This is a genomic window from Nocardioides sp., assembly GCA_037045645.1.
In the GTDB taxonomy this organism is placed as follows: domain Bacteria; phylum Actinomycetota; class Actinomycetes; order Propionibacteriales; family Nocardioidaceae; genus Nocardioides.
On record JBAOIH010000001.1, the window covers coordinates 1706484 to 1937169 of the forward strand.

The window sequence follows — 230686 nt, forward strand, 5'->3', positions numbered from 1 at the left end:
CCGGGTGCTCGGGACTCACCTCGGTCGCGCGCTGGATGTAGGAGGACAGCGCGTCGTCGTCGTACACGATCTCCATGCCGCGTCCGCCGAGAACGTACGACGGCCGCACCAGCACCGGATAGCCGATTTCAGCCGCGATCACGCGCGCCTCTTCGTACGACGACGCCATCCCGTGCTTGGGAGCGTTCAAACCGGCCTCGGCCAGGACTCGCCCGAACGCACCGCGTTCCTCGGCCAGGTCGATCGCGTGCGGCGAGGTGCCGACGATCGGGACGCCTGCATCCTCAAGTCCGCGCGCCAGACCCAGCGGCGTCTGGCCGCCGAGCTGGCAGATCACACCCGCGATCGGCCCGGCGAGCTTCTCCGCATGCACGACCTCCAGCACATCTTCCAACGTCAGTGGTTCGAAGTAGAGCCGGTCGGAGGTGTCGTAGTCGGTGGAGACGGTCTCGGGGTTGCAGTTGACCATGATCGTGTCGTAGCCCTGACCACCGTTGGCCGACGAGCCTTTGGCCGCCGAGAGCGCCAGCGAGGCGTGTACGCACGAATAGTCGAACTCGATGCCCTGCCCGATCCGGTTCGGACCGGAACCGAGGATGATCACGGCCTCGCGCTCGCGCGCAGTGACCTCGGTCTCCTCGTCGTAGGAGGAGTAGTGATAGGGCGTACGAGCGGCAAACTCGGCCGCGCAAGTATCGACCGTCTTGAAGACCGGCCGGATGCCCAGTGCGTGGCGCACCCCGCGTACGACCGCCTCGGGCAGATCACGCATCTTGCCGATCTGGGCGTCGGAGAAGCCGTGTCGCTTGGCGTGACGCAACAACGCAGGAGTGAGTTCCGCGGCGTTGATCAGGTCCTGCGCCACCTCGTTGATCAGACAGAGCTGGTCGACGAACCACGGATCGATGCCGGTCGCCTCGTGGATCTCCTCAGGTGTCGCCTCGGCTCGAATCGCGTCCATCACGACCCGCAAGCGGCCGTCGAACGGAGTCTTGATCTCGTCGAGCAGCGCCGCCTTGTCGAGGTCGATGTGACGGTGCGACCAGTCGAAGGGGGCGTGCTTGCTCTCCAGCGACCGCAACGCCTTCTGCAACGCCTCGGTGAAGTTGCGACCGATCGCCATCGCCTCGCCAACGCTCTTCATGTGCGTAGTCAGGGTCGGGTCGGCGCCGGGGAACTTCTCGAAGGCGAATCGCGGCACCTTCACCACGACATAGTCGAGCGTGGGCTCGAAAGACGCCGGAGTCTCTGCGGTGATGTCGTTGGGGATCTCGTCCAGGGTGTAGCCGATCGCCACCTTGGCCGCGATCTTGGCGATCGGGAAACCGGTCGCCTTGGAGGCCAGCGCGGACGAACGCGAGACCCGCGGGTTCATCTCGATCACGACGACCCGGCCGTCATCGGGGTTGACCGCGAACTGGATGTTGCACCCACCGGTGTCGACACCCACGGCGCGGATGATGCCCAGCGACAGGTCACGCAGGTGCTGGAACTCACGGTTGGTCAGCGTCATCGCGGGTGCGACGGTGATCGAGTCGCCGGTGTGGACGCCCATCGGGTCGAGATTTTCGATCGAACAGATGATGACGACGTTGTCGGCCTTGTCGCGCATCACCTCGAGTTCGTACTCCTTCCACCCGAGGATCGACTCCTCCAGGAGCACCTCGGTAGTCGGCGACGCGGCGAGTCCCGCTCCGGCGATGATGCGCAGATCGGCTTCGTCGTACGCCAACCCGGAACCCGAGCCACCCATCGTGAAGGAGGGGCGTACGACCACGGGGTAACCGAGCTCTTCTGCGGCGGCGAGCGTGCGCTCGAACGCGACCTTCTCCAGCGCCGCCTTGGGCGTGCCTTCAGGCTCGCCCGCGCCGTTGCAGATGATCGACTTGGCGACCTCGCCCCCGAGGTCCTCGACGATGCGCTTGAAGGACTCTCGGTTCTCGCCGCGGTCGATCGCTTCGATGGACGCGCCGATCAACTCGACGCCGTACTTGTCCAGGACGCCGTTCTTCGCCAGCGCCATCGCCGCGTTGAGCGCGGTCTGGCCGCCCAATGTGGCGAGCAGCGCGTCCGGGCGCTCCTTGGCGATCACCTTCTCCACGAACTCTGGCGTGATCGGCTCGATGTAGGTCGCGTCGGCGAACTCGGGATCGGTCATGATCGTCGCCGGGTTGGAGTTGACCAGGATGACGCGCAGGCCCTCTTCACGCAGCACTCGGCAGGCCTGGGTGCCGCTGTAGTCGAACTCGCAGGCCTGGCCGATCACGATCGGGCCGGAGCCGATCACGAGGACGCTTTGGATGTCGGTGCGCTTGGGCATCAGGCCTCCTCTCCGTCGTGGTTTCGAGACGCCGCCTGCGGCGGCTCCTCAACCACCGGTGGGTCGTCGTGGTTTCGAGACGCCGCCTGCGGCGGCTCCTCAACCACCGGTGGGTCGTCGTGGTTTCGAGACGCCGCACCCTCGGTGGTTGAGGAGCGAGCGCCAGCGAGCGTCTCGAAACCACCCATCAACTCGGTGGTTGAGGAGCGAGCGCCAGCGAGCGTCTCGAAACCACCCATCAACTCGGCGAAGCGGTCGAACAGGTACGCCGCGTCGTGCGGGCCCGCGGCGGCTTCGGGGTGGTACTGCACGCTGAACGCGCGCAACACCCCGTCGTCGGAGCGCAGTTCGAGGCCCTCCACCACGTCGTCGTTGAGGCAGACGTGGCTGACGGTGGCGGTGCCGTACGCCGTCTCGGTGGGCTGGTCGAGCGGCGCGTCGACGGCGAACCCGTGGTTGTGCGCAGTCACCTCGACCTTGCCCGTTGTGCGGTCCAGCACCGGCTGGTTGATGCCGCGGTGGCCGTACTTGAGTTTGTAGGTGCCAAAACCCAGCGCCCGGCCGAACAACTGATTGCCGAAGCAGATCCCGAAGTAGGGCACGCCTGCCTCCAGGGCGCCTTGGATCACCGACACGTCCGCGGTGGCGGGGTCGCCCGGCCCGTTGGAGCAGAAGAGTCCGTCGGGTGACAACGCGAGGACATCGTCGAGGGTGGCGCTCGCGGGCAGCACGTGCGTCTCGATCCCCCGCTCGGCGAGCATCCGCGGAGTGTTGGCCTTGATGCCGAGATCGAGCGCGACGACGGTGAAGCGCTTGTCACCGATGGCCGAGACGACGTACGCCGACTCGGTCGACACCTCCGCCGACAGGTCGGCGCCGTTCATCTCGGCCGACGATCGCACTCTCGCCAGCAGGGCTTCGGGATCGGTCTCGATCGTGGAGATCCCGACCCGCATGGCACCGCGTTCGCGCAGGTGCCGAGTCAGCGCTCGAGTGTCGATCCCGCTGATGCCGACGACACCCTGCGTACGCAACTCGTCGTCGAGAGAACGCCGCGAGCGCCAGTTGGAGGCCAGCCGCGCGGGGTCGCGTACGACGTAGCCGCTGACCCAGATCTTGGAAGATTCGTCGTCCTCGTCGTTCCAGCCGGTATTGCCGACGTGCGGCGCGGTCATCACGACGACCTGGCGGTGATAGGACGGATCGGTGAGCGTCTCCTGATAGCCGGTCATGCCGGTGGAGAACACGGCTTCGCCGAAGGTCTCACCCGCGGCGCCGTAGGCGTCACCACGGAAGGTGCGGCCGTCTTCGAGGACGAGCAGTGCGGGCGCGTGCGAGGACACTCGCGAGCCTCCTTCTCCGCCTCACAGGACGGTGGTTAAAGGATGTTCGAGCACCTGGGACATTAGCAGCGCGATGGACGGGCGGCGCGGGCGGCATCGTGAAATGGACGAGTCTGTCGCGTCGAGTCGCGTGGCGAAAGACTGCCCGGACACTGCGTCAGCCCGCGACCTCCCAGCGCGCGACCATCACGTCGTACGGCGTCGGGTCCGCCACCTCCGGTGGCGTCTGGTTGCGCATCACCATCTCGATTTCAGACTCGTGCGCCCGCAGGCTGATCGACCAGTGCCAGCCGGGCGCGTACTCGTAGGAGACCTCGAACGATCTCGCGTCCCCCGAGCCAGTCAGCAACGTCGCCTCCGGTTGATGCCACCCATCGGTCCAAGCCACCCGGAGAGCGCCGTCCTCCGCAGGCTTGCCTACCAAGATCGCGCCGGTCTGACCACCGTCATCGGCATGGGTCCAGCCATAACGCAAGACCAGACCCTCGGCTCCGGTCTCCTCGACCGTGGCGAACGAATCGGCCGCGGCGAGATCGTCGGTGGGATAGAGCCGGAAGGCGCACGTGCCCTGAAGTCGCTGCTCGCTCATAGGTGCATGGTGCCTGTTCTCGGGGCATGGTGGGGCCAGTCGTACGCTCACCCGCCTGCGACCCGACGACCGAAAGGATCCCCATGTCTCGCCGCTTCGCGCTCACTGTGGCCACCACTGGTTGCCTCGCACTGCCTCTGGTTCCCAGCGCCACGGCCGCCACCGCCGAGCCGCACTCGGCGCGCAACGCGGTGACGTTCTCGATCTCCATTCCAGCCTGGCAGCGCGTGAGCGGCTGCGTCGAGCATCCGTTCACCTACTCGGTCAGCGGCTTGGACACCTACCCCTTCTGGGATGTTCGGATCGCGGTGCAAAACACCGAAGGTGGTGGGGATGGGCAGGCCTTCTTCTACTCGCGACCTTCGTTGCCTCGCCCCCCGACCGGGACCAGCACCGTGTACCTGTGCTCAGGCGACGAGCCGGGCACCTACGCGGTCACCGGAACCATGACCTACCGCACGGAGGCCACCGGCAGCACGGACCTCGTGGCGAACCTGCCCGCCACCACCTTCGAGGTGCACAATGCGGCCACGACCACGCAGTTGAAGCTGAAGAAGGCGCGCCGGGGGAAGATCAAGTTGAGGGCCGCTTCGGCGATCGTGAGCAGCGGCGGGGAGAACAAGCCGTACGCGTCGGCGACGATCCGGGTGCAGTACCGCTACCACAAGATGTGGGTGAAGTTGCCGAAGGGCAACGGCAGCACGAACTATCGAGGCGAGTTCGCCAAGACCGTCAAACTGCCCAAGGGCGCCAAGAGGTTCCGCGCCGTCGTCAACTCGGGTGACTTCGTCGACGGGTCCACAAGCAAGGTCGTACGACTGCGCTGACGCTCAGCGCTGCTGGTCGCGCAGCACCCGCTGCGCGGCCATCTTGCCCGGAAGGTGACGTTCTTGATGGACGTCTGCGGCACCACCGGTCACTGGATTAGACCCCGGTGTCCCGGTAGCAACCCGACATGACAACTCGCGCCGCGACCCTGGTTGCCGCACTCGCCCTTCCGCGCTCGCTGTCCTGCATCAACGCCCCGGCTCACGCTGGACGACCACCGAACTGAAGGTTGACGGGGCCAACGCGACCGTGATCGACAGGATGTCGAAGCCCTCACCGTGAGTGGTGACAACAGTCAAGTGGTCGCCGCCAACCTGGGAACGGTGAAGATCACCAGCAGCAACGACACGCTGACTCGGTGGCAATACGAACGCGACGTTCACCGAGGGCGTGGGGCCGCTCACGGTCAAGAGTTCGAACAGCACGATCAAGGCGGCCAGTGCCGGCAGGGTCCTGCTGGACACCTCCAACGTCCAGCTCACCATCGTCGGCACGGCCCGCAAGACGGTGCTGAAGGGGTCCAACCACACCTTCATGGCACGCAGCGCCCCGCGCCTCATCATGGACGGCTCCAATCACCCGGCCAAGGTGAAGAAGGCGATCATGACCACCAGCAACGCCACGCTCTTCGCGACGCGCCTGCGGCTGCTGTTGAGATGCAGCGAACCTTTCAAGATGGGTCCAGTGTTCTTTCAACACTGGATGACTTGACATTCGCTTTGACGGTCAGTGCGGCTCACTTCTTCGTGCTCGTTGCCGTGCAGTGGCTGGGAGTAGTCGTGAGACGGCTGGATTCGCGCTTGAACGCTGACCTGGTCGTGACATCACTCTTCTAGCCGAATTGAGGATGAAGACGTCTCCTGATCGCCATCGCGCCAGAGCAGAACGGCGCATGGCATACTTGTGGCATGAGCCGCATACGTCTGAGCACCACAGTGGACGGAGATCTCCTGGAGAACGCCCGGAGGGTGTCGGGCAAACCGGACGCTGCGCTTGTGGACGAAGCGCTGACGGCGCTGTTGGCGAGCCACCGGGCGGCGGAGGTCGACGCCGCCTACGCCGCGTACGACGAACACCCACTCGACGAACCAGACGAGTGGGGCGACTTGGCATCATTCCGCAGCGCGGTCGCCGCTTCATGACAAACCAGCCCGCCCGCGGCGAGGTGTGGTGGTGCGAGCTGGCCGAGATCGGCCGTCGGCCAGTCGTCGTACTTTCTCGGGACGCTGCTATCCCACGCCTACGACGAGCGTTGATCGCTCCCTGCACGACCACCGTCCGTGGGATCCCGAGCGAGGTTTGTCTTGAGCCGGGCGATGACCCCGTTCCGCTGCGCTCAGCAGTCAATCTCGATTCGGTCGAGAGCGTGTCGACAGCGTTGCTCGTTGAACGACTCGGCCGGCTCGCCGATGCCCGCATGCGTGAGATCTGCTCCGCCCTGGCTGTCGCCGTCGACTGCACCTGAGACCAGACCGCCAGCAACGTCCAACGCGCGCTTCTGCCGCTGACCAAGTGTCGGTTCGCCCGTGGTCATAACCTCTGCGCATGAACAACGCACGGAACCTAATCGCACTTCGGGTGATGACGCCAGCCGACGTCCTCGAGGTCCTCGCCGTGCAGCAGCCGGGCGCCGCCCTCGGATTAGCGAAGGTCTTCCCCAGGACGAATTTCCCTTTCCACGAGAGGCCGTGGGACAGAGATGGCTTCAAGAGATCGACTCGCACGACATTGAGTGCCTCGTGATCGAACAGAGTTCGGCTGTGGTCGGGTTCGCCGCCATACGCGCAGAGGAGTTCATGCACTTCGGCATCGCGCGCGAACTCTGGGGCACGGGAGCCGCGCAGGCTGCCCATGACGCCATCCTTGACCAGATGCGGGCCAAGCACGTGCGAGGTGCTTGGTTACGAGTCTTCGCCGCGAACGAACGCGGTCGAAGGTTCTATGAGCGTCTGGGTTGGGCGCCCACTGGCGAGCGAAGCAACAGCACCTTTCCTCCTTACCCAGAGCTCCTGCGCTACGAGATAGACCTCGCGGGTGGAGAGCGGCCCAATCTAGCGACGCACTGATCTACTGCCGGAGGTCAGGCGACCTTGTCGCCATACCGCTGGCGAGCGGCTTCGCCGGTGGTTCCTACAAGCGAGCCGATCGCTGACCAGGGCATGCCGGACTTGCGAGCGGCACGCACGGCGTCGAGCAGGTGGCGCTCTGCCTCGGACCTCTCGGCGACAGCGGCTCGGAGCAGAGTGACGGCGTTGGCGTCGAGCTCGTCGTCGGGGTTTGGCTCGTAGTCCTCGAAACGCGCCGCGAGCTCATCGGCGTGCTGCAGGATCTCTTCAACTGTGCGCGGCATGGTCATCACCTCAGAAACTTCTCGCGGGCCCGCATGGCGTGAACGATGACGTGGGCCTGGTCGCCATCGACGTATCCGACTTCAAGAACGATCGCTGCCTGGTTCGGACCGACGATCCACGCCATGCCAGCACGCAAGCAGTTCTGGGACCTGCTGCCCTGACATGAACATCCGCTTCCGCCGCGAGCGGGTTACTTCCCGTAGCGGTAGCGGCAGGCGGCGATACGCACCTCGTCGCCCGTCGCCTTGTAGACCAATCGGTGCTCGTCGGTGATTCGCCGGGACCAGTAGCCGGCGAAGTCGTGCTTGAGAGGTTCAGGTTTGCCGATCCCCTCATTGCCGTTGCGCACAATGTCCTGGATGAGCGAGTTGATGCGCTTGCGCGTCTTGGGGTCCTGGGTTTGCCACCACAGGTAGTCCTCCCAGGCATTGGGGTCCCACACCAACCGCATCATCATTCAGCGTCGACGAGGTCGTGGACGTCCCCAGCCCCGCTCTCCAGGCGTTCCATCGCGTCGAGGAGTCGTCGTGCGTTCGCAGGTGAACGCATGAGGTAGGCGGTCTCTCTTAGGGACTCGAAGTCGGCCAACGAGACGATGACGACAGGGTCGTGACCAGCGCGTGTGATCACGACTTCCTCGCGGTCGTTGACCACCGAGTCCAGGACCTCGGCGTAACGAGCCCTGGAATCGGTGTAACTCATGGTCTTCATATCGAACCTTCGCTGACGTACAGAAAAGCGTACAGGTGGGAATGGGTTCGAACAACTCCCGCTCACGCCAGAGCGCGCCGAGTCAGCCTCCGAATCCGAAGAAGACGAGCAGTCGACGCTCGAACTCGACTAGAGCCGAGGACTCCAAGCTGCCGAGAACTGCGTGTGCGTTGGTCCGCCGCACGGTGGTGACCTTATCCACCATGAGGTAGGAGACCTGGCCCAAGCCGTTCGACTCGTTTGCAGCGACCGGGACCCGAAGGAGCGGCGCGTCGACGACGGTGGTGGTGAATGGACAGACGGTGAGTGCATCGGTGGCGTTGAACCGGTCGTCCTGAATCACGAGGGCCGGTCTGGGTTTGTTGGCGTAGACGCCACCCGCCACGGTGACGATGTCACCGCGCCTCACTCGGCCCAGTCCTCGGAGATTGCCTCTACGAAGTCCATGTCATCCGAGGTGCGTGAGGCGTCTGCCACCAATGCGGCCTGACGGTGGGCTTCGGCGGCAAACTCCGGCGAGCGCACGTCGGGCACCCAGATCTGCACGGGGCGCAGGCCCTGCGCACGCATCCGCGCCCGGTAGGCATTCACTCGCTCTCGAACAACTATGCGGAAACGTTACATGTAACACCGTCTTGGGCTCAAGCGGACATCCGGATCCGCTCTGGGCGACTTTGCACGTCGGCGCCAGTTGACGCGTTCTCGTCAAATTCCACCGCTTGGCACCGTGCACTCATCCCTGCGTGTCGACAGCTGCGCTGACGCTCAGCGCTGCTGGTCGCGCAGCACCCGCTGCGCGGCCATCTTGCCGGGCGAGCCGATCACACAGCCGCCCGGATGCGTGCCCGAACCGCACTGGTAGTAGCCGTCGATCGGGGTGGCGTACTGCGACCAACCCGGCGCTGGCCGGAAGAAGAACATCTGCGAGGCGAGGAACTCCCCGGCGAAGATGTTGCCCTCGGTCAGCCCGGTCTTGGCTTCGATGATGTCGGGGGTCACGACCTCACGCTGCAGCACCAGGTCGCCGAAGCCCGGGAAGTGCTCCTCCAGCACGGCTTGCGCCTTGTCGGCGAAGTTCTCCCGCTCGGCGTCCCAGGTGCTGCCCTTGAGTTCGTACGGCGAGTACTGCACGAAGCACGAGAGCACGTGCTTGCCCGGGGGTGCCATGTCGGGGTCGACGACGGACTGCAACGCGCCGTCGATGAAGGGACGCTCGGAGTACCAGCCGTACTTCGCGGCGTCGTACGCCTTCTCGATGTAGTCGATGGTGGGCCCGATGTTGAGGAAGCCCCCGAAGTGGTCGACCGAGTCCTTGAGGGCGGGGAAGGTCGGGAGACCGTCGAGCGCGAAGTTCACCTTCGACGACACGCCGCGATAGCGCGTACGCCTGACGTTGTCGACCAGGTCGCCCGGCAACTCGGCCGGATCCACGAGGTCGAGGAACGTGTGCTTGGCGTCGAGCGCCGAGACCACGATCGGGGCTCGGAACTCCGTGCCGTCTGCCAGGACGACGCCCACCGCACGACCCTTCTCGGTGAGCACCGACGACACCGGTGATTCGAGACGGATCTCGGCACCGAACGCTTCTGCGGCCCGGCCCAGCACCTGGGTGAAGCCGCCGTTGCCGCCCTTGTGGAAGGCCCACGAGCCGAGGTGGCCGTCATGCTCGCCCATCTTGTGGAAGAGCAGCACCAAACCGGAGCCTCCGGACATCGGCGCGGTGGAGTGGCCGATGATCGCCGACGACGCGTGGTAGCCCGCGATCGCCGGGTGCTCGAAATAGTCCTCCAGCCAGTCGCGGGCGCTGCCGGTGAGCAGGCGTACGGTGTCGTGGATGACCTTGCGGTCGGTCTCCCCCAGTCGCTTCATCATCCAGGCGACATCGGCCTGGTCCTGCGGGTCGGTGCCGAAGATGTTGGGCGGCGGGTTGTCGAAGAACGGCTGAATAGCCTGGCAGACCTTGTCGAGGTCGTGGTGATAGCGGGTGTACGCATCCGCATCGTGCGGCGAGTGCCGCCGGATCATCTGCACGTTCTGCGCATGGTCGTCACCGAACAGCAGGTAGTCGCCATCGCCGGTCGGGTGGAAACTCGACGGCATCATTAGCGGCAGAAAGCCGTGTTTGGTCAACTCGAGTTCGTGGATGATCTCGGGCCGCAGCAGGCTCAGGGCGTACGAGAACGTCGTGAAGGAGAAGCCCGGGCGCAACTCCTCGGTGATCGCAGCACCGCCGACGAGGTGGCGCTGCTCCAGCACCAGGACCTTGAGTCCCGCCTTCGCCAGATAACCCGCGTTCACCAGGCCGTTGTGGCCGCCGCCGATGACGATCGCGTCATAGCCGCTCGCGGTGTCCTGCTTCTTGCTCATGACGGGGTGCTCGTCTTCCGCTCGGGGTTGAACAGCGGCAGCTTCGTGGTCTCGGCTGCCACCAGGTGGGTCGTGTGGTCGAGGCTGGTCTCCATCAGGAGCTTGGTGCCGGGCGCGGCGTGCTCGGGGCGTACGCGTGCCATCCCGACGTGGCGTTGCAGCACCGGCGAGTAGAAGAAACTCGTGGTGTAGCCGATCTGTTGCTCATCGGCATCACGCAACCACTGCTCCCAGCCGACGGGCGTGGCGTCCTTCTCGGGCAACTGACCGGACTCCCGATAGAGCCGGTTCCAGTCCTCCCAGTCCACGACCACGCCGACGGTGGCCCAGCGCGACGTGGCGTCGACGAGTTCCCTGCGGATCGCTTCCGAGCCCACAAATCGGCGCGACCCGTCGCGTACGCCCTTGAGCATCCAGCCCTGGCCGAGTTCCTTAGGCGTCACCCGCTGGCTGTCGTTCCAGGCGGTACGGCTGTCGTGCCACTCGACGTCGACCAAAGGCAGGCCGGCCTCGATGCGCAGCATGTTGAGTGCCTCCTCGCCGAAGGGCCGCAGCCCGTGACCTTGACCCGCGGCGAGAATCGCGTCGAGGACTGCGATGGCGTCGTCCTTGTGCACCGTGACCTCATAGCCCAGATCGCCGGTGTAGCCCGTGCGAGACACGGTCACCTTGGCCTTGCCGATCTTGGCTTCGGCCAGCCCGAAGTAGCCCAGTTTCGTGACCTGCGGCATCAGCGACTCCAGCACCGTGCGCGAGCGTGGCCCCTGGACGGCGAGCATGGCGTACTCGTCGGTGACGTCCTCGATCTCGACTCGACGACCGTTGCGGTGGCCCTCTAACCAGGCGTACGCCGGGCGCGCGCTGGTGAGCAGGTATTCGTCGCCCTTGCGGAACACCACGCCGTCCTCCATCACGTAGCCACGCTCGTCACACCACAACGTGTAGGCGGCATGCCCGGCCTGGAGCGTCGCGAGATCTCGTACGACAACTGCCGCCAGGAAGGCCGCGGCATCCGGGCCGGTGAGGCGGTATTTGAACAGCGGCGAGGTGTCGAAGATGCCCACGCTGTTGCGCACCGCGAAGTATTCGTGCTTGGGCGCATGGGTGTAGCGCAAGGGCGACAGCGTGCCTTGCCAATGAGTGAACAAGTGCTGGTCGTTGAACTCCACGAGACGCTCGTGGAAGGGGGTCGTACGGATCAACTGTGGTCCTCGCGAAGTCTGGTCAGGAGGGTCCGGCAAGTGGCATGCTACTGACTCACGAGTCAGTAAGAATAGTGCTGGCGAACATGGATCCTTGGGGAGGCGTACGCAGTGCAGTCACCCCAACCCCAACTCGCGGTCGACTGCCTCTTCCATCCACTGGCGCAGTTGCTTGCGCGTCATCGAACGTTGCACTGTGACCGCAACGGACATCCCATCCAGGAGCGCACCGAGTCGAGCCGCACTGGAGGCCGGATCGGGACACCGCAGGTCGCCAGCAGCCACTCCCGCCTCGATCGCAGCCTGCAACTCGGCACGGTATTCACCCGCGAGCCGCCGCAACTCGGCAGCCACATGCGGCTCACGCTGGGCCAGGGCCCAGCCATCCACCCACAGTCTCCAGCCCGCGGCACTGCCGGTCGGGCCGGACGTACGCAGCACGGCGCGTACCCGAGCGGCCGCGTCGTGTGCCTTGGCGGCCGCTTTGCGCATCCGCACCAGGTCGAGTTCGACCGCATGACTGAACGCCTGCGCGACGAGTTCGTCTCGGGTGTTGAAGTGATAGAAGACCAGTCCGGTGCTGACGCCGAGCGCCTGAGCGACGTCCGAGACGCGTACAGACGCCAGTCCCACGCGTTCGATCTCGGCCAACGTCACGTTCAGGATCTCGTCGAGCCGGACCTCGACGCGACGGCGGGTGCGCCCCCCCAAACTGCCCCCCGCACCCGTCGTCGCCCCGTTCATGTTTTGCACCCTAGTCTGGAGAAGCAATGACCGACCTCGCCGTTCCCACCACCGCTTCGGCCATCGAGCAGTTGCGCTCCCAGGTGCCGGACTCGATCGGAGAAACCGGGGAGTCGGCGCCGGTGAAGATGTTGCCCGCGATGGCGTACACCTCGCCGGAGATCCTCGACTGGGAACGCCGCCACCTCTTCGCAGGCACCTGGACCTGCCTTGGACGTGTCGTGGACTTGTTGCCCTCCGTAGGCCCGAACGGCAAGCCGGTCACGCAGCGCGCAGCCGTCGTGGGCGACATCTCTGTGCTGCTCGTGCGCGGCGGGGAGGGCGTACGCATGTTCGCCAACCTGTGCCGCCACCGAGGTCACGAGTTGTTGCAGGGCGAGGAGACCTCCGAGCGAGCGTCGATCCTGTGCCCGTATCACGCGTGGACCTACAACCTCGACGGTTCGCTGCGCCAGGCGCCCGGTTTCCGGGACGTCGCCAGTTTCGAACCGGCCGAGCATGGACTCGTCGAGTTGCCGGTGAACGTGTGGCACGGCTGGATCTTCGGACACGCGCTGCATCCGGTCGACTCGCCAGAAGTGCCGTCGTTCGAGACTCACATCGGTGACCTAGAGCAGATCATCGCGCCGTACGACCCGGCATCGCTTGTGCTCGCGGATCGGCACTCGTACGAAGTCGCAGCGAACTGGAAGGTGATCGCGGAGAACTACCACGAGTGCTATCACTGCCCGCTGATCCACCCGGAACTGTGCGCGGTGAGTCCCCCGGACTCCGGCGACAACTACCACCACCTCTCGGGTGCGTGGATCGGCGGCGCGATGGTGCTGCGCGACGGTGCCGAGTCGATGACATTGACCGGCGAACTGGCCGCGACTCCCCTTCCCGATGTCGACCCGGAGCGGGTCGAGTACGTCCACGTGCTGCCCAACCTGCTGATCTCGCCGCACCCCGACTACATCATGACCCACCGCCTGGTGCCGCTGTCGCCGGACAACACCTGGATCGAGTGCTCGTGGTACGCCCTGCCCAACGCCGACGGGTCCACCCCGGACGCCGCGCGTGCCGTGGAATTCTGGGACCTGACCAACAAGCAGGATTTCGGCGCGTGTGAGTCGGTGCAGCGCGGACTGGCCTCGCCGCACTTCGTCCCCGGCCCGTTCGCCCCGAACGAGGATGCAGTCTCGGACCTGGTCGCGATGCTCGGCCAGGCGTACGTCACCGGCCGCCTGGTCTGACCTGTCGCGTCTGCTCCGCGCAAACCCGCCCACCTGTCGCATCTGCTCGGCGCGAACCCGCCCACCTGTCGCATCTGCTCCGCGCCTGTGGAGAACGAGAGCAGACGCGACAGGTCGAGGTCCTCCTGCGGTGCAGACGCGACAGGTCGAGGCCCTCCGGCCGAGCAGACGCGACAGGTCAGAGGACGGCGTTGAGGAACGAGCGGGTCTCGTCGTACTTCGGGTTGTTCACCAACTCCGACGGCGGGCCCTCCTCCAAGATCTTGCCCTGGTGGAAGAACGCCATCCGGTCGGCAACTTCACGCGCGAAGCCCATCTCGTGGGTGACCACCATCATCGTCATGTGCAGGTCGGTCGAGAGCGACTTCATCACGTTGAGCACTTCACCGGTGAGCTCCCGGGTCGAGCGCCGAGGTCGGCTCGTCGAAGAGCATCACCTCGGGCTTCATCGCCAACGCTCGCGCGATTGCGACGCGCTGCTGTTGACCGCCCGAGAGCCGGATGGGGTGCTGGTGGGTTTTGTCGGCTAGCCCAACCCGCTCCAACAACTCCATCGCGTGGCGCCTGCGTTCGTCCTCGGTGCCCAACTTGGCGCACCGGGGCGCGGCCATCACGTTGTCGAGGACGTTCATGTTGGGAAAGAGGTTGAACTGCTGGAAGACCATCCCGACGTGCAGCCGCAGCTTGCGGATCTGCTCCTGTTTGCGGCTGGTGCGATAGCCCCCGCCCAACTTGATGCCGGCGACTTCGATGGTGCCCTCAGTCGGGTCTTCGATGAAGTTCACGCAGCGCAATACCGTGGACTTCCCCGAGCCGGAGCGGCCGAAGATCACGACCACCTCGCCGCGGCGTACCTCCATGTCGACGCCCTTGACAACCTCGAGGTTGCCGAAGGACTTGTGCAGGTTTTCGATGCGTACGACGACATCACTCATCAGTGTTCGCCTCCCTTCGGGACCCCAGCGGTCTTGCCTTGCGCCTTGTCCACGTGCGCTCGGTCATATCCGCGTCCGATCCGCGCCTCCAAGCGAGACTGGAAGAACGTGAAGATGATCGTCATCGCCCAGTAGATGATCGCCGCAGCAAGAAGCGCCTCCAAGTACTTGAAGTCCGCCTTGCCGACCAGTTGCGCTCGCCGGAAGACTTCGGCCTGGGCCAACGTGACACCCAAGAAGGACACGAGCGCGGTGTCCTTCATCATCGCGATGAACTCGTTGCCAGTGGGCGGAATAATGACCCGGAACGCCTGCGGCAGCACGACCTTGCGCATCTTCTGGCCGTACGTCATCCCGAGCGCGTCGGCCGCCTCTCCCTGACCACCGGCGACCGACTGGATGCCCGCGCGGAAGATCTCGGTCATGTACGCCCCGTAGTTCAGCCCGAGCGCCAAGATTCCGGCCGGAGCGATGTCCAGGATCAACGCATCGGCGAACCGGTCCGTGAGCCAGGGGTACTCCGCCACAAGGTTCTTCCCCACGCGCGGTAGCGCGAGGTAGATCAAGAACATCTGCACGATCAGCGGCGTGCCGCGGAAGAACGAGACATAGAGACCCGCGAGTCCTTGAGCGATCGGATTGCGCGACAGCCGCGCCAACGCGCCAAGCAGCGCAAAGATGACGGCCAGAATGATGCCGAAGACAGCGATCTGGATCGTGTATCGAGCACCGCCGAGAATGTAGGGGAATTTCTCCCTCATCCACGCCAGGTCGAAGCCTGCCTTGGACCCGACGAACGCCAAGATCAGGAAGACAACGACCCAGGTCGCTCCCGTCTTGACCCGGAACGGCACCTTGGCCGACGCGAGTTGGAATTTCTCCCACAGGTCACCCACGTCGGCCTCCGGCTAGGTGTCGCACAAGTGCCGTCAGATCAGTTCTGCACGGACAGGTCGAGCCCGTCGTACCACTTCTTCGACAGCTCGGTGAGAGTGCCGTCAGAGTGCATTTCGCCGACGATCTCGTCCACTGCCTCGTACAGGCTCTTGTCCGACGGCGTCGCGCTCTTGTCGAAGCCGGCCGAAAGCGGCTCGTAGAAGACGGGGTCTCCGACGATCTTCACCGGGTTGCCAGCGTCGATGTAGCCCTGTGCGGTGGTCATCGAGGTGATCACCGCGTCGAGGCGGCCGTTGGCGAGGTCGTCGAGCGCCGTCGTGTCGGTGTCGTAACCCGCGATCTCGGGGTCGTCGACCACGAAGTCGAACTCGAAGCCCTTGATGTCGAGCTTCTTCTGCAAGAACATGTCGTACGTGCAGGCGCTGCACACGCCGACCTTCTTGCCGTCCAGGTCCGTGGTCACGTCGCTCACGTCGCTGTCGGCGCCCACCACCACGACCGCCGGCGTGTAGTAGTACGGCTGGGTGAAGTCGAGCACCTTCTGCCGGTCGTTGGTCGGGGTCATCGAGCCGACGGTCATGTCCCAGCGGCCGTTCCAGCCACCTGCGGTGATGACATCCCAACTCGGGGCCTCCCACGCGACGTCGACGCCGAGGCGATCGGCAATCTCGGTAGCCACGTCGATGTCGAAGCCCTCGTATTCACCGGTCTGGTCGTTGAGCGAAGACTGCGGCGGGTACGCCGGGTCGGTCGAGACGGTGATCTTGCCCTTGTCGCAGATCTCCGCAAGCAGGTCGGTGGCGTCGGCGCAGTAGCCCTCGCTTGCAGACTGGGTCGAGTCAGACGAGGACTTCGTGCTGTCCTTGCCTTCCTCAGAGCCATCGCCACCACAGGCGGTCAGCCCCAGCGTCGCAATAAGAATGACGGTAGAAAGCACACGGATTCGCACGGAAGCCCCTTCGAAGAGTGTTTGGTGCGAAATATGACACAGGTCACGCCTGCATGTGGCGGATTGGGCGCCGAGTTAACGCAATCGTGACTCGGTCGGCTCGCCGGATTGCGGTGGCGGCACCGACCCGGGCAGCAAGACCGTGTGTACGAGGTGCGCCAACGTCGCTGCCATCGTCACCGCCCACGCAGCAAAGGCCAGCCAGATCCACGCGCTGCCGATGGCCCCGACGATCGGCAAGTGATCGGCCTCGCCGAGATAGATGCCCGCCACGGCGTACATCCCAAGAGGGAAGATGATCGACCAGAGAGTGGCTTCGTACGTGAGCGGAATCCCGTGCGTACGGTGCCGCCACCACCCGGCCGCAACCAATGCCGGGATCAGCCAGGTCGCGAACGCCCAGAACATCACCGACGCGCCGGCGATCAACCCACGCGTCGCGGTCACCATCGGCGCGTCAGCCATCTCGACGATCCGAGCCCCAGCCAGCACTGTGATCGCCGCTGCTCCCATCGCCACCCAGTAGGGCGGTGTCAGATCTCGGGGCCCGAAGTCGTAGAGCATCATCCGCGCCGCGACGAACACTCCGGCCGCGGCATAGAGGAACACCCCGACCGACCACGAGAAGACGGCGACGATCGCCAGCACGCGTCTTGCGGGCTCGTACACCAACTCCAAGGTCGCGGCCGAGATGGCCACCGACTGGCTGGCGACCACCCAGATGAACCACGTGCCGTTGGCCGCCGCGATGATCGGACGACGGTGGGGTCCGAGCACTGCCGTCCACGGGATGACGTACCCCAGCACCAGCCACAGACACCCGGCGGCGGCGAGCAGGATCGCGGTGAGTGTCGGATAACCCTCCATAGCAAGGCGTACGCCGACGACGTTCATGCCCGCGATGGTGGTGAAGAATCCGAAGGCTCGACGCGGATCCAAGAAGTCGGCAACCACGGCATCTCGGTGCGCCACCAAGCGCCACATCGTCAGGATGAGCAGGAGGCCCAGCGCCACGGCCGCCACCACGACGAGGATCTGGGACAACCAGCGCACCCCGACCAATTGCAGACCCACCGAGATGATCCCGGTCGCCATCACCAGCGCGAAGTTGCCGGGCGTCAGCCCGCGTACGCCCACATCGATCCTGCCGCCGAGGCTGGTCATCTCGACAGAGTAGAACCGATGAGGCGGCGCGGGATCAGTTCTGGTTTTGCCGATGCCTTTTCATAAGAGGTGCATGGCGGTTTGGCCGTGCCGTTAGGTGAGTTTGCCGTCCAGCACCGTGGGCCGTCCGCGCAGGAAGGTCGCCACCACTTGGCCGGGGAGTTCGAGGCCGGCGTACGGCGTGTTGCGCGACAACGATGCCGACGCGGACGCGTCGACCACCCGGCGTACGGACGGGTCGTAGAGCACCACGTTGGCGGGCGCGCCGACCTCGATCGGTTGTCCGTGGTCACTCACCCGCCCGATGCGCGCGGGAGCGTACGACAACCGCTCGGCGACCCCTGCCCAGTCCAGCAACCCGGTGTCGACCATCGTCTCTTGGACCACCGACAGCGCCGTCTCCAGACCGATCATCCCGAACGCCGCCGCCGCCCACTCGCAGTCCTTGTCCTCGTGCGGGTGCGGTGCGTGATCGGTGGCGACGATGTCGATGGTGCCATCGGCGAGCCCGGCTCGTACGGCCTCGACATCGGCGGCCGTGCGCAGAGGCGGGTTGACCTTGTAGATCGGGTCGTACGTCGCCGCGAGCTCATCGGTCAGCAGCAGGTGGTGCGGGCAGGCTTCGGCCGTGACGTTCCAGCCCTTCTCTTTGGCCTGGCGCACGATCTCGACGCTGCCCGCGGTCGACAGGTGGCATACGTGCAGCCGCGAGCCGACATGCGCGGCGAGCAGGCAGTCGCGCGCGATGATTGCCTCTTCTGCGACGGCCGGCCAGCCGGTCAGGCCGAGGCGTCCGGAGAGTTCGCCCTCGTTCATCTGAGCGCCCTCGGTGAGGCGCGGCTCCTGCGCGTGCTGGGCGATGACTCCGTCGAACGCCTTGACGTATTCCAGGGCGCGACGCATCAGCACGGCATCGCTGACGCACTTGCCGTCGTCGGAGAACACGCGTACGCGCGCCGCGCTGTCGGCCATCGCCCCAAGTTCGGCGAGTTGCTCGCCGCCGAGTCCGACGGTGACCGCACCGATCGGATAGACGTCGGCGTACCCGGCCTCGCGGCCAAGGCGCCAGACCTGCTCCACCACTCCAGCGGTGTCGGCGACCGGGTCGGTGTTGGCCATCGCGTGGACGGCCGTGAAGCCGCCCATCGCGGCAGCCTGGGTGCCGGTGAAAACCGTCTCGGCGTCCTCGCGGCCAGGCTCGCGTAGGTGGGTGTGCAGGTCGACCAGGCCCGGCAACGCGATCAGGCCGCTGGCGTCCATGGTCTCAACGTCAACTGCTGCGGTTTCCCCGATCGACTCGACGACGCCATCGCGCAGCAACAGATTGGTCGGATCCCCCCCGAGGATTGACACGTTCTTGATCAGATAGGCGGTCATCGCAGGTCTCCTTCGGGTGTGGTTTCGAGACGCCTCGCTTCGCTCGGCTCCTCAACCACCGGGGTGGGGGCTTCGCTCGGCTCCTCCACCACCGGGGTGGGGGCTTCGCTCGGCTCCTCCACCACCGCAGAGGCGCTCGGGTTGGCAGCCGGGTCTGATCCCGAGCCGGCGAGCAGCAGGTAGAGCACGGCCATGCGTACGGCCACTCCGTTGGTGACCTGCTCCACGATCACCGAGCGCTGCGAATCGGCCACATCGGCGGTGATCTCCATGCCACGCACCATCGGGCCGGGGTGCATCACGATCGTGTGGTCCTGCAACATTGCCATGCGGCGACCGTCGAGGCCGTAGCGACGCGAATACTCCCGAGCCGTCGGGAAGAAGCCGCCGTGCATCCGCTCGCGCTGGACGCGCAGCATCATCACCGCATCACTCTTGGGCAGCACCGCGTCCAGGTCGTACGAAGTCTCGACGCCCCAGGCCTCGACGCCGACCGGCAACAACGTGGGCGGGGCTACCAAGGTGACGTCGGCGCCCAAAGTGCGCAGCAACAGCGCGTTGGACCGCGCGACCCGCGAGTGCAGGACGTCCCCGACGATCGCCACGCGGCGCCCTTCCAGCCCGCCAGGCCGAGACTCCCCTAGGTGACGCCACATCGTGAAAGCGTCGAGAAGCGCCTGGGTTGGGTGCTCGTGAGTGCCGTCTCCGGCGTTGACGACGCTGCTGCGAATCCAGCCGCTGCCCGCCAGGCGGTGCGGCGCGCCGGACGCGCTGTGCCGGATGACGACGGCGTCGCAGCCCATCGCCTCCAGCGTCAGGGCCGTGTCCTTGAGCGACTCCCCCTTCGACAACGACGAACCCTTGGCGGCGAAATTGATGACGTCGGCACTGAGCCGCTTGGCCGCGGCCTCGAACGAGATCCGGGTGCGGGTGGAGTCTTCGAAGAAGAGATTGACGACCGTACGACCGCGCAACGCGGGCAGCTTCTTGATCGGCCGGTCGGCCAACGACCTCAACTCGGCCGCGGTCTGAAGGATGAGCTCGGCCTCGTCGCGACTCAGGTCGCCAGCGGAGAGCAGGTGCCTCATCGCGCACCTCCCAGTCCCTCGATGGTGACCGCGTCTTCGGCGTCGACGCCGTCGAGGCGTACGGACACTCGCTCGACCAAGGAGGTCGGCAGATTCTTGCCCACGAAGTCGGCGCGAATCGGCAGTTCGCGGTGGCCGCGGTCGACCAGGACCGCCAACTGCACCTTGGCCGGGCGTCCCACGTCGTTGAGCGCGTCGAGTGCCGCGCGGATCGTACGACCGGAGAACAGCACGTCGTCGACGAGGACGACCGTCTTGTCATCGATGCCGCCCGGCGGAATATCGGTGGGCAGCAAAGCGCGAGCCGGCTTCAGCCGCAGGTCGTCGCGATAGAGCGTGATGTCGAGCGAACCGACCGGCACCTCGACGCCTTCGACATGCGCCAACTTGGCAGCGATCCGCTGCGCCAACGGCACCCCGCGGCTGGGGATGCCCAACAGGACGAGATCGCCGGCGCCGCGGTTGCGCTCGAGGATCTCGTGCGCGATCCGGGTGAGCGCCCGGGTGATGTCGTCGGCGGAGAGTACGACGCGAGCGCCGCCCTCAAGGGACTGCTCGGGCTCGGGACGGGAGGCAGAAGTCACTGCCTGACCTCCTTCTCCGCCTCACGGGACGGCTCGTTAAAGGATGTCGGTTTGGATATCGCGACTCTATCGCGGTCGCCAGTCAGGTCGACAGGTGCCTGGCTCGCGCGAAGCAGAAGCAGCCATAGCAGGCCAGGCCCACTCCGATCGCGCCGACCAGGATCGGCCCGAACGGCTGCCCGAGCAGTCGACCGAGCGCCTGGTCCAGCCCGCCGGACTTGCCCGCCTCGTGGGTCAGGCCGGCCCAGACAAACAACGCACCGACCGCGAGCAACGCCGCGCCCTTCGCGCAGTAGCCGATCTTGCCGAGCAGCAGGTAGGCGTTCCCGGCCTGCCCCGAGCGGCCCTCGCCCGCCAACTTCTCGGCGTGTTTGTCGCTCAGCCCGGTATAGATCTGGAACGCGCCGTACGCGATCACGCCCAACCCGGCCAACGCGACCAACCACTGTCCCGCAGGCCAGTCCATCACGGTCGCGGTCATCGATTTCTTGCTCGATCCACCACCGCCCGAACCCGTCGCGACTTTCGCTGCCGAGAAGCCGAGCACGCCGTAGATCGCGGCCTTGGCGACGCTGGCGGCCCGCTTGCCGAGTTCTTTCGCCCCCTCCTCGTCCTCGTCGCCGATCACCGCTTCTGCGATCCGCCAGACGACGAGCACGGTCATGCCCACCACGATGATCCACAGCAGGGCGGTGCCGAACGGCTGCTGCGCGAGCTCCTTCAATGCCCCGGTCGAGGAGACGTTCTCCCCTCGATCTCCCAATGCCAGGCGCAAGCCGAGCACACCGAGCATCAGATGAACGAGCCCGTACGCCACGAAGCCGACGCGAATGCCGCGAGTGACCCACGGGTTGCGCGTGGCGCCACGAGCAGCGGTCCGGGCTTGATCTCCAGCGTTCACGCGCTGACCGTAGGCCTCAGTCGTGGAGGGCGCTATCACCTGTTGGGGTGGTGACCGACGGGTTGGTCGCGATCGCGTCGAGGAGACCGTTGACGAAGGCGGGTGACTCGTCGGTCGAGAGTTCCTTGACCAGAACTACAGCCTCGGACACCGCCACGGCGGCGGGAACGTCGTCGGCGAAGAGGATCTCGTACGTCCCGATCCGCAGCACATTGCGATCGATCGCGGGCATGCGTTCGAGGGTCCAGCCGCGAGAGCGCTCGCGCAGCAACGCATCGATCTCACCGGCGTGCGTGGCGACGCCGCGTACGAGAACCGCCGTGTAGGGGTTGTGCGGCGCGTCGCCGTCCGCGATCGCGCGCTCCAACGCCAGGACCGGACTCTCGCCACGCATCTCGGCGGCGTAGAGGATGTCGAGGGCCCTCTTGCGGGCCTTGTGACGCGCTGCCATCAGGTCAGTTCTTGACGCGACCGAGGTAGGAGGAGTCGCGGGTGTCGACCTTGACGCGCTCGCCCTGGTTGATGAAGAGCGGCACCTGGATCTCGTGGCCGGTCTCCACGGTGGCGGGCTTCGTACGCCCGGTGGCCGAGTCACCCGCGAGGCCGGGCTCGGTGAAGGTGATGGTCATCTCGACACTGGCGGGAAGTTCGATGAAGAGCACGCGGCCGTCGTTGGCGGCCACGATCGCCTCGTTGTTCTCCAGCAGGAAGTTCTTCGCGTCGCCGACGATCGCCTCGGAGATCTCGACCTGCTCCCAGGTGCCGGTGTCCATGAAGACGTAGTTGGACCCGTCGTGATAGCTGTACTGCATCGTGCGGCGATCGACGTTGGCCGTCTCGACCTTGGTGCCCGCGTTGAAGGTCTTGTCGACGATCTTGCCGGACTCGACGTTCTTGAGTTTGGTGCGTACGAACGCCGGACCCTTGCCGGGCTTGACGTGCTGGAACTCCTGCACGGCCCACAGACCGTTGTCGATGCGGAGAACCATGCCGTTCTTCAGGTCGTTCGTGGTTGCCATGCGCGTGGAGTCTGCTTTCGTCGAGGCGTCGTGGGGCCGAGGATCAAGTCTAGGGGTGCGGGTCGACGTGGCCCGAATCAGCGCGATCGGGCACAAAAGCACGCGTCAGGCGCGCCGACCGGGCGCAAAGGCACGCCAGAAGCGCGCTGATCGGGCACAAAAGCACGTGCTTTTGTGCCCGATCAGCGGATTTCACGCGTGCTTTTGTGCCCGGTCAGGGATTCGAGCGCGAGCCGGTAGCCGTCGATCCCCCGTCCGGCGATCGTGCGGACCGCGTGCGGCTCGACGTACGACGTGTGCCGGAACTCCTCGGGCCGCTGCTTGGGGTCGGAGATGTGCACCTCGATCAGCGGCGCTTCGAGCTGCGCGCAGGCGTCGTACAGCGCGAGCGAATAGTGCGTCCAGGCGCCCGCGTTGAGGATGACGGGCGTACGTTCGTCCGCTGCGGTGTTGAGCCAGTCGAGGAGTTCGCCCTCGTGGTTGGTCTGCCGCACCTCGACGTCGAGACCCAGGTCGCGGCCCCACTCCACGCACTTCTCGGTGAGTTCGGCGTGGGTGGTGGTGCCGTAGATCTCGGGCTGTCGTCGCCCCAGTCGGCCCAGATTGGGTCCGTTGAGCACCAGCACCCTCACGACGCACCGACCATCAGGTCGTAGGCCGCCCGCAGGTCATCCTCCGAAGGACCGGCCAGGACGCGAGGTTTCGCCAGGTCGTCGAGCACCACGAAACGCAGCGTCGAGCCGCGCGACTTCTTGTCCACGGCCATCGCCGCGCGCAGGTCCTCGTACGACGCCCCGGCGAAGCCGGTCGGCAGTCCGACGCGACCGAACGTGGTGCGATGGCGGTCGGCGACATCCTGCGGCAGAGCGCCGGCGCGGGCAGCCAGGTCTGCGACGAAACAGCACCCGATCGCCACCGCCTCGCCGTGCGGAGTCGCATAGTCGGTGGCGCGTTCGATCGCGTGCGCCATCGTGTGGCCGTAGTTGAGGACCTCGCGACCGGGGTGGCCGTCCGGGCCGCCGGTCTCCTTGAGGTCGGCGGTGACCACGTCGATCTTGACCTGGATCGCGCGTTCGATGATCTCCCGGGTGACCGGCGATGCCGGCGTCAGGTCGGCTGGGTCCGTCGTCTCGATCAGCCGCAGGATCTCGGGGTCCGCGATGAAGCCGCACTTGATCACCTCGCCGAGTCCGGCGATGAAGTCGGCGCGCGGCAACGTGTCGAGCATGCGCAGGTCACACAGCACACCGGCCGGCTCGTGGAAGGAGCCCACCAGGTTCTTGCCCGCGGCGGTGTTGATGCCGGTCTTGCCGCCCACGGCGGCGTCGACCATCGCCAGCAAGGAGGTCGGGACATGCACGACGCGTACGCCGCGCAGCCAGGTCGCGGCCACGAAGCCACCGACGTCGGTGGTCGCACCACCCCCCACGGTGACGACAGCGTCGGAGCGCGTGAAGCCGCGCTCCCCCAGCGCCTCCCAACAGTCGGCCGCCACGGCAGCGGACTTGCTCTGCTCGCCGTCCGGCAGCCCCAGCGCGAGCACGTCGTAGTGCGGCACCAACGCCTCGAGCACCGGTTGGGCGACCTCGTGCAGGCTGCCGGCGAAGAGCAGCGCAACGCGCTGCACCGACTCCCCCAAGATGGTCGGCAGGTGCTCGGCAAGGTCGAGGCCGACGACGACCTCGTACGGGGAGGCGCCCTGCACCGGCAGGATCGATTCGTCAGCCATGGGGTTCCTCCCTCTCGACCGCCGCCGCGATCTCGGCGGCCACATCTTCTGCTGCCCGTCCGTCGGTCTCGATGACGTGGGTAGCGATCGACTCATAGATCGGGGTGCGCTCGTCGAGCAACTTCTTCAGCGTCGCCCGGACGTTGCCCAGCAGCAGTGGCCGAGCCGCACCCATGCCGACTCGCTTGGTGGCCTCCGCGAGACCGACACGAAGGAAGACCACTCGATGTCCCGCCAGCGCGGTCCGCGTCTGTTCGGCCAACACCGCGCCTCCTCCCAGCGACAACACGCCCTCGTGCTCGGCCAGCGCTTGCGCGACCGCAGCCACTTCGAGCGTACGGAAATGCTGTTCTCCGTCGTCGACGAAGATGTCGGAGATCGACTTCGCCGCAGCCGCCTCGATGTCGTGGTCGGTGTCTCGTACGCCCACTCCCCAGCGTGCAGCGAGCAGCTCACCGACGGTCGTCTTGCCCGCGCCCATCGGGCCGACGAGGACGACGAGCGGAGATTTGTGCTGACTCACGGGTGACTTTCTGCTGACTCGGCCGGGGATTTGTGCTGACTCGGCGGGGATTTGTGCTGACTCAGCGGTGGCGGAGGTTGGCGAGATACGACTCGGCGTTGCGCTTGGTCTCCTCGACCGAGTCACCGCCGAACTTCTCCAGCACCGCGTCGGCCACGACCAGCGCCACCATCGCCTCGGCGACGATCCCGGCCGCGGGGACGGCGCAGACGTCCGAGCGCTGGTGGTGCGCGACGGCGGCTTCACCGGTGGCGACATCGACCGTACGCAGGGCGCGGGGCACGGTGGCGATCGGCTTCATCGCGGCGCGTACGCGCATCACCTCACCGGTCGTCATCCCGCCCTCGATCCCGCCCGAGCGACCCGACACCCGACGAATGCCCTCGTCGGTCGGCACGATCTCGTCGTGGGCGAGGGACCCGGGCGTCGCGGCGAGTTCGAAGCCGTCACCGACCTCGACGCCCTTGATCGCCTGGATGCCCATCAGGGCGCCGGCAAGTCTGGAGTCCAGGCGGCGGTCCCAGTGCACGTGAGACCCCAAGCCCGGCGGCAGGCCATGCACCACGACCTCCACGACACCGCCCAGGGTGTCGCCGTCCTTGTGGGCCTGGTCGATGCGGGCGACCATCGCCGCCGACGCCTCGGGGTCGAGGCACCGGACCGGATCCTCATCGAGGCGGGTCACGTCGTCAGGCATCGGGAGCACCCCCGCAGGCGCCTTCACCTCGGCCAGCGACACGACGTGGGAGACGATCCGAGCGCCGAGTGCCTGCTCCAGGAAGTTCGCCGCGACCTGACCCAACGCGACGCGGGCGGCGGTCTCGCGGGCCGAAGCGCGTTCGAGGATCGGCCGGGCTTCGTCGAAGTCGTACTTCTGCATCCCGGCGAGATCCGCGTGACCGGGGCGCGGCCGGGTGAGCGGCGCGTTGCGCGCCGACGACGCCAGCACCTCGGCGTCGACCGGGTCGGCGCTCATGACCTGCTCCCACTTGGGCCACTCGGTGTTGCCGACCTGGATCGCGACCGGACCACCCTGGGTCTTGCCATGGCGTACGCCGCCGGTGATCGTGACCTCGTCGGCCTCGAACTTCATCCGGGCACCACGGCCGTAGCCGAGGCGTCGACGAGCCAGCGCCGCGTCGAGGTCGGCGGTGGTGAGGCGTACGTGAGCGGGCAGGCCCTCCAGGATCGCCACCAAGGACGGTCCGTGGGATTCACCCGCGGTCAACCAGCGAAGCATGGGCGCCAGTGTTTCACGCGCGCCCGGGGCACCGGACCACCTCACCCCCAGACGAGACCCGCGAGCGGTTCGCCCCAGACAACACCGAGCAGCGCTCCGACGAGCATGAACGGCCCGAACGGATAGCCGGATCGGTCGACCCTACGAGTCAAGGTAAGCAGCAGGCCGAGCACACCACCCACAAAGAATCCGGCGTAGACGCCCACCACGAGGGCTGCCCACCCGACCGACCCGAGAGCCAGGCCGAGTACGCCGCTGAGTCGTACGTCGCCATACCCCAGGCCACGTGGATGGATCAGCCACAAGAGCAGATAGAAGCCACCGGCGATCAGCCAGCCCAGACCCGCGCGTACGACCGACTCGGCATCGCGTTCGAGAAGCCAGATCACCGCCAGGGCGGCAACGACGAAGGCGTACGACGGGGCGATCAGCCGCGTGGGCAGCAATCGCGTCTCCCAGTCGATCAGCCCCAACGCCACGCCGACCGGGACGAGCGGCCACCACAGGAGGAGCATGGAGTCCCCCGGCAGTGACCAACCGACCACGGCACCGGCCAGAGTCGCCCAGAGCACAGCCCAGACCTGCAAGCGCGGGCGACGCGCAAGGTCCACGTACGCGATCTTGTCCGCGGCGGGGTCGCTCGGTTCAGGCAGTCGTCGGATCAGCCACGGCACGGCAAGTCCGGCCAGCCCACACACCACCGAGCCGGTGAGCGCCCACGCCAGAGGGGCACTCACCCGAGCGCAGCCTCGCCGGAGGCGCGCATGGCATCGAGCGGCGCAGCAAGACCGGTGAACATCGTGAACTGCAAGGCAGCCTGGTTCACCAACAAGTCCAGTCCACCGACGAGCACCTGGCCACGCTGCCGAGCCGCTCGCGCAAGCGGAGTCGGCCACGGGTGATAAATCACGTCGAAGATCGCAGGCACTGCACCGGTGCGCTCCACCAGGGCATCATCTTGGGCCGTCGCCGGGATCGTGCTCACCACGACATCGCCCACGACAGGGTCGAGCAGGGACTCCACGACGACGAGAGCCCCCGCTTCGCGCAACGCCGCCACGCTCTCCGCGGCCCGCTCGGGCGAGCGGACCTGGATCGCCAACTCCACCGCACCGAGGTCGAGCAGGGCCAAGCCCACCGACGTCGCCGTCGCGCCTCCCCCCAAGATGACCGCACGCTCGACTGCCTCGACGCCCGCACCGGCCATCGCCGCGACCGCGCCGGGGACGTCGGTGTTGTCCCCGTGCACGCCATCGCCGTCGAGGATCAGCGTGTTCACCGCACCTGCTCGGCGTGCTGTCTCGGAGACCGAGGAGGACAGCTCCAACGCCTCGCGTTTGAGCGGCATCGTCACAGAGAGTCCGCGCCACGTGGCATCCAGCCCAGCCAGGACCTCGCGCAGCCCGCCGGCGGGCACCCGGTGGGCGTCGTACTCCCATGCCAACCCCACGGCCTGATATCCCGCACGATGCAGCACCGGAGACAACGAGTGCGCAATGGGGTCACCCAGCACCCCACACCGGCGTACGTCCGACGTCGTCATCGCTCAGCAGGCGTCGGAGGTCGTGCAGTATTGCTGGTATTCGGCCTTGCCTGCGAGGAAGCCGTTGTAGTCCTCGTAGAACTTGGTCTCGCCAGTCTTGAGGTTGACGGTGACGTAGTAGTACCAGTTGCCCTCGGCCGGGTGGGTCGCCGCCTGGATGGCGTCATCACCGGGAGCCTCGATGGGGGTCGGCGGGAGACCCGGGGTCTTGTACGTGTTGTATGGCGACGTCGCGACGCTCTCGATCTCGTCGAGGGTCAAGGTGATGGTGCCCTTGCGATCGAGTGCGTAGTTCACTGCGGCGTCGATCTGGAGCAGGCCGTTGGTGCCGCCCTTGTCGCCGGGACCATCCAGTCGGTTGTAGATCACCCGGGCGACCTTCGCCATGTCGTCGCCGCGACCCTCGGCCTCGACCAGCGAGGCGATGGTCATGATCTCCGCGGGTGTCTTGCCGAGAGCTGCCGCACGTGCCTCGAGTTGGTTCTCCTCGGCGGCCTGGCGCCAGCGGTCGACCATCTTCTTCAGCATCACCCTGGGGGTGTCCTTGGGGCCGAAGTCGTAGGTGGAGGGGAAGAGGTAACCCTCGGGATTGCCCTCGGCGTAGTCGGGCAGGCCGAGGGGAGCCGGGTTCGCCAGCACCTTTTCGAACGCCGAGGCATCGAAGTCGGTCTTGTCCGCGAGAATTTCGACCACGTCCTTGACGCGCAAGCCTTCCGGGATGGTTACGGAGTTCTTCACGATGTTGCCCGGATCGACCAACACCTCGATCGCATCGGCCGACGGCATCTCTTTCTGCAACTGGTAGTAGCCGACCTGGATACCACTCGACTTGGGCTCGGCCTGCGCGGCCGAGATGAAGGAGTCGACCGACTTCACCACGCCTTTGGACTTCAAGTCGCGGCCCATCTGCGCGATCGTGTCGCCCTGCTCGACCGCGAACAGCACCTTGCCGTGACCGGGGCCCGGGTAGTCCCCGGGGGACGCGAGCTTGGACTTGGCGAAGTCGACGGCCTTGAGGAAGCCGAAGGTGCCACCACCGATCAGCACCGCGATCGCCCCCAGGACGGCAAGACAGCCTTTGAGGCCACCAAGGCGCCGCTTGCGTCGGCGACCACCCTCGGGCGGGTAGTCGTCTGCGTAGTCGGCGTCAGTCTCACGAGCCTCGCTCATGCCTCAGTGCTCTCTTCCTGGTCTGGGTCCCCGACGGCCACGGCCTCCCCGGGAGGTCGACCGGTGGCACGCTCGGTGTCGAGGGCGGTCTGCAAGATGAGTACGGCTGCCGCCTGGTCGATCACCTCACGCTGTCGGTGGGCTTTGCGACCCTGCTCGCGCAGCATCGCCGATGCCGACACAGTAGTCAGTCGCTCATCGGCGAGGCGGACAGGAACGGGCGCGACTCGCCGGGCGAGGCGCGCGGCGAAGTCTCGTACCTTCTCCGCCGCAGGACCTTCGTGACCACTCAACGAGCGCGGCAGACCGACGACTACTTCGACCGCTTCCACCTCCTGCACCAGCGCCGTGATGCGCTGGAGGTCGCCACGACCGCGGCGTACGGTCTCGACAGGCGTGGCCAGGAATCCGGTCGGATCACTGCGGGCAACGCCGATCCGCGCATCGCCCGGGTCTATCCCGAGCCGGGTGCCGAAGCGCACGTCAGGCCCCGACCACGCGGCCGATCTCGGTGCGCGCGAGTTCGAGCGCCTCGTCGACCCGGCTGACGTCCGAGCCGCCACCCTGGGCCATGTCGTCCTTGCCGCCGCCCTTGCCGTTGAGCACGGGCGCGATGGCGCGCAGCAGTTCGCCGGCCTTGACGCCGCGTTCGCGAGCCAGATCGTTGGTCGCGGTCACGATCGCCGCCTTGCCGTCGGCCACGCCGACGATCACCACGACGCCGGGTTCGCCCTGCGGCAGCTTGCCGCGTACGTCCATCGCCAACTGACGTGCCTCGGCGCCACCCGCGCCGTCCGCACGGTGGGCGACGACCTTGATCGGACCTAGTTGGGCTGCGTCCTGGGCAAGCTCGCCGGAGGCAGCCAGCAGTTGCTGGGTGCGGACCTTCTCGATCTCCTTCTCCGCGACGCGCAACTTCTCCACGATCGAGGCGACCCGCTCGGGCAACTCCTCCGGGCGCGCCTTGAGCGCATCGGCGAGCTGGTTGACGATCACGTGCTCGCGGGCCAGGAATCGGTAGGCATCGCCCCCGACGAGCGCCTCGACCCGGCGTACGCCCGATCCGATGGACGACTCGCCCAGCAGCTTGATCACGCCGAGCTGGCCCGAGCGCTCGGTGTGGGTACCACCGCACAGTTCGCGGGCCCAGTCACCGACGGAGATCACCCGCACGGTGTCGCCGTACTTCTCCCCGAAGAGCGCCATCGCCCCGGACTTCACCGCGTCGGCCTGGGACATGTATTCGGCGTGCACCGTGAGGTCGTCGAGCACCACGTCGTTGACGCGCGCCTCGACGTCGGCCATCACGCTGCTTGGCACCGCACCGGAAGCGGAGAAGTCGAAACGGAACCGTCCCGGCGCGTTCTCCGAACCTGCCTGCGTGGCCGTCTCCCCCAGCGCCTCTCGAAAGGCCTTGTGCACCATGTGGGTCGCGGTGTGCGCCCGCGAGATCGAACGGCGACGCGCCAGGTCGACGATGCTCTGCGCCGGGGTGCCGACACTGACCTCGCCGTCGAGTACGACTGCCTTGTGCACGATCAGTCCGGTGATGGGTGACTGCACGTCGCGCACTTCCACGCGAGCCCCGTTGCCGAGTTCGATCACGCCGGTGTCGGCCAACTGGCCGCCGCCCTCGGCGTAGAAGGGCGTGCGATCCAAGACGAGTTCGATCTCGTCACCCGCGTGCGCGGTGCCGGCCACGGCACCATTGGTGACGATGCCGCGGACCGCCCCCTCGGTGACGGTCTCGACGTAGCCGGTGAAGTCGACGGCAGAGCCGAGTGAGTCGGCGATCTCGCGATAGGCGGCCGTGTTGGCGTGGGCGCCCTTCTTGGCACGCGAATCGGCCTTGGCTCGGTCGCGCTGCTCCTGCATGAGGCGGCGGAAGCCGTCCTCGTCGACCTGGAGGCCCTGCTCGTGGGCCATCTCCAGGGTCAGATCGATCGGGAACCCATAAGTGTCGTGCAGCGCGAAGGCCTCGCTGCCGCCCAGGGTGGCGCCCCCGCCGGCCTTCACCTTTGCCGCGGCCTGGTCGAAGATCACGGTGCCGGACTTGAGAGTCGTACGGAAGGCTTCTTCCTCGGCATAGGCGACCGTGGAGATGCGTTCCCAGTCACCGATGAGATTGCTGTAGGTCTCCCCCATCTTGTCGCGACTGATCGGCATCAACTCTGGCAGCGCGCGGTCTTCGTAGCCGAGCAGACGTACGGACCGGATCGCGCGACGCATCAGCCGGCGCAAGACATAGCCGCCGCCTTCGTTGCCGGGAGTGACACCGTCACCGATCAGCATCATCGACGAGCGGATGTGGTCGGCAATGACACGGAAGCGCACGTCGTCTTGGGGATTGGCCCCGTAGGTCTTGCCGGTCAGTTCCTCGGCCTTGGCAATGACCGGGAACATCACGTTGATCTCGTACATGTTGGCCTTGCCCTGCATCAGCAAGGCGATGCGTTCCAGGCCCATGCCGGTGTCGATGTTCTGCTTCGGCAGCGGGCCCACGACGTCGAAGTCCTCCTTGGACCGGACTGCCGACAGTTCCTCCTGCATGAAGACCAGGTTCCAGATCTCCAGCAGCCGGTCCTCCAGCGGGAACGGCATGTCGGGACCGAGGTCGGCCGGGTTGAACTCCGGGCCGAAGTCCGGGCCGCGGTCATAGAGGATCTCCGAGCAGGGACCGCCGGGCCCCGGCACGCCCATCGACCAGTAGTTCTCCTTCCGGCCCAGCCGCAGGATCCGCTCGTCGGGCAGGCCAGTGGTCTTCTTCCAGAACCTCAGCGCGTCGTCGTCGCCCACCAGGATGGACGGATAGAGCCTGGACTCCTCCAGGCCGAAGCCGCCCTCGGCGACCGGCTTGGTGACCAGGTCCCACGCGAGTTCGACGGCGCCTTCCTTGAAGTAGTCGCCGAACGAGAAGTTGCCGCACATCTCGAAGAACGTGCCGTGTCGCGTGGTCTTGCCGACGTCCTCGATGTCAGGGGTGCGGATGCACTTCTGCACGCTGGTCGCGCGGTCGTATGGAGGCGTCTCCTGGCCCAGGAAGTAGGGCTTGAACGGCACCATGCCGGCATTGACGAACAGCAGTGTCGGGTCATCGAGCAGCAGCGATGCCGAGGGCACGACGGTGTGCTTGCCGACACTCGTGTTGTCGGCGAAGTGGGCCTGGAATCGGCGCCGGATCTCCGCGGTGTCCATGCGTGTACTGCTCCCTGCTTGGTGACTGGTGTTGTCGTTGTTGCGCGTCGGGAAACCCTAGCGCGGCCGCCTTTCGTACGATCTCGTGGCAACCCTCAGCGGGCAAGCAGGTTTCGCGGCGGCTCTCAGTCATCTTGCGCCCACGCCGCGCAGGGAAGTGCCAGGTAGACACCAAGGCCTGTCGCTCCAGATGCCTGAACCAGTGCCTTGCGAAGCTGGCTGACGCGCTCCTGCCGATTGGACGCCCGGCTCTCGGTCCACTTGGACCGGACCTCCACCACGATTCCAAGTCCTCCAGAATCCAGGGGGCCCCGCTCGCGCACTCGGATATCCACGTCACCCGGCTGCAGGTGACCGTCGTACGGCTCCTCTGGACAGTCGACGGCGACTGACACAGCGTGCGGCAAGGCCTGAAGCAGGAGACGGAGGGACTCACCGTCGACATCACGCGCGCAGGTGACTTCCACGATGGGCATGCAGACAATCTAGAAGACCCGCGGCATGCCAATGGCCCCGCGCCGGGCCGTGCGCGGGGTGGGGGCGGGGTCAACTTCGTGCTCGTGCGGGCGGAGACTCTTCGCCCCCATCCAGTCGAGTGGTGCCCCCGAAGTCGCGCAAATATCGGTGCCCGTGCGGGCTCGTCCACACCAGTTTCCCGGGTGAGGGCATCTCGACTCGCCAAGGTGACTGCGTCTTCAATCGATGATGTCGACGACAGATCGCGGTGAGATTCGAAGGTCTCGTGGGCCCGGACTGAGGCACACCGAGGGCGTCCGCTTCGTGGTCATAAGGCACCACATGGTCGATGTCGCAAGCCCGCGCTGGCCGTGAACACCAGGGAAAGGTGCAGGTGCCGTCACGCAAGATGACTTGCTCGCGCATGAGTGCCGGAACGGCATAGCCGAGCGCCACGTTGTCGCGCGCAAGGTCGATGACTGGCGCGACAGTCACTCGGGTGCGGGTGTGGCCGACCCATTCCTTGACCTGGTCCAACAAGATCAGGCGCTGACCCTGCTCCAGGCGGCCGATCGGGTCGAAATCCAGACCACCATCCCCGAGCACCGCCGCCGATAGGTGCACGTGCAGCACGACCTGTCGCGATGCACCGGCGCGTACACGGTCCAGTTCGGCGACAGCCTGGCCTTGATCGCCACCATTGAGGTCAAGCGCCTGCTGCGTGCGAGCCAGGTCACCGAGCGCCATGGAACGGCGCACGTCGAGCGACCCTTCGAAGCCGAGCGCTTTCAGCGCCTCGGCCCCGGCCGACAGGGCGTCATCGAGGTCGAGCGCCTCAGCCAAGTCGAGTTCGGCTTCGAAGCGCAAGGTGCCGGCGAAGTGGAGCGCGTCGCGGTGCAGCGTCGCGTGCCGGGGATCGACATGCTCCCAACCATCGACCGGGTCAGAGGCAGGATCGGGCGCTGCCAACTCGAACCGTTTGATCGCCTCCGCGACGAGACGCTCGACCTGTGCCGGCCCGACCTTCCCCACAACCGCGGCCACCTGCGCATCCACCCAAGCAGCGGCCTCCGGTGGCAGGCTCGGGCATGCGTGGATGGTCTCCTCGGCGACCAGCCGCGCCCGCCAACTGGCCACCCGGCCGGCGTGCACGAGTGCCCAGAGTCTTGGCAGCCGATGGCGCAGTTCCAATGCGTGGCCGATCAGCTTCTTGGCCGAAGTTGTCGAGATGCCCATCTCGGTGCCGAACTCCGCAACCGCGTGCTCGGCCACGAGCGGGCAGCCGTCACCGGCAAGCGACTCACCACCGTCGAGCCCAGGGGCCGCAAACGTGGCCGCGTAGGCCGGATGCTCCGGCGGGTGTGCGTCAGCCCAGGCGACTGCACAGCGCAACTTCAGCGCGCTCGCTTCGTCCTCGACCCGCAGCGCCTCGCGCGCGGTCGCGAGGATGCGGGCGGGTGATTGATCGCCCACGTCGCTCCCCATCTCGGGGAGTGCGATCGCGGTGTTGGACATGGGTCCACTGAACACGCGACCACCGACATTTAGGAGGCTCAAACGCCCTTGTCCACAAGGGAGATCGGGACTGTGATCCAACCGTTATCGGCATGAATGGCGGCCAGGATTTCACGTGCCCTTGAGCTTCCGATGGCCCGGTGAGCCAGGCAACTACTTGCCGCGCACGATCTTGCGGATCCGCTCCCAGCGTTCCTTGATCGCGGCTTCGGCGCCCAGGGAGGTGGGTTCGTAATAGCGCGCGTCGATGACGACGTCCGGGGCGTACTGCTGCTTGGCGATGCCGAACGGCTCGTCGTGCGAATAGACGTACGACGCCCCGTGCCCGATCTTCTTCGCGCCGCCATAGTGCGCGTCGCGCAGGTGCGGCGGCACCTGGCCGATCTTGCCGGCGCGTACGTCGGCCGAAGCCGCGTCGATCGCCTTGATCACGGCATTGGACTTCGGCGCGACCGCCAGCGCGATGGTGGCTTGAGCCAGATTGAGGCGGGCCTCCGGCATCCCGATCAACTGCACCGCCTGAGCAGCTGCGACCGCGGTGGTCAGGGCGGTGGGGTCGGCCAGCCCGATGTCCTCGGACGCCAAGATCACCAGACGGCGGGCGATGAACCGTGGATCCTCCCCGGCCTCCATCATCCGCGCCAGATAGTGCAGGGCCGCGTCGGCATCCGAGCCCCTGATCGACTTGATGAAGGCGCTCGTCACGTCATAGTGCTGATCGCCCTGGCGGTCATAGCGCACGGCCGCCTGATCAACCGCTGTCTCGGCGGTCGCGAGGTCGATCACCGACGACGACTTCGAGGCAGCCGCCGAGGACGCCGCCTCCAGATAGGTCAGCGAGCGGCGAGCATCGCCACCGGCGAGTCGTACGAGGTGCTCGCGCGCGTCGTCGTCCAAGGTGAAGCGGTCCGCAAGGCCGCGTGCATCGGTCAAGGCCGAGGCAATGACCCCGCGAATGTGGTCGTCGGTCAGCGACTCCAGCCGCAACAGCAGACTGCGCGATAGCAGCGGCGAGATCACCGAGAAGAACGGATTCTCCGTGGTGGCCGCGATCAGTGTCACCCAGCGGTTCTCGACACCGGGCAACAACGCGTCCTGCTGGGCCTTGGTGAACCGGTGCACCTCGTCGACGAAGAGCACGGTTTCGCGCCCCGTGCGGATCAGGTCATTGCGTGCTGTATCGATCGCGGCTCGCACTTCCTTGACCCCCGCCGCGACGGCAGAGACCTCGACGAAGCGACGGTCGGTCTGCTGGCTGACGATGCCCGCGATCGTGGTCTTGCCGGTGCCGGGAGGTCCCCACAACAGCAGCGACATCGACTGGTCGCCCTCGATCAGTTGCCTTAGCGGCGCTCCCGGGGCACGCAACTGCTCTTGGCCGACCAACTCGTCGAGCGTGCGCGGTCGCATGCGTACGGCCAGCGGCGCCGACGCGCTGGTGTTGGCGGCCAAGGAGCCACCACCCGTGACCGGGCGTTCCCCAGGGAGAGAGAACAGACCCTGCGAAGAGTCAGACGAGTCAGGCAGAGACGATCGCCTGCTTCTTCACGTCGAACCATTCGTTGGCATAGCCAGGCTGCTCCAACTGCGGGTGCGCGGATCCCGAAGGTGCACCACCCGAGTCGACACCCAGCACGCTGGTGGTCACCGGAGACGCCGGGTGTTGACCCAGCTCGCCGGCAAAGTGACAGGCCACCTTGTGGCGGGGCCCGATCTGCAACAGCGGCGGCTCGACCTTGGCGCAGATGTCCTGAGCCAGATGACAACGCGTACGGAAACGGCACCCCGAAGGCGGGTTGATCGGGGACGGGACGTCACCCTCCAAACGGATCCGCTCACGGCGACCGCCCACCGCAGCCTGCTTCACGTCCGGCACCGCCGAGAGCAATGCCTGGGTGTACGGGTGGTGGGCGCGGTTGTAGATCGTGTCGCGGTCGCCGATCTCGACGATCTTGCCCAGATACATCACCGCGATCTCGGGGCAGAAGTGGCGTACGACCGCCAAGTCGTGGGCGATGAACAAGAACGCGATGTTGAACTCGCGCTGCAAGTCCTGAAGCAGGTTGATCACCTGGGCCTGGATCGACACGTCCAGCGCGGACACCGGCTCATCAGCCACGAGGAGACGCGGGTTGAGGGTCAGCGCGCGAGCGATTCCGATGCGCTGGCGCTGACCGCCGGAGAACTCGTTGGGATAACGGTTGTAGTGCTCGGGGTTGAGGCCGACGACCTCCAACAACTCCTGCACGCGCTTGAGCACCTGGTTCTTCGGGACGATCTTGTGCACCTCAAGCGGGGCCCCGACGATCGAGCCCACGGTGTGGCGTGGGTTGAGCGAGGTGTAGGGGTCCTGGAAGATCATCTGGACGTGGCGGCGCAACGGCTTGAGTTCGCGGTTGGACATCTTGGCGATGTCTTGGCCGTCGAAGATCATCGAGCCCGCGGTAGGGGTGTAAAGACGGGTGATCAGCCGGCCGGTCGTCGACTTGCCGCACCCTGACTCCCCCACCAGACCCAGTGAGCCACCCTCGGGCACCTCGAATGAGATCCCGTCGACAGCCTGCACGTGCCCGATCGTGCGCCGGATCAGCCCTTGCGACTTCACCGGGAAGTACATCTTCAGGTTGTCGACCGTCAGCACCGGCTTGGCATCAGGGTCAAGGGCTGTGGGCGCATTTCCCGATCCTGCGAGTTCCTCGAAGGACTCCGGGCCTACGCCTGCCTCGTGCTGTTGCGTGACGTCGTCGGGAAGTTCGCGAGACGTCTCCTCGGTCGCCTCCTGCTCACGAGTGGAGATGGGAGCTTCAAAGATCTCGTCCGGCTGATCGGTGCGTTCGGTCATCGGCTCTGCTCCTCGACGAGGTCAGGGGCGATCTCGGGAAGCACGTCTCGCCGATAGATCGCGTCGGGATTGGGCAGGTGACACCGCTTCAGATGACCGGCGCCGGTCGTCGGCAGCAGGTCAGGCAGCGTCGTGGCGCACAGATTGCCGGCCACCTCGTCCTTGTAGACGCACCGCGGGTGGAAGGCGCAACCGGACGGAGGGCTCAGCAGGCTCGGCGGGTTGCCAGGGATGGGGATCAGGCGGGCATTGGGGTCCGAGGACACGTCGGCGACGCTGCCCAGGAGTCCCCAGGTGTACGGCATCTCGGGTTGCGTCAACAGCGTCTTGGTCGCGCCCTTCTCCACGCAACGCCCGGCGTACATCACCAGCACGTCGTCGGCCATCTCGGCGATCACACCGAGATCGTGGGTGATGATCACCACGGCCGAGTTGAACTCACGCTGGAGGTCTTGGAGCAGGTCGAGGATCTGCGCCTGGACCGTCACGTCGAGGGCGGTCGTCGGCTCGTCGGCGATCAGCAGCGACGGGTCGTTGATCAGGCCCATCGCGATCATCGCCCGCTGACGCATACCGCCGGAGAACTGGTGCGGGAAGTCGTCCACGCGTCGGTCCGGCTGCGGGATGCCCACGCGGTCGAGCATGTCGATGGCCTTGCGTCGGGCATCACGCTTGGAGGCCTTGGGGTGGTGCACGAGGTACGCCTCCGCCAACTGCGCACCCACCTTGTAGAAGGGGTGCAGTGCCGCCAGCGCATCTTGGAAGATCATCGCCATCGCGTTGCCGCGCAACTTGCGCATGCCGGACTCACCGAGGCCGACGATCTCCTGGCCTCCCACCCGGATCGAGCCGGTGATCCGGCTGGATTTCGGCGTCGTGCAGGCCCAGCACCGCCATGCTGGACACCGACTTGCCGGAGCCGGACTCGCCCACGATGCCCAGCGTCTTGCCGAGTTCGAGGGAATAGCTCAACCCCGTGACCGCGGACACCAGACCGTCCTCGGTGGGGAACCTGACGGTGAGATCCTCGACGACGAGGAAAGGTTCGCCGTCTGGGGACGAGTGGCGAGCCACAGGAGTCTCGGTCACGACAGCCTCACTCGCGGGTCGAGGATCGAATAGATCACGTCGACGATCAGGTTGGACAAGATCAGCACGGCTGCGCTGAAGAGGGCAGTGGCCGACACTACCGGCAGGTCCTTGCTGGTGACGGCTTGCAGACTCCAATAGCCGATGCCGTTGATGCCGAAGATCTTCTCGGTGAAGATCGTGCCCGCCAACAAGGTGCCGAACTCGATGCCGAAGATGGTCACGACCGGCACCAGCGCGGAGCGTAAGGCGTGTTTGTAGACGACCGTACGGGTGGGTAGTCCCTTGGCCTTGGCGGTGCGGATGTAATCCTCGCTCAGGGTCTCGACCATCGAACCGCGCGCATAACGGGTATAGGTCGTACAGCCGAAGATGCCCAGACAGATCCAGGCGAGCAGCAGGCCGGAGAACCACGGCCAGGGATTGCTCAACTTGAAGTCGTTGTAGCCCGGGTTGCCGATCAGCGGCGCCTCCCATTTCAAGGTGAGGAAGAGCCAGGTCAACAGGGCGAACAAGTAATAGGGAACAGAGCTGACGACCAGGAAGCTCGACACCAGCAGTTTGTCCCCGAGGGTGCCTCGTCTTCGCGCTGCTGCGATGCCGATGGGAATGCCGAGGGCCAGGTAGAGGAACGATCCGCCGATGGCGACGGAGAAGGTGGCCGGCAGGCGCTCCTTCATCTCCGAGAAGACCGGCTGGGCCGTGCGGTAGCTGTAACCCAGACAGGGGGCCGCACAGGGCTTGACATTGCCGGGACCGAACTCGATCTCACGCCCGACGAACACGCCCTTCATGTACTTGCCGTATTCGTCGACCCAGGAGTTGTTGAAGCCCATCGCCTCTTCGAAACGTTGCAGCCGCTCGGGCGTACAGCGGTTGCTGGTCTCGCGGTCGCAGATCGGCTGGGCCGGTGACGCGGGTCCGTACCAGAAGAGCAAGAAGATGCTCAGCGAAACGAGGAACAGCACGACGGTGCCGGCCAGAAGTCGCTTCACGATGTAGGCGAACAACTGCTTACCTCCACTCGGGGTCCCGCAACATTAGAGGGGTACGGGTTGGGTCAAGGCTGGCCAGTGGGGGCCTTCGGATTCCGAAGACCCCCACCGACTCAGATGTTGCTAGACACTCTGTCGAGTGTGATGAGCACGAGGCTCATCACTTCATGACGTAGAGGTCCTTGTAGTTGGGCGCACCGAGCGCACCGTCACCGGTCGGGTTGCCGATCTTCTCACCGAAGGTGAACAGGTCGTTGCGGAACGCGGTCGGGATGATCGGCAGGTACTCGGTGCCGACCTTCTCGTCCAGGTCACCCCAGGCAGCAGCCTGGTCCTCGAGCGGCATGGTGTAGATCGCGTCCATAGCGTCGTCGATCTCCGCCTCCGAGAATTGGGCGGTGTTGTAGACGGCGCCGGTCTTGATCAGCGGCGGGAGCATGGTGGAGCCCGACGGCCAGTCCGAGCACCAGTTCACGCCACGCAGGTTGAGCTTCTTGTTGATCTTGTTGTCGGGGTCGAGCCAGTAGGAGTACGGCGACTCGGTCTCCGGGATCGGGTAGCCCTTCACCGAGAAGCCACCCTCCTCCAGGCCCTTCTTGATCTGCTCGAAGGACGCCTTGGCCAGGCTCTCCTCGGAGTAGAGCATCTCGATCTGGTAGTCACCGGGCTCGTAGCCGGCTTCCTTGAGGAGTTCCTTGGACTTCTCGGCGTCGTACTTGAACTGCTCGCCGTCCGCGTAGTACTCCTTCTTGCCCGCCATGCCCGGGGGCATCATCGAGTTGGCCGGAACACGGGTGACGCCCGGAAGCTCACCGCTGGCCAGCCAGACCGACTCGTACGGGTAGGCCCAGGCCAGCGCCTTGCGGACCTCGAGCTCCTTGATCTTGGTGTAGTCCGGCGACCAGAAGCTGGTGCACTGTGCCGACTGCTGCACCAGGCGGTCGCCGAGCTCGGCGTCGGCCTTGGTGTAGTTGTCGGAACCGAGGCTGGCCGACAGCGCGGTCTGCGACTCGGTGTTGCCGCTCAGCATGATCTCGTCGACCTGAGCCTGGTCGGCGTTGAACTTGAAGACCCACGAGTCGGCGTACTGGTGGCGAGCCGGGTCGGAGTCGGGGCTCCACTGGTCGTTCTTGACCAGGACGAGCTCCTCCTCGGGACGGAAGGACTCAACCTTGTAGGGGCCGGTCGCCCACGGCTTCTTGCCGTAGTCGGGCGGCTGGGACGCGTCACCGAGCGGCGCCGGGCCCATCGCCATGAAGGCGCCCCAGTAGTCCATGTCCGGGAACGGGGTGGACATCTTGATGGTCACGGTGCGGGCGTCGTTGTCGAACGAGATGCCGTTCCACTTCTTGCCCTTGTCGGTGTAGGGGCCGGCGTACTTGTTCGCGCCCTTGAAGAAGTGCGTCGAGTACTCCGTACCGGGGCCGGACGGGAACTGCTTGGAGTCCAGCGAGCGGGTAATGCCGAAGGCGACCTCTTCCGCGGTGACCGGGTCACCGGTCTCCCAGGTGGCATCGTCACGGATGGTGAAGGTCCACTCGGTGAAGTCGTCGTTGGGCGTGCCCAGGTCCTCGGCGAGGTCGGGAACCAGGATCATCTCGCCCGACTCGTTGTCACGCGCGTACTGCGTCAGCGACCGGTTGACCAGAGCCTGCTGGATCGAGTTGCCCGTGACGGACCAGCCGCCGGTGGGGTCGAGGTCCGTGGGGCCGGGGTCGCTGGGCAGGTACACCGTGATGGTGCCGCCAGTGGCCGCTCCGTCGACCTCGGGCGCCGGGCCTTGACGCTCGGCGTCCTTGGCGATGGTTTCCTCAGTGCCCTTGAAGGTGCGGTCATTCGTGGGCGTGTCGCCGTCGTCCGAGCCCGAACCGCCACACGCGGCCAGGGAGAACAACGCAACGCCGGTGGCAATCGCAAAAAGCGGCTTGCTCCGTCTCATGCTGTCCAGCCTTTCTGTTTCTTTGATTCGTACCGGCTCCGGACTGGGGCACGGTGACGTGTTGTGGAGACCCGTCAGCGCCGGGTCTTGGGGTCGAGGGCGTCGCGGATCGCGTCACCCAGCAGGTTGAGGGAGAGGACCAGCAGCACGATGCCGATCATCGGTTCGTACAGATACAGCGGATAATTGTCGAAGTAGCGCGTCGCCTTGTCGATCGTCTGGCCCCAGGACGCCCCCGAGGTGACACCGATGCCCAGGTAAGCCAGTCCGGCCTCAGCCGCCACGAAGCCAGGCAGCAACAGTGACGACGCGATGATCAGCGGCGCGGCCAGATTAGGCAGCAATTCCTTGATCATGATGCGGCTGGTCGGCATGCCCAGCACCCGGGCGGCCTGGACGAACTCGCGTTCGCGCAAGGAAAGCACCTCACCGCGGATGATGCGCGCGATGCCCATCCAGCCGAAGATCGCCAACACCCCGATCAGCACGAACCGCTGGATCGTGAAGTAGTGCTCACTGGTGGAGAACCGCTGGTTGATGATCGGCGCCAAGGTGAGCGCGGCCAAGAGGAACGGCACCGTCAAGAAGAAGTCGGTGATGAACGAGATCACCTTGTCGACCTTGCCGCCCAAGAAGCCGGCCGTCAGGCCCATGAACAGGCCGAAGAGCACCGCGAAGAGCGTCGCGCTGCCGGCGATCACCAAGGACGTACGGCAGCCGTAGACCCAGTGGGCCAGGTTGTCGTCACCGGTCTTCGGCGCGACACCGAACGGGTGCTCAGGATCGAAACCATGGTTGGGCGGGCCCTTCTTGGGCAGCTGGCTCAACGGGTCCAGCACGTCGATCGCGAACTGCGTCTCCAGGGACACCCCGAAGACCTTGGCGATCACACCGGCGAAGATCGCGACCAGGATGAAGAACAGTGCGATGCATGCACACACGACGGCGATCTTGTCCTTGCGCAACCGGCCAAGGGCGATCTGCATCGGCGACTTGCCGCTGATCTCCTTGGCTTTGGTGCTGTTGGGATCGTCGAGCTTCGCCTCGTCGCTCAAGGCACCGAGTGTCTCGGGCCCTGCCGTGGGTGTCGCCATGCGCACCTCTTCGTGGTTATCGAGGGGCCGGATCGGTATTTCGGGGATCGCCCAAAGATCCGGTGCGCCAAGGATCGGCGCCGCCGCGACTCTAGATGACCCAGGTACGTGTGATGGTCACCTCGCGGTAACGATCTGGTCTCAGTCGGTTCGGGCGGGCTCCGGCGTGCGCGGCGCGTCCACACCGGCCTCCTTGCGCTGCTCCGCGGTGATCGGCGCGGGCGCCGCGGTGAGCGGGTCGAAACCGCCCCCCGACTTCGGGAACGCGATGACGTCACGGATCGATTCGGACCGCGACAGCAGGGCCACGATGCGGTCCCACCCGAAGGCCAGGCCACCGTGGGGCGGCGCGCCGAACTTGAAGGCTTCGAGCAGAAAGCCGAACTTCTCCTGCGCTTCCTCCTCGGTCAGTCCCATCACCGCGAAGACCCGCTTCTGCACGTCGTCTCGGTGGATACGGATGGAGCCACCACCGATCTCGTTGCCGTTGCAGACGATGTCGTACGCGTACGCCAGTGCGTGGCCTGGGTCGGCGTCGAAGGTCGCCAGATCCTGGGGGCTCGTGAACGCGTGGTGTACGGCCGTCCACGCGCCGGCACCCACGGCCACGTCGCCGCTCGCCACCGCGTCGGATGCTGGCTCGAACAGCGGCGCGTCCACGATCCACACGAAACTCCACGCGTCGTCGTCGATCAGGCCGGTGCGCCGACCGATCTCCAGCCGCGCCGCACCGAGCAGTGCCCGACTGGACTTGGCGGGACCCGCGGCGAAGAAGATGCAGTCACCGGCCTGGGCGCCGGTGTGCTCGGCCAGACCGGCGATCTCGGCCTCGCTGAGGTTCTTGGCGACCGGCCCTGCGAGAGTGCCGTCCTCGGCGAGGGTGACGTACGCCAGGCCCTTCGCACCACGCTGCTTGGCCCACTCCTGCCAGGCGTCGAACTGCCGCCGAGGCTGACTGCCACCACCGGGCATCACGACCGCGCCCACGTAGTCGGCCTGGAAGACCCGGAACGTGGTGTCCTGGAAGTAGTCGGTGCAGTCGACCAACTCCTGGCCCATCCGCAGGTCGGGCTTGTCGGAGCCGAAGCGGGCCATCGCATCGGCATAGGTCATCCGCGGGATCGGCGTGGTGATCTCATGGCCGATCAGGCGCCAGAGCGCGACCAGGACATCCTCGGCGACGGCGATGACATCGTCCTGCTCGACGAAGCTCATCTCCAGGTCGAGTTGGGTGAACTCCGGCTGCCGATCGGCGCGGAAGTCCTCGTCGCGATAGCAGCGTGCGATCTGGAAGTAGCGCTCCATCCCGGCGACCATCAGCAACTGCTTGAACAACTGCGGGCTCTGCGGCAGGGCGTACCAACTGCCAGGCTGCAGCCGGGCCGGGACCAGGAAGTCGCGCGCGCCTTCGGGAGTGCTGCGAGTCAGCGTCGGGGTCTCGATCTCGACGAAGCCTTGGGCGTCGAGCACGTCGCGGGCGGCCTTGTTGACCTTGCTGCGCAGCCGCAACGCGGTGTTCGGGGCGGGGCGCCGTAGGTCGAGATAACGGTGGCGCAGCCGCGCCTCCTCGCCGACCTCGACATGCTCGTCGATGGGGAACGGCAGCGGAGCGCTCGCCGAGAGCACCTCGACGTCTGCGGCGACGACCTCGATCTCCCCGGTCGCGAGGTTGGCGTTCTCGTTGCCGTCCTTGCGGCGGACGACCTCACCGGTGATCTTCAAGCAGAATTCGTTGCGCAGGCTGCTGGCGACCTGCTCGTCGCGTACGACGACCTGGACGACGCCACTGGCCTCGCGCAGGTCGAGGAAGGCGACACCACCGTGGTCGCGGCGGCGGGCAACCCACCCGGCGAGGACGACCGTCTCGCCGATGTTGGCGGCACTCAGCGTGCCGGCGTCGTGGGTGCGGATCATGAGTTCTCCTTGGTAATGACGATCGGATGCAGGTCGACGGCGGGCGGGGTCCACTCCCCCGGGTCGGCGTCGGCCTGATCCCCGGAGCGGATGTCCTTGACCTGATGGGCCTGGTCCCCCGAGCCGGGGAACCAAACGTACGGAATGCCGCGACGCTCCGCGAAACGAATTTGCTTGCCGAACTTCTGCGGTGCGGCCGCGACCTCGGTCGCGATGCCACGCTTGCGAAGCGCCGACGCGACCGCCTCCGACTCGGCACGGCTCTCCTCATCGGTGACCGCGACAAGGACCGCGCTGGGCACCGGGCGGCTCCCGGCGAGGACGCCGTCGGCGATCAGCGGGATCAGCGTGCGCGACACGCCGAAGGAGACGCCCACGCCCGGATAAGTCGTACGCCCGTCACTGGCCAGAGCGTCGTAACGACCACCACCCCCGACCGACTTCAGGCGCTCGTACCCGGTCATGAAGATCTCCACGACGGTGCCGGTGTAGTAGTCCAACCCGCGGGCGATGCGCAGATTGGCTTCCACTGTCACCTTGGTGTGACCACCTGCGGCACACCCCTCGACGACCGCGGCAAGTTCGCCCAGGCCTTCGTCGAGCAACTCGTCGTCGACGCCGAGAGCGCGCACCCGCTCAACGAGGCTGGTGTCCGCGACCCTGATGCTCGCGAGCTCGAGTGCCTTCTCGGCCTGCTCGGGCGTGGCCCCCGCGTTGTCAACCAGGAGCCTGGCGACCTCCTCGGCAGGCAGCTTGTCGAGTTTGTCGATGGTGCGGATGGCGGCCGTGACGTCGGCGATGCCAAGGCCCCGGTAGAAGCCCTGGATCAGCTTGCGGTTGTTGAACTGGAAGGAGACCGGCGGGATCGGGAGCGCGTCGAGTGCCTCCACCATGACCCGCATGACCTCGATGTCGTGGTGGAACGCCAAGACGTCGCGCCCGACGATGTCGACGTCTGCCTGGGTGAACTGTCGATAGCGGCCTTCCTGCGGACGCTCGCCGCGCCACGCAGGCTGGATCTGGAAACGACGGAACGGGAACTCCAGGTGACCGGCGTGCTCCAGGGTGTAGCGCGCGAACGGCACGGTCAGGTCGAAGTGCAGCCCCAGCCCACTGTCGTCACCGCTGTCCTCGGCCTGGAGCCGACGCAGGACGTAGATCTCCTTGTCGATCTCCCCACCTTTGGCGAGCCGGTCCAGTGGCTCCACGACGCGGGTCTCGATGTTGGCGAAACCGTGCAACTCGAAGGAGCGCGACAGACTCGCGATCACCTCGCGTTCCACGACGCGTTGTGAAGGGAGAAACTCGGGGAACCCGCTGAGCGGGCCGATCTTCTGGGCCATTGCTGGTCAGAGTCCTTGCAGATATGGGTTGACGGCGCGTTCGCGCCCGATGGAGGTCTGTTCACCATGCCCGGGCAGCACCACGATGTCGTCCGGCAGGGGCAACACCTTGTCGCGCAGGCTGTCGAGCATCTGGGCATGGTCCCCGCCAGGCAGGTCCGTACGCCCGATGGAACCGGCAAACAGGACGTCACCAGACCACAGCACCTGGCTGACGTCCTGCTCGGCGTACGGCGTCCGGAACATGATCGAGCCCTGGGTATGTCCGGGCGCATGGTCGACGGTGAAGTCGAGGCCTGCCACGGTGAAGGTGTCGGCGTCGTGGAGGACGCGTACGTCGTCGGGCTCGACCCACTGGTGCTCTTGTCCGCCGAGCAGCTGCGGCAACATCGCCTTCGTGTCGGGGCTCATGCCCGCGAGGGGGTCGGCGAGCAGATGACGATCTTCGGGGTGGATGTAGGCCACCGCGTCATAGGTCCCGGCGACCGGTGTGACACTCCAGATGTGGTCGAGATGGCCGTGGGTGGCCAGCACCGCTACGGGCTTGAGCCGATGCTCGCGTACGACCTCGGCGACACCGTCCGCGGCCTGCATGCCCGGATCGATGACCACGCACTCGGCACCCGCGCCTGTCGCCACGACATAGCAATTGGTGCCCCAGGGACCTGCGGGGAAGCCGGCAATGAACACCCGCGCAGACTATCGAGAGACCGTACTCCCGCCCGCATCTGGCCTCGCCTACGATGTGTGACCATGTCTGGCACGAGCAGCGAATGGGGACGGGTCGCCGACGACGGCACCGTCTTCGTCAAGACCTCCGACGGCGAACGTCCCGTGGGCCAGGTCCCCGACAGCACTCCGGAGGAAGCGCTCGCGATCTACGTGAAGCGCTACGCCGATCTGGAGACCGACGTCAGCCTGCTCGAGCAGCGGGTGCGCGCGGGTCTGCTCTCACCAGAGGCCGCGACGGCGTCGATCAAGTCGCTGCGAGAGACCCTTCCCGAGGCCTCTGCCGTCGGTGACCTGGTAGCACTGGTCGCGCGTCTCGACGCACTCGGCCCGGTGCTGGCCACCCAGCGCGCCGCGCGCAAGGAGCAGAAAGCGCAGGAGTTGGCGCAGAGCAAGAGCGCCAAGGAGGGCCTGGTCGGCGAAGCCGAGAAGATCGCCGAGGGCAAGGACTGGCGCAACGGCGCCAATCGGATGCGCGACTTGTTGACGAAGTGGAAAGAGCTCCCCCGGCTCGACAAATCCACAGATGACGAGTTGTGGCACCGGTTCTCCGGGGCGCGCACGGCGTACACCAAGCGCCGCAAGGCGCACTTCGCCGAGATGGACGAGAAGCGTGCGGGCTCGCAGGTGGTCAAGCAACGCCTGGTGAAGGAGGCCGAGGCGCTGTCCACGTCGACCGACTGGGGCCTGACGGCAGGGCGTTACCGCGACCTGATGCGCGACTGGAAGGCCGCCGGTCCGGCGCCGCGCGAGGTCGAGGAGACCTTGTGGCAGCAGTTCCGCGCCGCGCAGGACGCCTTCTTCGGGGCGCGAGACGCCGAGAACGCCAAGGTCGATGCGGAGTTCGCCGCCAACGCCGAGGTGAAGCGAGCCCTCCTCGTGGAAGCCGAGGCTTTGCTGCCGATCACCAACCTGGAAGCCGCGAAACGCGCCTTCCGCGATCTCGCCGAGAAGTGGGACGCAGCCGGCAAGGTCCCCCGTGGCGACATCAAGGACCTCGAAGGCCGGATGCGCAAGGTCGAGAACGCGTTGAAGTCGGTCGAGGACGACAAGTGGCGCCGTCAGGACCAGACCGCGCGGGCAGACGACATGGTCGGCAAGTTCCAGGCCGCGATCAACAAACTCCAGGCAGATCTGGACAAGGCACGAACCACTGGTGACACGCGCAAGGCCAAGGACCTGGAAGCCAAGCTGACCTCCCAGCAGGCGTTCTTGGACATGGCGCGCCGGTCGTCGGCCGGTCTCTGACGTTGAGTTGGGCCCCCCTGACCGTTGAGTTGTGCCTGCCTGGCCGTTGAGTTGTGCCTCGGGTAGGCTCTCGCGCTTGTGCGTACGACGGGGGCGGGTTTCGCAGTACGCCCCTACCGGCTGCTCTTTCGCGCCGGCATTCGGCAGCAGTCGACGTACCGACTCGCCATGCTCGGAGGCCTCGTCGCCAATCTGACCTTCGGCTTCTTGAAGGTCGCGATGTTGTTCGCGACCGTCGAGGCGGCCGGCGGTGAGGTCGCCGGCTACACAGTCGCCACGATGTCGACCTACATCTGGCTCAGCCAGGGCATGCTCGGCTCGGTCAACCTGTACGGGCGTACGGACCTGGCGTTGCGGATCAAGTCGGGCGATGTGGCGGTCGACTTCCTCAGACCTCTCGACGTACATCTCGCACACATCGCCACCGATGTGGGCAAGGGCGTCTGGGCATTGCTCCCGCGCGGCCTGCCGAGCGTGTTGATCGGCGCACTGGTGGTGGGCATGGCGCTGCCGAGTTCGCCGTGGGCGTACGCCTTGGGTGCGCTCTCGCTGCTCCTCGGGATCACGGTCAGCGCCGCGACGGTCTATCTGGTCGGCACTGCCGGCTTCTGGCTCGTGGAAGGCCGCGGCGTACAGACCTTCTACATGGTCGTGTCCGGATTTCTGGCCGGCTTGTTCGTGCCGATCTCGCTCTTCCCGCGCTGGCTGGAGATCGTCGCGACGTGTACGCCGTTCCCGTCGATGATGATGTATCCGATCGACGTGCTCTCCGGGCGGATCGACGGTCTCGCCGCAGTGGGTCTCGTGGCCGCGCAGGTCGGGTGGCTGGCGTTGATGCTGATCATCGGGCAGGCACTGACCCGAGCCGGCAGGCGCACGGTGGAGGTGCAAGGTGGCTGAATCACTCGCCGCGGCTACGCGTCCCTATCGCGTCGTACTCGCCTCGCGGATGCGCAGTCAGCGGTCCTACCGGACAAGTTTTCGGCTCGATCTGCTCAGTACCTTCCTGATCGGGTTCGTCGAACTCGCCGAAGTGTGGGTGCTCTTCCACGCTGTCGGCTCGATCGGCGGGATGGAGTTGCGCCACATCCTGCTGGTCTTCGGTCTGGCCGAGTTCGCGTACTGCCTTGCCGACATGGTCGTGGGGCACTGCGACGAACTTCCCCACTATCTCCGTGCCGGCACGTTAGACGTCTTCTATCTGCGGCCGCAGCCGTTGCTCTTGCAGTTGATCACCTGCGACATCAGCCTGCGCCGACTGGCACGTGCCACCGTCGGACTGGGAGCCATGGTCGCGGCGTTCGTCTGGAACGACATCGACTGGAGCGTCAGCGCGGTGACGCTGGTCATGATCAGCCTGGTGAGTGGCTTCGTGATGTTCAGTTCGCTGTTCGTCTCGGCCGGCGGCTTGCAGTTCTTCTTGATCAACGGCGCCGAGATGACCAATGCGTACGTCTATGGCGGCAAGTATGCCGCCACCCAACCCGCGGCGGTCTGGAACCGGCCGCTGTGGGCGATCTTCGGCTTCTTCTTCCCGATGGCCTTCACCGCCTACCTGCCCGCGCTGATCCTGCTAGGACTACCCGCGCCTCATGGACTGCCTGACTGGATCGGCTGGCTCGCCCCCGTACTCGCGCTCTGGTCGGCCACCTTCGCAGGATTGTGTTGGCGGTGGGGCGTACGCCACTACCAAGGAGGTGGCGGATGACCGCCGTCGTGTCCACCCGTGCCCTCACCCGCGACTTCAAGGTCCGTGACGGGCTGCGTCGGCGCACCCTCCGGGCGGTCGACGAACTCACCGTTGACATCGAGCCCGGATCAGCCGTGGGTTACATCGGCGCGAACGGCGCCGGGAAGTCCACCACCATCAAGATGCTGTGTGGGATCTTGCAGCCGACCAGTGGCAGCGTGCAGACATGTGGCCTCGATCCGATGCGTGAGCGGCGCCGACTCGCGCGCCGCATCGGCGTGGTGTTCGGCCAGCGTTCGCAACTGTGGTGGGACCTGCCGGTGCACGAATCGTTCCGGATCTTGGCGGCCGTCCACTCCTTGCCCCTTGGGGTGGCGAGGGATCGTACGGAAGAACTGGTCGCCCAACTGGAGATGGCCGACTTCCTCGACACCCCCGTACGCCAACTCTCCCTCGGCCAGCGGATGCGTGCCGAGGTGGCCGCGGCCTTGCTGCACTCTCCCGAGTTGATCATCCTCGACGAGCCGACCATCGGTCTCGACGTGTTGTCCAAGCAGCGCCTGCGTGAGTTCCTGATCTCCGAACGCGCCGAGCACGGCACGACCCTGATGCTCACCACACACGACATGGGCGACATCGAACGGCTGTGTGAACGCGTGCTGATCGTCGATCACGGCCGACTGGCGTACGACGGCACGCTCGCGGGGCTGTCCGCGCAGGTGGGAGCGGAGCGTGAACTGGTCGTGGATCTGGCCGAACCGACGCCGGATCTCGCTGGACTGGCAGGTGCTCGGTTGATCGCAAGCGAGGGGCAGGGGTTGCGTCAGCGTCTGGCCTTCGACGACACCACGACGGTCGCGCGACTGCTGACCGAGATCTCGACGCGAGTCGAGGTGCGTGACCTGACCGTGGAGGAGCCGGACATCGAGGACGTCGTACGACGGCTTTATGCCAACCAGCGTCGGGGTTCGTGACCCCTCGGCGAGTTTTTCGTGACCCCTCAGTGGGTGACCCGGTAGGCATCGAACACGTCGGGCACGTTGCGCACGGCGGCCAGCACTCCGTTGAGGTGTGAGGCATCGGCCAACTCGAAGGTGTAGCGGCTGATCGCCTTGCGGTCGCGACTCGTCGTCAGTTGCGCGGACAGGATGTTGACCTGGATGTCGGACAACGCCTTGGTGATATCGGAGAGCAGTCCTTGTCGGTCCATGGCCTCGACCTGGATGTTCACCAGATACTTCGCGTCGGCCGATTCCACCCACTCGACCGGCAGCACGCGCTGCTCTTGCTCCAGCAACGGCCCGGCGTTGGTGCAGTCGACGCGGTGCACCGACACACCGCCACCCTTGGTGACGAAGCCGAGGATCTCGTCGGGCGGCACCGGCGTACAACACTTCGCAAGCTTGACCCAGACATCCGGCTGACCCGTGACGACCACACCGGAGTCACCACCGGTGAGGTTGCGTGACTGGCCGCGCCTGGTGATCTGGACGGCCTCGCTCATATCCTCGCGGGCGCCGTCCTCGCCGCCGTGCAAGGTGATGACCCGGCGTACGACCGCCTGCGCGCTGATGTGGTTCTCCCCCACCGCGGCATAGAGCGCGTCGACGTCGGCCAGCCGGAAGTACGCCGCCGCCAGGCTCAACGACTCGTGGGTGAGCACCCGCTTGAGTCCGACGCCCTCCTTGCGCATCAACCTGGCGATCGACTCCTTGCCGGTCTCGATCGCCTCCTCGCGCCGCTCCTTGGTGAAACGCTGCTTGATCTTCGATCGCGCACGCGGCGACTTGACGAAGTTCAGCCAGTCGCGAGAAGGCCCGGCGTTGTCAGGCTTGGTGAAGACCTCGACGATGTCGCCCATCTCCAGTTGCGACGACAGCGACACCAGGCGGCCGTTGACCCGGGCGCCGATGGTGTGGTTCCCGACCTCGGTGTGCACGCCGTACGCGAAGTCGACCGGCGTCGACCCGTTGGGCAGCGAGATGACCTTGCCCATGGGAGTGAAGACATACAGCGGCGCGTTGCGCATCTCGGTACGCAGGGTGTCGAGGTATTCGGACGGGTCGTCGTACTCGCTTTGCCAATCGGCGAGCTGCGCCACCCACTTCATGTCGTCGAGGTCGCCCAACTGGTCGGTGTCTCGACCGGCGCGGCCGTCCTCTTTGTACTTCCAGTGTGCGGCGACGCCGTATTCGGCGCGACGGTGCATGTCATAGGTACGGATCTGGATCTCGACCGGCTTGCCCCGCGGACCGATCACCGTGGTGTGCAGGGACTGATAGAGGTTGAACTTCGGCACCGCCACGAAGTCCTTGAACCGGCCCAGCAGCGGGTTCCAGCGGGCGTGCACGATGCCAAGCACGGCATAGCAGTCGCTCTTGTCCGGGACCAACACCCGCAGTCCGACCAGGTCATAGATGTCGGAGAACGAGCGGCCACCGACGATCATCTTCTGATAGATCGAGAAATAGTGTTTGGGGCGACCGGTGACGGTGGCCTTGATCCTGCCCTCCTTGAGGTCGGCCTCGACCTGGGCCACGACCTCGGCAAGGAAGCCGTCACGTGACGGCGCCCGGTCGGCGACCATCCGGACGATCTCGTCGTAGAGTCTTGGGCTCCAAGGTGGCGAAGGCGAGATCCTCCAGTTCCCACTTGAGGGTGTTCATGCCCAGCCGGTGTGCAAGCGGGGCATAGATGTCGAGCGTCTGACGCGCCGTCTTCTCCTGCGACTCGCGCTTGACATAGCGCAGGGTGCGCATGTTGTGCAGCCGGTCGGCCAGCTTGATCACCAGGACCCGGATGTCGCGGGCCATCGCGACGATCATCTTGCGGATGGTCTCGGCCTCGGCAGCGGCCCCGTACTCCACCTTGTCGAGCTTGGTCACCCCGTCGACCAGCGCTGCCACCTCCGGGCCGAAGTCGGCGGTCAACTGCTCCAACGTGTAGGGGGTGTCTTCCACGGTGTCATGCAGCAGCGCCGCCACGAGGGTGGGTTCGGTCATGCCGATGTCGGCCAGGATCGTGGTTACCGCGAGCGGGTGGGTGATGTAGGGGTCGCCGCTCTTGCGCGTCTGGCCGCGGTGGTATTTCTCGGCAATCGCGTACGCCCGCTCCAGCAGGGCCAGGTCCGCCTTGGGATGGCTGGCGCGCACCGCGTTGAAGAGCGGGTCGAGCACCGGGTTCGTCACCGGCTGGGCGCGCGTACCGATCCGGGCCAACCGTGCCCGCATTCCGCGCGGGCTCACCGGCGCACGCGGCCCGACCTCCTGGGGGACGACGTCTTCGTGCACCATGCACGGAGTCTAGTAGGACTCAGACCTGCATCAGCACGACGAGGGGCAGGTCACCCGCCGCTTCGCGGCCGGGCAGGAAGGTGAGTTCCATCAGCATCGCGACGCCGTGGACCACGGCGCCACAGGACTCGATCAGCTGACGGGTGGCATCGAGGGTGCCGCCGGTGGCGAGCACGTCATCGACGACCAACACCCGGTCCCCCGGCTTGAGCGCGTCCTGATGGATCTCCAGCGTTGCGGTGCCGTATTCGAGGTCGTAGGTCACCGCATGCGTCTCGCGGGGCAACTTGCCGGCCTTGCGGACGGGAACGAAGCCGACGCCGAGTTCGAGAGCCACCCCAGTGCCGAGGATGAATCCGCGCGATTCCATGCCGACGACGCGCTCCACCACGGTCGCGCCCGCCGCATCGCGACCGGCCGACGCCAGCCCGCGGACGATGGCACGCAACGCCGCACCATCGTCGAGGACCGGGGTGATGTCCTTGAAGACGACTCCGGGTTCGGGGAAGTCCGGGACGTCGACGACGAGACGGTGCAGCGCCTCCCTGGCCAGGTCGAGGTCACTCATGCTTCCGGCCGAGGCTCGTCGGTCTGTGTCGGTGCGTCAGCGCGGTCCGGCTCCTTGCCCCCGATAGCGGCGCGTACGACCGTGATCTCCACGCCGGGAGCTGACTTCGAGCGAGACCTTGTCCCCGTCGAGGCCGCGTACGGTCCCCAGGATGCCGGAGGTGGTGATCACCCGGTCTCCCTCGGCGAGCGCGGCATGCAACTCGGCCATCGCCTTGTTGCGCTTGGACTGCGGCCTGATGATCAGCAGCCAGAAGACGCCGAACAGCGCGAGGAGGGGCAACAAAGTGGAGGCGAGCTCCGGCACGGGACACCAACTTCTCGGAGTAGACAGGTCGCGGGGAGTCTAGCCAGGTCTCATTCGTCGAAAAGCGATGCGTCGTACGCCTCGATGCCGCGCGGCGGCGTCAGTCCGAGGTGGGACCAGGCGGCAGGCGTGGCCACGCGTCCACGCGGGGTGCGCGCCAAGAAGCCGTTGCGGACCAGGAAGGGCTCGGCGACCTCCTCGACCGTCTCGCGTTCCTCACCAACTGCCACCGCCAGTGTCGAGAGGCCGACCGGCCCGCCGGCGAAGCGTTTGCACAGCGCCTCCAGGACCCCGCGGTCGAGACGATCGAGGCCCAACTCGTCGACCTCGAAGAGGTCCAGTGCCTCCTGGGCCGTGCCCAAGGTGACGACACCGTCGCCGTGCACCTGGGCGAAGTCGCGCACGCGGCGCAGCAGCCGGTTGGCGATACGCGGCGTGCCGCGTGAGCGCGACGCGATCTCCGCTGTGCCGTCGGCGCGACTCTCGACGCCGAGCAGCGAGGCTGAGCGCTGCACGATGCGGTCGAGCTCGTCGGGCTCATAGAACTCCAGGTGCGCGGTGAAGCCGAAGCGATCGCGCAGCGGACCCGGCAGCAGGCCTGCGCGCGTCGTGGCCCCCACGAGGGTGAACGGCGGGATCTCCAGCGGGATTGCGGTAGCTCCCGGGCCCTTGCCGATCACCACGTCGACTCGGAAATCCTCCATCGCCAGATAGAGCATCTCCTCGGCTGGTCGGCTCATCCGATGGATCTCGTCGACGAACAGCACGTCACCCTCGTTGAGTCCCGACAAGATCGCGGCCAGGTCGCCGGCGTGCGTGATCGCCGGACCACTCGTGAGACGCAGCGGCACATTCATCTCGTGAGCGATGATCATCGCCAGCGTCGTCTTGCCAAGTCCGGGTGGGCCACTGAGCAGCACATGGTCGGGAGGGCGCTGCCGCCTGCGGGCGGCCTCCAGGACGAGGCCGAGTTGAGCGCGTACGCGTTGCTGGCCGACCACCTCGTCCAGGTTGCGCGGGCGCAGGGCGGCCTCGATCGTACGCTCGTCACCCTCGGCCTCGGCGGCGGTGAGGCGTTGCAGGTGGGCTTCCTCTGCGGCCGTCAGGAAGTCGTCGGTCACGATGTCACGCCTTGCTCAGCGTACGCAGAGCCGCCCGCAGCAGCGCCCCCACGTCCGGGGTGCCGGTGACGTCAGCCGCGACCTGGTCGACCGCCTTGTCCGCCTCCCTGGCCGGATAGCCGAGGCCGACCAGACCCTGGTGGACCTGGTCGCGCCAGGCGGCGGCACCGCCGCTGACCGGCACACGCGCTCCGGTCGGCGCGCCCACCCTGTCCTTGAGTTCGAGGATGATCCGTTGCGCACCCTTCTGCCCGATGCCGGGCACGCGCGTCAGCGTCTTGACGTCCTCGCCGGAGATGGCGGCCCGCAGGTTGTCGGGGTCGAGCACGGCCAGCATCGCCTGGGCCAGTTTGGGGCCGACTCCCGACGCGGTCTGCACCAACTCGAACAGTTGCTTCTCGTCGTCGTCGGCGAAGCCGAAGATCGTCAGCGAGTCCTCGCGTACGACCATCGAGGTGGGCAGGGTGGCCGATGCTCCGGTGCGCAACGTGGCCAAGGTTGCGGGAGTGCAGTGCAACTCCAGGCCGACTCCCCCGACGTCGAGCACGGCGCTGTTGAGAGTGACGGCGGCGACCTCGCCACGGACGTACGCGATCATCGCGCTCCTCCTCGCGCGCCGGCCAGCAGTGCCTTCTGCTTGGCCAGGGCCTCCTCAAGACGCGACTGAGCTCCGCCGCGCCAGATGTGCGTGATGGCCAGGGCGAGCGCGTCGGCGGCGTCCGCCGGCTTCGGCGGCGCATCGAGGCTGAGAATGCGAGTCACCATGGCGCCGACCTGCGCCTTGTTGGCTCGACCGTTGCCGGAGACTGCCGCCTTCACCTCGCTCGGTGTGTGCGTGGCGATCGGCAGGCCGCGTCGGGCGGCACACACCATCGCGATGCCACTGGCCTGCGCGGTCCCCATGATGGTGCTGGAGTCGGAACGGGCGAAGACACGCTCCACCGCCACCGCGTCGGGTCGGTGTTCGTCGAGCCAGGCGTCGATGCCCTTCTCGATCGTGACGAGTCGATGCGCGACGGCCAGATCGGCGCTGGTGCGGATCACGTTGACGTCGACCAAGCGCAGTGGGCGACCCACCGTGCCTTCCACGACACCCATCCCGCACCGGGTCAGACCGGGGTCGATGCCGAGCACTCGCACAGGCCGCCCTCCTCCAAGCAGGTTCCGAACACGTGTTCGTACGCTAACCCGCGCCGCAGTCGCGACGTGAGTACGACACGCAGCCGCGCCGCAAGTCGCGAAGTAGTCTGACCGGGTGACTGACGAAAAGCGACGATGGTCGGATCTGACGCGCACGCAACGCCACGCCATCCTCACGGCCGGAGCGGCCGAGTTGGCATTGACGACCTATGCCCTCGTCGACCTCGCCCGGCGTGACCCGGCGCAAGTACGCGGTCGCCGGAGCCTGTGGCCGTTGGCCTTCGTGGTCCAGCCCTTCGGGCCCCTCGCGTATCTGCGGTGGGGCCGTCGAAGGTAGACCCTCAGCGTGTCGCCTTCGGGCCACCAGCAGGAACTCAGGCGTCGAGTTCGGCCATGACCTCGTCGGAGACGTCGACGTTGGCGAAGACGTTCTGCACATCATCGAGGTCCTCCAGGGCATCGATGAGCCGGAACACCTTGGCTGCTGCCTCCGCGTCGACCGGGATCTCCATGCTGGCCACGAAGTTGACGTCGGCGGAGTCATAGTCGATGCCGGCGTCTTGCAATGCCGTACGCACCGCGACCACGTCGGTCGCCTCGGACTGCACCTCGATCTGGTCGCCGAGATCCTCGACCTCCTCGGCACCGGCGTCGAGCGCGGCCTCGAGGATGTCGTCCTCGCCGACCTCGCGCTCCTCCTGGGTCTTGGTCACGATCACCACGCCCTTGCGGGTGAACAAACGCGAGACCGAACCAGGGTCGGCCATGGTGCCACCGTTGCGCGTGACAGCGGTGCGTACCTCCATCGCGGCCCGGTTCTTGTTGTCGGTCAGGCACTCGATCAGCACGGCCACACCGTTGGCGCCGTACGCCTCGTACATGATCGTGTCGTAGGCGGCCCCACCTGCTTCGGCTCCAGAGCCGCGCTTGACCGCGCGGTCGATGTTGTCGTTGGGGACCGACGACTTCTTGGCCTTCTGGATGGCGTCGTAGAGCGTCGGGTTGCCTGCGGGGTCACCGCCACCCAGGCGCGCTGCCACCTCGACGTTCTTGATCAACTTGGCGAACATCTTGCCGCGCTTGGCATCGATGACCGCCTTCTTGTGCTTGGTGGTCGCCCATTTGGAGTGGCCGGACATGCATCCCTCTTCCGCGTACTTCGTACCTGCGTGGTCTTGGCGGCTCGCGTCAGCGAGACCGGACCAGGTCCACGAAATGCTGATGAATCCGATCGCCGTCGCCTCCATGCCCGCTGATCTCGGGCCCCCCTATCTCGGGCCCCCCTATCTCGGGGTGGAACGACGTCGCCATCAGCATGCCTTGCTGAACAGCCACGATCCTACCTGCGGCGGCACCGGCGTGCGGCACGTCGCCGACTCGCGCCAACACGGTGACCTCGTCACCCGCACGCTCGACCCAGGGCGCACGGATGAAGACGGCGTGTACCGGTGCGGCCTGGCCGGCGAAGTCGAGGTCGGTCTCGAAAGAGTCGACCTGGCGCCCGAAGGCGTTGCGCCGCACCGTGATGTCGAGACCGCCCAGGGTTTCTTGGCCGTCGATGCCGTCCTCGATCTCGTCGGCCAACAAGATCATCCCCGCGCAGGTGCCGAAGGCGGGCAGTCCGGCACGGATCCGGGCTCGCAGGGGGTCGAGGAGGCCGAACAGCGCAGCCAGTTTGATCATCGTCGTCGACTCGCCGCCGGGCAGGATCAGCCCGTCGATGCGCTCGAGTTCGTCGAGACGGCGTACGGGCATCGCCTCGACGCCGAGTCTGCGCAACGCGTGAAGGTGTTCGCGGACATCGCCTTGAAGGGCGAGCACGCCGATGGACAGTGGCACGAACCACGAGCCTAATGAAGCCGGATTTCCGCCGCTGTGCGCCTACCCTCGTCGCCATGTCACGACCGCTCGCGGCCCTCCTCACCATCCTCGCCCTGCTGGCGGTCCCGCTGGCGCCCGCGGGCTCAGCCCCCGGGCGGGCCGACACGTCGTACGACGCTCGGATCCGAGGCTGGGACGTGGCGACACCGGCCGCGGCCGACTTCCGGGCCAAGCGCCTGGCGTGGCTGGCGAGACAGGCCAAACGCCGCAACTCCACGTGCTTCGCGGTGGTGCGCGACGGCCGCCTGGTCAGGGATTGGAACTGGCTCCAGCACACCCGCGACACCCCGCGCGAGGTCTTCTCGGTCACCAAGTCGGTGACTGCGACCCTGATCGGGATCGCGGCGCGAGACGGCGACCTCAAGGTTTCGGACCGAGCGTCCAAGTACATCCCCAGGTGGCGCAAAGGCCCGTCTCGCCACGTGACCATCCGCCACTTGCTGAGCAACAGCAGCGGTCGCTTCTGGTCGTTCAAGGGTGACTACGGCCGCCTCTTCCAAGCGCGCAACCGGACCAAGTACGCGGTCGGCCTTCGCCAGCAGTACGCCCCCGGAGCCACCTGGGCCTACAACAACGCCGCGATCCAGACGCTCGACCTGATCTTGCGACGCGCGACCGGGATGGCGACCGACGACTTCGCGCAGCGGCGACTGTTCGGGCCCCTGGGAATGCGCAACACCTCGATGACGCGGGACCCCAGCGGTCGCTCGACCAACACCTATTTCGGCTTGCGCACGACCTGCCTGGACATCGCGAAGTTCGCTCGCTTGTATCTGCAGCGCGGAAGGCTCGGCGAGCGCCGCATCCTGTCCAAGGCGTTCGTTCGCGCGGCGACCGGACGCTCGTCGACGGCTCACGCCGCGAACTACGGCTACCTGTGGTGGCTCAACCGCCCCGGCATTCTGCGCGGCGCGACCGATCGGGTCGACCGGCACGGCCAGCCGCTCGACCGGGCGTACGGAAAACTCGCGCCGCGCGCCTCCGAGCGCGCGTTCGCCGCGCTCGGCTTCGGTGGCCAGACGGTGCTCGTCGATCCGGGCTCTCGCACCATCGTGGTGCGTCTCGGCATCGTCAAGCAGGGCGTGCACTACACGTTCGAGGACGCCACACGAGTAGTGACCTGGGCTCAGCGGCGGCGCTAGTTCACCAGCCGCGCTCGGCGAGTCGGTGTGGCTGTGGGATCTCCTCGACGTTGATGCCGACCATCGCCTCGCCCAACCCGCGCGACACCTTGGCGACCACGTCGGGGTCGTCGAAGAAGGTGGTCGCCTTGACGATGGCCTCCGCGCGCTGGGCCGGGTTGCCGGACTTGAAGATGCCCGAGCCGACGAAGACGCCCTCGGCTCCCAACTGCATCATCATCGCGGCATCCGCCGGTGTCGCGATGCCGCCCGCCGTGAAGAGCACGACCGGCAGTTTGCCGGTGCGGGCGATTTCCTTGACCAGTTCGTACGGCGCCTGCAACTCCTTGGCAGCGACATAGAGTTCGTCGTCGGCCAGCCCTTGGAGCCGACGCATCTCGGTGCGGATCGTGCGCATGTGAGTCACCGCGTTGGAGACATCCCCAGTGCCGGCCTCGCCCTTGGAGCGGATCATCGCGGCGCCCTCGGTGATGCGGCGCAGGGCCTCGCCCAGGTTGGTCGCGCCGCACACGAACGGCACCCGGAAGGTCCACTTGTCGATGTGGTGGGCGTAGTCGGCCGGGGTCAGCACCTCGGACTCGTCGATGTAGTCGACTCCCAGACTCTGCAGCACCTGCGCCTCGGCGAAGTGGCCGATGCGGGCCTTGGCCATGACCGGGATCGAGACCGCTGCGATGATCCCGTCGATCATGTCGGGATCGCTCATCCGCGAGACTCCCCCCTGAGCACGAATGTCGGCAGGGACGCGCTCGAGTGCCATCACCGCGACGGCACCGGCATCCTCGGCGATTTTGGCCTGATCGGGGGTGACCACGTCCATGATGACGCCGCCCTTGAGCATCTCGGCCATGCCGCGCTTGACGCGCGTGGTGCCGGTCGTGGGGATCTCGTGGGTGTCGGTCGACGCGGCGGCGTCCTGCTCGGTCATGAGCGAATGGTAGGCCGCTGGAGCGAGAAGAGTACGAGGGGGGCGCGCGGCCCTCACGCCGTGCGCGTGGCCTCGGTGGCCTGAGTGCGTACGGTCAGCATCCGCTGGACCAGCGTGACGGACGTCAGCACCCCCAGGACGAGCAGCCCCCAGGCGAGGATCTCGGGCTTGTCGGAGAGGTCCGCGGCGATCGCGCACAGGCCGAGGACGACCAAGCGGTCGGCACGCTCCATCAGCCCCGCGCGAGCGGTGAAGCCGAGCGACTCGCCCTTGGCGCGGGCATAGCTAACAGCCGCGCCGGTGACCAGGCAGAACAGGCTGGTCGCCTGGCCGAAGGTGTTCCCGATCGTGCCGAAGTAGAGAATCACCGCGCCGAATACGGTCGCGTCGGCGATCCTGTCGAGCGTGGCGTCGAAGAACGCGCCGAACTTGGTCACCCGGTCGGACATCCGCGCCATCGTGCCGTCGAGCAGGTCGAACAGCGCGAATGCGGTCACCGACAAGGCGGCGGCGATCAGATGGCCCTGCGGAGCCAACCACAGCGCGGCTCCGCAGGTGCACAAAGTGCCCACGAGCGTGACGGCATCGGGGCTGACTCCCAGGCGCAGGAGCAGCCGGGCGATCGGGCTGATGATCGCGGTGACGATCCCGCGGATGTTCTCAAGCATGGTGCCCCCACGTTATCGGGGCCCCGTGTCACACGGGCCAGGCACCCGCCAGCAGATCGCGGGTGTCCTCCAGCAGTTGCGGCATCACCTTGGTGCCGTTGAGCACGGTCATGAAGTTGGCGTCGCCCTCCCAGCGCGGCACCACATGCTGGTGCAGGTGACTGGCCAGGGAACCGCCGGCCACTCCCCCCAGGTTGAAGCCGACGTTGAAGGCGTGCGGCGCGGCGACCTGCTTGATGGTGCGTACGGCCTGGGTCGTCAGGGCGGTCATCTCCAAGGACTCGTCGGCGGTGAGGTCTTCGAGGTCGGCGACGTGGCGATAGGGCAGCACCATCAGGTGCCCGGGGTTGTACGGGTGCAGGTTGAGCACGGCGAACGCCGTCTCACCCCGGTGCACGACCAGATCATGCTCGCGCGGCTCACGCATCGCACAGAAGGGGCAGCCGCGGGGCTCGTGCCGGTTCGGCTCATCGGACGCTCCCGCGATGTAGGCCATTCGATAGGGCGTCCACAGGCGTTCGAGCGCGTCCACGTCGCTACCGTAGCCCGATGGCTGATCACCTTCGGCACGTGACCGACATCCTGCGCCGACACCCTGTGCTCGACGGACACAACGACCTGCCGTGGGAAGCGCGGCGGGTCGGCTACGACTTCGAGGCGCTGGATCTGGCGGCTGGCACGGTCGGGCGTACGCACACCGACCTGCCGCGCTTGCACGAGGGCTGCGTCGGCGGGCAATTCTGGTCTGTCTTCGTGCCCTGCTCGCTCAAAGGCGCCGAGGCCGTACGCGCCACTCACGAGCAGATCGACGCGGTCGAGGAGATGGCGAGGAGATGGCCCGGCGACCTGAGACTGGCGCGCACCACTGACGAGGTCACGCGTGCCTTCGACGACGGCATGGTCGCCTCGTTGCTGGGCGCGGAGGGCGGCCACTCGATCAACGAGTCTCTGGACGAGTTGCGCTCGCTCTTCGAGCGCGGGGTGCGCTATCTGACCCTCACCCACAACTCCAACACGCCGTGGGCCGACTCGGCCACCGACCTGCCTGTGCTGGGTGGCCTGTCCGACTTCGGTCACGACGTCGTGCGCGAGATGAACTCGCTCGGGATGCTGGTGGATCTCAGTCACGTCAGCCACGACACGATGCGCGATGCGCTCGCCACCACCTCGGCGCCCGCGATCTTCAGCCATTCGAGCACGTACGCGTTGTGCGACACCCCTCGAAACGCGCCCGACGACGTCCTGGAGACGCTGCGCGACAACGGTGGCGTGCTGATGGTGACGCTGGTGCCTTACTTCCTGTCTCAGGCCAGCCGTGACTGGCATGTGCCGCTGTGGGAGGACATGACCCGGCGCGGGACGATAGATGACGACGACCCGGCCGCCTATCGGGCCGAGGTCGAGTCCTGGGCCGCGTCCTACGGCGTACGCCCCGACGCCACGATCCAAGACGCCGTCGCCCACTTCGAACACGCCCGAGAGGTGATGGGCATCGACCATCTGGGCATCGGCGGCGACTACGACGGCGTCGATCACCTGCCGCTCGGCCTGGAGGACGTCTCGACCTATCCCCTGCTGTTCGCGGCGTTGGCCGAACGCGGGTGGAGCGACGACGACCTGGCCAAGGTGGCGAATCGCAACGTGCTGCGGGTGCTGCGCGCCGCGGAGGACGCCGCAGACTGATCAATCTGCCGTGACGGGCACCAGGTGGTCGCGTGCACCGCTGCGCTCTGCGCCCATCCCGGCAGCGATCACGCAGGCCACGCCCGCAAGCGCGAGCAGATCCGGCACTTGGTGCAACACGACCAGCCCCAACAACAGCGCGAAGGCGGGTTCGAGCGCCATCAGGGTGCCGAACGCAGCCGCGGTGAGTCGACCGAGTGCCAGCATCTCCAGGGCAAATGGGATCACGGGCAACAGCAGTGCCAAGCCGATCCCGGCGAGCGCGAGCTCGGGCGTAAGTTTGCCAAAGGCGTCGTGACCCACGAAGGCCGTCGACACGAGCGCCGCGACCGGCAGCGCGATGCCGAGGCCGACGAAACCGCCGAGTTCGTCTCCGACCAATTGGGACAACACGATGTACGCCGCCCAGCAGGCTGCCGCAGACAAGGCGAACAGCACGCCCACGCCGTCGACCTCTCCGGTCCACGGCTGGGTGAGCAACAGCACCCCGAGCGCGGCGACGAGAGCCCAGAGGCGCGCCGTCCCCTTGCCGCGTACGACTGCGACGCCGAGAGGTCCCAGGAACTCCAGCGCGCTCGCGGTGCCCAGGGGCAGGCGGTCGATCGCGGCCATGAAGAGCATGGTCACCCCCGCGACGACCACGCCGAGTCCGATCGCGCCGAGCAGGGCGTTGCGCGAGAAGCTGTAGCGCCACGGGCGCACGATCAGCAGCATCAGCGGACCGGCGAAAAAGAGCCGGATCCAGGCTGCGCCCTCCACCCCGAGGTCATCGATCAGACCGACCGCCAACGCCAGACCGAGTTGGACGCAGAACATCGAGCACAGCGCCATCAGGACGCCGTGCCGAGCCCGAGTCCGCGCGTCGCCGGCGGCGCTGGTGGAGGTGTCGAGAACGGTCATAGGAGGAGTAGATCCCAGGCCGTCCATCCGTGTCCACGTGAGATTGACGTAGGTATCGTTCGTCACTGCTTAACATAGAGGGATGGATCTCAAGCGCCTCGAACTGCTGGTGGATCTGTCTCGCCTCGGGTCGATGACCGAGGTGGCGTACGCCCACCACACCAGCACCTCGACGGTCTCGCAGCACCTGGCCGCCCTGACGCGTGAAGCCGGGGTGCCCCTGCTCGAACCCGATGGCCGCCGCGTCCGTCTGACCCCGGCCGGGCGACGTCTGACCGACCACGCCGTACGCATCCTCGCGGAGGTGGATGCCGCCCGGCGCGCGCTCGATCCGGACGCAGAGCCGACCGGGTCGGTCCGGGTCAGCGGCTTCGCCAGTGCGATCCGGCGGACGTTGTTGCCCGCCATCGCAACCTTGTCGACCTCAGCCCCAGGACTGCACGTCGAAATGTTCGAGTTCGAACCCGCGGAGGCGTTCGCGGGACTGCTGGCGGACTCTCTCGATCTGGCCCTGACGTACGACTACCAACTCGCGCCGGCGGCACTGCCCGCCGGCCTGGAGGCCCGCGCGCTGTGGACTCGCACCTGGGGCATCGTGGTGCCCGAGGCGGACGCGCGCGTGACCCTGCCTGAGTTGAGTGGTCGGGACTGGATCGTGAACTCACGCAACGATGCGGACGAGATCGCCGTACGCACTCTCGCGGGACTGGCCGGCTTCTCCCCCTCGATCACCCACCGGATCGAGAACCTCGATCTGGTCTGCGACCTGGTGCGCGCAGGTCGAGGCGTCGGCCTGATGCCCGAAGATCACCCGATCGGCCAGGGGTTGCAGGTCGTACGACTCGATCCGGCGGTCGTGATGACCACCTATGCCGTCCTGCGCGGGGGCAGAAACCAGTGGGCACCGCTGCGGGCGGTGCTCACCGAGATCGGGGCGACCTGAACGCCCAGATCTGAACGCTCAGACCTGCTCGCGCGAGGCCACTGCTGCCTTGACCCGATCGATCGCTTCGGCGATCGGCACGCCGTTGTCCTGGCGGCCGTCGCGATAACGGAACGAGACGGCGCCCTTCTCGACGTCGTCGTCCCCGGCGATCATCATGAAGGGGACCTTCTGCAACTGGGCGTTGCGGATCTTCTTCTGCATCCGATCGTCGGACTCGTCGACTTCGACACGCAGACCCGACGCCTTCATCTGCCGAGCGATGTCGTGCAGGTAGTCCACGTGCCGCTCGGCGATCGGGATGCCCTGCACCTGCACCGGAGCCAGCCAGGGCGGGAACGCGCCCGCATAGTGCTCGACCAGCACGCCGATGAAGCGCTCGATGGAGCCGAACTTCGCCGAGTGGATCATCACGGGCTGCTTGCGGGTGCCGTCCGCGGCGACGTACTCCAGGTTGAAGCGGTCCTCGGAAGGCTGGTTGAAGTCGTACTGGATGGTCGACATCTGCCAGGTGCGCCCGATCGCGTCGCGCGCTTGCACCGAGACCTTGGGGCCGTAATAGGCCGCCCCGCCCGGGTCAGGCACGAGTTCGAGACCGGACTCCTCGCAGACCTGACGCAGCACCTCGGTCGCCATCTCCCAGTCCTCGTCCGAGCCGATGAACTTGTCCGGCTTGGCGTCATCACGAGTCGAGAGTTCGAGATAGAAGTCGTCGAGGCCGAAGTCGCGGAACAGGCCGAGACAGAAGTTGAGGAGGTGCCGGATCTCGTCGGGCGCCTGCTCGGGGGTGACGTAGGAGTGCGAGTCGTCCTGGGCGAAGCCGCGGACCCGGGTCAGGCCGTGGATCACGCCGGACTTCTCGTTGCGGTAGACCGACCCGAACTCGAACAGCCGCAGCGGCAACTCACGATAGGAGCGCTGCCGAGAGCGGTAGATCAGGTTGTGCATCGGGCAGTTCATCGCCTTCAGGCGATAGGGCTGCTCGTCGACACCCAGCGGCGGGAACATCCCCTCGCCGTAATAGGGAAGGTGGCCCGAGGTGTGGAAGAGCCCCTCCTTGGCGATGTGGGGGGTGCCGACGTAGTCGAAGCCCTCCTCGATGTGCCGACGGCGTACGTAGTCCTCCATCTCACGCTTGATCACCCCGCCCTTGGGATGGAACACCGGCAGACCGGAGCCGATCTCGTCGGGGAACGAGTAGAGGTCGAGTTCGCGCCCGAGTTTTCGGTGGTCGCGGCGCTCGGCCTCTTCGATGCGGTGCAGGTGCTCCTCCAGCGCCTCCTTGGACTCCCAGGCGGTGCCGTAGACACGTTGCAGTTGCTTGTTCTTCTCGTTGCCTCGCCAGTACGCCGCCGCGGTGCGCATCAGCTTGAACGCCGGGATTCGCTTGGTGGTGGGCAGGTGCGGGCCACGGCACAGGTCGCTCCAGGCGACGTCGCCGTTGCGTCGGACGTTGTCGTAGATCGTCAGTTCGCCGCCGCCAACTTCGACGCTCGCCCCCTCGGCCGCGTCTTCGGCGCCGGCTCCTCCCTTGAGCCCGATCAACTCGATCTTGTACGGCTCGTCCTGCAGTTCGTCCAGGGCCTCGGCGTCGGTGGTGACGCGGCGCTCAAACCGCTGACCCTCCTTGATGATCTTGCGCATCGCGGTCTCGAGTTTGCCGAGGTCCTCGGGAGTGAAGGGGGTCTCGACGTCGAAGTCGTAGTAGAAGCCGTCGGTGATCGGTGGACCGATGCCGAGCTTGGCCTCCGGCCACAGTTGCTGTACGGCCTGGGCCAACACGTGGGCGGTCGAGTGCCGCAAGATGTCGCGGCCGTCCTTGCTGGCCATCTCCACCGACTCGACGACGTCACCGTCCACGAGTTCGTACGCCAGATCCTTGAGGTCGCCGTTGACGCGTGCGGCGATCACGGTGGACTGGTCGGCGTACAACTCCCACGCCTTGGTGCCCGTCTCGACGCTGCGTTCCTCGCGCTCCTCGGCGTGGGCTCGGACGACGTGGATCTGGGACACGGGTGCTCCTTGAGTTGTGGGGCGGCCCGGATACGGCCCGGGCCTCGCTGATGCGACCGATCGTATCGGCGCCCGGTCGGCGACCGCGATCCGGTTTCGCGATCGAATCGGCGGTGGGCGGTCCTCCTCTCGCCGTCGTAGGCTGGACTGCGCACCGGCCGAGAGCAACCAACGCGGATCTGCTTCGATGTAAGCCATCAACAGTGAGCGGCGCTCAGATTGAAGACGCGCTAGCTGCGGGGTGGTCCTTCGGCAGAGTCATCCTCGTGTCCCGCGCTCCCCGTGTCGGTGGTCGAGGAAATCTGTCTTCGTGGTGGATATTCGGGACGCGTCGCTCACTGCCAAGTTGCGGCGACAACTCGAGCTCTACAACTGGCGCAACCGCGAGTCTGGAAACGCTATCCAGGAACTCTGGGTCATTGCGCAATCGCAACTTCATCGGATCGACCTCTTGTGATCCGACAAACGAAAGCGCCGGGGCGCATCCCCCACGTTCTGACGGCCTGTTATTTCAAGGCTTGCGGAGGGCAACCCCGGCATACCCAAGGTTAGCAGCCACAGTCACCTTCGAACTTTCTCGCCGCGACGGCGAGGTAGGCGCGCATACGGCACCGCGCATCAATCCGTGCCGACCACACCAGGAGGCGCGATGTCCCAGCACCCTGTGTTTGGCATGCCCGCCAAGCCCGCCCAGATCACCCTCGACACCCTCCCCCAGCTCTTCGCCCACCACCGGGCACGCTTCGGCGGCTGGCAGATGCCGGCCCAAGCGAACGAGCAACCCGGCGAGCAGCCGCCCACCGGGCCTGAGCGGCCCGACGACATTCCCGCCGAGACCTGGGACGCCCTCGGCGACCCCGGCAAGCAGGCCCTGGCCCGTTGATCGCGCGCGTGCGCTGGCCGCTGAGCGTGCCTTGGCCGCCGCTCGAGCTCGTCCGGCGCCGCCGACGAAGCCGGAGCAGCCACCTACGGCCTGACTCGGCTCACGTTAGTGCGCACGTGCTCAGTTGATCTGGGCGAGGGCGTCGCGTAGGTGGGTCGGGAGTGGGTCTTCGGCTGTGACGGTGTGCTTGCCGACCTGGTTCTGGGCGGTGCGGTAGCGCCGGGCGGTGCGGACGAACCGTTTGATGGACCACCCGGTGGTGGTCTCGATACTGCGGGTCACGGCCAGCGCGGCGAACACGATGGTCAGGTGGGCCTCGATGGACTCACGCTTGTGGTGGTAGATCGGCCGCGCCTTGAGGTCGTGTTGGACATCCGGAAGCTCTTCTCGATGTGCCACAGCTGGTGGTAGGCACCGATCACGAACTCGGCGGGCTGGTCGACCAGGTTGGTGGCGCCCTTCCAGCCAGCCAGCATCCGCGTCTTCGCTTCCAGTTCGCGGTTCACGCTCTTGGTGTCGCCAGCGAGCTGGACGTAGCGGTTGCGCTTGACCGCGACTTTGCCCGCGACGGCCTTCTCGGCCTTGCCGACCGGCTCATCGATCCCGCGGAGCGTGCGGCGGGCACGGTCGGCGCGGTACTGGTAGTGGATCACCCGGTCCCGCTTCCCGCGGGCCTTCTCGGCCTGGGTGGCCGACCACGGCTGGGTCAACACCAGACCGTCGGGAACCGGCTCATCGGGATGCTTGTTGTGCCAGGCCTTCACCACGTAAGGGACATCGGGGATCCGGGCGCCGATAATGAACGAGAGCCTGGCATCCTCGAGGGCCTGCTTGGGCCGAGTTCGGCGCCGCGATCGTCGGCTTCTCGTTCTTCCAGTCCGTCGCCGTGGCCGTGCTGTCGTGGCTGATGCGGACCTGGCTCGACGCCCGCACCGACGTACTTGCGCCACCCGAGGACGAGCCGCATCACGACTGACGCCCCAAGCCGTCACCACGCCCCGCTGCCCGATTGGGTGGCGGGGCTTCTTGGCATTTCGGGGCAGGCTGTCAGCGGCTGGCAATCTGCGACACGCGCTGATGCGAGATGCCCAACAATTCACCCACGTCGCGGGTCGCCGCGTCGCGCGCCACTAACTGCGAAACCGCGTCACGCAACGCTGCGGCGGCCTGCTGCTCGGCGCTAGCAGCGGAGGCGCGCCGCTGCTCAACCTCCCTGGCGAGAGCCAAGGCATCAATGTCGCCCACGAGGACCGACCTGATCACGACCGCAACTTCCGAGAGGGGCACGTCGAGCGTCACCGCGATAAGCGAACGAGCTTGATCCTCGATCTCGCCAACACGCCTAGCCTGCGTGAGCCCGTCAATCTCGGGGACTTCGATCATCCACCATCGGCCGTCACGGGTGACGGTGACTTCATACTCCTTCATCGCTGCCCCTCCTGGCACTGATTGATCGCTTTGCGGCACTTGCGGACAACTCCGGGGGAGATCGTCCGGTGGCTGTCAGGAAGCGGGAACGTGTGCGCTCCACACGGGCACCCGTACTTGGTGTGCCGTCCGTCCGAGGTGAGGACAGACCAACCGGCCACCTTCAACTCCTTGACCATCGCCCGCGTGGGTTGCTCTGAGAGCATGACGGTAGTCTACCGCACTAGACAGTTTCAAGGCAAGTGGACTAGACGAAATACAAATGTGACCAACCGGGCGACAGTCGGTGCTCGCTGACACCCTCACCCCATGACCATCCGTGCCCTCGTGGCCGTACGCCTCGCCGCCACCCCGGGGCCCTACCCCGCGAGCCGTGAGGCCGAAGCGCGCGCCCATTACGGGCTGACCCCGACGGGGTCCACGGGCGGCCGTGGCGCTGCCGATGGAGATCGGGAGGTTGCGGAGGTTGCGGGAGAAGCGGGCGGGGGCGAGGTCACGGCGTAGCAATCTGGTAGCAATGACCGGAGAATGACCAAGGCCCTGATCTGCGCGTTCATGCAGGTCAGGGCCTTGTTTTCTGTCCGTGGGCGATACTGGGTTTGAACCAGTGACCTCTTCCGTGTCAAGGAAGCGCGCTACCGCTGCGCCAATCGCCCTCGTATTGAGCTTATCTTTCGAGGTGGGTACGGGATTTGAACCCGTGTACACGGATTTGCAGTCCGTTGCCTCGCCTCTCGGCCAACCCACCGGGAAGTGGGTCTGCCGAGACCCGCTCCGAGCGGACGACGAGGCTCGAACTCGCGACCTCAACCTTGGCAAGGTTGCGCTCTACCAACTGAGCTACGTCCGCTTGCGCTCCTCCGAGTCTCCTCGGCGGCGTGCGGAGAGAACACTAACGGATCACTTCAAGCACGCAAAAACGGGGGGCTCCCTAGAGTGTCGGCATGCGAGTGTGGGTCAACGACAGGCTGCTGATGGACGCGGACGAAGCAGCGATCCGGGTGTCCGATCATGGGTTCACCGTGGGTGACGGGGTGTTCGAAGCGCTCAAGATCGTCGACGGCCAGCCGTTCGCGCTGACCCGCCACCTGGACCGGTTGGCCACCTCTGCTGGCGCCCTCGGTCTGCCCGCCCCGGACGACACCAAGATCCGGATGGCCGTGGCTGCCGTCCTCGACGGCTTCGACGATCCGCTCGGCCGGCTTCGCATTACGTACACCGGCGGACCATCCCCGATGGGCTCGGGGCGAGGTGAAGTGGTGCCCACCCTGGTGGTCGCCGCCTCGCCGATGGCGCCGTACCCCTCGACGGCGCACGTCGTCACCGTCCCCTGGCCACGCAACGAACGCGGCGCCTTGGCCGGAGTGAAGTCCACCTCGTACGCGGAGAACGTGGTCGCCCTGGCGTACGCCGCCAAGCAAGGCGCCGGCGAGGCGATCTTCACCAATCTGGCGGGCAACGTGTGCGAGGGCACCGGTTCGAACGTCTTCTATGTAGTCGACGGCGAGTTGCGCACACCCACCTTGGCATCAGGCTGTCTTGCCGGCGTAACGCGCGCGCTCATCCTCGAGTGGTGTGGCGCCGTCGAGGTGGACGAGCCTCTCGAACACGTGGTGGCCACCGCAGAGGAAGCGTTCCTTGCCTCCACCACCCGAGACGCTCAACCGATCGCGCGCTGGGACGACCGCCACTTCGGCGATGCTGGGCCGGTCACCCGTGAGGTGCAGGAGACGTGGGCACGCCGCGAACGGCAGCACGTCGACCCCTGACGCTCAGCGGTCCAAGAGTTGCGACACCAGCGCGTCGATATCCAGGTGACCGGACTCGGCACCGAAGGGTACGAGCGCCACGGTCGCGCTCAGGAACGAATAGACCTGCGAGGCCCGTGCTTCGAGGATCAACTGGCCGTCCGGCGACGACAGTCGAATCCCGACGACCGCACTCCCCTCGCCGTCCAGACTCGGCCAGACCAAGACGTCGCCATAGCCAGTCGGATCTGTGACGCCGCGACTGAGCAAGCTCCGCGCGAACGACCATGCGACAGCCGTCGGCTCGGTCGGGAAAGCGACCGTGACCGCGTACGGATCACGGGCGTCGAACCCGAGTTCGATCTCCAGGTCGTGCTCCTGGCCCAGCCGATCGAGGCAGAACACCGAAACCACTCGGCGTACGACCGAGGCGATCGGCTGCTGGGACGAGGCCGGTCGGTCACCTAGCGGGCGGGTCATGTCAGGGGGACGCGCGAGCGGGTGCGATATGACGCCGAAGTGACGACGACATGGCCGACAGGGAATGTCAGGAACGACCCGTTATCGTGCCTGCCATGTCAGGCGCCGCCAAGCGAATCGTGCTGGAGACCCTGGGCTGGTTGCTGCTCCTGGTGGGCATTGCGGCACTGGTCCTGCCCGGGCCGGGGCTGCTCGGAATCTTCGCCGGACTGGCCCTGTTGTCGCAGCAGTACGAGTGGGCGGAGAAGCGGGTCGAACCCGTACGCCTGCGGGCGATGCGCGCCGCCGCCGAGGGCGTCGAGACCTGGCCGCGCGTGCTGATGTCGTCGCTGCTTGCCCTCGGACTCGTGGGCTGCGGGATCGTGTGGATCCTCTCTCCCCCCTCGCCCTCGTGGTGGCTCCTGTCCGAGCGGCTCTGGCTTCCCGGCGGGCTCTGGACCGGTGTCACCCAGATCGGGTCGGGGGTCATCGCTCTGGTGATGATCGTGTACGCGTTCCGTCGCTTCCACGGCCGACCCGACGCGGTCGCGGAGTTGGAGCACGACATCGAGGACAACGACGAGGAGCGCGAGCACGAACAGGAGGAACGCCAGCATCTGGGCGACAGGGACGCATAACGACCCGGATTCTCGACGCGACCGGCCAGTGCGTTAGAGTCTCGCTCGCTCGGGCGATTGGCGCAGTGGTAGCGCGCTTCGTTCACACCGAAGAGGTCACTGGTTCGAACCCAGTATCGCCCACCGACGAAATAGGGCCCCTGACCTGCGGAAACGCAGAAAATCAGGGGCCGTTCTCGTTCTCGTGGACAGCATGAGGACAAAAGTCCGGCCCCTCTCAATTCAACCGAGAGGATTTCCCCCATGAACACCACATCACCACCGGCCACCATCGAACAGGTGTTGAGCACCTTGGACGCCTTGCGTGTCAAGGCTGTCGAAGCGCTTGTAGACGTCCGCGCCGACTTGGACGCGCCGCAGCGCCGGCTTGAGCAGTTGGAGCAGGTGCACCGATGAGCGGAAGCCCCGGTCAAGCCGGTCGAGCTCAACAAGCGAAGCCCGTCAAGGTCGAGCAGCACTCCCAGTTGGACCACATCCGAACCACAACGGTCAAGAACCCGTGGGATACCCGCGGCCGCTTGAATGACATCTTCACTAATCGCTATGACCCGTGGGTACACCTCGGCTTGCGTGAGCCGTTCCGAGGAGTTCGCGTGCGCTTCAACTCCGACCTCGAGAAGGGCCGCGCGTTGGGCCTGGCCGAGTGGGGATCCCCGGCTGTGATTCACCTACTCGACTCTATGGATAGCGGCCAGATCCGCGCGACGCTTGCCCACGAGATCGTTCACCTCGAGCGCGGCGCGGTGCCGCGCAAGTGCGGTGAACTAGAGGACGCAATCTGCGACCTTGTGGCCGCTTCACGGCTCATCGACGTAGAGAAACTCAGCGGTCTGAGGAAGTTGGTCGACGGCGCGGGTGAAGACCTCGGCGCTCTGGCGGCCGGGCTGGGCGTGGATATCGACACGAGCAAATCCGCGCTCATCCTCCTGGACGCCGCTGAGGCGCGAGTGACTCAGCGGCGTCAGGCGTCGCGCGTGACTCTCGACGCCTGACGACAAGCGCGACGCGACACCGTTGCGAATCGCAACTCCAAACGCAGTCGCACGGCTGAACTTCAAGCAGCAATGGACGGCGAACCGCCCCCTGGCCTCACGGCTGGGGGGCGGTGCTTGTCTGAGGGCGGCCCAACGGGAGTTGGGGACAACGTCCCCACCGGTCAGCCCGGCGGGCCTCTACCTAGTCAGCGTCCTGGGGCAGCACATACCCGCTGAGATTGTCGACCGTCTGGTCCACGTTGAGCATCAGTCGCAGAAGATGAGCAGTCCGAGGGATGGGTACGGTGGGATTAGTTCTCCGGTCCAGAAGTCAGCCGCCAGTTCGGGCGTTGAGAGCCAGTTGAGCATCCCGACATAGGCGCCCGCTCGCGTGACCGCCAACGATTGTCGTGCTGGGTAACTGTGAGTCGTTCTTGGATTCCCACCAACTGCAGCGCGTCGCCTCTCGGGTGACGTCGGGATAGACCGTGTGCGGCGTGGCATTTTGGCGGCTCTTCTCTGGCGTTGAACCGGATGCATGTGCCTCGGGATAGTAGATGCCGTCCCCGTCAGCGACGGGCTCTAGAGTGCTTGCTCATGACTCGTGTCGAGCGCTGGGAGCGCCGCGCTGAGACTCCGCTGTTGCTTCTCGCCGTGGCGTTCCTGGTGGCGTATGCGTGGCCGGTGCTGGACCCGCGTCTTTCGCGCGATTGGCGTAACGTCCTGACAGTGTTGTCGTGGTCGGTATGGGCCGCATTCGCGCTGGACTTCGCGGTGCGCCTCTATCTCGCGGAAGGTGATCGGCGCCGGTACGCGGTGGCTCACTGGTATGACGTGGCGCTGATTGCGTTGCCGATGCTGCGGCCGTTGCGGTTGTTGCGGTTGTTGGCGTTCGCGCGTGTCCTCAATCGCAGCGCGGCCGGGTCGCTCGTCGGCCAGGTCACACCTACGTGGTGGGTGTCGCGGTCATTGCCGTCGGCCTGGGTTCGATTGCGATTCTCCATGCTGAGCAGGAGTCACCGGACGCCAACATCACCACGTTTGGTGACGCGCTTTGGTGGGCGGCCACCACCGTGACCACGGTCCGCTATGGGGACCGCTACCCGGTGACCACGAGCGGCCGTCTCGTGGCCGTGGCGCTGATGGTGGTCGGTATCTCGATGGTCGGCGCTGTCACGGCCAGTGTCGCGGCCTGGATGGTCAAGCACGTCGAACAGTCCTAGGGCCAGGTGAGAAGCGGGGGTTGGGCCGTAGGTGGCTGCTCCGGCTTCTTCGGCGGCGCGGGGCGAGCTCGAGCGGCGGCCAAGGCACGCTCAGCGGCCAGTGCACGCGCGCGCTCACGGGTGAGGGCCTGCTTGCCGGGGTCGCCCAGTACGTCCCAGGTCTCGGCTGGGATGTCATCGGGTCGCTCCGGTCCGGTGGGCGGCTGCTCGCCGGGCTGCTCGTTCGCTTGGGCAGCCATCTGCCAGCCGCCGAAGCGTGCCCGGTGGTGGGCGAAAAGCTGGGGCAGCGTGTCGAGGGTGATCTGGGCGGGCTTGGCGGGCACGCCAAACACAGGGTGCTGGGACATCGCGTCTCCTGGTGTGGTCGGCACGGGTCTGATTGCGCGGTGCCGGATGCGCGCCTACCTCGCCGTCGCGGCGAGAGAAGTCTTTACGAAATGCGAAACGCCCCGGATCTCAGATCAACGGGGCGTAGGGGGTAGGGGCAGGAGGTGGGTCAGGCTGCTGACAGGCGGCCCTGCGCAAGTAAGTCTGGGTCGACGTCAAGCTCAAGATCGTCAATCCAGAAAATCAACTGACCTAGGGCCGAATCGAAATCGCAATCGCGCAGCGAGTCCACAATGTCGAGACGGGCGTCGGCGTCAAGAAACGGGATAACTCGGGCGAAGAGCAGGTAGGCAACGTCCATCGGATTCGAGGCCACCGTTGCGTTACTCATGCCACCGGATCATAGCGGCCACTCGCGATTGCTGCCCAGGGGAAGTTGAACCGCCCCGGCATGTCCGGAGAGCTGATTCGTTGGAAGGATCACTCTCATGGCACGTCCCTCGAGGTACCCGACCGAGCTGCGTGAGCGCGCAGTGCGGATGGTGATGGAGTCCAGGCAGGACTATCCGCACGAGTCCGCCGTGATCAGGTCGGTCGCGGCGAAGCTGGGCATCACCTCTACTGAATCGCTGCGTAAGTGGCTGCGGCAGGCCGAGATCGACGGCGGTGTCCGCGTCGGCAAGTCCAGCGAGGAGATCGCTGAGATCAAGGCGTGAAGAAAGAGGTCGCCGAACTGCGGCGGGCGAACGAGATCTTGAAGAGCGCTTCGGCTTTCTTCGCGGCGGAGCTCGACCGCCCCAACAGGTTCTGATCGACTACATCGAGGACCACAAGGTGGAGTTCGGGGTCGAGCCGATCTGCCGCGTGCTCAGTGAGCACGGGATCAAGATCGCTCCGTCCACCTACTACGAGGCTCGCTCACGCCGGCCTTCCAAGCAGCAGATCCGCGACGCGGAGCTGGTCGAGATCATGGTCGCCGAGCGCAACCGGCAGAAGCTGGTCGCGCGGTTTGGTGCACGCAAGATGTGGCTGCACCTGCGCGGACGGGGCCATGACGTCGCTCGATGCACCGTCGAGCGGCTCTACCGTGAACAACGCTGGGTCGGGGCGCTACGTCTGAAGAAGTTCCGGACCACCATCGGCGACCCGGCCGCCGAGCGACCACTGGACCTGGTCGATCGGCAGTTCTGGGCGAGCAGGCCCAACCAGCTATGGGTCGCCGACTTCACATATGTCGCGACCTGGTCAGGCACTGTCTACGTCGCCTTCATCTTCGACGTCTTCAGCCGTCGGATCGTGGGCTGGCGGGCCGCCACGCGGATGACGACCGACCTGGTGCTCGACACCCTTGAGCATGCGATCTGGACCCGCCAGCAGGCCGGTGTCACCGACCTTTCCGGCCTCATCCATCACACCGATGCAGGGTCTCAATACGTCAGCTTTGCCTTCACCCAGCGCCTCGTCGACGAGGGGGTCGACCCCTCAGTCGGGTCGGTTGGCGATGCCTATGACAACGCCCTCGCCGAGTCCCAGATCGGGCTCTACAAAGCCGAACTCATACGTCCTGAAGGTCCCTGGCGCGGCGTCGAACACGTCGAACTAGAGACCCTGAACTGGGTCGACTTCTTCAACAACGAGCGCCCTCACGAGGCGCTCTCCGACCTCACGCCCATGGCGGCCGAGGAACTGCACTACGCTGCAAGAAACGAGCTCACGCCAACCGGCTGAGCCACCAAACCCAGCCTCCGGACTCGCCGGGGCGGTTCACTTGGAGTGAGGGTTGAAAAAGTCAGCGTGTGACTTGCGGGACTTCCTCTGTCAGTAACCAATGGACCCCACGAAGCCCAGGGAGCGCGAGCGCATCACGACGATCTTCAGGCGTGAGCGAACCTCGCTGAACACTGGAGGCGACAACCTCTTCGCCTAGTAACGCAAAATTCCGACCTTTGGCCATTACGTCCCAAGAATGCTGAAGAAACTCGGGCTGGAACTTCCGTTCCCGAACCCAGAGCCGTCGGGCGAATACTTCAACAGGTGTCATCGGTTCCAGTCTACCGCTCGTTGTGGGTGTGCGGTGCTGATGGACCACCGATTGCCGTGCTCCCTCCGTACGTATGCGGCTCCTTCGACGCCATTGAACGCGCCGTACAGGACAAACCCGTTACGTGTTGGGCGGCCCCAGGTCGGGTGATCTGTTATGCCGTGCACCCACTGCATGACCTCGGGGACGCCCCAGCCTTCGGGGAACTCGTCCGACTTGATGCCCAGCCCGAAGCGGTGGTAACCGTGACCACCAGGTGTGCCGTCCCCGTCGAGGAGCACTTCGGCCTGGTCCTCGGTGAAAGCGTCAATCTCGCTGCGCTTGACTGGTGGTCGCCAGCCGTTGAACTCTGGGAACTCATCTGGACCCTCGGGGCCCAGCAGACCTCGGCGTGCAGGAGGCTCGCCTCCGCGTCCGCCGCCAGCGTGACCAGCCGCAGTCGGCGGCCGACTGGATCCGCCACCAGACTTTCCCGCGTTGGCGCTCGCTCTCGCCGGAGACTTGCGGGTTGAGTTGGTGACGTACCCGTACCGCTGCAGCAGTTCGCGCGCCATGGCGGGGTCGCCGTCGTAGAGATCGTCGACTTGGTCGTAGATCGCTTGGGGTCGGAGCCGGACCTGGCCCTTGTTGGCGGTGCCCCAGGTTGAGCGGCGGCTGGTGCCGTAGCGGGTGGCTTTGACTCTTCGGCCGTCCACCCAGGCGCTGTAGGCGGTGGTCCCGCCCCGCTTGGAGGTGACACCGTGCCCGGCATTGATGACCTATCGACCCGTGAATGTCTTGTCAGCCCACGGTCGATGACCTCTCGACGCCAACCACACGTTGAAGTGCTCAAGTAGGTCGCTGGTCGACACGTGCGCGCTAGCCTCGAATACCAAGTGCTCGTCGAGGTACGCCAGCACCAGATCGTTCTCTCCGCGCCAGTCTCGCGTCTCAGCCTTCACGCTGATGGGCTGGTCGGGCATCGCTCGATCAGCGGCGTACCAGCGCTTCGCGCCCTCGACCAGCCATGCCAGCACGGCCTCGTGCTGCCCCTCGCGGCCTGCCTGTAGTCGGTCGCGCAACCTGGGGTCTCCGCAGCGCTCCCCCGCCGACTCTTCTACGCTCCCAGTCGCCTTGAAGGTGTAGGGGAAGCGCAGCAGCGCGAGCCGTCGCCAGGTGCCGTTGTCGGTCTCCTCGATGTCGGGGCGATAGTTCGTCGACAACACAAGGGCGTGCGTCGCGTCCCACTCGACCTCGTCCTGCCGGATGTAGCGAGCCCGCATCTGGGGGGTCCCGACGGCCTGCTTAAGCCGGACCGTCGAGAGGCGCCGTGCCTCCGGCGTCTCCTCAACCACGGCCAACCGGGCACCTCGGAACACCATTAGTTCCGTGGGGTGTTGGCTGGCATCGCCCATCAAAGCCCGGTGGCTGACGGTGACGTAGAACTCTCCGAGAGCACCGCGAATCCCTGCCATCAGCGTGGTCTTGCCGTTGGCGCCACCGCCGACCTGAACGACCAGCAAGTCATCTGGCGTCATGTGACCCGTCGCGGCCTGGCCCAACCGGAGTTGATACCAGTCGCGAGCATCTTCTGGCACCGCGCCAAGGGCTGCTGCCCAGTCCGGATGAGAAGCACCCGGCTTGTAATCCACCGGGGTCAGCTTGGTGAGGCGGAGATCCGGATCATGCGGAAGCAACCGGCCGGTGGCGAGGTCGACGACGCCGTTGCCGACGTTCAGAAGATCCGGGCGGCTGTCGAAGTCGCTAGGGTCCGTCAACACGCCCTCAACGCCTGTCGCCAGGCGAAACAGCGCACCGATCCGTGATGCGCTGAGTGTGCCTCGCCAGCCGTCGACATGCGCCTTGTCGCCGTTGCCCTCGGCAAGGGCCACAGCCGCGGCTGCGTGTCGTTCTAGGAGGTACTCCCGCACCGCGTCAGTGGGTTCCTTGTCCACACAAGTCAGCCAACGTCTTCCGTCCCAACGGAGCCACCCCATGCCTTTGGCCCAGAGGTATCGGCCAGCAAAGACATCTCGGGCCACGGTCTCAGATAGTCGCGCGTCCGTGAAACCATCACCCGCGCGGGCAGGGGGCGTGCCGCTGCCAGTTGGCTTAGAGAAAGCGGAGGACGCAGTAGCCTCAGCGGACGGGTTGTGCATCTGGCAGTCGGTGTCACCTGCAGCGTTGGTGATCGCCCACGCGACCACGCCCAGCCAGTCAGTGCCACCCTCGGGTTTGATACGCGAAAGCTCCACCTCGAGCGCGTCCAGGTCGGCCGCGGTGCAGCACCCTGCCCGCACCAGCTCAGCGCAGCACATCGCTGACCTGACCGCCCACGCGTGCCGCCCATTCTTGACACTCCCGGGGACCACGTCGCGCGTCTCGGCCAACATGCCAGCCACCGCGGCGCGTCCGTACTTGCAGGGGTGGGCTGGCAGTTCAGCATGTTCGGTCAGAAACTCATCCACGCTAGCCAACGGCGCCGCCGGGCGCCCTGCGTCTAGCGTCGACCGGGCACCAGCTCCAAGCAGCGCCGCAACCAAGTCTGGGTCCGGTTCGGCGCCCGCCAGTGCGGCCAAATCCAGCGGCACGCTCACTTGATAGTCGGCGTTCGGATACTTCGGCCGCCTCGAACCGGATAGGTAGACCAGCAGGCGCCCACCGCCTTGGGGGGTGCCCCCCGCGTAGTCGCCGACATGACCAGCCAAGGTGGTTAGCGGTGAGATCTTGGCCAACCCCGTCGACGGGACGAAGTAGTGCCAACCGCCAGACGGTGTGATGTTGCCCCGAAGGACTTGCAGGGCGGCAGGTTGTCCACGCTGCCGCCGTCTTTGATGTCCACGTCGACGACGTCGACACCGTGACCGGCCACCATGGCCAGCACGTCGACCCCGGGCCGGAAGCCGTCAAGGTCGCACTCGGCAGCCGTGATCAGCGACCATCCGCGTGGAGGGAACACGTCGCGGCAGTCCGGCCGGTCTGGGTGAGATGGTCATAGTGCGCCGATTGCGGCGGGAATGGTCGTCCGTAGTTCAAATTCGGGCGGCACACGACGACCGGAATGCCGTAGCTCACCAGCTCTCGCGCCAGCTCGAGCGGGGTCCTGACGGTCATCTGATGACCTCCCGTGCTGCGCAGTTCCCACATAGACCGAATGCGACGAGGAACCGAGGGGCGCCGACCAGACAGACTTCAATCGGGTCTGCGTACTCTCCGCAACGGTCGCACCGGCAATCCTCCGCGGTTCCCGACAAGTCCAATTCGCCGCCTGCGCAAGACACGCAGACGGCACGGTCTGAGTGCCAAAGGGCGACTAGGTGCGGCCCCTCATGTCCGCAGTAGGTCAAGTCCCCGCTCACGAGGTCGGTATCGAGACTGGCCAACTGCCAGCGCAACCAGAACGAGGGCTCGTGATTCTGCCGCACCCTGGGATCCTCGATACCCGGCACAGTTGCTGCCGCGCGAACCATTGCCTCAAACAAGCTCATGCCACCACCCCGACAGCAGCATCAGCACGAGCCAGCAGGCCCGGCGCCCCACTGGACCAGACAGCAACCGCATTGGACAACCCGCCTGAAACGCCCGACCCGCTGCCCGATTGGGTGGCGGGGCTTCTTGGCATTTCGGGGCAATCGACCGCGACTTCAGGTGGTCGGAGTCGTAGTCCCACAGCTGGGTGAGCGCGAGACCGTGCCCGGCCGCGACACCGCCGCCGGCGACGCCCTGCGGCGGGACCGCGGGGGCGACGTTGGCGATGGCAAGGCAGGACTCGTGCACGAAGTACGACTCGCCCTCCTCCAGCGCGTCGAGCTCGACGACAAGGAATCCGGACAGCTTCGTGACGACCCCGTCGCGCAGCGCCTCGGGCACACCGGAAGTGTCGAGTCGAGAAGCTTGTCGTGATCGCGGATCGCCTCGGCCACCGCAGACCCCGACCAGCCAGAAGCGGCCCGTCAGCGGGACATGTGCATCCTGGAAGATCTTCCGGGCACGCGACGCAACCTTGCGGGGATCAGACTTCTTCGCCGCGGCTGCGGTGGCGGTGCCGGCATTGGGGTCATAGGTGACCTCGTAGACGTAGTCGGCGGCACCGAGCTCGTCGACGACGAGGTCCTCGTACCAGTCCAGCAGTGCCTGCACCTGCGGCGCCTGCACGTCGCGGGAGTAGTCGATCTCGTCGAGGGTGTATTCCTCGGGAGAGAGTTCGACTGCGGAGTACGGGTGCTTGTCCAGCTTGATCTGGATCTTGGTCTGGACGAGGCGGTCGTAGGTGATCGCGTTGTTGTTGCGCCATCCCTTGTCGCGGGCCCGCAGCACCGGGGGGCGCTTGACGTTGATGACGTCACCCTCCGCGCCCTTGAAGTCGGCGATGGTGTACTTGGTGGTGAACAGCCCGGGGGCCTTCACCGTGCGGCGGAGAAGGGCCAGCGCGTTCTGCGCGAACTTGGTGCCCTTCTGGAAGACGTTCGCCATGGTGGCTACTCCTTCTGTTGAGTGGATAACCGCAGCCACCACTTGGCGGGTGGGCGGCGTGGATCAGCGTCCGAGGACCGCCTTGGCGACCTCGTCGGGCGACAGTTCGTCGCTGGTCGACACCTGGGTGCCGGTGTTGCCCTGCCCGTCTGCGGGTGGGGCGATGGCGGGCTTGAGCCCGGCCGCGATCAACTCGTCGGCGTGGGCTTCGAAGTCCTCCTTGGAGGATCCGCGCAGCAGGGACGCGGTCAGGCCCTTGGCTTTGGCGACCTCGTCACGCACTCGCAGTTGCTCGGCCTGGGCGTCGTGCTCGTCGACCTTGGCATTGAACCCATCGCGCTCCTTGGCCGTGGCCGCGAGCTGGTCTTGCAGCTTTTGGACCTCGGTCTTGGAGGCGGCGTCGAGCTCGTCGAACCGCTTCGCCTTGTCTTGCAACGCGGTCAGCTGGTCGGCTGGCGTGATGGCGGCCTTGAGCTTGGCGATCTGGTCCTTCTGCGCGGCCAGCGTCTTCACCAGGGGGTGATCGTCAGGCAGCGTGATCGGGTTGCTGTTGTTGCTGGTGTCCGGCGTTTCGTCGGGCATGAGTGCTCCCATTTCGGGTGTGAAGGGGTCACCGTCACGACCGTTTGCCGTGCGGTGCCGCCCAGCCCGGGGAAAGCGAGGCTGGGAAGAACGAGAGTGAAATGACAAACACCCCGCCGAGAGACGGGGTGTTTGAACGGAGGGAATGGCCTAGGAGGCCAGCGGCTCAGTTATGCGAACCGCCTTGAGGCCCTCGCCTAGGTCGGCCAGCAGTACCGGGTCGCAGTGTTCCAGCGCGGCGTCAAACAAGTCGCGGGGGACTTCGATGCCATTCCGGATGGCCCGACCCAGGCCCATCTTGATCACGAATGCTTCCTGCCCCTCTGCCACGAGTTGATCGGCCAGGGCTCGCTGCTCGGACGTGCGCACCGAGGCAACCAGCGCGTTGAGCGCCAGGGCGGTCTGCGTCTCGTCCATGCGGGCAATCTTAGCTCTACGCGATGGGGTACGAGTTGAAGATGTACCACTGGCCACCTTCATCCCTCGACACGACGAGACGGATCCGCTTCTTCCGATAGTTGCCGATGATGATCCGGTCGTTCGGTCCATCGACCACGTCGACCTCGGGCTTGGTGGCCACGTAGGCGATTGCGCGCATGACTTCGTCAGGAAGCCAGTTGGCGAAATAGGTGTGTGATCGCTTGTTGCCAGGAATAGTCGGGTAGTGCGGAGCGAGTTTGGAATGCCCGCCCTTGCCCTTGCTGGTGCCGTACAGAATGTACGACCAGCGCTCGGGCGATATCGGCGTTATGTCTGTAGGCCACATCGGCGCTGGGGGCACGTTGAAGATGGGGGTGTCTTCGGCTGGCAGAAGTTTCCCGCCCGGGCCGACAGTGGAGTGTTTACGCCAGGTGAGGAGTGGCCCGAGTTCGCCGTGGTCGCGGATGAGGATGTCTTGGTAGTCCACGACCTTGCCGTCTGGCATCGCCACGGCGCGGCCAGCCCGGTTGGCATCGCCAAACTTGTCGCCCACCTCGTAATGCATCTGCTCGAGCAGGTCGGCGTTGAGGACCTCGCCGGGGTCGATGTCACCGAGGATTGGTGCGACCGAGCAGTCGCAACCGGGGTGCATGGGACAGGACGCCGACTCGGTAGCGCTGAGTGGAGGCGACCACGCACAGGGCACAGTTTTCGGCGCCGGTGAGTGCGCGGCGGTAGAACTTCACCTTGGACCGGGTCAGCGTGGCTTGCTCTTGGTGCTGCTTCGCCAGCTGAATGTCAGTCTCGATGAGGGAGACCAGGCGGACCATGCCGGCGTCGATCGCCGTGTCGAGCGCATTGCCCTTGGCCAAGGCGCGCCACGTCTGCTGGAAGGGCCTGGCGTACACGACTTCGTCGGGCACCCCACGGAGCGAGCCGAGCAGGGCAGGGTCGATGCCTTGGGGCGTCTGGTTGGTGAGTTTGGACAGGTAGACGTCGGTCAGTTGTGCAGTCGTCGCCCTGCCGGCGATCAGTTGCGGGATGACCAGGTGAAGGAACGCGTCGACGTCGGTGCGGTGGTAGGTGCCGCGGCTGGTCCAGGCCCGCAGGGAAGTCGCCACCAATCGGCGCCGGAGATCCGCAACAAGTCGCTGGTAGTTGCGGATCGTGTGGATCTGCTGGTCCATGCCGTTGGGCACGTCGCGGCGTCCCGGCTACGCGGCGGCTTCGCCGCTGCCACTCGCCAACGTGTCCGGTGTGACAGGGGCTGCCAGCGCCGCAGTGAGCGCTTCGGTCGCGAGCTCGGATTCGGCCTGGCGGATCTGCTCGGGTGACCAGCCGAGGATCTCGCGCATGATCGTCTTCGCGGCCATTCCGGTGCCCTTGGCCTGCACGGCGGCGGCGTACTGCTCTGAGAGCGACACCAGTGCGGGTGGGGCGAAGTTGACCTCGACGGTGGTGGCGTCCAGGTCGTAGCCCTCGGCCTTGAGCGCCAGCACCATCGCCATGGACGCGGCGGGTGCGATGTCGTCGATCTCGTCTTGGGCCAACGAGATGTGGCCCTCCTTGGCGGACGCGGCCCCTTCGGCGGACTGGTTCGCGCCCTCGGGGATGAACACGCTCAGCGGGGTCATCGTCACGGCGGCAAAATCGCGGCGGTCCGCCTTCTCGCCCTCCAGCAGGGGGCGGATGTCGGTCTGTTCAGATTCCCACACGTCGATGCCCTCGGGCAGGTCCCACAGGGCACCGGGGGCAGGTTCGAAGATGCGAGCCCAGTCGATGTCGTTGCCGTCGGCGTCCTTCTCCGGCAGGTCACCCTTGAGGCCGCGCTGCTTGAACGCCTGCATCGCGGTCACCACGAGCCGTTGGAGTTTGCCGTGGTTGATCCCGTCGATCACGTCGAGGTGGGGCTCTATGAAACCGAGACCGTCGGGCCGCTCGAGCACAATCACTGGCAGAGCGTCGGCGTATGACACTGGCTCGCCGTCAGGCTGCCAGACCGCTGACTCGTCGATCTCTTTGGGGGGTGTCGCTCGGTACACTGTGAAAGTCGCCAGCCAGCGAACTCTTGGCCGCCTCGGTTCCCACGCCGGGGCGGCTTTTGTTGGCGTCAAGCAACGCGCTCACCCGACCTTCGCGGACGGAATGGGGGTCAGCATGTTGTCGAGGTCGGCCCGGTCGATCTTGATGAGCCGGGAACCTCGGACACGTCGGGCGGGCAATAGGCCGCGCGCGATGTAGTTGCGGATCGTTCTGTCGGTTACGCCGATGTAGTCGGCGGCCTCGGCTTGAGACAGCCAGGGGCGTAGTTCTGAGCGCGACGCAACTTGATTGATGTTGGACATAGCGAAGCCACCCTCTTCAGGGTCTGGCTCGCCGCCCGTTTTGCCTCCGCGAGCGTCCGCCGACTCAGCGGCCTATGACGTTGATGCCGACACTAGCAGTCCATTACCTCCCGATTCGGGCCTCAACGTGTCGCGTGTTGGACCCCTTCCTCCAACTGGTTCAAGATCCAATCGAGCCCGATATGACGTTCAGAGCGGCAGCGACACATTGCGCGGTAGATGGTGGCGGTTCGCAGCCGGCGATCTGGACTCATGTCCAACGCTGCCAGGCGCCAGCCCTTCGCCAGTCTGGGAACACCCGGCGTGAAAGGACCGAGGCCTTCCCGATCCTGGCCCCGTGTCGCAACGTCGGGACAGGGGTCGAGGTCCAGCACCTCCAGGACAACGTCACCGCACGCCCTGCAGCGAACCTCGAGGAGTTGGAACTTCTCTCGCACGCGTTTGGGCTTTCGAGACAGGACGCGCCACTGGCGGCCGAGGGGTTGGGCGGCCTGGGGGGTGGAGTCGCCTAGGAACTTCTGAACCTCGGCGTCGGTGGCCCCTTGTTGGGCCATGAGCGTGGCACCGGTGGCGCGTAGGTCGTGGAAGTGCAGCGACGGGCAGCCAGCGGCTTGCCGTGCGGCGTACCAGCCCTTTTCCCGCGGCGCGAAGGTGTGCTTGGTGTGTTTGCCGTCTTTCTGTGCCCGCTTGCAGGTCGAGGGGATGAGTTTGCAGGTAGAGCAGGACACCTTGCCGTAGAACGTGCTGGGCGCAAGGTGTCCACCGTTCGTACCGGGGAACAACAACCCCTCGCGGCCAGTGACGTTGCCGTGCAGGTGCTTGCGCAAGTCCTCTAGGACCACGGCCGGAATGTGCATGTCGCGGTTGCCCGCCTCGGACTTCGGACCCTTGGCCTTCACGCCCTCGGACCTCGACCTCGAAACCGCACGCCGCACGCGAATCAGTCCCGCGTCCAGGTCGATATCCCAGCGCCGCAGCTCGACGATCTCGCCGTACCGTAGGCCAGTCCACAAACCGAGCAGCACCAGCAGACGCCACTGCGGCCGGATGGTGTCGAGGATGACCTCCATCTGTGCGCTGGTGGCCAACTCGCTGCGCTTGGTGCTGGGTGAGGAACCGCCACCACGCACCGCAAACGGGTTGACCCTTCCCACCAGTGGCCCATGCGCGCTGGTGGCCGTGTTCATCACCGCGCGGCCAAACGAGTAGGCGTGCGCCTTGGTCGTCTCGCCGGTGTCAGTCTTGCGCTTGCGCTTCACCTTCAGCGTGTCGTACCAGACGTTGACCATGCCCGGCGTGATCGTGTCCAGCGGCAGCGCCCCGAACGTCGGCGCGACATAGTGCGTGAGCAACGAGTGATAGTGTTCGCGTGTCCTCGCGGCCAACGGCTTGCCGCCCTTGTTCTTGCGGGTCGCAATCCACTGATCGGCGTACTCGCCGAACGTCGGCAACTTCGACGCCTCGGCCCGTGCGGCGGCCTCGGCACGACGGGTCAGAGGCGGCGTCCAGCCCTCGGGGTCGTTCTCGATGCGCTTCATCTCGCTCGCCAGCCATGGACCGACGTGGCTGGTGGACGCGCTGGCGCGTGATGCCCAACAGTTCTGCCGCCTCGGCAGCGCCCACCGAGATCATTCCTCCTCGATCGACTTGAGTTCCCCGTGCGTCCCCGGACGTGGCGCCCACGGGCGCTCCTTGGCCGGGCGTACGACTACGAGCTTGTCTCCGCGGCTCAACTGCGCCACGACCGGATCGAAGTAGCGATAGACCTTCTCGTCGCGTACGACCGAGATCACCTGGTCCGGCAGCGAGGTCGGGGTCTTGCCCACTTCGGTGACCAGGATGTCGCGTTCGGCCACCTCGAGACCCTCGCCGTACGTCAGCAGGTCCTCCATCACCGCACCCAGCGACGGCGACAGCGATGACAGGCCCAACAGGCGGCCGACGGCCGCGGACGAGGTGATGACGGAGTCAGCGCCGGACTGCCGCATCAGGGGAACGTTGGCCTGCTCGCGCACCGACGCGATGATCGAGGCGTCGGGGTTCATCTCGCGTACGGTCAACGTCACCATCATGTTGCGTGAGTCGTCATCGGTCGTGACGATGACGTGAGTCGCGGTGTTCACGTCGGCGCGCTTCAATATCTCGCGCCGCGTCGCGTCACCCTCGAAGATGGCCAGACCGTCGACCTGGGCGTCGCCCTTCGCCGTCGCGCTCGGGTCGATGATCAGCAGTTCTTCTTTGGCGGTGCCGTTGCGCAGCATCGTCTGCGCTGCACTACGGCCCTTGGTGCCGTAGCCCACGATCACGATGTGGTGGTTCATCTTCTTCCTCCATCGAGCAACGCGAATGATGTCGCGGCCCTGCTTGGCGAGCACTTCGAGCGTCGTACCGATCAGCAGCACCAGGAACGCGATGCGCAACGGCGTGATCACGAAGGCGTTGACCAGCCGTGCAGAGTCGCTGGCCGGTGTGATGTCCCCGTAGCCGGTCGTGCTCAGCGTGACGGTCGTGTAATACATCGCGTCGATCAACCCCACCTTCTTGGTGGGGTCGTTGTTGTCGACGTAACCGTGACGGTCGAGATAAACCAACAGCACCGTGAACACGAGGATGAAGACCGAGGCCAGGATGCGGCGAGTCAGTTCGTACCACGGCGAGCGTTGTCGATCCGGGAGCGACAGCATTCCTGCCTGCGGGGCCTGCCCGGCCTGGTGTTGCGCCACAGCGGCAACCTATCCCCTGGTCCGCCACGACGTGGGGAGGCGGTCACGAATCCGGGCAAGCAGCTGTTCGCGAGCGCGGGTGGTGCTCTTCTGCGGGAACACCTCATCGAAGGCGGCGTTGACCGCAGCGCCGATCAGCACCGCGATCGACAAGACGTACAACCACAAGAGCACGGCGATGGGTGCTGCGAGCGGGCCGTAGATCGAACGAGATTCGGCAGCGGTCACGGTCAACACCCAACGAAGCACGAAAGAGCCGCCCACCCACACGACAAGCGAGAAGGTGGCACCGGGCAGGTTGAAGCCCCAGTTCGTACGCACCGGAACCGCCACGTGATAGAGCGTGGCCAGGAAGCAGATGCACGCCACGATCACCGTCGGCCAATAGAACGACATCAAGAAGTCGAGGCGACGCGGCAGCACGGACGCCACCAGACTCGGGCCCGCGACGACCAGCGGGATCGCAATCGCGCCGGTTATGACCGCGAGGATGTAGAGCAGGAAGGACAGCGCACGGGTCTTGACGATCCCACGATGGCCACCCAGTCCGTGCATGATCGTGATCGTGTCGACGAAGACGTTGAGCGCACGCGACCCGGACCAGAGCGCAAGAACGAAACCCATCGAAATGACGTCATAGCGAGGCCCCTCCAAGACCTGATCGAGCGTCTTCTCGATAACCTGCGCGACGGCACGTTCGGTCAGGGCCTGTCTGGCCAGGTCGAGGATGGCGGCACGCACGTCGGCGATCTGGGCGGCGCTGAACTGATCGGTCACATAGCCGATGCCACCGGCAAGGGCGAAGATCAGCGGCGGAATCGACAACACGGCGAAGAATGCTGCCTCGGCGGCGAGTCCGGTCACGCGATAGCGCAGACACGAACCCACCGTGGTGACGATCAGGCGCCACAGGGTGTGCCGCACTCGCCCGAGCAGGCTGGCGGCGTCGGCGGGGGCGGAGTCCGCCTGCTCCCCCGCCCCAGCCATGGCCGTACGGTAGCCGCATGAGCGTGCCTGAACCGGTATCCGAACTGCGTCGTGTCACCAACCAGCCGCCCCCGCTCACCGGACACAACGTCATCACCTCCGACGCCGCCTTGAGCGAGGCGGTCGTACGCCACGCATCGCCCGAGGTCCTCGAAGACCTGGTCGCGCTGGGGGCCGAGGCGGGCACGGAGGAGGCACGTACGCACGGCCTGCTCGCCAACCAGCACCCGCCGACACTGCGACCGTACGACCGCTTCGGTGCCCGCATCGACGAAGTCGACTTCCACCCTTCGTGGCATTGGCTGATGGAGCGCGGCATCGGGCACGGGCTCGCGGCCGCGCCCTGGGAGTCGGACTCACCGCACGCGCACGTACGCCGGGCCGCGGGGTTCTTCGCGTGGTCCCAGACCGAGCCTGGGCACGGCTGCCCGATCTCGATGACGTACGCCGCGATCCCCGCCCTGCGCGTCGACGACGCGATCGCGAAGGAGTGGACGCCGCTGCTGGCCTCGCGTTCGTACGACCCGGGCGTACGGCAGGCGTCGACGAAGCTCGGGGCGCTGGCCGGAATGGGGATGACCGAGAAGCAAGGCGGGTCCGACGTCCGCACCAACATCACCGTGGCGACGCCGACCGACGATGGCGGGTACGCGCTGCACGGGCACAAGTGGTTCACCTCGGCGCCGATGAACGACCTCTTCCTCGTCCTCGCCCAGACCGAAGGCGGCGTGACGTGTTTCGTAGTGCCTCGCGTGTTGGCGGACGGCACCCGCAATCAACTCGACGTGGTGCGGCTGAAGGACAAACTGGGCAACCGGTCCAATGCGTCGTCGGAGTTGGAGTTCCGAGGCACCTGGGCGCAGCGCCTGGGTGATGAGGGGCGCGGGGTGCGCACCATCATCGAGATGGTCGCGGCCACCCGTCTGGATTGTGTCTTGGGATCGGCGTCGCTGATGCGCCGGGCACTGGCCGAGGCCTCCTGGCACGTGTCACACCGCGCGGCCTTCGGCTCGCTGCTCGTGGACAAGCCGCTGATGCAGAACGTGATCGCCGATCTCGCCGTCGAATCCGAGGCGGCCACCGCGCTCGCGCTGCGCCTGGCCTCGGCCGTCGACAACCTGCACGACCCACACGAGGCGGCACTGCGGCGCATCGCGTTGCCGTTGGCGAAGTTCTGGGTCTGCAAACGCACCCCGGCGATGGTCGCCGAGGCGCTGGAGTGCCTGGGCGGCAATGGCTACGTCGAGGAGTCGGGTCTGCCCCTGCTGTTTCGCGAGTCGCCGCTCAACTCCATCTGGGAGGGCTCGGGCAACGTCAATGCGCTCGACGTACTCCGCGCGCTCTCGCGTGAGCCGGAGGTCCTGGAAGCGTGGATCCACGAGGTCGGGCTGGCACGCGGAGCCGATGCTCGCTTGGATCGCGCGATCGACGAGACGTTGGCGTTGCTCGGCGAGTCAGGTGCCCGGGAGTCGGGCGCGCGACGTCTGGCCGGTCAGATGGCTGCCTGTCTACAGGGCTCGCTGCTGGTGCGTTTCGCCCCGCCCGACGTCGCCGATGTGTTCTGCGCCTCGCGGCTGGCCGGACATTCCGGCACATACGGCATGCTCGCCGGCGGGGACCTTCGTGGCCTCGTCGACCGCACGACCCCGGAGTTCTGATGCCGCACGAATGGGACGCAGCCACCTACGACTCCCTGCCGCTGCCTCATGTCGCCTGGGGTCGGCGAGTGCTCGACCGGATGACACTGCACGACGACTGGCGGCCTTCCACTGGATCACCGACCACGATCTGCTCTTCGCCAACCTGGCCGCATCAACCCGGGAGGGCGGTCGGCTCACCAGTGACTGCGGCGGCCAGGGCCAACTCGCCCACCTCAACGCAGCGTTGGTCCAGGTGACGGGCACCGAGAAGTGGGGAGTCGAGTTCGCGGGAATCGCCGAGACACAGCGGTCGCTGCAAGACAACGGCTGGACGGTCGAGTCCGTGCGCTTGCGCCCCGACCCGCTGCGCCTGGAGGACCCCGCTCTCATGGAGACCTACCTGGCAACCGTGTGCTTGAGCAGTTATGTCGTCGGTCTGGCACCCAGCCAGGCGCGCGAGTTCGTCCGGGAGGTCAGACTGGCGATGGCTGAGCCGGTGATCGACTACGTCCGTCTGGAGATCGACGCGGTCCGGGCTGACTGACCGGGTCAGCTCAGGACGAGACCGGGATACAGCGGGTGCTTGTCCAGCAACTCGGCGCTTTGCGACTTCACTCGGTCGGCCACTCCGTCGGCCAGCGCGTAGGTCGCCTTGGAGGGGCCGCCCGCCTTGGTGGTGCCCGGCTGGGTGTTGGCCAGCACATCCACGATCAACTCGGCCACCTTGTCGAACTCGTCGGCACCGAAACCGCGCGTTGTCAGCGCCGGGGTGCCGATGCGCACACCCGAGGTGTACCAAGCACCGTTGGGGTCCGCGGGCACCGAGTTGCGGTTCGTGACGATCCCGGCATCGAGCAGCGCGGACTCGGCCTGTCGCCCGGTGACACCGAACGAGTTCACGTCCAGCAGCACGATGTGGTTGTCGGTGCCATCCGTGACGAGTTTGACCCCGCGCTTCTGGAGCCCGTCGGCCAAGGTCTTGGCGTTGTCCGCGACGTTCTGGGCATAGGTACGGAAGTCGGCGGTGCGCGCTTCGGCCAGGGCAACAGCCTTGGCCGCCATCATGTGCGACAGCGGTCCACCCAGCACGAGCGGGCAGCCGCGGTCGACCGACGGGGCGTACTCCTCCGTGGCGAGCACCAGGCCACCGCGCGGGCCGCGCAGCGACTTGTGCGTCGTGGTGGTGACGATGTGCGCGTGCGGCACCGGGTCCTCGTCTCCGGTGAAGACCTTGCCCGCCACCAGACCGGCAAAGTGCGCCATGTCGACCATCAGCGTCGCGCCGACCTCGTCGGCAATCTCGCGCATCTTGGCGAAGTTCACCCGACGCGGGTAGGCCGAGTAGCCCGCGATGATGACCAGGGGCTGAAACTCGCGCGCCTTCGCGCGGACCACGTCATAGTCGAGCAGACCGGTCTCCGGGTCGGTGCCGTACTGCTGCTGGTGGAACATCTTGCCGCTGATGTTGGGGCGGAAGCCATGGGTGAGGTGACCGCCGGCGTCCAGGGACATGCCGAGCAGGCGCTGATTGCCGAACTCGGCCCGCAGCGTCTCCCAGTCCGCCTCGGTGAGCTCGTCGACGTTCTTCGCCCCGAACTTCTCCAGCCAGGGACCCTCGACGCGGTGCGCCAGGATCGACCAGAAGGCCGTCAGGTTGGCGTCGATGCCCGAGTGCGGCTGGGCGTACGCGTACTCGGCGCCGAAGAGTTCGCGCGCGTGTTCGGCGGCCAGCGACTCGACGGTGTCGACGTTCTGACAGCCCGCATAGAAGCGGTGTCCGATGGTGCCTTCGGCGTACTTGTCGCTGAACCAGGTGCCCATCGTCAGCAGGACCGCCGGCGAGGCGTAGTTCTCACTGGCGATCAACTTCAGCGAGCCCCGTTGGTCGGCGAGTTCCTGGCGGGTGGCCTCGGCAATCCGCGGCTCGACCGTCTCGATCACCTTGAGTGCTGCGTTGTAGGCCTCGCTGGCGGTGTCGGCATAGCTGCGGCCGCTGAGGTCGGGTGTGGGGAGCTGACTCATGGGCCGCACTCTAGTGGTCGGCCTGCGCGGTGAATACGGGCCATTCCAAGCATGGCCTGGGTCACACCCGGTCCCCTTTCCATGCTGCGTGTCTCATTGATCGAGACGGCCGTCTCGTTGCATGAGATTCCACCTTGTGGAACGCCCGTCCGCACCCTGAGACTCCTTGACATGGTCAGTCGCGCAACACACGCCTTCCTAGTGGTCCGTCGCCACGTGGACTACGGGCGTACGCGAAGCATGATCTGTTGGCATCGCTGAACCGCCATCCAGCCCCAACCGCGCTCACCGTCGCGCGCGGATCAGCGAAACAAGAAGGACCCCCTCTCGTGACCCTCATCTCCGAGACCCAGACTGCCGCCACACGCACACCTCGCCCCCGCCCCAAGCGCGGCGAGGGTCAGTGGGCATTGGGCTACCGCGAACCGCTCAACAAGAACGAGCAGACCAAGAAGGACGACGATGCCCTGAACGTGCGCGCGCGCATCGTCAATATCTACGCGCACCGGGGCTTCGACTCCATCGATCCTGCCGATCTGCGCGGTCGCTTCCGCTGGATGGGTCTCTACACCCAGCGGGCTCCGGGCTTCGACGGCGGAAAGACCGCCGCGCTCGAAGAAGAGGAGCTCGACGATCGCTACTTCATGATGCGGGTGCGCACGGACGGGCAGATCCTCGGACCCGCTCAGCTTCGGGCGCTCGGGGAGACCTCCACCCAGTACGCACGCAACACCGCAGACATCACCGACCGCAACAACATCCAGTACCACTGGATCGAGGTGGAGAGCGTCCCCTCAATCTGGGAGCGGCTCGAAGGCGTCGGTCTCACCACCCTCGAAGCGTGCGGCGACAGCCCGCGCCCGTTCCTGGGCTCACCCGTCGCCGGGATCGCCAAGGACGAGATCATCGACGGCTCCGAGGCACTGGCTGAGATCAAGCGACGCGCACTCGGCAACCCGGCGTACTCCAACCTGCCACGCAAGTTCAAGACCGCACTGACCGGGCACCCGTCGCACGATGTCGCCCCCGAGATCAACGACGTGTCCTTCGTGGGAACGGTGCACCCGGAGTTCGGTCCCGGCTTCGACTTGTGGGTCGGGGGCGGTCTGTCCACCAACCCCATGCTGGCGCAGAAGCTCGGCGTCTGGATCCCGCTCGACCAGGTTGCTGATGCCTGGGAGGGCGTCGCCGGGATCTTCCGCGACTACGGCTACCGCAGGCTGCGCTCCAAGGCCCGGCTGAAATTCCTGGTCGCAGACTGGGGCGTGGAGAAGTTCCGAACCGTCTTGGAGACCGAGTATCTGGGCCGGGAACTGGTGTCGTTGGCCTCCCCTGCCTCCCCCGCCTCGCAGGGTGACCATATCGGCGTACACGAGCAGAAGGACGGCCTCTTCTACGTCGGCGCGACCCCGATCGTCGGACGCGTCGACGGTACGACCCTGACCGCGCTCGGTGACCTGGTCGACAAGCACGGCGCAACGGGCGTACGACTGACGGCCTACCAGAAGTTGGTGGTCATCGGAGTGCCCGGAGAGCACACCGAAGCGCTCGTCGAGGACCTGGAGCGCATCGGACTCACGTCCAGGCCCAGCAACTGGCGACGCAACACCATGGCCTGCACCGGCATCGAGTTCTGCAAGCTTGCGATCGTCGACACCAAGGAGCGCGCTCGGCGCCTGGTCACCGAACTCGAGAAGCGCTTCCCCGAACTCGACACGCCCATCTCGGTCAACGTCAACGGCTGCCCGAACGCCTGCGCGCGTACGCAGGTCGCGGACATCGGACTCAAGGGACAACTCGTTCTCGATGACGACGGCAACCAGGTCGAAGGATTCCAGGTCCACCTCGGAGGGGCACTGGGTCTTACCCCCGCCTTCGGGCGCAAACTGCGCGCACACAAGGTGACCAGCGACGGACTGGACGACTACATCACCAACGTGGTGACGGCCTACCTGGCCGGTCGCGAGTCCGGGGAGACCTTCGCCGCCTGGGCCGCCCGTGCCGACGACACCGAACTGCGTGGCGAGGGCCCGGCGGAGACGAGCCAGCAATGACCGGGCGCGCCGTGCCGTACCACTGCCCTTACTGCGGAGACGAGAACCTCTTCCCGCAGGAGGCACACGGGGCGTGGGAGTGCCGGTCGTGCTTGCGCGCCTTCTCGGTGAAGTACCTCGGGCTGACCCGCCCGGTCGCCGCTCGTGAAGGCGGTGCCTCGTGACCGCGGCCACCACCCGCGCAGCGCGCGCCTTTCGGGGCACCATGACAGAGGGTCGCTCCCCCGAGGAATTGCGGGCTCTCATCTCCCACGTCGGTGCCGAACTCGAGCTCGCGCCGGCCGAGCACATCATCGAATGGGCGGTCGCGACCTTCGGTTCGCGCTTTTGTGTCACCTCCTCGATGAGTGACGCCGTGCTCGCGCACCTCGCCTCGAGGGTCGCGCCAGGCGTCGACGTCGTCTTCCTCGACACCGGCTACCACTTCGCGGAGACCATCGGGACCCGCGACGCGGTCGCAGCGACGCTGCCGGTCAACGTCCTCACCATCACGCCGCGACAGAGCGTGACCGAGCAGGACGCCGAGTACGGTCCTGAACTCTTCCGCCGTGATCCCGACACGTGCTGCAAGTTGCGCAAGGTCGAGCCACTCGCCGAGTCACTCGCGACGTACGACGCCTGGGCCACCGGCCTGCGCCGTGCCGAGACCCACAACCGGGTGATCGCGCCCGTCGTCGGTTGGGACGCCAAGAAGGGCAAGGTCAAGGTGTCGCCGCTCGCGCGCTGGAGCGACGAGCAGTTCGAGGCCTACATCGTCGAGCACGGCATCTTGGTCAACCCCCTCGCGTACGACGGCTACCCGTCCATCGGTTGCGCCCCCTGCACTCGTCGCGTCGCACCGGGCGAAGACCCCCGCAGCGGCCGTTGGGCCGGCACCAACAAGACCGAATGCGGGATCCACGCATGAGCAACCCGCTACTCACCACCGTCTCGACAACGTCGTCGAGCCTCAACACCCGCGTCATCACGACGCCGCACGAAGGAGACCGCTGAGATGGCCGCTCCAGCTCTGATCGCTCTGGCCCACGGCAGCCGCGACCCGCGTTCAGCCGCGACGATCACGCAACTGGTCGCTGAGGTACGCCATCAGCGACCGGACCTGCGGATCGAGTCGGCATTCCTCGAACTCTCCAAGCCGTCGTTCGAGACGACCGTCGCCAAACTCGTACGTGCGGGGTTCGACGAGATCGTCGTGGTGCCGCTGCTGCTGTCTCAGGCCTACCACGCCAAGGTCGACGTCCCGGACAAGATTGCCGAGGCGCTGGCCGCTCACCCGGGGCTGAAGATCAGGATGACCTCCGTACTCGGCCTGGAGACGCGCTTCCTGGAGGTGCTCGACGTACGGATGCGCGAGGCGTTGTCGGCTGCTCGCGTACGCGAACTCGACGCCCTCGTGCTGGCCGCCGCCGGCTCGTCCGACCCGCTCGCGAATCAGGCCGTCGCGCGACTGGCGCGCCAGTGGGGTGCCCACCACAAGCTCCCCGTCGTCGCCGCGTACGCCTCGACCAGTCCCCCGGCGACCGGTGAGGCCGTGCGAGCCTTCCGCGCCGAAGGGCGTCGCCACATCGCGGTGGCGTCGTTGTTCCTGGCTCCCGGGACGCTGTGCGACCGGGCCACGGAGCTGGCGCTGGAAGCCGGCGCCGTGGCCGTCTCCGATCCCCTCGGCCCACACCCGGAGGTCGCCCGGACCATTCTGGCGCGTTATGCCGTCGGCGCAGTGGAACTCGTACCCGTCTGAGCCCACGCAGGTGCGCCAGATCAGCCGACGAGAGTGTGCACCAGGTGATCCAGGCAGCGCGCCGGGTCCTGGGTAACCCCACCGTGGACCGGGCCTGGCTGGACGACCGTGCTGCGCGGGGCGCGTACGAAGCCGAACCTGGTGCCCAGCGGTTGTAGCGCCGCATCGCCTCCAGCCGTCTCACCGCGACACACGGCGCGTACGAACTCCAGGCTGGCGAGCACCGACTCGGCGTCGACATTTCCCAGCGCTTCGAGGCGGGCCGCGTCGATCTGCCAGGTGCAGTCGAGGAAGCCCGTCGCTTCGCAATAGAGCACCACACCGACGTTGAGGAACTCCTCGCGATCGGCACGAGGCACGCAGCGCATCACGACGTATTGGTACGGCAGCCGCGTCGTCATGTGCCCACTCCGGGCAGCCAGGCGCGGGAGTCCAGACGAGCATCCAAGAATGCGACGTACGCCCGCCGCAACTCTGCGGGTGTCTGGGCTCCGGGCACCGACTCGAGCCACTCGTCGGGGACGTCTCCGAGGATCTCGGCAAAAGCCTCGGAGCCCAGCCGTGCCCGCAGGTCTGCGTCCACAACGGCGGTGTCCACCTCCGCGAAGACGTGGCCGGTGGGATCCCACCGCTGAGCCGCGAACCGGTCGGGGTCGGTGACGCCACCTGGCCACGCGTGGTGGAAGTAGAGACTCGCACCATGGTCGATCACCCAGACGTCGCCGTGCCACACAAGCAGGTTGGGATTTCGCCAGGTGCGATCGACATTGGCGATGAACGCGTCGAACCACAGCACCCGGGCCGCCAGATCCGGAGTGGCAGTTGCCGCGTCGAAGCCGAACGAGCCGGGGAGGAAGTCGACCCCCAGATTGAGTCCGGGGCTCGCGTTGAGCAGGTCTTGGACCTCCTCGTCGGCCTCATAACGAGCGATCTCAGGGTCGAGGTCCAGCACCACCAGGCGTGGTGTCGCGATTTCCAGACGTCTGGCGATGCCCGCCGCGATGACCTCCGCCACCAGCACGCGCAGCCCCTGCCCGGCGCCGCGGAACTTGCAGACGTAGGTACCCAAGTCGTCAGCCTCGACGATTCCGGGCAACGACCCTCCCTCCCGCAACGGGGTCACGTAGCGGGTCACGCCCACGGTCGAGATCGTCACGAGAGTGGCGTCTCCTCGGCCAGTCGCTGCTTTTCTGCCTCCACGTCGAAGTCCGCTGCGGGCCATTGCGGGTCGAGTTCGCGTAGGGCGTCGAGGAGGAGTGTCCCGACCGCGTAGTTGCGATACCACTTCTTGTCGGCAGGAATCACGTACCACGGCGCGACATCGGTGTTGGTGCGCTCCAGCGCGGTCTCGTACGCCGCACGGTAGTCCGCCCACAGGGCACGTTCGTCGAGATCGCCGGGGTTGTACTTCCAGTGCTTGTCCGGATTGTCGAGGCGCTCCTGTAGGCGGACCTTCTGTTCCTCGGGGCTGACGTGCAGCATGCACTTGACGATCGTGGTGCCTTCGTCGGCCAACCGCTTCTCGAAGTCGTTGATGGCGCCATAACGACGCTCGATCTCCTCGGCATCGGCCCATTGGTGCACCTTGACGATCAACACGTCCTCATAGTGCGAGCGGTCGAATACGCCGATGAAGCCGGCCTCGGGCACGGCCCGCTCGATCCGCCAGAGGAAGTCATGTTGCTTCTCCTCCTCAGTCGGCGCCTTGAAGCTGGTGATCTTCACACCCTGGGGGTCGACCAGGCCTACGGTGTGACGCAGCACGCCGCCCTTGCCGGAGGTGTCCATGCCCTGGAGTACGAGCAGGATCCGGCGGATGCCGCCAGCCGTACGCTCGGCCCACAGCCGCTCCTGGAGGTCGGCCAACTCCGGTCCCATGGCAGCCAGTGCGGCTTCGCCGTCGGCCTTCTTGCCGTCGAAGCCGGGCGCCACGTCGGTCTCGCGCGCCCTCAGGTCGACCGGCCCCGCCGGAAGTCGCAGCAGATCGGCAAGAGAGTAAGTCATAGGCCCATCATGACCGACCACTCAGCCGAGCACGGTAGCCACGTCCAGGCTGCAGCCGATGACAGTGGCGACGCTGCCGTCGGGCTGCGGCTCGTCGAACCACGCGCCTTGGGTGAAGCCGCACCGGGCCAGCGCACGCAGGGACGCGCCGTTGCGGTGGTCGGGAGCAGCGAAATAGGCGCTCGCCGTCGGGAAGCGACGTCTGGTTTCGAGCATCCACGTCCAGATGAGTCGCGTGCCCAAGCCACGGCCGAGCCACGCAGGCTCCCCGATGGCGTAGTCGAATCCGATCGCGTCCGGGTCGGGCGTCAGCAACGCGTAGTCGGGGTAGTCGCGGATCCGATAGTCCTGCACGAATCCGATCGAACGCCCGTTGACCTCCACAGCCCAGATCCGCGTGGGCGTGGCCAACTCGATGTCAGGTGCATACTGCGCCGCCACGTTGTCAGCGCTGGGTTCGCCGTCGGCGCCCCACCACGCCCGCACGTGCGCCGACTGTCGCCACCGGGTGAGGGCGGGAAGGTCACCCAGGGTCATCGGTCGCAGTGCCACGGTCCACGCACGGTCGATCACGAATCGCTTGACCTCGCCGCCGAGATCGAAGGCAACCGGACAGGACACGTCGTCAGGAGATATGCGTCGAGCCGCATCGAGCCATGACTCGTCCGGGCGTACGACACCCGCGCGCGCCCTCGCGCCGTCGGCTACCGTCAGACGGATCGTCACCCCGGGATCATGCCAGTCAGGCGTCGCTGACGTCATTCACCGAAATCGTCGCGCTCCGCGAGTTCCTCCTTCACTACGCGATAGGCCAACCCCGAGCCGTAGCCTTTGCGGGCCAACATCGCGACCAGTCTGCGAGTTGCCGTCGTCGTGTCGAGTCGCGCGACCGCGCGGGACTTGCGGCGCACCAGAAGCCGCGCCGCCTCGAGCTGATCGTCCAGGCCGACCTGGTCGAGTGCCTGGCGTGCAACCTCGTCATCGATGCCCTTGCGCCGCAACTCCTGGGCCAGGGCTCGGGGAGCCAGCCCTTTGCCGACTTGTCGTGCAGCTCACCCAGGCGTTGGCGAACGCCGCGTCGTCTACGAGACCGACCTCCTCGAAGCGGTCCAGCAGGCTTTCGGCGATCTCGTCGGGGACCAGTCTGTCGGCCAACTTCTGGCGCAGTTCGGCACGAGAGCGAGCACGACCGGTGAGTTGGTCGAGCAGGATCTTGCGCGCCACCGACTCAGGATCGGCATCGGGTCCTGAGCCCTCCTCGTCGACCGGCACCCGGGTGCCCCGCGAGCCCGCCCACGCGTCCACGCCGAGAGAGACGTCGCCCAGCCACGCGGGCGGACCGAGGGTGGGAGCGGAGTCGGGCTCAGAAGTCATTGACACCGATCGGCTCGTCCGAGAGGTCCTCGGCCGGCTGGTCGACCTGCGGACCGATCCCGAGCTTCTCGAGGATCTTCTTCTCAAGCTCGTTGGCCAGGTCGGGGTTGTCGCGCAAGAACATGCGAGCGTTCTCCTTGCCCTGGCCGAGCTGGTCGCCCTCATAGGTGTACCAAGCGCCGGCCTTGCGGACCAGACCTGCCTCCACACCGACGTCGATCAGTCCGCCCTCTCGCGAGATGCCCTTTCCGTACATGATGTCGAACTCGGCCTGCTTGAACGGCGGGGCCACCTTGTTCTTCACGACCTTGACCCGGGTGCGGTTGCCGACCATGTCGGTGCCGTCCTTCAGAGTCTCGATGCGGCGCACGTCCAGGCGCACCGACGAATAGAACTTCAGTGCCCGACCACCGGTCGTGGTCTCGGGCGAGCCGAACATCACGCCGATCTTCTCGCGCAACTGGTTGATGAAGATCGCCGTCGTGCCGGCGCCGTTCAGCGCGCCGGTCATCTTCCGCAGCGCCTGACTCATCAGACGAGCCTGAAGACCGACGTGACTGTCACCCATCTCGCCCTCGATCTCGGCACGTGGCACGAGCGCGGCGACGGAGTCGATCACGATCAGGTCGAGCGCACCCGAGCGGATCAGCATGTCGGCGATCTCAAGTGCCTGCTCGCCGGAATCGGGTTGGCTCACCAGCAGTGCATCGGTGTCGACGCCCAGTGCTGCGGCGTAGTCGGGGTCGAGGGCGTGCTCGGCGTCGATGAAGGCCACGATGCCGCCCGCGCGCTGCGCGCTGGCCACGGCATGCAAGGCGACCGTCGTCTTTCCCGACGACTCCGGACCATAGATCTCCACCACGCGACCGCGCGGCAGGCCGCCGATGCCCAGCGCCACATCGAGAGCGATCGCCCCGGTGGGGATCACCTCGAGCGGTGCCCGCGTGTCATCGCCCAGTCGCATGACCGAGCCTTTGCCGAACTGCTTCTCGATGTTTGCCAGCGCAACGTCGAGGGCCTTGTCGCGATCTCCTGCAGCCATGTGCTCTTCCTTCGTGTGTAGTCGGGTTCCACGTACGCCTTCGACGCTAGAGCCGACCACCGACACTCCCTGATCAGGAGCGTGGATCCCTGTGGATAAGGTCGGGTGCACGTCGTACGTGGTGCCCACAATCTAGACCGAACACGTGTTCGATGTTCGAGTTGGCGCGGCGTGTCGCCGGGAGAATCGGCCGGCGCCTCACCGCGCGACCAGACTCAGTCAGGCAGTGCGGGCGCCGTGGCGCTGTGTCGCACGACGAACGCCGCCGCCAACACGGCCAGGGCGAAGAGTGCGGCGAAGAGGTTGAGTGCCGGGTACCCCCAGCCCCCGACGATCACACCAGACAACGCCGACCCACCCGCGGCGGTGAGGCTCATCAGGCTGTCGGAGGTCCCCTGCACACGCGTACGCATCCCGTGCGGCGCGCGATCGGCGACCACCGCCGAAGAGCCGATCGTCGCGAACGACCACCCCAGGCCCAGCAGGAAGAGACCGAGGAAGATGCCGCTCGACGTGCCCATCGGCGATCGTCCGGCCACCGCCAACGAGACGAGCAGGATCAAGGCTCCGCACCCGATCGTCGTGGCCCGACCGAAGCGGTCGGCGACCGCACCGACCAGCGGCGAGAAACCGAACATGCCGAAGACATGCACCGAGATCACCACGCCGATCACTTCGAGTGTCGAGCCACCGTGCTCCATGTGCAGCGGCGTCATCACCATCACCGACACCATCACCGCATGAGCCGCTGCCATGGCGAGCATCCCTGCGGCGAGCCCGGGGTCTGCACGCAGTGCCGCCCCGACCCGCCCAGACGAGGTCGAGTCCGCCGCGGGTGCAACTCGTACGCCGTCAGCCAGGAGCAGCGGGTCGGGGCGCAACCCCACCGCAACCACGAGCGCGGCCGTCAGCATCCCGACGGCTCCGAGCGCGAAGGGACCGGTCAGTTCGGGGATCCCCAGCTGATCGGCAAACGCGGCGGCAGGGCCGGTCAGGTTGGGTCCCGCGACCGCGCCGATCGTCGTCGCCCAGACCACCACCGACAGGGCGCGCGCTGTGGTCTCGGGCGTCGCAAGGTCGGTGGCGGCATAGCGGCTCGCAGCGTTGGCCGCCGAGACGGCGCCGAGCAGCAGGGTGCCGACGAACAGCAGCGGCAGGGACTCGACGACACCCGCGACTACGGCAAGGAAGGCACCCAAGGCGCCCGTGAGATACGCCCCCACCAGTCCGGGGCGGCGGCCCCGTCGGCCCATCAGAGCGCCGAGAGCGAAGGCGGTCGCGGCGGTCCCGAAGGTCTGGAAGGTCTGGGCCAGTCCGGCCATCGTGTCGGAGCCGGACAGGTCGCGCGCCAGGAGGGAGGCCGTCGCGATCCCGATCGTGATGCCGACCGCGCCCACCACCTGAGCCAGCACCAGGACGCGAAGGGTGCGGCGCTGAACGTGGGTGTGGTCGCTCAACGCTGAGACGCCGGGAGTTCGAGGGCGCGCCACACTGCCGCCCAGACCTGCTTGGCCGGCTCGCCCGCAGCCAACGCCTCGTTGACCGTACGGCCGCCGAGGTCGCGCAGCACGTACTGCTCCGACCACGCGCGTGCGTACGACGGCCCCAGCGCATCCTCCATCCGGGACCAGAACTCGGTGAGCCTCACCTGCGCACCGCCGTCACCTCGAGCCACGTCTCCCCGCGCAGGCCGGCAGCGGACTCGGCGGCCGTCACCTCCCAGCCCGTCTCCCCCAGCACCTTGCGCAGGGGCCCCTCTCGCCAGAACGTGAACAGTCGCGGCGCGCCGACGCTGCCGTGGATCGAGAAGCGCGCGCCCTCTCCCTCCTTGACCGCAAGACGGAAGATGCCGCCCGACCTGGTCACCGCCGCCAGATTGGCGGTGACGATCGGTAGGTCGGCGCGGCGTACGTGCAGCAGGGACGCGTGCGCGTACACCCCGTCGTAGTCCCCCTCGGATGCGCTCAGATCGTCTGTCAACGGGTCGAGCACCTCGGCCTCGATCCCCCGCTCGTGCAACAGGCGTACGAAGCCGGGCGAGATGTCGGTGCGGCGCACGCGTACGCCCAACTCCTCCAGCAGAGCGGCGTCGCGGCCCGATCCGGTGCCGATCTCCAGCACGTGAGCGCCTGGCCCCACGTCGGCCGCGAATGCCTCGATCGCGGCACGCACCTGCGGCGACATCTCCTGGGTGCCGTTCGCATAGTCGGCGGCGAAGGAGTCGTACGCCGCGACGGTGAGGCGCTTGGTCACGTAGGCCACGTCGTGAGCGTGATGGACGACGTCGTGCAGGTGATAGCGGACGAGTGTGTCCACCGTGAACCGGGACCCGTTGCTGCGTCGTCCCGTCCGTCCCCACTGCTCGGCTCCGACGGCGCGATAGCCCTCGGCTACCGCGAGAGCCGCGTCGAGGAGGCCGCCCGCGACCACGAGCGGGTCCTGAGAGCCGTAGTCGGCGTTGACGGCTGCGGCGTCTTGATCCCAATCGGCGAACTCGGGGTCGTCGTGCAGCATCATCATGGTGAGACGTTCGAGGAAGATCCGGTGGACGTCGCGGATGTGGCAGGCGTACTCCAACGGCGACCAGACGTGAGGTTCGGGACGGCAGGCCGCGTCGTCGGTGCGCAGCACGATCTCCCAGGCGCGCGCATCGTGCTCGATCAGGTCGGGGATCGTGGCCGGGCCGACCGCGGACGCATCGAAACCACATTCGGTGCACGGGCGCTCGAGCACCCAGGTCCAGTCCTTGGTGTCCGGCTCGATGCTCACCCCCGCATCTTGTCAGGTCAGGTGAGCAGCAGGGTGTCGAGACGGCGGCGTACGACCGCCACGCCGACCAGGCCCATGGTGACCAGATAGACCACCGAGAGCGCCGACTCCCACGTGACCAACCCGGTGGTGAGTTCGCGGCACAACACGACCCCGCGATACAGCGGCGTGGCCTCGACCACCCAGCGCAGCACCCCGTCGCCGAACGCCTCGATCGGGAAGAACGTCGCGGAGAACAAGAAGAGCGGCATCTGAGCGAGCGTGATCTTCTCGAAGTCCTGCCACGACTTCATCCACGTCGTCAGCGCCATGCAGACAGCAGCGAACGCGAACGCGATCAGCACCGTCGCCGGCAGCGCCAGCAGTGCCCACCAGGAATCGATCAACCCCATCGCCAGCATGACGAGCAAGAAGACGGCCGAGTAGGTCGAGCCGCGCAACAGACTCCACGTGATCTCGCCGCGCGCGACGTCGGCCGTCGTCATCGGGGTGGCCAGGATCTGGTCGTAGAGCTTCTCGTATCTCAATTTCGAAGAAGACGTTGTAGGTCGAGTCCAGCAGCGCTCCGTTGAACGCGCTGGTCGCCAGCATCGCCGGCGCGACGAAGGTGGCGTACGCGATCTGCTCGCCGTGGAAGCTGAACGTGTCGATGAGTTGACCGACGCCGATGCCGATCGAGAAGAGGTAGAAGACCGGCTCGGCGAACCCGGTGACGAAGAGCTTCCAGGCGCCCTTGTAAGCCAGGTAACTGCGAAACACCAACAAACGCGCAGCGGCCACGGGTGTCAGCGGAGCCGGGAACACGGTCGCCATCTCAGGACTCCAGACGCTTCTCAAGACCGGTCACGGCCCATCGCCAGCCGAGCACACTGACGACGACGAGGACGACCAGATTGAGCAGTGCGATGCTCCAGTCGACCCGGTCGAGGCAGAGCATCCGAGACAGGTTGACCCCGTGCCACAACGGCGTGAGTCTGGCGATCCACTCCAGCACCGGACCGAGGTTGGCGACTGGAAAGAACGCACCGGAGAAGAGCGTCAGCGGCACCACGCCAAGGCGAAAGATCACCCCGAAGCCCTCTTCGGAGCGCAACCGGGCGCTGTAACCGAAAACCACGGTCGCGAACGCGAGCCCGACCAGACACTGGCTGATCCAGGCCAGGATCGGACCCCACCAGGACTCGAAGACGCCGAAGGGCGCCAGCACGAGCATGCTGACCGCGCAGGCACTGCCGACCCGGAAGAGCGCGAAGCCGAGCATCGCGTTGACGATGTCGCGTACGGCCAACGGGGTCGCCATCTGCGCGAAGAACGACTTGTGCCACTTGATCCCACCCATCACCGGATAGGTGGTCTCCCCGACCGCGATCTGCATGGCGTGAGCCGCCACCAGGCCGGGCACCACGAACGCCAGGTAGGAGGTCGCGCCTTCGAGCCGGTCGGGATCCCCCTCGATGAAACCGCCGAGCAGCACCCCCATCGCGACCACGTACAGCAGCGGCGTGAGGAAACTCGACACCAGTCCTCCGCGCCAGGTGCGCTTGAACACGGTCGCCCAATAGTCGCACTGGCGAGTCAGCCCCTCCCACGCGGTCAGTTTGGCCTGCATCAATCCACCAACGTCCGACCCGTCAGCCGCAAGAAGACGTCTTCGAGAGACGAACGGCGTACGAGTGATGCCACCGGCTCCAGTCCCCGAGCGAGCGCGCCCGCAAGCACGCGCTCACCGTCGTCGCTGTAGACCAGCAGTCGATCAGGCAGCACTTCCACCCGCTCGCCCAGGTCGACCACCTTCTCGGCAATCACCTCGTGCACGTTGTCCTCGCCGCTGGCGCCGAAGCGCAATTCGGCGACCTCACGCGTCGAGTGCTTCTCGATCAGGGCGCGCGGTGAACCCTCGGCGGCGATGTGCCCCTTGTCCATCACGACGAGGCGATCGCACAACTGCTCGGCCTCGTCCATGTAGTGAGTGGTGATCACCAGCGTCACGCCCGCCTGTTTGAGCCGGAACAGTTGATCCCACAGCACGTGGCGGGCTTGTGGATCGAGTCCGGTCGTCGGCTCATCGAGGAGCAACAGCTCGGGCCGGTTGATCAGGCTGCGCGCGATGGTCAGACGGCGCTTCATTCCTCCGGAGAGGTCTTCGACTCGTGACTTGGCCTTCTCCTCAAGCTTGGCGAACTCGAGCAGTTCCTCCGCGCGCGCACGTACGGTGGCCCGATCGATGCCGAAGTAACGGCCGTAGACGAAGAGGTTGTCGAAGACGTTGAGTTCGTTGTCGAGGGTGTCTTCCTGGGGGCACACCCCCAACCGCGAGCGGATCGCCGGTCCCTGGACGGCCGGATCCAGCCCGAATATCCGCAACTGCCCTGCGCTGACGGGCGACACCGCGGCGATCATCCGCATGGTGCTCGACTTCCCGGCACCGTTGGGTCCCAGGAACCCGAACGCCTCGCCACGCCGGACGTCGACGTCGATGCCCTTGACGGCCTCCAAGTCCCCGAAGGACTTGCGCAGGCCGCGAGCCGAGATCATCGTCTGGTCGTCTCCTGGGTGGGCTGCCACGATCCGCGAGGCTAGACGACGCCACCGACAACACGAAAGCGGCTCACCGCAACCGGATCTCCACCTGGCCGTTGTCGAGCACACGTGTCTCGAGGATCTCCTCGCGCGACTCCACGAAGGCCCGGAACGACGAGAATCCCAGCGACTTCTCCTTGAAGGTCGAGTCCATTCGCTGCATCTGGCTCTTGACGCTCGACGAGTGCACCCAGCCGTCGTCGCTCTTCTCCGACCCCACCCGGATCGCGCGGGTGAACAGCGCCGTGGCCTGCTCGTCGTCGGTGGGTGCCGCCTTCTTGCTCGCGGTCTTCTTGGCATCGGCTGGGGCGACCTTCTTCGCCTCCGCGGTCTTGCGGGTCGGGGCTGGAGCGTTCACCGACGGGAGGTCGGCGTACGAACTGAACTCGTCGCACGCGGCGACCAGCGCCCTGCTGATCGATCCGGCGACGCCGATGCCGATCACGAAACGCCCCATCCGCTTGCAGGACTGCGCGAGCGGGATGTAGTCGGAGTCGCCGCCCACGATCACCACGTGCGTGATGTCGGCGTGCTGGGTCAGATCCGCGACCGCATCGATCGACAGTCGAATGTCGGCACCGTTCTTGGTGCCGGAAACGGAGAAGAGCTGGACCAGGTCCACGGCTCGATCGATCACCTGACGCTTGTAGGCCGCGTTGGCGGGCACGGACCAGTCGGCGTACGCCCGGGTCAGCGCCACCGTGCCGAACGACGACGCGTAGTCGATGATCGCGCCCAGATCCACCTCGGCCTCGGTCAGTCGTTGGTCGACCTCGTCGTGCGAGTCCGGGCGGATCTGGTGGTGCCTGGCGTTGTCTTCACGCCAGGCGCCCTGCCCGTGCAGGTCGTCATAGCGCGAGATGACCATGTTGTCGAAGTCGATGTAGACCGCGACGCGCGAAGTGTCCGCCATACGGCGACATTAGGCGCTGGACCCCCGAATTGTCCGCTCAGCCCCCGGATCGTTGGGGGTTGAGCGGACTCGGGTCCGCTCGACACCCGCCAATGTCGGGGCTATCGGCGAGGATGGACCAGTGAGCGATGCGGGCGAACCTGAGGGCGCGGTTTTCGGACCGGCCACCCAGGCCTGGCTGGATGCCGCATTCGCCTCACCCACCCAGGCCCAACTGGATACCTGGACGCAGGTCGCAACCGGCCGCCACGTCCTCACGGTGGCTCCGACGGGCTCCGGCAAGACGTTGGCAGCGTTCCTGAGCGCGATCGACCGACTGCTGCACGAGCCACTTCCGCCGCGAAGAGACCGCTGCCGGGTGCTCTATCTCTCCCCACTCAAAGCGCTCGGGGTCGACGTCGAGCGCAACCTCCGGGCCCCTTTGATCGGGATCAAACACACCGCCGAGCGGCTCGGGGTGTCGTTGCCCGAATTGACCGTCGGCGTACGCACCGGCGACACGCCTGCGCAGGAACGTCGCCGTCTCGTGACTACGCCCCCCGACATCTTGATCACCACGCCCGAGTCGCTCTTCTTGATGCTCACCTCTCAGGCCCGCGAGTCGCTGCGACACATCGAGACGGTGATCGTGGACGAGGTGCATGCGGTGGCGGGCACCAAGCGCGGATCACACCTCGCGCTGACCCTCGAACGCTTGGACGCCCTGCTGCCCCGGCCCGCGCAGCGCATCGGCTTGTCCGCGACCGTACGACCCATCGCCGACGTCGCCGCCTTCCTCGGCGGTACGGCACCGGTCGAGGTCGTGGCTCCGCCGTCGCAGAAACGTTGGGACCTGCGCGTCGAGGTCCCGGTCGAAGACATGACTCAGCTCAGCGTGCCCGAGGGCAGTGACGACACCCGAGCCGGCTCCATCTGGCCGCATCTGGAGAACCGTCTGCGCGAACTGATCTTGAGTCATCGCTCGACCATCGTGTTCGTCAACAGCCGGCGGCTAGCCGAGCGGCTGACGGCGCGTTTGAACGCACCTGGTTTCGAGACGCCGCCTACGGCGGCTCCTCAACCACCGGATACACCTGGTTTCGAGACGCCGCCTACAGCGGCTCCTCAACCACCGGATACACCTGGTTTCGAGACGCCGCCTACGGCGGCTCCTCAACCACCGCAAGCTCAGACGCCGCCCGCGCAGATGGCCGGGCAGTCCGGGTCCGCCCGACCCGCCACCCAGGTGCTGGCCCGAGCGCACCACGGGTCGGTGTCCAAGGAGACCCGGGCCCAGATCGAGGACGACCTCAAGAGCGGCCGACTTCCGTGCGTGATCGCCACCAGCAGTCTTGAACTCGGCATCGACATGGGCGCTGTCGATCTCGTCGTGCAGGTCGAATCGCCCCCGTCGATCTCCAGCGCGCTCCAGCGCGTGGGTCGCGCCGGTCACCAGGTGGGCGCGGTGTCGCGCGGCGTCACGCTCCCCACGCACCGCAGCGATCTGCTTCCGGCCGCCGTGAGCCTTACCGGGATGCGCGAGGGCAGGCTGGAGGCACTCCACGTGCCTCGCCACCCGCTCGATGTGTTGGCCCAGCAGATCGTCGCGATGACCGCACTCGATGCGTGGGACGTCGAGGCACTCTTCGCCACCATCCGCCGCGCGTCCCCCTACTCCCAACTCCCCCGCTCCGCTTTCGATGCCACTCTCGACCTGCTCAGCGGTCGCTACCCCAGTGACGAGTTCGCCGAGTTGCGGCCACGGATCGTGTGGGACCGCGTTACCGGCGCCATCACGGGTCGACCCGGCGCGCAGCGCCTGGCCGTCACCAGCGGCGGCACCATTCCCGATCGCGGACTCTTCGGCGTCTTCATCGTCGGCACCGCACGCGAGGGCCGCAGCCCCGGACGCCGGGTGGGTGAGCTCGACGAGGAGATGGTTTACGAATCACGCGTTGGCGACGTCTTCGCCCTCGGTGCCTCCAGTTGGCGGATCGAGGACATTACGCATGACCGGGTGCTCGTGACGCCCGCCCCCGGAGTCCCTGCACGCCTGCCGTTCTGGACCGGCGACGCCCAAGGACGACCCGCAGAATTGGGCGCGGAGATCGGGCAGGCAGCACGCGAACTCACCGCGTCGACGCTGGACAGCGCAGTCGCACGGTTGGTCGACATCGGGCTCGATGTCCAGGCAGCGAACAACCTGGCGACCTACCTCCAAGAGCAGGTGACGGCGACGGGCCGGGTGCCGAGCGACACCGCACTCATCGTGGAGCGTTTTCGCGACGAGTTGGGCGACTGGCGGATGGTCGTGCATTCTCCGTACGGCACCCCGGTCCACGCGCCCTGGGCCCTCGCGATCAACGCACGCTTGCGCGAGCGTTACGGCGTCGACGGGCAGGCGATCGCCAGCGACGACGGCATCGTGATCCGCATCCCCGACACTGACGAAGAGCCACCGGGAGGTGAACTCATCGTCTTCGAAGCGGACGAGATCGCGGATCTGGTGACCCAGGAGATCAGCGGTTCCGCGCTCTTCGCCAGCCGATTCCGCGAGTGCGCCGCCCGCGCCTTGCTGCTGCCCCGCCGCGATCCCGGCCGCCGTTCGCCCCTGTGGCAGCAGCGTCAGCGCTCAGCACAGTTGCTGGAGGTCGCGGCCAAGTACCCGTCCTTCCCGATCATCTTGGAGGCCGTCCGCGAGTGCCTTCAAGACGTCTACGACGTGCCCGGACTGACCACGCTGCTCGGGCGGATCGCCAGCCGTGGGGTCACCGTGACGGATCTGGAGACACCACAGCCTTCGCCGTTCGCCCGGTCCCTGATGTTCGGATACGTCGCGTCGTTCATGTACGAGGGCGACTCCCCCATCGCCGAACGCCGCGCTGCGGCGCTGACCCTCGATCAGGGGCTGCTGGCCGAACTGCTCGGGCGTGCCGAACTGCGCGAGCTGCTCGATCCCGACGTGCTGGCCGAACTCGAGGCCCAGTTGCAATGGCTGGCCCCCGATCGCCGAGCGACATCTGCCGAGGGCGTGGCCGACCTGTTGCGCAAGGTAGGACCACTCACGCCCGCCCAACTCGCGGCCAGATGCGCTGACGGCGAGGCCGTGTCGCAGTGGGTCGCCGCCCTCGCAGAGCAGCGCCGGGTCGTACGCACGCGGCTCGCGGGTGCGGATGTGTGGGCCGTCGTCGAGGACGGCGCGCGATTAAGAGACGCCCTCGGCGTCCCGGTGCCGCCCGGCACCCCGGCGCAGTTGACCGAGCCGGTGGCCGATCCCCTGGGAGATCTGGTCTCCCGCTTCGCGCGTACGCACGGCCCTTTCCTCACCGACGACGTCGCAGAGGCGCTCGGCATCGGCTCCGCAGTGGCGCGTGGTGCTTTGGAGCGGCTGCGCGCAGAAGGGCGCCTGGTCGAGGGCGAATTCCGACCGGCCGGCATTTCGTCCGAGTGGTGCGACGCAGGTGTCCTGCGGACGTTGCGACGTCGTTCCCTGGCTCGCCTTCGCAACGAGATCGAACCGGTCCGACCAGTGGCATTGGCTCGTTTCGAGCTTCTCCTGGCAGGGGATCTCCCTCACGCGCGGCCGACCGCGTGGGGTCGAAGGGGTGCTCCAGGTGGTGGACCAGTTGGCGGGAGCCGTCGTGCCGGCGTCGGCTTGGGAGTCGCTGATCCTGCCTGCCCGGATCGAGGACTATCAGCCGGCGCTGCTCGACGAACTCACCGCGACGGGTGACGTGGTGTGGGCCGGTCACGGAGCGCTCCCCAGCTCTGACGGGTGGGTCTCGCTCCATCTGGCCGACCGGGCGGCGGCGACACTTCCCGAGCCCCAGCCGTTCGAACACTCCGATCTCCACGACGCGATCCTGGCCGCCCTGGCAGGTGGAGGCGCGTGGTTCAGCCGTCAGCTGGCTCAGGCAGCCGACCACCCGGATGACTCCACGTTCGCCGAGGCACTCTGGGACCTGGTCTGGGCCAGTCACGTCACCAACGACACCCTTGCCCCGTTGCGGGGTCGACTCGCTGCCGGGGGGACCAGCCACAAGATCGCGCGGCGCCCCGGCCGCGGACGTGTGGCCGGCGGTCGGGTCGGTCCTCCGAGGCTGGCCAGTGCCGCCGGTCGTTGGGCTGCGTTGCCAGCCGTGGACGGCGACCACACTCGGCGTACGCACGCACTCGCCGAGACCCTGCTGGCTCGCCATGGCGTCGTCACTCGCGGCGCAGTGGTCGCCGAGCAGGCCCCCGGCGGATTCGCGGCGATCTATCAGGTGCTGAGTCGTTTCGAGGAGTCCGGCCGGTGTCGTCGCGGCTACTTCGTCGAAGGGCTGGGCGCGGCGCAGTTCGGGACAGCTGGCGCGGTCGACCGGCTGCGTACGTTCTCCAAGGACCCCGAGGCGTTCGCCGCTGTCGCGCTGGCTGCCACCGATCCGGCCAACCCCTATGGTGCGGCTTTGCCGTGGCCCCCGACCGAGGGGCACCGACCGGGCCGCAAGGCCGGCGCGATCGTGGTGCTGGTCGACGGCGCGTTGGTGCTCTATGTCGAACGCGGGGGGCGCACCCTGCTCAGCTTCACCGACGACGAGCAGCAGTTGTCCGCCGCGACAGGCTGCCTGAGTGAGGCCGGACGACGCGGCGTCCTGGGGCGGCTGACCGTCGAACGCGCTGACGGCGCCGAACTGTTGGGCTCCGCGTCGGTGTTGCGTACGGCGCTGGAGGAGGCCGGATTCGTGTCGACTCCGCGTGGGCTCAGGCTGCGTGGTTGACCGCGGCGGCTCCGGCAGCGGCGCCCACGAGCTCGGCCGCCTCGCTCGCCTCGACCTGGCGCACCGAGGTGCTCACCTCGCGCAACAACACGCTCAGGGGTAGGTCGAGCGCGTCGCACAGTGCCGCGAGCAACTCCGACGACGCCTCCTTGTGACCGCGCTCGATCTCGGAGATATAGCCCAACGACACCCGCGCCCGCTTCGAAAGTTCGCGCAAGGTCAGGCCCTGCTGCATCCGCGCACCACGAAGGACATCGCCGAGCACGCTGCGCAGCAGGATCATCTAGGTCTCGCTTTCGACTGGGGATCGCGGTCGAACCGCGTTCAGGGGCAAACGCTACCGGACGGCCCATTCATTCCGGCGGCTCATTCCAAGTGCTCCTCTGAATGCACCACACCGATCAACAGGTCGAGCGCCGCCCGTACGCTCGCCGTGGTGACGGCGGCGCGATCACCGGGCAGGTCGAGGCGTCTCACCACGTCGCCGGCAGGCCCGACGACGGCGATGAACACGGTGCCGACCGACTTGCCCTCCTCCTCATCGGGGCCTGCGACACCGGTCGCTGCCACCGCATAGGTGGCCTCGAAGAGGCGGGCGGCCCCTCTCGCCATCTCGACCGCGCACTCAGCCGAGACGGTGCCGTGTCGAGCCACGACCTCCTCCGCCACCCCCAGCACCTGGTGTTTGGTGCGCGCGAAGTAGACCGCTGCGCCTCCCGCCACACAGGCGGATGCCCCGGGGACGGAGGTCAACTCTGCGACGATCCGTCCCGCGGTCAGGGATTCAGCGGTCGCGACGGACTCGCCGCGCTGCACCAAGGTGAGGTGCAGCGCGGCGATGTCAGCTTCGCAGCATCCGGTCAGTGCTTGCGCCTTTCATCACTCATTGGTTCAGCGCTTGAGCCAGATGGCGCGCTTCTTCTTGGTCGGCAACGTGGTGGAGTTGCCCCGGTACTTCACCACCACGATGTACTTGCCGGGCCTCTTGAACTTCGCGTCCTTGAGATCGATCTTGACCTTCCCGCGCTTGCCCAACCTGGCCTTCACCTTGTGCTTGGCACCCTTGGGCTTGATCACCTTGACGACGACCTTGCCGCGCGGGTACTTGAAGCCACGCACCGCGATCGGCAACACCGCGTCACCGAACTTCAACTTCCGATCGAGCAGACGCAACTTCACCTTCGCCCGCACCACATCAACCTCCACCTTGGCCTCACCAGCCGCAGTGACCGTGTCGCCCAGGTACTTCACCGTCAGCGTGTGGATCCCGACCTTGTCGAACGGACCAACCGACAGATAGGCCTGACCATCGGCGTGCAGCGAGCCCGAACCGACCTTCTCCGCACCATCCCAGACCTCCACAGCACCGGTCGGCGTCTTCCCAGCCGACGTCACCGCCACCGTGACACCGGTCTTGTCCTGCCGGAACTTCACCGTGCCCGGATCGACCGTCGCCGTGACTTTCGGCGTGTGGATCGTGGTGCCGACGCTGCCGCTCTTGATCCCGACGATCTCCGGGTTGTGGTCCGAGGACCGGAACGGCCCCGCGTCATAGAGGTTGGTGGCGTTGTAGTTGAAGCGACTGTATTCGTAGTAGACCGACTCGTTGGCGTTGATCTCCCAGATGTCGACCCCCGTCACCACCCCACGCGCGGCATCATTGGCCAGCACGTGGTCGAGCGAGCCGACCTGACCGTCGAAGTTGTACGACTCCTCCTTCGGGTCGCTGGTCGAATCCAGGCTGGTGTATCCGGCCGCCTCCAGCACCTGGATCGGGTCCTCCTTGCTGTAGGCATTGAAGTCGCCCGCCAAGAACAGCTTGGTGATCCCACTGCCAGTCTTGAACTCTTGGGCGAAGTTCACCAGTGACTCGGCCTGCAACACTCGACGGTCGGTGGCATTGCCCTGACCGTACGGATCCGGCGTGCCCGAACCCTTCGACTTGAAGTGGTTGACGATCACTGCGAAGGCGTCACTGTCGGGGGTTCCGACCATCTTGAAGCCCTGCGCCAGCGGCTCGCGGGCGTCTTCGAAGGCTCCCCCGGCAGCCGACTCGTCGCTGAGCACGACCGACTTGCCGACCAGCGCGACCGCAGCCGGCTGATAGATGAAGCCGTTGCGAATCACGTCCTGCTGCTCCAGAGGAGGCAGCGTGGCCGGCGACGGTGCGTACGCCCAGGTGCCCGCCCCCGCGTCCGCGTTGAGCGCCTTGACGAGTTCACTGATCGCGAAGTCACGGTCCTTGCCGAACTTCACCGAGTTCTCCAACTCCTCCAGCGACACGACGTCGGCGTCCGCGGTGTTGATCGCGGCGACGATCTTGGCGCGCTGGCGTCCCAGGTTGGCGTCGTCGGCTGCACCGCGGGGCCCGTCGGGATCGCAGCGGTTGTTCGTGATGCGTGCCCCTGCCCTGTCGGTGTAGTAGGTGCAGGTGCCAGCACCACTGGCGACGAACTCCTCGCCCGTGGTCGGGAAGAAGTTCAGCACATTGAAGGTGGCCAGTTTGAGGTTGCCGCCGACCGGCTCGGGAGCGGCCGGGCGGTTCTGCTCGAAGGTGATGCCGGTCGGCTTCCCGACGACCTGTCCCTGTGGAATGACCCGCCAGGCGTTGAAGCCGTACGTGAACACGACCGGGTCGTCGAAGGTGACACCGGCACCGACACGCACCGTGTGGTCGCGCGTGAACCACGGGAAGGGGTCGGAGGCATGTGAGGTGGTCGAGTAGGTCCAGCTCGAGCCGTCGTCCAGGATGATCCGGTGGGCGTCGTTGTACGCCTTGCGGGCCGCGATCGCCGCCGTGTCCTGCGCGTCGATGACCTCGGTAGGCGCCACCAGCGGGTCGTCGCTGTTGGCGGCAAGACCGATTTCGCCGCGGAAGGCAGAACTGTTGGAGCCATTGCTGTAGTAGGGACCACCGTCGTACGAATCGGTCACGGTCCAGGCTGTGGTCGGCTTGAGCAGTTCGCTCTCTTGGGCCTCCCGAGCCTGGTCGAGTCCAGCGCTCGCCTGGCAGTCCGTGCCCGGAAGGGCACAGTCGGCTCCGGCGATCTGGGTCTTCGGCACGACAGCGCCAAGTGCCGCCACCGGCGTGATGTCACTTTGCGCTGCGGAGATCTGCGTCTGGCCGGAGAACTCGTTGGCCGTGCCGCGCACGCGTACGGAGTCTCCGATCGCGGGATAGGACGAGAACCCGCTGGTCCCGCCATACACGAAAATCCCGTCCGAGGCTCCGGGCGTGGTGTCCTCGCCGGGCGTTTGGATGTAGAAGCCGTTGAGACCGCCGGTCGGATAGGCAGCGGTCACGACGCCCTGGGTCACGACCGCCTCGCCAGCGAACGGCGTGGTGGCGCCGGCGCCCTGGATCTCGGCGATCGTACGAAGGCTCGCGGCCGGGCTGATCGTCAGAGTGAAGCTGGTCGTCGCGCTGGCGGCGGGGCTGGCAGAGTCGGTCACCGTCGCGGTGACCGCGAAGCTGCCGTCAACCTCCGGCGTCCCGCTGACCGTGCCGTCGCTGCTGATCGTGACCCCGGCGGGAAGGCCCGTCGCGGTCCACGAGTACGGCGTGGTGCCCCCGGTCGCACTCAGGGTGAACGCGGAGAGCGCGATCCCGACCTGGCCGGACTTGTCGCCGGTTGTGGCCGCCGAGAGCGGCGAAGGTCCTTGCGTGGCGGGCGTCGGCGAGGGTGCCGCCGTGGTGAAGTCCGCAGAGTTCACGTCGGTGTCGGCACCGGCGCTGCGATTGAGCGAGTTGGTGGCCGACCCGGCGACCGTGGTGGGGCTGGTCTCGTAGGAGGTGGCCGAAGACGTTGCTCCGACCATGTCCACGATGCCTGCGACTCCAGCCAGGTTTCCCGTGGCGGTCGCCTGCTCCGTGCCATTGACGAGGAGCACCTGCCCGCCTGCGGCAGCCATGGAGAACGCGGGCGAAGCCGTGGCGTTCGGCGTCGGCAACTCGGCGCCGTTCGCGCCGACATTGCTCATCCGGATCAGGTAGGTGGAGCCGGCAGGCACGCTGCCGGACAGGGCGTACGGCGCCCCACCGCTGCCACCGCCTGCGGATCGGTATTGGATCGAAAGCCCGGCAAGATCGATCGCCGAGGCGGTCGGGTTGTAGAGCTCGACGAAGTCGGCGTTGAAGAGAGCGCCGCTGTTGCCGCCTGCGCCGTAGACCTCGTTGATGACCAGGCCGGTGCCGGCCGGGTTGGCGCCAGCGGGCGCAGCGATGAGTGCGGTGATCGGGGCGACAAGCGCCGCCGGCAGCAAAGCTGCTGCGAGGGCCCGACGGCCCCGAGAAGCCAGGAGATTCATGCAGGTTCCTTCATGGATGGGAGTGGTGCCGGAGAACGAAGCGGGGCCGCCAACCGTGACGGCTGGCGGCCCCGGACGTTCAGCGCTTGAGCCAGATGGCGCGCTTCTTCTTGGTCGGCAACGTGGTGGAGTTGCCCCGGTACTTCACCACCACGATGTACTTGCCGGGCCTCTTGAACTTCGCGTCCTTGAGATCGATCTTGACCTTCCCGCGCTTGCCCAACCTGGCCTTCACCTTGTGCTTGGCACCCTTGGGCTTGATCACCTTGACGACGACCTTGCCGCGCGGGTACTTGAAGCCACGCACCGCGATCGGCAACACCGCGTCACCGAACTTCAACTTCCGATCGAGCAGACGCAACTTCACCTTCGCCCGCACCACATCAACCTCCACCTTGGCCTCACCAGCCGCAGTGACCGTGTCGCCCAGGTACTTCACCGTCAGCGTGTGGATCCCGACCTTGTCGAACGGACCAACCGACAGATAGGCCTGACCATCGGCGTGCAGCGAGCCCGAACCGACCTTCTCCGCACCATCCCAGACCTCCACAGCACCGGTCGGCGTCTTCCCAGCCGACGTCACCGCCACCGTGACACCGGTCTTGTCCTGCCGGAACTTCACCGTGCCCGGATCGACCGTCGCCTTCACGGTGCTCGCGTGGACCACCACCTTGATCGGGACCCTGACGACCGTGCCGGTGTTGTTGCCCGTCACCACCAACTCGGTCGCGCCCGCGGCGGCGTTGGCCGGAATGACCACGTCGACCGACGCCTTGCCCGACTCGTCGGCAACCACGGTGCCCAACGTGTTGTCGACCGGGAACGAGCCCAGGTCGGTGCCGCCGAGCCTCACCTTCACCGAAGTGTCGGTCTTGTCTGCGGGGCCTGACATCGCCAGCGAGGTGAGGTCGAACTTCGCGTGAGCCCCGCGCAGCACACTGTTGCTCGCGCCGCTGGGCCACACGACACCCACCTGCTGCTGGGCGAAGCTGGGGCTGGCAGGCGACTTGGCGGCCATGTAGTCCACCATCGAGGCGAGGTCGACCTTGCCGGTGTCACGCTTGGACGTGCCGTTGGCCAACTCGAAGAAGTTGTCGCCTCCGGTCGACAGGAACGAGTTCACCGTCACCGAATAACTGGTGCTCGGCGAGATCGGGGTGCCGTTGAGCCACATACCGGTGATCCGGTCGCCCTCGGGGCGACTGGCGTCGTACGTCGACGTGAACCCGGCCGAGGTGCCCAGACGCAGGAAGGGACGCGAGGAACCCGCGGGCTGCCACTGCTGCTCCAGCACCTTCTTGATCTGATCGCCGGTCAACCGCATGTTGACCAACGTGTTGGCGAAGGGCTGCACCACGGCGGCCTGCTTGTAGGTCAGGTCGCTGGGGTACGCGCCGGTGCCGGCCGCGATGCCGAGCATGTCCTGGCGCAGACCGCCGGGGTTCATGAACGCGATCTGGGCACCACCGAAGGTGTCCGACTCCGTGGACCAACGCTGCACCTCGGCGACCAAGTTGCCGAGAGTCGATTCACCACCGCGGTTCTCGCTCGTACCGTTGGCCATCTTGGCGCGGTAGAACGGGCCGCCGAGCTGGCCCAGCACACGGGCGCCGAGCACGTCTGCTTGAGCCACCGCCGGGTTGACGATGTTGTCGCGGATGTTGTCGCGCAACGCGATCGCTGCCGGATCGCTGAGCGTCACCGAGTTGGCGGCCGTGGTGACCGAACTGTTGAGCGTCGCGGTGTTGGCGGTGGTGTCCACGGTGAACTTCAGGACGTCCAAGTTGGTGCCGTATTGACCAGCCGAAACCACCGGGATGCCATTGGATGCCGTGCAGGTGTAGGACAGGTGGGTGTGCCCGGAGATGACCGCGCTGACGTTGGTCTTGACACCGTCCACGATCGCCTGGAAGACCGGGTTGCCTGGCGATGTCGGGTTGCAGTCGGAGGTGCCATAGCCCTCGTGGACGAGCATCACGACCATGTCGGCACCGGCCGCACGCAAGGAAGCGGCCCCGGCGTTGACCTCGTCCACGATCTTGGTCACCTTGACATCGACGATGCCACCGGGGCTGACCAGGGACGGAAGTTCCTCGGTGACCGCACCGACGAAACCGACCTTGGCGCCGCCCGGTGTCTCGGCCATCCAGGTGCCGCCGTCGGAAGCGTTGGCGCCGTTGTGGTTGTTGGCAGCGTCGGGCGTCACCGAGCGCAGTGCATAGGAGTTGTCGGACTTCTTGCGCACGTTGGAGGCCAGATAGACCCACTTGGCCCCGCCTTCGGCGTGACCGGGTGCCATGACGCGGTCGTTGAGGTCGGCGTACCCACCGTCGAACTCGTGGTTGCCGGCTGCCGAGACGTCGAGCCGCATCGCGTTGAACGCGTCGATGGTCGGCTTGTCCTTCTGGATGAACGACTCGAAGGTCGAGGCACCGATCAGGTCGCCGGCCGCCGTGAAGATCGTGTCGCCGGCGAAGTCGGCGCGCAATTGCTCGACGGCACCGCCGAACTGCGCCGCACCCGCCTCGTTGGCCGGCGGCGAAACGTTGCGCAGCAATCGACCGTGGAAGTCATTCGTGCCGAGGATCTGAACCTCGACGGTGGCCGCGTGCGCCGCGGGAGCTGTGGCCAGAAGGGCCGCAGACGAAGCGATGAGGGCAGTGGAGGCCGCGGCAGCGACCCGTCTCTTCCCACCTGGGAATCTGGCAACTGACACGTGGTGCGCCTTCCGTTGGGGCCGGACCATCACAGGTCTGGCTCAGTAGTGACGCCGATCACCCTAACCCCTTTCGAGTGGCCTGAAGACGGGCGAAGGGTGCCCAAACGGTTAACGCCGATTGGCAGTTGCGTGCACTGCGCGATCAGGAGATCGGCGCGGTGTCGCCCTTCAGGGTGTGGCGCTGACGCCAGACGTCACGGAAGAACTCATAGCCCGACCACAGGGTCAGCGCGACGGCCACGGCCAGGAGCACCTGGGCGATCACGAACAGCACCTGCCCGACGATCCCGAACTGGTCGAACGCGCCGCCGTGGCTCTCGGCCAGATGCGGCAGCGGCAAGGCCAGCCCCGACAGCGCGATCGCCTGGAAGGTGGTCTTGATCTTTCCGCTGCTCGCGGCCGGCAGGACGAGACGCTTCAGGACCGACAACCGCAACAGGGTGACCGACCACTCGCGGACGAGCACCACGATCGTCACCCACCACCAGATACACCCGGTGATCGACAAGGCGATGAACGCCATGCCCGTGATCGCCTTGTCTGCGATCGGGTCCGCGATCTTGCCGAAGTTGGTGACCAGGTTGTGCTTGCGCGCCAGGTCACCGTCGATCTTGTCGGTGATCATCGCCAACACGAAGAGCCCGAACGCGACGCAGCGCCACAGCACGGAGTCGCCGCCGTCGGCGAGCAGCGCCCAACCGAAGAACGGCACCATCACGATCCGCAACGTCGTCAAGAAGTTGGGCAGGTTGAGATTGGAGGTCTGCTGGGTCATCGCGCGGACTCCTCGGGCTCGGCGAGGGTGGCGATCAGGTCGGCACCGTCGGAGTCAACGACATCGCACTGGACCAGTGTTCCCACGGTGAGGTCTGCGCCGGAGATGATCGTGGTCACACCGTCGACCTCGGGGCCTTGATGGGCGGCACGCCCCTCGGCCTGGTCGCCGTCGAGGGACTCCACGAGCACCTCCACCCGAGTCCCGATCCGCTCCGCAGCACGCTGTGAGGACAACTCCTCGACCAGAGAGGTCAGGTGCGCCACCCGGGAATTGATCTCGTCCTCGTCCCACTTGGCATCGAATGTCGCCGCCTCGGTTCCCTCTTCGTCGGAATAGCCGAACACGCCGGTGACGTCGAGGCGCGCGTCGACCAGGAACGAGCAGAGCGTCTCGAAATCGGCCTCGGTCTCACCCGGGAAGCCGACGATCACGTTGCTGCGGATGCCCGCCTCTGGTGCCAGGGCGCGTACGGACTCGACCAGAGCCAGGAAGGAGTCGGGATCACCGAACCGCTTCATCCGGCGCAGCACGCTCGCACTCGCGTGCTGGAAGGAGAGATCAAAGTACGGCGCGACGCCCGGCGTCGTGGCGATCGCCTGCACCAGACCAGGTCGGGTCTCGGCGGGTTGGAGGTAGCTCACTCGCACCCGGTCGATCTCGTCGAGAGCGGCCAACTCGGGAAGCAGCGTCTCCAGAAGCCGCAGGTCGCCGAGGTCCTTGCCATAGGACGTGGAGTTCTCCGAGACGAGGAAGACCTCGCGTACGCCCTGGGTCGCCAACCAGCGCGCCTCGGCGATCACGTCGCTGGGGCGGCGGCTGACGAAGGATCCCCGGAAGCTCGGGATCGCGCAGAAGGTGCACCGACGGTCGCAGCCCGATGCGAGTTTGAGCGGCGCCATCGGCCCACCGTCGAGGCGGCGCCGGAACGTACGCGGTCCTGACGCGGGTGCGTGGCCCGGCACGCTGGGCTCGGCGGTCGCGGAGCCCGGAGTGAACACCTCCTGGCGTTCGGCCGGCGAGATCGGCAGCAACTTGCGACGATCGCTGGGCGTGTGTGGATGGGGCTTGTCACCGGCCAGGATGGAGCGCAGTCGCGCCGCGATGTCGGGGTAGTCGTCGAACCCGAGCACCGCGTCTGCCTCGGGCAGTGAGTCTGCCAATTCCTTGCCATAGCGCTCGGCCATACAGCCGACCGCGACCACCGCCTGAGTGCGGCCAGCAGCCTTCAGGTCGCTGGCCTCCAGGATCGTGTCGACGCTGTCCTTCTTCGCCGACTCCACGAAGCCGCAGGTGTTCACCACGACGGTGTCGGCATCCTCAGGATCGTTGACCAGCTCGAAGCCACCGTCTTCGAGGCGGGCCGCCAGTTCCTCGGAGTCGACGTCGTTGCGCGCGCAACCGAGGGTCACCAGCGCGACCGAGACTCGGGGCCCGAAAGCCTGGCCGGAAGTCTGACCCGAGATCGGGTCCGTGGTGGCGTCGGTAATGGTCATAGCGGCTCTGAGTATGGCCCGACGCGGCGCCGAACCCTAACCGGATCAGCGCACCACGTAGGTCGCGGTGGCGCGCTGACCCCTTTTGCCCACCGCCCCCTTCTCGGCCCCGTCCACGACGACCTCGACGGATCCGTCGGAGGTCTCGACGCGTACGGGTGGCACCACCTCGATGGTTTTGGTCTGGCCGTAGGCGATGTCGCCGGTGAAGACGACCTTGCCGCTGCTCTCGCGTACGACTACTCGCGCGCCACCACCTGCCGCCCTGACCAGCACCGGCACGGCATCGCCGCTGCTGGCGGGGCCGGCGACTCCGGCGGATCCGTTGAGAGCCGGCGTGATGGGCCTCTCGGTCGGTGAGTCCATCATCAACCGCGCCACCGACCACGCCAGCACGAGCGCCATCACCGCAGCGACGAGCACCGACCAGTTGGGGCCGCCGCGCATGCTGCGCAGTGACCCGCCGGAGGCCAGATCTGCTTCGAACACGCGAGTGGGGTTGATGGGGGCTTTGGCGTACCGCTCGTCATAGGCCGACAGCAACGGCGCCACGTCGATGCCGAGCACCCGAGCGAGCGTGCGCAGGTGCCCGCGCGCATAGAAGTCGCCACCGCACGGGTCGAAGTCGTCGACCTCGATGGCCTCGATCACGTGGGCGCGCACCCGGGTGCGCGCGGCCAGGGCATCGATGCTGAGCCCCAGACGGGTACGAGCGGCGGCGAGTTCCGGCCCGACGACCGGGTCCGGGGACGCCTGTGGCAGATGCTCGTCGACGACCAGAGGCTCGACACTGTCACCGCCGCGGGCGATGGCGCGTACTCGACTCCCCCAGCCCTCGTGCTCCTCGACCAGGCTCACCGAGCCCGGGCGATGCAATTCGCGTGCGCCCGACTCGGGGTCCGGGTCCGCATCAGCGGGCTCGCGAAGACTCCGGGTGACCTCCGTCCGCCGAGCCGAGGTGGTCTCGCGCAACGGGAGCGCAGGTTCGGATGTGACCTCGACGGCGTCTGAGGCGTCCGCCTCTTCCGCCGCGATCTGCTCGTGAGGCTCTTCCTCGTCGGGAGTCTGGGAGATCTCGCGCCCGCGACCGCCGAGTCGGGCGATCCAGCCGGCAAGGACGGGACGCGGATCACGCCAACGGGGTGCCTGCTCGACCTCCTCGCCGGCCTCCTCGACCACTCCGTCGACCATTTCGTCGGGAACGGGTGCGTCGGCAGGGACGGGCGAGGCGGCGTCGATCCATCGCTGGTCCGCGTCGTGGTCGTAGTCGACCGGCTCGACGACGCTCTGCTCTGCCTCCACGTCGTGTCGCACAGGCAGCACGGTCACGATCGGGGCGCGGTGGCCCGCCAGCGAGTGCAGCGCCTCCGTCAGGTCTTGCGACGCATGCGAACTGCGCGTGACCGGACCCAGCGGGACCGCGAGGGGCGCACCGTAGAACATCCGCGACCAGGCGGCTCCGCGTCGCGCCGCACCGCTCAGCCCGTCGAGCACCCGCTCCTCGTTGTGCGCCACGACGAGCAGCCGCCCGTCGCGGCCCAGGCCCGGCGACGGTTCGTGCTCGACACGTTCGATCGCACCCCAGGTAAGGCCACGCCAGGTGCGCCCCAGGCGCATCCGGATGCCGTGGGAGTCGGCGACGAACAGCGGCAGCCGGGCATCCCAGGCGCCGAGCAGGTGGAGCACGCTCAGCAACGCCAGCACAGCTGCGACGAGCCAGTCGGTCACCGAGCCGGTGGTGAGGGCGCGGGCCGCGTAGGCGACGGCCACGCCCCCGGCCACGACACCGACCGGGCCCAGCAGCCAGGCGTTCCGGCGTACGACCACGCTCTCGGGTGCGATGCTCAGCGCGCCGCGACCCTCGGCTTGCGTGGTGTCGAGGTCGTCGGCAATGGTTTCGAACTGCTCAGCGGCGCCCATCTCAGGCCTCCCCTTGGATCGTGGCGATCACGTGGTCGATCTCGTCCGGCTTGACCAGGACGTCTCGCGCCTTCGAGCCCTCACTCGGGCCGACGACGCCGCGGCTCTCCAGGATGTCCATCAGTCGTCCGGCCTTGGCGAACCCGACGCGCAGTTTGCGCTGCAACATCGAGGTCGACCCGAACTGCGTGGAGACGACCAATTCGATGGCTTGCACCACAAGGTCGAGGTCGTCGCCGATGTCGTCGTCCAGATCGCGCTTGGCTGCTGCCGGAGCGGTGACGTCCTCGCGGTAGTTGGGCTCCAACTGCTGCTTGCACAGCGCCACCACCTGGTGGATCTCGGCCTCGGTCACCCACGCGCCTTGGACGCGTACGGGCTTGGAGGCGCCCATCGGCAAGAACAGTCCGTCACCTTGGCCGACCAACTTCTCCGCGCCCGGGGTGTCGAGGATGACCCGGCTGTCCGCGAGTGAGGACGTGGCGAAGGCCAGCCTGGACGGCACGTTGGCCTTGATCAGACCCGTGACGACGTCGACCGACGGACGCTGAGTGGCCAGCACCAGGTGGATACCCGCCGCACGCGCCAACTGAGTGATGCGTACGACCGCGTCCTCCACGTCGCGTGGAGCGATCATCATCAGGTCGGCGAGTTCGTCGACGACCACGAGCAGATAGGGGTACGGCGCCAGTTCGCGCTCGCTGCCAGGAGGCAACTGCACCTTGCCCGCTCGTACGGCCTTGTTGAAGTCGTCGACGTGGCGGAAGCCGAAGTTGGCCAGATCGTCGTAGCGCATGTCCATCTCACGCACGACCCACTGCAGCGCCTCGGCGGCCTTCTTGGGGTTGGTGATGATCGGGGTGATCAGGTGCGGGATGCCCTCGTAGGCATTGAGCTCGACCCGCTTGGGGTCGACCATGATCATCCGCACCTCGTCGGGCGTCGAGCGCATCAGCAGCGAGGTGATCATCGAGTTGATGAAGGACGACTTTCCCGAACCGGTCGCACCGGCGACCAGCAGGTGCGGCATCTTGGCCAGGTTGGCGACCACGAAGCCGCCCTCCACGTCCTTGCCGAGACCGGCGACCATCGGGTGGTGGTCGGACCGCGCAGTGTTGGAGCGCAGCACGTCGCCAAGCGACACGATCTCCTTGTCGGAGTTGGGGATCTCGATGCCGATCGCGGACTTGCCGGGGATCGGGCTGAGGATGCGTACGTCGGCCGACGCCACGGCGTACGCGATGTTCTTCGACAGCGCCGTGACCTTCTCGACCTTGACCGCCGGGCCCAACTCGACCTCATAGCGCGTCACCGTCGGACCGCGGGTGTACCCGGTGACCTGGGCGTCGATGCCGAACTCGTCGAGCACCTGGGTGAGCCGACCGACGACGTCGTCGCTGGCCTTCGAGCGCGGCTTGTGCGGGGAGCCCGGCTTGAGGACGTCGCTCGCGGGCAGGTGGTAGGTGACGTCCCCGGACAGGGCCAGTTGCTCGACCCGTTGCGGCAACGGGCTGTGCGGAGGCGGCACCAGGGTCTCCGCCTTGTCAGCTGATCTGTCGGACGCCACCACGGGCATCGCCTGGGTCTCGACGTCCGCGTGGGACAGGTCGCTTGCATCAGTGTCGTGGCCGTCGAAGTCCAAGGCGGCGTCGAGCGCGTCCAACTTGCGGCCACGACGGCGCTTGACCTCACGGTCCTCCAGCAGCGGCGAGTCGTACGCCGGGTCGCCCATGTCCGGGTCGATCTCGTCGACCCGGCGACGACCGCGTCCCCGCGTGGTTTCCCCGTCCTCACCGACCTGCTGACGACCGAGCACCCGCTCGCGGAGTGCGGCTAGGCGTTCTGGGATCCGGTAGACGGGCGTGGCGGTGACGACGAGCACGCCGAACACGGCGAGCAGGATCAGCACCGGCACCACGACGTACGCCGTCTGAAGCAGGTCGAGCAGCAGCGACGCCACCACGAAGCCGACGGCACCTCCGGCGTCCTGCAACGCCGAGGAGTCCCCCGGCTGCGGCGTGGGGCTGCCGTTGGCGATGTGGACGACACCGAGCAGACCGAACACGATGGCCGTCCACCCGATGACCTGTCGACCCACGGGGCCGTTGTGCTCGGGGTCGCGCATGTTGCGCCAGCCGACCCACAACAAGACGAGCGGCACCAGCCAGCCGACCTTGCCGACCGAGCCCGCGACGATCGTGCGTACGACCTCCATCACCGAACCGGGCAATTGCCACCACACGGCGGCGGCGCTGACCATCGCGACGGCGATCAACAACAGGCCGACACCGTCGCGACGCTGCTCCGGCGAGATCTCGCGCGCACCCTGGCCGATTCCTCGCGCCCCTGCACCCAGAGCACCGGCCAGGCCGGACCAGAGCGCGAGCAGTGCGCGGCCGAGTGCCGCGAACAGGCGGTACACCGGTCCGGGACCATTTCGTACGGCGCGCGGGGCGGGGCGACGTGCGGGCGCGCGGCCTCGCCCAGTCGCACTTCGGGCCTGGGTACTCCGGGATCGGGAACTTGAGGATGCCTTCGTCGAACTCCTGCTGGAGGTGGATTTGGGCGTGCTCTTGCTCCGCGACCCCGGCGGGGAAGACGTACGGGTCGCCATGCCCGCGACCCTACGGGAGTCACACCCGTCACACGCGCCACATTTGACGCGTGTCGGTTCGGTTGCGCGCTCGCACGACGAGAACGCCACATCAGGCGCCTTCCGGCGGGTCGTTACCAAAGCGTGACCTCGGCTACGCCGCATAGACCTCTAAGGGTGTCTAGACCGATCCTGACGACAGTTCTAATGTGACCTGAGCCACCACTCTTACCGAAATTTCAGGCTGGCTTCAGAAACCGGAGGATTCTTACGTGAAGTTCCTACGACACGGCATTGCCTTGGGGATGGTGGTGTCCGGTTTGGCCGCGGCACCGTTGCTGTCCACCCAGGCGACCGCGGCACCAAAGAGCGACCCTCTCATCGCGAAACTGAAGGATCGTGCCGACGGCTCGGTCACCCTCAGCAGCGAGGCCGCGACCGGCAAGGTCGGATTCGCCCGCACCAAGGGTGACCTGATGCCGGGCGTACGCGCGAACGACGCCGCGAGCGCGGCCAACAAGGTCGACGCCTATCTCGCCGAGTTCGCACCCGCCTTCGGCGCGCGCGCCGGTGAGCTGGCCCAGACTCGCGTCAAGGCCGACAAGTTCGGCTGGACGATCTCCTTCCAGCAGAACTACAAGGGTCTTCCCGTCTGGGGCGGGACCTTGAAGGCGCACGTAGCCAGGGACGGCGACCTGACCGCTGTAGCCGGTTATGCGGCACCCGACCTGAACCTCGACGTGACCCCGCGCTACTCCAAGGCCCAAGCCGCCAAGCGTGCCGTGGGCATGGTCACCGTCGACCCGCCGACTGCTGAGCGCGGCAAGGCCTCGACCAAGGGCCTGCGTGCCGCCAACAACAGCCTGGTCGTCTACCGCGAGGGCGCCGCCAAGGGCACGCCCGGCAAGGCACGCCTGGCCTACGACGTCGAGGTCTCCAACGTCACCGAGAAGAGCGGCTCCATCCGCGACCGCGTCGTCCTCGACGCCAACTCGCTCAAGCCGATCAACCGCTACTCGATGATGAACGACGCGCTCGACCGTCGCCTCTACACCACCGACTACGACCCGCAGACGGGTGCGGGCGGCAACCTGATCGGTCCCATCTGGCGCGAGGGTGACCCCATCCCCGACCCGGAACTCGACCAGGACCAGAACAACCTCAACATCTCCAACGGTGAGTCCTACTGGATGCACATGAACACCTGGGGCCTCGACTCCTTCGACGGTGCCGGTGCTCGCCGGATCACGATCCACAACCGTCCCGACAGCTGCCCGAACGCTTCGTGGAACGGCGTCTACACCAGCTACTGCGACGGCGTCTACGACGACGACACCGTCGCGCACGAGTGGGGCCACGCGTACACCGAGTACGAGACCGGCCTGATCTACCAGTGGCAGTCCGGTGCGCTCAACGAGTCTTACTCCGACATCTGGGGCGAGACCATCGACCTGCTCAACCAGCGCGAGGACGAGGGTGAAGGCGACCTGACCCAGAAGCGCCCGGACGGACTGTGCTCCACGCACTCCCCCGCCCTGCCGCTGGTCACGATCAACGCTCCGTCGTCGATCGCCAAGGACTGCATGGCCGGCAGCGCATCGTTCGGCAAGCCGCTCACCGCGACCGGCGTCACCGCCGACGTGGTCGCCCCGACCGACGCGGTCGAGGAAGGTGGCACCAACCTGGATGGTTGCTCGCCGTACGACCAGAACGTCACGGGCAAGATCGTGCTTGTCAATCGCGGCCTGTGCGCCTTCGAGGAGAAGGCTCAGGTAGCCACCGAGGCCGGCGCTGCCGCGCTGATCATCGGCAACCGCGACGAGAGCACGATCGGCATGTCCGGTTCCGACCAGTCCCTGGTCACGACCGTCTCCATCGGCCTGTCCGACCGCGAGTCGATCCGGACCGCTCTCGCCGCCGGATCCACGGTCAACGTCACCATGAAGGACGCGGGCGGCGAGCGTGTGGACTCCTACCGTTGGCTGCTCAGCGAGAAGTCGACCGCCTTCGGTGGTGCGATCCGCGACATGTGGACGCCCACCTGCCACGGTGACCCCGGCAAGGTGTCCGACGCCGAGTACAAGTGCTCGTCCGACGACAACGGCGGCGTACACGGCAACTCGGGCGTGCCGAACCACGGCTACGCACTGCTCGTGGACGGCGGCACCTACAACGGTCAGACCATCACCGGTCTGGGCCTGGACAAGGCTGCCAACATCTACTTCTACGCGCAGAACTACATGGGCCCCACATCCGACTTCGTCGACCACGCCGACTCCCTGGAGCAGTCGTGTGCCGACCTCACGGGCAAGCAGGTCAACGAGATCACGCTGACCGAGTCGGCCGAGCCGGGCAAGGTGACCATCGAGGCCGGCGACTGTGCCCAGGTGTCGAAGGTCGTCAAGGCCGTCGAGTTGCGGATGGACCCGACCAGTCAGTGCGAGTGGGTTCCGATGCTGGCCAAGAACGCTCCGGCCGTGTGTGGCGAGGGCTTCACCAGCAAGACGGTCTTCGAGGACAACTTCGACGGCGGCCTGGGCGCGTGGACCAAGGAGCAGCAGGTCGCCTTCGAGGGTGGCTTCGGCAAGCCTTGGGGCACGACTGCCACGTTCCCCGGCAAGGACAACGTGGGGCGCGTGGCCATGGGCTCAGCCGGCGATGAGGGTGACTGCTCGATGGGCGAGGGAGACTTCTCCAGCGTCGACTCGATCATCAGCCCGGCGATCACCATCCCGGCCGGCAAGGCACCGAAGTTGGCCTTCGACCACTACGTCGCGACCGAGGGTGGTTTCGACGGCGGCAACGTGAAGGTCAGCGTCAACGGCGGCGACTTCAAGGTCGTCCCGGCTTCGGCCTACATCTTCAACGCGCCGAACACGGTGTTCCAGCCTGCTGAACAACAGGGCCAGCCCTACAACACCAACCCGATGGCCGGCGAGGCTGCCTTCAGCGGCACCAACCCGGGCAAGGCGTCCGGTTCGTGGGGTCAGTCGCAGATCAACCTCGAGGCGATCGGCGCCAAGGCCGGCGACTCGGTCAAGGTGCGCTTCGACGTGGGTCGTGACGGCTGTGGCGGAGTCGACGGTTGGTATGTCGACAACGTCCAGTTGACGGTGTGTGAGACGGCTGCGGTGACCCCGACGACGTCGCCCACCCCGACCACCACCCCGACCACCACGCCCACCACCGCTCCGGGCATGCGGCACTCGGACATCCGGGTGAAGATCCGTCCCTACAAGCCGACCCACGGCAAGGCGTTCCGGATCATCGGAAAGGTTCGTGTCCTCGAGGGTGGCGTCGCCACGGGCAAGGTGCGCTTCAAGCTCCGCGGCAAGAAGCTTGGTGTGGCCAAGCTCAACAGCCGAGGCATCGCCAAGCTCAAGATCAGCGCCAAGAAGTCCCAGAAGCTCAACGCCAAGCGCAACCACCGGGTGCGCGGACGCTATCTGGGCTCCGACACCGTGCTGCCCAGTTGGGCGACCAACGTCTTCCGTTTCCGGAAGTAGTCCCGGCAGTCACGTGAAATGACAGTGGGCCCCATCGCCGCAAGGCGGTGGGGCCTACTGTCGTCTTCGAGGCCAGCGGATTCGAGGCCAGCGGATTCGAGGCCAGTCAGACCAGCGTGCTCAGCCAGGGCCACACCACGACCGCGGTGGGCACGGCCAACAACAGCACCGATGCCGTGATCACCAGCGTCGACTGCAGTGGGCGCGCACGCGAGTCGGCCAACAGGGCGATGCGTACGGCCAGGTGCCCACCGAAGGGCAGCACGGCTTCCGGCCCACGCGCCTCACCGATGGCGAGCAGCGCTCGCCCCAAGGTCAACCGCCCGACCGTACGAGTGGCTGCTCGATCCGCGAGCAACTCGGTGAGCAGGCGCACCTCCTCCAAGGCAGCCCCGCTGGTGGCCAGTCGGGGGAAGGCACTCTGGAGCACCGCGAACGCCTCGATGACCAGGTCGTGTCGCGAGCGCAGGTGCGCGCGCTCGTGGGCGAGCACGGCGCGCGCCTCGCCTTCGTCGAGTCGTCTGAGCGCACCGGCGGTGACGACCGTGCGGGCGCGGCCCAGGCCGGGCACGCAGTAGGCGACCGCCTGTTCGTCCTCGAGCCTGTCGACGATCTGGCCCGACATCTGCATCCGTTCACTGACCAGGTCGAGGCGCGCGCGATGCTCGCGCCGGTGGCGACGAAGCACCGTGCCCACTCGGTGACCACACAGCAGCAACCGGGCCAGCACCAGGAACGTGAGCGTCAGGGAGATCCCCGCGACCACCCAGCCCTGGGGATCGGCTGTCGGCAACACCGACCAGGTCGCCAAGGAGAGCCCGGCTCCGAGCGCGGCCAACACCGACACCAGCGTCAACGACTGCCACAGCACCATCGCTGCGGCCGGCGTACGCCTCAGTGCGCGCCAGCGCATAACGGCGCGCGGCAGCAGCCCGGCGCTGAGTACGGCCAGGCCCGCAAGGAGCAGAGGGGTGAGCACTCCCACTCGCAAGAACTCAGTCCTCGAGGCGTTCGAGGGCTGCGCGCAGGGTGGCGAGATCCTCGGGGCTGGCCTCATCGAGGAAGGCGACGAGCGCATTGTTGCGCGAGCGGGGCGAGATGTCGGCCAGGGTGTCGTGCATGACCTCCGCCGTCATGGCCGCTCGCGAAGCACGCACCCGATAGCTGTGCGCCCGCCCCTTCTTGGTGCGTGTGACGGTGCCCTTGCGGGCCAGTCGATCCAGCACCGTCATCACCGTGGTGTACGCGATGTCGCGATCCGCGCTCAGGTTCTCGTAGACCTCGCGGACCGTACGCGGCTCGTCCCCCGCATCCCACAGGACCTCGATCACCGCGCGCTCCAGATCCCCGAACCGGCGCCCCCCTCGAATGTGCTTCATCACACAACGATAACGGGTGCTCCGATTACTACTACTCCTCGTAGTGGGAGTATGACTGTCGTCAAAGGCTGAGAGGGGTTCAGCGAACTCTCAGGTGCTCACGCAGATAGGAGGGCGCATGGACGTCCTGGACATCTCTCGGTGGCAGTTCGGCATCATTACCGTTTACCACTTCCTCTTCGTCCCGATCACGATCGGGATCACGATGCTGATCGCGGTGCTGGAAACCCAGTGGTTGCGCACCGGCAAGCAGGAATACCTGCGACTGACCAAGTTCTTCGGCAAGTTGTTCTTGATCAACTTCGCCATCGGCGTGGTGACCGGCATCGTGCAGGAGTTCCAGTTCGGTATGAACTGGTCTGACTACTCCCGCTTCGTCGGCGACATCTTCGGTGCTCCGCTGGCGGTCGAGGCACTACTTGCCTTCTTCATGGAGTCGACCTTCATCGGCTTGTGGATCTTCGGCTGGGACAAGCTCCACCCAAGCTGCACGCGGCCTGTATGTGGATGGTTCACCTGGGCACGCTCGCCTCGGCGTACATGATCCTGGCCGCCAACTCGTGGATGCAGAACCCGGTCGGGTATGTCTTCAACCCCGAGACCAACCGTGCGGAGTTGGAAAGCGCAGGCGCGTTCTTCGACGTGCTGTTCAACAAGGTGCAGATGGTCACGTTCCCGCACGTGGTGCTGTCGGCGTACATGACCGCAGGTGCCTTCATCTTGGGCATCTCGGCCTACCTCTACATGAAGCGTGAGCACGATCGCGACCTCTACTACCGCGGCATCCGCTTCGGTGCCGTCGCCTGCCTGATCGCCGGACTCGGCGTCGCGATCACCGGTGACATTCAAGGCAAGATCATGACCGAGGTGCAGCCCATGAAGATGGCTGCCGCCGAGGCGCTCTACGACACCTCCGACGAGTGCGCGCCGTTCTCCCTGTTCACCATCGGGACTCGAGACGGCAGCGAAGCCAAGTTCGCCGTCGAGGTTCCCTGCGTGCTGTCCTTCCTGGCCACCGGCTCGACCAGCGGCAAGGTCCAGGGCATCAACGAGCTCAAGGAGGAGTACGCCGCGACGGACTGGCCCGCGCAGGTCAAGGACGCAGGTGACTTCACCCCGAACATCCCGGTCACCTACTGGTCCTTCCGCTACATGATGGGCCTGGGCTTCTTCACCGCCGGTGGTGCGGCACTGATCTTGTGGATGACCCGCAAGCGCAAGGTGCCCAACGCCAAGTGGGTCGGCATTCTCGGCCTCAGCCTGCCGCTGGCAGCGGTCTTCGCGAACTCGTGGGGCTGGCTGTTCACCGAGATGGGTCGCCAACCCTGGGTCGTGTTCGGCTTGATGACCACCTCGGCCGGCGTCTCCCCCGGACTCAGCGTCCCGGAGGCCTGGATCGGCCTGATCTCACTTACGTTGCTCTACGCGGTGTTGATGGTCGTCGAGATCGGACTGCTGTGGAAGTACATCAAGCTCGGTGCCGAGCCGTTCGAAGAGCCGCCCAACGTGCCGGTAGGCGGGTCCGACGAGGACTCCCCGATGGCCTTCGCGTACTGAGGATCGGAGAGAAGACATGGAACTCCACACTCTGTGGTTCTGCCTGGTAGCGGTCTTGTGGATCGGCTACTTCACCTTGGAGGGCTTCGACTTCGGTGTCGGCATGCTCCTGCCCGTTCTGGCCAAGAACGAGAAGGAACGGCGAGTTCTCTACAACACCATCGGCCCGGTCTGGGACGGCAACGAGGTCTGGGTCCTGACGGCTGGCGGCGCGATCTTCGCGTCCTTCCCGTTCTGGTACGCCACCCTCTTCAGCGGCTTCTTCTTGCCACTGCTGCTGATCCTGCTCGCGTTGATCGTGCGCAACCTGGCGTTCGACTATCGCGGCAAGAAGGACGACGCCGCTTGGCGCCGCAACTGGGATATCGCCGCCACCGTGGGCAGCTTCGTCCCGGCGCTGCTGTGGGGCGTGGCCTTCGCCAACATCGTCGGCGGTACGCCGATCGAGCCGCTCAACGGCAACCCGGCCGAGCCCTTCTTCCTGGAATACACCGGCTTCCCGGTCCTGCAGTTGCTCAATCCGCTCGGCCTGCTCGGCGGTCTGGTGACGGTGACCTTGTTTGCCACTCACGGCGCGATGTTCATCGCGCTCAAGACCGACGGGGAGATCCGGCACCGGGCCCGCGAGTTCGCGGTGAAGTCCGGTCTCGTCGCCGCTGTCCTCGCCGTCGCGTTCCTGGTGTGGATGCAGGTCAAGACCGGCTCGGTGCTCTCCGGCGTGCTGTTCGTGCTCGCGGCGGTCGCTTTGCTGGCCGGGATCTACATGGCCAAGTCCGGCCGTGAGGGTGTCGCGTTCTCCGCGACCTTCGCCACCATCGCGTTCGCGGTGGCGGGCCTGTTCGCGGCACTGTTCCCGGACGTGATGCCCTCGAGCATCGACCCGGCGTACTCCCTGACCGTGGCCAACGCCTCGGCCACCGACAACACCCTCAAGGTGATGACGGTCGTGGCGTTGATCTTCACTCCGCTCGTGCTGCTCTACCAGGGCTGGACGTACTGGGTCTTCCGCAAGCGGATCTCGGTTCACCACATCCCGGACCCGGTCGAGCACAAGGGCGCCACTAGCGTGAACTGAGTGAAGCCCTTCGATCCGGCGCATCTGCCACACCTCCGGCCGGCGCGAGGCCCGTTGTTCCTCGCGCTGGCCGGAGGCCTTTCCGGGGGCATCGCCACCGTGGCTCAGGGCATCGCGGTCGCGGTGCTCCTGGTCCGCCTCGTGGATGGTGACCCGACGACGCACTGGCAACCGGCTGCCTGGTGGCTGGTCGCATTGCTCGTGGTGCGGGCCGTCGCGTCGTACGCCGTCGACACCGGCACCGCACGTGCCGCCGCCACCATCACCTTGCAGTTGCGCCGCCGGATCCTGGCCACGGTGCTGGAGACGGGTTCGACGACGTCCACGGGACGGCTCACTCTGCTGGCGACACGTGGGCTCGCGGCGATCGAGCCCTACGTCACCCGCTATCTCCCCTCGCTGCTGCTGGCCGCCGTGCTGCCGGTGCTGACCGTCGCCACCATCACCTATCTGGACTGGCTCAGCGGGTTGATCGTGATCGCGACGCTGCCGTTGGTCCCGGTCTTCGCCATCCTGATCGGCCTGGTGACTCGGGACAAGGCCGATCAACAGTGGCGCACGCTGAGCATGCTGTCGGGGCACTTCCTCGACGTGATGCGCGGGTTGCCGACCCTGGTGAGTTTCGGCCGCGCGAAGGCCCAGGTCTCCACCATCCGGGGGATCACGCAGCGCTACCGGCAAGCGACGGTGGAGACGCTCAAGGTCGCGTTCATGTCGTCGGCCGCCTTGGAACTCATCGCGACCCTGTCTGTCGCTCTCGTGGCCGTCTCGGTCGGCCTACGCCTGCGCGCAGACTCCTTGGACTTCGAAACCGCGATGATAGTGCTGCTGCTGGCACCCGAGGCGTACTGGCCGCTGCGCCGGGTCGGGGCCGAGTTCCACGCCGCCGCCGAAGGCGTCGCGGCCTTCGCCGATGTCGAAGAGGTGCTCGCCAGCCTCGAACACGACCAGACTGTGACCGCGCAACGGGCGCAGCCGGCGGGCGCCGTGGAGTTGCGCGGCGTGGAGCACCGCTACCAAGGTCGTACGACGCCCGCGCTCGCGGCCGTACGCGCCACGATCCCCGCACGGGGCCTGACCGCGATCGTCGGACCGTCCGGGTGCGGGAAGTCCACGCTGCTGCTCGTGCTGGCAGGAGAACTGCCGGCCGAGCCCGGCACCGTGCTCGTCGGCGGGCAGGACCTGAGCACTGTGGACCTCGAGACGTGGCGAGGTCGGTTCGCCTGGGGTTCGCAAGAGCCCTGGCTGCTCCCGGGGGCGCTGCGCGAATCCCTGCTGCTGGCCGCGCCACACGCCACCGACGAGGAACTCTGGGCCGCGCTGGACAAGGTGGCCCTGGCGCAGACCGTACGACGTCTCCCCCAAGGGCTGGACACGCCCCTGGGCGAGGACGGCGCCGGGCTTTCGGCTGGACAGCGGGCCCGACTGGCACTGGCTCGGGTGGTGCTCGCGGATCGCCCGTTCGTCTTCCTCGACGAACCCACCGCCCACCTCGACGAGGAGACCGAGGCCGTGCTGTTGCGCACGCTCACGGACCTTGCCCGTGACCGCGCGGTCGTCGTCGTGGCTCACCGTTCGGCGGTGATCGACGCCGCCGACCAGACAGTCACACTCGGCGCACCGGCGGTCACCGCGGTGCCCGCCCACGAGTCGGTCCCCGCCCCTGAACGCGTGGTCCCTCGCGCAGACGCCTCCAGCCCCGACGTCGGAAATCCGCGCCGTCGCCTTGCGCTCGGCACCGCCTTGGGCTCGCTGTCCCTGGGATGCGGGGTGGCGTTGACCGCGACGGCCGGGTGGCTGATCACCAGGGCCTCAGAGCACCCACCGATCCTGTATCTGATGGTGGCGATCGTCGGCGTGCGTACGTTCGGTATCGGCCGTCCCGTCCTGCGATACGCCGAGCGCGTCGTGTCCCACGACGCTGCCCTGGGATTGCTCGCAGACCGCCGAGCCCGCGTCTTCGAGGCGCTGGTGCCGTTGGTGCCCGGAGCCCTGCCCCGCAGGCGAGGCGACATCCTGGCCTCGGTGGTCGACGACGTCGACTCGTTGGTGGATCGCCAGCTTCGGGTGCGCCAACCCGTGCAGACGGCGCTGGTCGTGTCCTTGGCTGCGGCGCTGTTCGCAGGCTGGAAGAGTCCCGTGGCCGGTCTCACCGTGCTAGGTGTCGCGGGGCTCGGCGTCGCTGCCTGGATGATCTCCAGACTCGCCAGCGCCCGGGCCGAGCGGGCCTTCATCGCCGCACGTGCGGACCTGTCGGACCTGGTCGAACGCACCGCACGCGATCGGCAGCAGTTGCGGCTGTGGCGCGCTGGCAGCGCGACCCTACGGTCGCTCGATCAGGTGGGCGGCGCGCTCGGCGCGGCGGCCAGCACGGCAGCCGGCGGAGTGGCGATCGCACGCGGTCTCGCCCTCGTCGCAGGAGGTGCCGGCACCCTGCTTGCGGCAGCCACGATCCCCGCAGGCTCGGTCGCTCCCGCGACTCATGCGCTCCTGGTGCTGTTGCCGTTGGCGCTCGTCGACGCCATCGCCCCGCTGGCCGATGCGGGCGCGCTCAGCGTGCGCACGGCGTCGGCTCAGCAGCGGCTGGACGCGATCGTCGGCGCACGGCCACGCGTCACCGAGTCGCCGAACGCCATCCCCGCCACCGGGATCGTGTCGTCGTACTCGCTTCGTGACGTCACCGCAGGCTGGGGCGACTCCCCCGCCTTCGAGGGTCTGGACCTGTCCATCCCCTCCGGGGAGCGTCACGCGCTGGTCGGACCGTCCGGGTCTGGAAAGTCGACGCTGGCGGCGCTGTTGTTGCGCTTCCTCGATCCCACCACCGGCAGCGTCCGCGCCGACGACCACGACATCCGGTCACTGACCCTCGAATCGGCCCGCGACTGCGCTGCCCTCGTAGACGACCGACCGCACGTGTTCGCGTCCACGGTGGCCGAAAACGTACGCCTGGCCCGCCCGGATGCCACCGACGACGAGGTGCATGCCGCGCTCGAACAAGCGCACCTGGGGTCCTGGATCACCACACTTCCCCACGGCGTCGCGACCTTCATCGGCGAGGGCCATGCCGAAGTGTCCGGTGGGGAACGTGCCCGGTTGGCCATCGCCAGAGCGATGCTGTCACGCAGGGAGGTGCTCGTCCTCGACGAGCCGACTGCTCACCTGGACCGTGAGTCAGCCGACCGGATCGCGACCGAGGTGCTCCAACCTGGGCGCACGGTGCTCTGGATCACCCATGGCGAATCCGGGCTGGATCTGGTCGACCGGGTGACGACGCTGGCCTAGATCTCGGTTCGGATCAGGCCTCGATCACCACGGGAACGATCATCGGACGGCGGCGATGCCGCTTGTTGACCCAGCGTCCGATGACGCGTCGGATGGTCTGCTGGAGTTGGTAGGAGTCGTCGACCCCTTCGCGGATCGCGGCGTCCAGCGCCTCGATGATCGGCTGCCTGATCTCGTCGAAGGTCTCGTCGTCGAGCACGTTGCCTCGCGCGTGGATCTCGGGACCGCTGACGACCTTGCCGTTGACCATGTCGACGACCACGATCACCGACACGAAGCCCTCTTCGCCCAGGATCCGACGATCCTTCAGCGACGACTCGGTGACGTCCCCCACGGAGGCGCCGTCGACGAAGACGTAGCCCACATCGACCTTTCCGGCGACCGACGCCTGCCCGTCGATCAGGTCGATCACGATGCCGTCCTCGGCAAGGACCACGTTGGGCACTCCGGTGGCTCTGGCGAGGTCGGCGTTGGCGCGCATGTGCCGGATCTCGCCATGCACGGGCAACACGTTGCGTGGCCGCACGATGTTGTAGCAGTAGAGCAACTCACCGGCCGACGCGTGACCGGAGACGTGCACCAAGGCGTTGCCCTTGTGTACGACGTTCGCACCCCACCGCGCGAGTCCGTTGATGACTCGATACACGGCGTTCTCGTTGCCTGGGATCAACGAGGAGGCCAACACCACGGTGTCGCCTTCCTCGATGTGGACGAACTGGTGGTTGCGCTGGGCGATCCGGGCCAGGGCAGACAAGGGTTCGCCTTGTGATCCGGTGGAGATCAGCACCTGACGCTCGGGTGGCAGATCCGCCAGCGCCTTGGCGTCCACCATCACGCCGGGCGGGACAGTGAGATAGCCCAGGTCTTGGGCGATCGCCATGTTGCGCACCATCGAGCGCCCGACGTACGCCACCTTGCGATCGTGTGCCGCAGCCGCGTCGAGGATCTGCTGCACCCGGTGCACGTGGGAGGCGAAACAGGCCACGATGATGCGTTGCGTGCTTTTGGCGAAGACTCGATCCAGGACCGGCGTGATGTCGCCCTCGGGCGTGGTGAAGCCCGGCACCTCGGCGTTGGTCGAATCGGTCAGGAAGAGATCGACGCCCTCCTCGCCCAACCGTGCGAACGCGCGCAGATCGGTGATCCGACCATCGAGCGGCAGTTGGTCCATCTTGAAGTCCCCGGTGTGCAGCAGCAGGCCTGCCGAGGTGCGTACGGCCACGGCGAGCGCATCAGGGATCGAGTGGTTGACCGCCACGAACTCCAACTCGAAGGGGCCGAACGTGATCCGGTCGCCCTCTCGCACCACGTGGTGGACCGTCTCTTTGAGGCGGTGCTCGCGCAACTTCGAGCCAAGCAGCGCCAGCGTGAGCTGCGAGCCCACCAAAGGGATGTCCCCGCGTTCGCGCAGGAGATAGGGCGTGGCGCCGATGTGGTCCTCGTGGCCATGGGTCAAGACGAGCGCTTCGACGGCGTCGAGGCGGTCCCGGATCGGATCGAAGTCCGGCAGGATCAGGTCTACGCCTGGATGGTGGTCCTCGGGGAACAGCACCCCGCAGTCGATCAGCAGCAGCCGGCCCTCGTGCTCCAGCGCGGTCATGTTGCGACCGACCTCGCCCAATCCACCGAGTGGAATGACTCGAAGTCCCCCAGGGGCCAGCGGCGCGGGGTGACTGAGCTCAGGGTGTGGATGACTCACGAGACGTTCCTTCAGATCAGATCGGCGGCAAGCAGCGCAGAGCCGAGTGCGGCGTATTCGGCATTGTCCAGCGGCACCAACGGGCCGCGTACGTTGCGGTTGTCCAGCACTCCCAGCAATTGCAGGGCGGCCTTGGCGGTGGTCGCGCCATAGTTGGGCACACCCATCACGGCGTCGATCACGGGGACCAGGCGCTCGTACGTCTGCAGCGCGCCTGCGAGATCCCCGGCGAAGAAGCCGTCGATCAGGGAGCGGAGTTCACGTCCCACCGCGTGACCGGCGACCGAGACGAGTCCGGCCGCGCCATGGACGAGGAAGCCGAGCACCTTCGAATCGTCACCGCTGTAGACGTCGTAGCCGAGTTGTCGCAGCAGCACGGTGTGCGCCGGATCCCCGGTCGCGTCCTTGACGCTGGTGATCGTGTCGATGCGCCGAGCCGCGGCATATGTCTCGGGCGCGATCGCGATGCCGGTGCGACCCGGCACGTCATAGAGCATCACGGGAATGTCCGCCGCGCGCGCGACCTCGGTGAAGTGGTGGAGCAGCCCCGCCTGGCCTGGCTTGTTGTAGTAGGGCGAGACCAGGAGGACCGCGTCGGCGCCGATCTCCTTCGCCTGACGGGTCAACTCGATCGAGTGCGCAGTGGCATTGGTGCCGACCCCCGCGATCACGCTGCCACGATCACCCACGGCGTCCTTGACCGCCCGCAGGATGTCGCCGTCCTCGGCCACCGTCGTGGCCGGCGACTCCCCGGTGGTGCCACTGACCACGACCCCGTCGTGCCCGTGATTCATCAGATGGTCCGCGATCGCCGCGGTCCCGGCGAGGTCCACCGACCCGTCGTCGTGGAACGCCGTGGCCATCGCGGTCAGCATCCGGCCGTAAGGGGCGGCGGGAGGGAAACTCATAGGTCGAGGTTAGCCGCAGCCGAGCCTCCATCTCGCGTGGGCATCGCTCGCGCGGCATCGACTCGACGGCGCCACAGCCAAGTCAGCCCGTCGCCCGCCAGCATCCGCGTGATCTCCCACTCGGACTCGGCAACCTCGGGGAAGAAGGCGTCCCCCTCGGGCGCGAGATCGACCTCGGTCAGGATCAAGTCCGTGGCATACGGCAGCGTTTGCTCATAGATCTGACCACCACCCGCGATCATGATGTCGCCGTCCATCACCTGGGCCAGCGCGAGTGCCTCGTCGACGGAGTGCGCCACGACCACGGCGTCGGCGTACTCCCCGGCGGTCCAATTCTCGTCTCGGGTGATCACGATCGTGCGGCGTCCCGGGAGCGGCCGCCCGATGGAGTCGTACGTGGCACGCCCCATCACCAGCGTGTGCCCCAGCGTCTCGCGTTTGAAGTGTGCGAAGTCCGCCGGCAGGTGCCAGGGGATGTCCCCGTCGCGGCCGATGACCCGGTTCCTGGCGTACGCCGCGACCAGCGCGATCCGCTTGCTCATCAGATTGCGATCGGGGCCTTGATGGCCGGGTGCGGGTCATAGTCCTGGATCAGTACGTGCTCCAGATCGAAGCCGTCGATCGCGGTGACGGAAGGATCGAGCACCAGCCGCGGCAGGGGTCGCGGCTCACGGCTCAACTGCTCGCGCGCCTGGTCGACATGGTTGAGATAGAGGTGTGCGTCGCCGAGCGTATGGACGAACTCACGCGCTTGCAGGCCGGTCACCTGGGCGACCATGTGGGTGAGCAGGGCGTACGACGCGATGTTGAACGGCACACCGAGGAAGGTGTCGGCCGAGCGCTGATAGAGCTGGCAACTCAAGCCCCCGTCGGCGACATAGAACTGGAAGAGCGTGTGGCACGGCGGAAGCGCCATGTCGTCGACCTCGGCGACGTTCCAGGCCGAGACGATGTGGCGCCGCGAGTCCGGGTTCGTCCGGATCGACTCGATCACGCGGGCGATCTGGTCGACGTGGCGGCCGTCCGGAGTCGGCCAGGAGCGCCACTGCGAGCCGTACACCGGCCCCAGGTCGCCGTTCTCGTCGGCCCACTCGTCCCAGATGGTGATGCCGCGTTCCTGCAGCCACGTCACGTTGGTGTCGCCGCGCAGGAACCAGATCAGTTCCCCGATCACCGAGCGGGTGTGCACCTTCTTGGTCGTGACCAGCGGAAAGCCCTCGGTGAGGTCGAAGCGCATCTGATGACCGAAGACGCTCAGCGTGCCGGTGCCCGTACGGTCGCTCTTCTCCGTGCCCTCGTCGAGGATGCGCTGGAGAAGATCGAGGTAGGCCCGCATGGGATCCGACTCTAGTCGGCCCGCCAGGTCACAACCTGACGGTCCCCGCGACGGTCATCGTGGTCTCGCCGCCCACCCAGATCTCGGCGCCGTCGGACTCGATGTGGATCCGACCTCGGCGCCCGAGCAGCGTGCCCTGCGAGGCGACGTACGAGGGCGGGAGTGTGCCGTTGCCGATCAGCCACTGCGCGATCGCGGCATTGAGCGAGCCCGTGACGGGGTCCTCGGCGAAGCCGTCGACCGGGATGAACGCGCGCACCTCGATCGCCGAATCGCTCATGCCGGAGCGCAACCCGACCACCCCGATGTCCATGCCGTCGAACGCGGTGAAGTCGGGGGTCAGGGCGAGCACCTCGGCCGCACCGGACAGACGAACGCCGATCCACTCCGGACCGTTGACCAGCCACTCGTGCTCGACGATCGCCTCCGGGGCGACCCGCAACGCACGTGCCACGCGCGCCAGGGTCGCGTCGTCCAACGGACCCGATCGCGTACGAGGCGGAGCCGCGAAGGCCAACTGCTCACCACGGCGTACGCGCACCAGTCCGACGCCGCACTCCTGTACGAGCAGGTCGGGCTGCTGGGGCCGACCGCCCGCGACCAACCACGCGTGCGCCGAGCCGAGAGTCGGATGTCCCGCGAACGGCAACTCCATCGCAGGGGTGAAGATCCGCACGCGGTAGTCCGCCCCGGCCGTGGTGGGCGGCAGCAGGAACGTCGTCTCCGACAGGTTGGTCCACCGGGCGAAGCGCTGCATCTCCTCGGTCGTCAGCCCCTCCGCGTCGTGCACCACCGCCAACGGATTGCCCGACTGCGGGCCCGAACCGAAGACATCGACCTGACTGAAGTGACGCATGCTACGGACCGTAGCGCGCCGCCTCGCCAGTCCCCTCAGGTGTCAGGCGTGCAGTGACATCGGGCCGTAGACCACGCGGTCGACCTCCAGCAGGGTCACACCGTCGACGCCCTGATCGCGCAACTCCTCCCAGACCTCTCCGATCCAGGACTCTGCATCGGCCTGGGAGACGAACCGCTGACGCGCCAACGCCTCGTCCAGGTCGACCTCTGCCCCGTCGGCATCCAGATGACGCCACGACCACGGACGCTCCGGCGCCGTGGGTTCGCGAAAGGTTTGCGGCTGCTCGGGCAGCATCAGGACTCGCGTACAGACGTGTCGACGAAGGGCAGCTTGACGCTCTCGAAGATCTCACGTCGGCCGCGCACATCGACGCCGAGCTCGGCCTCGGGGTGAATGTTGGCAGGGACGTACGCCAGCCCGATCCCCTTCTTCAACGTCGGCGAGAACGTGCCCGAGGTGATGTCTCCCAAGGGCACGTCGGAGGTCAGCGTGACTCCCATGCCAGGTCGCGGGATCGCGCGGCCGGTGGAGAGCAGTCCCCGCAACTTGCGCGTCGGCCCCGCCTCCTTGACCGCCGTCACCTTGTCGCGACCCCAGAAGGCTTCCTTCTTCCAGCCGACCGCCCACGAGAGGTTGGCCTCGACCGGGTTGGTGTCCAAGGAGATGTCCTGGCCGTGCAACGGATAGCCCATCTCGGTGCGCAACGTGTCGCGCGATCCCAGGCCGCACGGCAGGATCGCGAACTCCTCGCCCGCAGCGAGCAGGGCGTCCCACAGGGGGCCTGCGAGCGCGTTGGCGACGATCAGTTCATAGCCGCGCTCGCCGGTGTAGCCCGTACGGCACACCACGACGCCGCCGTGCTCGGTGCCCGACGACTCACCGTCGATGTCGAACTCCGACTCGACGAACGACATGTACTCGTGTCCGACCGGCAGCCCGATCTTGGTGAGCACCTCGTCGGATTTGGTGCCCTGCACCGCGAAGACCGCGAAGTGCTCGTGATGGTCGACGATCTTGAGGCCCTCGGGCGCCTGGGCCTGCAAGCGGCGTACGACCTCGGCGGTGTTGGCCGCGTTGGGCACCAGCAACACGTGCTCGTCGTCGTGGAAGTAGGCGATCAGGTCGTCGACGATGCCACCGGTCGCGTCGTCGAGGCACAGCGTGTATTGCGCCTTGCCGGGCCGGATCTTGGTCAGGTCGTTGGACAGCGTCGCATTGATGAAGTCCGCGGCGCCGGGGCCGGTGACCATCGCCTTGCCGAGGTGGGACACGTCGAAGATGCCTACCGACTCTCGTACGGCGGTGTGCTCCTTGACGATGCCCGTGGGGTATTCCAGCGGCATCGACCACCCGCCGAACTCGGCGAACTTGGCGCCCAGCGCCACGTGTCGGTCGTGGACGGGAGAGGTCTTCAGCTCGGCCATGGTCCGATCTAACCACCTGATCGCACTCGCCTCTTCCCCCGTATTGTCGCGTGCGTGACCTCCTTCTCGCTGCGTAGCGCCAACCCCGCCAGAACACGCGCCGACGTGGTGGTCGTCGGCGTGGTGCAGGTGCGCGCGTCCGTGGAGCTCGCCGAGGGTGGCGCGGAGGTCGCCAAGGCGTACGGCCGACGCCTGCGCCCGCTGTTGTCGTCGCTGGGCGTCAAAGCCGGCGTCGGAGAGATCACCCGGATCACCACTGCCGGCACGATCAACGCACCCCTCCTCATTCTGGTCGGGCTGGGACGAGAATCCGAAGTGACCACGGCGGTCGTACGCCGGGCCGCGGGTGCGGCCTCACGCGCCATCACCAACGCGGCATCCGTGGCGGTCGCCTTGCCTACCCACGGATCGGAGTGGATTCAGGCGCTCGCCGAGGGATGGGCGCTGGGCGCGTACACGTTCGACGACTACCGCAAGACGCCCACGCCCGACCGGCCCGGCAGCGTGGTGCTGCTCTGTGGGGGCGCCCGTCAGCAGTCGTACGCCGACGCGCTGACCCGTGCAGAGGTCGTGACCCAGGCCGTGCTGCACACCCGCGACTGGGTCAACACCCCGCCCGGCGACCTGCGCCCGCCCGACTTCGCGACGGCGGCGTCGACGGCCGTCGAGGATGCGCGCAAGCACCTCGACAAGGCAGCGAAGCTCAGCGTCCGGGTGCTCGAGGAGGACCAGCTCGAGGACCTCGGCGCCGGAGGCATCCTGGGCGTGGGCCGCGGCTCGGGAGCGCCGCCGCGGCTGGTGGAGATCGAGTACGTCCCCGCGCAGACTCGACGACATGTGGCGCTGGTCGGCAAGGGCATCACGTTCGACTCAGGCGGTCTGACGATCAAACCGGCCACGAGCCTGCCCACGATGAAATCCGATATGGCCGGAGCCGCCGCGGTCATCACCGCGACGTTGGCGATCGCTCGGCTCGGACTCCCCGTCCGGGTGTCGGCCTTCGCCCCGATGGCGGAGAACATGATCTCCGGCGACGCCACTCGTCCGGGCGATGTCCTGACGATGTTGGACGGCACCACGGTGGAGGTGCGCAACACCGACGCAGAGGGCAGGCTCGCCTTGGCCGACGCTCTCGTGCGCGCCACGCGGGCCGAGCCCGACCTGATCATCGACGTCGCCACCTTGACCGGGCATATGTCGTTGTCGCTCGGCGATCGCGTGGGCGCCATCTTCGGTGACGACGACCTGGTGTCAGCAGTGGTCGAGGCAGGCACCCGGGTCGGCGAGAAGCACTGGCCGATGCCGATCACCGAAGAGGTCGAGCAGCGGCTCGCGGCCTCGCCGATCGCCGACCTGCTGCAGCACGACTGGGTGCGGTGGGGCGGCGGGCTGATGGCCGCCGGCTTCCTGCGTGAGTTCACCGGCGGGGTGCCGTGGGCGCACCTGGACATCGCCGGACCGGCGTACCTCTCCAGCGGCCCCACCGGTCACCTGACCGCAGGTGCGACCGGCTTCGGCGTAGCGACGTTGATCGAGTACGCCCGTCAGCTCGGCGAGCGGTGAAATTCTGCTGACTCGGCGGGGATTTCTGCTGACTCGGCGGAAAGATCTGCTGACTCAGCGTTTGCGCTGACGGGAGTTGTAGTCGCGCATGCGTTGCGGGATCCCCACGACCGCGGCGTCGTAGGACGGCACGCGGTGGTCGTTGCAGAAGTCGTGAGCCCACTTCACGCTCGGCACCCGGCGGCGGGTCCATTCGCCGTCGATCGCGACGAGGAGCAACGTCACGTCGCTGACCGCCGTACGCGGCTCGACGAAACCCTCGACGCCGCGACGCTGCGCGATCCACGAATTCAGATGGTCGACGTCCGCGCGATCCGAGGCGCGTACGGTGGTCGACCCGGTCCGCGCCGAGTCTCCGGACGGTCGGCGCATGCGTACGCCCCCACGGCGGAAGCGGTCGAAGATCCCCACGCCGTGATTGTGCCGCACACACCCCAGCGGGCCCTGGTGGCGGATCACCGCAATGATGCAAAGATGGGACGCAGGTCACTTGCCAGCGGAAGGAAGAGCGTGCCGGAAACCGAGCAGTTCGACGTCCTGATCTTGGGCGCAGGCTCTGGCGGGTATGCGTGCGCGCTGCGCGCGGCTCAACTCGGGCTGAGCGTCGGTCTGGTCGAGAAGGGCAACCTCGGTGGCACCTGCCTGCACGTCGGCTGCATCCCGACCAAGGCGCTGTTGCACGCGGCCGAGGTCGCGGACTCGGCGCGCGAGGCGGCCCAGTTCGGCGTCAAGGCCAGCCTGGACGGCATCGACATGGTCGGCGTCAACAAGTACAAGGACGGCGTCGTCTCCCGGCTCTTCAAGGGTCTCAGCGGCCTGATCAAGTCTCGCGGCATCACGGTGATCGAGGGTGCCGGACAGCTCACCGGCCCGCGCACGGTCACCGTGGGTGACCGGGTGCTGACCGGAACCAGTCTCGTGCTGGCCACGGGTTCCTACTCACGCAGCCTCCCGGGCCTGGAAGTTGACGGCGAGCGCGTCCTGACCTCCGAGCACGCGTTGCGTCTGGACCGCGTCCCCGCGTCCGCGATCGTGCTCGGTGGTGGCGTCATCGGTGTCGAGTTCGCCAGCGTCTGGCGGTCGTTCGGTGCGGAGGTCACCCTCATCGAAGCGCTGCCACGACTGGTCGCCGCAGAAGACGATGCGTCCTCGAAGGTGTTGGAACGGACCTTCCGCAAGCGCGGCATCAAATTCTCGACCTCGACCCGTTTCGAGTCGGTGGAGAAGACCGATTCGGGCGTACGCGTCACGGTCGAGGGCGGCGACGTCCACGAGGCCGAGGTGTTGCTCGTGGCAGTCGGGCGAGGTCCGTCGACAGAAGGGCTGGGCTTCGAGGAGCAGGGGCTCACGATGGAGCGTGGGTTCGTGCCCACCGACGAGAGGCTGCGTACGAATCTCGACGCCACCTTCGCTGTCGGCGACATCGTGCCGGGCTTGCAACTTGCGCATCGCGGCTTCCAGCAGGGGATCTTCGTCGCAGAGGAGATCGCCGGGTTGCACCCTGCTGCCCTCGACGAATCGGGCATTCCCCGCGTCACCTACTCCCACCCCGAACTCGCCTCCGTGGGTCTCACCGAGGCTCAGGCGCGCGAGGCTCACGGCGGCGGCGTCACCACTGTGACCTACGACCTCGGCGGCAACGGCAAGAGCCAGATCCTCAAGACTCAGGGCTTTGTGAAACTCGTCGCGGCACCCGACGGCACCCTCGTCGGGATCCATCTGGTCGGCGACCGGGTAGGCGAGTTGATCGGCGAGGCACAACTCATCTACGGCTGGCAGGCACACGCCGACGACGTCGCGCCGCTGGTGCACGCACACCCGACTCAGAACGAAGCTCTCGGCGAGGCACACTTGGCACTCGCCGGCAAAGCACTGCACGCTCATTCCTGAACACACCACGAGACAAAGGACCGAACATGGCCACCGAAGTCACCCTCCCGTCGCTTGGCGAGTCTGTCACCGAGGGCACAGTCACGCGCTGGCTCAAGTCGGTCGGCGATTCGGTCTCCGTGGACGAGCCGCTGCTGGAGGTCTCGACAGACAAGGTCGACACCGAGATCCCCTCCCCCGTGGCCGGCACGCTGCTGGAGATCAAGGCCGAGGAGGACGAGACCGTCGAGGTCGGCGGCCTCCTCGCCGTGATCGGTGACGAGGGCGAGTCGGCTGACTCAGGCGATGCTGGGGAGGAGGAGGCTTCCGCTGCGGACGAGGGTTCCGGTCCGGGCGCCGAGGCTGAGGCGCCCGCCGACGAGCGTGACGAACCGGCCGCCGAGAGCAACCAGGGAGACGTCGAGTCCGACTCAGACTCCTCCGGCTCATCCAAGGGCGGTGGTTCCGGCACTTCCGTCACGCTGCCTTCGCTCGGCGAGTCGGTCACCGAGGGCACCGTCACCCGGTGGTTGAAGAAGGTCGGTGACGACGTCGAGGTGGACGAGCCGCTGCTGGAGGTCTCGACAGACAAGGTCGACACCGAGATCCCCTCCCCCGTGGCCGGCACGCTGCTGGAGATCAAGGCCGAGGAGGACGAGACCGTCGAGGTCGGTGCCGAGTTGGCGGTGATCGGTTCCGGTGACGGCGGCGACGACAAGCCCGAGCCGGAGCCCGAGCCGGAGCCCGAGCCCGAGCCGGAGCCCGAGCCCGAGCCTGAGCCCGAGCCCGAGCCGGAGAAGGAGCCCGAGCCGGAGAAGGAGCCGGAGCCCGAGCCGGAGCCCGAGAAGAAGCCGGAGCCGGCCTCCGAATCCTCGTCTGACGACGACTCGGGTCGCAGTTATGTGACTCCGCTCGTACGCAAACTGGCCTCACAGCACGGTGTCGACCTGGGGTCTGTCACCGGCTCGGGAGTCGGCGGGCGGATCCGGAAGCAGGACGTGCTCGATGCCGCGCAGGCGAAGGAGGAGGCAGCCAAGCCGGCCGCCGAGTCGGCCGCCCCTGCGGCGTCGGCACCTGCCGAGTCGTCCGCACCCAGTGGGGCGGCGGCGTCGGGTGCCGTCTCCGGCGCGGCAGCCGCGCTTCGTGGCACCACCGAGCCGATGTCGCGGCTGCGCAAGGTGATCGCCTCCCGCATGGTCGAGTCGCTGCAGAACGCTGCTCAACTGACCCAGGTGATGGAGGTCGACGTCACCTCCGTTGCTCGTCTTCGCGAGAAGGTCAAGGACGACTTCCTGGCTCGTGAGGGAGTCAAGTTGTCCTACCTGCCGTTCTTCGCCAAGGCGGCCATCGACACCCTCAAGCAGCACCCGAAGCTCAACGCGGCGATCGACACCGACAAGGGCGAGGTGACCTACTTCGACCGAGAGAACATCGCCTTCGCCGTCGACACCGAGAAGGGTCTGCTGACCCCCGTGGTCAAGGACGCGGGCGACTTGTCGATCGCGGGGATCGCCAAGAAGATCGCCGACGTCGCCGAGCGCACCCGGACCAACAAGATCGGTCCGGACGAGTTGTCGGGCGGCACCTTCACGATCACCAATCTGGGCAGTTTCGGAGCGCTGTTCGACACCCCGATCATCAACAGCCCGCAGGTCGCGATCCTCGGGCCCGGTGCCGTGGTGAAGCGTCCCGTGGTGATCGACGACCCCAACCTGGGCGAGACGATCGCGGTGCGCTACATGGTCTACCTGGCGCTGACGTACGACCACCGACTTGTCGATGGTGCCGATGCCGGTCGCTTCCTCGCGGACGTGAAGAAGCGCTTGGAGTCGGGCCAGTTCGAGGTCTGATCACCTGGATCGCCACTGTGCCCGGGTCGTCGGCGTACGACCCGGGCACAGTCATTTGCCTCACGACCGACTCGCCGGTTAAGCAGGTGACCAGAGTCGGCGCACGCGCGTAATCTCGTGCGGCGATGACCACCACGACGACGCGAGCGCAGCACACCGCCACGAATATCGATCCGGTTGCGCAGCGTCGTCCGGTCGACTGGCGCAGACTGCGCAGTCCTGCTGCCGCCGTCTGTTACGCCGGCTCGTTGATCGGGGCCGTGGCCGGATCGCTGGGCGCGGTCGTGGCCGGACGCCTGGCCGACGACGCCTCGGTCCGCCTCGTCTGGGTGCTGGCGGCGCTGGTGATCGGAGGCGCGCTGATCGATACCGCGGCCAAGACCGGATGGTTCGTACTGGTCGATCGCGCCGAGGGCGAACTGCGCTCGGACCTCCTCGACGCCGCGATGGCCCAGCCCCTCCCCGACCTCACCGAGCAGGCGGTCGGCGAGATCCTCGACCGCATCGACGACGACACCCACGAGGTCGGGATGCTGCTGCGTTGGGCGGTGTGGATGGCGATGCACACTCTGCTCGCCGCACTGCCGCTGTGGGTGATCGCGGGCGTGACCTGGTGGCCGGCCTTCGTCCTCTTCCCGGCTGCGGGCTATCTGGCAGTGCGGGTGGCGCGTCCGCTGCTGCCCCTGGTTTCCGAGCGCAAGGTCCAAGAGGAGATGGCCTGGACCGACCATGCCGCCGCGATGGAGGAGGGCATCGCCGCGCGAGACGACATGCGTACCAGTCTCGGTCAGGCGTACGTGCTGCGTCGCTCCACGGCCCTGGCGGCAGAGATCCTGCGCCGCCTTCGCTCCGTGCTGGAGATCGAGACCCGGATCACCCGCCGCACCGGCACTCTCTTGCACGCGCTGCTGGCCGGGATCGCGGTCACCGGCGTCGCGTTGGTGGTCAACGATCGTCTCAGCACGGGAGACCTCGTCACCCTTTTCCTGGTGACGTCGTCCTTCGTCGGGCAGGTCGACATGCTCGCGCGCCACCTGCCCGACCTGCAGGCCGGTTTCGGCGCCGTGCTGCGGTTGCGGTCGATGCTCGGCTCCCGTGCCGAACCCGTCGGCGGCAGGCAGCCCGGTTCCGGCGCCTTGGCGGTCGAGTTCCGTGATCTCACCTTCGCCTACGACACCGGCACCTTCGCGCTGCGCGACGTCACCCTCACCATCCCAGCGGGACACACCTGCGCTCTCGTGGGACGCACCGGATCGGGCAAGTCGACGCTCGCGTCCCTGCTCTCCCGCGCGGTCGAGCCGCATCGCGGGCAGGTCTTCGTCGGAGGCGTCGACGTGGTCGACCTGGATCTCGATGCTTTGCGCGCGTGCGTGGGAGTCGTCACCCAGCGCACCGAGATCGTGGCCGGCACGCTGGCGGAGAACATCACCCTCTGGGCGGACGTCGCACGAACTGAGGTGGAGGGGGCGATCGACGATCTCGGTCTGCGCGCCTGGGTCGCAGGCCTCCCCCAGGGGCTCGACACACTGCTCGGAGCCGGGGGCACGAGTCTGTCCGCGGGAGAGGAGCAACTGGTCGCGTTCGCACGCCTGCTGGTGCGCGACGTGAGCGTCGTCGTCCTGGATGAGGCGACGGCACGGATGGACCCGGTCACCGAGGCACGCGTGGTCCAGGCCGCCCAACGTCTGGTGGCGGGTCGCACCGGCATCCTGGTCGCACACCGGCTCTCCACCACCGATCGGGCCGAGCAGGTCGCCGTCCTGGAGGCGGGTCGCGTCGTCCAACAAGGCCCTCGACCCGCTCTCGCATCCGCCGAGGGGCCGTTCCGGCGCCTGTTGGAGGCCTCGGGATCCACCGACGCTCTCGACGCCGCCCCCACCGAGCAAGCGCAATCGCAGGCGCCTGCGCGCGACGGGCTTGACGGGCATGCGATCGGCACCGCCCGGCGTACGACGACTCCACCCCCCGCGCCGGACCTGGCGCCCACGCCGAGTCTGAGCCTGGAGACCTTCCGCGCCCTGACCGCCTACCCGCGCTGGGGCCTGCTCGGAATGAGTCTCTTCCTGATCTCCGCCCTGACCGGTGCGTTCGGTGCGTTGACCGGCTGGGTGTGGGGGTTGCTGGTGACCGACCTCCAGGCTGGCGACGCACCGTGGACTCTGGTCGTACTCCTGGTGGTGTCGTTGCTTGCCGCTCCCCTGCTGCTCTCGCAGGCGTTCTGGGTCTATCCGCGATGGTGGGTCGCGGTGCAGTTGGGAGTGCGCACGGTCGTACTGCACGGTCAGACCACCCAACGCCGCCTGGTCCGCACCCCTCCCGGCGAAGCGGTGGCCCGGGCGATGGACGCCGATCGGATCACCCGGTACGCCGACCGCTGGGTCGACTTCCTCAACGGGCTGATGATCGTTGCCGTGACCGGCGATCGCGGCCGGGACCTGGCTCGCGGGCGCCGTTCTGCTCGCCGTGATGGTCTCTGCCGCGGTCGCGTCGGCGTTCGGTCGGCCGATCGCCGGTCGTTCCGCCGCTGCCGCCTCGGCAGCGCGTGCGAACTTCGGTCGCTCCCTGGTCTCGGCCCTGGACTGCATCCGTACCGTCAAACTGGCTGCCGCCACCAGGCCGGTCCACGCCCATCTGCGGGCCGTCGATTCCGGTCGCGTCGAGGCGGCTGTGCGTGAGCATCGCATCCAGGCGCTGCTCGACGGCGTGCCCGTGGTGATGGTGCAAGGTGGCGTCGTCGCGGCGTGGGTGGGCCTGGTGCAGGGTTGGTGGGGCCTGGCGACGACGCTGTTGGTCTCCAGCGCCGTCAGCGGCTTTGGATGGTTCGGCCGCGTCGCCGGATCGGTCGTGACCGAGGCCCCCGGCACCCGGGCGTGGATCGACGCGACCAGCCTGCTCGCGGGTGGCGGGTCGATCACCCGCCTGCCCGCGGGCGTCGATCTGGCCCACGGTGCCGCGCCCTTGCCAGATTCCGGGGCGGACGACCGCCTTGAGGTGCTGAGTCTGCGCGGCCTGAGCGCTATTCATGACGACGGGACGATCGGTGTCAGCGATGTCGACCTCGACGTGCGCCGCGGGGAGCTCGTGCTGCTGATCGGGCAGGTCGGCTCCGGGAAGTCGAGCCTGCTCGGAGCCCTCGCGGGCCTGGTGAGCAGCACCGGTTCGATCGCGTGGAACGGTCGCGAGATCACCGACCGCGAGATCGAACTGCGGCCGCGTCGGGTCGCCCTGGTCCAACAGGTCCCCCGCGTACTCTCGGGCACCTTCTCGGGCAACATCGGACTGGACCACGCGGATCGCCAGATCGGACCGGCGATTCGGATTGCCCGACTCGATCGAGACGTCGCCGAGGCGGGTGGGCCCGATGCCCTCGTCGGGCATCGCGGCGTACGCCTGTCTGGGGGGCAGGTGCAACGTCTCGCTCTCGCGCGCGCCCTGGCCTGCGAGGCCGAGGTGCTATTGGCCGACGATGTCTCGTCGGCCCTCGACGCCGCGACCGAGGTGGAACTTTGGGACTCGCTTCGGGCTGCGGGGAGCACCGTCGTCGGGTCGACCAGCAAGCAGGCGGCCCTGTCCCGCGCGGACCGAGTGGTCGTACTGCGCAATGGCAAGATCGCGGCGAGCGGGACGTGGCGCGACCTTGCCGCGCAGTGGTCGCACCTGGCCGGCTGAGCCGGCGGGCCAGCCTGGTCTGGCCGGACTCCACCGTTTGACGACCGGGGCAGGATGAGGTCCATGCACTTCGTGATCGCGGGAGCCTCGGGGTTCCTCGGGACCAGACTCACCGAGCACCTGACCGGTCAGGGCCACAGCGTGACCCGGCTGGTCCGCCGGCAAGCACGATCCGACGCCGAGTCGCAGTGGGATCCGTACGCCGGGGAGATCGACGACGCACTGATCGCCGCGAGTGACGTGGTGGTCAATCTCGCCGGTGCGCCGCTGATCGGCAACGTCCACTCGAAGAAGTGGGCCCACGAGGTGCGTACGTCGCGAGTAAGCACGACCCGCCTGCTGGCGCTTTCGGTGGCCCGGGCGGCGCGCACGTCCACGAAGTCACCTGCGTTCCTGGCCGGAAGCGGCGTGGCGTGGTACGGCCACGGCGAGCGCCAGGTCACCGAACGTTCCGACAGCGAAGGCGACGCGCTGCTGACCTTCGTGTCGCGCGAATGGGAGTCGGCAGCAGACCCCGCGCGGGCGGCCGGCGCGCGCGTGATCCACCTACGCACCTCCCCCGTCCTCGACAAGGACTCGTCACCGTTGAAGCAATTGCGCCTGCTCTTCTGGGCCGGGCTCGGCGGCAGGCTCGGGAACGGCCAGCAACGATTCCCGGTCATCTCGTTGCGCGACTGGCTGGCCGCGGTCGCATTCCTTGCCACCCACGACGAGGTCACCGGACCGGTCAACCTGTGCCTGCCCGAGGTCCCGACCAACGCGGAGTTCACCGCGGCGTTGGCGCGAGCCGTACGCCGTCCCGCTCTGGTGCCGGTGCCCGCCCTGGCCCTGAAACTCGCCGCTGGTCACCTGTCCCCCGAACTCCTCGGCTCGATCGACGCGACCCCCGAGGCGCTGCTGAACGCCGGCTTCGAGTTCGCCGACCCCGATATCGAGAGCGTGCTGCGCACCGCCCTCAGATAGGGCCTGTGGATAGAGCCGACGGCGTCGCCGAGTTCCGGGCATCCTGCGGGGATGCGTTGGCTTCTAGGGATCTGCCTTACGGGTGTACTGCTGACGGGGTGCGGGCACGAACCCGTCCCCAAGCTGGCGTCGAGGGGCACGCCCAGCGTCTCTGTCACTTCGACGCCACCTCCTGCGCTCGACACCTATTCGGCCTGGCTGGAGGCGCGGTCTGCTGCCTGGCGGGCAGGCGATGTGCGGGCTTTGCGACGCCTGTACGCCCCGGGTGCCGGGCAGGCCGACACCCGACTGCTGCGTCGCTACCTGCGCCGGGGGCTGGTCGTCGAGGATCTGCGCGTGCAGGTCCTCTCCTTCCGGCTGAGGGTGCGTACGTCCGAGCGGCTGGTGGCTCGAGTGACCAGCAGGACCTTGCCGATCCAGATCCGCGAGCGTGACGGCAGGACCCATCGATTGCCCCAGACGCATGCTCAAGAGCAGCTCGTGGAGTTGCGCCCGCTCGATTCCGGGTGGGTCGTGCAGCGCGTGAGTGCGCCGGGGTAGACATGGGGTCGGGCTAGGGTGAACGGATGGACGTACGCCACCTCGGCCTGGTCGACTACGAGGCCGCCTGGGAGATCCAGCGCGAGGTGCACGCCGGCGTCGTTGCTGGGGATTCCCCCGACACCGTGCTGTTCTTGGAGCACCCGCCCGTCTTCACCTGTGGCAAGCGCACCGACGCTCACGAGATCCCCGTCGACCCGGGGGGCGCGAAGGTCATCGACGTGGACCGGGGCGGCAAGATCACTTTCCACGGGCCCGGCCAACTTGTGGGCTATCCCATCGTTCGGCTCCCCGATCACGTGAAGGTGGTGGATTTCGTACGCCGTCTGGAGGAGGCGCTGATCCAGGCGTGCGCGACGTTCGGGGTCACCACGGCTCGGGTGCCTGGGCGTTCGGGAGTGTGGTTGCAAGCCGACGAGACCGGCCCGGAGCGAAAGATCGCCGCGATCGGCATCCGGGTGAGCCGCGGCGTGACGATGCACGGGTTTGCGATCAATTGCGATGTGGACCTGGGGTGGTACGACCGTTTCGTACCCTGCGGGATCGCGGACGCAGGCGTCACCTCCTTGACCCACGAGCTGGGCCACGACCTGACGACCGTCGAGGTGGCCCCGCGCGTCGAGGCCGCACTGGCGCGCTATCTCGACTGGCAGCCATTCACCCCGACGCCCGACTATGAGGCGCGGCCAGAGCCCGGGCGCACGCCCCGGATTGCTCTGGTCACTCCGGGCTCACCCTGACGCGACCCTGAACTTCGGCGCGGTTCACATCTGGATCGTCCCAAATGCGCAAGCATTCCCCCTATGGGCACGCATGTGATCGAGACGCCGCCCGCGGTGTGGGCCAAAGTCGACGGACTCGTCCTGCGTGGCGTGGTGTTGGTCGCGCTCGCAGCGATCCTGGGCTTCGCCCTCACGATGCTCTTTCGCAGCACGGTGGCCACCCTCGGCATCCTGTTCGCCGTCGCAGTCGCAGGCTCGATGGTGATCATGGCGCTGCCGCTCGGCGGCACCAACGAACGCTGGCTGCCCACCGTCAACCTGACAGCCTGGCTACAACACGGCGCCGACTATTACGTCCAGGGCCGCGAGGTGATGTGCACGTACGACGAGGCAACCGGCGACCAGGCCTGCACGGGGATGAAGACCCTGTCCTTGTGGAACGCCGCAACCTACCTTGCCACGATCGTCGTCGCCTCTGTCTGCGCATCCTTGGCATCCTTCGCCCGCCGCGACGTGCCCTGACAGCCAGTCAGCACAACGTCGACCGGGGTCAGCGCAGCCTCACCCGTAGACTCAGTCCTTGTGACCCAGTCCCCCAGCCCCGATGGCCGCAAGCTTCTGCGACTGGAGGTTCGCAACTCGCAGACGCCCATCGAACGAAAGCCGGAGTGGATCAAGACCCGGGCCAAGATGGGGCCGGCGTACAAAGAACTCCAGGGACTGGTGAAGGGCGAGGGGCTGCACACCGTCTGCCAAGAGGCAGGATGCCCCAACATCTTCGAGTGCTGGGAGGACCGGGAGGCCACGTTCCTCATCGGCGGTGACCAGTGCACCCGGCGTTGTGACTTCTGCCAGATCGACACCGGAAGACCGCAGCCCCTTGACCGCGACGAGCCTCGCCGGGTGGCGGAGTCGGTGCAGAAGATGCAACTCAAGTACGCCACCATTACCGGGGTCGCGCGTGACGATCTCCCGGACGGCGGCGCCTGGCTGTACGCCGAAACCGTACGAGCGATCCACGAACTCAACCCGGACACCGGCGTCGAGAACCTGATCCCCGACTTCAACGGTGTCCCCGACCTCCTGCTGGAGGTGTTCGAATCTCGTCCCGAGGTGCTCGCACACAACCTGGAGACGGTGCCCCGGATCTTCAAGCGGATCCGACCGGCCTTCCGCTATGACCGATCGCTCGATGTCTTGACCCAGGCGCGGGCCTTTGGTCTGGTGACGAAGTCGAACCTGATCCTCGGGATGGGCGAGACCCGCGAGGAGGTCTCCCAGGCCCTCGTGGACCTGCATGCGGCGGGTTGTGAGTTGATCACGATCACGCAATACCTGCGTCCTTCTGCTCGACACCATCCGGTCGAGCGATGGGTCAAGCCGGAGGAGTTCGTCGAGTTGGCCGCCGAGGCCGAGGAAGTCGGCTTCTCAGGGGTCATGTCCGGCCCCCTCGTGCGTTCGTCCTACCGCGCCGGTCGGTTGTACGGTCAGGCGATGGACAAGCGCGCCCGCGCGACCGTCTGATCCCCGCACAGCGAGAAAGCACCCACATGTCGAACTCCCAGGACCTGAGCCGGCGCAAGCAGTTCACCCAGAGCTACCGGATGGCCAAGCAGACCGATCCGGCATTGCCGTGGTGGATCCTTGGCGCGTTCGTGCTGGGTGCGGCCCTAGGCGGCGGCCTCTTCTGGCTGATTCCACCGCGCGGCGGCGTTTTCGACTGGATCATCACCGGCGTCGGCGCGTTCATGGTCGGCATGCTGTTGGCCCTGCTGGTGTTCTCGCGCCGCGCACAGAAGGCGGCGTACGCCCAACTCGAGGGTCGCCCGGGTGCCGCGGCCGCGACGTTGACGATGCTCAAGCGTGGGTGGCAGGTCGACAACGCCGTCGCGTTCACCAAGCAGCAGGACCTCGTACACCGCGTGGTCGGCAAACCCGGCATCGTGCTGGTCGGCGAGGGCGACCCGCGCCGCCTGTCCGCGCTGTTGGTCGCCGAGAAGAAGAAGTACGAGCGCGTCGCCGCTGACACGCCGATCCACGACTTCATCGTCGGCAACGGCGACGGTCTGGTGCCGCTGCCCAAGTTGGCCGCGATGATCCAGAAGTTGCCCAAGGGCATCGAACCGGCCCAGATGACCGACGTGCTCAACCGGCTCAAGGCCGTCGATGCTCGCAAGGCCAACATCCCACTGCCGAAGGGTCCGATCCCGACGTCGATGAAGGGCCAGCGCGGCAACCTCCGCGGTCGCTGACCGAGGCCGGTTTGCGTAGTTCAGTGCGAAATGGTCGTGTCCGGCAAGGAAATGCCGCCATTTTGCACTGGACTACCCCGACGGCCTATTGCGCCTCGGGCGACAGGATCTGATCAGCCGAAGGCACCTCGATCTTCACCGGGGCGTCGAAGTCGCCGGAGGTCATCTCGGTGGTGCCGAGAGTCTCGCCGAGGTTGATCTCGACCTTGACCGTTCTGTTCTTGTCGTCGAGCCACACGTGGCAGGCCAACTTCTCCGGAAGCTGCACCCCGTCTGCGGTGGGGAGACCGCTGATCTTGCCCGGATCCAGGGTCAGGACATAGTGATCGGCCTCAACACCGTTGACCTGCTCCGTGCCCTCGAGTTCGACCTTCTCCAGGCCCTTGGAGAACCGGTCGACGGCTTTGGCGGGGTCCATCTGCTCGGAGATGTCGCCTTGGCCGGCCAAGGGGTTGTTCGGGTCCTTGGGGTCAAGGCGATAGAACTTGCCGCCGGTCGAGTCAGGTGAACTCATATACATGATGCCGTCGATAAGGCGTACGTCTGTCACCACGTCGCCGGACGCACCGGAGTTCTTGATCTTCATGTCCATCGAGACCGGGTCCTGGGTGTAGTCGATGTCGCCCTCGGCAGTCATTTCGAACGCCTGGCCCTCCATCGACATGGTCGTGTGCGCGGTGTCCATGGCGGTCAGGCCCTCGCGCATCTTCGACAAGAACTCGTCGTTGCTCACACCACCCCCGCCACAGGCAGTGAGCGAGGCAAGCAGCAGCGGAGTCGCGGCGAGAACACGCAGCCGCGTACGTCGTGAAGGCACCAGCATGCGGTCAGATTACTCAGCGGGCCGAAAGGCGACAGTCGTGGTACCCGTCATCAGATCATGCAGGCCGCGCCCGTCAGGGCGAAACACCAAAGGCGGGATGACCAGACAGACCATCGCTTGTCGCAACAGCGCCCGCAGCGGGTCGGGGGGACGCCCGCTGCCGTCGGCTCGTACGACTCGCAGCCGTGTCAACAACTTGCCGAACGAGCCGCCCAGAAGCGCGGTCAGCACGGTGCTCTGCGCGAGGAAGACGCCCAGGGTATAGAAGCCCGAAAGGTTGTCATCACTCCAGCCGCCGATGCCGATGACGCCGACCACGATCAGCGTGCTGGCCAGCCAGTCGACGCACAGCGCCAGGACGCGCCTGCCCCACGAGGTCTGGGCGTGCCGTTGCGGAGATTGAGCAGTCACGATCGGTGACCCTACTTGGCGCCGGGTGATCGACCCGCCTGGAGTCGGTCGTGGACTCGGACCACTTGTTACATGGCCGAAACACTCGGGATACGGTCGAGAAACTGGCGCTGCTTAGAGTCGTTGCACCGACGCAGAGTCGCGCCGGCATCTTGCAAGCCATTGGCGCGGCCGGGGTTGATTCGGCCAAGGAGGAACGAATGTTCGCAAATAGCGACGAGCTGCTGAAGTACATCAAGGACGAAGACGTCGAGATGGTCAACGTACGGTTCTGCGACCTGCCGGGTGTGATGCAGCACTTCACGGTGCCGGTCTCGTCTTTCAACCAGTCCGTCTTCGATGACGGCCTCGGCTTCGACGGCTCCTCGGTGCGCGGTTTCCAGACGATCCACGAGTCCGACATGGCGCTCTTCCCGGACCCGACGACGGCCTACCTCGACCCGTTCCGTGCCTCGAAGACGCTGGTCGTCAACTTCTTCGTGCACGACCCGATCACCGGCGAGGCGTACTCTCGCGACCCGCGCAACATCGCCCGCAAGGCCGAGGCGTACGCCGCGAGCACCGGCATCGGTGACACGGTCTACTTCGCGCCGGAGGCTGAGTTCTATGTCTTCGACTCGGTGCGCTTCGAGACCAAGGCCAATGCCGGCTTCTATCACATCGACTCCGAGGCCGGCGCCTGGAACTCGGGCTCGGAGAACAACAACCGCGGCTACAAGGTGAAGTACAAGGGTGGCTACTTCCCCGTGGCCCCGTACGACCACTTCGGCGACCTGCGCGACGAGATCGTCATCGAGATGGAGAAGGCGGGACTGCTCGTCGAGCGCGCCCACCACGAGGTCGGCACGGCGGGCCAGGCGGAGATCAACTGGCGTTTCGACACGCTGACCAAGAGCGCCGACGACGTGATGAAGTTCAAGTACCTGGTCAAGAACGTCGCCTGGCGCAACGGCAAGACCGCGACCTTCATGCCCAAGCCGATCTTCGGCGACAACGGCTCGGGCATGCACTGCCACCAGTCGATCTGGAACGAGGGCGAGCCGCTGTTCTACGACGAGACCGGGTACGCCGGGCTGTCGGACATGGCGCGCTACTACATCGGCGGCCTGCTCAAGCACGCCCCGTCGCTGCTGGCGTTCACCAACCCGACGGTGAACTCGTACCACCGGCTCGTGCCGGGATTCGAGGCACCGGTCAACCTGGTGTATTCGCAGCGCAACCGCTCGGCGTGTATCCGCATCCCGATCACCGGCTCGAACCCGAAGGCCAAGCGGATCGAGTTCCGCTGCCCCGACCCGTCGGCCAACCCGTACCTCGCCTTCTCGGCGATGCTGCTGGCCGGACTCGACGGCATCAAGAACAAGATCGAGCCGCACGAGCCGGTCGACAAGGATCTGTACGAGTTGCCGCCCGACGAGCACGCGAGCATCCCGACGGTGCCCGCCAGCCTTGACGCGGTGCTCACCGCGCTCGAAGAGGACCAGGACTACCTGCTGCAGGGCGGCGTCTTCACGCCCGACCTGCTGGAGACCTGGATCGACTACAAGCGGACGAACGAGATCCAGCCGGTCGCGTTGCGGCCGCACCCGCACGAGTTCGAGTTGTATTACGACCTGTGAGGAGTGAGCCCGGAGGTAGCGGCGTAGCCGCTGCCGAAGGGTGAGCCCCGCAAACAGGTCGTCGTTCAACACGACCTGTGAGGAGTGAGCCCGGAGGTAGCGGCGTAGCCGCTGCCGAAGGGTGAGGCCCGCAAACAGGTCGTCGTTCAACACGACCTGTGAGGAGTGAGCCCGGAGGTAGCGGCGTAGCCGCTGCCGAAGGGTGAGCCCCGGTCACGCACGCGGTGGCCGGGGCTCGCCGCGCTTAGCGGGTGCCTGGAAGCCACCCAGTGGCAACGACGTACCCGTTAAGAGATCGGCGCGTCCCTGACCCGGACGGACTAGATCGAGATGACCCGAGTGGGTCATGCGAGCCCGCGCTCTCGGGACCTACTGTCCAGAATCGGCCCTGGTGTTTCGGCTGATGGGAAGTGGCGCATGGCGACAAGGTTGCGTGTCCTGATCGCGATGTTGTGGGTCGTGACCGGCCTTGCGGACACGACTCGCCGTCCCGGCCCCTGTCCGCGACCGGTGACGTGTCGAGTCGCTCTCTGAGCGTGAAGGTGTCCTGAATGTTCGCCAACTTCTCCCCCCGCCTTCGGCATGTTCTGGTCGCGGCGCTCGTGCTCGCCGGGCTGTCGATCATGGCGCCCGCCCACGCTGCCGTCACGGTGACGGCTGACTTCGACGACGTCGCCTCGGGCACCGCGCTCACCACGCAGTACCAGGCGCTGGGTCTGTCGTCCTTCACGGCAAACTCACGCACACTCGCACTCGCGGGGCGCAGCGCGTGCTCCAGTGTCAGCGCGTCGAACCGGGCGGCGGGCACCACGTTGCCGCCGTCGATGCCGCACTATGCGTACGCGTCGAGCCACACGTCACCGGCAACCTTCTGTGCGACTTTCGCCGCCCTGCAGACCAGCATCTCGATGACCACGGCCGAGGATGTCAAGGTCTACGGGCTCACCGACCGCGGCGGCACGCTGGTCCCCGTCGACCTGGGCACACACTCACGGGGAAGCTTCACGGTGACTTGCGGCACGGTGCCGTGCCGCGACGTGCTAGTGACCCCCACGACGGCGACGGACCTGCACCTGGATGACTTGACCTTCGCAGCCTCGGGCCAACCCGCACCGTCCGTGACGGCGATGGCCGCGGGTCCGCTGACGATGCGTGACCATTACACCGGCTCGCTGACCTTTTATGTGCGCTACCGCTTCGGCGCGGTGCGACCCGCGTCGTTCGCCCTCTCCGGTTATGGCCTGACCTTCACCAGGACGTCGCAGACTAACCCCGACGCCAGCACCACGAAACTCGTCTACACGGTGGCCAGCGACACGGCCGTGAATACGAACCAGACCGTGACCTTGAGTGCAGCGGGCCAGGCCATCGGCAGTGTCCCCGTGTCGGTGATCGAGCCGTACGCCCTCAAACTCACCGCCGGTGCGACCACCCGCGACAAGGCGTGGTGGGGCATCGCGGAGTCAGCAGCCGTGCCGCTCTCGCCGTGTGCTCCCACCCCGACCACAGTGAGTGTGACCGTGCCGGCCTCCGACACTCCCCCGCTGCCTGCGGAACGACTCATGGTGACCAACGACAGCGGCCAGGTGCTGGTTTCTCAGCCGCTCCCGGCCTCGGGCGGCACCGCCACCTACCCGCTGTCCTGGTCAGCCGGGAGCCATCTGGCGGCCTACGTCAGCGGTGTGCCGGGCGGGCAGAGTTTCGGGCTCGGGGCTTGGGCGCAGGCCGTTGCGTCGAGCATCGACTTGGTCCAGGAGATCTCGTACAGCAAGATCGACGACACGCCTCGGCGCTCAGTTCCGCGTTGGGGTCTGCCCGGCAGCCAGCTTCGCCTCACGGGCAAGAACCTCTGCTTCGACGGGACCATCAAGGTCGGCAACAGCAACCCCGTCCCCGTGACTGGCGATCCGTCCGACCCCGATCATGCGTTTGTGCAGGTGCCGTTCGATGCGACGTCTGGCAAGAGCGGTCTCGACCTCGGTCTGAGCCTGACCAGCCTCAACGGCAAGATAGCGCTGAGCTATGACAAACCGTTGACCATCCAGGTCCCGCGCTCTACCTCGGGCTTCCAAGCCGCCAACTTCTCCGAATCAGCGCCGTTCAGCGACTGGTATGCCGTGTTCGGCGATCGATTCGTGACGTGTCACGTGTTCTTCTGCGAGATCGACCCGGTGAAGTACGAGTTGTGGACCAAGTCGTTCTCCAAATACGGCAGTGGCGGCAACTGCTTCGGATTCGCCTCCTTGAGCTCGGCCCTGGAGTCGGGCTGGGTCTCGCGCAACGCCCTTGCCGACGACGGCATCGTGGACGCAGCCAACAACTTCACGATGACCCACGGGTGGGAACTCAATGATCGGCTGAGGGCCGCGTTGCGACAGGGTCAGTTGAGCCAGTCGTCACCCTCGGTCAAACCGGCGATCGTGGCGGAGGGCAGCGACTATCAGGTCTTTGCGAACGCCTTCAAGACACTCCCACAGGACCACGACTTCTGGCTTGGCTTCTGGTTCGACACCAACGGCGGCAGAGGTGGACACATAGTCCGGATCACCGACTGGTCGGTCGCCGCGAACCAGATCGTCCTCTCGGCGATCGATTCCAACCGGCCGTTCCGCGCTGGCGAAAACCACGCCATCAGCACTGAGCGTTACGTGATCAGCAACGTCGACGGCAAGGTGTCCATGAACACCGTCACGTGGGGCAAGGCGGACAGCCTGAACTTGTGGGATCCCGCAAAGTTCCCCAAGCCGGGCACGTTGGAGCTACCCAACGAATTCACCGCCAAGCCGTCAGGCTCGGGAGGTTTCAGTGCGTCGTCGACCAGCTCCGGCACCCGACTCACGAGTCCGCACGGACGTGCCGTGCCCGGCATGACGACCGGTTATCGAGTCGGCGGAATGGGATTCGCCGAAGCGCCGTCGTTCAGCGGCACCTCCACGCTTCCGCTCACCGTGGTCTTGCCCCCTGGCACGCGACCGCAGGCGGTCAGCCTCACCCGAGGCCGGGCCAGCGTCACGTTGAGCGCCACTGGTGCCCAGCAGTTGACCGTGACCGCCGACGGCACGGTCACGGCCCCGAAGGGCGCGAGTCGCTCGCTGCTGATCACCGACGCGGCGCACGACAGTCGTACGGTCGACCTCGCGATCCCGGCCGGACTGGCCCTGAAAGTCCAGCACACCGCCAATGCCTTCACCATCCTCGCCACTCGCGGCAGCGGGAAGATCAACCTCGATCTGCTCGGCGGCCGTGACCCCCTACGCGTACGACTTGGCCGACTCGCCCTCGGTAGGGGCGACCGTCTCACCCTGCCCGCCAAGACCTTCGACGCCACTGGACACGCCACCGTCAAGGTCAACGGCAAACCCACCCGGATTACCCCGCGCAAGGGCAGCACCGTCGCCAAACGCATCCGCGCCAAAGCCACCACACGACGCATCTCCGTCACCGCTACGCGCACGCGAGCCACCGGGGACGCCGCCTACCTCAACGTCACCTGGCAGGTGACCCGCGGTGGTCGGAAGATCGCGAAGGGACGTACGAGTCGGCCCGCAACCTCGGCAGGTCGACTCCAGGTGAGCACCCGGTTGGCCAAGGCCAGGAAGGGTGACGTGGTCCGCGTCGCAGTGGTCGTCGTCTCCGCAGCCGGCGAGATGACCCGACGTGGGATGCTCGTCAAGGTGAGATGACTGGCCCGCGTCACGCGCTCGTGGGCCGCCTCAGTCGCAGTTGCCGCACACACCCGTGGCACTGAGTTGCATGAAGCAGCGCGGGCACACCGCCACCTGGGGCTCGGGCTTCGGAGCCGGGCGAGAAGTGCTGGGACGCGGGGTGCGCGGTCGCGCTGCTCGGGCGGGCGCTGACTCGCGTGCGGCGACAGCCGCGGCGAGCCGCGCTGCCTCCTTCGTACGAGCGGCTTCCCCGAGCAGGTCGGCGAGCCAGTCCTCATCGGCGCCGAGCGCACTCAACACCGCGCGTGCCTCCGGGGTCTCCAGGTGCTTGGGCTTGGTGGTGATGTCGTAGGGCGACGGCTGACCCGACATGAAATTCGCACCGTGCGGTGGCACGTGGTCAGGCAGACGACGATGACGCCAGCGCACGCTGACACCGGCGTACGTCAACATCACCGAATCCGGCCGCTTCCACCCGGCCAGCGCCCAACTGCCGTGGCGGTTGGCCGCGTACACGAGCAGGTCCTGCTCCGCAATCTTGCCGATGGCCGTCAGCGCGATGCGCTCGGGGTTGGCGAAGGTGCCCCGGATGTGCACGATGCGGTCGCCCTCGCGAGTGACGTCCCAGCCCTGCGCGGCGAGGTCGTCGAGAGCGTCTTCGAGTCGGTCCTCGTCACTCATCAGTCGTGCGGTCAGACCTGCTTTTTGAACCAGTAGGTCATGTCATCGTCGGGCACGACCTGGACCAACTCCCAGCCGCCCTCACCGAGCATGCTGAGGAGGTCCTCCCAAGACTCGGCGCCGTCCACGATGCCCTCGGGGTCGGCGTTATAGCCGCTGACCTCGACGTTGCCGTTGTCATCGACGTTGATCTCCAGATGTGCCCATGCAGCCATGGCCCCGATCCTGCCAGGGTCCGCCCAGCCAGACCAGAGCGCCCCCGTGAAGACTGGGTGAAGGCCCGGTCACGGGGTCTGGCGGACGACTCGCTCCAGGACCACGGGACTGGTCCCGACCACCTCGACTTCCGGCAATTTGGCGAGGACCGCGCACACGAAGGACGAGCGTTTGATGTTGAGGTCGTCGCTGGCGAGCAGTTCTCGGTTGCTCAGACGGCCGTGTTCGCGCAGCGCCTGCCAGGCACTCTCGAACATCCAGGCGGGCACGAGTTGCGGCCCAGCACCGCGGTTCTGGGTGCGTTCGTTCTCTACGAGGATGCCGGACGGTCCGAGTTCGACGATGGTGTTGGGCCGATGATGCCCGAGCGTGTGTACGACGCGCTCCTCCCCGATCGCCGCGCGGATGGCGCTGAGCAGGTCCGGTGAGAACTCCTCGGCGCGTGACTCGACGTCATAGACGGCTTCCGGGCTCGCCGTGTCGACATACCGACCATCGGCGGTCACCGGGTTGTCCTCGTTGATCGCCTCGACGGCCTCGGTCAGCTCCGGCCCGGTCGCAGGTCGTCGATCCAGGTGGACGCCCGCGATCATGCATCTGACGGACCCTCCGGCCAGTTCGATGGTGGGGATCTCGACGGCCACGATCTCGCAATGCTGCTCGATGGCCGTCACCTGCTCGGCGGTGAGAGACGCCCGCGCTCGCGCCGACATCGCCAGCACGGATCTGCGGTGCCCCTCGGGCGTACGACCGGTCAACTCGACCGCATTGCCCGCGAACTCACGCACCTGCGCCTCGGTGATCTCGATGACCGTACGCCCGCGTACGGACAACCGCTCGCGGACCTGCTCACGGCGTGCGACATCCGGGATCATCTCCAGGGCGAAGAGTGCGACCTCGGTGCCCACACACGCGATGACATTGGTGTGATAAACGGGTACGCCGTCGGAGTCGACCGCATCGAAGGCCATCGGCTCGTACCCGAAGTCGGTGCAGAAGCGTTCGAGCACGTGCGTGTCCGCCCGGTGCGAGCGCGCGGTGTACGCCACCCGGGAGATGTGGTCGAGCACCATCGCGCCGGTGCCTTCCAAGAAGATGCCGTCGGGTTCGAGGCCGGAGTAGTCGACGATCGTCTGCACGCGATAGTTCGACTTCAAGAACTCCAAGACGTCCGCGCGTCGCTCGTGTCGACGATTGGAGGCGTACATCGGATAGACCGCGACATTGCCGCCTGCGTGGGTCGACAACCAGTTGTTGGGAAACACGCTGTCGGGACGTGTGTGGTCCTGGTCCTCGAACACGTGCACGGTGACGCCCGCCTGCCGCAGCGCCTCGGCCACGGCATCCATCTCGGCGAGCGCCGCCCCTGCCACGTCGAGGTCACTCTCGCCGACCGGGACGTCGGCCTGGAAGGCGTTGTCGGCGGCTGTCGCCGGGTTGGGTCGGAAGCGTTCGGCGCGGATCAGAATTACCGCGCTGGGGGCCTGGGCACTCACCGTCGTGAGGCTAGACCATGACTGGGGCCATCCAGTCCGCGATCTGCTCGGGATCGTGGCCGAGGGTCGCAGCGGCAACGACGAGTTCGGTGACGACCTCGCCTGCGTGTCCGCCTCGCGCCAGGGATTGTTGAGCACGATGCCGTGCGCGCGTACGAAGTCCAACAGGCGCTCATTGGTCGGGAGACGATCAGCCTCGGCGTAGCCCTCGAAGGTCGCGACGTGCGGACCTTCGACCCGGAATCCTCGATCCCTGAGAGCACTGGCCAGCGCGCGAGCCGCGTCGAGGTATTCCCGCATCCGCGGCAGCTCGTCGCGCAAACCGAGCAGACCGCCGACGGCGAGGATGGTCATGCCGTAGAGCGTGCCGCGCCGCCCTCGCCATACCGATCCCACTCGGTGATCCCCAGCGCCTGCGCTCCCTCGGCCAATCGGTGCAGCATCGCGGACGGCGATTCCTCGCGGTGCCAAAAGCACGGAGTCGAGGCAGCAGCGACGGCCGCCGCATAGCGGGTCGCGAAGTCTTCACCCATGTCCCGGACTCTCTCAGATCGGCTCAGGACCAGTGCTGGCGCAAGACGACCACGAGATCATCACGGTCGGTCTTAGCGGCCTCGGCCAACGCCTGCTGCCCACGAGCGCTGCGTGTGGAGATTCGTTCGAGACCGCCAACCCACTCGGACCAAGCCGCGTCGTACTCGGGAGAGACCTTCAGTCCTTCGGAGGCGTACCAAAACGTCCGATGTGCCGCGATCTGGCCAAAGCCGGCTGCTTCCACCTCTGCTGTGGTCAGATCGCTGCGCGCAACGACCTGCACTCCCCTAAGACCCCACGCCGACGAAACTGGCCCCAGCACGGTGTCGAGGTTCTTGGCGAATAGCTCCGACTCATGCGCAGACACGTCGCGCAGCACACAACGAACTCCGCCCGACTGATCTGCGTGCAGGTCAAGTGCTTCGGCGCCACGTGAGAGTTGACCACGCCGTCGCATCCCGTCAGCCACAACGGCCGCCAATCGGAACAGGCCCGGGGGCTCGGTGCCAATCTCGGCAATGATCCGGCGACCACGTCGTCTGGCCTTGCGACGCTCGAAGTAGGAGGAGATGCGCGGCAGGGCAAGGCGCGCTGCCAGCCAGCCTGCGAATGCCACGCCGACGGTGGCGCCTGTCACGACTCCGTTGCTCGCGGACATCTCAACGGCTGCCATTCCTCCCCCGATGCCCGCCGGAACTGATGCGACGGCGGCTGTCACGTGCTGGTGCAACGTGAGCCGACTGGACTCGCGGCGCGGCAACGCAGGCGACCAGCTCGACTGCGAACCAGCTGATGGCGCGACGACGCGGCCCTTGGGACCCAAGACGGCAAACGGCATCGTGGTGCGACCGATGATCGAGTCAGGGTCGAGAGTGGGTGACGTCACTCGAAGGGTGCTCGAGGTTTGATCCCGATAGGGCTCGCCCACTCGCCAACCCTCGCGTACGACTAGACGGTCTTGAGCTCGGGCAACCGCAGCGGCATTCACCGCATCGAAGCGGTCACTTGCGGGCGGTCGATAGGGCGAAAACGAGGAGTCGAGGTGTGCGACACCGTCGACGATGTCGCCATCACCGTCGAGGCTGAAGTAGCCCTGGTGCTTGTCGACAAGTCGGTGCCAGTCCCGATCGCCGCGAGGGTGGTCGGGCGCCACACAGGTGACGGTCCAGTTGTTGGATGCCTTTTCCGGATCGCCAGGATCGGTCCGCAGCGCTCTCCCCCGCGTTTGCACGACGGAGGTCGAGGAAGTGACGGTGGTGAGGTCGATCAGCGAATTGACCGTACGCGCATCCCAACCCTCGCCGAGCAACGCCCGCGTGCCCACCAGCACTTGGGCACCACCGGCCTCGAAGAACGCCGTCACATGCCGCACCCATACCCGTGACGTCCACGAGCCCTCCAGACGGGCGATGCCGTCCTGGTCCGGCTGGGTGATCTGCAAAGTGGCTGCTAACGGATCCGACTCGGCAACATGAGCACGCAGTCGCGTGAGTGTCTCTGGCAGGCCCGCCACCACCTTCGCGGTGACCATGAGCGCCGGTATTGCCGCGGTGGACGCGTCGCGTGACAGGGCGACCAGCACGTCGTACGCCGAACCGGTCTGCTGCTCCAGCACACCCGCCAAGGTCGCCGGCAGCGTCGCGCTGGCCCTTTCGTAGTCGCACAGCACCAGCATCCGCAGCCGCGGGCCGAGAATGACCTGCTCGGCATCGACGATGGAGACGGCCGCGGTGACCTTGGCCGCCGAGCGCGCGAGCACGCGGTCAACAGGAGTACGCCCGCGACGGATGCCTCGCTTGGTCCAGGTGAAGCCGATAGCGGGCAAGACGTCACGCACTGCTTGCACGAGGGCCTTGTCGTGGGCTGCCGTGGAGGGTTGGACACATTCCAGGATCCACTTGTTCAGCAGCAGCACCCAGTCGTCGGCAGTGGGACCCTGCCGATGTTGTTCGGCGAGATGACCTCCGGGCGGCAGCCCCAAGAGCCCCGCGTAGTGGAAGCGCAAGGCTGCGTCGGCGAGTTCGGGCTCTCGGGCGAGGATGCGTTCGAACGCGTGCGACGAAGCCAGAAACCTCTCGTCTAGCCACGGCAGAAAAGCCGTCGTGCCGTGCTTGGGGTCCAGCAATGCTGTGGTGAGTTCCGTGAACCGTTGTGCCGATTCGTCGAGCCAATCGCGCTCGCGTGGCGTCGGCAACACCACCCAGGCCAGTTCTTGGAAGGGTGCCAGGTCACCCTCGCGCACCACGGCCGGGATGGACGCAGCGAATGCCACCTCGCCGAAAAGTTGAGTGCGCAGCATGGACTGCTCCGCAGACATCAGCGTCGGCGGCGTCGCGGTGAGGCCGAGGACGCGAGCCTCGGGCAACTCCTCGAGGATCTCGCCGAGGAGTCGGCCCCACACTTCGAGGAGATGGTGGCACTCGTCGAGGATCAACAGGATCCGACCCGCCCGGCGCAGTTCCTCGACCAGTGCCCGCCCGTTCTCGTGAAGCCGTCCCAACGGATTGCGTCGGCCCCGCTCTGCGTCCGTCGCCTCGGCGTCGGCATCGAAGACCGCCAGCGACTGATACGTCAGGGCAGACATCGCCTCGTCGAGGACCCGATCCGTGCCGACCTCCAGCCCGAAGGCACGCCCCTGGGACTCCCATTGCGACTGGATCGCGGTATTCGGCGCGAACGCCACGACGCGAGCCACCTCGCCGGTTCTCAGCATTGCCGCAGCGGTCTCCAGGCCGACTCGGGTCTTGCCAGCTCCTGGTGGAAGCTCGACCCAGGCTCGCGTACGCCCTGACTGCCACCCCGCCGCCAGCGCATCGAGTGCCGCACGTTGGTGGTGGCGCAGCGGAGGTGGCGAGGTCACCCATGGATCATCCCCAGAAGATCCGCTCCACAACCCCATGCGCGCGCCGCGTCGTACGCAGGTAGTCGTTGACCATCTCGTCCGACGCGCCGTACGGGTAGCCCAAGACGGCCGCGACCGCTGCCTTCTCGCGGGTGTCGCGGGGCAGTTGGTCGCCGGGCTTGCCGCGCACCAACGTGATCGCGTTGCGGACCCGGCTGACCAGCCGCCAAGCCGAAGCCAGTTGCTCCGCATCCTCGACGGCGATCAGGTCCACGTCGACCGCGACCGCCAAGGCTTCGAGCGTGCGCGGCGTACGAAGGCCGGGGTGCTCACCGGCGTGCTGGAGTTGCAATGCCTGCACCGTCCACTCGACGTCGGCCAGTCCCCCACGACCAAGTTTCAGATGGGTGTGCGGGTCCGCGCCGCGGGGCAGCCGTTCGGTGTCGACACGCGCCTTGATCCGACGGATCTCGACGAGGTCGGCGCGCGACAACCCCTCGGCGGGATAGCGCAGCGGGTCGATCAGGGCGGTGAAGCGCTCGCGCAGCCCGATGTCGCCGACGATCGCATCGGCTCGCAGCAGCGCCTGCGCCTCCCACACCTTCGACCACTTCGCGTAATAGGCGGCGTACGACTCCAGCGTGCGGACCAGGGGCCCCTGCTTGCCCTCGGGACGCAGATCCGCGTCGACCTCCAGCGGCGGATCGGTGGCGGGCAACAACAACAGGCGGCGCAACTCGTGCGCGACCGCCTGGGCGAACTGCGCGGCGAGGTGCGCGTCTGCACCTGCGACGGGTTCGTGGACGAACATCACGTCGGCATCACTGCCGTACGACAGTTCGAAGCCGCCATAGCGACCCATCGCGACCACAGCGATCCGAGTCGGTGCGGAGTCCAAGGATTTCGCGGCCAGGACGGAGCGGATGGAGACGTCCAGGGTGGCTTGCAAGGTGGCATCGGTCAGACGAGTCAGCCCCAGCCCCACATCATCGATCGAGATCACGCCATCCAGGTCACCGGCGCTGATCCGGAAGAGCTCGCGGCGCCGGATCGCCCGAATCGCGCGCGCCGCCTCCTCGTGGTCGTCTTGTCGCGACGCTGCCGCGGCCATCTCTGTGGTCAATGCCTCGGCACTGGACGGCTGGAGGTCCTCACCGAGCAGGCGTACGCCTTCGGGCTCGCGCTGCAACAGATCGGTGGCATAGCGCGAGGTAGCCAGGATCTTCGCGAGACGTTCGGCGACCTGCCCCTCGTCGCGCAACGTCTTGAGATACCAGTGCGTCGTGCCCAATGCCTCGGAGATCCGACGGAACCCGAGCAGCCCGGCGTCGGGATCCGGCGCATCCGCGAACCACTCGAGCAGCACCGGCAGCAGGGTCCGCTGGATCGCGGCGGTACGGCTGACGCCCTCGGTCAGTGCTTCGAGGTGGCGCAGCGCCGCCTTCGGGTCGGCGTACCCGAGCGCGGACAGTCGCTGCTCGGCAGCCTCGGTCGACAGGCGCGCACCCTCACCGGGGATGCGTGCGACCGCCGAAAGCAACGGGCGATAGAAGAGCTTCTCGTGCAGGCGGCGGACCTCCAGGCGATGGTGTGCCCACGCCCGTTCCAGTTCGGTGACCGGATCCTTGAAGAAGCCCATCGACCGGCCCAGACGGCGCAGCGCCTGCTCGCCGTCCGGCACCACGTGCGTACGCCGCAGCTGATGCATCTGGATGCGATGTTCCAACGTGCGCAAGAACTCGTACGCCTCGTGCATCGCCTGGCCGTCCTCGCGGCCGACGTAGCCACGCCGCGTCAGCGCCCACAGCGCGCTCAGCGTGGTCGGCTCGTGGATCTCGTCGTCGCCGCGTCCATGCACCAGTTGGAGCAACTGCACCGCGAACTCCACGTCGCGCAGGCCACCTGAGCCGAGTTTGAGTTGTCGCTGAGCCTGGTTCGCCGGGATGTGATCCAGGACCCGGCGCCGCATCGCTTGGACGTCGGCGACGAAGCCGTCGCGCTCAGCGACACTCCACACCATCGGCTTCACCATCGCCACGAACTCGCGACCCAACTCCAGGTCGCCGGCGACGGGTCTGGCCTTGAGCAGCGCCTGGAACTCCCAGGTCTTCGCCCAGCGCTCGTAGTAGCCGCGCATGCTCGACATCGTGCGGACCAACGGCCCCGCCTTGCCCTCCGGGCGAAGGGCCGCATCGACCTCCCAGATCGTGCCCTCGGCGGTGAAGTCGCCGCACACCGTGATCACGTGCGCCGCGAGCTGAGCGCCGGCCTTCAACGCCACCGTCTCGTCGACGCCCTCTGCGGGTTCGGCCACGAAGATCACGTCGACATCGCTGATGTAGTTGAGTTCGTGGGCGCCGCACTTGCCCATCGCGATCACTGCCAGGCGTACGTCGTGGGCGCGCTCCCCCACGCGCTGGCGCGCGATCGCGAGGGCTGCCTCCAGGGTGCCCGCCGCCAGGTCGGAGAGCTCGGCGGCGGCATCGTCGAGACCCAGGTGATGGGCCAGATCACGTGCCGCGAGCCGCGTCAGCAACCGGCGGTACTGCACCCGCAGCGCGGCCATCGCCTGCTGGTCAGGCAGCGTGGCGACGGGAGTCCTCGCAAGGGGGTCTGCCCCGACGGCTTGAAGCAGATGCGCCCGTACGGCGAAGGCTGCCGGTCGCGTGGAGCCGAGGTGCGAGTCGGTGAGGTCACACCACTGCTCGGGATGTCGTACGAGGTGGTCGGCGAGTGCCTCACTGGCCCCGAGGACGCTGAGCAACCGCATCGCAGTGCCCTCGTCGTCGACCAGCTCCGCCAGTAGTGCCGCGCCATCGGGCAGCGCCTGCGCGAGCCGTTCGAGGTTGATCAGGGCCGCATCCGGGTCCGCGGTGCGTCCGATGATCGCCAGCAGCGGCTCGATCCCCTCGCCCATGGCGACCGCCCGATCACGGGCGGCCTGAGTGTCCGCGAAGCCCCAGCGCGCCAGCGCAGTCCGTGCGAGCGCACGCCCGTCGTCACGCGCCACGACTCAACTCCTCTGCTTCGCCAGGTCGACCAAACGCTCCGCGACCGGCTGCCAGGTGGCCCGCAACTCGTCGCGTGCGGCATGCACCTGCGCGACGACATGCCTGGCGGACTCCTTGTCGCGGACCCCTGGATCGCTTTGGATCCAGGGCGCGATCAGGTCGGCGTCCACCTCCGGATGCCATTGCAGGCCCCATGCGGCTGGCGCAAACCGCAACGCCTGGATCTCCGCGTGCTCGGTCTGCGCCAACACCACGGCATCCGGTGGCGCCTGGACGACCACGTCGTCGTTCCATTGCAGGGCCCGCGCGTGTAGCGGTGCCGCGCTCAACAACGCATCGTCGCGCGCGGCGTCGGTCCAGCCCACCGGGATCAGGCCGAACTGTTTGCCGCGCGGGTTCTTGTTCACGACGCCGCCCAACGCCACCGCGCCGAGCTGATGCCCAAGGCAGATCCCCAGGGTCGGGATCCGATGCTCGACGGCCTGACGGATCAGCTCCTTGGTCGCGGTGAGCCACGGGTGCGCGGCGTCGTCGTTGGCGCCCATCGCACCACCCATGACCAGCAGTGCGTCGATTCCGGTCATCGACTCGGGTACGGGCTCGTCGAGGTAGGCCCGGATGCTGACGACTTCGGCACCCGCCGCCCGCATCCACTGGCCGAACAGGTGTGCGGGGTCGTCGTCCTCGTGCTGGATGACCAGCACGCGCGGGGCGTACGACGGCCGTTGCTGTGGAGTGGTCACAGCACCGACATCATCCGGTCACGCTCGTACGCCGAGACCTGCACGCGGTATTCCTCCCACTCCTTGCGCTTGTTGCGCAAGAAGAAGTCGTAGACGTGCTCCCCCAGGGTCTCGGCGAGCAGCTCGGAGCGTTCGGCCACCGCGATCGCGTCGTACAGGCTCTTGGGCAGGGCGTCGATGCCGAGCGCCTTGCGCTCCTTCTCCGTCAACGTCCACACGTCGTCCTCGGCCTCGGGCGGCAACTCATAGCCCTCCTCGATGCCTTTCATGCCCGCCTCGAGGATCACGGCGTACGCCAGGTAGGGGTTGCAGGCCGGGTCGATCGAGCGCAGCTCGACACGAGTGGACTGGCCCTTGTTGGGCTTGTACATCGGCACGCGCACCATCGCCGAGCGGTTGTTGTGCCCCCAGCAGATCGAGGACGGCGCCTCGCCGCCTCCGAGCAGGCGCTTGTAGGAGTTGACCCACTGGTTGGTCACCGCGGTGATCTCGGCGGCGTGGTGCAGGATCCCGGCGATGAACCCGCGACCGGTCTTGGAGAGCTGGTATTCGGCGCCGGCCTCGAAGAACGCGTTGCGGTCACCCTCGAAGAGCGAAAGGTGGGTGTGCATGCCCGAGCCGGGGTGGTCGGTGAACGGCTTGGGCATGAACGAGGCCCAGATGTCCTGGCTCAGCGCCACCTCGCGTACGACCGTACGGAAGGTCATGATGTTGTCGGCCGTCGAGAGGGCGTCGGCATAACGCAGGTCGATCTCCTGCTGACCGGGGCCGCCTTCGTGATGGCTGAACTCGACCGAGATTCCCATCGATTCCAGCATCGTGATCGCTTCTCGCCGGAAGTCGGATCCGCGGGATTGGGCGGTGTGATCGAAGAAGCCGGACCTGTCGACCGGCACTGGCTCGGCACCCTTCTCAGGCATGTCCTTGAGCAGATAGAACTCGATCTCGGGGTGTGTGTAGAAGGTGAAACCCGCATCCGCAGCCTTGCCGAGCGCGCGTTTGAGGACGTGGCGGGGGTCGGCGTACGAGGGGCTGCCGTCCGGCATCACGATGTCGCAGAACATCCGCGCGGTGGCGGGACCGCCGTCCTGGCCGCCGCGCCAGGGCAGGATCTGGAAGGTCGCCGGGTCGGGGTGTGCGAGCATGTCGGACTCATAGACGCGCGCGAAGCCTTCGATCGCGGAGCCGTCGAAGCCGATCCCTTCCTCGAAAGCTCCTTCGAGTTCGGCCGGCGCCACGCTGACGGACTTGAGGAAGCCCAGCACGTCGGTGAACCAGAGGCGTACGAATCTGACGTCGCGCTCCTCGAGCGCGCGCAGTACGAAGTCTTCCTGCTTGCCCATGGGGCCACCTTATGGCCGCCATGTTTCGCCCGTGTTGCACCAGCGCCCAGATCACAGGACGACCCGGTTCGCGCCTCCAATGTTGCAGCGATCTCCCAGCTTCATCACACGACCGTGACAACCCTCCGAATGCCCTTCTACCTGCGGTTTTGCCGCGCCATCCTGTTGTTGCCAGCACTGCCAGACACACCAACCTGCGAAGGGTCACCACCATGCGTACGAAGTCCTCCACCCGCGTCTTCTCGGCCATTGCCGTCCTCGTGGTCGGACTCCTCGCCGGCGCGATGTCGGGGGCCAACGCCGATGACGTAGCGGCGCCGACCACCTCGCGGATCGCCACAGTCAAGACAGCCAGCGCCGACAGGTCCGGCACCGACAGGGTCAGCGCCGACACGTCCAGGGCCCCCAAGCCGGTCAACTGCGCGATCCACAAGTGCGTCGCTCTCACCTACGACGACGGCCCCGCCGGTTCGACGCCCGCCCTGCTGCGCACCCTCGCTGCCAAGAAGGCCCCCGCGACGTTCTTCGTGCTGGGTCAACAGGCGACGAAGTACCCCGCCACGATGCGAGCGATCCGCAACGCTGGGCACGAGATCGGCGTGCACACCTGGGATCACGCGAACCTCACGAAGTTGTCGTCCGCCTCGGTGACATCAGAGCTTCGACCGGAGCATCGCCGCGGTGCGCCAGACGACCGGGCAGCGCACCACCCTGATGCGCCCGCCGTACGGAGCGACCAACCAGACCGTCCGCAGCGTCGAGGGGCGTCTCGGCTTGGCGGAGATCTTGTGGAGCGTCGACCCGCAGGACTGGAAGGACCGCAACACCGCGACCGTCACCCAGCGGGTGCTCGCAGCGGCCAAGCCCGGGGCGATCGTGCTGATGCACGACATCCATCCGACGACGGTGGCCGCCGCCCCGGCGATCATCGACGGACTGCGTAAGCGCGGCTACCGCCTCGTCACGGTCTCCCAACTGCTCGGCAAGCCGACGCCCGGTCGCACCTATTCCTCACGCTGAACCACCCTGACGGGTGTGGTCTAGACCACACCCGCGGGAGCACGCTGCTCGGTGGCCCGTCTCGGGGCGTGTGAAGAGGAGGAGCAGATGGCAGCCACCGTGTCGGACGAGAAGCCGATCCGCAGTCTGATCCCGGCCCGCATGCACGACATGCCGTGGTCGAAGTTCCACTGGATGGTCATCTTCGGCCTCGGCACGGCGTGGATCCTCGACGGTCTCGAGATCCAGATCGTGGCGGCCGGCGGCTTCGAGAAGTCGCTGAATATGAGCGCCGCCGACGTCGGCCTGGCGGGCACGATCTACCTGCTCGGCGAGGTCGCCGGTGCCCTGCTCTTCGGTCGCCTCACCGACACGTGGGGGCGCAAGAAGATGTTCACCACGACGTTGGCGCTCTATCTGACGGCCTCGGCGGTCGCGGCTTTCTCCCCCAACATGGTGTTCTTCCTGGTCTGCCGATTCTTCGCGGGCATGGGCATCGGCGGTGAATACTCCGCGGTCAACTCGGCGGTCGATGAGTTGATCCCGGGCAAGTACCGCGGGCGCGTGGACCTGGCGATCAACGGCACCTATTGGCTGGGCGCCGCCATCGGCGCGTTCGCCAGCATGATCCTGCTCAACACCGACAACTTCGACGAGAACATCGGCTGGCGAATCGCCTTCCTGATCGGCCCGGTCCTGGGCCTGGGCATCATCTACCTGCGCCGCCACATTCCCGAGAGCCCGCGTTGGATGGTCACCCACGGGCGCGCCGACGAGGCCGAGCAGGTCGTCTCCGACCTTGAGGAAGAGATCCGCGCCGCGGGCAAGGACGTTCCCGAGCACGACGAAGAAGACGGCATGTGGATCAAGAAGCGCGAAGGCCTCAACCCCAGGCAGTTGGCCTACGTCTTCTTCAAGCTCTATCCCACGCGTACGGTCTTGGGCGCCACGTTGATGATCTCCCAGAAGCTTCCTCTACAACGCGATCTTCTTCACCTACGCACTGGTGCTGAAGAACTTCTACGGCGAGAGTTCGTCCTCCGCGGCGATGTATTTCTTCCCCTTCGCGCTGGGCAACCTGATGGGGCCGCTCCTGCTCGGGCAATTCTTCGACACGATCGGCCGGCGCAAGATGATCGGCGGCTGTTATGGCATCGCCGGGATCGTGCTCGCGGTTTCCGCGTGGATGTTCCACGAGGACATGCTCAGCGCGTTGACGCACACGCTCTTCTGGTGCCTGGCGTTCTTCTTCGCCTCGGCGGGCGCGTCGGCGGGCTATCTCACCGTGTCGGAGATCTTCCCGCAGGAAGTACGCGGCCAGGCGATCTCGTACTTCTTCGCGCTCGCGCAGATCTTCGGCTCCATCGGCCCGGTCTTCTACGGCTGGTTGATCGGAGACGGCGAGGACCCGGACCCCGATGTTCTGGGGCTACCTGATCGCCACCGGCATCATGCTGCTCGGCTCGTTGGTCGCCTTCGTCTTCGGCGTGGATGCCGAGAACAAGTCGTTGGAAGAGATCGCGCCACCGCTGATCGAGTACGACGAAGACGGCAACGAGACCAGCCACATCCCGGTGTGAGAGGACCCACCATGACCGAACCCGAGCGTCCCTACACCGTCGTCGTCGGCGTGAGCGCGACCTCGAAGTCGCCGGCGGCACTGCGCTGGGCCGCCGCCCAGGCTGAGGCCAACGACGGGGTGCTGATCTGCGTACGCACGTGGCGACCCTCAGCCCCGGCAGCGACAACGGCCGGGGTCCAGGCCGTGTCCGGCCAGACGACGTCTGCCGCGGAGGTCGAGGCTCGTCGACAACTCGAGGAGGACGTGGCACAAACACTCGGTCACGACCATGACGCCGAGGTCTATTTGTTGCGCGCCGGCAAGCGGCGCGGCCTGCTGGTCGCCTCCTCGCAGGCGGACCTGCTCGTGATGGACGCGCCGCGCCGGCCGAGCACCGCTCCCCTGCTCGCGCACCGGGTCATCGCGGTAGCGACCTGCCCCGTCGTCGTCATGCCTCCGGCGTTGCAAGGTGGCCGGAGCAGCGCTACGGCGAAGGCCGGACGAGCCTTCGGCCGCGCCCTGCTGGAGGCGGGGGGCCGTGCGGGGCGGCCTGGCTACCGGCCGCCCGCACGCCCACGCACGTGAAGCGTCAGGCCTTCGGCTCGCAGAACAGCACGTCCTGACGGCCGATCACGCCCTTCACGGCACGCTCCATCGGTCGCTGCCACTGCTGGGTGGCCTTGAACCACGCGATCGTGCCCCAGACACGGCCGCCTTGGCCGTCCACCTTGACCTTGCGCACCTTCAGGCGCAGCGTCACGGTCTTCTCGGGCGAGCCCGCATAGCAGCCGGAGGCCTTCTTCTTGGTCCGGGCCGCGGTGAACGTGACGACATCTCCGGGTTTGGTCTTGGCATAGCGGGCGACTACGCCGGTCGCATAGCCGGTGTTGCCCTCCCACGGCGCGCCGACCGTGAAGCTCAACGAATGCATCCGGTCAGCCGGAACCTTGAAGGTGGCCGCGCCATCCTTCACCTTGGCGTCCTGGCTCCACACATCCTGGTAGTCGCTCGTGGAAGCCGAGACCGCACCGATCGTGCAGTCGTCGCAGTTGCCCACCTTGATCGTCAGCGTGGTGGGCACCTTGGGTGCTGCTCGGTCGACGGATGCCTGCGCGGTCTGTGCCAGCAGCCCCGAGGCCATGACGCCGACGAGAAGTGTTCCTGCCGCGAGATGCGTGAGTGTCTTGCGCATGTCGAACTCCTGGATCCGGGGATGTGTCGAGCAGGAGTATGCCCCTGCCCCACGGGGCCACCCCGCACTACTCTGCCCTCATGTCACCTGCCCCGGTCGGAGCCCGCCTCTGGACATGGGCGGTGCTCCTCGGTCTCACCGGTCAACTCGCCTGGGCGATCGAGAACATGTACCTCAACGTGTTCGTCTACGACACGATCACCGACTCCCCCACAGTGCTCGCGGTCCTCGTCGCCTCCAGCGCCATCGCCGCGACCGTCGCGACCCTGCTCGCCGGGGCCGCGTCCGACCGACGCGGTCGGCGCAAGGAGTTCATCGCGATCGGGTACGTCCTGTGGGGTCTGTCCACGCTCGGCTTCGGATTCCTCGACGACGCTCCCCGGCTACTCCCGGGAGTGAACGCGGTCACGGTCGCGATCGTGGCAGTCATCCTGCTCGACTGTCTGATGAGCGCGCTCGGCGCGACGGCCAACGACGCAGCGTTCAACTCGTGGATCACCGACTCGACCGACCCCACCAATCGCGGTCGAGTCGACGGCGTCTTGGCGATGCTGCCGCTGCTGGCCATGCTCCTGGTCTTCGGTGCCCTCGACCCGCTCACCCGCGACGGCCAGTGGCGCCTCTTCTTCGCAATTGTCGGCGGTCTGACCACCCTGGTCGGCCTGATCGCCTGGATGGGCCTTCGCGACACGGCCACACCGCGGCCCAGCGGCACGTACGTCTCGTCGGTCCTGCACGGCTTGCGTCCTAGCACCGCGCGCCAGCATCCGCGTCTCTACCTCACGCTCGCCGCCTGGGCCGTGCTGGGGATCAGCACCCAGGTGTTCTTGCCGTTCCTGATCATCTACGTCCAGCGCTATCTCGACATCGAGGCGTACGCAGTAGTGCTCGCCGCCGTGCTCCTCGGCGCCGCCCTCGCCAGTGTGCTCGGTGGTCGGGTGCTCGACCGAGTCGGCCCCACTCGTGCGCTCCTGCCCGTGGTCGCGCTCTATGTCACCGGACTCCTGGCGATGTATTTCGCGCGCGGGATGGTCCCGGTGATCCTGGCCGGCATCGTGACCATGTCGGGGATGATGCTCGCGATCGCCGCCCTCTCGGCGACCGTACGCAACCACACGCCTGCCGATCGGGTCGGTCAGGTGCAGGGTTTGCGGATGGTGGCCGCGGTGCTGCTGCCGATGGTGGTCGGCCCGTTCCTGGGCGCCGCGGTCATCGCCGGTGCCAACGAGACGTACGTCGACCTCGGGGTGACCAAGACCGTGCCCACACCGTGGGTCTTTCCGACCTCTGCTGTCGTGGTGCTCCTGATCATCTGGCCGGTGACGCGACTGCGTCGGGTGGAGACGCCCGCATGATCACGCGATGGGGTGAGGACCTCGACCGCGACGCCGTTCTCCAGGAATACCCGCGGCCACAGTTGGTGCGCGATTCGTACCTCAATCTCAACGGCCTCTGGGAGTACGCGATCACCGACGCCGCGTCGGGCCAACCGCAGCGTTGGGACGGGCAGATTCTCGTCCCGTTCTCTCCTGAGGCGCCGCTGTCCGGGGTCGAGCGGACGCTCCAACCACACGAAGCGCTCTGGTATCGACGCACTGTCGAGGTGCCCGAGGGCTTTCGACGCGATCGCCTGCTCCTGCATTTCGGGGCGGTCGACCAGGACTGTGAAATCTGGATCGACGCACGACCCGTGGGCGATCACGCCGGCGGTTACCTCCCCTTCGTCCTGGACATCAGCCAGGCCAGCGACACGTTCGAGATCGTGGTTCGAGTGCGCGACGTCACCGACACCTCCTGGCGCAGCCGAGGCAAACAGAAACTCCAACCCGGTGGCATCTGGTATTCACCGCACTCCGGCATCTGGCAGACCGTCTGGCTGGAGTCGGTGCCGAGGTCGTACGTCCGCCAACTCGTGCTGACGCCGCACCTGGACTCCGGCGAGGTCGAGATCCTGGTGCTGGCCAGCGAGCCGGGCCGCGCCGAGGTGAGCATCGAGGGAACCGAAATCGTCGCCGAGGTGCCCACCGGCGTACCGACTCGCCTGCGGCTGCACGACGTACGCCCCTGGTCACCCGAGGATCCGCACCTCTACGACCTCGAGGTGACGCTGGGCGAGGACCGAGTACGCAGCTATTTCGCGATGCGCTCCTTCGGCACGGGGGCGGACGGGCGAGGTCGCACGAGACTGCTGCTCAACGGCGAGCCGTACCTTCAGGCCGGGCTGCTCGACCAGGGCTACTGGCCCGACGGGCTGTGCACACCGCCCTCGGACGCGGCGATGGTCTTCGACATCACGACGGCCAAGGATCTCGGATTCACCATGCTGCGCAAACACATCAAGATCGAGCCGCTGCGGTGGTATCACCACTGCGACCGTCTCGGGATGCTGGTGTGGCAGGACCTGGTCAACGGCGGGCGGTCGTACTCCCATGCGGTGGTCACGGCACCGGCCTTCGTGCCGTTGCGGTTCAGCGACCGGCGCTATCGCCTGTTCGGCCGTCAGGACGAGGAGGGTCGAGACGAGTTCCTGCGCGAGCTCGACGACACCGTCGACCTGTTGCGCAGCGTCCCCTGCCTGGCCGCGTGGGTGCCGTTCAACGAGGGGTGGGGCCAGTTCGATGCCGTCGCTGCTGCCGAGCGGATGTCGGCGCTCGACCCCACCCGACCGATCGATGCGGCCAGCGGCTGGCACCACCAGGGCGGCGGTGACATCGTCAGCCGTCACGTCTACTTCCGGCCCTATCGCCTGGCTCGCAAGGATGTCGACGACCCGCGGGCCGCAGTGCTCTCGGAGTACGGCGGCTACTCCCACCGCGTCGAGGGGCACACCTGGAGCGAGAAGAACTTCGGCTATCGGACGTTCGCCGAGCAGCAGGCGTACGAAGACGCTTTCGTGCGTCTCCAGGACGAGCAGGTCGGTCGGGCTGTGGAGGCTGGTCTGGCGGGGTTCGTCTACACCCAGCTCACCGACGTCGAGCAGGAGACCAACGGACTGATCACCTACGACCGTCGCGTGGTCAAGGTCGACGGTGATCGGGCCCGGGAGTCGAACGCGCGCCTGCGAGACCGCTTCGCGCGGGCGATCTGAGTTCAGGTGAGTTCGCGTACGAGCCCGGCATCTGTCCACGTTGGCCACGCCGCTTGGCCGAGGACGACACCGCGTTCGCACCGGACCACCTCGCGAAACGGGGTAGCCGCAACCGTGTTGTCGTAGAAACTTGCCCGATCCACGACCCGGCTCGCGCTCGCCACGTAGCTCCACAGTCGGGCATGGCGCTGCCTGATCTTGACGACGGGCACGTCGTGACCACCGCGACGGACGCGCTCCGCGACGCGGGCAACACTCAACTCCACCGGCACGAGCATGACGTGCAGGTGGATCAGATAGCCGAGTGCCGCGGCCCGGTGCACCAGATCGAGTTTGCTGCGATGACTGAACACGGTTTCGGTGACGAAGGACTGCTGTTGGGCGAGCAGGGCATCGCGTTCGAGCGCGGCCAGGCGCGAGGCGTCGTACGCGTGCACCGCCTCCTGTCCGGGCCACTCGCGCGCCGCAATCAGATCCGCATTCACGAAGGGCAGGTGAGTCGCCGCGATCAGCACGTCGACGGCGTAGGAAGACTTGCCCGACCCGTTCGGCCCTGCCAACAGATGCAATACCGGTGTGCTCACGCGTGTTCGTGGACCGTCCCGTCATCGTCGGCTTCTGACCAGGACTCACCGCTCGTACGGAATGTGTCCGCATAGTTCAGCGTTCCGCGCAGGTGCTCGATCGACTCCTCCCAGGCGGCGCGTACGACCGCCTGATCCGGGTCCGACAGCGCGTCGTAGGACACCTGACCGGCCAGCACACGCTCGATGTCTTTGGTGCTGACCCGGCTGGAGGCCTCGAGTTCACGACCGAGTCGCGCCCAGTGCGCGAGTTGCTGGGTCGCACTGCGACTCATCCGGGCACCGGTGGCCCGAGCCGCTTCGAACAACTCGGCCTCGACGCGCGTGGGGATTGTCGTCATGGGAATCACCTCGCCAGCAGTGTAGCAATCTGCTACAGCCCGGCTGTGACGCTCCTGTGATCCGTGCGTCACGGGCACCACACGTGGTCTGACGAAAGTGGTGTTCGCCGGAAGTTCCGGCCCAACCCCCGATCCTCAGGAGCACCCATGTTCGCCAAGATCCGTCAGTCCGTCGCTTTCCTCGCCGGAGGCGTCGCCATCACCGCCGCCGCCGTCGGTGCCGCCGCTGTCGCCGACACCGGCGCCGAGCCGGACACCACACCCGTGACCAGCGAGGTCTCCCAGGCGGCAGCCGACGCCACCTTCCTGATCGAATGCGTCGAGGACAACGTCGTCAACCAGCCCCGCACCTTCACCCTCAGCTGCGCCGACGCCAACGAGGTCCTCGACAACCTCACCTGGACCAACTGGGGCGCCGACGAGGCCACCGCCAGCGGCGTGGTCGCGAGCAACGACTGTGACCCGAACTGCGCAGAGGGCGAGATGAAGTCCTACCCCGTCACCGTCGTGGCCAGTGACCTGGTCCAGGGCGAGGCCTCGCAGACGTACGGCACGCTGACCGTGGTCTACAGCGGCGACCGCCCCGAGGGCGCCGAGCAGACCGAGACCGTTAAGGTCCAGACCGTGGAAGCGATCAGCGGCCTGGACCAGTGAGCCCTGCGTGAGAGTCCGCTCCGTCCTGGTCGGCGCCCTCCTGGTCTTGGGGGGCGCCGGCTGTGGCATCGCGGATGAGGTTCCCGTACGCGACGTGACCTCGGCCCCTGCAGCCGATCGGGTCTATCTGATGGAGTGCGTGGAGGATCAACTCGTCCAGCAACCCGCGTCGTTCACCCTTGCCTGCGCCGATGCCGGCGAGAGTCTGGATGCGCTGGAATGGCAGGACTGGGGCGCCGACAACGCGACCGCCACCGGCCAGGTCGTCGTGACCGACTGCGAACCCGATTGCGCAAACGGCACCCTGAAGCGTTACGACGTCCGTGTCGTGGCCGACCGACTCGTAGCAGGCGAAGCCCTCCAGACGTACGGACGGCTGCGCGTCACACCGACGGGCGACAAGCCGGACTTCTGGCACGCCACCGAGACCTATCGCCTGCCCACGGTCGAGTCAGCCGGCTGACCCACCACCGACCAGCGCGTCGCCGAAGGTGAGCGTGGCCACGGCCCCGTCGTCGTTGGCAAGGGTCAGCCTGGCGCCGAGCAGCTCGGCCTGCGCGGACGCGATGGCCAGGCCCAGGCCCGACCCGGCCGCACCGGAGTGCCGACGGAATCGCAGTGGTCCTTGGGTCAACACCTGCTCGGGATAACCCGGACCATCGTCGCGCACCTCGATCGAGGCACCCCTGACGGTGACGGTGACGCGCTGGCCACCATGCGCGGCGGCGTTGCGGACCAGGTTCGACACGATCAGGTGGACGCGACGCGGATCGGTCTCCACGACCGCCGGATCCTCGACCACCAGGGTGGCTTGCTCGGTCGCGTCCGTGGCCAAGACACCGAGATCCACCGGCTCGCGCCGCACCTCGGCCTGACCGCTCTCGGCACGGAAGAGTTCGAGCAGATCCTCGACCAGACGCCGCAGCCGGTCGACCTGACGGCGTACGAGCGCCGAGGATTCGTCTTCGGGGAGCAACTCGGCCGAGGTCACCAGGGCTGTGAGAGGCGTACGCAACTCGTGTGCCACGTCGGCACCGAACTGTCGTTCGCGTTCCACCCGGGCGGCCAGCGCGGCCGTCATCTCGTCGACGGCCTGGGACAGGGCCGTGACCTCGTCTCTCCCCCCCACCACGGCGGTGAGGTCGTGTTCGCCCGAGGCTGCCAATCCGGCAGCGCGGCGCAGTCGGCGCGACAGCCCCGTAGCCGCCCACCAGCCCAGCAGTGCGGCTGCCAGGAAGGCGATCAACCCTGCGAAGAGCAACGACTGCCGCAAGGCGGTCTGTTCGTCGCGCAACGGCGCCGCGTCGAGGCGTACGTTCATCACCACCTCGGGACCGAGGCGTTCTGCTGCCCACATCTTCGATCCGTCGAAGAAGGTGGCCTGGTCCCCTACCTGGTCAAGCGTCGCGATCAGCGCCTTGGGCGGGCCGTCGGCCGCGATCGAGGCGCCCTGGGTAAGCCGCCCGTTCACGCTGTAGACCAATGCGGCCGCGGCGAGTCGTTCGTTGGCCTGCTCGCGCAATCGCTCGCGCCCGTCCACACCGGCTTGTTGCAACACCAGCGCGCCCACGACCACCAGCACGACGAGCGTGACGGCCGCCATCGCCGCCGCGATCCGCGAGCGGATCGAGTGCCGCCAGCCGACCTTCACTGCCGGACCAGTTTGTAGCCTGCACCCCGCACGGTCGCGATCGTGTCGGCACCGATCTTGGAACGCAGTCGCTGGATATTGACGTCCACGACGCGCGGGTCGCCCCAGTCGCTGCTGCCCCAGACGTGGTCGAGCAGTTGGTCGCGCGACAGCACCGCACCGATGTGGTCGAGCAGCACCGAGAGCAGGCGGAACTCGGTCGCACTCAGTTGCACCGGCTCGCCGGCCTTGGTCAGTGTCATCCCGGCCCGGTCGATCTCCAGGTCACCGAGCCGTTCGGTCTCCTGGCGCGTCGCACCCCGGCGTACGACCGCGCGCAGCCGCGCCGCCAGCACATCTCCGTCGAAGGGCTTGGTCACATAGTCGTCCGCCCCGGCTTCCAGCCCCATGACCTGGTCGCTCGAAAGATCACGGGCAGTCAGCAGTACGACCGGAAGGTCGCCGCGACTGCGAATGAGTTTGGTCAGCGCGATGCCGTCCTTGCCCGGCATCATCACGTCCAGCAGCGCCACGTCGACCACCTCGGTGACGAGTTTGGCCTCGGCGTCGGTGCCATCGTGCGCCGTGACCACGTCGAAGCCGTGCTTGCGCAAGATCAGTGCGGTCGTTTCGCGCAGGTCTGCGTCGTCTTCGGCTAGCAGCACTCTCACGGGAGCACTCTAGGCACTGACCTGTCGCGTCTGCGCACGAGAAACACGCTGACCTGTCGCGTCTGCTCACGAGAAACACGCTGACCTGTCGCGTCTGCTCACTCCAGCGTGGCGAGATGGAACCCTGCGAGAGCCAGAATCGCACTGGCCAGCACCCTCCGGTGATCCACTGCAGGCTCGGTGGGTAATCCCACGGGCGGCGCAGGTGGCTCGGCACGGCAGCGTACGGACCCCAGCGCCGTCTCGATGCGCCACGCCAGCATCGCTGACTCGATGGGTTCGTCGAACACGCTCGGATCTCGGCGGGAGCGCTGCGGACGCGTGCGGGTTGGCGCGAGTTCTCAGATCAGGTGGAAGGTCTCCATCGAATCCAGCGCCGTCTCGGCTGCGAGGAACTTGGTGCGCATCGACCACCGCGTCCCGGTCGCGAGGAACCAGTCGTTGAGCATCAGCCCGTCCACCCACGCACTCAGCCGCACGGCCTGGAAGAACACCGGCGTAATGATCGGCGTGCCTGCCAGGAGGTCCACGGCGTCGCCGAACCAGAAGAGCCGGAAAAGGGGGCTCAGGTCCTGGCCATAGACGCGCTCGACATCTGCGGTCAGGCCGACGGTCGCGTCGACGAGCAGGTCGCCGATCGCGAAGAAGTCCTGCTGCTGCGCGACGCGGGTGTTCGCCAGGCGGATCGCCTCGGGAAAGTCGATGACCAGGTGTGCGATAAGTCCTTCGGCAGCCACACGGCCGACCGAGCGGTTGCAATCCGAGGCCATCGCGTAATAGCTGCGCCACTCGCGCGTCATCGTGCCGCCGGTCAGATAGCCGCGCAGGTTGTCGAGATAGGCGACCACGAAGTTGCGCGAGACGCGCTCGACCCAGGTCGGGTACTGCCACCGCGAGGCGTCGCTGACCGGACCGGCGCCACTCACGAGGATCTGGCGGTAGAAGATCGCGAAGATCCCGCGGTGGTCGCGGGTAGCGCTGAACGTGCTCTCGATGACGTCGAGGCGTGCCTTGGCGTCCGCGAACGTGCGCAGCGTGCGGGTGTCGCTCGCCTGGAGCAGAGCGGCGCGCTGGGTCGAGGTCAGCGGCGTGGTGCAGTCGCTGTGGCGTACGGGCGCCGCCTCCGTGGAGGCCGACGCGGGCGCGGCGACGAGACCGAGCAGGCCGACGACGAGCAGCAGGCTGGACGCGAGGCCGGTGAGGCCGAGGCGGGTGCGCGACATGGGAGAAAACTAGAACATGTTCCTGTTTCTGGCGAGAGCCGTCTCACCCGCCGTGAGCCGCGGCATAGTGCGCGGGTCGAGTGCCCCGACTAGCGTGGAGGCTGATCCGAGGACTCCCGTCGTGGAGCCGCGAGACGACTTTGAGGAGCACCACATGTCCCAGTCCACTTCTGAGCAGCCCACTCCTGAGCAGCCCAGCCCGTACGGTTCCGGCGCAGCCACCCCCGCCCCCGCCAAGCGCGTACGCACCCATCACCTCCAGGAGATGAAGCAGCGCGGCGAGAAGATCACCATGCTCACGGCGTACGACATGTACACCGCCGCGACCTTCGACGAGGCCGGGATCGACATGCTGCTGGTCGGCGACAGCGCCTCCAACAATGTGTACGGCAACGAGACCTCCCTGCCCGTGACCGTCGACGAACTCCTCCCGCTGACTCGTGCGGTCGCGAAGTCGACCAAGCGCGCCATGGTTGTCGGCGACCTGCCGTTCGGCTCCTACCAACGCTCGCCCGAGCAGGCGTACGACACCGCGGTCCGGTTCATGAAGGAAGCCGGAGCCCACTGCGTCAAACTTGAGGGCGGTCGTGAGATGACCGGCCAGATCTCCCTACTCACCCGAGGCGGCATCCCGGTCTGTGCCCACATCGGCTTCACCCCGCAGTCGGAGCACGCGCTTGGTGGCTACCGGGTGCAGGGCCGCGGCGAGGCAGCCGAGCGGATCCTGGCCGACGCGCGCGCGGTGCAAGAAGCCGGAGCCTTCGCGGTGGTGATGGAGATGGTGCCCGCCGACGTGGCGCGCCAGATCTCCGAGGAACTCACCATCCCCACGATCGGGATCGGAGCCGGCAACGGTTGCGATGGCCAGGTGCTGGTCTGGCAGGACGCGTTCGGCCTGCGTACGGGCAAGATGGCCAAGTTCGTCAAGCAGTACGCCGATGTCCACTCGGTCCTGCTCGAGGGCGCCAAGGCGTACGCCGACGACGTCCGCAACGGCACCTTCCCCGGCGACGAGCACTCGTTCTGACTAGGCCCTCGCCCACTCGGAAGAACTGCGGCCGGATCGGCTGGCCGGGTCGAGCAGACCCCGACCAAGGCCGCAGTTCTTCGCGCTCGGCGGAGTCAGCGCCAGCCCAGCCCCGGCGCCACGTCGCGCACGATCGACTGCAACAGGTGGGCGTTGTAGTCGACACCGAGCTGATTGGGCACCGTGAGCAGGACCGTGTCGGCGGCTTGGAGAGCCTCATCGGAGGCCAACTGCTCCACGAGTTCGTCGGGAGCCGCGGCGTACGACCGACCGAAGATGGCCTGTCCCAACGTCGCATCGATATGTCCGACCTGATCGCGGCTCTGGCCGTCGTGGCCGAAGTACGCCCGGTCCAGATCGGTCACCAGCGGCATGATCGAGCGTGACACCGAGACCCGGGGCGTCCAGTCGTGTCCGGCTTGCGCCCACGCCGTTCGGAACGCCTCGATCTGCTTGCGCTGCTGAACGTGGAACGGCTCACCGCCCTCGTCCTTCTTCAGCGTCGACGACATCAGGTTCATCCCCTGCTCGGCCGCCCACACCGCCGTCGCGTCGGAGGCCGCGCCCCACCAGATGCGCTGGCGCAATCCCGACGAGTACGGCTCCACACGCAACAGCCCCGGCGGGTTGGGGAACATCGGCCGTGGACTGGGCTGAGCAAAGCCACTGCCCTGGATCACTTCGAGGAACACGTCGGTGTGCCGACGCGCCATGTCCTGCTCGTCCTCGCCCTCACCGGGCGCGTACCCGAAATAGCGCCAGCCGTCGACGACCTGCTCCGGGGAGCCACGGCTGATCCCGAGTTGCAGCCGTCCGCCCGCGATCAGATCGGCCGCGCCGGCATCCTCGGCCATATAGAGCGGGTTCTCATACCGCATGTCGATCACGCCGGTGCCGATCTCGATGCGCGACGTACGAGCACCGATCGCCGACAGCAGCGGGAACGGCGACGCGAGCTGCCGAGCGAAGTGGTGCACGCGGAAGTACGCCCCGTCGACGCCGAGCTCCTCGGCCGCTACGGACAACTCGATCGACTGCAGCAGCGCGTCGGAGGCCGTACGGACTTGCGAGTGCGGCGTGTCCGACCAGTGGCCGAAGTTGAGGAACCCGATCTTCTTCATGATTCGTTCAACATTCAACAACTGCATTCATTCCCGCCGCCGAGGCTTCAGTCCTCCAACGCGTCGTCGTTCCACTTCGGATCGTTGTCCCAGGCCTCGTTGCGCTCCTCGACCTTCTCCAGAGCACGCGAGGCCTCGGCCTGGGAGGCGTACGGTCCGAGCCGGTCGCTGTTGCGGCAGCCGTCCTCGCCCTCGACGGTCTTGTGCGTCAGGCAGAACCAATACTCGGTGGGCGTTCCATCGCTGTCGGTCATGCTCTCGAACCTACCTGCGGCAAAGCGCCGGCGGAATAAGGCCCTGGCGGAACCCGAGTTGCCCTACCCTGAAGGCGGACGGGCTGGCCGGGCGACCGCGTCAACACTTGCATGAGTGCTGCCGAGGAAGGTCCGGGCTCCTCAGGGCACGGTGGTGGCTAACGGCCACCCGGGGTGACCCGCGGGACAGTGCCACAGAAAACAGACCGCCTGCGGCGACGCAGGTAAGGGTGAAACGGCGGTGTAAGAGACCACCAGCGCCTCGGGCGACCGGGGCGGCTAGGCAAACCCCACCGGGAGCAAGGTCAAGAAGTCCAGTGCGTGCACTGGGCGCGCGTACGTTCGAGGGCGGCCCGCCCGAGTACGCGGGTAGACCGCTGGAGGCGGCCGGCAACGGTCGTCGTAGATGGATGGTCGCCGAGTCCCAGCGATGGGACGAACAGAACCCGGCCTACAGGCCAGCCCGTCCCCTACTCCGGCCCGCTTATTCCGGCGAGGAGTGCTCCTGCAACTCGAATGCGACCTTGCGCTGCGTGACGTCGGCCTTCGTCAGCACCACACGTACCGACTCCCCCAGCGGCAGTTCATGGTCAGCGGTCACTGGGGCCTCGATCGCCGGCTCCTCGATGGTGACCGAGCCCTCGCGCTTGTCCTTGTCGTCGCGTTCGACCACGACGGCGTCGAAGGTCTGCCCGACGCGGTCGCGCAACACCCCCGCCTCGACCAGGTCGACGATGCCGTTCTCGTACGCGTTCGCGCGGCGCCCGGAATCTCGCATGATGTCGGGCAACTCCCCCATCCGGTCGCGCACCCAGTCCGGGACGGGGTGACCGGCCGTGATGGCCAGGCAGATCTCGCCTGCATAGCGATCCACCAGGCGGCGCAGCGGCGCGGTGCAGTGGGCGTACTCCGCGGCGAGCGCGCTGTGCGTCTTCTGCTCGGGGATCTCGCCGTCGAAGGCGACGTACGCGCTCCCACGCAGCAGTCGGGTGCACGCCACCACCATCGCCGCATGCGCGGGTTTGGCCGGGTCGAGGGTGCGGATGAACTCCGGATAGTCCTGATCGGCCGGCCAGTCGATCTTCAACGCTTTGGCGGTGCGTCGCAGGCGCGACACGTCGCGCGGGTCGGCCGGTGGGAGCGTACGCAGGACGCCGATCGCGTTCGACACCATCAAGAAGGCCGCGCCGAAGCCGGTGAGCAGCGAGATCTGCGCGTTCCAGTTCTCGACCGGCAGCATCGGGCGGAACGTCAACTGCCAAGTTGACCCGGAGGTGTCGATCTCCTGCTCGGGCAGCGGCAACGAGACTCCCCCGCGTCGAGCCTCCCGCTCTTGGCGCAGCAGCCCGACCTCTTTGAGCAGTTGCAGCGACTCCGAGGCGGCGCCGTCGTCGAGTTGGCCCTGGACGGTCTGATAGTCGAGCTTGGCGCGCGAGCGTACGAGAGCCCGCTCCACCTTGACCTTGGTGCCTTCACCGGTCTTGTCGACCTCGATCGTCCACAGCAGCGCCGGTCTGGTCTGGTCGGGCAACAACGACGCCGCATCCTCGGACAGGACCTTCGGATGCAGCGGGATCTTGGAGTCGGCGCCGTAGAGGGTCTGGCCGCGAAGGTGGCTCTCGACGTCCACCGGGTCTCCCGGTGAGACGAAAGCCGCGACGTCGGCGATCGCGTAGTAGACCACATAGCCGTCACCGAGCCGCTCCAGATGCAGCGCCTGGTCGAGGTCCATCGCCGAGGGCGGATCGATCGTCACGAACTCGATATCCGTGCGATCGAGCTCGGGCAGTCGCGGATTGCGCGCGGCATCCGAAGCCGCCCGTTCGACGGCGTCAGGGAAGCCCGGGGTGACCCCCAACTCCGCTTGCAGAGCCGCGACCCCTTCGCGCAATGTCTCCCCGAGAACGCCGTCGCTGTCCCGAAGGTGGAGTACGCGAGCAGGCATGCCTCAGAGACCCGATTCGTTCGTACGCACCAGGATCCGCTGACATTCCTCGCAGCGCACCACCTCGTCGTCGGCCTTGGAACGGATCTCGTTGAGTTCGGCTGCGTCCAAGGTGAGCATGCAGCCGCCGCATTGGCCACGATGCAGCAGCGCGGCCCCCTGACCGTCCTTGGCTGCGCGCAACTTCTCGTAAAGCGCCACCAGGTCAGTAGGCAGGTCCGCGTGCAGCGGCTCTCGTGCCGTCGCGATCGAGGCCAGTTCTGCATTGAGCTCGGCGGTCTTCGCGTCGCGCGAAGCCACCTGTTCCGAGCCCAGCGCCCGCGCCTCGGCCAGCGCCGCGGTGAACTTCGTGAGTTCGGCCTGCGCCTCCTCGACCCGCTCCATGACTTCGAGCTCCTGCTCCTCCAGCGACGAGATGCGCCGGTCGAGAGAGACCAACTCGTGCTGCATCCGCTCCAGGTCCTTGGGGTTGGCGATCTCGCCGCTGTCCATCCGCGAGCGGTCGCGCGTACGCCGGGCCTTGACCGCCTCGACGTCGGCGTCCACCTTCTCCTGCTCGACCGTCAGGTCATCCACGACGATCTGTTGATCCATCCGCAGCCGCTCAAGATCGCCGACCTTCACACGCAGTTCGGCGATGGTGGCCAGTTCGGGCAGGGTCGCCAGCCGGTGACGCAACTGGTCGGTGCGGGTGTCGAGCGTCTGCAGGTCGAGCAGTCGCACCTGAGCGGCGGGATCGGCTTTCAACGCGGGTCCTTCTGTCGGCGGGGGGTCACAGTCGCATGCTCCACGGGTCGGTGCACAGCGCGCTGACCCTGGTCTCCAACCTATCGCCCATCGCGACTCGCAGCCGCGCCTCCACCACGGGAAGCCAGGTCCACTCGGCCGCCCAGTGGGACACATCGATCAGTGCGGGGCCACCACGCTCGAGGAATTCGCTCGCGGGATGATGACGCAGGTCGCTGGTTACGAAGACGTCCGCGTCGTCGCCGTCGAGACCGGCCAGGAGGAAGTCGCCTGCGCCGCCGCACAGCGCCACCCGGCGTACGACGCGCTCCGGATCGCCCGCGACTCGTACTCCCCCGACAGTCGAAGGCAGCGCCTTGCGCACCACCTCAGCGAATTCCGCCAGTGTCGTCGGTGCGACGTTTCCGACCCGGCCGGTGCCGGTGCCGGAGGCCTCGGCCGCCAGCAGCGGGGCCGGATCGGTCAGCCCGAGTGCTGTCGCCATCGCCTCCGACACCCCGCCAAGTGCCTGGTCGGCGTTGGTGTGCGCGGTCAGCAGCGCGCAACCGGCCCGCTGCAGCGCGGCCAGCGTGCGGCCCTTGGGCGTGGTGGCGGGCACGCCGTGCACCGGCTTGAGAAACAACGGATGGTGTACGACGAGCAGGTCCGCACCCCATGCCGTCGCCTCCTGAGCGACGGGCAGCACCGGGTCAACCGCGAAGTAGACCCGCGCGACAGATTGCTCGGGATCGCCGGCCACCAGTCCGACAGCATCCCAGGCTTCGGCTGTCGCGGGCGGGAACCATTCGTGGAGCAGGGCGACGACCTCGGCAAGTGTCGGAGCGGACATGCACCGCACCCTACGATGAGAGATCTCTCATCGGTCTCTCACCGGACTCCCACACGCGCTGGCCACAATCGCGTCATGACACCGTGGCGCACCATCCTCGCGGCGGCGATCTCCGTGCCCGCCCTGATGCTGCTCGCCCTGCTCATCCAACCTACCGGCGACCTCCCGGCGCCACGCGATCCCATCGTGCTCACTCCCGCTACCGCAGACCCGACGGGTACGCCCGAGAAGCCGCCGAAGAGCAAACCTCCCCGGAGCAAGAAGCCCGACCCGGGCGCGACGCCCTCCCACACCTCATCGAGCACCGTGCCCGAGATCCGCCCCACCCCCCGCGAGGTCGATGACGACGACGATGACGACTGGGACGACGACGACCGGGACGACGACGACCGAGACGACGACGACCGAGACGATGACTGACGTCGCCTGCGCGACCGGCTGTGCCGGCACGGCAGGATGGGGCGGGTGACCACGGACTCGGCCAGGCGCCCCCGCCAAGGGCTGAGCGTTCGCGCTCGCTTCACCACCGCGGTCGCGGTCTTGGTCGCTGCTGCGTTGACGCTGGCCGGCCTGATCGCGTACGCCATTGAGGCCCAGCGCATCCAGGAGTTCGCCGTCGAGGCGAGCGAGCGAGAACTGGCAGAGTTCGGTGCGCTGCAAGAGAACGGAGTCGACGTCGCCACCGGCGAGCGTTTCGAGGGCGCCGAGGCGATGATCCGGGCGTTCTTGACCCGCAATGTGCCCTCCGACGACGAGGTGCTGATCGGATGGTGGCTCGACAAGCCCCAGGCTCGCTCGGCAAGCGACAGCACCCTGCACCGCGATCAGCAGTTCATCTCCTTCGTGGGCACGCACGTCGAGGCCGGGGGCACCTTCTTGTACGACGACCCTGACGAGGGCAAGCTGATCGTCGCGATCCAGCCGATCCGCACCGGTTCAGATGTCGGCGCATTAGTGGTCGTGACCAACCTGGCAGAGGCCCGCAGCGGACTCTTCGACACGATGCGCACCTACGCCATCGTCGCGCTGGCGCTGGCCCTGCTCAGCACGTTGTTCACCGCCTGGCTCACCCGCCGCCTGCTGGCGCCACTGGAGACATTGCGCCGTACGGCTCGCGAAGTCAGTGCCTCGGACCTGTCGCGCCGGCTGCCGGTCACGGGCAACGATGACATCACGATGCTGACCCGTGATGTCAACGAGATGCTGGATCGCCTCGACGCCGGATTCGAGTCCCAGCGACGTTTCCTCGACGACGCGGGCCACGAGTTGCGTACGCCCCTCACCGTCTTGGGCGGGCATCTGGAACTGCTCGACCCGGGCAACCGCGACGAGACCGAGAACACCCGCGCGTTGCTGCTGGACGAAGTCGGCCGAATGTCGCGGCTCGTGGACGACCTGATCTTGCTCGCCAAGAGTCGCCGGCCCGACTTCCTGCGCCGAACCGAGGTCGACGTGGACGAGCTCACCCGCACCGTGCACCGCCTGGCTGGCGCACTCGGCGACCGCGATTGGCGTCTGGTCACCGATGGCGTCGGCACCGCGTACGCCGATCCGCAACGCCTCACCCAGGCGATGTTGCAGTTGGCCGACAACGCCGTGAAGCACTCCGACGAGGGCACCGTCATCGAGATCGGCTCTTCACTCGATGAGGAGACGGTCCGGATGTGGGTGCGCGACCGCGGCGATGGCATCGCGGCGAGCGACCACACCCGGGTGCTGGAGCGCTTCGCCCGCTCACACGTCCGCTCCGGCGACGACGGCTTCGGGCTCGGCCTGTCGATCGTGGGGGTAATCGCCCAGGCTCACGGCGGCGTCGTTGTGCTCTCCGATGTCGAGCCTCATGGCCTTCAAGTGTTAATCGAGTTCCCTCGGGAGGAGACCCCATGGCACATATCTTGATCGTGGAGGACGAGGAGCGGATCGCGTCCTTCGTTGCCAAGGGACTCACCGCGCAAGGGCATCGCACCCACACCGTGGGCGACGGCGTCCTTGGCCTTGCCGAGGCCGAGACCGGGGCGTTCGACCTGGTGATCTTGGATATCGGCCTGCCGGGAATGGACGGTTTCGAGGTCCTCGACCGGCTGCGCTCCCAGGGCAACCGGGTGCCGGTGGTGGTCCTGACCGCCCGCGACTCCGTCACCGACACGGTGGCTGCGCTGGAGGGTGGCGCCGATGACTACCTAGCCAAGCCGTTTCGCTTTGCCGAGCTCCTGGCGAGGGTGAAGGTCCGGCTGCGGCAGGCGCACGAGTCTCCCGCGAGCGCGAACGCGCCCGAGGCGGTGACCGCAGGTGGCGTACACCTTGACGTCCGCACGCGGCGCGCCCTGGTTGACGGCCGCGAGGTCGAGTTGTCCGATCGGGAGTTCCGGCTCGCCGAGATGTTCTTGCTCAACCCTGGACAGGTGCTCTCGCGTGAGCAGGTGCTCGACCACGTCTGGGGTTACGACTTCGACCCCGGGTCCAATGTCGTCGACGTATACGTCGGCTATCTGCGCAAAAAGTTCGGGTCGAGCAAGATCGCGACCGTACGCGGGGTCGGCTACCGATTCAACGCCTGATCTTGAAGCCAGCCAAGCGACCGCGCGGTTGCGCTTCCAGCACCGGCTGGAAGGCATCGGCGATCTCGGCCGGCAACGGTCGATTCGCGGGCTTGGGGTCGAGACAGGCCGACACCACGTCGCAGACCGCCACCGGGGTGCCCGAGGGCAACGGCCCGGCCGGAATGACCAGTTGCGGGAACCGCTCGGCACGCTGCGGTGCATCCGGGTCGCCCTTCGGGAAGGGACGCTCCCCGGTGATGGCGTGGTGCAAGGAAGCACCCAACCCCCACACGTCGGCGGCATAACTCGGCGTCCCCGTGTGTGGAGGTTCGGTCTGCTCCGGCGCCATGTAGGCGTCGGTGCCGATCGGGTCGATCAGCGCCTCAGCCTGCTCAGCCGTACGCATCACCGAAAGGTCGATCAGCCGGGCTGGGGATCCCATGATGATGTTGCTCGGCTTGATGTCGAGGTGCACCCAGCCGGTGTGGCGAAAGTAGTGCAGCGCTGCGGCGACGTCGATGGCCAAGGGGAGGTACTGCTGCTCCTGCAGCGGGCCGTGGCGCCGGATCAGCGAGGACAGCCGCGGCCCGTCGATGTGCTCCAGCACGAGGTGCGGCCGGTCCCCGTCGGCGACGTGGCGCAGCCCGCGTACGACCACGGGATGCTTGACCGCCTCCAACGCCGCCACCTCACGACGTAGACCCCGAAGCGCCGACGACGACTCCACCTGGTCGGGACGCACCACCTTGACGACGACCGGTGAGTAGGTGATCTCGTCGAACGCCAGATACGCCTCGTACGCCGAGCCACCCCCGAGCAGCCGCATCGCGGTCAACTCGGGGGTGATCAGGTCGCCGGCCTCGAATCGCCAGCGAGAGTTCTCAGTCATGTGGTCAGCCACGCGTGTCGTTGCGCGACTTGTCGTTGGTGCGGTCAGCAGAGTGGTCACGCGTACGGCTGCCACCGTCACGCGTCCAGTCCTTGGTCTTGTCGCCGCGGCTGAGGTCCTTGTCGCGGCTGACCTTGGTGAAGTTGCTGCGGGTGTTGTCGTTCGTGGCCCGGCTGTGGCCGGTGAACGTGTTCTTGTCAGTGTTGTCGCCATCGGTGGCGGTGTTGGTGTCGTCATCGTCGTCACCATCGTCATCGACTGCGAGTGCGAGCTCGACGCCGTCGTCCTCACGCTTGGCGGCATCGTCGCTGGCAGACGCGGCCACCTGGAGGCCGAGCAGGCCGGCGAGCACGAGCCCGACGAGGCCGATGATGCTGAAGTTCACGAGCTTCTTCATGATGGATCCCTTTCGTGGAGTGATGACAACGATCTTGGCCACGCGGGTTAAGCCGACCATGAAGTCGGCGTGAGAGCACTCTCATCCAGCAGCGTCCGGCGAACTCTGAAACACGCGTGGGATGATCGAGGCGTGAGTCGATAAGGGTCCGAGGCGCGTCCAACGTCCAGTCATCGAAGAGACCAGACGAAGGTGAGACAGACATGCGCGGGCAGACCTTGGAGAGCCGGAAGGGTAGGGGAAACCCCACCTCGGCTGTGGTGGGATCTCCCTGTGTGTGCGCTGCCGCAGCCGAAAGACTGTGGGCATGACAATCCGCGAGATTCCTCAGCGAAGCACTATGAGCAGTCGTTGGGCGGCTCAGCGGGATTCGATTCTGCTGACCGGGCGACTTCTGGGCGTCGCGTTCACGCTGGTCGGGGCGGCCCTCGCGTTCGCTTTGGTGTTCCTCGGCGTTGGCGTCTTCCTCTTCCCGGCGTGCGTGCGTTCTTTGCGTGCTCAGGCCGCTGGGCTCGCTGCCGCGCATGCGCAGACGACCGGTGTTGTTATTCGGGTGCCTGTCCTCCCTGTCGATGATCGCGGAGGCTTCGTCGCCCGTTCGCTGCACACGTGGCGGCTGCTGACCAGCGCCGAGTTCTGGCGGCTCGTGCGCTGGGCATTGTTCGACATCTCCACTGGCATCGTCCTGGCGATCGTGCCGTTCGGGTTCGTCGGCTGGGGATTTCACGGCGTAGTTGTCCTGCCGATCCTGTACCTGCTACTGCGCATCACCCCGACCGAGTGGTACGCGTTCATCCCCGTAATGTCTCCCTCCGGCCTCCCCTTCGCGGCGATCCTCGGGATCGGGTTCATCGTCTTCGGTTTCATGACCGGTTCGTGGTGGCTGCGGATGCAGGGACGATGGTCCGCTCTGCTGCTCGGCGGGCAGGTCGTTGACCTGCGCGAACGCGTGGACGAACTGGCGACCTCACGAGCAGAGGCCCGTCAAGACGCCGCCGCCGAACTGCGCCGGATAGAGCAGGAGGTCCACGACGGTACGCAGTCGCAACTGGTCGCGATCGGCATGAAGCTCGGCACCGCTGAAGCACTACTCGATCAGGAACCGCAGCGGGCACGTGACCTCATCGAGCAAGCCCGGGAGGACTCCTCGACCGCGCTGACCGAGCTGCGTGATCTGATGCGCGGCATCCGCCCTCCGGTCCTCGCCGACCGCGGCCTCGGGCCGGCACTGGAAGCCCTTGCCCTCGACGCGACGACGACGATCTCGACCCAGGTCGACGTGCAGGGCAGACTCGATGACTCGCTGGAAGCAGCCGTCTACTTCGCCGCGCGGGAGTTGATCGCCAACGCGATCAAGCACGGCCGAGCCTCGCGGGTAACGCTGGCCGCCAATTCCGACGCGACGACACTCACGGTCACGATCAACGATGACGGGCAGGGCGGTGCGACGCTCGTGCCCGGCCACGGTCTCGAGGGCACTCGACGTCGCCTCAGAGTCTTCGACGGCAGGCTGATCGTCATCAGTCCCGTGGGAGGCCCGACCAGCATCCGGATCGAGGTGCCATGCGGGTCGTGATCGGTGAAGACCAGACCATGCTTCGTGCAGGGCTGGTCAGTCTGCTCGAAGCATCCGGTCACACCGTCACTGCTGCCGTCGGCGACGGTCCCGCGCTGCGGGCAGCTTTCGACAACTGGGACGCGGATGTCGCGATCGTCGACATCCGCCTTCCTCCGTCACACACCGACGAGGGGCTGAGGGCGGCGCTCGATGCACGCCAGCAGCGCCCAGGCCTGGCGGTGTTGCTGTTCTCGCAGTACGTCGAACGTCTATATGTCCGCGAACTTCTCACCGACCGCGCCGGCGGTGTGGGCTATCTACTGAAGGACCGGGTGTCGCACCCACGGCAGTTCATGGACGCGCTGGCTCAGATCGCGCAAGGTGGCACGGTGCTCGATCCGACGGTGATTGACACGATGCTCACTCGCTGCGAGGCCGAACGTCCCCTGGACTCGCTCACGCCCCGCGAGCGCGACGTGCTGCGCCTCATCGCCGAGGGACGATCCAACGCGGCGATCTGCGCTGAGTTGCACCTGAGCGACAGCGCGACCACCAAACACATCACCGCGATCTTCGACAAACTCGGGCTCCACTCCAGCCCCGAAGACAACCGCCGCGTCCTCGCAGTTCTCAGCTACCTCGACGCCTGAACGGCTCCTCGAAATCACTGCCTCGCGGGCGATGTGGACCTCGATGTTGTCGCAACGAGCATCGGCTCGGCTGAGGATGGCGAACCTGCGGACGTCGCAAGTTTGAACACCGATTTTGGGTGGGCGCAAAGGTGTGTAGTTTCACGACATCGTTGATATCTGAGTCGCGTCATCGTTGATATCGGGTCTTGTTCTGACCATGAGCCATGTCAAAGGCACAGGTCATCGTGTTGTCAGTGGTCCACCAGGGCCTCACCAAGGCTGAGGCAGCGCGGCGCTACGACGTGTCTTGGCAGTGGGTCCACACCCTGGTCACCCGCTACCACCAAGGCGGCCTCGAAGCCCTCGAACCCCGCTCCAAACGACCCCGCACCAACCCACGCGCCACCAGCGAGGCCCTATGAACCGCCCCGGCATGTCCGGAGAGGCTGATTCGTTGGAAGGATCACTCTCATGGCACGTCCCTCGAGGTACCCGACCGAGCTGCGTGAGCGCGCAGTGCGGATGGTGATGGAGTCCAGGCGGGACTATCCGCACGAGTCCGCCGTGATCAGGTCGGTCGCGGCGAAGCTGGGCATCACCTCTACTGAATCGCTGCGTAAGTGGCTGCGGCAGGCCGAGATCGACGGCGGTGTCCGCGTCGGCAAGTCCAGCGAGGAGATCGCTGAGATCAAGGCGTTGAAGAAAGAGGTCGCCGAACTGCGGCGGGCGAACGAGATCTTGAAGAGCGCTTCGGCTTTCTTCGCGGCGAAGCTCGACCGCCCCAACAGGTTCTGATCGACTACATCGAGGACCACAAGGTGGAGTTCGGGGTCGAGCCGATCTGCCGCGTGCTCAGTGAGCACGGGATCAAGATCGCTCCGTCCACCTACTACGAGGCTCGCTCACGCCGGCCTTCCAAGCAGCAGATCCGCGACGCGGAGCTGGTCGAGATCATGGTCGCCGAGCGCAACCGGCAGAAGCTGGTCGCGCGGTTTGGTGCACGCAAGATGTGGCTGCACCTGCGCGGACGGGGCCATGACGTCGCTCGATGCACCGTCGAGCGGCTCTACCGTGAACAACGCTGGGTCGGGGCGCTACGTCTGAAGAAGTTCCGGACCACCATCGGCGACCCGGCCGCCGAGCGACCACTGGACCTGGTCGATCGGCAGTTCTGGGCGAGCAGGCCCAACCAGCTATGGGTCGCCGACTTCACATATGTCGCGACCTGGTCAGGCACTGTCTACGTCGCCTTCATCTTCGACGTCTTCAGCCGTCGGATCGTGGGCTGGCGGGCCGCCACGCGGATGACGACCGACCTGGTGCTCGACACCCTTGAGCATGCGATCTGGACCCGCCAGCAGGCCGGTGTCACCGACCTTTCCGGCCTCATCCATCACACCGATGCAGGGTCTCAATACGTCAGCTTTGCCTTCACCCAGCGCCTCGTCGACGAGGGGGTCGACCCCTCAGTCGGGTCTGTTGGCGATGCCTATGACAACGCCCTCGCCGAGTCCCAGATCGGGCTCTACAAAGCCGAACTCATACGTCCTGAAGGTCCCTGGCGCGGCGTCGAACACGTCGAACTAGAGACCCTGAACTGGGTCGACTTCTTCAACAACGAGCGCCCTCACGAGGCGCTCTCCGACCTCACGCCCATGGCGGCCGAGGAACTGCACTACGCTGCAAGAAACGAGCTCACGCCAACCGGCTGAGCCACCAAACCCAGCCTCCGGACTCGCCGGGGCGGTTCACTACGGCAACGGATCCTTCAGTTGCGAGAAGAACTCGACAACGCCGGGCTGGACGCCGGACCCATCACCATCGCCAAACATCTCGACAACGAAAACCTCCACGTCCCGTCCACCTCCACCATCCGCCGCATCCTGCACACCGCCGGACTCATCACCCCAGACCCCAAAAAGCGCCCACGATCCTCACTGCGCCGCTTCCAAGCCGCCCAACCCAACGAATGCTGGCAATCCGACTTCACCCACTGGCGCCTAGCCGACGGCACCGACATCGAAATCCTCAACTGGCTCGACGACCACTCCCGGATGCTGCTTTCCATCACCGCCCACGACCGCGTCACCGGCCCAGACGTCGTCAACACCTTCGCTGACACCCTGAACACGTACGGACCACCCACATCCACACTCACAGACAACGGGTCCGTCTACACCTCACGCTTCACCGGCGGCAAGAACGCCTTCGAATACCTCCTCGCCGTCCTCGGCATCACCCAGAAGAACGGCCACCCCGGACACCCACAAACCCAGGGAAAGATCGAGCGCTTTCACCGCACCCTCAAGAAGTGGCTCGCCCGACAACCCACAGCAGCCACACTCACCGAACTACAACAACAACTCGACCACTTCAAACAGATCTACAACCACCAACGCCCCCACCGCGCACTCAACGGCCACACACCAGCCAGCCACTACACAGACCACCCCAAGGCACTCCCCCGCGGCACCACACCAGCCGACCCCCACTACCGAATCCGACTCGACCACGTCGACACCTGGGGCAAAGCAACCCTGCGCCGCGCCGGCCGCATGCACCACCTAGGAATCGGCTACGCCCACCGAGGCACACCCATCCTCATGATCATCGACGCCAACACCGTCACCATCACCCACCGCAACACCGGCGAAATCCTCAGCGAACACCAAATCGACCCCACCAAGACCTACTGGCGCAACCAAAAAAGAGAGCCCGGCCGATGGCCGGACTCTCAACCATGACCCGACTCATCTATCAACGATGACCCGACTCACAACATGGGTGGGCGCAAAGGGACTCGAACCCCTGACATCCTCCTTGTAAGGGAGGCGCTCTACCAACTGAGCTATGCGCCCTTCGCCCGCAGGCGACGACCAGGCACACCTTAGTAAATGACCCGGAAATGAGTCGAACCGCTGGCGTCTCGGGTCACCAGCGGTTCAACAACACTGACTTTAGTCAGGCGTTGCGGGTTTCGCCAAGCGAATCGGCGGATTTCGTCCAAAATCCCACTAAATGTCTAGTGCCGCGGATTTGAAGTTGTTGGACGGTTGGCCTTCGCCAGGATCTGATCGGCGGTCTTGGTCCACACGAACGGATGCGCTCTTTCGTGCCAGCCGTCGATGAAGGCGCGGATCTTGGCGTTGAGGTCCTTGACCGACTTGAACACCCCGCGGCGGATCGCCTGCCGCTCGACGATGCCGAACCAGACCTCGACCAGGTTCATCCAGGAGGCATGGGTCGGGGTGAAGTGCACGACGAAGCGCGGGTTGTCGGCCAGCCAGGTCTTCACGTTCAGGTGCTTGTGCGCGGCGTAGTTGTCCATCACCAAGTGCAGCTCGACCGGCTGCCCGTCGGCGTCGCGGACGTCGCGGTAGGCCCGCTCGATCTGCTTGAGGAACGCCAAGAACTCTTGATGACGATGGCGCGGCTTGAGCGCCGCGGTGACCTGCCCGGTCGCGATGTCGAGCGCTGCGAACAGCGTGGTGGTGCCATGCCGGTAGTAGTCGTGCGACCTGCGCTCGACCTTGCCCGGTTGCATCGGCAAGATCGGGACCGTCCTGTCCAGCGCCTGGATCTGGGACTTCTCGTCCACGCACAGCACGATCGCGTTCTCCGGCGGCGCCAGGTACAGCCCGCAGATGTCGGTCACCTTCCCGACCAGCTCGGGGTCGGTGGAGAACCGGAACGACTCCGCCTTCCACGGCTTGACGCCGTAGGCCGACCAGGCTCGGGCGACCGACTTGTGGGAGATCTTCAGCCGGTTGGCCAGCAGCCGGGTGGACCAGTGCGTGACACCGAGTTTCTTCGGTGGCGGCTTCAACGTCTCGGCCACGATCGCCCGGTGATCGAAGCTCCCGCGGACGTCCCGAACGCGGAGCATCTGCCAGCCCCGCCAGTCCCTTGGACTGGTAGCGATCCCGCCAGCCCAGCACCGTGGTCACCGTCGCACCGACCAACTCCGCGATCCGCGTATTCGCCACCCCGTCGGCCGCGAGCAACACGATCCGCGCCCGCTTCGCCGCCGACGCCGGCACCGTCGAAGCCCGGGCCCACCGCTCAAGCTCCTCGCGATCGCCTGGACGCAGAACCAATGCAGGAGCAGGACGATTCGCCATGCCTCATGATTTCAGATCCCAACTATCTAGGAACTTACGACACGCGGCACTAGCCCACCGGCCTTTGGACAACGGAATCCGTCGTGCGAGCGTCACGCGAGTGCGTGTAACTGACGCAGATGCTCGTCGAGATCGCGCGCCTGCGAAGCTCGGGTTGTGCACAGCCCAGCGGATAACGCCGTCGCGATCGATGACGTACGACGAGCGGCGTGGGCAACCCTTGGTCGGATCGAAGACGCCGTACGCCTGGGAGACCGCGCCGTGCGGCCAGAAGTCCGACAGCAGCGCGAAGTTGAGTCCGTCTGCCTCGGCCCAACCGCGCAGCGCATAGACCGGGTCGCACGAGATCGCCACGACCTCGGTGTCGAAGGTCAAGAACTCGGCCAGTCGATCGCGAATCCCCGCCATCTCCCCGGTGCACACGCCCGAGAACGCGAAGGGATAGAACAGTACGGCGACGGCCTTGCTCCCGCGGAAGTTCGACAGGCTGACGTCTTGACCGAACTGGTCGCGAAGCGTGAAGTCGGGCGCACGATCACCCACGAAGAGTTCGGCGACGGCGGGGGCGGCAGGCTGGGTCACGCGGGCAGCCTAGCCAGTCAGCGTTCGGCCAGTTCTCGCTTGAGGATCTTGCCGGTGGCGTTGCGCGGCAACTCGTCCACGAAGACGATCTCGCGCGGGACCTTGTAACGCGCGAGGTTATCGCGCACCCATGCCTTGAGGTCGTCCTCGGTGACCGACTGGTCAGCGAGCACCACGAAGGCGCGCAGACGCTGACCGAAGTCGTCGTCGGGGACGCCCAGGGCAGCAGCCTCATTGACCGCCGCATGGCGCGCCAGGCAGTCCTCGATCTCCCTGGGGAAGACGTTCTCTCCCCCGGACACGATCATCTCGTCGTCGCGACCCTCCACGAAGAGCAGACCGTGCTCGTCGAAGCGTCCGACATCCCCCGTGGACATCAGACCGTCGATGACGTCCTTGGTCTCGCCATTGGTGTAACCCTCGAAGAGCATCGAGTTACGTACGAAGATTCGCCCCGGCGTTCCGGTCTTCACCTCTGCCCCCGAGTCGTCCAGGATGCGTACGTCCGTGCCCAACGGCGGTCGGCCAGCGGTCGACGGCGACCTGCGCAGATTGCGCGGAGTCGCGATGGAGCCGTACGCCACCTCGGTCGAGCCGTAGGTCGAATACAGGTTGTCGCCGAAACCGTCCATCCACCGGGTCGCCAGGTCGCCTGGCAGCGCCGAGCCGGACGAACTGACCACCTTGAGGTCAGGCAAGGCGTACGCCGAGAGCACGTCGGAGTCGAGCGCCAAGACCCGCTGCAGCATCACCGGGATCACGATCGCGGTGTGGCAGCGCTCGTCGCGCACCGTGGTCAGGAAGTCCTCGGGGTCGAAGCGGTTGCGCAGCACCATCGTGTCGCCGAGCAGCATGCACAGCGCCATGTGGGCGAAGCCCCAGGTGTGGAACATCGGCGCCGCGATGTGCATGCGTACGCCCGCTCGATAGGGGATCCGCTCCATCAGCGCGACTCCGGCGTCGATGCCTGCGTCGCTGCGCGGCGCGCCCTTGGGGGTGCCGGTCGTGCCCGAGGTGAGGATCACGATCCTGGTGTGCCGCGAGGGGGGCGCATGGGGGGTGGCCGGTGCCTGGCTGATCAGCGCCTCCAGGTGATCGGGACCCTCCTCGCCCGCGTCGTCCCAGGCGACGAAGCGCTGCTCGACCTCCGCCTCGGCGAGCAGGTCTGCGAACTCGGCATCGTGGACGACGACGGCGGGATTCTCGCGCCCGATGACCTCGACCAACTGCGGGCCCGCGAATGCGGTGTTGAGGTAGAGCACATCCGCGCCGAGCTTGGCCGCGGCGACCGTGACCTCCACGAAGTAGCGGTTGTTGCGACACATCAACGCGACGCCATCGCCGGCACCGACTCCGCGCTCGGCCAAGGCGTGCGCCAGTGCATCCGTACGACTCTGGATCTCGCCGAACGTCAGGTCACCACGCGGATCCGCAATGCCGACCCGATCCGGGTAGCGCACCGCCAGGGCCTGGAATCCACCGGCGGGCCCCGTCCCCCACTCCAACACGGTGCGACCAAGCCGCGCCAACGTCAGGGGCCCGAACGGCGCGATGACTCCCGATTCGGTGAGCACTTTGAGGGCCTTGGCGGCGAAGGCGCCCCTCGACAGGATCTGGTCGAGCACGAGTTACCTCACGTTCGTCAGGGGGTGGGGGTTTCCAGATTCGATGACCGTCTCAGCCGACGGTCTTGGGGGCGAGCAGTTTGGTGGCCGCCCACTCGCCACTCACCGAGACCGACGTCGTCTGGCTCAGTCCGGCGATCGGCGCGGCTTCGGTGATGTCGGCCGCCGACACCTCGCCGGCACGCCCCACCTTGGGAGTCAGCAGCCAGATCGCGCCACCACCGACGAGATCCGTGAGTGCGTCCACGAGTCCGTCCACGAGGTCGCCGTCCTCGGCTCGCCACCACAACAGCACCGCATCGACGACGTCGCCGTGATCGCCGTCCACGAGGTCGGCGTCGATCACGTCCTCGATGGCGCGGCGCAACGCATCGTCGGTGTCTTGATCCCAACCGAGTTCTTGCACCACCATTCCACGCGAGAGGCCGAGCTGGGTGGCGTTGCTCGTGGAAGTCACATCGTTAGTCCACCGGAGATCGGCGGGTCATGCAAGCCTGGCTACTCCCCGGTAGATTTTGTGGGCAGTCCGGCAGTGGCACGATGGGACTTGTGACTGGTCCTGACTCCACTTCGTCCTCCGCCTCCGGCAAGCGCATCGTGATCCACGAGGGGATGCCGACCCAGTTGCCGGACATCGACCCCGACGAGACGCGGGAGTGGGTGGAGTCCTTCGATGCGATGGTGGCCGAGCGAGGCCGCGACCGCGCCCGTTATGTGATGCTGCGACTGCTCGAACGCGCGCGTGAAGCATCGGTCGGCGTACCCGCTCTGCGCAGCACCGACTACATCAACACCATCCCGCCCGAGCGTGAGCCGTGGTTCCCGGGCAACGAGGAGATGGAGCGCCAGGTCCGCCAGATCATCCGCTGGAACGCGGCCGTCATGGTCACCAACGCCAACCGCAAGGGCCTGGAGGTCGGCGGCCACATCGCGACCTACCAGAGCGCCGCGAGCCTGTACGAGGTGGGCTACAACCACTTCTTCCGCGGCAAGGAGCACCCTGGCGGCGGCGACCAGCTCTTCATCCAGGGCCACGCGGCACCCGGTATCTATGCGCGCGCCCACCTGATGGGCCGGCTCTCCGACCAGCAGTTGAGCCGCTTCCGTCAAGAGGTGCAGCACGGTCGCGGGGCGGGCTTGTCGTCGTACCCGCACCCCCGCCTGATGCCTGATTTCTGGGAGTTCCCGACGGTGTCGATGGGCCTGACGGCACTGAACTCGATCTATCAGGCGCGCTTCAACCGTTATCTGCACAACCGCGGCATCAAGGACACCAGTCAGCAGCACGTGTGGGCGTTCCTCGGTGACGGTGAGATGGGTGAGCCCGAGTCGCTCGGCGCGATCGGTCTGGCTGCGCGCGAGGAACTCGACAACCTGACCTTCGTGATCAACTGCAACCTGCAGCAACTCGACGGCCCCGTACGCGGCAACGGCAAGATCATGCAAGAGCTCGAGTCCTACTTCCGCGGTGCGGGTTGGAACGTCATCAAGGTCGTGTGGGGCCGCCAATGGGACGACCTGTTGGCCCGTGACGTCGACGGTGTACTCGTCAACCAGATGAACTCCACCCCTGACGGCCAGTTCCAGACCTATTCGGTGGAGAGCGGCGCCTACATCCGCGAGCACTTCTTCGGCGCTGATGCTCGACTGCGCAAACTCGTCGAGCACCTGTCGGACAAGCAGATCGAAGACCTCCCCCGCGGCGGTCACGACTACCGCAAGGTGTACGCCGCATTCGACGCTGCCAGCAAGCACGTGGGCCAGCCCACGGTGATCTTGGCCCACACGGTGAAGGGCTGGACGATCGAGGCGTTGGAGGGCAAGAACGCGACCCACCAGATGAAGAAGCTCAACCCCGCGGCCCTCAAGCAGTTCCGTGACCGCGTCCGGCTGCCGATCAGCGACGAACTCATCGACAAGACCTATGAGAACGACGGCACGGCGCCCTTCTATCACCCCGGCGAAGACTCCGAGGTCATCGAATATCTGCGTGACCGGCGCAACGCACTCGGCGGGCCCAACCCACACCGCACCGTGAACGCCAAGCCGCTCACCTTGCCGGGCGACGAGATGTACGACGAGCTCAAACAGGGCTCGGGCAAGAACGCCATCGCCACCACGATGGCCTTCGTACGCCTGCTGCGCGACCTGATGAAGGACCCCGAGATCGGGCACCGGATCGTGCCGATCGCACCCGACGAGTTCCGTACGTTCGGGATGGACTCGATGTTCTCCAAGAACAAGATCTACAACCCGGCAGGACAGCACTACGAGTCGGTCGACCGCGCCCAACTGATGGCGTGGAAGGAATCGCCGCAGGGCCAGTTGCTGCACGAGGGCATCTCTGAGGCTGGTTCGGTCGCCAGCGCCACTGCTGCCGGCTCCTCGTACGCCACCCACGGCGAGCCGATGATCCCGGTCTACATCTTCTATTCGATGTTCGGCTTCCAACGCACCGGTGACTCGATCTGGGCGATGACCGACCAACTCGCCCGCGGCTTCCTGATCGGCGCCACCGCCGGCCGTACGACCCTGACGGGCGAGGGTCTGCAACACGCCGACGGCCACTCACCGTTGCTGGCCGCGACCAACCCCGGCGTGGTGCACTACGACCCCGCCATGGCTCACGAGGTCTCGCACATCGTCCAGGACGGTCTGCGACGGATGTACGGCTCGACGCAGGAGCACCCGCACGGCGAGAACGTCGTGTTCTACCTCACGGTCTACAACGAGCCCGTCGTGATGCCCAAGGAGCCCGAGAACCTCGACGTCGAAGGCTTGTTGAAGGGTCTCTACCACTTCGCCACCCCGCCCGAAGGTGTCGCGAGCGAGGCTCCTCGGGTGCAGTTGCTCGCCAGCGGTGTCGCGTTCCCGTGGATCCAGAAGGCGCAGAAGTTGCTCGCCGAGGATTGGGGCGTCGCCGCCGACATCTGGTCGGTCACCTCGTGGAACGAGTTGGCGCGCGACGCCGTCGCGGCCGAGGAGTGGAACCTGCTCAACCCGTCGGCCGAGCCGCGGCACGCCTACGTCGCCGACAAGCTCAAGGACGTGGCGGGCCCGGTCGTCGCCGTGTCGGACTACCAGGCCGCCGTACCGTTGCAACTGGCGCGCTGGATCCCGCGCGACTATCGGGTGCTCGGCACGGACGGCTACGGCTTCGCCGATACCCGCCCTGCTGCTCGACGCTACTTCCACGTCGACGCCGAGTCGGTCGTCGTCCAGGCGCTCCAGGCTCTAGCCGACGACGGCAAGGTGTCGCGCGACCTCGTACAGAAGGCCTTCGACACCTACCGGATCGACGACCCGACCGCAGTGTCGGGGGTGAAGCAGGAGGGCGGCGACGCCTGATCAGCTGATCAGGCCGACGGAAGCCGCCGCAAGGCGGCGACCGGCGCCTCACCCGCCTGTGCCCGACGCAGGTCCGGGTTGCCACCCGACGCCAGGTGCGCGCGCCAGACGCTGTCGTCGTGCGTGGCGGGCGAGGTCGACTTCACGAAGTCGTTGAGGATCTTGACGACCCGCTCGGGATGATCCTTGTGCGGGAAGTGGCCGGCGTTCGGCACGACCTCGACCCGAGCCGACGGCGCGATCGCGGCCGCGATCGACGCATGCCGCACCGGGATCACCATGTCGTCGCGTCCCCAGATCACACACATCGGCATGTGCTCGGTCAGATACGCCCGATCAGTCATCGTGATGATCTGGCCCTTCCAGTCGACCACCGCGCGTACGACGTGCCGGGTCGCGGCCAGCGTGCGTGGGTCGGCGAAGGACTCATAGATGCTGGCGACCTCGTCCAGGTCGCGCACGAAGGGCAGGCGTGAGGCGGCCAGGGCGCGCAGCCACGCCACACCGAGGTGTCGTACGCCCGGCAGCGTCAGCAGGCCCATCACCTGCTGGAATCCCGGTGTGGTGATCGCCCGGATCGCTGGGGTCACCTCGGGGCCGAACCCTCCGGGTGAGATCAGCGCGAGCCGCTCGGTGCGCTCGGGGTACTGATAGGCGAACTGCATGGCCACGCCGCCGCCCAGGCTGTGCCCCACGACGGTGACGCGCTCGACACCCAACACCGTCAGGAGATCACGCATGCCGTTGGCATAACCGCCGACGCTGTAGTCGGCGCGCGGTTTGGCCGACGCCCCGTGCCCCAGCAGATCTGGAGCGATCACCGTGTAGCGACGCGCCAACGACTCCAGCACAGGAGCCCACGTGGTGTGGTCGCAGGCGAGCCCGTGCAGCAGGAGCAGCACCGGCGCAGTGCCGAGGTCTCGCCCGAGTTGGACGTACGCCCGCTCGTGCCCGTTGATGACCACGCTGCGCACCTCAAAACCGTCCTGGTCACGTGACCACTGCGGTTCCTCGGTTCGCGAACTGGAAGTGAACCCCACGCGTCCTCCTCGTGACCTGGCTGCGGCAGGAGTCAAGCAGATGAATGCCGAAAAGAGGAGCAAAACCCCATGTTTGTAAGGGAATTCGTGACGCAGCAAGCAAATTGGAACGCTCCACTCCGCTAAGGTCACGAGATGGTCAAGAAACAGGGCACGAACGCCGGAGGCGACACGGCTCCGCACGCGCCCTCGGCGGTGGCGCTGCGCCGTGCCACCGGGCGGTTGAGCACCGCGGCCACCACCCGCATGGAGGCCGATCTGCCCTGGTTCGCGGACCTGCGCGCCGAGGAACGCTCCTGGGTCGGCCAGATCGTGCAAGCGGGCATCCGCAGCTTCGTGGACTGGTATGCCACGCCCGACTCGTCACACAAGTCCGCGATCGCCGCGGAGGTGTTCGGCTCGGCTCCCCGTGCACTGACCGGGGTGATCTCGCTGCGCCAGACCGTCGACCTGATCCGGTTGAGCATCGAAGTCGTCGAGTCTCACGTCGACGAGATCGTCCGGCCCGAGGACTCCGCCGACGTACACGCGCACATCCTGCGCTACGGCCGCGAGGTCGCCTTCGCGACAGCCGAGGTGTACGCACGCGCGGCCGAGATGCGCGGTGCGTGGGACGCCCGACTGGAGGCGCTCGTGGTCGACGCCGCCCTCCGTGCCGATGCCGACGATGCGGCATTGTCGCGAGCCGGTGCCCTGGGCTGGACCGAACGCGGCAGCGTCTGCGTCGTCCTTGGCACCGCGGCCCCGCAACGCCCCGCCGGCGACCTGTTCGAGGACGTACGCCGATCCGCTCGCACCGCCGGCATGGATGCCCTGTGCGGACTGCAGGGCGACCGGCTCGTGGTGGTGTTGGGCGGAGCGAGCGGCGACACCACCGCGGCCCAGACGATCCTTGACCACTTCGGACCCGGTCCGGTCGTCGCGGGGCCGCTCGTGTCGGACCTGCACGAGGCTCGGAGGTCGGCACAGGAAGCCCTGGCGGCACACGGCGCGGCCGCCGGGTGGCCGGCGGTCCCCCGTCCGGTCGCCGCGCGCGAACTCGCGGCCGAACGCGCGCTGGCCGGTGACCCGTTGGCGCGTCAGTTCCTGATCGAGCAGGTGTACGCACCACTTGCCACCACCGCCACGTTGGCCGACACCCTCACGGCGTACTTCTCCGCAGGTCAGAACCTCGAAGGCGCTGCCCGGGCGCTATTCGTCCACCCCAACACGGTGAGATATCGCCTCCGGCAGGCCAGCAGCGCCACCGGGCTCCTGGCCACGGACCCGCACGACGCGCTGACCCTGCAACTCGCGCTCGTCCTGGGAAGACAAGAGGCAGCGTCCGGCTCGGACGATTTGTAGGACTCCTACAAAACATCGGGGGCGAGTTTCGTACGACTCGCAGCCAGGTCCGGATGGGGCGGCTCGGCAGACTGAATCTGTGCTCGCCATCGTCGCTCCCGGTCAGGGAGCCCAGACCCCCGGTTTCCTCGCCCCGTGGCTAGAGGACCCCACCTTCGCCGGCCGGTTCGAGTGGCTCTCCACAGTGTCCGGGATCGACCTCCCACACTTTGGCGTGCACGCCGACGCGGAGGCCATCCGAGACACGCAGATCGCCCAGCCACTGCTCGTCGCCACCGGCTTGGTCTCCGCGTTGGCACTCTTCCCCCATCCCGCCGATGCCTTCGGCGTGGTGGGTGCTGTCGCGGGGCACAGTGTCGGCGAACTCACGGCTGCGGCAGGTGCGCGCGCCATCAGCGCCGAGCAGGCGATGGTGCTCGTCCGCGAGCGTGGTCGGGTGATGGCCGAAGCCGCGGCACAGACCCCGACCGGCATGACGGCAGTGCTGGGCGGTGATCGCGACGAGGTGCTCGCCGCCATCGCCGAGCATGGTCTCACCGCCGCCAACGACAACGGCCCCGGCCAGATCGTCGCCGCCGGCACACTCGCCCAACTCGAAGCCTTCGCCGCCGCACCACCCGCAAGAGCCCGGCTGCGGCCCCTAAGCGTCGCCGGCGCCTTCCACACCGAACACATGGCCTCAGGCGTCGAACGGCTGGGCTACCTGGCGCGGTCCGTGACGACTCGCGACCCGCGCTGCCCGGTGATCTCCAACCGGGACGGCCGCGTGATCCACGACGGGCGCGACGTGCTCGTACGGCTGATCACCCAGGTCACCAGCCCGGTGCGCTGGGACCTGTGCCTGGCCACGCTGGGCGACCTCGGAGTGACGGGCGTACTCGAAGTGCCGCCCGCCGGTGTGCTCACCGGCCTGGTCAAGAGGGCGCTGCCCGGAGTGGAGACCTTCGCACTCAAGACGCCCGACGATCTCGATGCGGCGCGCGACTTCGTGGCCACGCACGGAGAGCCCTCGGCCATGGACACCTCTCCCACCTGGAGACTCGTGGTCTCCCCGATGAAGGGCACCTTCCGCGTGTCCGACGAAGCCCGCGACGTAGCCGACCTTGCCCCCGGCGTCGAGGTGGGCGTCGTGAGCAGCCTTCGCGAGAACGCTCCGGTCTCCGCTCCGCACGGAGGTCAGGTCGTCGAGTGGCTGGTGGAGGACGGAGACCTGGTCTCCCCCGGCCAGCCCCTGCTGCGACTGCACCCTAGTGGCGCTGCCTGATGCCCGCACTGCGTACGAATCCAGGCGCCGAGCACGCAGCCATCCTGGCCATCGGGGGCTACCGGCCGAGTCGGCTCGTTCCCAACGCGGAAATCGTCGACGCGATCGACTCCTCCGACGAATGGATCCAGCAGCGGTCCGGCATCAAGAGCCGGCGTTGGGCAACCCCGGAGGAGACAGTGCGCCACATGGCCGACGAGGCCGGGCGCATCGCGATCGCTCGCTCGGGCATCGACGCGACCCAGATCGACGCCGTAATCGTGGCCACTGTCAGCCACATGATGCAGACCCCCGCGGTCGCCACCTTGGTCGCGCACGATCTGGGCACCGGGCATGCCGCCGCCTTCGACATCTCCGCCGCCTGCGCCGGCTTCTGCCATGGGCTGACCCTCGGTGCCGATCTCGTGCGCGGCGGCAGTGCGCGTCATGTGCTCGTGATCGGCGTCGAGCGCCTCAGCGATCTCACCGACCTGCACGACCGGGGCACCGCGTTCATCTTCGCGGACGGCGCGGGCGCGGCCGTCGTAGGTCCCTCGGACGCACCGGGCATCGGTGCCGTCGTGTGGGGGTCCGACGGCGAACAGTTCGACCTGATCCGGCAGAAAGAGGACTGGCGCGATGTCGTGGGCACCGCCGAGAAGCCCGGTCCAGGCGGCATGCCCCACCTGGTCATGCAGGGCAACCCCGTCTTCCGCTGGGCGGCGTTCACCATGGCCAAGGTCGCCCACGAGGCGTTGGCTGCGGCGGGCATCACCGCCGACGATCTCGACGTCTTCGTGCCGCACCAGGCCAACATGCGCATCATCGACGCCATGGCGCGCGCGATGAAGCTTCCCGAGCGTACGAAGGTGGCACGCGACATCGCCGAACAGGGCAACACGTCGGCCGCCTCGATCCCCCTCGCCCTCGATCGGATGATCGAGGAGGGTGACGCCAAGTCCGGCGACCTGGCGTTGCTGATCGCCTTCGGCGCCGGCCTGGCGTACGCCGCCCAGGTCGTCGTCGTTCCCTGACCGTCCGCACCACCCGCATTTGCACCCAACCAAGAGGAGTCACCTGATATGAGCAGCACCGAAGAGATCCGCGCGAGCCTGGCCAACATCGTCAACGAGGTCGCGGGTATCCCGGTCGAGGACGTCCAGTTGGACAAGTCTTTCGTTGAGGACCTCGACGTCGACTCGCTGTCGATGGTCGAGGTCGTCGTGGCCGCCGAGGAGGAGTTCGGCGTCTCGATCCCCGACGACGAGGTCAAGAACCTCAAGACCGTGGGCGACGCCGTGTCGTTCATCGAGAAGGCCCAGGCCTGATCCATGTCGCGTCGTGTCGTCGTCACCGGTCTGGGCACCACCTCCCCCGTCGGAGGTGACAGCCCGACGACCTGGTCCGCCCTGGTCGAAGGACGCTCCGGCGTCCGCAGACTGGAGCAGGAGTGGGCCGCCGCGTTGGGCACCCAGATCGCCGCCCCCACCGCGGTCGACCCCAGCGAGGTCCTCGATCGGGTGAAGGCGCGACGACTCGACCGCTCGGCGCAGCATGCGCTGATAGCGGCCAACGAAGCATGGGCCGATGCCGGACTGGCCGACGGCGACCTCGACGCCGAACGCGTCGCAGTCGCCGTCGCCTCCGGCATCGGTGGCGTCACCACGTTGTTGACCAACTACGACAGCCTCAAAGAGAAGGGGCCCCGACGGGTGTCGCCGCTGGCGATTCCGATGCTGATGCCCAACTCCCCTGCGGCCACGATCGGTCTCACGATCGGCGCCAAGGCGGGCGTGCATACACCTGTCTCGGCCTGTGCCTCCGGCAACGAGGCGATCGCCCTCGGCATCGACCTGATCCGACTCGGTCGAGCCGACGTCGTCGTCTGTGGTGGCACCGAGGCCGCCATCCACCCGCTGCCTCTGGCCGCGTTCGGCCAGATGATGGCGCTGTCCAAGCGCAACGACGACCCGGCCGCTGCTTCGCGTCCGTGGGACAAGGGACGAGACGGCTTCGTCCTCGGCGAGGGCGCAGCGGTGGTCGTACTCGAGGCCGAGGAACACGCCGCAGCTCGCGGAGCCCGGGTCTATGCCGAGGCCGCCGGCTCCGGCATCACGGCGGACTCTCATGACATCGCCCAGCCCGATCCGTCCGGGCAGGGAGCCACCCGGGCGATGCGCCTGGCCTTGCGAGACGCGGGCGCCGAGGCGGGCGACATCGCACACATCAATGCCCACGCGACCTCGACGCCACAAGGCGATGTCGCGGAGGCTGCTGCGATCCGTGCGGCGTTGGGTGGGGCGGCCGACCGGGCCATCGTCACCTCTACCAAGTCGATGACCGGGCACCTGCTCGGCGCTGCGGGCGCGCTCGAATCACTGGCCACCATCTTGGCCTTGCACCACCGGGTCGTACCCCCGACGATCAACCTCGAGGATCCCGAAGACGTCGGTCTCGACCTGGCCGTCACCGCGCGCGAACTCCCGGCCGGGCCGCTGGCCGCCCTCAATAACTCGTTCGGGTTCGGTGGACACAACGTCGCGCTCGTGTTCCGGAGCGTGTGACCCGATGACCACTGCCGCCCCCGCGAAACCTGCCAAACTTCCCCGCGAACAGGATCCGCGACACCCGGCCACGAGGCTGACAGCACTGTTCGACGAGGGCACCTTCGAGCCGATCTCGCCCGACGACCAGTCCGGCATGCTCGCCGCGGTCGGCCGCGTCCACGGCACGGCGGTGGTCGCCTTCTGCTCCGACGCCACCGTGATGGGCGGCGCGATGGGCGACGAAGGTTGTCGCGTCGTGGTGGACGCCTACCACCGGGCGATGACCGACGGCGTACCCATCATCGGGCTCTGGCACAGCGGCGGCGCCCGGCTAGCCGAAGGCGTGCTCTCCCTGCACGCGGTCGGCCGGATCTTCCAGGTCATGACGCAGGCGTCAGGCAAGATTCCACAACTCAGCGTCGTCCTCGGGCCTGCCGCCGGTGGCGCCGCCTACGGTCCCGCGCTGACCGACATCGTGATCCTCGGCCCGGAGGGACGCATCTTCGTGACCGGCCCCGACGTGGTCCGCTCCGTGACCGGCGAGGACGTCGACATGCTGCGTCTGGGCGGCCCCGAGCCACACGGTCGCCGCTCAGGAGTGGTACACATCCTGACCGAGTCCGGGCAGGAGGCTCTCGGGCGAGCCCGCGACGTCGCGCACCTGCTCGGCTCCCAGGGCAGCCTGGTCGTGGACGATGTCGAGGACAGCGATCTGGCCGGCCACCTGCCCGAATCCGTACGCCGTGCCTACGACGTACACCCCCTCGTCGAAGCCGTCCTGGACGAGGGCACTACCGCCGAACTCCACGCCCGCTGGGCTCCCAACGTCGTGACGGCGCTGGGCCGCTTCGGTGGACGTACGGTCGGCGTCGTCGCCAACAACCCCTTGCGCCTGGGCGGCTGCCTGGACTCCTCGTCAGCCGAGAAGGCCGCCCGCTTCGTCAGGATGTGCGACGCCTTCGGCATCCCGCTGATCGTGCTGGTCGATGTGCCCGGCTACCTGCCCGGAGTCGGCCAGGAGTGGGATGGGGTCGTACGCCGTGGCGCGAAACTTCTGCACGCGTTCGGTGCCTGCGTGGTGCCCCGCGTCACCCTGGTCACCCGCAAGACGTACGGCGGGGCGTACATCGCCATGAACGCGCGCTCACTTGGCGCCACCAAGGTCTTCGCCTGGCCCGGCGCCGAGGTGGCCGTGATGGGTGCCGTCGCGGCCGTACGCATCCTGCACCGCCGCAGACTTGCCGAGGTCTCCCCCGAGATCAGGCCCGCCGTCGAGGCCGAACTTGCCGCCGAGCACGAGCGGATCTCCGGCGGCGTCGCCCGCGCGGTGGAGATCGGCGTGGTCGACGAGATCGTCGAACCCTCGGCCACCCGCTCCGCGCTGGCGCACGCCATCAACGACGCGGTGCAGCGAGACGGCGTACGCCGCAACGCCCACGGCAATATCCCGCTCTAGACGGCCTGAACTGTCGCTTCCGACCGACCCGCTCGCTCCGCTCGCTCCCGGCGGTCAGACGACCTGCTGAACTGTCGCTTCCGACCGACCCGCTCGCTCCCGGCCGTCAGACGACCTGATGCAGCCAGCGAACGGAGGCGCCGTCCCCCGCGTGCCGGAAGGTCTCCAGTTCGTCGTCCCACGGCTTGCCGAGCAGCTTGTCGATCTCCAGCAACAGCGTCGTGTCGCCGACAGCAGCCTTCACCACTGCCGCCTTCAAGCGGTCCTCTGGAATCATGATGTCGCCGTGAAGTCCGGTGACAGCGTGGAAGACGCCGAGATCGGGAGTGTAGGAATAGCGCGCCCCTTCCGTACTGGCCGTCGGGTCCTCGGTCACCTCGAAACGCAACTGACCCCAGGTGCGCAACGCAGAGGCGATGTTGGCGGCCGTGCCCGGTGAGCCAACCCAGGACACCTCGGCGCGGAAGGTGCCGGGTTGGGCCGGTTGCGGGGCCCATTCGACGTTGACCGCGGCGCCGAGGACGCCCGCGAGCGCCCACTCGATGTGCGGACACATCGCAGAGGGCGCTGAATGCACGAAGAACACGCCTCGGGTCATCGAGACGTGTGGGTCGGTGCGCTGGGTCACGGCTTTGCCTTCCTTCTGCTCGGCGGAGATTCGCCTTCCCCAGCGGTCTCGTGATGTGCAGAAGGTCAGGTAAGCGGCTGACCTATGTGACTTGTGTGCCTATTGTGACTGATGCGTCGCCCGATTGCCAGCGTTGGGCGTGGTCCGGGTACGCAACGACCCGATCCCGTCGAGTTCCAGCATCGCCTCGATGACCTGCTGCGCCAGGCTCAATCCACCCAGGTGGCTTTCCCCCGGGATCGTGGCGAATCGGGCCTCTGGAAGCCGGCTCACCACGTGCGTGCCGTGGGCATGCGGCACGATGTGATCCGCATCGCCGTGCCACCAACGCACCGGAACCTGCACGTCGGCCAACTCGAAGCCCCAGTCACGAGTCATGAGCACCAGGTCATGGATCGGCGCGCTCATCTGGAAGCGCGACCCGTTAAGCAGGTCGTCGAGGAACATCGCGCGAAACTCCGGCCGACTCAGCAGGCGCCGATCGCCTTCTGGCTGCACGACGGCGTACGTCGAGATCGCGGCCCCGGCCAGCGGCCGCAACACGCGAATCCCCTGACCCAGCGCGAGACTCAAGGGCACCCGTCCCACCGCCAGCAATGGCGCCAGCGCCAAGGCGAGGCTCATGGCGCCTCCGCCGACGGCATCCGGCCCCACCGTGGGGGCCACGCCACCGAGCACGCCCAGGCCGCGAATCCGGTCCGGCATCGCAGCGCCCGCGGCCAGCGTGTACGCACCGCCGCCAGACAGTCCGATCACCCGAGTCTGCTCGATCCCGAGCGTATCCAGGAAGATCGACAAGTCGTCGGCGAAGTCCAAGACGTCGCGATAGAGGTGTCGAGTCGACGAGCCGATCCCGGGCCGGTCGAGTCCGATGATGCGTACGCCCGCCGACGCGGCGTATTCGCGCGCCTCCATCGGAATCTGGCGACGACCACCTGGGGTCCCGTGCATCCACACCATCGGTTCGCCGTCGCGAGCACCGAACTCGGCAAAACTGAGCCGTCGGCCGTCTCGCACCGCGATCGAGCCCTCGAGTGTCGGGCGGTCAATCTTCCCCACGATCAGTCCTCCGAACGCTCGAGTAGGTCGGCCCGCTCTGCGGCATCGGTCAGTTCGTCACTGTCGATCGCGTGGGTGCGGTGGAACCAGGCCAGCGCATCGGTACGCCGTCCCGCAGCCTCAAGTGTGTCGGCGTACGCGTACCGCAACCGCACCACCCAAGGCGCGCGGCTCTTCGACATCAACGGAGCCAGTTCGAGAGTACGCAGCGCAGCGTCCAGTTGACCGAGGTCGCGGCGGGCGCCGGCTTCCACGATCGTCATCTCCGCTTTGGCTTCGGGCGCGAAGTTCGCCACCGACGGGCTCTTCGCCAGTTTGATCGCCTGTTGAGGCTGGCCCAGGGCCCGGTGACAGTCGGCCATGATCGGCAGGTAGGCCGTGACGCCGTTCATTCGCTTTGCCGCGCGCAGCTCAGAAAGCGCCTCGGCGTAGTGACCGGCAGCATAGGCCGCTTCCCCGCACGCCTCGCGTACGATCGCCAGCCGCGATGCCCTGGCACGCGCCGCCAACGTGTGTTGGTAGGCCGTCTCGGGGTCGTCATCGATCATCGTGGCAGCGGCAGCAAGGTGCCGGGCGACTCGCGCGGCCAACTTGTCCGGCAGGCCCTTCAACTGCGCCGAGACCGAGCGATCGAGCTCCTTGCCGGTGATCTCCTCGGGAATCGCCGGGCCGTCATAGCGAGCCTGTTCGGCCGTACGCGGCTCCTGCTTGTCAGCCGGTCGACTCCAATCCCGGGAACGACCGCCAGCCGGGGGGCGTCCCCCCGAACGTGAAGGCGCGCGGCCCCGATTGTCACCGCCAGCACCACGACCGCGCGACGCGGACCCGCCGCGCTGGTCTGAGCCCCGCGGGGAACCGCCCTGGCGCGGACGCCCACTCGAGGGACGCTGGCTGCGTCGACCTTCCTCGGCCACGTTGGATCCTAACTCTCTTGCTGCTGTACGCCGGCTGGCGCCAAGTCGTTGCCACCTCGACTACCTTAACGGGGGCGCGACTCACGCAGAACGCCTGGCGCTCCGCATCTGCCGATAGGCGTCATAATTGCGTGTAGCGGGCCCGTGTGGGCCCGCTACAGCGTGGTGTGTGTTCGGCGGCGTCCTACTCTCCCACAGCCTCTCGGTTGCAGTACCATCGGCGCTGAGAGGCTTAACTTCCGGGTTCGGGATGGGTCCGGGTGTTTCCCTCTCGCTGTGGCCGCCGTAACTCTATTCAACTATCCCATTCTTGTTGTGGTCCCCCCGGGGTATTGGCCGGGGGGGTTGGGTTTGTTGTTTCAGATTTTGTATAGGGACGCGAGTTTCTTGGTTGTGTTTGTTACGTTGCGCGGGTTTGTTTGTGTTTGGGGGCAAGCCCTCGGCCTATTAGTACCGGTCGGCTGGGCATTGCTGCTGTACACCTCCGGCCTATCAACCCACTAGTCTGGTGGGGGCCTTAACCCCTCAATGGGGGTGGGAAACCTTATCTTGAAACGTGCTTCCCGCTTAGATGCGTTCAGCGGTTATCACTTCCGAACGTAGCTAACCAGCCGTGCTCCTGGCGGAACAACTGGCACACCAGAGGTTCGTCCATCCCGGTCCTCTCGTACTAGGGACAGCCTTTCTCAAGTTTCCTGCGCGCGCGGCGGATAGGGACCGAACTGTCTCACGACGTTCTAAACCCAGCTCGCGTGCCGCTTTAATGGGCGAACAGCCCAACCCTTGGGACCTACTCCAGCCCCAGGATGCGACGAGCCGACATCGAGGTGCCAAACCATCCCGTCGATATGGACTCTTGGGGAAGATCAGCCTGTTATCCCCGGGGTACCTTTTATCCGTTGAGTGACCACGCTTCCACATGCCGTGGCCAGATCACTAGTTCCGACTTTCGTCCCTGCTCGACATGTCTGTCTCACAGTCAAGCTCCCTTGTGCACTTACACTCGACACCTGATTGCCAACCAGGCTGAGGGAACCTTTGAGCGCCTCCGTTACATTTTAGGAGGCAACCGCCCCAGTTAAACTACCCATCAGGCACTGTCCCTGAACCGGATCACGGTCCGAGGTTAGATATCTAGTACGACCAGAGTGGTATTTCAACGTTGACTCCACCCCAACTGGCGTCGAGGTTTCACAGTCTCCCACCTATCCTACACAAGCCGAACCAAACACCAATACCAAACTATAGTAAAGGTCCCGGGGTCTTTCCGTCCTGCCGCGCGTAACGAGCATCTTTACTCGTAGTGCAATTTCGCCGAGTCCATGGTTGAGACAGCGCCCAAGTCGTTACTCCATTCGTGCAGGTCGGAACTTACCCGACAAGGAATTTCGCTACCTTAGGATGGTTATAGTTACCACCGCCGTTTACTGGGGCTTAAATTCTCAGCTTCGACCCCGAAGGGTCTAACCGGTCCTCTTAACCTTCCAGCACCGGGCAGGAGTCAGTCCGTATACATCGTCTTACAACTTCGCACGGACCTGTGTTTTTAGTAAACAGTCGCTTGGGCCTGGTCTCTGCGACCCACACCCGCTTCCCCACGCAAGGTGGTTCACGAGATGGGTCCCCCTTCTCCCGAAGTTACGGGGGTATTTTGCCGAGTTCCTTAACCATGGTTCGCTCGATCGCCTTGGTATTCTCTACCTGATCACCTGAGTCGGTTTGGGGTACGGGCGGCGCATAGCTCGCTAGAGGTTTTTCTCGACAGCATAGGATCACCCACTTCACCATAAACGGCTCCCCATCACACCTCAGACCTATGAACTCCCGGATTTGCCTAAGAGTTCGTCCTACATGCTTGGCCACGGACTACCATCGCCGTGGTTGGACTACCTTCCTGCGTCACCCCATCGCTTGACTACTACCCGCTCGGGTCCCACGCTCCACACACCACTGCTCTCCCGAAGGAGAACTGATGGGTGCTTCGGGTGGTTAGCATCACGGACCTCGTCATGGGCGCTACTTTGCCGGTACCAGAATATCAACTGGTTGTCCATCGACTACGCCTGTCGGCCTCGCCTTAGGTCCCGACTTACCCAGGGCAGATTCAGCTTGACCCTGGAACCCTTGATCATTCGGCGCACATGTTTCTCACATATGATTCGCTACTCATGCCTGCATTCTCACTCGTGTCACCTCCACACCTACATCACTGTGGCGCTTCCCTGGTGACACGACGCTCCCCTACCCATCCACACCACTGAACCAACCACAAAGGCGGCTTGTGTTACGCATGAATGCCATAGCTTCGGCGGATGACTTGAGCCCCGCTACATTGTCGGCGCGGAATCACTTGACCAGTGAGCTATTACGCACTCTTTCAAGGGTGGCTGCTTCCAAGCCAACCTCCTGGTTGTCACTGCGACTCCACATCCTTTTCCACTTAGTCACCGCTTAGGGGCCTTCAGCTGATGGTCTGGGCTGTTTCCCTCTCGACTACGGAGCTTATCCCCCGCAGTCTCACTGCTGCGCTCTCACTTACCGGCATTCGGAGTTTGGCTAACGTCAGTAACCTTGTAGGGCCCATCGGCTATCCAGTGCTCTACCTCCGGCAAGAAACACGCAACGCTGCACCTAAATGCATTTCGGGGAGAACCAGCTATCACGGAGTTTGATTGGCCTTTCACCCCTATCCACAGGTCATCCCCCCAGTTTTCAACCTAGGTGGGTTCGGTCCTCCACGTCGTCTTACCGACGCTTCAACCTGCCCATGGATAGATCACTCCGCTTCGGGTCTTGAGCGCGCGACTAAACCGCCCTATTAGGACTCGCTTTCGCTACGGCTACCCCACACGGGTTAACCTTGCCACACACCGCAAACTCGCAGGCTCATTCTTCAAAAGGCACGCCATCACCCTCACAGGCTCTGACGGATTGTAGGCACACGGTTTCAGGTACTATTTCACTCCCCGCCAGGGGTACTTTTCACCTTTCCCTCACGGTACTTGTCCGCTATCGGTCATCAAGGAGTATTTAGGCTTAACGGGTGGTCCCGCCAGATTCACACAGAATTTCTGGAGTTCCGTGCTACTTGGGAAACGCGCCAACACAGTCACACACATACGCATACGGGGCTCTCACCCTCTACGGCACCCCATCCCAAGGGACTTCAACTTCGTGCATGATTTCTTACTGCGCACCCAGCCGGCAGACCAGGTAAGACACGCCCCACAACCCCACGACTGCAACCCCTGCCGGGTATCACACAACCGCGGTTTAGCCTCATCCGATTTCGCTCGCCACTACTCTCGGAATCACTATTGTTTTCTCTTCCTACCGGTACTGAGATGTTTCACTTCCCGGCGTTCCCTCCACACACCCTATTTCATTCAGGTGCAGGTAACACGACATGACTCGTGCTAGGTTTCCCCATTCGGACACCCCCGGATCAACGCTCGGTTGCCAACTCCCCAGGGCTTATCGCAGGCTCCAACGTCCTTCATCGGCTCTTGATGCCAAGGCATCCACCATGTGCCCTTCATAGCTTGCCACACACAAAAAACACACAACCCACCACACACACGGTGTACACGCAGGCTGCGATCGCGCAAAACATTACAAACTACAAAAGATGCTCGCGTCCACTATACAAATCTCAAACAACACACCCCAACCACCAAAACCGCCCCCACACAGGAAACGCTCTCAATGCCAGGCCACAAAGAAAAACCAGCCACCCAACAGCGCCTGATCCCTCAGACACCCAACAATGTGCTTGACCACCACACAGACAACCCAGACCACCCGAAGCATTGCCACACTCCAGACAACCACACAGGGCCACCCACACGATGAACATCGACGACTCCACTAGCGAACACCCAAACCACACACCCCACGAACTGCGAGGCGATCAACGTTGGTGTGCTCCTTAGAAAGGAGGTGATCCAGCCGCACCTTCCGGTACGGCTACCTTGTTACGACTTCGTCCCAATCACCAGCCCCACCTTCGACGGCTCCCTCCCACAAGGGGTTAGGCCACCGGCTTCGGGTGTTGCCGACTTTCGTGACGTGACGGGCGGTGTGTACAAGGCCCGGGAACGTATTCACCGCAGCGTTGCTGATCTGCGATTACTAGCGACTCCGACTTCATGGGGTCGAGTTGCAGACCCCAATCCGAACTGAGACCGGCTTTTTGGGATTCGCTCCCCCTCACGGGATCGCAGCCCTCTGTACCGGCCATTGTAGCATGCGTGAAGCCCTGGACATAAGGGGCATGATGACTTGACGTCATCCCCACCTTCCTCCGAGTTGACCCCGGCAGTCTCGCATGAGTCCCCAGCCACCCAAAGGTGCTGCTGGCAACATGCGACAAGGGTTGCGCTCGTTGCGGGACTTAACCCAACATCTCACGACACGAGCTGACGACAGCCATGCACCACCTGTACACCCCCAAAAGAAGCCCCATCTCTGGAGCGGCAGGATGTATGTCAAACCCAGGTAAGGTTCTTCGCGTTGCATCGAATTAATCCGCATGCTCCGCCGCTTGTGCGGGCCCCCGTCAATTCCTTTGAGTTTTAGCCTTGCGGCCGTACTCCCCAGGCGGGGCGCTTAATGCGTTAGCTACGGCACGGAACCCGTGGAATGGATCCCACACCTAGCGCCCAACGTTTACGGTGTGGACTACCAGGGTATCTAATCCTGTTCGCTCCCCACACTTTCGCTCCTCAGCGTCAGGACATGCCCAGAGAACCGCCTTCGCCACCGGTGTTCCTCCTGATATCTGCGCATTTCACCGCTACACCAGGAATTCCGTTCTCCCCTGCATACCTCTAGTCTGCCCGTATCGAAAGCAAGCCATAAGTTAAGCCCATGGATTTCACTCCCGACGCGACAAACCGCCTACGAGCCCTTTACGCCCAATAATTCCGGACAACGCTCGCACCCTACGTATTACCGCGGCTGCTGGCACGTAGTTGGCCGGTGCTTCTTCTCCACATACCGTCACCCAAAGGCTTCGTCTGTGATGAAAGAGGTTTACAACCCGAAGGCCGTCATCCCTCACGCGGCGTTGCTGGATCAGGCTTCCGCCCATTGTCCAATATTCCCCACTGCTGCCTCCCGTAGGAGTCTGGGCCGTGTCTCAGTCCCAGTGTGACCGGTCACCCTCTCAGGCCGGCTACCCGTCGAAGCCATGGTAGGCCATTACCCCACCATCAAGCTGATAGGCCGCGAGCACATCCCCTACCCAAAAAGTTTCCACACACCAACATGCGCCAGTATGTCATATCCGGTATTAATCACCGTTTCCGGTGGCTATCCCAAAGTAGAGGGCAGATTACTCACGTGTTACTCACCCGTTCGCCGCTCGAGTACCCACAAGTGGGCCTTTCCGCTCGACTTGCATGTGTTAAGCACGCCGCCAGCGTTCGTCCTGAGCCAGGATCAAACTCTCCATCGAAAACTCGAAAAAGAAACCCTGACAAATTCACAAACCCAAACGGATCCAGAATCATCAAAAAACCGCCACCCAAAAAAGATGACGAGGCAAACAAAAATAATTCGTCGACTATCAAACACACTGTTGAGTTCTCAAAAATCAGACGCACCCGGTAGTCAGCCTTTCAGGCGTCCCGATCGGGGCAAGGTCTGGAACCTTAGCGAGATGTTGTCCGGCCTGCCAAATCGGCGGCTTGCGGTTGACGCTGTGGTTCGGTCTCGGGGCCGGGAGCCCCCCCGCTTGGCGGTGTTGCTCCCCGTCGCACCCGGCGACAGAAGGAAACATTAGAGGGCGCGTCCCGGGCGCGCAAATCGACGCGACGTGACCCCCGCCACTTAGCCCCGCGACACACATCGCAGAGTTCACAAGGGGGATCAGGTATGTCGATTCGACGTACGTTCATCAGCATTGCGTTCAGTGGGGCGCTCGCACTCGGCACCGGGATCGGTGTGGCCGGGATCGCCTCGGCCGACCCGGGCAACGGGCGGGCACACCAAGAACAGGTCGACGGTTGTGACCACGGTGCGACCGGAAGACCGTGTCGTCCGGACCCGCAGCCGACCAAGGGGCAGGACTGCCTGGTGCACGGCAACTGGGGCGGGATCAACGAGGACCACTGCTTCGGTGACCTGGGTGGAGGCGGCGGCGAGGGCTGAGTTCCCGACCTGCATCCGGACAGCTCGGGCTGTCCGTTGAACTCGTGTGCGCGTACGCATGCGAGTGGCGCGCGTGCGCCCGCGCCAACGACACTGCTTCCAAGAGGGGAAGACAGAGATGACAAAGCAAGACCCTTCCCAGCGACGCCTCGTGCAGGCAGCCGCCTGGTCAATTCCTGCGGTGGCAGTCACCAGCGCGGCTCCCGCCGTTGCCGCGACGGTTGTGCACACACCACTCGCCACCGTCGGGATCTACTCGTCCTTCACGAGCGGAATCAACTCCCCGTGTCCTGCGGGCACGAAGTACATACTCGACGGGACGATCGCTCGCGGCACGGTTGCGCATCGGGGTTTCCAGATCTCGGACGCCTCCATGGTGAAGTCGTACTTGCTGGTGCTGACCGTCTATCTGCCAGAGAACGGTCTGGTGTTCACGGAGTCCACCGGCAACAAGTGGGCCCCCGATGACCGCGACGGGCGCGTCGGTGACGTACTCGGGTAAGCGGTACTACGCGTACGCCACCACCTACAGCGGACCTCCGCCGGAGGCTGACGCCACCACGGGATCATCACGGTGCCGTTCAAGTTCACATCAGCGTGTTCGTCGATGCTTCTGGCGAAGAAGGACGCGTTCTTCCAGTTCGTGAAGAACGCGGAGGTCGACGGAGTTGCCGAGGACTTCACCTCGGCCTTCATTGCGATGACCGAGGTGTGGCGCGCCGAGGCTGAGTGCACACGCCGATGGCGAGTGGCGACTCGATCGGGGTTCACGCCCTGACGAGTTCGACGCCCGCCATCTGCTTCTTCCCACGACGCAGCACCAGCCAGCGACCGGCGATCAGATCGCTGTCAGTGGGAGCCAGGTCGGGGTCCTCGACACGACCGTTGTTCAGGTACGCGCCGCCTTCACCGATGACGCGTCGCGCCTCGCCTCGTCCCTTGGACAGTCCCGCCTCGACCATCAGATCGACCACGGTGGACCCGTGCGCCGCGGTGACCGTACCGGTCTCGTGCAACGCTGCGGCCAAGGTCGCCTCCGGGACCTCGCGCAGGTCGGCTCCTCCGAACAGCGCCGCAGCCGCGGCCTTGGCCGACGAGGTCTCCGCCTCGCCGTGTACGAACGTCGTCACGGCATCGGCTAGGGCCTTCTGTCCCGCGCGTAGGAACGGCTTGTCCGCCTGTTGTCCCTCCAGGTCCTCGATCTCCTCGCGCGAGAGGAACGTGAAGATCCGCAGCATCTCGCCCACCTTGACGTCCTCGACGTTGAGCCAGAACTGGTGAAAGGCGTACGGCGACATCATCTCGGCGTCCAACCACAGCGCACCGCCCTCGGTCTTGCCGTACTTGGTGCCGTCGGCCTTGGTGATCAGCGGCGTCACGAAGGCGTGCGCGGTCTCCCCCGTCACGCGGCGGATCAGTTCGGCGCCCGCGGTGATGTTGCCCCACTGATCGGTCGCCCCGTGTTGCAGGCTGACCCCGTGCTCGCGGAAGAGGTGCAGGTAGTCCATCGACTGGAGCAGCACGTACGAGAACTCGGTGTAACTGATGCCGGACTCAAGGCGGCGCTTGACCGTGTCGCGCGCCAGCATGCGGTTGACCGGAAAGTGCTTTCCGATGTCACGTAGGAACTCGATAACCGACAGGCCGTCGGTCCAGTCGAAGTTGTTGACCAGGACGGCCTGATTATCCCCGTCCACCTCGACGAAGCGAGACACCTGGGCACGCAGTTTCTCGGTCCAGGCAGCGACCGTGTCCGCAGTGTTGAGGGTGCGTTCGCCACTGTCGCGAGGGTCGCCGATCATGCCCGTGGCGCCGCCGACCAGAAGGTATGGCGTGTGACCGGCTTCCTGCAGTCGCCGGGCGGTGGTGAGCTGCACCAGGTTGCCCATGTGCAGGCTCGGAGCGGTGGGGTCGAACCCCACATAGAACTTGAGGCGCTCCTCGCCGAGGGCGGTACGCAGCGCATCGCGATCGGTGGAATGCGCGACCAGGCCGCGCCACTCGAGATCGTCAAGAATGTGGGGTGTGCTCACGGGTGACCAGTTTGCCGCATCGCTGCCTAGGAGCCGCGTCCGGCTGAGACCCAAGGACCCTCGACCTAGGCTGGCCCGGTGATTGCCGGTCGCTATGCGTTGCTGCGCGAAGTGGGCCGTGGCGGCATGGGGGCAGTCTGGCTGGGCCACGACGAGGTGCTGGGCCGTGACGTAGCCATGAAGCAGATCGGCTTGGTGCCGGGCATCGACAGTCCCGATCTCCAGCGAGCCGCCCGCGAGGCGAAGCTCGCCGCGAGCGTCAACCATCCCCACATCGTCGCGGTCTATGACCTCGTCCATGAGGACGGTCGGCAGTGGCTGGTGATGGAGTACGTCGAGGGCACCGACCTCGGGACGTACGTGCGCGACCATGGCGCCCTGACGGTGGAGCGCAGCGCCCAGATCGTGGCGCAAGCGGCGGACGCGCTGGCTGCCGCACACGCGATCGGCATCACGCATCGAGACGTCAAGCCATCCAACATCATGTTGGACGAGAAGGGGTCCGCCAAGATCACGGACTTCGGGATCGCGCGTGCCGAGCAGGACGCCCAGCTCACGCAGACCGGGTTGCTCACAGGATCGCCGGCGTATCTGGCTCCCGAGGTTGCCTCGGGACGGCTGGCGCTGGCCTCCGCGGACGTGTGGTCACTCGGCGCGACCCTCTTCCACATGCTGGAGGGGCGCCCCCCGTACGACGCCAAAGAGAACGTCCTGGGGACCCTGTTCGAGATCGTCAACGACGTTCCCCCGCGGCCCCGGGAGTCAGGTTGGCTGGCGCCCCTGGTCGAAGGCACGTTGGCCAAGGACCCTGCCGACCGCTGGACGATGGCGCAGGTACGCGAGTTCGCGGCCCGCGGGACTCGACCTGCCCCACCCGGGGTCGGGGGTCACCGTTCCGCGGCGCACCCACCCTCCGAGCGCACCACTACGTTGCCACCCCTCGCGCCCGCTCCCGCCCGACACCGATCTCGGCCGGGGGTGACCACCACGCTGGTGGGGATCGCCGCGTTGGCACTGCTGCTCACGCTGGGCCTGATCTGGTGGCTCAACCACGATCCGGGGCCGACAGCGGCACCGACTCCGTCGGATACCTCCGCGACCTCGACGACCAGCCAGTCCTCCGCCACAACGCCGCCGAGCACCGACATGGACGCCGACGAGATGCGTACGTTCGTCGAGCAGTACCTCGCGCTCGTGGTGAAGAACCCGAACCGGTCCTGGAAGTTGCTGACGCCCACCTTCCAGGAGGCCAGCGGCGGCAAGAAGGCGTACCGCGACTTCTGGAGGGACTTCGAGAAGGCCACCTTGAGCGACCTGGAGGCTGATCCCGCGACCGGAGAGGTGCACTATCACGTGGCGTACGTCGATCGCGAGGGCGGCGGATTCTCCGACGACCCCGTGCTCACGCTGACCCGGCAGGACGGCAGGTTGTTGATCGCCGCAGAACGGTAGTGGGGCGGGCGGGACTCGAACCCGCGCATAGGAGATTATGAGTCTCCGGCTCTACCAACTGAGCTACCGCCCCGTGCCGGGTCAGATGCGAAGCGTAACGAGGGGCCTGCGCCGATGCGGCGCTGGCCTCTCGTACGCAGACGGCCGTACCGCGGACCCCCTGCACCTGCCATGCTCGACTCATGGAGAGACTTGAGGCACTGCCGGAGGACTGGAATCGAGCCTTGGCGGTCGTCGCGCATCCCGACGACATGGAGTACGGGTCGGCGGCCGCGGTCGCGCGGTGGACCGGGCAGGGCAAGCACATCACGTACTGCATGGTCACCTCGGGTGAGGCAGGCATCGACGGCCTCACCCCCGCAGAGGCGGGGCCGCTGCGCGAGCAGGAGCAACTCGCCGCCTGCGCCGCTGTGGGGGTCTCGGAGTGCGACTTCCTCCGATTGCCGGACGGGATCTTGGAGTACGGCGTGCCGTTGCGACGCACGCTTGCCGAGGTGGTGCGCCGTCACCGCCCCGAGATCGTGCTGACGATCAACTTCCGAGACACCTTCGGGGGCGCGATGCTCAATCAGGCCGATCACATCGCGGTCGGAAAGGCGTTGCTCGATGCGGTTCGAGACGCCGGGAATCGCTGGATCTTCCCCGAGCAACTCGTCGACGGCCTGGAGCCATGGGGAGGCGTACGGGCCGTCTGGGCCGGAGGATCACCGCAGGCGAACCACGCCGTGGACATCACCGAGTCGTTCGACGCCGGAGTGGCCTCGCTGGAGGCACACCGGGCCTACATCGACGGACTCGGCTGGGAGGGCTGGGATGCCCGCGAGTTCCTCGAGGGCATCGCCCGGCAGGCCGGTCAGCGGTTCGACGCGCCGCTGGCCGTGGCCTTCGAGGTGTTGCCGCTGGGCTGGGGCGGCTGATCACCCGGTCGTGAGCAACTCGGCCGGGATCCACTCTTCGACGGTCGCCCAGGCGCCGGGACGCAAGGCGGCTACGTAGACCACGCGTCCCTCCCAGCGGCCCACGTCCCCCTTGCGCCATTCCAGCAACAGTCCGGGCCTGGGCTCCGAGCCGTCGACGGGCAGCGAGATCCAGCAATGCTTCGCAGGGCAGGCGCCCGCGCGGGCGTCGGTGACATCGACACGGACGCGCTCGTGCAGTGGCACGCCCGTGTTGCCGTATCCGCCCCTGGCCATGGGAGATATTAGAACACGTGTTCGATTCGGTTGGGGTGCCGGGAAATGCCGGAAGGCTCTCGAGGTTTCCCTCAAGAGCCTTCCTTTGCTCCCCCGGTTGGACTCGAACCAACAACCCTCCGGTTAACAGCCGAATGCTCTGCCAGTTGAGCTACAGGGGATCGCTTAGGCAGCGAGGCAGAACTTTAGCAAGCCCGTCGGCGTGTGCCGAATCGGCCTGCACGTCACAGGTCGCCGACATCGGAGCGAGCCGCACGCAGTGCCGCTTGCGCCACGCGACGGACTTCCGGATCGTCCGGGTCGAGCCCTTCGTCGTACTCGAAGTACCAACGCAAGACCGAGCCTTCGTCCGTCCTCGCCCGCAGTTGCGGCGCCCGGCGCGCGATGACCCGAAGGCCCAACCTGCCCGTCACCGCCGCGTGACGCTGGACGACGAGGGTGGCCTGGACGCGCTCGTGTACGAGGGTGAGCAGGTCTCCCGGCTCGTCGAGGACGAACGTGTGAATCGGGCGCTCGGCACCCCAGTCACCGACCTCGCTCACCCGCAAGGTCTCCGACTCCCGATCCCAGTCGGCCGCCTGCACCGACTCCCAGGGCACCCGCCCCGTCGGCAGATAGAGCGCCGCCCGGGTGCCGCCCAGGACCGCACCGTCACGCGTACGACAACTCGCCAGCAGCCGCTCGCCCGGAGCAACCTCGACATGGAGTCGCTCGCGCCGGCCCCAAGGGTTCAGCGGACTCATGAAACCCCCACCGCTCGCTCACGAAGACGCCTTCGGTGCTGCTCGAGCGCCACCAGCTCACCGAACATCCGGTTGTACGCCGTGGCTTCGGACACCGGATTGGTGCGCTGGAAGCTTGGACTTCAACTGGGCGATCCGGCGCGCAGCGGTGAGTTCCTGAAGCCGGTAGATGTGGGCCGCGACATAGGCATCGTCGGGCTCCTTGTCACGAGGCAACGGCTCGACGGCAAGTGCCGAGAGCGCGGAGGACACCTCGGGGGAAGGCCCAGAGTCTCGCAACCGGGACAGCCAATCATCCGTGGCAGCGGCGGGGCCTCCCGAACCCGCAATCAACTCCCACACGCCCCGATAGACCGGATGGATGAAGTCGTTGCTGCCCAGATCCGCCACATGTGCCACCACCGCGTGGGGGTGTTGGAGGATCACCTTGAGACTCTCCCGCTCCAGCGCGAAGCGTGGGTCGCGCAGATCAGGCAGCTGCCGTTGCGGGGCGACCGGCTCGGCAGGCTGCTGCTCCGCCTGGCGGGTGGTCGTACGCCTCCGCTCGGGGGGCGGGCGGTTGCCGGCTCGTTTGACCTCGGCGCGTGCGTCCTCGACGTCCACGCCGACCATGCCGGCGAGTTCGCGTGCGAAAGCGTCCACCTTGGAGCGGTCCCGGATCGAGGACACCAACCGGGCCGCCTCCCGCAGGGCGTCGACACGTCCGTCGGCCCGATCGAGGTCGTACTTCGACACCACGTTGCTCAACACGAACCGGTAGAGCGGGATCCGGCGCGCGACGAGTTCGCGTACGGCCGCATCACCCTCTTTCAGCCGCAAGTCACAAGGATCCAGACCGCTCGGCTCAACCGCCACATATGTCTGCGAGACGAAGTTCTGATCGCCCTCGAAGGCACGCAGGGCGGCCTTCTGCCCGGCGGCGTCGCCGTCGAAGGTGAAGATCACCTCACCGCGGAACTCCTCGTGGTCCATCAGGAAGCGACGCAGGATCCGGGCATGGTCATCGCCGAACGCGGTGCCGCAGGTGGCGACTGCCGTGGGCACGCCAGAGAGGTGGCAGGCCATCACGTCGGTGTAGCCCTCGACCACGACCGCTTGTGACGCTCTGGCGATGTCGCGGCGAGCCAGGTCGAGGCCGTAGAGCACGTTGCTCTTCTTGTAGATCGCGGTCTCGGGAGTGTTGAGGTATTTGGCCTCGATGCGGTCGTCGTCGAACAGCCGGCGCGCCCCGAAGCCGATGGTGTCGCCGTTGGACTCGCGGATCGGCCACAGCAGACGGCCGCGGAAGCGGTCGTACGCTCCCCTGCCCAGCCCCACCAGCCCGGCAGCGACCATCTCCTCCTCGCTGAATCGGCCCTGGCGCAGGTGCGTCAACAGGGCGTCGCCGTCTCGAGGCGCGAAACCGATGCCGAACTGCTCCGCCGCGGCTTGGTCGAAGCCACGCTCGGAGAGGAACTGGCGTCCGGCGAGTCCCGCTGGTGAGTTGAGTTGGGCGGCATAGAACTCCTGGGCCACCCGGTGCGCCTCGATCAGGCGGGCGCGAGCCGGGCCGCGCGGCCGGTCGGCGCGGCCGTCGTCATCCTCGCGGCGCAGTTGGACGCCGACCTTGTCGGCGAGGACCTCGACAGCCTCACCGAAGGAAAGGCCGTCGATCTTCATCACGAAGGTGATGACATCGCCGCCCTCCTGGCAGCCGAAGCAGTGGAAGAAGCCGCGCGCGGGCGTGACGTGGAACGAGGGGGACTTCTCGTCGTGGAAGGGACACAGACCCTTCATCGAGCCGCCACCGGCGTTGCGCAACGAGACGTAGGCCGACACCACGTCGTCGATGCGGGCCTTCTCGCGCACCTCGGCGATGTCCTCGTCGCGGATGCGTCCGCGCCCGGAGCCTGGAGGTGTCGCCACATCGCGGAGTGTACGGCCCACCGGGGACGCTCCCCCGCCTCCGGCCGCACCCGATCGGGTGGTGTGACCTGCCCACCCATCGGGCACGGTGAAAGTCATGAGTCAATCCGAGAACACCAGCCGGGAGCCCACAGTGGGCGCACCGTACACGATCTTCACGTTCGCCGTGCTGGTGGCGACGGCCATCATGGGACTGGCTCACGTGGTCCCCGACTGGGCCGCCGGACTGATCGTGGCAGCCGTGCTGGCCGTTGCGGCGGGCATCGCGGCGGTGCAGGGCAAGAACAAGGTGGCCGAGGTCGGCTCACCCAAGCCGGAGCGTGCGATCGAGGGCATCAAGGAAGACATCGCGACCGTGAAAGGACAGCGTTCATGAGCCAGACGCCCGAAGAGCTCGAGGCAGAGGTCGAACTCCAGCGTGAGCAACTCGGCGAGACCGTCGACCAGTTGGCTGCCAAACTTGACGTGAAGACCCAGGCTCAAGCCAGGGTCCACGAGATCGCGGACCGCGCCACCACCGACACCGGCGCGCCTCGCCCGGAGCTCTACGGCATCGCCGGGGCTGCTCTCGCGGCCACCCTCGTACTCCTGGTGTGGAGGCGTCGCAGGTGAGCGAAGCGACCCAAGGCGTACACCGCGAAGAGGGCGCCGTTCCTGACCCCGATGATCCGCGCAAGCCCGACTCCCCCACCGACCTGAGCAAGCGCTCGTGGTTCTACGTCGGCCGCAAGACCTTCCGCGAATTTCTCGACGATCAGTGCACCGACCTGGCCGCGGCTCTCACCTACTACTCGGTGTTGTCCATCTTCCCCGCCGCGATCGCGCTGATGTCGGTGCTGGGTCTGATCGGCCAGGCCGACCGCACGGTGTCGACCGTACGAGATGTGCTCGAACCGCTCGGAGTCAGCGAATCGACCCTCGGCACGATCGAAAACACGCTCACCGAGGTCTCCCAGGTCGAAGGTGCCGGCCTCCTGCTCATCCTCGGTCTGCTCGGCGCGTTGTGGACGGCTTCTGGGTACGTCGCCGCGTTCGGGCGCGCGATGAACCGCATCTATGAGGTCGGCGAGGGACGCCCGATCTGGAAACTGCGGCCGATCCAGGTGCTGATCACCATCGTGATCATCGTCCTGCTTGCCGCAGCCATCTTGATCCTGGCGATCTCCGGCCCGCTCGCAGAGTCAATCGGTGACCTGATCGGGCTCGGTGATACGGCCGTGACCGCATGGGGCATCGCCAAGTGGCCGGTGCTCGCCTTCGTCGTCGTCTTGGTGGTGGCCTTGCTCTATTACGCCACTCCCAACGTCAAGCAGCCGAAATTCCGCTGGCTCTCCCTGGGCGCCGTCGTGGCGATTGTGACCTGGATCGTGGCCACGATCGGGTTCTCGTTCTATGTCGCCAACTTCTCCAGCTACAACAAGACGTACGGCTCGCTAGCCGGAGTCGTGGTCGCACTGCTGTTCTTGTGGATCAGCAATCTGGCGTTGCTGCTGGGCGCGGAACTGGACGCCGAGCTGGAGCGCGGTCGGCAACTGCAGGCCGGGATCGCCGCGGAACGTGAGTTGCAGTTGCCCGCGCGTGACACTCGCGGACTGGAGAAGGCCAGGAAGAAGCAGGCCAAGGACGAGGAGCTCGGACGACGCATCCGTGAGCAGGCGTCCGAAGTGTGGCCACCACGCCAAGACGACCAGGTTTCGTCCCACACCTGACAAGAAAGCATCGACTCGAATGAAGGAGATCCGAACATGAAGAAGCTCATCCTGCTTGCCGCCGTCGCGGTGGGCTATGTCCTGGGCGCGAAGGCCGGACGCCAGCGTTATGAGACCCTCAAGGCCAACTTCGAGAAGGTCAAGAACAACCCGACCGTCCAAAGCGCCGCGGCCAGCGCCGTGGACACCGCGAAGGCGCAGGCTCCAGTCGTGGCGGACAAGGTGTCGAACCTCGCTTCGGCAGCGGTGGACAAGGTCAAGCCGGGCGGCTCCGACGACGACCTGACCGACCAGTTGCACCCGGAGAGCACCGCGCGCCAGGAGAACCCCTACCCCCAGGGCGACCTGCCCTGACCCGCCCACGCGGGTGTGGTGACCTGATCAGCCCACCAGCCGGTTGTGCCAGGTCACCGCACTCGTGTCGGTCAACGAGGCGACCTGATCGATGATCACGCGCCGCCGCTGCGCGTCCGACTCGCTGCGGGCCCAATCCTCGGCGAAGACCGGGTCCAA

211 protein-coding genes, 7 tRNA genes, 3 rRNA genes, 1 other RNA gene, 12 pseudogenes and 2 other annotated features (2 of these 236 only partly in view) are annotated in these 230686 nt (G+C 66.6%); of the genes and pseudogenes, 82 read left to right on the forward strand and 152 right to left on the reverse strand.

What is annotated here, in order from left to right; genetic code table 11:
* The 3 genes and pseudogenes from carB to V9G04_08445 form a co-directional block, all read right to left on the reverse strand.
* A protein-coding gene (gene carB / locus V9G04_08435; protein ID MEI2713314.1) for a carbamoyl-phosphate synthase large subunit crosses the window boundary here: on the reverse strand, window positions 1–2320 show its 5' portion. 1058 nt of this gene lie to the left of the window's left edge; the window shows 2320 of its 3378 coding nt (coding positions 1–2320); the start codon lies at window positions 2318–2320; its stop codon lies beyond the left edge, outside the window.
* Window positions 2321–2556: 236 nt separating this feature from the next.
* Window positions 2557–3663, reverse strand: a pseudogene (gene carA, locus V9G04_08440) (glutamine-hydrolyzing carbamoyl-phosphate synthase small subunit).
* A 157-nt stretch (window positions 3664–3820) separates the two neighbouring features.
* The gene (locus V9G04_08445; GenBank protein ID MEI2713315.1) at window positions 3821–4252 is read right to left on the reverse strand and encodes a hypothetical protein; all 432 of its coding nucleotides are present in this window, start codon (window positions 4250–4252) and stop codon (window positions 3821–3823) included.
* Window positions 4253–4335: 83 nt separating this feature from the next.
* Between V9G04_08445 and V9G04_08450 the strand changes: the two genes are divergently transcribed.
* The 3 genes from V9G04_08450 (at window position 4336) to V9G04_08460 (ending at window position 6222) form a co-directional block, all read left to right on the forward strand.
* Window positions 4336–5079, forward strand: a complete 744-nt coding sequence (locus V9G04_08450; protein MEI2713316.1) for a hypothetical protein — start codon at window positions 4336–4338, stop codon at window positions 5077–5079.
* Between the two features lie 391 nt (window positions 5080–5470).
* On the forward strand, window positions 5471–5791 hold the full coding sequence (locus V9G04_08455) for a hypothetical protein (GenBank protein ID MEI2713317.1): 321 nt from the start codon (window positions 5471–5473) through the stop codon (window positions 5789–5791).
* Between the two features lie 197 nt (window positions 5792–5988).
* Window positions 5989–6222: a hypothetical protein gene (locus V9G04_08460; protein MEI2713318.1), complete on the forward strand. Its 234-nt coding sequence runs from the start codon at window positions 5989–5991 to the stop codon at window positions 6220–6222.
* A gap of 194 nt (window positions 6223–6416) precedes the next feature.
* Here V9G04_08460 and V9G04_08465 read toward each other — a convergent pair whose 3' ends face one another.
* Window positions 6417–6614 (reverse strand): hypothetical protein, encoded by a 198-nt coding sequence (locus tag V9G04_08465; GenBank protein MEI2713319.1) that lies wholly within the window; start codon window positions 6612–6614, stop codon window positions 6417–6419.
* Between V9G04_08465 and V9G04_08470 the strand changes: the two genes are divergently transcribed.
* On the forward strand, window positions 6607–7146 hold the full coding sequence (locus V9G04_08470) for a GNAT family N-acetyltransferase (protein ID MEI2713320.1): 540 nt from the start codon (window positions 6607–6609) through the stop codon (window positions 7144–7146). The genes V9G04_08465 and V9G04_08470 overlap by 8 nt on opposite strands.
* A gap of 14 nt (window positions 7147–7160) precedes the next feature.
* On the opposite strand, the gene V9G04_08475 is transcribed toward V9G04_08470, so the two are convergent.
* From V9G04_08475 to V9G04_08510, 8 genes are all read right to left on the reverse strand, one after another.
* Window positions 7161–7430 (reverse strand): hypothetical protein, encoded by a 270-nt coding sequence (locus V9G04_08475; protein ID MEI2713321.1) that lies wholly within the window; start codon window positions 7428–7430, stop codon window positions 7161–7163.
* 191 nt (window positions 7431–7621) lie between these two features.
* On the reverse strand, window positions 7622–7882 hold the full coding sequence (locus V9G04_08480; GenBank protein ID MEI2713322.1) for a Txe/YoeB family addiction module toxin: 261 nt from the start codon (window positions 7880–7882) through the stop codon (window positions 7622–7624).
* Window positions 7883–7884: 2 nt separating this feature from the next.
* Window positions 7885–8133: a type II toxin-antitoxin system prevent-host-death family antitoxin gene (locus tag V9G04_08485; GenBank protein MEI2713323.1), complete on the reverse strand. Its 249-nt coding sequence runs from the start codon at window positions 8131–8133 to the stop codon at window positions 7885–7887.
* Between the two features lie 91 nt (window positions 8134–8224).
* The gene (locus V9G04_08490; protein ID MEI2713324.1) at window positions 8225–8551 is read right to left on the reverse strand and encodes a type II toxin-antitoxin system PemK/MazF family toxin; all 327 of its coding nucleotides are present in this window, start codon (window positions 8549–8551) and stop codon (window positions 8225–8227) included.
* Window positions 8548–8733 (reverse strand): antitoxin MazE family protein, encoded by a 186-nt coding sequence (locus V9G04_08495; protein MEI2713325.1) that lies wholly within the window; start codon window positions 8731–8733, stop codon window positions 8548–8550. Before V9G04_08495 ends, V9G04_08490 begins: the two co-directional genes overlap by 4 nt.
* Before the next feature lie 174 nt (window positions 8734–8907).
* A complete protein-coding gene (locus V9G04_08500; protein MEI2713326.1) occupies window positions 8908–10509 on the reverse strand; it encodes an NAD(P)/FAD-dependent oxidoreductase in 1602 nt (533 codons plus the stop codon).
* Window positions 10506–11711 (reverse strand): aminomethyltransferase family protein, encoded by a 1206-nt coding sequence (locus tag V9G04_08505; GenBank protein ID MEI2713327.1) that lies wholly within the window; start codon window positions 11709–11711, stop codon window positions 10506–10508. The genes V9G04_08500 and V9G04_08505 overlap by 4 nt, the downstream gene beginning before the upstream one ends.
* A gap of 117 nt (window positions 11712–11828) precedes the next feature.
* Window positions 11829–12455 (reverse strand): TetR family transcriptional regulator C-terminal domain-containing protein, encoded by a 627-nt coding sequence (locus tag V9G04_08510; GenBank protein MEI2713328.1) that lies wholly within the window; start codon window positions 12453–12455, stop codon window positions 11829–11831.
* A 26-nt stretch (window positions 12456–12481) separates the two neighbouring features.
* On the opposite strand from V9G04_08510, the gene V9G04_08515 reads away from it, so the two are divergent.
* A complete protein-coding gene (locus V9G04_08515) occupies window positions 12482–13690 on the forward strand; it encodes an aromatic ring-hydroxylating dioxygenase subunit alpha (protein ID MEI2713329.1) in 1209 nt (402 codons plus the stop codon).
* Between the two features lie 178 nt (window positions 13691–13868).
* Here V9G04_08515 and V9G04_08520 read toward each other — a convergent pair.
* The 31 genes and pseudogenes from V9G04_08520 to V9G04_08670 all read right to left on the reverse strand — a co-directional run bounded on the left by V9G04_08520 (window position 13869) and on the right by V9G04_08670 (window position 45881).
* A pseudogene (locus V9G04_08520) lies at window positions 13869–14625 on the reverse strand (amino acid ABC transporter ATP-binding protein).
* Entirely contained in the window at window positions 14625–15521 is an 897-nt protein-coding gene (locus V9G04_08525) for an amino acid ABC transporter permease (GenBank protein MEI2713330.1), read from the reverse strand. The pseudogene V9G04_08520 and the gene V9G04_08525 overlap by 1 nt, the downstream one beginning before the upstream one ends.
* Before the next feature lie 38 nt (window positions 15522–15559).
* On the reverse strand, window positions 15560–16471 hold the full coding sequence (locus tag V9G04_08530) for a transporter substrate-binding domain-containing protein (protein ID MEI2713331.1): 912 nt from the start codon (window positions 16469–16471) through the stop codon (window positions 15560–15562).
* Window positions 16472–16546: 75 nt separating this feature from the next.
* Complete coding sequence (locus V9G04_08535; protein MEI2713332.1) at window positions 16547–17635, reverse strand: tellurite resistance/C4-dicarboxylate transporter family protein; 1089 nt, start codon at window positions 17633–17635, stop codon at window positions 16547–16549.
* 93 nt (window positions 17636–17728) lie between these two features.
* The gene (locus tag V9G04_08540) at window positions 17729–19012 is read right to left on the reverse strand and encodes a dihydroorotase (protein ID MEI2713333.1); all 1284 of its coding nucleotides are present in this window, start codon (window positions 19010–19012) and stop codon (window positions 17729–17731) included.
* Window positions 19013–19167: 155 nt separating this feature from the next.
* Window positions 19168–20100: pseudogene (locus V9G04_08545) on the reverse strand (aspartate carbamoyltransferase catalytic subunit).
* On the reverse strand, window positions 20097–20684 hold the full coding sequence (gene pyrR / locus V9G04_08550) for a bifunctional pyr operon transcriptional regulator/uracil phosphoribosyltransferase PyrR (protein MEI2713334.1): 588 nt from the start codon (window positions 20682–20684) through the stop codon (window positions 20097–20099). The pseudogene V9G04_08545 and the gene pyrR overlap by 4 nt, the downstream one beginning before the upstream one ends.
* Window positions 20685–20766: 82 nt before the next feature.
* Window positions 20767–21585 carry a DUF1206 domain-containing protein gene (locus V9G04_08555; GenBank protein ID MEI2713335.1) on the reverse strand — a complete coding sequence of 273 codons (819 nt, stop codon included), beginning with the start codon at window positions 21583–21585 and terminating at the stop codon, window positions 20767–20769.
* Between the two features lie 16 nt (window positions 21586–21601).
* On the reverse strand, window positions 21602–22036 hold the full coding sequence (nusB, locus tag V9G04_08560; GenBank protein MEI2713336.1) for a transcription antitermination factor NusB: 435 nt from the start codon (window positions 22034–22036) through the stop codon (window positions 21602–21604).
* A 4-nt stretch (window positions 22037–22040) separates the two neighbouring features.
* Window positions 22041–22604 (reverse strand): elongation factor P, encoded by a 564-nt coding sequence (efp, locus tag V9G04_08565; protein ID MEI2713337.1) that lies wholly within the window; start codon window positions 22602–22604, stop codon window positions 22041–22043.
* A 182-nt stretch (window positions 22605–22786) separates the two neighbouring features.
* On the reverse strand, window positions 22787–23236 hold the full coding sequence (locus V9G04_08570; protein ID MEI2713338.1) for a type II 3-dehydroquinate dehydratase: 450 nt from the start codon (window positions 23234–23236) through the stop codon (window positions 22787–22789).
* Complete coding sequence (gene aroB, locus V9G04_08575; protein ID MEI2713339.1) at window positions 23233–24333, reverse strand: 3-dehydroquinate synthase; 1101 nt, start codon at window positions 24331–24333, stop codon at window positions 23233–23235. Before aroB ends, V9G04_08570 begins: the two co-directional genes overlap by 4 nt.
* On the reverse strand, window positions 24326–24856 hold the full coding sequence (locus tag V9G04_08580) for a shikimate kinase (GenBank protein ID MEI2713340.1): 531 nt from the start codon (window positions 24854–24856) through the stop codon (window positions 24326–24328). Before V9G04_08580 ends, aroB begins: the two co-directional genes overlap by 8 nt.
* A 61-nt stretch (window positions 24857–24917) precedes the next feature.
* Window positions 24918–26096 (reverse strand): chorismate synthase, encoded by a 1179-nt coding sequence (aroC, locus tag V9G04_08585; protein MEI2713341.1) that lies wholly within the window; start codon window positions 26094–26096, stop codon window positions 24918–24920.
* A gap of 41 nt (window positions 26097–26137) precedes the next feature.
* The gene (locus V9G04_08590; GenBank protein MEI2713342.1) at window positions 26138–26833 is read right to left on the reverse strand and encodes an A24 family peptidase; all 696 of its coding nucleotides are present in this window, start codon (window positions 26831–26833) and stop codon (window positions 26138–26140) included.
* Window positions 26830–27639 carry a shikimate dehydrogenase gene (locus V9G04_08595; GenBank protein ID MEI2713343.1) on the reverse strand — a complete coding sequence of 270 codons (810 nt, stop codon included), beginning with the start codon at window positions 27637–27639 and terminating at the stop codon, window positions 26830–26832. The genes V9G04_08590 and V9G04_08595 overlap by 4 nt, the downstream gene beginning before the upstream one ends.
* Before the next feature lie 3 nt (window positions 27640–27642).
* Window positions 27643–28809 carry an endolytic transglycosylase MltG gene (gene mltG / locus V9G04_08600; GenBank protein ID MEI2713344.1) on the reverse strand — a complete coding sequence of 389 codons (1167 nt, stop codon included), beginning with the start codon at window positions 28807–28809 and terminating at the stop codon, window positions 27643–27645.
* A complete protein-coding gene (gene ruvX, locus V9G04_08605; protein MEI2713345.1) occupies window positions 28806–29291 on the reverse strand; it encodes a Holliday junction resolvase RuvX in 486 nt (161 codons plus the stop codon). The genes mltG and ruvX overlap by 4 nt, the downstream gene beginning before the upstream one ends.
* Window position 29292: 1 nt before the next feature.
* A complete protein-coding gene (alaS, locus tag V9G04_08610; protein ID MEI2713346.1) occupies window positions 29293–32004 on the reverse strand; it encodes an alanine--tRNA ligase in 2712 nt (903 codons plus the stop codon).
* Between the two features lie 125 nt (window positions 32005–32129).
* Window positions 32130–32480 (reverse strand): hypothetical protein, encoded by a 351-nt coding sequence (locus tag V9G04_08615; protein ID MEI2713347.1) that lies wholly within the window; start codon window positions 32478–32480, stop codon window positions 32130–32132.
* Window positions 32481–32550: 70 nt separating this feature from the next.
* Complete coding sequence (locus V9G04_08620; protein MEI2713348.1) at window positions 32551–33975, reverse strand: HNH endonuclease signature motif containing protein; 1425 nt, start codon at window positions 33973–33975, stop codon at window positions 32551–32553.
* Between the two features lie 153 nt (window positions 33976–34128).
* Complete coding sequence (locus V9G04_08625; protein MEI2713349.1) at window positions 34129–35385, reverse strand: replication-associated recombination protein A; 1257 nt, start codon at window positions 35383–35385, stop codon at window positions 34129–34131.
* A gap of 109 nt (window positions 35386–35494) precedes the next feature.
* Complete coding sequence (locus V9G04_08630) at window positions 35495–36817, reverse strand: dipeptide ABC transporter ATP-binding protein (GenBank protein ID MEI2713350.1); 1323 nt, start codon at window positions 36815–36817, stop codon at window positions 35495–35497.
* Window positions 36814–37656, reverse strand: coding sequence for an ABC transporter ATP-binding protein (locus V9G04_08635; protein MEI2713351.1), 843 nt, complete (start codon window positions 37654–37656; stop codon window positions 36814–36816). Before V9G04_08635 ends, V9G04_08630 begins: the two co-directional genes overlap by 4 nt.
* Window positions 37625–37906, reverse strand: a complete 282-nt coding sequence (locus V9G04_08640; GenBank protein MEI2713352.1) for an ATP-binding cassette domain-containing protein — start codon at window positions 37904–37906, stop codon at window positions 37625–37627. The genes V9G04_08635 and V9G04_08640 overlap by 32 nt, the downstream gene beginning before the upstream one ends.
* A complete protein-coding gene (locus V9G04_08645; GenBank protein MEI2713353.1) occupies window positions 37903–38916 on the reverse strand; it encodes an ABC transporter permease in 1014 nt (337 codons plus the stop codon). Before V9G04_08645 ends, V9G04_08640 begins: the two co-directional genes overlap by 4 nt.
* A 145-nt stretch (window positions 38917–39061) precedes the next feature.
* The gene (locus tag V9G04_08650; GenBank protein MEI2713354.1) at window positions 39062–40840 is read right to left on the reverse strand and encodes an ABC transporter substrate-binding protein; all 1779 of its coding nucleotides are present in this window, start codon (window positions 40838–40840) and stop codon (window positions 39062–39064) included.
* A 74-nt stretch (window positions 40841–40914) separates the two neighbouring features.
* A complete protein-coding gene (locus V9G04_08655; GenBank protein MEI2713355.1) occupies window positions 40915–41934 on the reverse strand; it encodes an ABC transporter permease in 1020 nt (339 codons plus the stop codon).
* 141 nt (window positions 41935–42075) lie between these two features.
* Entirely contained in the window at window positions 42076–43848 is a 1773-nt protein-coding gene (gene aspS, locus V9G04_08660; protein MEI2713356.1) for an aspartate--tRNA ligase, read from the reverse strand.
* On the reverse strand, window positions 43845–45191 hold the full coding sequence (gene hisS / locus V9G04_08665; GenBank protein MEI2713357.1) for a histidine--tRNA ligase: 1347 nt from the start codon (window positions 45189–45191) through the stop codon (window positions 43845–43847). Before hisS ends, aspS begins: the two co-directional genes overlap by 4 nt.
* Before the next feature lie 6 nt (window positions 45192–45197).
* Entirely contained in the window at window positions 45198–45881 is a 684-nt protein-coding gene (locus tag V9G04_08670; protein ID MEI2713358.1) for an MBL fold metallo-hydrolase, read from the reverse strand.
* 63 nt (window positions 45882–45944) lie between these two features.
* On the opposite strand from V9G04_08670, the gene V9G04_08675 reads away from it, so the two are divergent.
* From V9G04_08675 to V9G04_08690, 4 genes are all read left to right on the forward strand, one after another.
* Window positions 45945–47168, forward strand: coding sequence for a DUF349 domain-containing protein (locus V9G04_08675; protein MEI2713359.1), 1224 nt, complete (start codon window positions 45945–45947; stop codon window positions 47166–47168).
* 78 nt (window positions 47169–47246) lie between these two features.
* Window positions 47247–48068 (forward strand): ABC-2 family transporter protein, encoded by an 822-nt coding sequence (locus V9G04_08680; GenBank protein MEI2713360.1) that lies wholly within the window; start codon window positions 47247–47249, stop codon window positions 48066–48068.
* A complete protein-coding gene (locus V9G04_08685) occupies window positions 48061–48876 on the forward strand; it encodes an ABC-2 family transporter protein (protein MEI2713361.1) in 816 nt (271 codons plus the stop codon). The genes V9G04_08680 and V9G04_08685 overlap by 8 nt, the downstream gene beginning before the upstream one ends.
* Complete coding sequence (locus V9G04_08690; GenBank protein ID MEI2713362.1) at window positions 48873–49832, forward strand: ATP-binding cassette domain-containing protein; 960 nt, start codon at window positions 48873–48875, stop codon at window positions 49830–49832. Before V9G04_08685 ends, V9G04_08690 begins: the two co-directional genes overlap by 4 nt.
* A 26-nt stretch (window positions 49833–49858) precedes the next feature.
* Here V9G04_08690 and V9G04_08695 read toward each other — a convergent pair.
* The 6 genes and pseudogenes from V9G04_08695 to ruvC form a co-directional block, all read right to left on the reverse strand.
* A pseudogene (locus V9G04_08695) lies at window positions 49859–52088 on the reverse strand (bifunctional (p)ppGpp synthetase/guanosine-3',5'-bis(diphosphate) 3'-pyrophosphohydrolase).
* A gap of 82 nt (window positions 52089–52170) precedes the next feature.
* A complete protein-coding gene (locus V9G04_08700) occupies window positions 52171–52719 on the reverse strand; it encodes an adenine phosphoribosyltransferase (protein ID MEI2713363.1) in 549 nt (182 codons plus the stop codon).
* A 36-nt stretch (window positions 52720–52755) separates the two neighbouring features.
* Window positions 52756–53025 carry a preprotein translocase subunit YajC gene (gene yajC / locus V9G04_08705; protein MEI2713364.1) on the reverse strand — a complete coding sequence of 90 codons (270 nt, stop codon included), beginning with the start codon at window positions 53023–53025 and terminating at the stop codon, window positions 52756–52758.
* Window positions 53026–53075: 50 nt separating this feature from the next.
* Window positions 53076–54146, reverse strand: a complete 1071-nt coding sequence (gene ruvB, locus V9G04_08710) for a Holliday junction branch migration DNA helicase RuvB (protein MEI2713365.1) — start codon at window positions 54144–54146, stop codon at window positions 53076–53078.
* Between the two features lie 4 nt (window positions 54147–54150).
* Entirely contained in the window at window positions 54151–54744 is a 594-nt protein-coding gene (gene ruvA / locus V9G04_08715) for a Holliday junction branch migration protein RuvA (protein ID MEI2713366.1), read from the reverse strand.
* On the reverse strand, window positions 54741–55286 hold the full coding sequence (gene ruvC / locus V9G04_08720; protein ID MEI2713367.1) for a crossover junction endodeoxyribonuclease RuvC: 546 nt from the start codon (window positions 55284–55286) through the stop codon (window positions 54741–54743). Before ruvC ends, ruvA begins: the two co-directional genes overlap by 4 nt.
* Window positions 55287–55401: 115 nt before the next feature.
* On the opposite strand from ruvC, the gene V9G04_08725 reads away from it, so the two are divergent.
* The gene (locus V9G04_08725; GenBank protein MEI2713368.1) at window positions 55402–55623 is read left to right on the forward strand and encodes a PLDc N-terminal domain-containing protein; all 222 of its coding nucleotides are present in this window, start codon (window positions 55402–55404) and stop codon (window positions 55621–55623) included.
* Between the two features lie 37 nt (window positions 55624–55660).
* On the opposite strand, the gene V9G04_08730 is transcribed toward V9G04_08725, so the two are convergent.
* Both V9G04_08730 and pdxT read right to left on the reverse strand, forming a co-directional pair.
* Window positions 55661–56425 carry a YebC/PmpR family DNA-binding transcriptional regulator gene (locus V9G04_08730; GenBank protein MEI2713369.1) on the reverse strand — a complete coding sequence of 255 codons (765 nt, stop codon included), beginning with the start codon at window positions 56423–56425 and terminating at the stop codon, window positions 55661–55663.
* A gap of 49 nt (window positions 56426–56474) precedes the next feature.
* A complete protein-coding gene (pdxT, locus tag V9G04_08735) occupies window positions 56475–57125 on the reverse strand; it encodes a pyridoxal 5'-phosphate synthase glutaminase subunit PdxT (GenBank protein MEI2713370.1) in 651 nt (216 codons plus the stop codon).
* Between the two features lie 56 nt (window positions 57126–57181).
* Between pdxT and V9G04_08740 the strand changes: the two genes are divergently transcribed.
* Window positions 57182–58309, forward strand: a complete 1128-nt coding sequence (locus V9G04_08740; protein MEI2713371.1) for a serine hydrolase domain-containing protein — start codon at window positions 57182–57184, stop codon at window positions 58307–58309.
* A 1-nt stretch (window position 58310) separates the two neighbouring features.
* Here V9G04_08740 and pdxS read toward each other — a convergent pair whose 3' ends face one another.
* The 3 genes from pdxS to V9G04_08755 are packed head-to-tail and all read right to left on the reverse strand — an operon-like array spanning window position 58311 to window position 60437.
* Entirely contained in the window at window positions 58311–59237 is a 927-nt protein-coding gene (gene pdxS, locus V9G04_08745) for a pyridoxal 5'-phosphate synthase lyase subunit PdxS (GenBank protein ID MEI2713372.1), read from the reverse strand.
* 53 nt (window positions 59238–59290) lie between these two features.
* Entirely contained in the window at window positions 59291–59905 is a 615-nt protein-coding gene (locus tag V9G04_08750; GenBank protein ID MEI2713373.1) for a CDP-alcohol phosphatidyltransferase family protein, read from the reverse strand.
* 28 nt (window positions 59906–59933) lie between these two features.
* Entirely contained in the window at window positions 59934–60437 is a 504-nt protein-coding gene (locus V9G04_08755; protein MEI2713374.1) for an HIT domain-containing protein, read from the reverse strand.
* A 17-nt stretch (window positions 60438–60454) separates the two neighbouring features.
* Here V9G04_08755 and V9G04_08760 point away from each other — a divergent pair, with 17 nt between their 5' ends.
* Entirely contained in the window at window positions 60455–61588 is a 1134-nt protein-coding gene (locus V9G04_08760; protein MEI2713375.1) for a dipeptidase, read from the forward strand.
* On the opposite strand, the gene V9G04_08765 is transcribed toward V9G04_08760, so the two are convergent.
* Complete coding sequence (locus V9G04_08765) at window positions 61589–62488, reverse strand: EamA family transporter (GenBank protein ID MEI2713376.1); 900 nt, start codon at window positions 62486–62488, stop codon at window positions 61589–61591.
* An 82-nt stretch (window positions 62489–62570) separates the two neighbouring features.
* On the opposite strand from V9G04_08765, the gene V9G04_08770 reads away from it, so the two are divergent.
* Window positions 62571–63431, forward strand: coding sequence for a LysR family transcriptional regulator (locus V9G04_08770; protein MEI2713377.1), 861 nt, complete (start codon window positions 62571–62573; stop codon window positions 63429–63431).
* An 18-nt stretch (window positions 63432–63449) separates the two neighbouring features.
* Here V9G04_08770 and thrS read toward each other — a convergent pair whose 3' ends face one another.
* Window positions 63450–65444, reverse strand: coding sequence for a threonine--tRNA ligase (gene thrS / locus V9G04_08775; GenBank protein ID MEI2713378.1), 1995 nt, complete (start codon window positions 65442–65444; stop codon window positions 63450–63452).
* A 649-nt stretch (window positions 65445–66093) separates the two neighbouring features.
* Between thrS and V9G04_08780 the strand changes: the two genes are divergently transcribed.
* Entirely contained in the window at window positions 66094–66327 is a 234-nt protein-coding gene (locus V9G04_08780; GenBank protein MEI2713379.1) for a hypothetical protein, read from the forward strand.
* Window positions 66328–66447: 120 nt separating this feature from the next.
* Here the strand turns inward: V9G04_08780 and V9G04_08785 are convergent.
* The 3 genes and pseudogenes from V9G04_08785 to V9G04_08795 form a co-directional block, all read right to left on the reverse strand.
* Window positions 66448–67157, reverse strand: a pseudogene (locus V9G04_08785) (IS1634 family transposase).
* 217 nt (window positions 67158–67374) lie between these two features.
* Entirely contained in the window at window positions 67375–67710 is a 336-nt protein-coding gene (locus V9G04_08790) for a hypothetical protein (protein MEI2713380.1), read from the reverse strand.
* 41 nt (window positions 67711–67751) lie between these two features.
* Window positions 67752–67961 carry a hypothetical protein gene (locus tag V9G04_08795; GenBank protein ID MEI2713381.1) on the reverse strand — a complete coding sequence of 70 codons (210 nt, stop codon included), beginning with the start codon at window positions 67959–67961 and terminating at the stop codon, window positions 67752–67754.
* A 103-nt stretch (window positions 67962–68064) separates the two neighbouring features.
* Here V9G04_08795 and V9G04_08800 point away from each other — a divergent pair, with 103 nt between their 5' ends.
* Window positions 68065–68259 carry a hypothetical protein gene (locus V9G04_08800; GenBank protein MEI2713382.1) on the forward strand — a complete coding sequence of 65 codons (195 nt, stop codon included), beginning with the start codon at window positions 68065–68067 and terminating at the stop codon, window positions 68257–68259.
* 80 nt (window positions 68260–68339) lie between these two features.
* On the opposite strand, the gene V9G04_08805 is transcribed toward V9G04_08800, so the two are convergent.
* The 3 genes from V9G04_08805 to V9G04_08815 form a co-directional block, all read right to left on the reverse strand.
* Window positions 68340–68411: transfer RNA gene (locus V9G04_08805), tRNA-Val, on the reverse strand.
* Window positions 68412–68432: 21 nt separating this feature from the next.
* Window positions 68433–68503 (reverse strand) — tRNA-Cys (locus tag V9G04_08810).
* 29 nt (window positions 68504–68532) lie between these two features.
* A tRNA-Gly gene (locus V9G04_08815) sits at window positions 68533–68605 on the reverse strand.
* Window positions 68606–68699: 94 nt separating this feature from the next.
* Between V9G04_08815 and V9G04_08820 the strand changes: the two genes are divergently transcribed.
* Window positions 68700–69524, forward strand: coding sequence for an aminotransferase class IV (locus V9G04_08820; protein ID MEI2713383.1), 825 nt, complete (start codon window positions 68700–68702; stop codon window positions 69522–69524).
* 3 nt (window positions 69525–69527) lie between these two features.
* On the opposite strand, the gene V9G04_08825 is transcribed toward V9G04_08820, so the two are convergent.
* Window positions 69528–69983 (reverse strand): SsgA family sporulation/cell division regulator, encoded by a 456-nt coding sequence (locus tag V9G04_08825; protein ID MEI2713384.1) that lies wholly within the window; start codon window positions 69981–69983, stop codon window positions 69528–69530.
* 95 nt (window positions 69984–70078) lie between these two features.
* Between V9G04_08825 and V9G04_08830 the strand changes: the two genes are divergently transcribed.
* The 6 genes from V9G04_08830 (at window position 70079) to V9G04_08855 (ending at window position 72797) form a co-directional block, all read left to right on the forward strand.
* Window positions 70079–70600, forward strand: a complete 522-nt coding sequence (locus V9G04_08830) for a PGPGW domain-containing protein (GenBank protein MEI2713385.1) — start codon at window positions 70079–70081, stop codon at window positions 70598–70600.
* Window positions 70601–70651: 51 nt separating this feature from the next.
* Window positions 70652–70723: transfer RNA gene (locus tag V9G04_08835), tRNA-Val, on the forward strand.
* Window positions 70724–70843: 120 nt separating this feature from the next.
* The gene (locus V9G04_08840; GenBank protein ID MEI2713386.1) at window positions 70844–70996 is read left to right on the forward strand and encodes a hypothetical protein; all 153 of its coding nucleotides are present in this window, start codon (window positions 70844–70846) and stop codon (window positions 70994–70996) included.
* Window positions 70993–71592 (forward strand): hypothetical protein, encoded by a 600-nt coding sequence (locus V9G04_08845; protein MEI2713387.1) that lies wholly within the window; start codon window positions 70993–70995, stop codon window positions 71590–71592. The genes V9G04_08840 and V9G04_08845 overlap by 4 nt, the downstream gene beginning before the upstream one ends.
* A gap of 579 nt (window positions 71593–72171) precedes the next feature.
* Window positions 72172–72651: a hypothetical protein gene (locus V9G04_08850; GenBank protein MEI2713388.1), complete on the forward strand. Its 480-nt coding sequence runs from the start codon at window positions 72172–72174 to the stop codon at window positions 72649–72651.
* Window positions 72570–72797, forward strand: coding sequence for a potassium channel family protein (locus V9G04_08855; protein ID MEI2713389.1), 228 nt, complete (start codon window positions 72570–72572; stop codon window positions 72795–72797). The genes V9G04_08850 and V9G04_08855 overlap by 82 nt, the downstream gene beginning before the upstream one ends.
* On the opposite strand, the gene V9G04_08860 is transcribed toward V9G04_08855, so the two are convergent.
* Both V9G04_08860 and V9G04_08865 read right to left on the reverse strand, forming a co-directional pair.
* Window positions 72794–73144, reverse strand: a complete 351-nt coding sequence (locus V9G04_08860; protein ID MEI2713390.1) for a hypothetical protein — start codon at window positions 73142–73144, stop codon at window positions 72794–72796. The genes V9G04_08855 and V9G04_08860 overlap by 4 nt on opposite strands.
* A 149-nt stretch (window positions 73145–73293) precedes the next feature.
* Entirely contained in the window at window positions 73294–73515 is a 222-nt protein-coding gene (locus V9G04_08865) for a hypothetical protein (protein MEI2713391.1), read from the reverse strand.
* A gap of 97 nt (window positions 73516–73612) precedes the next feature.
* On the opposite strand from V9G04_08865, the pseudogene V9G04_08870 reads away from it, so the two are divergent.
* Window positions 73613–74852: pseudogene (locus V9G04_08870) on the forward strand (IS3 family transposase).
* Window positions 73893–74021 (forward strand) — a sequence feature (AL1L pseudoknot). (Overlaps the previous pseudogene by 129 nt.)
* Window positions 74853–75161: 309 nt before the next feature.
* On the opposite strand, the gene V9G04_08875 reads toward V9G04_08870, so the two are convergent.
* The 12 genes from V9G04_08875 to V9G04_08930 form a co-directional block, all read right to left on the reverse strand.
* The gene (locus V9G04_08875; protein MEI2713392.1) at window positions 75162–75860 is read right to left on the reverse strand and encodes a hypothetical protein; all 699 of its coding nucleotides are present in this window, start codon (window positions 75858–75860) and stop codon (window positions 75162–75164) included.
* 63 nt (window positions 75861–75923) lie between these two features.
* Window positions 75924–77537, reverse strand: coding sequence for a phage/plasmid primase, P4 family (locus tag V9G04_08880; GenBank protein ID MEI2713393.1), 1614 nt, complete (start codon window positions 77535–77537; stop codon window positions 75924–75926).
* 1081 nt (window positions 77538–78618) lie between these two features.
* Window positions 78619–79617, reverse strand: a complete 999-nt coding sequence (locus V9G04_08885) for a hypothetical protein (GenBank protein MEI2713394.1) — start codon at window positions 79615–79617, stop codon at window positions 78619–78621.
* A 63-nt stretch (window positions 79618–79680) separates the two neighbouring features.
* Window positions 79681–80199: a hypothetical protein gene (locus tag V9G04_08890; GenBank protein MEI2713395.1), complete on the reverse strand. Its 519-nt coding sequence runs from the start codon at window positions 80197–80199 to the stop codon at window positions 79681–79683.
* A gap of 150 nt (window positions 80200–80349) precedes the next feature.
* Window positions 80350–80616: a hypothetical protein gene (locus V9G04_08895; GenBank protein MEI2713396.1), complete on the reverse strand. Its 267-nt coding sequence runs from the start codon at window positions 80614–80616 to the stop codon at window positions 80350–80352.
* A gap of 16 nt (window positions 80617–80632) precedes the next feature.
* The gene (locus V9G04_08900) at window positions 80633–81271 is read right to left on the reverse strand and encodes a hypothetical protein (protein ID MEI2713397.1); all 639 of its coding nucleotides are present in this window, start codon (window positions 81269–81271) and stop codon (window positions 80633–80635) included.
* Window positions 81228–81806, reverse strand: coding sequence for a hypothetical protein (locus V9G04_08905; GenBank protein MEI2713398.1), 579 nt, complete (start codon window positions 81804–81806; stop codon window positions 81228–81230). Before V9G04_08905 ends, V9G04_08900 begins: the two co-directional genes overlap by 44 nt.
* Before the next feature lie 27 nt (window positions 81807–81833).
* The gene (locus tag V9G04_08910) at window positions 81834–82571 is read right to left on the reverse strand and encodes a hypothetical protein (GenBank protein MEI2713399.1); all 738 of its coding nucleotides are present in this window, start codon (window positions 82569–82571) and stop codon (window positions 81834–81836) included.
* Window positions 82572–82742: 171 nt separating this feature from the next.
* A complete protein-coding gene (locus tag V9G04_08915; protein ID MEI2713400.1) occupies window positions 82743–82964 on the reverse strand; it encodes a helix-turn-helix domain-containing protein in 222 nt (73 codons plus the stop codon).
* Window positions 82965–83086: 122 nt separating this feature from the next.
* Complete coding sequence (locus tag V9G04_08920) at window positions 83087–84502, reverse strand: site-specific integrase (GenBank protein MEI2713401.1); 1416 nt, start codon at window positions 84500–84502, stop codon at window positions 83087–83089.
* Window positions 84503–84592: 90 nt separating this feature from the next.
* On the reverse strand, window positions 84593–85687 hold the full coding sequence (locus tag V9G04_08925; protein MEI2713402.1) for a potassium channel family protein: 1095 nt from the start codon (window positions 85685–85687) through the stop codon (window positions 84593–84595).
* 9 nt (window positions 85688–85696) lie between these two features.
* Window positions 85697–86674, reverse strand: coding sequence for a YihY/virulence factor BrkB family protein (locus V9G04_08930; GenBank protein ID MEI2713403.1), 978 nt, complete (start codon window positions 86672–86674; stop codon window positions 85697–85699).
* Window positions 86675–86691: 17 nt separating this feature from the next.
* Between V9G04_08930 and V9G04_08935 the strand changes: the two genes are divergently transcribed.
* Window positions 86692–88332: an acyl-CoA dehydrogenase family protein gene (locus V9G04_08935; GenBank protein ID MEI2713404.1), complete on the forward strand. Its 1641-nt coding sequence runs from the start codon at window positions 86692–86694 to the stop codon at window positions 88330–88332.
* Window positions 88333–88342: 10 nt separating this feature from the next.
* Window positions 88343–88858 (forward strand): hypothetical protein, encoded by a 516-nt coding sequence (locus V9G04_08940; GenBank protein MEI2713405.1) that lies wholly within the window; start codon window positions 88343–88345, stop codon window positions 88856–88858.
* 5 nt (window positions 88859–88863) lie between these two features.
* On the opposite strand, the gene V9G04_08945 is transcribed toward V9G04_08940, so the two are convergent.
* Window positions 88864–90336 (reverse strand): glycine hydroxymethyltransferase, encoded by a 1473-nt coding sequence (locus V9G04_08945; GenBank protein MEI2713406.1) that lies wholly within the window; start codon window positions 90334–90336, stop codon window positions 88864–88866.
* A gap of 329 nt (window positions 90337–90665) precedes the next feature.
* Between V9G04_08945 and V9G04_08950 the strand changes: the two genes are divergently transcribed.
* The 4 genes from V9G04_08950 (at window position 90666) to V9G04_08965 (ending at window position 94128) form a co-directional block, all read left to right on the forward strand.
* Window positions 90666–92390, forward strand: coding sequence for a nitrite/sulfite reductase (locus tag V9G04_08950; GenBank protein ID MEI2713407.1), 1725 nt, complete (start codon window positions 90666–90668; stop codon window positions 92388–92390).
* The gene (locus tag V9G04_08955; GenBank protein MEI2713408.1) at window positions 92387–92554 is read left to right on the forward strand and encodes a hypothetical protein; all 168 of its coding nucleotides are present in this window, start codon (window positions 92387–92389) and stop codon (window positions 92552–92554) included. Before V9G04_08950 ends, V9G04_08955 begins: the two co-directional genes overlap by 4 nt.
* A complete protein-coding gene (locus V9G04_08960; GenBank protein ID MEI2713409.1) occupies window positions 92551–93297 on the forward strand; it encodes a phosphoadenylyl-sulfate reductase in 747 nt (248 codons plus the stop codon). The genes V9G04_08955 and V9G04_08960 overlap by 4 nt, the downstream gene beginning before the upstream one ends.
* 87 nt (window positions 93298–93384) lie before the next feature.
* Entirely contained in the window at window positions 93385–94128 is a 744-nt protein-coding gene (locus V9G04_08965) for a sirohydrochlorin chelatase (GenBank protein ID MEI2713410.1), read from the forward strand.
* A 20-nt stretch (window positions 94129–94148) separates the two neighbouring features.
* Here V9G04_08965 and V9G04_08970 read toward each other — a convergent pair whose 3' ends face one another.
* The 14 genes from V9G04_08970 to V9G04_09035 form a co-directional block, all read right to left on the reverse strand.
* Window positions 94149–94529: a DUF3037 domain-containing protein gene (locus tag V9G04_08970; protein MEI2713411.1), complete on the reverse strand. Its 381-nt coding sequence runs from the start codon at window positions 94527–94529 to the stop codon at window positions 94149–94151.
* Window positions 94526–95284: a HipA family kinase gene (locus tag V9G04_08975; protein ID MEI2713412.1), complete on the reverse strand. Its 759-nt coding sequence runs from the start codon at window positions 95282–95284 to the stop codon at window positions 94526–94528. The genes V9G04_08970 and V9G04_08975 overlap by 4 nt, the downstream gene beginning before the upstream one ends.
* Window positions 95281–96132 (reverse strand): polyphosphate kinase 2 family protein, encoded by an 852-nt coding sequence (locus V9G04_08980; GenBank protein ID MEI2713413.1) that lies wholly within the window; start codon window positions 96130–96132, stop codon window positions 95281–95283. The genes V9G04_08975 and V9G04_08980 overlap by 4 nt, the downstream gene beginning before the upstream one ends.
* A gap of 21 nt (window positions 96133–96153) precedes the next feature.
* A complete protein-coding gene (locus V9G04_08985) occupies window positions 96154–96858 on the reverse strand; it encodes a GNAT family N-acetyltransferase (GenBank protein MEI2713414.1) in 705 nt (234 codons plus the stop codon).
* A 32-nt stretch (window positions 96859–96890) separates the two neighbouring features.
* Window positions 96891–97133, reverse strand: a complete 243-nt coding sequence (locus V9G04_08990) for a RecX family transcriptional regulator (protein MEI2713415.1) — start codon at window positions 97131–97133, stop codon at window positions 96891–96893.
* Window positions 97111–97512: a regulatory protein RecX gene (locus tag V9G04_08995; protein ID MEI2713416.1), complete on the reverse strand. Its 402-nt coding sequence runs from the start codon at window positions 97510–97512 to the stop codon at window positions 97111–97113. Before V9G04_08995 ends, V9G04_08990 begins: the two co-directional genes overlap by 23 nt.
* Entirely contained in the window at window positions 97496–98548 is a 1053-nt protein-coding gene (gene recA / locus V9G04_09000; GenBank protein ID MEI2713417.1) for a recombinase RecA, read from the reverse strand. Before recA ends, V9G04_08995 begins: the two co-directional genes overlap by 17 nt.
* Window positions 98549–98763: 215 nt before the next feature.
* A complete protein-coding gene (locus tag V9G04_09005; GenBank protein MEI2713418.1) occupies window positions 98764–100005 on the reverse strand; it encodes an MFS transporter in 1242 nt (413 codons plus the stop codon).
* A complete protein-coding gene (locus V9G04_09010) occupies window positions 100002–100196 on the reverse strand; it encodes a DUF3046 domain-containing protein (GenBank protein ID MEI2713419.1) in 195 nt (64 codons plus the stop codon). The genes V9G04_09005 and V9G04_09010 overlap by 4 nt, the downstream gene beginning before the upstream one ends.
* Window positions 100193–101317, reverse strand: a complete 1125-nt coding sequence (locus V9G04_09015) for a methyltransferase domain-containing protein (protein ID MEI2713420.1) — start codon at window positions 101315–101317, stop codon at window positions 100193–100195. Before V9G04_09015 ends, V9G04_09010 begins: the two co-directional genes overlap by 4 nt.
* Window positions 101318–101334: 17 nt before the next feature.
* On the reverse strand, window positions 101335–101844 hold the full coding sequence (locus V9G04_09020) for an ABC transporter permease (GenBank protein ID MEI2713421.1): 510 nt from the start codon (window positions 101842–101844) through the stop codon (window positions 101335–101337).
* A gap of 287 nt (window positions 101845–102131) precedes the next feature.
* Window positions 102132–102926, reverse strand: coding sequence for an ABC transporter permease (locus V9G04_09025; protein MEI2713422.1), 795 nt, complete (start codon window positions 102924–102926; stop codon window positions 102132–102134).
* Entirely contained in the window at window positions 102926–103852 is a 927-nt protein-coding gene (locus tag V9G04_09030) for an ATP-binding cassette domain-containing protein (GenBank protein MEI2713423.1), read from the reverse strand. Before V9G04_09030 ends, V9G04_09025 begins: the two co-directional genes overlap by 1 nt.
* A gap of 73 nt (window positions 103853–103925) precedes the next feature.
* Window positions 103926–104810 carry an NYN domain-containing protein gene (locus tag V9G04_09035; GenBank protein MEI2713424.1) on the reverse strand — a complete coding sequence of 295 codons (885 nt, stop codon included), beginning with the start codon at window positions 104808–104810 and terminating at the stop codon, window positions 103926–103928.
* Between the two features lie 121 nt (window positions 104811–104931).
* Between V9G04_09035 and V9G04_09040 the strand changes: the two are divergent.
* A pseudogene (locus tag V9G04_09040) lies at window positions 104932–109549 on the forward strand (crosslink repair DNA glycosylase YcaQ family protein).
* Here V9G04_09040 and V9G04_09045 read toward each other — a convergent pair.
* The 8 genes from V9G04_09045 to V9G04_09080 all read right to left on the reverse strand — a co-directional run bounded on the left by V9G04_09045 (window position 109533) and on the right by V9G04_09080 (window position 123381).
* The gene (locus tag V9G04_09045) at window positions 109533–109832 is read right to left on the reverse strand and encodes a helix-turn-helix transcriptional regulator (GenBank protein ID MEI2713425.1); all 300 of its coding nucleotides are present in this window, start codon (window positions 109830–109832) and stop codon (window positions 109533–109535) included. The pseudogene V9G04_09040 and the gene V9G04_09045 sit on opposite strands and share 17 nt — an antisense overlap.
* An 83-nt stretch (window positions 109833–109915) precedes the next feature.
* Window positions 109916–110413, reverse strand: coding sequence for a nicotinamide-nucleotide amidohydrolase family protein (locus tag V9G04_09050; protein ID MEI2713426.1), 498 nt, complete (start codon window positions 110411–110413; stop codon window positions 109916–109918).
* Between the two features lie 27 nt (window positions 110414–110440).
* Window positions 110441–113857 carry an ExeM/NucH family extracellular endonuclease gene (locus tag V9G04_09055; protein ID MEI2713427.1) on the reverse strand — a complete coding sequence of 1139 codons (3417 nt, stop codon included), beginning with the start codon at window positions 113855–113857 and terminating at the stop codon, window positions 110441–110443.
* A 79-nt stretch (window positions 113858–113936) separates the two neighbouring features.
* A complete protein-coding gene (locus V9G04_09060) occupies window positions 113937–116573 on the reverse strand; it encodes a 5'-nucleotidase C-terminal domain-containing protein (protein MEI2713428.1) in 2637 nt (878 codons plus the stop codon).
* Window positions 116574–116718: 145 nt separating this feature from the next.
* Window positions 116719–117351 (reverse strand): CDP-diacylglycerol--glycerol-3-phosphate 3-phosphatidyltransferase, encoded by a 633-nt coding sequence (pgsA, locus tag V9G04_09065; protein MEI2713429.1) that lies wholly within the window; start codon window positions 117349–117351, stop codon window positions 116719–116721.
* The gene (rimO, locus tag V9G04_09070; GenBank protein MEI2713430.1) at window positions 117348–118847 is read right to left on the reverse strand and encodes a 30S ribosomal protein S12 methylthiotransferase RimO; all 1500 of its coding nucleotides are present in this window, start codon (window positions 118845–118847) and stop codon (window positions 117348–117350) included. Before rimO ends, pgsA begins: the two co-directional genes overlap by 4 nt.
* A gap of 45 nt (window positions 118848–118892) precedes the next feature.
* Complete coding sequence (locus V9G04_09075; protein ID MEI2713431.1) at window positions 118893–120767, reverse strand: helix-turn-helix domain-containing protein; 1875 nt, start codon at window positions 120765–120767, stop codon at window positions 118893–118895.
* A 1-nt stretch (window position 120768) separates the two neighbouring features.
* Window positions 120769–123381: a DNA translocase FtsK 4TM domain-containing protein gene (locus V9G04_09080; GenBank protein MEI2713432.1), complete on the reverse strand. Its 2613-nt coding sequence runs from the start codon at window positions 123379–123381 to the stop codon at window positions 120769–120771.
* Window positions 123382–123632: 251 nt separating this feature from the next.
* On the opposite strand from V9G04_09080, the gene V9G04_09085 reads away from it, so the two are divergent.
* Window positions 123633–126866 carry a M4 family metallopeptidase gene (locus V9G04_09085; protein ID MEI2713433.1) on the forward strand — a complete coding sequence of 1078 codons (3234 nt, stop codon included), beginning with the start codon at window positions 123633–123635 and terminating at the stop codon, window positions 126864–126866.
* Window positions 126867–126972: 106 nt separating this feature from the next.
* Here V9G04_09085 and V9G04_09090 read toward each other — a convergent pair whose 3' ends face one another.
* Together V9G04_09090 and V9G04_09095 are read right to left on the reverse strand one after the other, a co-directional pair.
* Complete coding sequence (locus tag V9G04_09090) at window positions 126973–127851, reverse strand: M56 family metallopeptidase (GenBank protein MEI2713434.1); 879 nt, start codon at window positions 127849–127851, stop codon at window positions 126973–126975.
* Window positions 127852–127861: 10 nt separating this feature from the next.
* Window positions 127862–128245 (reverse strand): BlaI/MecI/CopY family transcriptional regulator, encoded by a 384-nt coding sequence (locus tag V9G04_09095; GenBank protein ID MEI2713435.1) that lies wholly within the window; start codon window positions 128243–128245, stop codon window positions 127862–127864.
* Between the two features lie 118 nt (window positions 128246–128363).
* On the opposite strand from V9G04_09095, the pseudogene V9G04_09100 reads away from it, so the two are divergent.
* The 3 genes and pseudogenes from V9G04_09100 to cydD all read left to right on the forward strand — a co-directional run bounded on the left by V9G04_09100 (window position 128364) and on the right by cydD (window position 134159).
* Window positions 128364–129802, forward strand: a pseudogene (locus V9G04_09100) (cytochrome ubiquinol oxidase subunit I).
* 16 nt (window positions 129803–129818) lie between these two features.
* A complete protein-coding gene (gene cydB, locus V9G04_09105; protein ID MEI2713436.1) occupies window positions 129819–130877 on the forward strand; it encodes a cytochrome d ubiquinol oxidase subunit II in 1059 nt (352 codons plus the stop codon).
* Complete coding sequence (gene cydD / locus V9G04_09110) at window positions 130878–134159, forward strand: thiol reductant ABC exporter subunit CydD (GenBank protein ID MEI2713437.1); 3282 nt, start codon at window positions 130878–130880, stop codon at window positions 134157–134159.
* 13 nt (window positions 134160–134172) lie between these two features.
* On the opposite strand, the gene V9G04_09115 is transcribed toward cydD, so the two are convergent.
* Genes V9G04_09115 through gcvT form a run of 7 tightly spaced genes read right to left on the reverse strand, consistent with a single transcriptional unit; the run spans window position 134173 to window position 140385 of the window.
* Window positions 134173–135858 carry a ribonuclease J gene (locus tag V9G04_09115; GenBank protein ID MEI2713438.1) on the reverse strand — a complete coding sequence of 562 codons (1686 nt, stop codon included), beginning with the start codon at window positions 135856–135858 and terminating at the stop codon, window positions 134173–134175.
* Between the two features lie 11 nt (window positions 135859–135869).
* Complete coding sequence (gene dapA / locus V9G04_09120) at window positions 135870–136766, reverse strand: 4-hydroxy-tetrahydrodipicolinate synthase (GenBank protein ID MEI2713439.1); 897 nt, start codon at window positions 136764–136766, stop codon at window positions 135870–135872.
* Window positions 136763–137308 carry a dihydrofolate reductase gene (locus V9G04_09125; protein MEI2713440.1) on the reverse strand — a complete coding sequence of 182 codons (546 nt, stop codon included), beginning with the start codon at window positions 137306–137308 and terminating at the stop codon, window positions 136763–136765. The genes dapA and V9G04_09125 overlap by 4 nt, the downstream gene beginning before the upstream one ends.
* Window positions 137308–138102: a thymidylate synthase gene (locus V9G04_09130; protein MEI2713441.1), complete on the reverse strand. Its 795-nt coding sequence runs from the start codon at window positions 138100–138102 to the stop codon at window positions 137308–137310. Before V9G04_09130 ends, V9G04_09125 begins: the two co-directional genes overlap by 1 nt.
* Before the next feature lie 28 nt (window positions 138103–138130).
* On the reverse strand, window positions 138131–138958 hold the full coding sequence (locus V9G04_09135) for a PhzF family phenazine biosynthesis protein (GenBank protein ID MEI2713442.1): 828 nt from the start codon (window positions 138956–138958) through the stop codon (window positions 138131–138133).
* Between the two features lie 42 nt (window positions 138959–139000).
* Window positions 139001–139255 carry a hypothetical protein gene (locus tag V9G04_09140; GenBank protein ID MEI2713443.1) on the reverse strand — a complete coding sequence of 85 codons (255 nt, stop codon included), beginning with the start codon at window positions 139253–139255 and terminating at the stop codon, window positions 139001–139003.
* A complete protein-coding gene (gcvT, locus tag V9G04_09145; GenBank protein MEI2713444.1) occupies window positions 139255–140385 on the reverse strand; it encodes a glycine cleavage system aminomethyltransferase GcvT in 1131 nt (376 codons plus the stop codon). The genes V9G04_09140 and gcvT overlap by 1 nt, the downstream gene beginning before the upstream one ends.
* Before the next feature lie 54 nt (window positions 140386–140439).
* On the opposite strand from gcvT, the gene V9G04_09150 reads away from it, so the two are divergent.
* Window positions 140440–141948, forward strand: a complete 1509-nt coding sequence (locus tag V9G04_09150) for a leucyl aminopeptidase (protein ID MEI2713445.1) — start codon at window positions 140440–140442, stop codon at window positions 141946–141948.
* 54 nt (window positions 141949–142002) lie between these two features.
* On the opposite strand, the gene V9G04_09155 is transcribed toward V9G04_09150, so the two are convergent.
* The gene (locus tag V9G04_09155; GenBank protein ID MEI2713446.1) at window positions 142003–142359 is read right to left on the reverse strand and encodes a hypothetical protein; all 357 of its coding nucleotides are present in this window, start codon (window positions 142357–142359) and stop codon (window positions 142003–142005) included.
* 99 nt (window positions 142360–142458) lie between these two features.
* Here V9G04_09155 and lpdA point away from each other — a divergent pair, with 99 nt between their 5' ends.
* The 10 genes from lpdA to V9G04_09205 all read left to right on the forward strand — a co-directional run bounded on the left by lpdA (window position 142459) and on the right by V9G04_09205 (window position 153813).
* On the forward strand, window positions 142459–143838 hold the full coding sequence (gene lpdA / locus V9G04_09160) for a dihydrolipoyl dehydrogenase (GenBank protein ID MEI2713447.1): 1380 nt from the start codon (window positions 142459–142461) through the stop codon (window positions 143836–143838).
* Window positions 143839–143864: 26 nt separating this feature from the next.
* Window positions 143865–145667, forward strand: a complete 1803-nt coding sequence (gene sucB / locus V9G04_09165) for a 2-oxoglutarate dehydrogenase, E2 component, dihydrolipoamide succinyltransferase (protein ID MEI2713448.1) — start codon at window positions 143865–143867, stop codon at window positions 145665–145667.
* Between the two features lie 125 nt (window positions 145668–145792).
* Window positions 145793–148342 (forward strand): ABC transporter ATP-binding protein, encoded by a 2550-nt coding sequence (locus tag V9G04_09170; protein MEI2713449.1) that lies wholly within the window; start codon window positions 145793–145795, stop codon window positions 148340–148342.
* Window positions 148335–149336 carry an ATP-binding cassette domain-containing protein gene (locus tag V9G04_09175; protein ID MEI2713450.1) on the forward strand — a complete coding sequence of 334 codons (1002 nt, stop codon included), beginning with the start codon at window positions 148335–148337 and terminating at the stop codon, window positions 149334–149336. Before V9G04_09170 ends, V9G04_09175 begins: the two co-directional genes overlap by 8 nt.
* Before the next feature lie 63 nt (window positions 149337–149399).
* On the forward strand, window positions 149400–150299 hold the full coding sequence (locus tag V9G04_09180; protein ID MEI2713451.1) for a TIGR01777 family oxidoreductase: 900 nt from the start codon (window positions 149400–149402) through the stop codon (window positions 150297–150299).
* A 51-nt stretch (window positions 150300–150350) separates the two neighbouring features.
* Entirely contained in the window at window positions 150351–150839 is a 489-nt protein-coding gene (locus V9G04_09185; protein ID MEI2713452.1) for a hypothetical protein, read from the forward strand.
* Between the two features lie 26 nt (window positions 150840–150865).
* A complete protein-coding gene (gene lipB, locus V9G04_09190; GenBank protein MEI2713453.1) occupies window positions 150866–151579 on the forward strand; it encodes a lipoyl(octanoyl) transferase LipB in 714 nt (237 codons plus the stop codon).
* Window positions 151580–151642: 63 nt separating this feature from the next.
* The gene (locus V9G04_09195; protein MEI2713454.1) at window positions 151643–152083 is read left to right on the forward strand and encodes a hypothetical protein; all 441 of its coding nucleotides are present in this window, start codon (window positions 151643–151645) and stop codon (window positions 152081–152083) included.
* A 60-nt stretch (window positions 152084–152143) separates the two neighbouring features.
* Entirely contained in the window at window positions 152144–153085 is a 942-nt protein-coding gene (gene lipA / locus V9G04_09200) for a lipoyl synthase (protein ID MEI2713455.1), read from the forward strand.
* 26 nt (window positions 153086–153111) lie between these two features.
* Complete coding sequence (locus V9G04_09205; protein ID MEI2713456.1) at window positions 153112–153813, forward strand: DUF4191 domain-containing protein; 702 nt, start codon at window positions 153112–153114, stop codon at window positions 153811–153813.
* An 85-nt stretch (window positions 153814–153898) separates the two neighbouring features.
* Here the strand turns inward: V9G04_09205 and V9G04_09210 are convergent, their stop codons facing one another.
* Both V9G04_09210 and V9G04_09215 read right to left on the reverse strand, forming a co-directional pair.
* Window positions 153899–154636: a DUF6612 family protein gene (locus V9G04_09210; GenBank protein MEI2713457.1), complete on the reverse strand. Its 738-nt coding sequence runs from the start codon at window positions 154634–154636 to the stop codon at window positions 153899–153901.
* Window positions 154637–154645: 9 nt separating this feature from the next.
* A complete protein-coding gene (locus V9G04_09215) occupies window positions 154646–155047 on the reverse strand; it encodes an RDD family protein (protein MEI2713458.1) in 402 nt (133 codons plus the stop codon).
* A 200-nt stretch (window positions 155048–155247) separates the two neighbouring features.
* Here V9G04_09215 and glnA point away from each other — a divergent pair, with 200 nt between their 5' ends.
* Both glnA and V9G04_09225 read left to right on the forward strand, forming a co-directional pair.
* On the forward strand, window positions 155248–156666 hold the full coding sequence (gene glnA / locus V9G04_09220) for a type I glutamate--ammonia ligase (GenBank protein ID MEI2713459.1): 1419 nt from the start codon (window positions 155248–155250) through the stop codon (window positions 156664–156666).
* A 551-nt stretch (window positions 156667–157217) separates the two neighbouring features.
* Window positions 157218–160349 (forward strand): hypothetical protein, encoded by a 3132-nt coding sequence (locus tag V9G04_09225; protein ID MEI2713460.1) that lies wholly within the window; start codon window positions 157218–157220, stop codon window positions 160347–160349.
* Window positions 160350–160379: 30 nt separating this feature from the next.
* Here the strand turns inward: V9G04_09225 and V9G04_09230 are convergent, their stop codons facing one another.
* The 8 genes from V9G04_09230 to V9G04_09265 all read right to left on the reverse strand — a co-directional run bounded on the left by V9G04_09230 (window position 160380) and on the right by V9G04_09265 (window position 171197).
* Window positions 160380–161012, reverse strand: a complete 633-nt coding sequence (locus V9G04_09230) for a hypothetical protein (GenBank protein ID MEI2713461.1) — start codon at window positions 161010–161012, stop codon at window positions 160380–160382.
* An 11-nt stretch (window positions 161013–161023) separates the two neighbouring features.
* The gene (locus tag V9G04_09235) at window positions 161024–161227 is read right to left on the reverse strand and encodes a hypothetical protein (GenBank protein MEI2713462.1); all 204 of its coding nucleotides are present in this window, start codon (window positions 161225–161227) and stop codon (window positions 161024–161026) included.
* Between the two features lie 69 nt (window positions 161228–161296).
* Window positions 161297–163078, reverse strand: coding sequence for an arginine deiminase-related protein (locus V9G04_09240; protein MEI2713463.1), 1782 nt, complete (start codon window positions 163076–163078; stop codon window positions 161297–161299).
* A complete protein-coding gene (locus V9G04_09245) occupies window positions 163075–163257 on the reverse strand; it encodes a hypothetical protein (protein ID MEI2713464.1) in 183 nt (60 codons plus the stop codon). Before V9G04_09245 ends, V9G04_09240 begins: the two co-directional genes overlap by 4 nt.
* A 23-nt stretch (window positions 163258–163280) precedes the next feature.
* Window positions 163281–166118, reverse strand: coding sequence for a DEAD/DEAH box helicase family protein (locus V9G04_09250; GenBank protein ID MEI2713465.1), 2838 nt, complete (start codon window positions 166116–166118; stop codon window positions 163281–163283).
* Between the two features lie 7 nt (window positions 166119–166125).
* Window positions 166126–169110 (reverse strand): bifunctional [glutamine synthetase] adenylyltransferase/[glutamine synthetase]-adenylyl-L-tyrosine phosphorylase, encoded by a 2985-nt coding sequence (locus V9G04_09255; protein MEI2713466.1) that lies wholly within the window; start codon window positions 169108–169110, stop codon window positions 166126–166128.
* A 3-nt stretch (window positions 169111–169113) separates the two neighbouring features.
* Window positions 169114–169854, reverse strand: a complete 741-nt coding sequence (locus V9G04_09260; GenBank protein ID MEI2713467.1) for a type 1 glutamine amidotransferase — start codon at window positions 169852–169854, stop codon at window positions 169114–169116.
* A complete protein-coding gene (locus tag V9G04_09265) occupies window positions 169851–171197 on the reverse strand; it encodes a glutamine synthetase family protein (GenBank protein MEI2713468.1) in 1347 nt (448 codons plus the stop codon). The genes V9G04_09260 and V9G04_09265 overlap by 4 nt, the downstream gene beginning before the upstream one ends.
* Window positions 171198–171866: 669 nt before the next feature.
* Between V9G04_09265 and V9G04_09270 the strand changes: the two are divergent.
* The 5 genes and pseudogenes from V9G04_09270 to V9G04_09290 all read left to right on the forward strand — a co-directional run bounded on the left by V9G04_09270 (window position 171867) and on the right by V9G04_09290 (window position 174342).
* A pseudogene (locus tag V9G04_09270) lies at window positions 171867–172217 on the forward strand (polysaccharide deacetylase family protein).
* Window positions 172218–172481: 264 nt separating this feature from the next.
* Window positions 172482–173102: pseudogene (locus tag V9G04_09275) on the forward strand (MFS transporter).
* Window positions 173103–173202: 100 nt separating this feature from the next.
* A pseudogene (locus tag V9G04_09280) lies at window positions 173203–173529 on the forward strand (MFS transporter).
* 85 nt (window positions 173530–173614) lie between these two features.
* Window positions 173615–173776 carry a hypothetical protein gene (locus tag V9G04_09285; GenBank protein ID MEI2713469.1) on the forward strand — a complete coding sequence of 54 codons (162 nt, stop codon included), beginning with the start codon at window positions 173615–173617 and terminating at the stop codon, window positions 173774–173776.
* A gap of 11 nt (window positions 173777–173787) precedes the next feature.
* On the forward strand, window positions 173788–174342 hold the full coding sequence (locus V9G04_09290; GenBank protein ID MEI2713470.1) for a universal stress protein: 555 nt from the start codon (window positions 173788–173790) through the stop codon (window positions 174340–174342).
* A gap of 4 nt (window positions 174343–174346) precedes the next feature.
* Here V9G04_09290 and V9G04_09295 read toward each other — a convergent pair whose 3' ends face one another.
* On the reverse strand, window positions 174347–174949 hold the full coding sequence (locus V9G04_09295; GenBank protein ID MEI2713471.1) for a hypothetical protein: 603 nt from the start codon (window positions 174947–174949) through the stop codon (window positions 174347–174349).
* 80 nt (window positions 174950–175029) lie between these two features.
* Between V9G04_09295 and V9G04_09300 the strand changes: the two genes are divergently transcribed.
* Both V9G04_09300 and V9G04_09305 read left to right on the forward strand, forming a co-directional pair.
* Complete coding sequence (locus V9G04_09300) at window positions 175030–176304, forward strand: MFS transporter (protein MEI2713472.1); 1275 nt, start codon at window positions 175030–175032, stop codon at window positions 176302–176304.
* Window positions 176301–178037: a sugar-binding domain-containing protein gene (locus tag V9G04_09305; GenBank protein MEI2713473.1), complete on the forward strand. Its 1737-nt coding sequence runs from the start codon at window positions 176301–176303 to the stop codon at window positions 178035–178037. The genes V9G04_09300 and V9G04_09305 overlap by 4 nt, the downstream gene beginning before the upstream one ends.
* 2 nt (window positions 178038–178039) lie before the next feature.
* Here the strand turns inward: V9G04_09305 and V9G04_09310 are convergent, their stop codons facing one another.
* Both V9G04_09310 and V9G04_09315 read right to left on the reverse strand, forming a co-directional pair.
* Window positions 178040–178621: a zeta toxin family protein gene (locus V9G04_09310; protein ID MEI2713474.1), complete on the reverse strand. Its 582-nt coding sequence runs from the start codon at window positions 178619–178621 to the stop codon at window positions 178040–178042.
* Window positions 178618–178962 (reverse strand): hypothetical protein, encoded by a 345-nt coding sequence (locus V9G04_09315; protein MEI2713475.1) that lies wholly within the window; start codon window positions 178960–178962, stop codon window positions 178618–178620. The genes V9G04_09310 and V9G04_09315 overlap by 4 nt, the downstream gene beginning before the upstream one ends.
* A gap of 147 nt (window positions 178963–179109) precedes the next feature.
* Between V9G04_09315 and V9G04_09320 the strand changes: the two genes are divergently transcribed.
* Entirely contained in the window at window positions 179110–179616 is a 507-nt protein-coding gene (locus V9G04_09320) for a hypothetical protein (GenBank protein MEI2713476.1), read from the forward strand.
* Between the two features lie 7 nt (window positions 179617–179623).
* Window positions 179624–180079, forward strand: coding sequence for a hypothetical protein (locus V9G04_09325; GenBank protein ID MEI2713477.1), 456 nt, complete (start codon window positions 179624–179626; stop codon window positions 180077–180079).
* Here V9G04_09325 and V9G04_09330 read toward each other — a convergent pair.
* The 3 genes from V9G04_09330 to V9G04_09340 form a co-directional block, all read right to left on the reverse strand.
* Entirely contained in the window at window positions 180068–181267 is a 1200-nt protein-coding gene (locus V9G04_09330; GenBank protein ID MEI2713478.1) for a HAMP domain-containing sensor histidine kinase, read from the reverse strand. The genes V9G04_09325 and V9G04_09330 overlap by 12 nt on opposite strands.
* Window positions 181264–181917 carry a response regulator transcription factor gene (locus V9G04_09335; GenBank protein ID MEI2713479.1) on the reverse strand — a complete coding sequence of 218 codons (654 nt, stop codon included), beginning with the start codon at window positions 181915–181917 and terminating at the stop codon, window positions 181264–181266. The genes V9G04_09330 and V9G04_09335 overlap by 4 nt, the downstream gene beginning before the upstream one ends.
* A 341-nt stretch (window positions 181918–182258) precedes the next feature.
* A complete protein-coding gene (locus tag V9G04_09340; protein MEI2713480.1) occupies window positions 182259–183140 on the reverse strand; it encodes a DUF5995 family protein in 882 nt (293 codons plus the stop codon).
* Window positions 183141–183294: 154 nt separating this feature from the next.
* Here V9G04_09340 and panB point away from each other — a divergent pair, with 154 nt between their 5' ends.
* The gene (gene panB, locus V9G04_09345) at window positions 183295–184167 is read left to right on the forward strand and encodes a 3-methyl-2-oxobutanoate hydroxymethyltransferase (GenBank protein ID MEI2713481.1); all 873 of its coding nucleotides are present in this window, start codon (window positions 183295–183297) and stop codon (window positions 184165–184167) included.
* Between the two features lie 95 nt (window positions 184168–184262).
* Here the strand turns inward: panB and V9G04_09350 are convergent, their stop codons facing one another.
* Both V9G04_09350 and V9G04_09355 read right to left on the reverse strand, forming a co-directional pair.
* Window positions 184263–185288 (reverse strand): LLM class flavin-dependent oxidoreductase, encoded by a 1026-nt coding sequence (locus V9G04_09350; protein ID MEI2713482.1) that lies wholly within the window; start codon window positions 185286–185288, stop codon window positions 184263–184265.
* A gap of 47 nt (window positions 185289–185335) precedes the next feature.
* On the reverse strand, window positions 185336–185542 hold the full coding sequence (locus tag V9G04_09355) for a hypothetical protein (GenBank protein ID MEI2713483.1): 207 nt from the start codon (window positions 185540–185542) through the stop codon (window positions 185336–185338).
* Window positions 185543–185621: 79 nt separating this feature from the next.
* On the opposite strand from V9G04_09355, the gene rnpB reads away from it, so the two are divergent.
* An RNA gene (gene rnpB / locus V9G04_09360) (RNase P RNA component class A) lies at window positions 185622–186012 on the forward strand.
* 14 nt (window positions 186013–186026) lie between these two features.
* Here the strand turns inward: rnpB and V9G04_09365 are convergent.
* The 3 genes from V9G04_09365 to V9G04_09375 are packed head-to-tail and all read right to left on the reverse strand — an operon-like array spanning window position 186027 to window position 189063.
* Entirely contained in the window at window positions 186027–187487 is a 1461-nt protein-coding gene (locus V9G04_09365; protein ID MEI2713484.1) for an RNB domain-containing ribonuclease, read from the reverse strand.
* A 3-nt stretch (window positions 187488–187490) separates the two neighbouring features.
* The gene (locus V9G04_09370; protein MEI2713485.1) at window positions 187491–188234 is read right to left on the reverse strand and encodes a C4-type zinc ribbon domain-containing protein; all 744 of its coding nucleotides are present in this window, start codon (window positions 188232–188234) and stop codon (window positions 187491–187493) included.
* A 25-nt stretch (window positions 188235–188259) separates the two neighbouring features.
* Window positions 188260–189063, reverse strand: a complete 804-nt coding sequence (locus tag V9G04_09375; GenBank protein MEI2713486.1) for a Nif3-like dinuclear metal center hexameric protein — start codon at window positions 189061–189063, stop codon at window positions 188260–188262.
* Between the two features lie 75 nt (window positions 189064–189138).
* Here V9G04_09375 and V9G04_09380 point away from each other — a divergent pair, with 75 nt between their 5' ends.
* From V9G04_09380 to V9G04_09390, 3 genes are read left to right on the forward strand one after another with little or no spacing between them, the layout of a single operon-like run.
* Entirely contained in the window at window positions 189139–189483 is a 345-nt protein-coding gene (locus V9G04_09380) for a hypothetical protein (GenBank protein ID MEI2713487.1), read from the forward strand.
* Between the two features lie 45 nt (window positions 189484–189528).
* A complete protein-coding gene (locus V9G04_09385; GenBank protein ID MEI2713488.1) occupies window positions 189529–190962 on the forward strand; it encodes a HAMP domain-containing sensor histidine kinase in 1434 nt (477 codons plus the stop codon).
* The gene (locus V9G04_09390; GenBank protein ID MEI2713489.1) at window positions 190947–191621 is read left to right on the forward strand and encodes a response regulator transcription factor; all 675 of its coding nucleotides are present in this window, start codon (window positions 190947–190949) and stop codon (window positions 191619–191621) included. Before V9G04_09385 ends, V9G04_09390 begins: the two co-directional genes overlap by 16 nt.
* Here the strand turns inward: V9G04_09390 and V9G04_09395 are convergent.
* Window positions 191611–192492 (reverse strand): serine/threonine-protein kinase, encoded by an 882-nt coding sequence (locus tag V9G04_09395; protein ID MEI2713490.1) that lies wholly within the window; start codon window positions 192490–192492, stop codon window positions 191611–191613. The genes V9G04_09390 and V9G04_09395 overlap by 11 nt on opposite strands.
* 4 nt (window positions 192493–192496) lie before the next feature.
* On the reverse strand, window positions 192497–192889 hold the full coding sequence (locus V9G04_09400; GenBank protein MEI2713491.1) for a hypothetical protein: 393 nt from the start codon (window positions 192887–192889) through the stop codon (window positions 192497–192499).
* 340 nt (window positions 192890–193229) lie between these two features.
* Between V9G04_09400 and V9G04_09405 the strand changes: the two genes are divergently transcribed.
* The 5 genes from V9G04_09405 to V9G04_09425 all read left to right on the forward strand — a co-directional run bounded on the left by V9G04_09405 (window position 193230) and on the right by V9G04_09425 (window position 197823).
* Complete coding sequence (locus V9G04_09405; GenBank protein ID MEI2713492.1) at window positions 193230–194465, forward strand: histidine kinase; 1236 nt, start codon at window positions 193230–193232, stop codon at window positions 194463–194465.
* Window positions 194453–195097 (forward strand): response regulator transcription factor, encoded by a 645-nt coding sequence (locus tag V9G04_09410; GenBank protein MEI2713493.1) that lies wholly within the window; start codon window positions 194453–194455, stop codon window positions 195095–195097. Before V9G04_09405 ends, V9G04_09410 begins: the two co-directional genes overlap by 13 nt.
* A 206-nt stretch (window positions 195098–195303) precedes the next feature.
* On the forward strand, window positions 195304–195501 hold the full coding sequence (locus tag V9G04_09415) for a helix-turn-helix domain-containing protein (GenBank protein ID MEI2713494.1): 198 nt from the start codon (window positions 195304–195306) through the stop codon (window positions 195499–195501).
* 49 nt (window positions 195502–195550) lie between these two features.
* Window positions 195551–196791, forward strand: a protein-coding gene (locus V9G04_09420; GenBank protein MEI2713495.1) for an IS3 family transposase whose coding sequence is annotated in 2 segments (ribosomal slippage) — window positions 195551–195833 and window positions 195833–196791 — 1242 coding nt in all. Because the reading frame shifts where the segments join, the coding sequence is not laid out codon by codon here.
* Window positions 195832–195960 (forward strand) — a sequence feature (AL1L pseudoknot). (Overlaps the previous gene by 129 nt.)
* 60 nt (window positions 196792–196851) lie before the next feature.
* Window positions 196852–197823, forward strand: coding sequence for an integrase core domain-containing protein (locus V9G04_09425; GenBank protein MEI2713496.1), 972 nt, complete (start codon window positions 196852–196854; stop codon window positions 197821–197823).
* Between the two features lie 41 nt (window positions 197824–197864).
* On the opposite strand, the gene V9G04_09430 is transcribed toward V9G04_09425, so the two are convergent.
* The 5 genes and pseudogenes from V9G04_09430 to V9G04_09450 form a co-directional block, all read right to left on the reverse strand.
* Window positions 197865–197937 (reverse strand) — tRNA-Val (locus tag V9G04_09430).
* Between the two features lie 164 nt (window positions 197938–198101).
* A pseudogene (locus tag V9G04_09435) lies at window positions 198102–199200 on the reverse strand (IS630 family transposase).
* A 3-nt stretch (window positions 199201–199203) separates the two neighbouring features.
* Window positions 199204–199782, reverse strand: coding sequence for a peroxiredoxin (locus tag V9G04_09440; GenBank protein MEI2713497.1), 579 nt, complete (start codon window positions 199780–199782; stop codon window positions 199204–199206).
* A gap of 17 nt (window positions 199783–199799) precedes the next feature.
* Entirely contained in the window at window positions 199800–201407 is a 1608-nt protein-coding gene (locus V9G04_09445) for an AMP-binding protein (protein MEI2713498.1), read from the reverse strand.
* 52 nt (window positions 201408–201459) lie between these two features.
* Entirely contained in the window at window positions 201460–201864 is a 405-nt protein-coding gene (locus tag V9G04_09450) for a DUF3052 domain-containing protein (protein ID MEI2713499.1), read from the reverse strand.
* A 155-nt stretch (window positions 201865–202019) separates the two neighbouring features.
* Between V9G04_09450 and aceE the strand changes: the two genes are divergently transcribed.
* On the forward strand, window positions 202020–204755 hold the full coding sequence (gene aceE, locus V9G04_09455; protein MEI2713500.1) for a pyruvate dehydrogenase (acetyl-transferring), homodimeric type: 2736 nt from the start codon (window positions 202020–202022) through the stop codon (window positions 204753–204755).
* Between the two features lie 8 nt (window positions 204756–204763).
* Here aceE and V9G04_09460 read toward each other — a convergent pair whose 3' ends face one another.
* Entirely contained in the window at window positions 204764–205795 is a 1032-nt protein-coding gene (locus V9G04_09460; protein ID MEI2713501.1) for an alpha/beta fold hydrolase, read from the reverse strand.
* 135 nt (window positions 205796–205930) lie between these two features.
* Here V9G04_09460 and V9G04_09465 point away from each other — a divergent pair, with 135 nt between their 5' ends.
* The 6 genes from V9G04_09465 (at window position 205931) to V9G04_09490 (ending at window position 212384) form a co-directional block, all read left to right on the forward strand.
* The gene (locus tag V9G04_09465; GenBank protein MEI2713502.1) at window positions 205931–207139 is read left to right on the forward strand and encodes a helix-turn-helix domain-containing protein; all 1209 of its coding nucleotides are present in this window, start codon (window positions 205931–205933) and stop codon (window positions 207137–207139) included.
* 79 nt (window positions 207140–207218) lie between these two features.
* Window positions 207219–208403, forward strand: coding sequence for an acyltransferase domain-containing protein (locus tag V9G04_09470; protein ID MEI2713503.1), 1185 nt, complete (start codon window positions 207219–207221; stop codon window positions 208401–208403).
* Window positions 208403–209416 carry a beta-ketoacyl-ACP synthase III gene (locus V9G04_09475; GenBank protein MEI2713504.1) on the forward strand — a complete coding sequence of 338 codons (1014 nt, stop codon included), beginning with the start codon at window positions 208403–208405 and terminating at the stop codon, window positions 209414–209416. Before V9G04_09470 ends, V9G04_09475 begins: the two co-directional genes overlap by 1 nt.
* 48 nt (window positions 209417–209464) lie before the next feature.
* Entirely contained in the window at window positions 209465–209710 is a 246-nt protein-coding gene (locus V9G04_09480; GenBank protein MEI2713505.1) for an acyl carrier protein, read from the forward strand.
* 3 nt (window positions 209711–209713) lie between these two features.
* On the forward strand, window positions 209714–210946 hold the full coding sequence (gene fabF, locus V9G04_09485) for a beta-ketoacyl-ACP synthase II (protein ID MEI2713506.1): 1233 nt from the start codon (window positions 209714–209716) through the stop codon (window positions 210944–210946).
* Between the two features lie 4 nt (window positions 210947–210950).
* On the forward strand, window positions 210951–212384 hold the full coding sequence (locus V9G04_09490) for a carboxyl transferase domain-containing protein (protein MEI2713507.1): 1434 nt from the start codon (window positions 210951–210953) through the stop codon (window positions 212382–212384).
* A gap of 106 nt (window positions 212385–212490) precedes the next feature.
* Here V9G04_09490 and V9G04_09495 read toward each other — a convergent pair whose 3' ends face one another.
* The 6 genes from V9G04_09495 to V9G04_09520 all read right to left on the reverse strand — a co-directional run bounded on the left by V9G04_09495 (window position 212491) and on the right by V9G04_09520 (window position 220443).
* Window positions 212491–212982, reverse strand: coding sequence for a DUF3145 domain-containing protein (locus tag V9G04_09495; protein ID MEI2713508.1), 492 nt, complete (start codon window positions 212980–212982; stop codon window positions 212491–212493).
* Between the two features lie 129 nt (window positions 212983–213111).
* On the reverse strand, window positions 213112–214071 hold the full coding sequence (locus V9G04_09500; protein ID MEI2713509.1) for an alpha/beta hydrolase: 960 nt from the start codon (window positions 214069–214071) through the stop codon (window positions 213112–213114).
* Window positions 214072–214073: 2 nt separating this feature from the next.
* Window positions 214074–214985: a tetratricopeptide repeat protein gene (locus V9G04_09505; GenBank protein MEI2713510.1), complete on the reverse strand. Its 912-nt coding sequence runs from the start codon at window positions 214983–214985 to the stop codon at window positions 214074–214076.
* 171 nt (window positions 214986–215156) lie between these two features.
* A 5S ribosomal RNA gene (gene rrf, locus V9G04_09510) occupies window positions 215157–215273 on the reverse strand.
* A gap of 139 nt (window positions 215274–215412) precedes the next feature.
* A 23S ribosomal RNA gene (locus V9G04_09515) occupies window positions 215413–218533 on the reverse strand.
* A 384-nt stretch (window positions 218534–218917) separates the two neighbouring features.
* A 16S ribosomal RNA gene (locus V9G04_09520) occupies window positions 218918–220443 on the reverse strand.
* Together the 16S, 23S and 5S rRNA genes form the textbook arrangement of a ribosomal RNA operon.
* 419 nt (window positions 220444–220862) lie before the next feature.
* Here V9G04_09520 and V9G04_09525 point away from each other — a divergent pair.
* From V9G04_09525 to V9G04_09535, 3 genes are all read left to right on the forward strand, one after another.
* Entirely contained in the window at window positions 220863–221138 is a 276-nt protein-coding gene (locus V9G04_09525; protein ID MEI2713511.1) for a hypothetical protein, read from the forward strand.
* Between the two features lie 118 nt (window positions 221139–221256).
* Window positions 221257–221640 carry a hypothetical protein gene (locus V9G04_09530; protein MEI2713512.1) on the forward strand — a complete coding sequence of 128 codons (384 nt, stop codon included), beginning with the start codon at window positions 221257–221259 and terminating at the stop codon, window positions 221638–221640.
* Window positions 221641–221745: 105 nt separating this feature from the next.
* Entirely contained in the window at window positions 221746–221916 is a 171-nt protein-coding gene (locus tag V9G04_09535; GenBank protein ID MEI2713513.1) for a hypothetical protein, read from the forward strand.
* On the opposite strand, the gene tyrS is transcribed toward V9G04_09535, so the two are convergent.
* Window positions 221906–223171, reverse strand: coding sequence for a tyrosine--tRNA ligase (gene tyrS, locus V9G04_09540; protein MEI2713514.1), 1266 nt, complete (start codon window positions 223169–223171; stop codon window positions 221906–221908). The two genes, V9G04_09535 and tyrS, sit on opposite strands and share 11 nt — an antisense overlap.
* A gap of 78 nt (window positions 223172–223249) precedes the next feature.
* Between tyrS and V9G04_09545 the strand changes: the two genes are divergently transcribed.
* Window positions 223250–224623 (forward strand): serine/threonine-protein kinase, encoded by a 1374-nt coding sequence (locus V9G04_09545; GenBank protein MEI2713515.1) that lies wholly within the window; start codon window positions 223250–223252, stop codon window positions 224621–224623.
* Here V9G04_09545 and V9G04_09550 read toward each other — a convergent pair.
* A tRNA-Ile gene (locus V9G04_09550) sits at window positions 224624–224696 on the reverse strand.
* Window positions 224697–224805: 109 nt separating this feature from the next.
* On the opposite strand from V9G04_09550, the gene V9G04_09555 reads away from it, so the two are divergent.
* A complete protein-coding gene (locus V9G04_09555) occupies window positions 224806–225540 on the forward strand; it encodes a PIG-L deacetylase family protein (protein MEI2713516.1) in 735 nt (244 codons plus the stop codon).
* Here V9G04_09555 and V9G04_09560 read toward each other — a convergent pair whose 3' ends face one another.
* The 4 genes from V9G04_09560 to dnaG all read right to left on the reverse strand — a co-directional run bounded on the left by V9G04_09560 (window position 225541) and on the right by dnaG (window position 228464).
* Window positions 225541–225816: a hypothetical protein gene (locus V9G04_09560; protein ID MEI2713517.1), complete on the reverse strand. Its 276-nt coding sequence runs from the start codon at window positions 225814–225816 to the stop codon at window positions 225541–225543.
* 88 nt (window positions 225817–225904) lie between these two features.
* A tRNA-Asn gene (locus tag V9G04_09565) sits at window positions 225905–225977 on the reverse strand.
* A 63-nt stretch (window positions 225978–226040) separates the two neighbouring features.
* Window positions 226041–226559, reverse strand: a complete 519-nt coding sequence (locus V9G04_09570) for a hypothetical protein (GenBank protein ID MEI2713518.1) — start codon at window positions 226557–226559, stop codon at window positions 226041–226043.
* Between the two features lie 57 nt (window positions 226560–226616).
* Entirely contained in the window at window positions 226617–228464 is a 1848-nt protein-coding gene (dnaG, locus tag V9G04_09575) for a DNA primase (GenBank protein MEI2713519.1), read from the reverse strand.
* Between the two features lie 97 nt (window positions 228465–228561).
* Between dnaG and V9G04_09580 the strand changes: the two genes are divergently transcribed.
* Genes V9G04_09580 through V9G04_09595 form a run of 4 tightly spaced genes read left to right on the forward strand, consistent with a single transcriptional unit; the run spans window position 228562 to window position 230527 of the window.
* A complete protein-coding gene (locus V9G04_09580) occupies window positions 228562–228840 on the forward strand; it encodes a phage holin family protein (protein ID MEI2713520.1) in 279 nt (92 codons plus the stop codon).
* Window positions 228837–229076, forward strand: coding sequence for a DUF3618 domain-containing protein (locus V9G04_09585; protein MEI2713521.1), 240 nt, complete (start codon window positions 228837–228839; stop codon window positions 229074–229076). Before V9G04_09580 ends, V9G04_09585 begins: the two co-directional genes overlap by 4 nt.
* Window positions 229073–230173 (forward strand): YihY/virulence factor BrkB family protein, encoded by a 1101-nt coding sequence (locus tag V9G04_09590; GenBank protein MEI2713522.1) that lies wholly within the window; start codon window positions 229073–229075, stop codon window positions 230171–230173. Before V9G04_09585 ends, V9G04_09590 begins: the two co-directional genes overlap by 4 nt.
* Window positions 230174–230209: 36 nt before the next feature.
* The gene (locus V9G04_09595) at window positions 230210–230527 is read left to right on the forward strand and encodes a hypothetical protein (GenBank protein ID MEI2713523.1); all 318 of its coding nucleotides are present in this window, start codon (window positions 230210–230212) and stop codon (window positions 230525–230527) included.
* 27 nt (window positions 230528–230554) lie between these two features.
* Here V9G04_09595 and V9G04_09600 read toward each other — a convergent pair whose 3' ends face one another.
* Window positions 230555–230686: the 3' end of a deoxyguanosinetriphosphate triphosphohydrolase gene (locus tag V9G04_09600; GenBank protein ID MEI2713524.1), read on the reverse strand. It continues 1128 nt past the right edge of the window; only the last 132 of its 1260 coding nucleotides appear in the window; its start codon lies beyond the right edge, outside the window; its stop codon occupies window positions 230555–230557.

Excerpts from the sequence above, each read along its gene's own strand:
- V9G04_08460 (MEI2713318.1), top strand. The coding sequence starts at position 5,989 with ATGAGCCGCATACGTCTGAGCACCACAGTGGACGGAGATCTCCTGGAG.
- V9G04_09480 (MEI2713505.1), top strand. The coding sequence starts at position 209,465 with ATGAGCAGCACCGAAGAGATCCGCGCGAGCCTGGCCAACATCGTCAAC.
- V9G04_09320 (MEI2713476.1), top strand. The coding sequence starts at position 179,110 with ATGTTCGCCAAGATCCGTCAGTCCGTCGCTTTCCTCGCCGGAGGCGTC.
- V9G04_08905 (MEI2713398.1), bottom strand. The coding sequence starts at position 81,806 with ATGGACCAGCAGATCCACACGATCCGCAACTACCAGCGACTTGTTGCG.
- V9G04_09340 (MEI2713480.1), bottom strand. The coding sequence starts at position 183,140 with ATGTCGCGCACCCGCCTCGGCCTCACCGGCCTCGCGTCCAGCCTGCTG.
- V9G04_08935 (MEI2713404.1), top strand. The coding sequence starts at position 86,692 with ATGAGCGTGCCTGAACCGGTATCCGAACTGCGTCGTGTCACCAACCAG.
- V9G04_08840 (MEI2713386.1), top strand. The coding sequence starts at position 70,844 with ATGAACACCACATCACCACCGGCCACCATCGAACAGGTGTTGAGCACC.
- V9G04_08895 (MEI2713396.1), bottom strand. The coding sequence starts at position 80,616 with ATGGACGAGACGCAGACCGCCCTGGCGCTCAACGCGCTGGTTGCCTCG.
- V9G04_08955 (MEI2713408.1), top strand. The coding sequence starts at position 92,387 with ATGACCGGGCGCGCCGTGCCGTACCACTGCCCTTACTGCGGAGACGAG.
- V9G04_08825 (MEI2713384.1), bottom strand. The coding sequence starts at position 69,983 with ATGACCCGCCCGCTAGGTGACCGACCGGCCTCGTCCCAGCAGCCGATC.
- V9G04_08945 (MEI2713406.1), bottom strand. The coding sequence starts at position 90,336 with ATGAGTCAGCTCCCCACACCCGACCTCAGCGGCCGCAGCTATGCCGAC.
- V9G04_09045 (MEI2713425.1), bottom strand. The coding sequence starts at position 109,832 with ATGATCCTGCTGCGCAGCGTGCTCGGCGATGTCCTTCGTGGTGCGCGG.
- V9G04_09585 (MEI2713521.1), top strand. The coding sequence starts at position 228,837 with ATGAGCCAGACGCCCGAAGAGCTCGAGGCAGAGGTCGAACTCCAGCGT.
- aroB (MEI2713339.1), bottom strand. The coding sequence starts at position 24,333 with ATGGCTGACGAATCGATCCTGCCGGTGCAGGGCGCCTCCCCGTACGAG.
- V9G04_08700 (MEI2713363.1), bottom strand. The coding sequence starts at position 52,719 with ATGAGTGACCTCGACCTGGCCAGGGAGGCGCTGCACCGTCTCGTCGTC.
- V9G04_08760 (MEI2713375.1), top strand. The coding sequence starts at position 60,455 with ATGGCTGATCACCTTCGGCACGTGACCGACATCCTGCGCCGACACCCT.
- V9G04_09305 (MEI2713473.1), top strand. The coding sequence starts at position 176,301 with ATGATCACGCGATGGGGTGAGGACCTCGACCGCGACGCCGTTCTCCAG.
- V9G04_08920 (MEI2713401.1), bottom strand. The coding sequence starts at position 84,502 with ATGAAGCGCATCGAGAACGACCCCGAGGGCTGGACGCCGCCTCTGACC.
- V9G04_09395 (MEI2713490.1), bottom strand. The coding sequence starts at position 192,492 with ATGACTGAGAACTCTCGCTGGCGATTCGAGGCCGGCGACCTGATCACC.
- V9G04_09555 (MEI2713516.1), top strand. The coding sequence starts at position 224,806 with ATGGAGAGACTTGAGGCACTGCCGGAGGACTGGAATCGAGCCTTGGCG.
- V9G04_09135 (MEI2713442.1), bottom strand. The coding sequence starts at position 138,958 with ATGCGTCACTTCAGTCAGGTCGATGTCTTCGGTTCGGGCCCGCAGTCG.
- panB (MEI2713481.1), top strand. The coding sequence starts at position 183,295 with ATGTCCCAGTCCACTTCTGAGCAGCCCACTCCTGAGCAGCCCAGCCCG.
- ruvA (MEI2713366.1), bottom strand. The coding sequence starts at position 54,744 with ATGATCGCGTACGTCCGTGGCGAGGTCGCCGCCGTCACTCTCAACAGC.
- V9G04_09380 (MEI2713487.1), top strand. The coding sequence starts at position 189,139 with ATGACACCGTGGCGCACCATCCTCGCGGCGGCGATCTCCGTGCCCGCC.
- V9G04_09465 (MEI2713502.1), top strand. The coding sequence starts at position 205,931 with ATGGTCAAGAAACAGGGCACGAACGCCGGAGGCGACACGGCTCCGCAC.
- sucB (MEI2713448.1), top strand. The coding sequence starts at position 143,865 with ATGGCCACCGAAGTCACCCTCCCGTCGCTTGGCGAGTCTGTCACCGAG.
- V9G04_09205 (MEI2713456.1), top strand. The coding sequence starts at position 153,112 with ATGTCGAACTCCCAGGACCTGAGCCGGCGCAAGCAGTTCACCCAGAGC.
- V9G04_08475 (MEI2713321.1), bottom strand. The coding sequence starts at position 7,430 with ATGCCGCGCACAGTTGAAGAGATCCTGCAGCACGCCGATGAGCTCGCG.
- V9G04_09535 (MEI2713513.1), top strand. The coding sequence starts at position 221,746 with ATGCTTCTGGCGAAGAAGGACGCGTTCTTCCAGTTCGTGAAGAACGCG.
- V9G04_08655 (MEI2713355.1), bottom strand. The coding sequence starts at position 41,934 with ATGGCGACACCCACGGCAGGGCCCGAGACACTCGGTGCCTTGAGCGAC.
- V9G04_08620 (MEI2713348.1), bottom strand. The coding sequence starts at position 33,975 with ATGTCCAACACCGCGATCGCACTCCCCGAGATGGGGAGCGACGTGGGC.
- V9G04_09140 (MEI2713443.1), bottom strand. The coding sequence starts at position 139,255 with ATGCTGCCCGAGCAGCCGCAAACCTTTCGCGAACCCACGGCGCCGGAG.
- V9G04_09245 (MEI2713464.1), bottom strand. The coding sequence starts at position 163,257 with ATGGGTGAAGACTTCGCGACCCGCTATGCGGCGGCCGTCGCTGCTGCC.
- V9G04_08800 (MEI2713382.1), top strand. The coding sequence starts at position 68,065 with ATGACCATCCGTGCCCTCGTGGCCGTACGCCTCGCCGCCACCCCGGGG.
- V9G04_09180 (MEI2713451.1), top strand. The coding sequence starts at position 149,400 with ATGCACTTCGTGATCGCGGGAGCCTCGGGGTTCCTCGGGACCAGACTC.
- V9G04_08615 (MEI2713347.1), bottom strand. The coding sequence starts at position 32,480 with ATGCCCATCGTGGAAGTCACCTGCGCGCGTGATGTCGACGGTGAGTCC.
- V9G04_09390 (MEI2713489.1), top strand. The coding sequence starts at position 190,947 with ATGGCACATATCTTGATCGTGGAGGACGAGGAGCGGATCGCGTCCTTC.
- V9G04_09410 (MEI2713493.1), top strand. The coding sequence starts at position 194,453 with ATGCGGGTCGTGATCGGTGAAGACCAGACCATGCTTCGTGCAGGGCTG.
- V9G04_08770 (MEI2713377.1), top strand. The coding sequence starts at position 62,571 with ATGGATCTCAAGCGCCTCGAACTGCTGGTGGATCTGTCTCGCCTCGGG.
- V9G04_09130 (MEI2713441.1), bottom strand. The coding sequence starts at position 138,102 with ATGCGGGCCTACCTCGATCTTCTCCAGCGCATCCTCGACGAGGGCACG.
- V9G04_08595 (MEI2713343.1), bottom strand. The coding sequence starts at position 27,639 with ATGACGACGTCGGACGTACGCCGGTGTGGGGTGCTGGGTGACCCCATT.
- fabF (MEI2713506.1), top strand. The coding sequence starts at position 209,714 with ATGTCGCGTCGTGTCGTCGTCACCGGTCTGGGCACCACCTCCCCCGTC.
- V9G04_09210 (MEI2713457.1), bottom strand. The coding sequence starts at position 154,636 with ATGCTGGTGCCTTCACGACGTACGCGGCTGCGTGTTCTCGCCGCGACT.
- V9G04_08515 (MEI2713329.1), top strand. The coding sequence starts at position 12,482 with ATGACCGACCTCGCCGTTCCCACCACCGCTTCGGCCATCGAGCAGTTG.
- V9G04_09195 (MEI2713454.1), top strand. The coding sequence starts at position 151,643 with ATGGGCACGCATGTGATCGAGACGCCGCCCGCGGTGTGGGCCAAAGTC.
- V9G04_08980 (MEI2713413.1), bottom strand. The coding sequence starts at position 96,132 with ATGACTTACTCTCTTGCCGATCTGCTGCGACTTCCGGCGGGGCCGGTC.
- gcvT (MEI2713444.1), bottom strand. The coding sequence starts at position 140,385 with ATGGCCGAGCTGAAGACCTCTCCCGTCCACGACCGACACGTGGCGCTG.
- V9G04_09530 (MEI2713512.1), top strand. The coding sequence starts at position 221,257 with ATGACAAAGCAAGACCCTTCCCAGCGACGCCTCGTGCAGGCAGCCGCC.
- V9G04_09405 (MEI2713492.1), top strand. The coding sequence starts at position 193,230 with ATGAGCAGTCGTTGGGCGGCTCAGCGGGATTCGATTCTGCTGACCGGG.
- V9G04_09290 (MEI2713470.1), top strand. The coding sequence starts at position 173,788 with ATGACCGAACCCGAGCGTCCCTACACCGTCGTCGTCGGCGTGAGCGCG.
- V9G04_09240 (MEI2713463.1), bottom strand. The coding sequence starts at position 163,078 with ATGACCATCCTCGCCGTCGGCGGTCTGCTCGGTTTGCGCGACGAGCTG.
- V9G04_08915 (MEI2713400.1), bottom strand. The coding sequence starts at position 82,964 with ATGTCCAACATCAATCAAGTTGCGTCGCGCTCAGAACTACGCCCCTGG.
- V9G04_08965 (MEI2713410.1), top strand. The coding sequence starts at position 93,385 with ATGGCCGCTCCAGCTCTGATCGCTCTGGCCCACGGCAGCCGCGACCCG.
- V9G04_09400 (MEI2713491.1), bottom strand. The coding sequence starts at position 192,889 with ATGAAGAAGCTCGTGAACTTCAGCATCATCGGCCTCGTCGGGCTCGTG.
- V9G04_08765 (MEI2713376.1), bottom strand. The coding sequence starts at position 62,488 with ATGACCGTTCTCGACACCTCCACCAGCGCCGCCGGCGACGCGCGGACT.
- V9G04_08540 (MEI2713333.1), bottom strand. The coding sequence starts at position 19,012 with ATGACCGCCTATCTGATCAAGAACGTGTCAATCCTCGGGGGGGATCCG.
- V9G04_08885 (MEI2713394.1), bottom strand. The coding sequence starts at position 79,617 with ATGGCGAACGTCTTCCAGAAGGGCACCAAGTTCGCGCAGAACGCGCTG.
- V9G04_08625 (MEI2713349.1), bottom strand. The coding sequence starts at position 35,385 with ATGCGACCGCGCACGCTCGACGAGTTGGTCGGCCAAGAGCAGTTGCGT.
- V9G04_09185 (MEI2713452.1), top strand. The coding sequence starts at position 150,351 with ATGCGTTGGCTTCTAGGGATCTGCCTTACGGGTGTACTGCTGACGGGG.
- efp (MEI2713337.1), bottom strand. The coding sequence starts at position 22,604 with ATGGCAACCACGAACGACCTGAAGAACGGCATGGTTCTCCGCATCGAC.
- V9G04_08510 (MEI2713328.1), bottom strand. The coding sequence starts at position 12,455 with ATGAACGGGGCGACGACGGGTGCGGGGGGCAGTTTGGGGGGGCGCACC.
- cydB (MEI2713436.1), top strand. The coding sequence starts at position 129,819 with ATGGAACTCCACACTCTGTGGTTCTGCCTGGTAGCGGTCTTGTGGATC.
- alaS (MEI2713346.1), bottom strand. The coding sequence starts at position 32,004 with ATGGACACCGCGGAGATCCGGCGCCGATTCCAGGCCCACTTCGCCGAC.
- V9G04_08970 (MEI2713411.1), bottom strand. The coding sequence starts at position 94,529 with ATGACGACGCGGCTGCCGTACCAATACGTCGTGATGCGCTGCGTGCCT.
- lipB (MEI2713453.1), top strand. The coding sequence starts at position 150,866 with ATGGACGTACGCCACCTCGGCCTGGTCGACTACGAGGCCGCCTGGGAG.
- V9G04_08480 (MEI2713322.1), bottom strand. The coding sequence starts at position 7,882 with ATGCGGTTGGTGTGGGACCCCAATGCCTGGGAGGACTACCTGTGGTGG.
- V9G04_08900 (MEI2713397.1), bottom strand. The coding sequence starts at position 81,271 with ATGCACCCCGGTTGCGACTGCTCGGTCGCACCAATCCTCGGTGACATC.
- V9G04_09225 (MEI2713460.1), top strand. The coding sequence starts at position 157,218 with ATGTTCGCCAACTTCTCCCCCCGCCTTCGGCATGTTCTGGTCGCGGCG.
- V9G04_08795 (MEI2713381.1), bottom strand. The coding sequence starts at position 67,961 with ATGCTCTCAGAGCAACCCACGCGGGCGATGGTCAAGGAGTTGAAGGTG.
- V9G04_08830 (MEI2713385.1), top strand. The coding sequence starts at position 70,079 with ATGTCAGGCGCCGCCAAGCGAATCGTGCTGGAGACCCTGGGCTGGTTG.
- hisS (MEI2713357.1), bottom strand. The coding sequence starts at position 45,191 with ATGGCCCAGAAGATCGGCCCGCTCAGCGGGTTCCCCGAGTTTCTCCCT.
- V9G04_08630 (MEI2713350.1), bottom strand. The coding sequence starts at position 36,817 with ATGACCGAACGCACCGATCAGCCGGACGAGATCTTTGAAGCTCCCATC.
- V9G04_09170 (MEI2713449.1), top strand. The coding sequence starts at position 145,793 with ATGACCACCACGACGACGCGAGCGCAGCACACCGCCACGAATATCGAT.
- mltG (MEI2713344.1), bottom strand. The coding sequence starts at position 28,809 with ATGAGCGAGGCTCGTGAGACTGACGCCGACTACGCAGACGACTACCCG.
- V9G04_08940 (MEI2713405.1), top strand. The coding sequence starts at position 88,343 with ATGGGACGCAGCCACCTACGACTCCCTGCCGCTGCCTCATGTCGCCTG.
- V9G04_08650 (MEI2713354.1), bottom strand. The coding sequence starts at position 40,840 with ATGAGACGGAGCAAGCCGCTTTTTGCGATTGCCACCGGCGTTGCGTTG.
- pdxS (MEI2713372.1), bottom strand. The coding sequence starts at position 59,237 with ATGACCGAGCAGGACGCCGCCGCGTCGACCGACACCCACGAGATCCCC.
- V9G04_08465 (MEI2713319.1), bottom strand. The coding sequence starts at position 6,614 with ATGACCACGGGCGAACCGACACTTGGTCAGCGGCAGAAGCGCGCGTTG.
- V9G04_09475 (MEI2713504.1), top strand. The coding sequence starts at position 208,403 with ATGCCCGCACTGCGTACGAATCCAGGCGCCGAGCACGCAGCCATCCTG.
- V9G04_08780 (MEI2713379.1), top strand. The coding sequence starts at position 66,094 with ATGTCCCAGCACCCTGTGTTTGGCATGCCCGCCAAGCCCGCCCAGATC.
- V9G04_09595 (MEI2713523.1), top strand. The coding sequence starts at position 230,210 with ATGAAGAAGCTCATCCTGCTTGCCGCCGTCGCGGTGGGCTATGTCCTG.
- V9G04_09355 (MEI2713483.1), bottom strand. The coding sequence starts at position 185,542 with ATGACCGACAGCGATGGAACGCCCACCGAGTATTGGTTCTGCCTGACG.
- V9G04_09230 (MEI2713461.1), bottom strand. The coding sequence starts at position 161,012 with ATGAGTGACGAGGACCGACTCGAAGACGCTCTCGACGACCTCGCCGCG.
- V9G04_08880 (MEI2713393.1), bottom strand. The coding sequence starts at position 77,537 with ATGTTGGCCGAGACGCGCGACGTGGTCCCCGGGAGTGTCAAGAATGGG.
- V9G04_08890 (MEI2713395.1), bottom strand. The coding sequence starts at position 80,199 with ATGCCCGACGAAACGCCGGACACCAGCAACAACAGCAACCCGATCACG.
- V9G04_09125 (MEI2713440.1), bottom strand. The coding sequence starts at position 137,308 with ATGAGCAAGCGGATCGCGCTGGTCGCGGCGTACGCCAGGAACCGGGTC.
- V9G04_08500 (MEI2713326.1), bottom strand. The coding sequence starts at position 10,509 with ATGAGCAAGAAGCAGGACACCGCGAGCGGCTATGACGCGATCGTCATC.
- V9G04_08675 (MEI2713359.1), top strand. The coding sequence starts at position 45,945 with ATGTCTGGCACGAGCAGCGAATGGGGACGGGTCGCCGACGACGGCACC.
- aroC (MEI2713341.1), bottom strand. The coding sequence starts at position 26,096 with ATGCTTCGCTGGTTGACCGCGGGTGAATCCCACGGACCGTCCTTGGTG.
- V9G04_09495 (MEI2713508.1), bottom strand. The coding sequence starts at position 212,982 with ATGACCCGAGGCGTGTTCTTCGTGCATTCAGCGCCCTCTGCGATGTGT.
- V9G04_09075 (MEI2713431.1), bottom strand. The coding sequence starts at position 120,767 with ATGGGCGCCGCTGAGCAGTTCGAAACCATTGCCGACGACCTCGACACC.
- V9G04_08820 (MEI2713383.1), top strand. The coding sequence starts at position 68,700 with ATGCGAGTGTGGGTCAACGACAGGCTGCTGATGGACGCGGACGAAGCA.
- V9G04_08750 (MEI2713373.1), bottom strand. The coding sequence starts at position 59,905 with ATGCTTGAGAACATCCGCGGGATCGTCACCGCGATCATCAGCCCGATC.
- aspS (MEI2713356.1), bottom strand. The coding sequence starts at position 43,848 with ATGATCCGCACCCACGACGCCGGCACGCTGAGTGCCGCCAACATCGGC.
- aceE (MEI2713500.1), top strand. The coding sequence starts at position 202,020 with ATGCCGACCCAGTTGCCGGACATCGACCCCGACGAGACGCGGGAGTGG.
- V9G04_08445 (MEI2713315.1), bottom strand. The coding sequence starts at position 4,252 with ATGAGCGAGCAGCGACTTCAGGGCACGTGCGCCTTCCGGCTCTATCCC.
- V9G04_09030 (MEI2713423.1), bottom strand. The coding sequence starts at position 103,852 with ATGATCTCGGCTCGCGGCCTGCGCAAGTCCTTCGGGGACTTGGAGGCC.
- V9G04_08485 (MEI2713323.1), bottom strand. The coding sequence starts at position 8,133 with ATGAGTTACACCGATTCCAGGGCTCGTTACGCCGAGGTCCTGGACTCG.
- V9G04_09300 (MEI2713472.1), top strand. The coding sequence starts at position 175,030 with ATGTCACCTGCCCCGGTCGGAGCCCGCCTCTGGACATGGGCGGTGCTC.
- recA (MEI2713417.1), bottom strand. The coding sequence starts at position 98,548 with ATGGCTGCAGGAGATCGCGACAAGGCCCTCGACGTTGCGCTGGCAAAC.
- V9G04_09035 (MEI2713424.1), bottom strand. The coding sequence starts at position 104,810 with ATGGCGGACACTTCGCGCGTCGCGGTCTACATCGACTTCGACAACATG.
- V9G04_09375 (MEI2713486.1), bottom strand. The coding sequence starts at position 189,063 with ATGTCCGCTCCGACACTTGCCGAGGTCGTCGCCCTGCTCCACGAATGG.
- V9G04_09490 (MEI2713507.1), top strand. The coding sequence starts at position 210,951 with ATGACCACTGCCGCCCCCGCGAAACCTGCCAAACTTCCCCGCGAACAG.
- V9G04_09315 (MEI2713475.1), bottom strand. The coding sequence starts at position 178,962 with ATGACGACAATCCCCACGCGCGTCGAGGCCGAGTTGTTCGAAGCGGCT.
- V9G04_09570 (MEI2713518.1), bottom strand. The coding sequence starts at position 226,559 with ATGAGTCCGCTGAACCCTTGGGGCCGGCGCGAGCGACTCCATGTCGAG.
- V9G04_08850 (MEI2713388.1), top strand. The coding sequence starts at position 72,172 with ATGACTCGTGTCGAGCGCTGGGAGCGCCGCGCTGAGACTCCGCTGTTG.
- V9G04_08690 (MEI2713362.1), top strand. The coding sequence starts at position 48,873 with ATGACCGCCGTCGTGTCCACCCGTGCCCTCACCCGCGACTTCAAGGTC.
- V9G04_08860 (MEI2713390.1), bottom strand. The coding sequence starts at position 73,144 with ATGTCCCAGCACCCTGTGTTTGGCGTGCCCGCCAAGCCCGCCCAGATC.
- V9G04_09055 (MEI2713427.1), bottom strand. The coding sequence starts at position 113,857 with ATGAATCTCCTGGCTTCTCGGGGCCGTCGGGCCCTCGCAGCAGCTTTG.
- V9G04_09295 (MEI2713471.1), bottom strand. The coding sequence starts at position 174,949 with ATGCGCAAGACACTCACGCATCTCGCGGCAGGAACACTTCTCGTCGGC.
- dapA (MEI2713439.1), bottom strand. The coding sequence starts at position 136,766 with ATGAGTTTCCCTCCCGCCGCCCCTTACGGCCGGATGCTGACCGCGATG.
- V9G04_09285 (MEI2713469.1), top strand. The coding sequence starts at position 173,615 with ATGTTCTGGGGCTACCTGATCGCCACCGGCATCATGCTGCTCGGCTCG.
- V9G04_08730 (MEI2713369.1), bottom strand. The coding sequence starts at position 56,425 with ATGTCCGGCCACTCCAAATGGGCGACCACCAAGCACAAGAAGGCGGTC.
- V9G04_09095 (MEI2713435.1), bottom strand. The coding sequence starts at position 128,245 with ATGAAGCACATTCGAGGGGGGCGCCGGTTCGGGGATCTGGAGCGCGCG.
- V9G04_09235 (MEI2713462.1), bottom strand. The coding sequence starts at position 161,227 with ATGGCTGCATGGGCACATCTGGAGATCAACGTCGATGACAACGGCAAC.
- V9G04_08930 (MEI2713403.1), bottom strand. The coding sequence starts at position 86,674 with ATGGCTGGGGCGGGGGAGCAGGCGGACTCCGCCCCCGCCGACGCCGCC.
- rimO (MEI2713430.1), bottom strand. The coding sequence starts at position 118,847 with ATGACCATTACCGACGCCACCACGGACCCGATCTCGGGTCAGACTTCC.
- V9G04_09350 (MEI2713482.1), bottom strand. The coding sequence starts at position 185,288 with ATGAAGAAGATCGGGTTCCTCAACTTCGGCCACTGGTCGGACACGCCG.
- V9G04_09560 (MEI2713517.1), bottom strand. The coding sequence starts at position 225,816 with ATGGCCAGGGGCGGATACGGCAACACGGGCGTGCCACTGCACGAGCGC.
- pgsA (MEI2713429.1), bottom strand. The coding sequence starts at position 117,351 with ATGACCCAGCAGACCTCCAATCTCAACCTGCCCAACTTCTTGACGACG.
- V9G04_09265 (MEI2713468.1), bottom strand. The coding sequence starts at position 171,197 with ATGGGCAAGCAGGAAGACTTCGTACTGCGCGCGCTCGAGGAGCGCGAC.
- V9G04_09025 (MEI2713422.1), bottom strand. The coding sequence starts at position 102,926 with ATGCAGGCCAAACTGACCGCGTGGGAGGGGCTGACTCGCCAGTGCGAC.
- V9G04_09580 (MEI2713520.1), top strand. The coding sequence starts at position 228,562 with ATGAGTCAATCCGAGAACACCAGCCGGGAGCCCACAGTGGGCGCACCG.
- V9G04_09080 (MEI2713432.1), bottom strand. The coding sequence starts at position 123,381 with ATGGCGACCCGTACGTCTTCCCCGCCGGGGTCGCGGAGCAAGAGCACG.
- glnA (MEI2713459.1), top strand. The coding sequence starts at position 155,248 with ATGTTCGCAAATAGCGACGAGCTGCTGAAGTACATCAAGGACGAAGAC.
- V9G04_08740 (MEI2713371.1), top strand. The coding sequence starts at position 57,182 with ATGTCACGACCGCTCGCGGCCCTCCTCACCATCCTCGCCCTGCTGGCG.
- V9G04_09525 (MEI2713511.1), top strand. The coding sequence starts at position 220,863 with ATGTCGATTCGACGTACGTTCATCAGCATTGCGTTCAGTGGGGCGCTC.
- V9G04_09415 (MEI2713494.1), top strand. The coding sequence starts at position 195,304 with ATGTCAAAGGCACAGGTCATCGTGTTGTCAGTGGTCCACCAGGGCCTC.
- V9G04_09365 (MEI2713484.1), bottom strand. The coding sequence starts at position 187,487 with ATGCCTGCTCGCGTACTCCACCTTCGGGACAGCGACGGCGTTCTCGGG.
- nusB (MEI2713336.1), bottom strand. The coding sequence starts at position 22,036 with ATGGCAGCGCGTCACAAGGCCCGCAAGAGGGCCCTCGACATCCTCTAC.
- V9G04_08865 (MEI2713391.1), bottom strand. The coding sequence starts at position 73,515 with ATGAGTAACGCAACGGTGGCCTCGAATCCGATGGACGTTGCCTACCTG.
- V9G04_08535 (MEI2713332.1), bottom strand. The coding sequence starts at position 17,635 with ATGACCAGCCTCGGCGGCAGGATCGATGTGGGCGTACGCGGGCTGACG.
- V9G04_08790 (MEI2713380.1), bottom strand. The coding sequence starts at position 67,710 with ATGATCGAAGTCCCCGAGATTGACGGGCTCACGCAGGCTAGGCGTGTT.
- V9G04_08450 (MEI2713316.1), top strand. The coding sequence starts at position 4,336 with ATGTCTCGCCGCTTCGCGCTCACTGTGGCCACCACTGGTTGCCTCGCA.
- V9G04_08845 (MEI2713387.1), top strand. The coding sequence starts at position 70,993 with ATGAGCGGAAGCCCCGGTCAAGCCGGTCGAGCTCAACAAGCGAAGCCC.